Here is a 230,686-nt window from a genome sequence, read left to right as displayed (position 1 = left end):
CACACGGAGTTCGAGGGCCAGGCGTACATCCTGTCGAAGGACGAGGGCGGCCGCCACACCCCGTTCTTCAACAACTACCGCCCGCAGTTCTACTTCCGTACCACGGACGTTACGGGCGTCGTGACCCTGCCCGAGGGCACCGAGATGGTCATGCCCGGTGACAACACCGAGATGTCCGTCGTGCTGATCCAGCCGGTCGCCATGGACGAGGGCCTGCGGTTCGCCATCCGTGAGGGTGGCCGCACCGTCGGCGCCGGTCGCGTCACCAAGATCATCAAGTGATCATTGATCACCAGTTGATCTAGCAGTACCAAGCAGGACGGCGTCCACCCCTCGGGGTGGGCGCCGTTCGGCGTTTCCGCAGGCGCCTGCGGCGCTCGTGCGTGGTCAGGGCACTCGCGAACCACGCACGAGCGGCGGAAGCGGCCTAGGAATCGGCGGGGTCGAGGTGCAGCAGCACCTGGGTGGCGACAGGAGCGCCGGGCAGGGCCGCCGCCATCGACCGGGCCAGCGCCTCGGCGCTGCGGGTGAAATCGACGACGTCGATGCCGGGTTCGGCGACGACGGTCACCCGGAGCGTGGCGAGTCCGCGGTCGTCGACGGCGGCCGAGCGGACGGTGCGCACTCCGTCGAGAGCGGACAACTCGTCGGCCAATCCCATCGCCAGCGGGCCGAGATCCACGGACAGGTCGGCCCCGACCGTGGCGCCGGGGAACACCGGCATGGTCTCCGGGCGTCCGCGACGAACGTTGATCACCAGCAGGACGAGGCCGGCGAGGAAGGCGACCACGGCCGTGACACCGAGCATGGTCGGCCACCACGACTCGTCGGGGACGGCTGTGAGCCGTGCCCGGTCGAAGCGCTGCACCAATGTCCGTGCCCAGTCGACGCCCAGACACCATGCCAGGGTGATGCCGCCGACCGCGAGGAGCGCGCAACCGGCGGCGAGCGCCACCAGACGGTCGACGACCGATGTCCTGCGTCTCACGGCTTCACCCGGCCGATCCGGACCCGGAGTTCGCGGGGCGAGGCGAGGGTGTCCAGCGACGGCGCCACCGCCTCACGCACGGTCCGCTCCAGGTCGGCGTCGGGTACTTCCCCGTTCGGGGTGACATGCAGGGTGGCGCGGCGACGGTCCACCATCGTGCGAACGGTCGCGACACCGCCCACCGCGCCGGCGCGGGCGCTGCACATCCTCGCGACGTCGGTGGGCCGCAGCCACACCGTTCCTCCCGTGCCGACCGGCAGGTGGGTCCGGGTGCGCGGTGTCAGCGACAGGAAGACGAGCAGAGCGCCCACGACCGCCGCGGCAGCCGCCACAGGCGCCATCCACGTCTGCCAGTGCAGGTCCGCGACCCAGCGGACGGAATTGCGCACCCACGCCGCCGGGGCGATCGCTTCCTTGGCGATCAGGAACTCGCGGCCGGCGACGAACGCGACCGCGAGTAGCGCCACCGCGGCGATCACCGCGATCACCGCGGCGTCCGGGCGCGCCAGCGGCGGCCGGGCTGGCACGGCAACGGCCACCGGGGAGGCGTCGGTCAGCTGACGGGTGTCGACCTCGCTGTCGGCGCCGTCACCGCGCAGGACAGCCGCGGCCACGACGACGTGCAGGTGGTCGACCGGCAGTCCGGTCAGGGTTTCGACGCGCTCGGCGACTGCGAGGTGCACCTCCCGGGACAGCACCGCCACCGGACACGGCCATGTCACCGCCACGTACAACGTCACCGCGACCGAATCCGGTCCGGCCGTGACCTCGGCGCGAGGCAGGTCCCGGCCGGGCAGCTTGAGCAGACCGCCGGACTGCCGGACCACACCGGGTACCGACAGCGCGGCCGCGACCGCGATCTTCGAGACCGCACGGTCCTTGACGGTCAGACGTCCGCGGGCGCCCCGTTCGAGTTCGAGGTCGGTGTGTTCGGTGTCGGGGGTCTCTGTCGAGAGGTGTTCAGCCACGGCCCCGGCTCCGCAGCAGCGCACCGAGGTCGAAGTGACCGTCCCGGTGGGCGCCGATGGCCATTCCGAGGGCACCGAGCATGACCGCGAACACGAAACCGGCGAAGCCGCCCAGGATTGCGGCCAGCGCGAGCAACAGTCCCGCGATCAGGCCGACGACCGTGTTGTTCATCGCGGGGTCCTTTCGGGTGGGGTGATGGCCGAACGGGTACGCGCGGTCCCGGTGCTCACGGGCGGCAGTGCGACGTCCTCGACGGTGACGGTGACAGGTACGGCGACGAGCGGTTCGACCACACGATGCACGGCCTGCGCGACCTCGACGACGTTGTGCGGGTACGCGACCACCACGTGGACCGCGCACTCGGTGTCGGTGACGCGAACTCCGAGGAGTCGGCGTCCAGGCAGGTAGGTGGCGACCTCACCGAACATGCCGCCGTGCAGTTCGCACACTCCCGGTACCGTCAGTGCCTGCGCGGCAACGACTTCGGCATCGGTGGTCTCGTTCACTGCACCCTCGGCCTGGTGTCCGGGTCGGCGGACGTCGGGTTCTCCTCGAACAGCACGACGTCGTACACGGTGATGTTGACCTCGGTGACCTCGAGTCCGGTCATCTGTTCGACGGCGGCGATCACATTGCGGCGGATTCCCGCCGCGAGCTCGTGCAGGGCGACGCCGTACTCGGCGACGATGCCGATGTCGATGGCGGCCTGCTTCTCGCCGACCTCGACGGCGACGCCCTGGCCGTGGTTGACGCGGGCCCCGGGGATCCGGTCCCGTAGCGCCCCGACCACGCGGGCGGTGCCGCCGCCGACGTCGAACACGCCGCTGATCTCCCGGGTGGCGATGCCTGCGATCTTCGCCACCACCGCGTCGGCGATGATCGTGCGGCCCTGGGATCCGACCAGTTCGGTCGACGCGGAGGTTGCGAAGTGCGGTCCCGCCGCGCTTCCGAATTGCACGGTGCCGTGGGTGGGTTGCTGCGCCGGGGGCTCGCCCCGCCCGGATTCGGTGGTCACACCGTCAACACTAGGTCGTGCGTCCCCTGTCCGCGTGGATGCGCCCGGCGAATCCACCTCGCCCGCCGGACGGAAGTGACGGAGGGAGGCCGCGGCCGCGGCTGTGAGAGTGATCACCTACGGTGGAGCGCACCGCGGATCGGACGGAGGACGGGTGCACATGGGGGACACAGGCGAGGCGGCCGAGCGCCCGGAGCCACCGCGGCCGCGGCGCGGGATCGTCGCGGTGCTCGCGGCGGTGTGCCTGGTGCTGGCCGGCGGGTGCGCCGTCCTGCTGTGGCAGTACCGAGCCGGGGCGGCCGAGGAGACCTCCCGGCAGCAGGCGCTGGAGGCGGCGAGGCAGACCGCGATGAACCTCGCGACCATCGATCACGAGCATGCCCGGCAGGACGTTGACCGGGTGCTCGCCGGCGCGACCGGTGACTTCCGGGACCAGTTTGCCGACAGCGCGGACTCGTTGGTGTCGGTGGTGGAGGACACCCGGGTCACGACGGTGGGCGAGCGCGCCGACGCGGCGGTCGAGTCGTGGGACGGCGACCACGGCACCGTCCTCGTTCAGGTCTCCTCGACGGTGACCAACCTGTCTGCTGCGCAGCCGCAGTCGCGGGTGTGGCGGCTGCGGATGACGATGGATCGCGTCGGTGACGGGTACCGGACGGCGACGCTGGAGTACGTCGCGTGAGGGGGCCCGGGTATCGGATCGTGTGGCTGCTCGCGGTGCTGGCGGTGGTGCTCGCGACGGTCGCGGTCCTGCTCGGCATTCGGCTGTACCGTGCGGACGAACGCGGCGCCGACGGTGCCCGCGCCGACGTCGCGCAGACCGCCGCCGAGGGAGCCGCGGCCCTGCTGACCTACACCCCAGACACCGTCGCGGCGAACCTGTATGCGGCGGCGCAGAGGCTGACCGGTGAGTTCCGGGACCGGTTCGGGCAGATGACGGACGCCGTGATCGCCCCCGCCGCGCGCGAGCAGGGAATCAGCACCAGCGCGACGGTCACGGGAACCGGGGTCGGGACGCTCACCGACGATCACGCGGACGCGCTGGTGTTCCTGAAACAGGTCACCACGACCGCGGCCGCACCGGATCCGGTGAGCGCGACGGTCGGTGCCCGGGTCGAATTGACCAAGGTCGACGGGGTATGGCTGATCTCGGACATGGAGGTCTCCTGAGATCGTGACACTTCTGGAACCTGTGTCTGTTTGGTATGACTGGTGGACGGCCGGAGACGGCCACGGACAACGTGTTGAAGGGTGAGGTCGCACATGGGTGTCGGACGAATCGTGATCGTCGGGGCCGGACTGGCAGGTCTGCGGACTGCGGAAGAGCTGCGCAGGGCCGGTCACACCGGTGACATCACCCTGGTCGGGGAGGAGGCGCACCTGCCGTACGACCGCCCGCCGCTGTCCAAGGACGTGGTTCGGGGGGAGAACGACGACGTCACCCTCAAGCCCGCCGAGTACTACGACGAGCTGAACGTCGAACTGCGGCTCGGCGCACGCGCGCGGTCGGTGAATCCTGCCGCGCGGTCGGTGTCGTTCGAGGATGGCACATCGCTCGACTACGACCACCTGGTGATCGCGACGGGGCTGACGCCGCGTCGCATTCCCGGCCTCCCGGAGCTGGACGGCGTCCATGTGCTGCGGACGCTGGACGACTCGCGGGCCCTGCGGGCCGATCTGGTCGCCGGTCGCACCGGTCTCGTCGTCGGCGCCGGCTTCATCGGTTGTGAGGTCGCCGCCAGCATGCGCGCCCGGGGACTCGACGTCGTGCTGGTCGAACCGCAGCCGACCCCGCTGGCGTCGGTGCTCGGGGAGCAGGTCGGTGCCCTGGTGGCCCGGCTGCACACCGATGAGGGTGTGGACGTGCGCACCGGGGTCGGACTGGAGTCGCTGCACGGGGACTCACGGGTGACCGGCGCGGTGCTGGGGGACGGTACCGAGGTGGCCGCGGACGTGGTGGTGGTCGGGATCGGCTCGAACCCGGTCACCGGTTGGCTCGACGACTCCGGGGTCGAGCTCGCCGACCGCGCTGCCGGGGGCGGTGTTCTCGCCGATGAGACCGGACGTACCAGCGACCCGAACGTGTGGGTCGTCGGTGACGTCGCCTCGTGGCGGCAGCCGGAAGGAGATCAGCGTCGGGTCGAGCACTGGAACAACGTCGGTGAGCAGGCGAAAGTGCTGGCCCACACGCTGGTGACCGGTGCCGCGCCGGAGGCTGCGCCGCAGGTGCCGTACTTCTGGAGCGACCAGTACAACATCAAGATCCAGGCCCTCGGCGAGCCGTCGGGAACCGACACCGTGCACATCGTCCGCGATGACGGCCGCAAGTTCCTCGCGTACTACGAGCGGGATGGCCAACTGGTCGCGGTCGTCGGCGGTGGACTGCCCGGTGCGGTGATGAAGATGCGGGCCAAGATCTCGGGCCGGGTGCCGATCGCGGAGGTGCTCGAGGCCGCCGCCGTCTGATCCGGCATTCACCCGACCGGAGGGGCTCGGACGGCTACCGTGAATCCATGGTGCACGGTCGGCGTGCCCTGCCGGAGCTGACGGAGCTGACCGCGACGCACTGGACCTCGGGTGCGTCCGGACGCCTGTCGGTGCAACGCTGCCTGCGCTGCCGCCGTTGGTCCTTCCCGCCCGCGCCCAGTTGCCGGCACTGCTGGGGCACCGACCTGCTGTTCGAGCCGGTTGCGGGAAAGGGCGTGCTGGTCTCGTGGGCGCGGGTCGTCGAGCCGGTCCGGCCCGCGCCCACCCCGCCCTACCTGGTCGGTGTCGTCGATCTGGTGGAGGGGGTGCGGCTGGTCCTCGGCGTGATCGGTGCGGGCCCCGATGCGCTGCGGGTCGACGCCCCGGTGCACCTGGTTTTCGAGCAGCTCGACGACCGGATCTGGTTGCCGCTCGCCGAGATCGAGGAAGCGGACCTGTTCGAGGACCGCATCGAGGCCGTGTCATGAGGTGCGTCGTCGTGAGGTGCACCGTCGTGAGGGATGCGTCGAGGCGGGGAACGTGGTGACCGGGGTCGCCGTGACCGGCGTCGGGCGTGCGCGGGTGGGACGGCCCGGGGTGCTCGCCGCGGCTGTCACGGCGGTCCGCTCCGCTCTCTCCGACGCCGGGATGCCCGGATCCGACATCGCGGGGCTGTTCACGTCCGGCCCTGACGCGGCCGAGGTCGCCGACGTGCTGGACATCGAACTGTCTTGGCGTGCACAGGAATCCGATCGATTCTCGGTCGGGGCCTCGCTGGTGCAGGCGGTCGAGGCGGTGACCGCGGGGCGCATCCGGAACCTCGTCTGCGTCGAGGCGTCCGCCGCCGAGCCCACCCGGCTGGCGAGGGCGGAATGGTTCGGACCCGGGGCGCCCGTCGCGGGGTGGGCGAGCTGGCACGCGCCGTACGGTGCGGACGGCGCCCTGGTCGGGGTCGCGCTCGCGGCCCGCGCCTACATCGAGCGGTACGGGCTGACCCGCACCGAGCTGGCGCAGGTCGCGCTCGTCGCGTCCGCCAACTCCGGCGGCGGACTGCGGCTGCGTGACTACCTGACCGCTCCGATGCTCGCGGACCCGCTGTGCGTGCACGACCGGGCCCGCTCGGTCGGGGGCGCGGCGGCAGTGGTGCTGACCGGGTCCGATCAAGCCGGGTCGGCGGAGGAGTGGGCGTCGGCGCCGATCGCGGTGGGCGGGGTCGGCGCCGCCTACGCGGCCAGCCCACTTCCGGAGCAGACCGCCACCCGCTCGGCCGGGGTGGCGGCCCGCGCCGGTGAGGAGCTGTGGTCGGGGACCCGTGCCACCCTCGCTGACGTGGACCTTCTCCTGCTCGGGGACGAATTCTCGTTCCCGGTGCTGTCGTGGCTCGAAGCGCTCGGCTGCTGTGACCAGGGCGCGGCGGGAGGTTTCGTCGCCACCGGTGCCGCGATCGCCCGGGACGGGGTGTTTCCGGTGAATCCGCACGGTGGCCATCTCGGGGTGGGACGGCGTCCCGACCTCGATCTCGTCGTCGAGGCCGTCACCCAGTTGCGCGGCGACGCGGGGGCCGCCCAGGTCCCCGGGACTCCGACTGTCGCGGTGGTCGGGCTCGGGGGGCTCACCGCGGCGGGATGTCTCCTGCTCCGGCGGTGACGCGGGCGCGGCGAGGAGGGTCTGGATGACACCCTCGCCGAGATCGGGACTACGTTGGTTCGGTGACCGTCGCGCTGATCGATTCCGGGCTGGGGCTGCTCCCCACGTCTGCGTGGCTGCGTCGGCTTCGGCCCGAGCTGGACCTGCTGCTCTCGTTGGATCCCGACGGGGCGCCGTGGGGTCCGAAGCCGTCGCAGTGGGTGATCGACCGGGTGCTCGCCGCCGCGGACCGTGCGATCGATCTGGGTGCCCAGGTCGTGGTGCTGCCCTGCAATACCGCGAGCGTCACCGCACTGGACGAGGTGCGCGCCCACTTGGGGGCGTCTGTCCCGGTGATCGGGACCGTTCCGGCGATCAAGCCCGCAGCGGCGGCCTCGCGGTCGGTGGCAATCTGGGCGACCGCCGCGACGACGGCGAGCAGCTACCAGGCCGGCCTGATCGCCCGGTTCGCGAACGGCAGCGACGTCGTCGGGGTCGCCTGCCACGGTCTGGCCGACGCGATCGACGCGGGAGACCCCGACCGGATCTCCGCCGCCATCGACGCGGCCGTGGCGAACACCCCGGCCGCCTGTGACGCGGTGGTCCTCGGGTGCACGCACTATCCGCTGGTCGCCGACGAGATCACCGCCCGGCTGCCGGACGGGGTCACGCTGTTCGACAGCGCCCCGGCGGTCGCCGCGCAGACGTTGCGCCGTATCGACGGCCTCGGACGCGACATCGGCGGCGGCGGCGCCGTGTCGGTGCTGCTCAGCGGGCGGCCCGGCCAATTGCCCGTGAGTGCGCACTCGTACCTGGCCGGTCGGGAGCTGCTCGCGCCTCCGGCGCCGGTGAGTCCTCGTGGCACCGACCTGGACCGGAACCGGTCACGGAGTCGACAGCGCACCTAAGCCGGCGGTGAGGACCCGGGCCACGGCGCGCAGGTCCTCGGCGCGCTCGCCCTGTCCGCGGAACCGGTCGATGTGGTTGGACGAGAACATCGCGGCCACCCACGCCGTCGCGCAGGAATCCAGGACGCGGGCGGGTGCGGTGAGCGGTGCACTCAACCGAAGCACCTCGACGGTGATGTCCTGCAGGTAGGCGCGCAGCGCCCGGAGATGGTCGCGTACGGCGGGGTGGGTGCCCGCCTCCCTCCAGACGATCTCGCGGATCGTGCGCCGGTCGCGCAGGTTGAGCGCGGTGTCGAGGTTGACGAGTGCGGCCGCCGGTTCACCTGTCACCGCCAGGCCGGTCACGTCGTCGATCGGGTCCGTGGGCAGGCGCTCGGAGATCAGTGTGGTGAGAATCGATTCCTTGGTGGGGAAGTAGTAGAAGATCAGGCCTTTCGGGACGCCGGCCCGGACCGCGATCGCGGCGGTCGGGGTGGCGTCGAAGCCCCGTGCGGCGATGAGTTCTTCGGCGGCATCGAGGATCCGCTTCCGGGTGTCACCGTCCACGCGCGCCGTTCGGCGCGGGCCGGACAATTCGAACACCTCCTCCGCCGGGGAGGCTCGTGGACCTCCCCGGTTCGGCTGTCGTGGTCAGTGATGCGGCGCCAAGCCGCCGCCGTGACCGATGTGCATGCGGGACCCTTCGGGGAGTGCTGCGACGGCGGTCAGCACGGTGAGGACCCCGCCGACCCAGGAGGTCCACGCGGCGCCCGTCATGTCGGCGTACCCGGTGACCCACGGTGCGATGAACATCAGGACGCCGAGCACGCCCATCGCCCAGACGACCATCTCGTTGGTGGGGGCCATCATGTTGACGAGGCCGGCGACGGCGACGAGGACACCGAGGACGATCATCGACCACCGGGCGGCGCTGTTCGTGTCGACCCAGATCGGTGAGAGCGCGACCACGGCGCCGATCACCACGGCGGCCCAGTCCTGCCATCGAGTCATAGCTGCGTTCATTTCCAGCCTCCTCTGCCGGAGTTGTCGCGTATGTCGGAGTTACCGCACATCTGTAGGTATAGACCTGATTGACCGGCCGATCAAGAGTGTCTGCGCAGGTGAACACCGTAGGGTCTTCGGACATGCACGAGGACGTGATGCGAGCTCTGGCCGAGGTCGCCGATGCAGACCAGGCCGCACAGTCGCGGCGGTTCTTCAAGACCGGGCCGGGGGAGTACGGCGAGGGCGACGTGTTTCTCGGGGTGCGCGTGCCCGCGACCAGGGCGGTGGTGAAGAGGTTCGCAGACCTCCCGCTGTCAGAGGTGAACGCGCTGCTCGACAGTCCGGTACACGAGCACCGGTTGGCCGGCCTGCTGATCGCCACCGGCCGGTTCGAACGGGCGAGTGCGGTGCGCGCCCGCGACGACGGACAGCGTGAGCGGATCGCGGACTTCTACCTGGATGCGGTACTCAGGGGCCGCGTGAACAACTGGGATCTCGTCGACGCCTCCGCGGAGCGGATCCTCGGCGGATGGTTGTACGACCGCCCGCGCGACCTGGTGTTCGAGCTCGGCGCGGACGAGGACCTGTGGCGGCGGCGGGTGGCGCTGCTGACCACGTTCGGGTTCATCCGGCGGGGCGACGCGTCCACGACGCTCGAGCTGGCGCCGCGGCTGCTCGGCGACCGCCGCGACCTCACGCAGAAGGCGCTGGGCTGGATGCTGCGTGAGGTCGGCAAGCGGGTCGGCCGGGGACTGCTGACGGACTTTCTGGACGCCAATGCCGCCGAGATGGGCGCCACCGCGCTGGCGTACGCCACCGAGCACCTCGACGGCGCCGACCGGGCCCGTTACCGGGCGATCAGAACTCGATCTCGAGCCGGTCGGTGACCGGGCGGGCCTGGCAGCCGAGGATGTAGCCGGCGGCGATGTCCTCGGGGTCGAGGATGTCGCTGTGCTCCATCTCGACCTCGCCCTTGAGCACGGTGCAGGCGCAGGAGCCGCACTCGCCCTCCTGGCAGGAGTAGGGCACGTCCAGTCCCTTGGCCAGCATGATGTCGACGAGGGTCTGCTTGCGAGGCCAGCTCATCTCGTGGGTCTCGCCGTCGAGGGTGACGGAGACGGTCGCCGCGTCGGCGGCCTCCTCCTCGGTGATCTCCTCGAGTTCGACGTCCTGGAACGGGTCGCCGGCCAGCGAGTTGAACACCTCGGCGTGGACCTGGTTGCGCGGCACCCCGGCCTCGGCGAGGGCCTTGTGCACGGTGTCCATGAACGGGCCGGGCCCGCACATGAACGATTCGAACCCGCCGAACGGTGCGGCGAGGGTGGCGAACTGGTCCGGCGTCGGCAGCCCCTGCAGCGACTCGAGCCAGTGCACCACGGTCAGCCGGGTCGGGTACTGGGCGGCGAGGTCGCGCAGTTCGTCGCGGAAGATGACCGAGGACTCGTCCCGGTTGGCGTAGATCAGGACGACCTTGCCGCTGCCCTGGCTCAGCGCCGACTTGAGGATCGAGATCACCGGGGTGATGCCGCTGCCCGCGCCCCAGAGCAGGAAGTCGTGGTCGAGCGACTTCGGGGTGAAGACGCCTGTCGGGGGCAGCACCTCGATGGTGTCGCCGACCTTGACGTTGTCGCACAGCCAGTTGGAGCCGTAGCCGTCGACCGTCCGCTTCACGGTGACCTTCGGGTCCCCGTCGACGAAGGGCGAGCTCGCCAGCGAGTAGCAGCGCGCGACGGAGCCGGTCCGGTCGCTGGGGATGCGCAGCGTGAGGAACTGGCCGGGCTTGTACTCGAACCGGCTGCGCAGCTCCTCCGGGACCGCGAACACCAGCGAGCGCGCGTCCGACGTCTCTTCCACGACGCCCGACACGGTGAGCACAACCGACCTGGAGCTGTGCGGCATGTCAACTGTGGTCATCGTGGTCGATCCTCTCGGGGCTCTGCGGGGTGCAGGGTGCATGTACAGGGTACTTCGGCGGGGACACATTCTGGAACGTGTTCTAGTTTTAAGGCTAGCAGACACCATCGAAGCAGCTGGATCGTAAATCGCGCCCCTCGGTTCCCGATAACCGGGACACCCTGGTGATCCCGCTGGACGGGATGCCTCGGATCAGGCCGATGTCCGGTGTTGGCGTTCGAGCTGAACCTGAAGTCCGGAGATCAGGGTGGAGACGCCGAACCGGTAGATGTCCCGGCCGTGGAGCTGATCGAGGTTCGTGGTCGCGCGGGCGACGACCTCGGGCAGGCCTGCCCGATCCGGGATCTTGGGGTCCTGCGTCGACACCCCGCTGCGGCCGTAGAGGTACGTGTGGATGGTCGCGTACGCGCAGAAGACGTTGCGGTCGGTGAAGCCTGCGTCGTACAGGATCTCCATCACCAGCGCGACCAGGTGACGCTGCGACCGCAGCATCTGCTCGAGCAGCACCTCGCCCAGGCCGGGGTACGTGGACAGGCGCTCGTCGATCTGGTCGATCAGTGCCCGCAGTCGCTCGGTCCAGTCCGGACCCGGGTCGGGAGCTGCGATGCCGTCGAGCGCGGCCGAGGCAACCAGGTCGAGCAGCTCGTCCTTGTCGGACACGTAGTAGTAGGGCGCCATCGCCGAGACCCCGAGCTCGCGGGACAGCCGGCGCATGGAGAGCTTTTCGAGCCCGTCCTGGTGGATCACGCGCAGGGCCGCCTCCACGATCTCCTGCTCGGACAGGTTGCCGTGTGTCGAGCCTGATGTCCGCGAATCGGTGCCGGCATTGCGGCCGGACGGCCGACCCAAGATCACGGACTTGTCCGTCATCGTGTGCCTCATGACGCTCGGCGGGCGAATGGTGTCGATCCCGAACCCAAGTCTAGGTCGATTCGGCAGGGATAGGACCAGGTCGGGTGAATTGGGTGTGGATCGGCAGTGCGGCGAGGCCGTCGGCGAGGGTGGCGGTGCCCGATCGCAGCAGGTCGGTCAGTTCGAGGCTCTCGTCGGTGAGCCACTGCTCGTAGGCGGCAAGCGCGACCCCGAGGACCATCCAGCCGACGGTGCGGGGCAGGTGGTCGGTCGTCCGAAGTCCGGTGCGGGCGGCCACGTACTCGGCGATCACCTCCCGCCAGCCTGTGTACATGACCATCGAGTACGCCTGCAGGGCGGGCGCGTTGAGGATGACCTCCATCCGCTTGCGGTGCATCGGCGCCACGTCGGCCGGGAAGTTGTTGAACTCGAGCAGCGCTCGCGTCAGGCCCTCGGCGAGTGGGATGTCGCCGGGGAGCGTCGCGAGGTGGTCGCGCATGTCCGACAGGTGGGTGTCGAAGTTGCCCCACGGCACCGCGTTCTTGGACGGGAAGTAGCGGAAGAACGTGCGCCGTGCGATGCCCGCGGCCTCCGCGATCTGGTCGACGCTGGTCTCTTCGTAGCCGTGCTCGGCGAACAGTGCGAGTGCGATGTTGCTGATGCGGTCCTGGGTGGTCGACGGCTTGCGACCGAGCCGACCCGTCCCTGACCTGCGGGTGCGCGTCAATTTCTCCTCCGGTCTTTCATTCTGCACTCGATGCCATTATTGTGGTGAGCCGAGTCACAGCGAACAAGTGCTGGACCGGAACAACCCTGACACAGGAGGCAAGTCGATGTCCGATACTCGCGAGTCCGCAGTCAACGAGACCGAGCTCGTTCAGGAGTCCCTCGTGGAAGAGGTCTCGATCGACGGCATGTGCGGCGTGTACTGATCGTGGATCTCGACTCCGGGTGGATGCTGCACCCGCAGGTGGCGCTTCGCCCCGAACCTTTCGGGGCGTTGCTCTACCACTTCGGCACCAGGAAGCTGTCGTTCCTGAAGAACGTGACCATCGTCGGCATCGTCAAGTCGTTGACCGACCACCCCGACGCCCGCAGCGCGATCCGGGCGGCGGGTGTCGAGGACTCCCGCATCGACATCTACGCACGCGCCCTGGCCACCCTGGCCGAGTCGAAGATGATCGTGCCGGCGGCCGCGAGCTCAGCGGCCTGACCCTCCCCACAGTGCGGGCCCGTGCGCGACATCGCGACGCCCGCACACCCCACACTTCTTTCGTCTGACGAGGACACCGCCCATGACATCGGTTCTGGAACCACCCACCACGGTGACGCCCCCCGCAGCGCTCGCCCCGACGTCGACGCCTCCCGCTGTCGGTCGTCTCGTCGACCAGTTCGAGCTCGGCCTCGACGCCCCGATCTGCCTGACCTGGGAGCTGACGTACGCGTGCAACCTGTCGTGCGTGCACTGCCTGTCCTCGTCAGGCAAGCGCGACCCGCGTGAGCTGTCGACCGAGCAGTGCAAGGCGATCATCGACGAGCTGCAGAAGATGCAGGTCTTCTACGTCAACATCGGCGGCGGCGAACCGACGGTCCGCTCCGACTTCTGGGAACTCGTCGACTACGCCACCGAGCACCAGGTGGGCGTCAAGTTCTCCACCAACGGCGTGAAGATAGACAAGAAGGTCGCCGCGCGCCTGGCCGCCTCCGACTACGTCGACGTGCAGATCTCCCTCGACGGCGCGACCGCGGAGGTCAACGACGCGGTCCGCGGCCCCGGCTCGTTCGCGATGGCGGTGCGGGCACTGGAGAACCTGGCCGAGGCCGGGTTCAAGGACGCGAAGATCTCCGTCGTCGTCACCCGCCAGAACGTGAGCCAGCTCGACGAGTTCAAGGCCCTCGCCGACAAGTACGGTGCGACGCTGCGCATCACCCGGCTGCGCCCGTCCGGGCGCGCCGTGGACGTCTGGGACGACCTGCACCCGACGCACGAGCAGCAGCGCGAGCTCTACGACTGGTTGGTCGCCAACGGTGAGGGCGTGCTGACCGGTGATTCGTTCTTCCACCTGTCCGCGTTCGGCGGTGCCGACGGCGCCGGCGCGCTGCCCGGGCTGAACCTGTGCGGTGCGGGACGGGTGGTGTGCCTGATCGACCCGATCGGCGACGTCTACGCGTGCCCGTTCGCGATCCACGATCAGTTCCTCGCCGGAAACATCGTGGCGGACGGCGGCTTTCAGCAGGTGTGGCAGCACTCGGACCTGTTCGAGGAGCTGCGCTCCCCGCAGACCGCGGGGGCGTGCACCTCGTGCAACTTCTTCGATTCGTGCCGCGGCGGCTGCATGGCCGCGAAGTTCTTCACCGGCCTGCCGATGGACGGCCCGGATCCCGAATGCGTGCAGGGCTATGGGCAGTCCGCGCTGGAGGGTGACCGGAGCGTCCCCCAGTCCAGCCAGGACCACTCGCGGACCGGCAAGCGCGCCGAGCGTCGCACCCCGGCCGCGCCGGTGCCGCTGACCCTGCTGACGCGGCCGCCGGCCAAGATCTGTGACGAAAACCCCCTCGCGGGCTTGAACTGACTACCCGCACAGCGGGTGTGAATAGAGGATTTCAATGGCAAAGAATGCGTGGTTCGAGACCGTTGCCGAGGCGCAGCGCCGGGCGAAGAAGCAACTGCCGAAGCCGGTGTACATGGCGCTGGTCGCCGGCTCCGAGAAGGGCGTGACCACCTCCGACAACATCGACGCGTTCGCCGAGCTCGGGTTCGCGCCGCACGTTGCGGGGCTGTCGGACAAGCGTGAGCTCGCCACCACCGTGATGGGACAGCCGCTGTCCTTCCCGGTGATGATCTCCCCGACCGGTGTGCAGGCTGTGCACCCCGACGGTGAGGTCGCCGTCGCCCGCGCGGCCGCCGCCCGCGGCATCGCGATGGGACTGAGCTCGTTCGCGAGCAAGTCCGTGGAGGAGGTAGTGGCGGCGAACCCGCAGACCTTCTTCCAGATGTACTGGGTCGGCACCCGCGACGAGCTGCTGCACCGGATGGAACGCGCGAAGAAGGCGGGCGCGACCGGGCTGATCATGACACTCGACTGGTCGTTCTCGATGGGCCGCGACTGGGGCTCCCCGGCGATCCCGGAGAAGATGGACTTCGCCGCCATGAAGGCGAACGCCCTGCAGGGCCTGCTGCACCCGAAATGGCTCTCGCAGTTCGTCCGTTCGGGCGCGATCCCCGACCTGACCACCCCGAACCTCGCCCCCGCCGATGGTGGCCCTGCGCCGACGTTCTTCGGTGCGTACGGCCAGTGGATGGGCACCCCGCTGCCCACCTGGGAGGACGTCGCATGGCTGCGTGAGCAGTGGGACGGCCCCTTCATGCTCAAGGGCGTCATGCGGGTCGACGACGCCAAGCGCGCCGTCGACGCAGGCTGCACCGCCATCTCCGTCTCCAACCACGGCGGCAACAACCTCGACGGCACCCCCGCCCCGATCCGGGCGCTGCCCGCGATCGCCGAGGCCGTCGGCGAGCAGCTCGAGGTCGTCCTCGACGGCGGCATCCGCCGCGGCTCCGACGTCGTCAAGGCTCTCGCCCTCGGCGCCCGCGCCGTCATGATCGGCCGCGCGTACCTGTGGGGCCTGGCCGCCAACGGTCAGGCCGGCGTCGAGAATGTTCTCGACATCCTGCGCGGCGGCGTCGACTCCGCCGTTCTCGGCCTGGGGCACTCGAACATCGCGGACCTGTCCCCGGCCGATCTGGTCATCCCCGACGGATTCCGCCGCGACCTCGGGATCTGATCCTGCACGACCTGCTGACCTCGAAGACCACCCTGGCCGGGCGCACCGCCCCGTCCCGGGTGGTCTTCGGGTCTCACGAGACGAATCTCGCTGTCGGCAGGTCGTTCTCGGCCCGGCACACCGACTACTACGCGGCCCGCGCTCGAGGGGGCTGCGGGGTGATCGTCACCGAGTGCGCCTCGGTGGTCCCCGACGACTGGCCGTACGAGCGGGCACCGCTGGCATCCGAGTGCCTGCCGGGATGGCGCGAGGTCGTGGCGGCGTGCCGCCCCTACGGGACGCTCGTGCTCGCCGGCCTCGGGCACCGTGGGATGCAGGGATCGAGCGCGTACTCGCAGTCGGTGCTGTGGGGACCGTCTCCGGTCGCGGACGTCGTGACCCGGGAGCTGCCCGCGGAGATGAGCAGTCGTGAGATCGACTCGGTCGTGACGGGTTTCGCCGACGCCGCCGCGCTCGCGGTGGCCGCCGACCTGGACGGCGTCGAGCTCGATGCGGGACCGACCGCACTGCTGCGCCAGTTCCTGTCCCCGCTGACCAACCTCCGCGCCGACGCATACGGCACCGACCGTGCTCGACTGCTGCGTGAGGCGCTCGCCGCCGTCCGCGCGGTGCTCGGCCCGGACCGGATCCTCGCCCTGCGACTCAGCTGCGACGAACTCGCGCCATGGGGCGGCATCACCCCCGACGCCGCGGCCGAACACGTTCACGCACTGGCAGATTCGATCGACCTGATCACCGTGGTCCGGGGTGGGCCGACAACCGCCACCCGCTACCGGCCGGACATGCACACCCCGCCGATGTTCAACGTGGAACTGGCGCGCCGCATCCGCGAGGTCACTGCGGTGCCGGTCGTCCTGCAGGGCAGCGTGATCGACGCCCCGGCCGCGCAGCGCGCTCTCGACGACGGCGTCGCCGACCTGGTCGAGATGACCCGTGCGCAGATCGCCGACCCGGATCTCGTCTCCACGGTGCGCGCCGGTCGCACACCCCGCCCGTGTGTGCTGTGCAACCAGACCTGCCTGGTGTGCGATCCGCGCAATCCGGTCGTCACCTGTGTCGGCAACCCGAACCCGGCCGAAGTGCACCTTCACGCTGCTGGACCGGACGAAGGTGTCCTTCGGCCGGGGGTGGCGGCCATCGTCGCGCCGCGGGACGTGCTGGTGGTCGGTGGGGGTCCGGCGGGCCTCGAGGCGGCGCGGGTCCTCGCCGCCGCCGGACATCGGGTCCGGCTCGCCGAGCGTGAATCCCGGCTGGGTGGCATGGTCGCGCGCATCGCGGTGGGCGACCGGGAACGACTGTCGGCGTTGACGGACTGGCTCGCCGACGAGTGCAGGCGCCTCGGCGTCCGTTTCGACGTGGGTCGGGAAGTGGATGCGCCGGAGATCGCGGCCGCGGGTGCGGTCGTACTCGCGACCGGCAGTGTCGCCGCGCCGTGGCCGGTCCCCGGGAACGGGAGCGTGCCCATCTGCACCGCCCCCGACGTGCTGGAGGGGACGCGGCCGATCCCCGATGTCACGGACGGAGTCCTGGTCTGGGACCCGATCGGCGGACCGGTCGGAGTGGCGGTGGCCGAACTGCTGGCGGCACGGGGCGGGAGGGTCGGCGTGGTGACTCCGGATCCGGTGGTGGGTACCGAGTTGGGGCGCACCGGCGACCTCGCCGAAGCCAACGGACGTCTCCACCGTGCCGGCGTCCACCGGCACCTGCGCTCCCGGATCGTCGGGATCGACGGTGGCCGGGTCGAACTCGAACACGCACACACGGGGGAGCGGACGACGATCGCTGCCGTCGCCGTGGTCGACTGCGGTCACCGACTCCCGGACGATGCGCTGGTGCGGAGCGCCGAGTCGCGCGTGGCGGGCGGCGGGACGCCGGGTGCCGGGTGGGTGGCCGCCGGAGACTGCGTGGCGCCCCGCACCGTCGCCGAGGCCGTCCGCGAGGGGCGGGCAGCGGCCCTTGATCTCGTCGCTCGGTGGGCGCCGTGACGTATCCGACGCTGCTGTCGCCGCTCACGATCGGGCCTCGGACGGTGCGGAACCGTGTCGTGTTCACCGCGCACCTGACGAACGCCGCCGTCGACGGACTGCCCACCGAGCAGCACGCCGCCTACTACGCGGCCCGTGCGCAGGGCGGTGCGGGGCTGATCATCACCGAGGAACACTGCGTCCACCCGACGGACTGGCCGTACGAAAAGGTGATCCACGGCCACCGGCCCGAGGTGGTGCCGGGGTACCGGAGAATCACCGACGCGGTACATGCGCACGGCTCGGTGATCCTCGCGCAGCTCAACCACAACGGCGGCCAGGGTTCCGGCATGTACTCCCGTCGGCCGCTGTGGGCGCCGAGCCCGATCCCCGATGCGCTGTTCCGGGAGGTGCCGCGGGCCGTGGACGCCGCCGACATCGCAGAACTCGTCGCGAGCTTCGCGCGCGTGGCAACGCACTGCCGGGCGGGGGGATTCGACGGGGTCGAGATCCAGGCGTCGCAGTCGTCGATCCTGCGGGCATTCCTGTCCCCACAGGCGAACCGGCGCACCGACGACTACGGCGGGGCCCTCGCCGGTCGGGCCAGGCTGCTGCTCGAGGTGATCGCCGCCGTGCGGTCCGCGCTCGGGCCCGACCTGGTGCTGGGGGTCCGCCTGACCGGAGAGGAGTCGATCTCCAACGGGATCCACCTCGACGAGGCGGTCGCGGTCGCCCGCATGATCGAGGCGACCGGCCACGTCGACTACCTCAACACCTCGATCGGGATGGCCACCGAGACACTGCACCTGATCGAGGGCTCGATGGCCGTGCCCCGGGGCTACGCACTGTTCATTCCCAACGCGATTCGCGAGGCGGTGTTCCTCCCGGTGGTCGGCGTCGGGCGGTTCACCGGACCCGGACAGGCGGAAGAGGCACTCGCCGAGGGGCACTGCGATCTGGTCGGGGTGGTCCGCGGGCAGATCGCGGACCCCGACTTCGCCGCCAAGGCCGCCGCCGGTCACGCCGACGACATCCGCACCTGCCTGGGCTGCAACCAGGAGTGCATAGGGCGGGTCGGACTGAACCGGTGGCTCGGGTGCGTCGAAAATCCGTCCGCGGGGCGGGAATCGGTGCCGCTCCCGATGCCGCGACGGCGCGGCCGGGATGTCGTCGTCGTCGGCGGGGGCCCGGCCGGACTGCAGGCCGCGGCGACCGCCGCGCAGCGGGGTCACACGGTGACCCTGTACGAACGGTCCGAGCAGCTCGGGGGTCAGGTGTGCACCGCCGCCCTGGCCGCGGGCCGCGGTGAGTTCGGGGAGTTGGCCGCTAATCTCGAGCGTGAGTGCAGGCGGTCCGGCGTCTCGGTGCACACGGGTGTCGACGTCGACGCGGACCTCGTACGCCGGCTGCGGCCCGACGCGGTGATCGTCGCGACCGGGGCGCGGCCGTCGCGTCCGGCGTGGGCGGGCGACAGCGTCCGCGTGGTCGACGTGCGCGACGTCCTCGAGGGGGACGCCTTTCCGATGGGGCGGGTTCTGGTGTTCGACGAGTTGGGATTTCATCAGGGCACCTCCGTCGCGGAGACTCTCGCCGCCAAGGGCGCTGCGGTCACGATCGCGACCCCCGCGATGGTCGTCGGACAGGACCTGGGGCTCACCCTCGACATGGAGGGCTGGCAGCGGCGCGCACACGCGTCCGGCATCACCGAATGGACCGATGTGGTGCCGACAGCGGTCACCGACACGGGATCCGCTGTGCTGGTACACCTACTGCACCATCCCACGGGGGCAGTCCAGGAGCGCGAGTTCGATGCCGTCGTCTGCTCGGTGCATCAACGGTCTGTGGACGGATTGTGGAAGGAACTGTCCGGCAGTGCATTCGAAATACACCGAATCGGCGATGCGCTGTCGCCCCGGCGTGCGAACTCGGCGGTGACCGAGGGGCATCGTGTCGCCACCTCCCTGTGACCGCCGCGCCGTTCGGGAACCGCGGGCAGGTGTCAGATGCCGGTTTCGAGGTCGCCGGGCAGCAGGAGCTGCGGCGCCTGCGTGAACGTCCAGGCGTCGTCGGTGCGGGTGAGCACCCACACCAGGTCGTAGCGGTCCTCCGGCCACGGGTCGGGAATGTCGGCGTCGACGTCGCCGAGTGCGGCGACGATGTCGGGAAGGTACTCGCGTTGCCACGACACCAGTACCGGTCCCGGGGTGCGGCGAAGTCTCTTGGCCAGTGCCTTGACGTCGGCGCGGCGGTGCTCGGTGTCGACGTCGAGACCGAGGCGGGCGGCGAGTGGCGTCAGGGTTTGTAGTGAGCGTCTGCTGCCGCCCTTGCGGCTCGGGGTGGAGGCGAACAGCGCGCGCGGCCGGGCGAGCGGGCCCGCCGGTTCGCCGTGGTTCGGCGCGAACAGCCCGGCCAGCGCGGTGGCGCGGCGCCAGCCGGCCTCGGTCAGTGACTCGTCGCAACGGTAGCCGTCGTCGTCGACGCCGTACGGAGGTCCGCTCTCGGGTGGGCGTTCGGCGTGCCGGATGAGCATGATCACCGTGGTGACGGTCTCCGCGTTCTCGGCCATGGGCCCATTCTCGCGCTGCTGGTCATCGACGTGCCGTAACCGGTCACCGCGGCGTGGCCGAGCCTCGCTGCAGCAGACCCCAACTGAACTGCGCCTCGCATGCGGTGCCGTCCGCCACGGTGAACTCGGCGGTGGCGTGGCTGGGCACCTGACCGGCGGACATCCGGAAGCGCACGGGTGCGGCGGCGCGCTCGACATCGTCGATGGTCACCATCCACGGGCGCAGGTCGGCGAGGCCGGTGATCGCCGGCGCTTCGGCGTCGGCGGCGCGGGCCAGTCGCTCGTCGATCACCTCGCCTCCGGGACCGAAGGTGACCTGGAACTGCAGGCCCGGCCACAGCGGCGTGTCCCAGCATTCGACGGCCAGGGTCGTGCCGAGGGAAGTGGGGCGCTCGCTGGTCGTGTCGGGTCGGCCGAGGGCCAGCCGGTATCGGCCGATGCCGTCGGGGAAGTTGCTGCGGAGGCCGCGCTGCCACTGGGCGTGGGCGGCTCGGGCATCGGTCCCGCTCTTGCCGAGGGTCTTCAGGGCCGCGTCGACCAGCGACGGTTGGTGGTCGTCCATTCGGCGAAGCAGCATCAGCTCGAGGTTGACCACGCCAAATCCCTTGAGCGGCATTCGGTCCAGAGTCATCGGTCCTCCTCGGGGTCGACCGGGGTGAGACCGACAGTAGCAATCCCGGACGTGTGATCCCCGTTAATGGCCAGTTCCTCTGCAGGCGGCGGGTGCCGGTCGGCCAGACGATGAACCGGGTTGGCAGATCCGACTTTTGGATGGAATGAGCTGGACCTTCGTCACCTGGGTTGACCACGGAATAACCGAGGCCGAGGTGGCCGACCCGTGGGGCGTCGCGCCCGGGGTCCGCCGGCATCGGTGGGAGTGTGTCCGGGGTGGTCGCGTCCGCTGTGGTCATGGGATATCGCCAGCACCTGTCCCTCCTTTTCCCATCCCCGTCTCGTTCCCGTCGCCGCTGATGCTGGCGCTGTTCTGCGTCGCGGCGGGCGTGGTGGTGCGTCAACGCCGCGGCGCGGATGCCGTCGAGGCGACGACACGACTGATACCGATGTGGTCGGGCTCGTGGGTGTCGGGCTCGGCGTTCACCGGTATCGGTGTGCGGGTGGTTGCGTCCACTGTGGCTACGGCACGTCGCCGTCGCCCGCCTCATCGATCCCATGTGCCCAGCGCCGTCGATGCTCACGCAGTTCTGCGTCGCGGCGGGCGCGGTGGTGCGCCAGCGCTGCAGCGAGGATGTCGTCGAGGTGGTGGCGTTGATTGACCCGCGGTGTGCGGGTGGGGTCGATGTGCGGTGGTGGGATCCACTCGGTACGGCCGGCATTGCTGGTGGCTGCACTTGTGGTTCGGTGGGCGGGTTCTGTCATCGCGTGGCCGGTGATGGCGGTCCTGCCGGCGTCGCCGGTGCGGTCGCGGGTTGCCGCCGCGGTGCGGGTCTGCCAGCCGCCGGCGCCGTCGTGGACGAGGGCGTGGCAGTGATCGCACGCGAGATCGAGAGCGTCGATGTCGGTGCGTCCGCCCTTGTTCCATTCGGTCAGGTGATGCACGGCGGTCATCGAGGCTGGTGCGTCGCAGTCCGGTCTCGTGCAGCCGCGCGAGGCGGCGATCAACGCCAACCGCTGATCAGCCGATGCCAAACGCTTCGACCGACCGAGGTGCAGCGGCCGGCCGTTGTGATCGAAGAGCGCGAGCACCGGATGTGCCTTCTCGGCCATTCGGAGCGCATCACGGATCGGGACCAGGCCGCCGGTGGCGGTGGTGGCCACCCCGGATGCTTCTTCGACCTGCCGCACGGACATCGTGAGGATCGCGGTGACGGGCAGTCCGCGATGACTACCCAACACCCCGGACGAGAGCAGGTGCCGTAGCGCGACTTTCAGTGCGTCGTGGTTGCGTTGGACGGCGGTGCGGGTGTCGCGGGCGGCGGCGTTCGCCAGCGCGGTGCGGTCGAGGGTGTCGGATTCGATGTCGCCGCAGGGTGATTCGGGGTCGTCGGGGTTGTTCATGCCGGGGCGGGCGAGTTTCGCGAGGACCGGATCGAGCAACGCCTTCGTTTCCGGATTCAGTAATCCCGAGATCGGTGTCATGAGATCGGCGCCCTGCTTCCCGATGCGCAGGCCGCGGCGGCGCTTACGGTCCTTCTCGTCGGGACGTCGCCGTCCGGGTTCAGGTGCGCGAGCAGGTGGATTCCGACCTTCGTGACGTCTTCGGGTGGCATGGTTCGGGCGGCGTCGGCCAGGATCTTTTCCGCCACGGCGATCTCGTCGGCGCCTGTGCCGTGGGGGACCTTGCGCATGGTTTTCGCGATCGCTGCGACATGATCCGGGCCGACGGCACCCTCCCGCACGGCGTGCGCGGTGACCGGCAGAACCGCATCCATCGGGTCGCCGCCGATTGTGTGCCAGGTGCCGACCTTGTTCGCGCCCTTGACTCGTCGGGCGGCGTCGGCGCCGGAGATACGCAGGGTTTGGGTGAGGAATTCGCTCACGGATCGGCAGTGCAGGTTTCCAGGGATCGACCGCTCCACCGTCTCGACGATCAGCCGGTGTCCGACCGCGGAGGCCTTCCGCAGCGTCACTTCAATCCGCTGCAGCGTGTCGATGACCTCACTGTCGGTGAGTCCGGTCAGCGGGTCGGTGAGCAGGCCGTCGATGGCGGCGGCGAGTGCTGTCAGGTGTTCGTCCATCTGCTCGTCACCCCCCGTGATTCGAACTGATGTTCTAACGATAGTGGAAAGCGGCACTCCGCACCAGGCTTTCCGTGAAGCGAGGGCGGTTGGGGGTGACGTGGTGTTCGTGGGCGTCGGGCGTCCTTGGGATCGTTGGGCGGGCGTCCCTCTCGCCGCGGCATATCTGTTCAAGGAACCCCGCAGCGCGGCGCCGACCTGATCCTCGACGACATGGGCGCCAAGTACCTGGACCGCAACGTCGACGCGCTCGCCAAGGACGGACAGTTCTGTCTTATCGGCATGCGGGGCGACGCGGTCGGGGAACTCAACCTGGGCAAGCTGATCGCCAAGCGGGGTGACGGTCGTGAGGTTGCGCCACAACTGTTCTGCGACTTACCGATAGAGCCGCGGCATGTCGACGCGAATCTGGCTTCCCTGCATGTGGAGCGGCGTCGTGTTCGAACCGACGGGTCCCAGCGTGCTGTAAGTAAGCCAGGCTCTCCCGCCGCCTGATTCCAACGAACCGCGCCGCATCAACTTCGGATTCGTCGAGTAGTCACGCGTGAAACGGTGACGGCCGACGCCTCCCTCGCCGACCCGTACCGAGATCACAGCACCGGGTGTTCGAACGATTGCGGGGTTGACAGCACATGCACAGGAACCTTTGGGTGCCCGGATTCGGGTTGGTTGCCGGGCCCGCTGCCGTGCCGGTGTCGATGGAGGCAGGTTCTACGATTTCGGGCATGACTGCCGTCCCTCCGTCCACCTCCCTCGCCGTGGCAACGTGGCAGGATGTCGCCGCTCGTCCGCCGTCCATCGCGGTGCCTGTCGGGTCGCTCGAGCAGCACGGCCCACACCTGCCTCTCGACACCGACACGCGCATCGCGACCGCGGTGGCCGCGGCGCTGCCGGGATTCGACCTCGCGCCCGCGATCGCGTACGGCGCCAGCGGAGAGCACGAGGGATTCGCCGGAACCGTGTCCCTCGGTAGTGAGGCGTTGCGGAATCTGGTCGTCGAGTACGGCCGTTCGGCGTGTCGCTGGACCCCTCGCCTGCTGTTCGTCAACGGGCACGGAGGGAACGCGCCCGCCCTCGCGGACGCAGTGGCCCTTCTGCGGTACGAGGGCCGGGACGTGGCCTGGCTGCCGTGTGCCGTACCGAGCGCCGACGCCCATGCCGGGCACACCGAAACAGCGCTGTTGCTGCACCTTTCGCCGGAAGTGGTGCGCACGGACAGGATCGAGGCAGGCGATCTGCGGCCCATCGCGGAACTGATGCCCGACCTCCGGGCCGGGGGTGTCGCGGCGGTCAGCGCGAACGGGGTGCTCGGCGACCCGACCGCCGCCGACGCGGAGGAGGGGGCCCGACTGTTCGACCGGATGTGCGAGCTCGCGACCGCGGCGGTGAGTCGGTGGCAGCCGGATGTCCGCGGGATGTTGCGGTGAGGCCAGATCCGAATACGATCGCCTGATGCGTCAAGCTCGACTGCCCGACGGATTCGGGGTGCGACTCGATCCGACGGTGCGCGCCTTCTCCGACGGACGAGTTCTGATCGGGGGATCGCCGACCCGGATGCTCAAACTCGCGCCGACCGCCGCCGCGATGATCGGGGACGGCTACCTGAAGGTGGTCGACCAGCAGTCCGCTGCGGTCGCCCGGCACCTGCTCGACTCCGGTGTGGCGAACCCGCGCCCGATGAGCTCGCCGCCCAGTCACGACGTCACCGTCGTCGTCCCGGTCAAGGACAACATGGTCGGGCTCAACCGGCTGCTCCCGGCGCTGCACGGCCTGACCGTCATCGTCGTCGACGACGGGTCGGCCGAGCCGATCACCCCGCCTCCCGTCCGGGGCCGCGGCGAGGTCCGGGTGCTCCGGCACCCGGAATCGCGTGGACCTGCCGCCGCTCGCAACACCGGGATGGAGGCCGCGACAACCGAGTTCGTCGCGTTCCTCGATTCGGACGTCGTGCCGCGGACCGGCTGGCTCGATGCGATGCTCGGGCACTTCAGCGACCCCGCCGTCGCGATGGTCGCGCCACGGATCGTCGCCCTCGAACCGAACGGGGGAGCGCTCGCCCGATACGAGCACGCCCGGTCCTCGCTGGACCTCGGTCGCAAGGAGGCGCCGGTGCGGGCGGGCAGTGCGGTGTCGTACGTGCCGAGTGCGGCGATGCTGGTGCGGCGCCGGGCTCTCGACGAGTGCGGTGGCTTCGACGAGGCCATGCATGTCGCCGAGGACGTCGACCTGTGCTGGCGGCTGCACGAGGCGGGCTGGCGGTTGCGGTACGAGCCCATCTCGCACGTCGCGCACGACCATCGGGTGTCGTTCCGGAAATGGTTCGGCCGCAAGATGTTCTACGGAACGGGTGCGGCGCCGCTGGCGTCCCGGCATCGCGGGCTGGTGCCGCCCCTGGCCATGTCGTGGTGGACGCTCGCCGCCTGGCTGCTCGCCGCCACCGGAACCCGCATCGGGGTGGTCGGGGCCCTCGCCACCCAGGTGGTGACGGTGCGTCGGCTGCGCCGTACGTTCGGTGAACTCGACCAGCCGACTCGGATCGCCACCGTTCTCGCGATTCAGGGCATGGCCGGCGGGGCCTGGCAACTCGCGTCCGCGGTGTGCCGGCACTACTGGCCGGTGACGGTGCTCGCCGCGATCTGCTCACGGCGTGTGCGCAGGGCGGTGGTTGCGATCGCGGTGGCCGAGGGCGTGGCGGACTGGTGGACCCACCGTGAACCGGGCGGGCTCGGTCCGGTGCGGCACGTCGTCTACAAGCGGCTCGACGACCTCGCCTACGGGGCGGGCCTGTGGCGGGGAGCGATCACGCACCGCAGCCTCGCCGCCCTGACTCCACGCCTGACCCGGTGACACCGGGGCCGGTTCCGGGTGCCGATGTGATCGTGGTCGGAGCCGGTTCCGCCGGCTGCGTCGTGGCCGCCCGGTTGAGCGAGAATCCCGACCGGACCGTGACGCTGGTCGAGGCGGGGGCGGTCGCAGGCCCGCCCGGGCCGCTCGGGGTGCTGCCGGTCGGGCCGGACAGCGATGTCGTCTGGCGGTACCCGGCGCAGCTGCGCGACCGGATCGGCGAACCGCTCACCACCCTCGCGCGGGGTCGGGTGCTGGGCGGGTCCGGCGCCGTCAACGGCGGCTACTTCCTCCGCGGCACCGCCGCAGACTTCGATCGCTGGCCGTCGTCGTGGTCGTACGAGCGGGTGCTGCCCTACTTTCGCAGGCTCGAGTCGGACCCGTTCGGGGACCGCCGCTGGCACGGTGACCACGGCCCGATCCCCGTCGTCCGCACCGCTCCCGGCGATCTGCATCCGGTCAGCGCGGCGTTCCTCGAGGGTGCCACCCGGGCCGGCTTCGGGTACCGCGCGGACCTCAACGAACCGGACGCCGCAGGCGTCGGGCCGGTGCCGTTGAACGCGCGCGACGGCCGGCGGGTGAGCACTGCAACGGCCTATCTGTCGCCGCACCTGGGCCGGCCGAACCTGCGGGTGCTCACCGGGGCGTCGGCCCGCAGGGTGCTGCTGTCGGGCGTGCGGGCGGCGGGCGTCGAGGTCGAAGCGGCGGGTCGCCTGGAGGTGCTGCGGGGCGACACCGTGGTGGTGTGCGCGGGTGCCGTCGGTACACCACACCTGCTGATGCACTCCGGAATCGGCCCCGCGCAGCATCTTTCGGACATCGGGGTGCCGGTGTCCGTCGACCGGCCGGGTGTCGGTCAGGGGTTCGAGGACCATCCGGAGGTGACGGTCGGCTACCGGCCGGTGACGGCACTGCCGCACCGACCCGACCAGGCGATCCTGGAGGTGGTTCTCGAAGCGGAGGACGTCGAGCTGCGTCCCTACACCGCGCCGTTCGGCCGCTCGATTCCCGGCGTGGACGACCCGCTCGGCCGGATCGGGGTGGCGCTGATGCGGCCGCGCAGCCGCGGAGAGATCGTGCTGCGGTCCGCCGAGCCCGCGGACCCGCCGCTCGTGCGGTACCGCTACCTGAGCGACGGCGCCGATCGCCGCGCGCTGCGTGCCGGGCTGGACCTGGCCCGGGACCTGGTGGCCGGTCCGCCCTTCGCCGAGCTGACGGCTCCGCCCGCGCGCGGAGCCCTCACGCTCGAGGACCTCGGCACGTCGATGCACCTGTCGGGCAGCTGCGCGATGGGCTCCCCGGACGATCCCCACGCGGTCGTGGACGAGCGATGCCGGGTGATCGGGGTGGAGGGGCTGTGGCTGGGCGACGGCTCGGTGATGCCGTCGCTGCCGTCACGGGGGCCGCACGCGACCACCGTCATGATCGGGGAGCGGGTCGCGGAGTTCGTCGCCGCCGTCCTGGACGGCTGACCAGTACTTCTGTCGTCGCCGGTCGGGGCCGACACGCAACCGGGGTCGTGTGACTGGCGTTACAGTGGGGGTACCAGCCTCGACGGAGGGACTTCCTTGAGCACCACCGCGCGCAGCAACCCCTGGGTGGCCGTTCGACCGGGCGACGACGTCGCGCAGCTCGCCCGCACCGTGTCCTCCGCGCACCGCTCCTTCATGGCGGGTGCGGCCCCGCAGACGGACGATCCCGAGGACGAACCGCTGGTGCGGCCGGTGGTGTTCGATTCCTGGCTGCGCAGCCGCAATCGTGGTGTGAACCCCGAGACCGTCGGCGAGGGCGGCGATCTCGACGGAGTCGAACTCGAGAGTTACCGTGCCGCCCACCCGATGGCACTGGTTCGGCCGGTCGTGCGCAGGCTGCTGGTCGACGACGCCGCCGACACCGGACTGCTCGTGGCGATCAGCGACGCCGACGGCCGGCTGCTGTGGGTCGAGGGGGACTCGGCGGCGAAGGACCGCGCTGTCGCGATGCACTTCGTGGAGGGCGCCGACTGGAGTGAGGACCGCGTCGGCACCAACGCCCCGGGCACCGCGCTCGCGGTCGACCAGTGCGTGCAGATCTTCGGGGCCGAGCATTTCAGCGCCGCCGTGCACGACTGGAGTTGTTCGGCGGCCCCCGTGCACGACCCGATGAGCGGGCAGATCCTCGGGGCCATCGACATCACGGGCGGTCACCGGGTCGCCGAGCCGCAGGTGCTCGCGTTGGTGCGGGCGACGGTCGCGGCCGCGGAGGCCGAGTTGCGGTTGCACCTGCTGAACTCGCCGCGGCTGCTCGGCACCGCGGTGCCTCGGCTGGCGGTACTCGGGTCGGAGCGGCCCACCCTGGTCCGGGACGGCGAGCGGATCCCGCTCTCGCGTCGGCACGCCGAGATCCTGCTGCTGCTCGCCGACCGCCCCGAGGGCCTGTCGGGCGATCAGCTGGCGATCCTGCTCGACGAGTCCGAACTCGACGCCGTCACCATCCGCGCCGAGATGTCCCGGCTCCGCAAGGTGTTCGGCGCGGATGGCCTCGGGTCGCGGCCGTACCGGCTGCTGACGGACCTGGGTACCGACGTCGGTGACGTGCGGCGCGCACTCGAACGCGGAGACGCGGCCGCGGCACTGGCGGCCTACCGCGGCCCGGTGCTCCCCGGGTCGGTTGCGCCGGGGGTCGACGAGATTCGCGAACAGCTGCGGGTCCGCATGCAGGCGGCGCTGCTTCGGGCCTGCGACCAGTCCCTCCTCGCACGCTGGACCGCCACGGCCGACGGTCGCGAGGATTCGACGGCGTGGGCGGCGTATCTCTCGTCCATCGACCCGAAGTCTCCGATGTACGACCAGGTCAGAGCGCGTATCGCGATCCTCGACGAGCAGTTGGGCCGATGACGGCTGTGTGCGCAACGTAGTTGCAACCCCCGCCCTCGTAGTGTCCTGGATCACAGCAACGACCTCACGCAGCAGTGACGGATACCAGAGGAGTTTCGATGACCGTGTACGCCCGCCCGGGTTCGCCCGACGCGCTCATGTCCTTCCAGTCCCGCTACGAGAACTACATCGGCGGGCAGTGGGTTCCTCCGGTCAAGGGGCAGTACTTCGAGAACACCACGCCGGTCACCGGCCAGCCGTTCTGTGAGATCGCGCGCGGCACCGCCGAGGACATCGAGCTCGCGCTCGACGCCGCCCACGCCGCCGCCCCGGCCTGGGGCAAGACCTCCGTCGCCGAGCGCGCGGTGATCCTCAACAAGATCGCCGACCGCATCGAGGAGAACCTCGAGTCGATCGCCCTCGCCGAGTCCTGGGACAACGGCAAGCCGATCCGCGAGACCCTCAACGCGGACATCCCGCTCGCCGTCGACCACTTCCGCTACTTCGCGGGAGCCATTCGCGCGCAGGAGGGTTCGCTGTCGGAGATCAACTCCGACACCGTCGCTTACCACTTCCACGAGCCGCTCGGCGTCGTCGGACAGATCATCCCGTGGAACTTCCCGATCCTGATGGCCGTGTGGAAGCTCGCCCCCGCGCTGGCTGCAGGCAACGCGGTGGTCCTCAAGCCGGCCGAGCAGACCCCGGCGTCGATCCTGTACCTGTTCAGCATCATCGGCGACCTGCTGCCGCCGGGTGTGGTCAACATCGTCAACGGCTTCGGCACCGAGGCGGGCAAGCCGCTCGCGTCCAGCCCGCGGATCAAGAAGATCGCCTTCACCGGTGAGACGACCACCGGCCGGCTGATCATGCAGTACGCGTCGCAGAACCTGATCCCGGTCACCCTCGAACTCGGCGGCAAGAGCCCGAACATCTTCTTCTCGGACGTCCTCGCCGCGAACGACGACTACCAGGACAAGGCCCTCGAGGGGTTCACGATGTTCGCGCTGAACCAGGGCGAGGTGTGCACCTGCCCGTCCCGGTCGCTGATCCAGGAGGACATCTTCGACGAGTTCCTGGCGATGGCCGCGATCCGTACCAAGGCGGTCCGGCAGGGCGACCCGCTCGACACCGACACGATGATCGGCGCGCAGGCGTCCAACGACCAGTTCGAGAAGATCCTGTCGTACATCGAGATCGGCAAGTCGGAGGGTGCGAAGCTGATCACCGGCGGTGAGCGTGCCGACCTCGGCGGCGACCTGGCCGGTGGCTACTACATCCAGCCGACGGTCTTCACCGGCAACAACAAGATGCGGATCTTCCAGGAGGAGATCTTCGGACCGGTGGTGTCGGTGACCTCCTTCAAGGACTACGACGAGGCCATCTCGATCGCCAACGACACCCTCTACGGTCTCGGTGCCGGTGTGTGGTCCCGGGACGGCGGAGTCGCCTACCGCGCGGGCCGTGACATCCAGGCGGGCCGGGTGTGGACGAACACGTATCACCAGTACCCGGCGCACGCCGCGTTCGGTGGTTACAAGCAGTCCGGCATCGGCCGCGAGAACCACCACATGATGCTCGATCACTACCAGCAGACCAAGAACCTGCTGGTGAGCTACGCCCCCAAGGCGCAGGGCTTCTTCTGATCCCCTCGGTCAGAAGAGTGCGCGGCGCCCGCCGATCCACCCCCTCGTCGGCGGGCGCCGCGTTTTCCACACCTCCACGAATTCGGTTGAATCCCCAGTCATCGAACCCAGTCACACGTTCCGGACGGAGACCACGATGGTCGACACGATGAAGGCAGCGGTTGTTCACGAGTTCGGCAAGCCCCTGGTCGTCGAAGAGCTTCCGATACCGCGACCCGGACCGAACCAGGCGCTGGTCAAAGTCGAGACCAGTGGGGTGTGTCACACCGATCTGCACGCGGCAGAAGGGGATTGGCCGGTCAAGCCGAGCCCCCCGTTCGTGCCGGGACACGAGGGCGTGGGAACCGTCGTCGAGCTTGGTGACGGGGTCACCGAACTTGCGGTCGGGCAGCGGGTCGGCAACGCCTGGCTGTGGTCGGCGTGCATGGAGTGCCGGTACTGCCGCACCGGCTGGGAGACGTTGTGCGAGAAGCAGGTCAACGGCGGCTACTCGGTGAACGGCTCCTTCGCCGAGTACATGCTGGTCGACTCTCGCTTCGCGGCCCGCATCCCGGACGGGGCGGATCTGGTCGAGGTGGCGCCCGTGCTGTGCGCCGGGGTCACCGTCTACAAGGGCATCAAGGTCGCCGACGTGGTGCCGGGGGAGTGGATCACGATCTCCGGCATCGGCGGCCTCGGTCACGTCGCCGTCCAGTACGCGACGGCGATGGGACTCCGCGTCGCCGCGGTCGACGTCTCCGACGACAAACTCGACCTCGCGCGCAGCTTCGGCGCGGAGGTGTTGGTCAACGCGGCGAAGGATGATCCGGTCGCGAAGATACAGGAGGCCACCGGTGGCACCGACGGTGTGCTGGTGACCGCCGTGCACCCGAAGGCGTTCGGTCAGGCCATCGGCATGGCCCGCCGCGGCGGCACCATCGCGTTCAACGGCCTGCCGCCGGGTGACTTCCCGGCCCCGATCTTCGACACCGTGCTCAAGGGACTGACGATTCGCGGGTCGATCGTGGGTACCCGGCAGGACATGGTCGAGGCGCTGGACTTCTACTCCCGGGGCAAGATCCGCCCGACGGTGCACACTCGACGGCTCGACGAGATCAACGACGTCTTCGACGAACTGCGGGCCGGCACCGTCGACGGCCGCGTCGTCCTCGACTTCAGGTGAACGGGAACAACGGGTGAGAGGGGGCCGTCGGTGAGCGATGGGTTGTCGGTGGGAGCGGTGCCGCGGATCGTCGCGACGGTGGCGGCGGCCGACCTGCTGCGCAGGCTCGCGCCGATCCACGGTGCGCTGATGATGCACCAGTCCGGCGGATGCTGCGACGGCTCCGCCCCGATGTGCTACCCCGCAGGGGAGTTCATCGTCGGTGACCGTGACGTCCTGGTCGGGGTGCTGGACCTGCGTCTGGGTGTCGGGCAGCTCCCCACCGATCTTCCCTCCGGTGTCGACGCGGTGCCGGTGTGGATCTCGGGGCCTCAGTTCGAGCTGTGGAAGCACACCCAGCTGGTGATCGACGCCGTTCCCGGTCGCGGTTCCGGCTTCAGTCTCGAATCGCCCGAGGGCCTGCGGTTTCTCAGCCGCGGTAGAGCATTCGCCGACGACGAGGTCGTCGTGCTGGAAACCGACGAGCCGATCACCGGCGAGCAGTGGGAGGCGGGTCGGCGGCCGCTCCCGCCGTCGGTGCCGCAGATCGTCGCGGAGGCGGCGGACGCCTGCCCAGTCCCTCGGCGCTAGCAGCGTCCGGGGAGGTGGCCGAACCCGCCGCAGGGCACCGAACGACACGACCCGGCGGGATTCTCTCTCGTCTTTTCGGGACAGTGGCCTGGGTCACGAGTCCGACCTGTACAGTCCAATGAACTGGACGGTTGTACAGGAAGGATCTTCGTGCGCGCGCTACTGATCGCTGCACTCACGGCATTGACTCTCGGTGCGGCGCCGCTGGGCGGCGTCCCGCTCGCCGACGCGGCGCCGGCGGTGAACGGCTGGACGCTGCCGCAACTGACGGTCGAGGGGCGAGTGATCAAGGACGTCGAGGGGCGGACGGTGCTGCTCCGCGGGGTGAACGTCAACCAGCTCAACGACTACGCCGACAACGGCACCGGGCTGCCCACCGTGATGCCGCTGGAGCGAAACGATTTCGCGCGAATGGCCGCGATGGGATTCAACGTGGTCCGGCTCAATGTTGCGTGGTCGGCGCTCGAACCCACACCGGGGGCGTTCGACGAGGCGTACGTGGACCGGATCCGCACGGCGGTGCGGGACGCGAAGGATCACGGCCTCTACACGGTGCTCGACATGCATCAGGATGCGTGGGGCAAATCGGTCGGCACACCGGCAACCGAACAGTGCCCGCCACTGACGAAGCCCGGGATCGGGTGGGACGGCGCGCCCGCGTGGGCGACCCTCACGGACGGGTGGACCACGTGCACGGTCGGTGGGGTCCGTGAGGTCTCGCCTGCGGTCGCCCGGGCGTTCCAGGCGTTCTACGACGACGAACAGGGCGTGCAGAGCCACCTCGTCGCGACCTGGGCCCGCCTTGCGGCGGAGTTCAGGAGCGAGCCCGCCGTCGTCGGGTACGACCTGCTGAACGAGCCCAATCCCGGTCTGCGTGACCCCGTCACCGCTGCCGACCAGATCGGGCGCTTCTACCAGCGTGCGATCGACGCCATCCGGCGGGCGGAGGCCGGAGGATTCGCGCACCTGGTCATCTTCGAACCCAGCGCCGTTTGGTCCGGATTCGGACTCGACGCGCTGCCGCCCCGGCAGTACCTGACGGATCCGCTCGTCGTGTTCTCGCCGCACCTGTACAGCCAGTCGATCACCGTCAGCAGCGAATTCCCCACCGTCGAAGAGGGATTCAGAATCGCGTCGGACGCGGCCGCCAACTACGACGCGCCGCTGTGGACGGGCGAGTGGGGCTGGTGGGGCGACGACGCGGCGGCCGACACCGACCGTTTCCTGGATGCGATGGACCGCTTCCGGATCGGGGGTGCGTGGTGGTCGTGGACGCAGGCGTGCGGCGATCCGCATGCCGTTCGGGACGGCAACACCGGCACGCCGCAGGAGAACCTCAATCGTGTCGACTGTCCCTCCGGGACCCCGCTCGGGCCGATCGAGGATGTCGCGACCGCACTGTCGCGTTCGTACCCGCGTGCGGCTCCCGGTGAGTTGACCGAGGTGACGCGGGGCGGCTTCGCCGGCACGGGGTCCGGTCGCCTCGAGGCCTGGTACCCGGGTGTGGAGCGGCCCGACCTGCGCACCGTGAACCTGTCCGATGTCGCCCTCGATCGGGTGGACGGGGGATGGCGGCTGACGGCGCACGCGGAGGGTGACTACTCGGCGACGCTCGACTAGGGCATGTCGACCGGTACGACCCCGTCAGCTGTCGGGTCGTATTCGAACGCGCGCACCGGCACCACCCGCGCCCTGGGGCGGTTGGGCGTTCGTGCCGACGACGCAAACCCCTCGCCCGTCGACTCGACGGGCGAGGGTTTGCGATCCCGCGGGGAGGTCGGGCGCTCAGGCTGTCCGGGCGCTCAGCGCGGTGAGCTTGCGCAGTCCCGCCGGGTAGAGGCGCCTGCCTGCGAACAGGGCCACGATCGCGGCCAGGTAGCAGAGCGGCGCGAGCTGCAGCGCCTCGAGCAGTCCGAGCCGGTCGGCGAGAATGCCGATCACGAAGGGGCCCAGCGCCAGTCCCAGAACGTTGTTGGCGACGGTCAGCGTGCCGAGCGCGGACGACCGAACCGACGGGTGGGTGAGGCCGGCCACCATCGCGGCGGTGGGGCCCGAGCTTCCGGCTGAGAAGAAACAGCCGATACCGATCAGAACCAGTTGCGGCGCACCGGGTCCCATACGGAACCCGATCCCGAGTGCGACCAGCGAGATCACGCAGAAGGCGATGGCGCTGCTCCAGCGCCGCGCCGGGTCGCTCCGGCCGACGCGGTCGGTGATCATCCCGCACACGATCATGCCGATGGCGATCAGCAACACGAACACCGAGGCGATCGCGCCTGCCTTGTCGGGGGCCATGTCGTAGTACCGGTTGAAGAAGCTGGGCGCCCAGGCGAGCATGACCGCGGCGGTGAACATCTGTAGCCCGCCGCCCAGGTACGCGCACCACACGGCGGGGTTCGTGAACAGGCTCGACACCGGAACCCGGATGGCAGGGCCCCCCGGCGCGGTCGCCTCCGGAGTCTCGTCGGCAGCGTGCTCGGCGAGTCGCCCTTCGGTCACCACCGCCCGGAACGCCGCGACCAGGATGAGTCCGAGGACCGCCATCGCGGCGAACGACCAGCGCCAGCCCAGGTGCACCGCGATGACACCACCGAGTGAGACCCCGACGACCGAGCCGAAGGAGCCGCCCGCCATGAACGCGCCGCTCAGTGAGGCGTGGACGCGGGGCGCGAAGACGGAGAGGACCACCGCGATCCCGACACTTCCATAGGCGGCCTCGCCGACACCCACCAGGAAGCGGGCGGCGAGCATCTGCTCGTAGTTGGATGCGATTGCGCACAGCAGCGTCGCGATGCTCCACAGCGTGGCCATCAGGACGAGGGACTTCACTCGCCCCCACCTGTCGGCCAGCAGGGACAGCGGGAAGGTGAGCAGGCCGACCATCAGCGCGACCACACTGGTCAGCGATGCGAGCTGGGAATCGGTCAGTGCCCATTCCGTTTTCAGGAACGGGAAGACCGCACTGAGAACCTGGCGGGACATGTAGTCGGACAGCAGCAGTCCGAACGCGAGAGCGAACACGAGCCAGGGGTAGAGCGTCGACCGGCGCCGGGGCCCGCGCGCGGTCACCTCCGTCCCTGTGGTGGTGGTCCCGGTGGTCTGTCCGGACGGTTGATCGATCGTGGTGGGCGGCAGTCCCATGGATGCTCCTTGGAGGGCGACTGGACGGGAGGTGCTGGTGGGGTGTCTCCGGAGGCGGGTCAGGACGCCGCGCGGCGCGACTCGAACGCCTCGAGTTCCTCCTCGAGAATCGGCACGCCGAGATTGCAGGCGTGGATTCCCAGGACGCTCACCATTTCCAGAACCGTGAGAATCTCCTCGCGGGACACTCCGAGTTCGAGTGCGGCCCGGATGTGCCGCCGGACGCCGGGGGCATACAGGTGGGTGGCGGCGGCATCGATCGCGATGCTGAGGAGTTCGACGAACTCGGGTGTGAAGACCCCGCGTCGTACCGGGGTGGCGTTCATCGCCATGAACTGCTCGGTCCATTCCGGGTCCCAGCGGGACAGGGTGTCCCACAGGGGATTCCAGCTACCGTTTCGTCGCATCAGGTCGATGGTCGGCGTTCGGGCCGGTTCGGGATTCGTGGTCATGCAGCACTCGTTTCACGCAGGGGGTGAATGGGGCGACGCTGACAGCGGCCCCGCCGAAAGTGGCGTGCATCACGTTATCCCGGCCGTGAACCGGATAGTTACCCCTCCGGGACGTCATTCTGTGCATTTCGGGACACGCCCTGTCCCGCCGCCCGTTTGCGCCACTCGCGCGGGCTCATGCCGAACTGCTGGTGGAACCACCGGGAGAAGCTGCTCGGCGTCGAGAAGGCGAGCATCTCGGAGATCTCGGTGAACGAGTAGCGGCTGCCGGTGACCATGCGGTTCGCGAGCTCGGCGCGGGTCGAGTCGAGGACCGCGGTGAACGTCAGGCCGGACTTGGCCAGGTGCCGATGGACGGTGCGGCGGTCGACGCCGAGGCTGCGCGCCACCTGGTCGATCGAGCACCGGCCCGTCGGGAGCAGGAGCTCGACGAGTTCGCGCACGCGGGAGGTGATCGTGGGCTCCTCGGGAACGGACAGGGTGTCGAGGAACTGTCGGGCGTAGGAACGCAGCAGTGGATCGGACAGCCTGTTCGGTTCGTCCAGATCTGCGGTGTAGGTGACGATTCCGGAGTAGGCGGCGTCGAAGACCAGCGGGGCTCCGAACACCTGGCGATGAGTGGTGTCGTCCGCAGGTCGGGGGTGTTCGAAACGCACGGACACCGGGTGCCATCGCTCACCCAGCAGGTGTGCGAGCAACTGGTGCATCGCGGTGACCGCCAGTTCGACGGACTGCCGCACCGCGATCGGCTCGCCGGGATCGACGTTGATCTGGATCGTTGCCAGTCCGTCGCGTTCCGAGAGACGGATGTGCAGTGACTCGTTGTACATGTGCTGGTACCTGATCAGCAGGCGGACCGCGCTGCGGGCATCCGGTTCCTCGCGCAGGCTGACGCTGAGGGGTCCGAGGGTGGACAGTCGCCGGCGCTCCGCAAGTTTGAGGGCGAAGTCCTGGCGGCCGGACTCCGCGGCCGACAGTTCGAGCAGTCGCACCACCGCCGACGCCGGCACCCACCGATCCTGCAGGTCGAGCCCGGCGGGGTCGAGGTTGACGCTGCGCAGCAGTCGGCCCGGGTCGAGCGACAGTGAGCGGGCCAGCTCGATGTACCCGGTCAACGACGCGTACCGAGCGAGAGGTTTGGTCACGACATCACCTTGTTTGGTCACGACAACACCTGTTTGGTCATGACATCACCTGTCCCGAAACGACAACAAATATGTCCCCTGAGGATAAGTGTGATGGGGGTCGCTTGGCTAGTGTCGTGTCATCGGGGTCACAACCAACCCAGCTGTAAATCGAAACGTGTTGTGGCTCAGCGGAAGACCCGCTCAGGTCTGTGGGCGGGCCCGCGACGGACGACCGAGAATCCAGGAGAACCCAATGGCGCACGCGATCCGCTTCCACGAAACCGGTGGTCCGGAAGTCCTGAAATGGGAGTCGGTGGAGGTCGGCGACCCGGGACGCGGCGAGGTCCGGGTCCGGCACGAGGCGGTCGGACTGAACTTCGCCGACACCTACTTCCGGACGGGCCTGTACCCGGCACCCCTGCCCGCAGGAATGGGCGTCGAGGCGGCCGGCGTCGTCGAGGCGGTCGGTGCCGGTGTCACCGGGTTCCGGGAGGGAGACCGGGTCACCTACACCGGCAGCCCGCTGGGCGCGTACAGCACCGAGCGCGTGATGCCGGCCGAGCATCTCATCGCGCTTCCCACCGGAATTGCGCTCGAGACCGCGGCAGCCATGACCATGCGGGGTTTGACCGCGTCGTACCTGCTGCGCCGGATCCACCCGCTGAAGGCCGGGGACACGGTACTGCTGCACGCCGCGGCGGGCGGGGTGGGCCTGATCTTCTGCCAGTGGGCGAAACTCCTGGGCGTCAACGTGATCGGGACGGTGTCGACCGACGAGAAGGCCGCCGTGGCGCGCGCCCACGGATGCAGCGAGGTCATCGTCTACACACGGGAGAACGTGGCGGAGCGGGTCCGCGAGCTCACCGGCGGGAAGGGAGTGCCGGTGGTCTACGACAGCATCGGCGCGTCGACGTTCCAGTCGTCGCTGGACTCGCTCGCCCGCCGGGGTCTGCTGGTCGCCTTCGGGACCGCATCCGGCCCGATCCCGCCGATCGACGCCATGCAGCTCGCGGTGAAGGGATCGCTGTTCGTGACCCGGCCGGCGCTGGCCGACTACATCGCCGACCCGGCCGAGCGCGCCGAGCTCGCCGGCGAACTGTTCGACCACGTCGCGGCGGGGCGCATCGCGATCGAGATCAACCAGCGTTACCCGCTCGAGGAGGCCGAGCAGGCCCATCGAGACCTGGAATCGGGCATCAGCGTCGGATCGTCCGTCTTCGCGCTCTGACCCACCCCACCACAGGAGACAGTCATGACCACAACCGTCGACCTCGGGGCCGCCCGTATCGGTGCGGGTGCACGAGCCCCGATGGATGTCCGGCCGCTGACGTGCAGCATCGGCGCCGAGCTCCGCGACGTCGACCTCGCCGAGGTCACGCGCGACGACGCGCTCTTCAGGGAACTGAAGTCGTTGCTGCTCGAGCACAAGGTGCTGTTTTTCCGGGATCAGGACATGAGCCGCGCCGAGCACGTCGCGTTGGCGGAGCGCTTCGGGGCGCTCGAGGACCACCCGGTGGTCGGCAGCGACCCCGAGTACCCCGGTCTGGTCCGGATCTACAAGGATCTCGACAGTCCGCGCGAGGCGTTCGAGAACGCCTACCACTGCGACGCGACGTGGCGCGAGAACCCTCCGATGGGGTGCGTGCTCCGGTGCGTCGAGGGCCCGGAAGTCGGCGGCGACACCATCTGGGTGAACATGGCGCTGGCCTATGAGCGGCTTCCCGAACGCGTCAAGGAGCGGATCGCGGGCCTGCGGGCCCGGCACAGCATCGAGGCGTCGTTCGGTGCGCGTCTTCCGCTCGAGAAACGCCTCGAGCTCAAGGAACGATTCCCCGACGCGGAGCACCCTGTGGTCCGTACGCACCCGGACACCGGCGAGAAGATCCTGTTCGTCAACAGTTTCACCACCCACCTGACGAACTTCCACACCGCGGAGAACGTCCGCTGCGGCATCGACTACGCCCCCGGCGCCGGCGAGCTACTGCGCTACCTGCAGAGCCAGGCGACCATCCCGGAATACCAGGTGCGGTGGCGCTGGACGAAGAACAGCGTGGCGATCTGGGACAACCGGTCCACGCAGCACTACGCCGTCCAGGACTACTGGCCCGCGGTCCGAAAGATGGAACGCGCAGGCATCGTCGGCGACCGACCCTTCTGAACAACAACCTTCACCCCATCCTTGTCGAGAAACGGAGTCACCCAATGCATTTCCACGACGATGCGCTGTTCCCGGAGAATCAGGAGAAGCTGGTCATCACGTGTGCGCCGTACGGCCCGGAGTGGGAGCCGGACGACTTCCGCGAAGATCTGCCGCTGACGATGGAGGAGCACGTCCAGAAGGCGGTGGACTGCTACGAGGCGGGCGCGACGGTGCTGCACATCCACGTGCGGGAGCTGGACGGCAAGGGCTCGAAGCGGCTGTCGAAGTTCAACGAGTTGCTCGCCGGGCTGCGGGAGGCGGTGCCGGACATGATCCTGCAGGTCGGTGGGTCGATCTCGTTCGCGCCGGAGGGTGAGGGCGCGGATGCGAAGTGGCTGTCGGACGACACGCGGCACATGCTGGCCGAGCTGGACCCGAAGCCGGATCAGGTGACGATCGCGATCAACACCAGCCAGATGAACATCATGGAGCTGATGACCGCGGACGACATCGCGGGCACGTCGATGGAGCGTCCGGAACTGGCAGCGGCGTACCGGGAGATGACGGTGCCGGCCGGCCCCGAATGGGTCGAAGAGCACCTGCGGCGGCTGCAGGCGGCTGGGATCCAGCCGCACTTCCAGCTCTCGTCGATTCCGCAGCTCGAGACGGTCGAGCGGTTGATTCGCCGCGGTGTCTACACCGGCCCGCTGAACCTGACCTGGGTGGGCATCGGTGGTGGCTTCGACGGCCCGAACCCGTACAACATCATGAACTTCATTCAGCGGGTGCCGGACGGGGCCTGCCTGACCCTCGAGACCCTGATGCGGTCGGTGCTGCCGGTCAACGCGATGGCGATCGCGATGGGCCTGCACACCCGGTGCGGCAACGAGGACACCATCTGGGGCCGCAAGGGGGAGAAGTTCACCTCGGTACAGCAGGTCCAGCAGTTGGTGCGGGTGGCGAACGAGCTCGGCCGCGAGGTCGCGACCGGCAAGGAAGCCCGCGACATCTACCGGATCGGCACCACCTACGCCGACGCCGACGAGACCCTGGCCCGGCTCGGGTACGCGCCCAACCGCAGGCCCGGCCAGGTCGGCTTCACCCACCACGCCTGATTCGAGGGGCGACCGGTGCGGGGGTGCGGCGCTCGGTGCGCCGGGCCCCCGCCCGTGTCGGAAGTACCGCCGTCTCGGAAGCGCCGCAGCAGTGCTTCGCAGACTCTGTACCACAACAGCTTTGGAGAACGATGAACAGCACCGCCGACCCGACCGTGGTGATCGTGCCAGGCCTGCGCGACCACGTCGAAGACCACTGGCAGACCCGGCTCGCCGAGAGGCTCGACCGGGTGCGCACGGTACCGCCGCTCGAACACGACAGGCTGAGCCTGAAGGCACGGGTGGCGGCGCTCGACGCGGTGCTCGCCGAGATCGACGGCCCCGTCGTCCTCGTGGCCCACAGCGCCGGGGTCATGATCACCGTGCACTGGGCCCAACGGACGCCCCGGCCGATCCGCGGTGCCCTGCTCGCCACCCCGGCGGACCTGGAGCAGCCGCTGCCTGCGGGCTATCCCACGACCGCGGAACTCGAAGCGAACGGGTGGCTGCCCATTCCCCGGCGCCGCCTGCCGTTCCCGAGCATCGTCGCGGCCAGCGACAACGACCCGCTCGCGAACCATCGACGGGTCGCGGGCATGGCGGAGACCTGGGGGAGCCGCCTCGTCGACCTCGGGGCCGTCGGGCACCTCAATCCAGCCTCCGGATACGGGTACTGGCCGTTGGCCGAGGAACTCGTCCGGGAGCTGGCCGGGCTGCCGGAGGAGGTCGCGCCGTGACCCGGGTGTTCGTCTCCGCGGCCGACGCGGTCGCCGACATTCCCAGTGGGGCCTCGCTCGCGGTCGGCGGATTCGGCTTGTGTGGCATCCCGGACGCGCTGATCGCGGGGATCGCAGCAGGCTCGGCGACCGATCTCGAGGTGGTCTCCAACAACTGTGGCACCGACTCGCACGGGCTCGGGATCCTGCTCGGCGACAAGCGGATCGCGCGGGTGATCGCCTCGTACGTCGGCGAGAACAAGGAGTTCGCGCGCCAGTACCTCGCCGGGGAACTCGAGGTGGAGTTGTCCCCCCAGGGCACCCTCGCCGAGCGGCTCCGCGCGGGCGGCGCCGGGATCCCGGCCTTCTTCACGCCCGCCGGCGTCGGCACCCTGGTGTCGGAGGGCGGTCTGCCGTGGCGGTACGCACCCGACGGCTCGGTCGCGGTGGCCTCCCCTCCGAAGGAGACCCGCGAGTACGCAGGCAGGCGGTACGTGCTCGAGGAGGCGGTCACCACGGACTACGCGCTGGTGCACGCGGCGATCGGGGACACCGACGGGAATCTGGTGTTCCACGCGGCCGCACGGAACTTCAACCCTCTCGCCGCGATGGCCGGACGGGTGTGCATCGCGCAGGTCGAGACATTGGTGGAACCCGGCGTTCTGGAGCCGGGACTGGTGCAGCTGCCGGGGATCTTCGTCGACCGCGTCGTGTGCACGGGCAAGCAGGACAAGCAGATCGAGAAGCGAACCGTGGCAGCGAAGGGAGCTCCCGCATGACTGCGACACTCACCGAGGTGGCGGGGTGGACCCGCGCGGAGATGGCGGCCCGGGCCGCCGCCGAACTGTCGGACGGGGACTACGTCAACCTCGGAATCGGCCTGCCGACGCTGATTCCCAACCACCTTCCGGTCGGCCTCGACGTGACCCTGCACAGCGAGAACGGGATCCTCGGCACCGGACCGTACCCGGACGAGGACGGTGTCGACGCGGACCTGATCAACGCCGGCAAGGAGACCGTCACGGTCAACCCTGGCGCCTCGTTCTTCGACTCCTCGCTCTCGTTCGGGATGATCCGGGGCGGGCACATCGACGTCGCGGTCCTCGGTGGCATGCAGGTCTCCGAGTCGGGTGATCTGGCGAATTGGATGGTGCCCGGAAGGATGGTCAAGGGCATGGGCGGGGCGATGGACCTCGTCCACGGGGCCCGGAAGGTCATCGTGCTGATGGAGCACACGGACAGGTCCGGTGCGCCCAAGATCGTGCGGACGTGCACCCTCCCTCTCACCGGGCAGGGTGTCGTGCAGCGGATCATCACCAACCTCGCGGTCGTCGACGTCACCGCGTCCGGCCTGGTGCTGCGCGAGTGCGCGCCCGGGGTGTCCGAGGAGGACGTGCGCGCCGCCACCGATGCCCCGCTGGCCACACCCCTCGACACCGCAGCCGCCCGAGACACCTGGAAGTGAGCTCCCCGTGCTGAATCTCTCCCTCCTGCTGGAGGACTCCGCCCGCCGCTACCCGGACCGGGACGCCCTCGTCCTCGGGGACCTGCGTATGACCTACGCAGAGCTCGACGCCCGCTCGAATCAGGTTGCCAACCTGTTGATCTCGAGGGGCGTGGAGCCCGGTGACCGCGTGGCGATGTCGTTCCCGAACGTACCCGAGTTCCCGATCGTCTACTTCGGGATCCTCAAGGCCGGGGCCGTCGTCGTCCCGCTGAACATCATGCTCAAAGGACGCGAGATCGCCTACCACCTGGAGGACTCCGGTGCCCGGGCCTACTTCTGCTCCGAGGGCACCGCCGACCTGCCGATCGGGGAGTTCGGCCGCGCCGGATTCGAGGACGCGCCGCAGTGCGGTGACCTGTTCCTCGCCACCACCGACCCGGGTGCCGTGGCGTCGGGTCACGGCGTCACATCCCTTCGTGCCGCGCTTGCGGACCGGTCCGAGGAGTTCGGCTCGGCGGTGCGCGGGCCGGACGACACCGCGGTGATCCTCTACACCAGCGGTACGACCGGAAAGCCCAAGGGAGCCGAGCTGACCCACGCCAACATGGTGATGAACGCCGTGACCGCGAACCGGCTGTTCGACAGCAACCCGATCCGCCACGACACGTCCCTCGTCACGCTGCCGCTGTTCCACTCCTTCGGACAGACCGTCGTCATGAACGCGGGCCTGTCGGTCGGGGCCACCCTGGTGCTGCTGCCCAGGTTCGAGGCGACGGCAGCCCTGCGGCTCATGGTGGACGAGGGCATCACCGTGTTCGCGGGGGTACCCACCATGTACTGGGCGTTGCTCGGTGCCCTCGACACGATCGACACGACCGGCACCGCCGGGGCGAACACGACCGGTACGTCGGGGGTTGACGTCGCCCGGATCGCCCGCACCATCCGTCGGGCGATCTCGGGCGGGGCGGCGATGCCAGTGGAGATCCTCAACCGGTTCTCCGAGCGTTTCGGGGTGCAGATCCTGGAGGGCTACGGCCTCTCCGAGACCTCGCCCCTGGCCCTCTTCAGCGACCCCGAGCGGGACCCGCGTCCGGGGTCCATCGGGGTGCCGGTGTGGGGTGTCGAGGCCCGGCTGGTGGACGACGAGTGGAACACGATTGCGGAGTCGGGCCGGGTCGGGGAGATCGCCCTGCGCGGGCACAACGTCATGAAGGGGTATCTGGGTCGGCCCGACGCGACCGCCGAGGTGATGCGGGACGGCTGGTTCCGCACCGGTGACCTCGCCCGCTGCGACCACGACGGCTTCTACTACATCGTCGATCGCGCGAAGGACCTCATCGTTCGCGGTGGATTCAACGTCTATCCGCGGGAGGTCGAGGAAGTCCTGATGACCCACGAGGCGGTCTCCCTCGCGGCGGTGATCGGCGTTCCGCACGAGAGCCACGGCGAGGAGGTGAAGGCGTACGTCATCCTCGAGTCGACGGCCCGGATCGGCGAGGCCGAGCTGATCGCGTGGTGCCGGGACCGGATGGCGGGATACAAGTACCCCCGATCCATCGAGTTCACCACCGTCCTTCCGATGACGGCAACCGGCAAGATCCTCAAACGCGAACTCGTCGCACAAGTCTGACCAGGTCGCCCGCGGGGCCCTCGAGTTGGCGCGGTGGCCGCCACACGGCGCGGAGGGTGCGGTCGAGGTGGAGGTCCTCCACCTCGACCACCTTCAGCTCGCCGGACTCGACCTGGGCGGACACCGCGAGGGTGCTCATCACCGCAGGCCCGACCCCGCTGAGCACACTGGTTCTGATGGCAGCAGCGCTTCCGAGTTCGAGAAGCGGTGCTGCCCTGTCGTATTCGTGCAGAGCGAGGTCGAGGGTGGTTCGGGTTCCGGATCCGGGCTCACGGACGACGAGTGGGGTCGCCGCGAGCTCGGCAACCGACAGCGGGCGCCTGCGGCGGGTCCACGGGTGGCGCGGGTCGACCACGACAACCAGGCGGTCGCGCGCGACGGCCACGCTGTGCAGTGCGCGGGGTACCGTCGGGGACTCGACGAACCCCACATCGCACGCGCCCGTGGAGACGTCGTCGAAGACCTGCGTCGAATTGCGCACCTGCAGGTGGATCGTGACGTTCGGATCCATCCGCCGGAACTGACCGAGCCAGGCGGGCATCAGGTGCTCGGCCACCGTCATGCTCGCGCTGACGGTCAGTTCCGCGGCGCGCTTCTCCCGCATGCCCGCGGCGACGTCGAGTAGTTGCCGGGCATCGTCGAGCACCTTTCTGGACCAGTGGGCGATCACCGTGCCCTCGGGTGTCAGCGTCGAGCCCGTGGGCTTTCGCTGCAACAGCGGTGTTCCGACCTGTGCTTCGAGACGTTTGATCGACCGGCTCGCGTTCGGCTGGGCGATTCCGGCGATTCGGGCTGCGGCGCTGAGGCTTCCGTGGTCGTCCACGCCGACGATCAATTCGAGGACGCCGAGATCCGGCCAGCCACTGAACATGCGAACAGCATATGTCATCGCGTCCATGCATATCAGTTCGATATGTGGCAATGGCAAGATGGCGGCTACCGCGGAGGAGCGTGGTGCAGCAGTGTTTTCGGTATGTCCAGTGATGTTCGAGAAGTTGCGCAGTCGAGTGCCGATTCCCGGTCGAATTCGTCCGGTGGTCCGGTCCGGACGCGGGCGGCGGGCGTCGCAGCGGGCGTCGCGCTGTGCGCGGTGGGGGCCGCGTTCGCGATGGGGATCGGCCGCCTGGTCCCGGCGGTCAACCCGATGCTGATCGCGATCGTGACGGGCGCCGTGGTGGCGAACCTCGTCACGGTGCCCGGCTGGATCCGGCCGGGCCTGGACTTCTCGGCCAAACGGCTCCTGCGGGTCGGCGTCGCGCTGCTCGGACTGCAGCTGATGTTCAGCGACGTCGTCGGTCTCGGCTGGGGGGTGATCGCCGTCGTGGTGGCGATTGTCGTGCTCGGCATCGTGGGAACGATGTACGCGGGCAAGCTGCTCGGCCTGACGTGGACGCAGCGCATCCTCATCGCGTGCGGATTCTCGATCTGCGGGGCGGCCGCCGTCGCCGCCGCAGACGGTGTCGTCGATGCCAAGGAGGAGGAGCTGCTCACCGCTGTGGCGTTGGTCGTCGTCTTCGGGACGTTGATGATCCCGGCCGTCCCGCTCCTCGCCCACATCCTCGGACTGACCGACCGGCAGGCGGGGATGTGGGCCGGCGGCTCGATCCACGAGGTCGCGCAGGTGGTGGCGGCCGGTGGCGTGATCGGCGGCGGCGCGCTTGCGGTGGCGACGGTGGTCAAGCTCGCCCGGGTGCTGATGCTGGCCCCCGTGATGGCCTACCTCGGCGCCCGGCAGAGGCGGCTGGCCAAGAATGGCGTTGCGGAATGCAAGCAGCCCCCGCTGGTCCCCGTCTTCGTCATCGGCTTCCTCGCATGTGTGGCACTGCGCTCGAGTGGTCTGTTGCCGCAGGTTCTCGTCGACCAGGCCAAGCTGGCGCAGACCGCGCTGCTGACCACCGCGATGTTCGCCCTCGGTCTCGGTGTCCGGGTGAGCCTGCTCCGTTCGGTCGGCCCCCGGCCGTTCGTACTGGCCGCAGTGTCCACGGTGTGGGTGGCCTCCATCGCACTGGCGGGTACCTGGCTGGTGGCCTGAATCCCGGCGTGGTCGCCGGAACCGCATCTAGGGTGACGGGCGTGAACGTGAACCGCGAAACCGTCGAACTTCGGGGCGGCGCAGGCGTCATCGCCGCCGACCGCTGGACCCCTGCCACCGGAACCGCCGAGCGGGGAGCGGTGGTGATGCTGCACGGAGGCGGCCAGACCCGGCACTCGTGGGACCGGGCCGCGGCAGGGATCGCCGCCGACGGCTGGACCGTCCACACCCTCGACGCCCGTGGTCACGGCGAGAGCGACTGGGCACCGGACGGGGACTACCGGATCGGCGGTCTGGTCGCCGATCTGCGCGGAGTGGTCGATCAACTGGGGGAGCGGCCCGTCGTGTTCGGGGCGTCCCTCGGCGGAATGACCGGACTGATCACCGAGGGCGAGCACCCGGGCACCGTCCGCGCGCTCGTCCTCGTCGACATCACCCCCAAGGTCGAGCCGGAGGGTGTCAAGCGGATCACCGCCTTCATGACCAGCCGTCCCGACGGCTTCGCCGACCTCGACGAGGTCGCCGACGCCGTCGCCGCCTACCAGCCGCACCGCACCCGGCCGGCCAACGTCGAGGGGCTGCGCCGCAACCTCCGTGAACGTGAGGACGGGCGGCTCCACTGGCACTGGGACCCGGCGTTCACCGCCCAGCGCGCCGACGGCGAGACCCCGGTCGGCAGTCACGCCCGCATGGTCGCGGCGGCGCGGGCCGTCACGGTACCGACCCTGCTCGTGCACGGCGGCCGGTCCGACATCGTGAGCGAGGACGGCGTCGCCGAGCTGCTGGAACTGATCCCGCACGCGACGGCGGTCAACGTGTCGGAGGCCGGGCACATGGTCGCCGGTGACGACAACGCCGTGTTCGTCGCCGAGGCGGGCGGCTTCCTCGACGCCCTCCACTCCGGCCGTCACGTCGGGTAGCTGCTGCCCTCGTCGCCCCGCCGCGAGATGATGGACACCCATGCGGCCGCGAGCGCGGATCGCGACGGACACGAAGAGGAGAAACGCAGATGGCCTTCGCAGGCAATGTGGACGAGCTGGCTCTGCTGCAGTCGGTGCGGCTCAAGGGCGCGGTGACGCCCCCAGTGCTCGCCCTGCAGCTGGGGGTCGCGGAGTCCTCCGCGCAGGCCGCGCTCACCGCACTGGTGGAGATGGGCCGCGCCGTCGCCGACGAGAGCGGATCCGTTTCGCTCACCGCGGCGGGCATCGCCGAGCTCGACGATCAGCTGGACGCCGAGCGGGTCTCCATCGACGAGTTTCTCTTCGCCGAGGTCGTCGAGCGGTTCGAGCCCCTGGACGCCGAGTTCGCGGGTGTCGGTGGGGACGCGGACAAGCTGGCCGATCTGGACCGCCGCGCGGCCGATGTCTTCGACGACGTCTCGGCGTACGTGCCCCGGCTCGCGCGCTACCAGGAACTGCTCGCCGACACCGTCGCCGACCCCGACGCCTACGCGGTGGTGTGGTCCGAGCTGCGGCAGGAGATCCTCAGCGCTGCCGGTCGCTGACCCACGCGACGGCCGCGGCCCCCACACCGGACGGTGTGGGGGCCGCGGCCGTTCGGTGCCGAGAGGGATCAGGCCGGCCGGTGGAACCCGTCGACGAACACGGTCGTGATGTCCGCGGCCATCTTCTCCAGGGGCACCGCGTCGGACGGGACGTACCATTGCGAGGTCATCCACACTGCGTTGCGGATGAGCATCCGAAAGACCTCGGGATCGATGTCGTCGCGGAAGGTGCCCGCCTCCACGCCGGCGACGATCGTCTCGGACCAGATGCCCTCGATCTCGGCGCCCTCGTCGCCAAGGCCGGACTCGACCATCCGCTCCTGCATGTAGTCCGGCTCGTTCTGCCAGATCCGGGTGGCGTGCGGGTGGTTCCGGCCGGCCTCGAGCGCGGCGAGGACCAGCATGCGCAGCCGGGTCAGGGGATCCGGGTCGCCCGCCTGGACCGCGCCGAAGCGCTGTTCGAGATCCTGGAAGTACTCGCGGATGATCTCGACGACGATCGCTTCCTTCGACGGGAAGTAGTGATAGAGCGTCCCCGAGTACACGCCGACCGCGTCCGCGATCTGCCGGACCGTGGTTGAGGCAACGCCCTTCGCGGCGAAGACCTCCGCCGCGCGGTCGAGTATCTGGCGTTTGCGTTCCTGCGGGTCCATGAGCTGCACAGTATCGGGTGTCCGCTGAGCTGATCGAACGCTTGATCAACATTCGTGACCGGCCCCACACTTGCCGCCGCGATCCGGAACCGGCCGGATCCGCGGACGAGGAGGCATGTATGGGTGTGTTGACGGGGCGGGTGGCGCTGGTGACCGGTGCCGGACAGGGGATCGGGCGCGGGATCGCGTTGGCCCTGGCGTCCGAGGGTGCGGCGGTCGCGGTGGTCGGGCGGACCCCGGCGCCCCTGGAGGCCACGGTCGCCGAGATCAGGCGGCGCGGTGGCGACGCGGAGGTCTTCCGTTGTGATGTCACCGATCTGGACGCCATCCGGCGCACGGTCGCCGGGGTCGTCGACAGATTCGGCGGCCTGACGATTCTGGTCAACAACGCACAGACGGCGGCGCACGGCCGGCTGCTGGATCTGGACGAGGGTGTCTACGACGAGGCGGCGGCCTCCGGTCCGCTGGCGACGCTTCGGCTGATGCGCGAATGTCATCCACACCTGCGCGGCGGAGGGTCGGTGGTGAACCTGGCGTCGTCGGCGGGTGTCCGGTGGGACCCTTCGGGATTCGGTGGGTACGCGGCGGCCAAGGAGTCGATCCGAGTCTTCACCCGCACCGCGGCGTGCGAATGGGGCGGCGACGACATCCGCGTCAATGCGGTGCTGCCGCTGGCGGACACCCCGATGATGCGCGAGTGGAGTGAACTGGCTCCGCAGGAGTACCGGGCGTATCTGGAGACGGTGCCGTTGGGTCGGTTGGGCGACGCGGAACACGACATCGGGCCCGCGGTGGTGTTCCTGTGCAGTCCGGCCGCCCGATACGTGACCGGACATTCGCTGACGGTCGACGGTGGACAGGCGCTGATGCGCTGAACCAGCGAACTCACCGAACCGGCGGAAAAGAGTACAGCTCAACGGAACAACGATTCTTCGGCCGCCGCATCCCTCGTAGTGTCGCTCGAAACCGACGCAGCGGCGGGCCGTTCGCGACAGGACGGCCGGCCCGGTTCGGCTACACGGCGGCTGGGCCGCCTCGAATGCACGGCGGCTGGGCCGCCTCGAATGCACGGCGGCTGGGCCGCCTCGAATGCACGGCGGCTGGGCCGCCTCGAACACACCGAAGGGAAGGACCGTGGCAATGCAGGAGCTCGACTGCCGGACATGTGGGAATCCGGTGCTGGTGGAGACGTACAGCCCCACCCACACCAGCGTCCAGTGGCTCGAGGATGCGTCGGTGCGGTGCGCCGAGTTTCGCGCACTCGCACAGCAGGGTGTGAACACCGCGAGCGTGCCCTCCTGCGCCGCGCTCAAGGCCACGGTGGACGAGGCGGTCCGCAGCGGCCGCCTCGTGGAGTCGGGGCGCACCTACCCCGTTCCCGGCCGTCTGCGTTGAACGCGCTGTATCTCGCGCCGTAGGACCCTGTCGTGCCCCGGTGTCGTCAACCAACCAGGGACTTCCGGCACGACGACCGATCGACCGGTCGGGACAGCCCGCCCGACCGGTGACCACAGGATCAATTTGGAGGAGACATGACCGTCGACTCGGCCACCGAGCCCGAAGTCAGGAACATCGAGACCGGGAGCAACCCCACCCGCTATGCACGCGGCTGGCACTGCATCGGTCTGGCGGACTCGTTCCGCGACGGCAAGCCGCATCAGGTGAAGATCTTCGGCACCGACCTGGTGGTGTGGGCGGACACCGCCGGAAAGCTCAACGTGCTGGACGCATTCTGCCGGCACATGGGCGGCAACCTGGCGATGGGTGAGATCAAGGGCGACGACATCGCCTGCCCGTTCCACGACTGGCGGTGGGGCGGAAAGGGTCGCTGCACGTCCATTCCCTACGCGCGCCGGGTACCTCCGCTCGCGAAGACGCGGAGCTGGATCAGCCTGGAGCGCAACGGATTGTTCTTCGTCTGGAACGATCCGCAGGGCAACCCGCCCCCGCCCGAGGTCACCATCCCCGAGATCGAGGGGTGGGGCACCGACGAGTGGAGCGAATGGACCTACACGTCCTTCCTCGTCGAGGGCTCGAACTGCCGTGAGATCGTCGACAACGTCGTCGACATGGCGCACTTCTTCTACGTGCACTTCCAGATGCCGGAGTTCTTCAAGAACGTCTTCGAGGGTCACGTCGCGTCGCAGCACATGCGCTCGTACGGGCGCGACGACATCCAGACCGGTGTGCAGTTGGACATGCCCGACGCCGAGACGGTGTCGGACGCGTCGTACCACGGTCCGTCCTTCATGCTCGACACCGTTTACACGATCGCGGGCGGGAACAAGGTCGAGACCAAGCTGATCAACTGTCACTACCCGGTCACCCAGGACTCGTTCGTGCTCCAGTTCGGCACCACGGTCAAGCGGATGGAGGGCGTCTCCGACGAGGAGGCCACGGCGATGGCGACGATGTTCACCGAGGGTGTCGAGACCCAGTTCAAGCAGGACATCGAGATCTGGAAGCACAAGTCCCGGATCGAGAACCCGCTGCTGACCGAGGAGGACGGTCCGGTGTACCAGCTGCGGCGCTGGTACCAGCAGTTCTACGTGGACGTCGAAGACGTCACCGAGGACATGACCAAGCGGTTCGAGTTCGAGGTCGACACCACCCGGGCCCGGCAGAACTGGGCCACCGAGGTCAAGGAGAATCTCGCCAAGATGGCGGCCGAGCAGTAGTCGGTCCGATCGCGAACTGTGCCCCCTGTGTGAACACGCAGGGGGCACAGCTGTTTTCGTCGATCGGACGCGACGGTTGGTTCCGAACGGTGTCGTCGGACCGAGGTGGCGAGCCTCAGGCGGGGACACCGTGCATCGAGCGTGGCTCGTCGATCCGGCGCCATGCCGTCAGCGCCGCCATGCGCACCGGCGCGACCAGGGCCCAGGCATTGATCCGGTCGCTCGGTCCGCAGGCGGAGATCGCGCCGACCGTGGTCCGTCCGTCGCCGATCGCCGCGGCCACGCAGGACGCGCCGACCACCGCTTCGTTCCGATCGAATGCGACCGACCGCTCACGGATGCCGGCGAACTCGCGGCGCAGTTCCGACGGGTCCGCAATGCTGTGCGGGGTGGCGGCGGCCCGGTCGGCCATCGCGAGTTCCGGATCCGCACCGGTCGCCGCGAGCATCGCCTTGCCGAGGGCGGTGTGGACCGCCGCCCGGCGCCCTCCGACCCGGGACGGAAGTGTCATGGAGAAGCCGTTGCCGATTCGCTCGAGGTAGAGCACATCGGGTCCGTCGAGCACCGCGAGATGGATCGTCAGGCCGGTGGTGGCGTGCAGTTGGTGCATGACCGGCAGCGCGGCGCGGTGCACGCTGTCGTGGTGCCGGGCGAGCGACCCGAGCTCGAACATCTTCATGCCGAGTTCGTAGGCGTGCCCACGGCGCCGGATCCACTGCAGGCGAAGGAGTTGCACGAGCATTCGGTGCGTGGACGACCGCGGGAAGCCGGTGCGCCGGGACAGCTCCGAGAGGGTGAGGCGCTCGCTGTCGTTGAAGGCATCGAGCAGGATCGAGACGCGGTCGAGCACTGCGACCGGGGAGTTTTCTTCGCTCGACATGGTGTTTCGCGGACCTCCGTAATCGATACGTCGACGAGCCGGGGACGCACCACGGGTCGCCATTGAGCAAGCGATCAATCAATATGAGAGCGACTATAGCAGCGGTCGTGACGGCCGTCACGTTGCCGGGTTGGGCCGGCCCGCCCGCTGCGGGTCGCGCGCCTTCGTGACCCCGGCGGCGAGTACGGCACGGCCCTCGCCGCCGCCGTCCAGCAGACGGTTCGTCCGCGTCGTCACCCGCCAGCCGTGGGTGGTCCGGGCCAGTTCCCACCGGTTCGCGCTCAGCCGGGTGACCCGGAAGCTCTCGTCGTTGGGGTGTTTGGTGACCAGTTGCGTGTAGAGCGTGGCCACCGCGGTGTCGCCGGTGACGGTGACGTGGGCGGGGCCTGCGACGTGCCCGCATCCGCCGTCGACGAACCCCACGTGCATCTCCGAGGACACCATTGCCGCGATCTCCGCGCGACCCTCGAGGCGCCCGGTGTCGACGTCGTACACCCCGTCCTCGGTCCAGATCTCCGCCACGACCCGCTCGGCGCGGGTGTCGACGGCCGGGCCGTACGAGTAGATGAGCGTGGTGATGTCGAGATGGTCCTGGAGGAGACGGACCCGTTCCTCGAGCGTCCGCAGGCGCCGCTCCGTGTTGTCGGCGTCCACCCTGTCGACGTTTTCGTTGATGGTCATCGCGGTCCTTTCGATGGGCCCGGGCGCGGGGTGCGGAACCGGGAAAGCCGTCGCCCTTCCTAGCCGAGGGCGTTCGGGTCCGCCGCCGGGTTTCCGTCCAGCCGAATGCGGATTCGGTTCGGGCTCGCGCGCTTTCGTGGCTTCTCCCAGTGCGAACCGAGACCGTTCCGTTCATCGGAACACCGCTGTCGGCTCGCAGCGGCGCTGACTACGGTTCGCGGACAGGGCGAAATGTGATCCCGGTGACGGACCGGGCCCTCGCGGGGCCACCGGGCCGCCCCGGATCTTCGTGGTGCCGGCCGTTCCGGTCTTCGGTGGGGGGACACCGTCCGGCCACCGCGGTTTGAATTACATCGAATGTGAGGATGCAATGGGACAGGTGCTCGACCGGATCATGGCGCACGCGGACGAGATTCGTGCGCAGGCCCCCGAAGGGGACAGGCTGATGCGCCTGCCGGACACCACGGCCAAGACGCTGCGGGAATCCGGCGTGATCCGGATGCTGCAGCCGAAGGAGTACGGCGGGTTCGAGGCGCACCCGCGCGAGTTCGCGGAGACCGCGATGGCGATCGGCGCAATCGACGGTGCCACCGGATGGGTCTCCGGGATCGTCGGTGTCCACCCGTGGGAGCTCGCCTTCTTCGACCCGAAGGCGCAGGACGAGGTCTGGGGCGCCGACCACGACATGTGGATGGCCTCGCCGTACGCGCCGATGGGCGTCGCGGTCCCCGTGGACGGCGGCTACATTCTCACCGGCCGATGGTCGTTCTCGTCCGGCACCGACCACTGCGGGTGGGTCATGATCGGTGCCGCGGTCGGCGACAAGGACGGCAACCGCACCGACCAGGTCCTGCACGTGCTGCTCCCGCGCAGCGACTACGAGATCGACCAGGACAGCTGGAATGTGATCGGCCTGCGCGGGACCGGCTCGAAGGACCTGATCGTCAAGGATGCGTTCCTCCCGTCCCATCGCACGATCGATGCCGACATCGTCCTCAGCGGCAACGGTGCCAAGCACGCCGGTCGCGACGAGACGCTGTACAAGTTCCCGTTCTCGTACATCTTCCCGCTGGGCATCACCTCGTCGCTGATCGGCATGACCGAGGGCGCGCTGGCCTGCTACATCGCCGCGCAGAAGGAACGCGTCCAGGTCACCGGTGTCCCCATCAAGGAGGACCCGTACGTCCTCTTCGCGATCAGCGAGGCCGCATCGGAGATCTCCGCCGCGCGAATCACGTTGCTGGAGACGGTCGACCGCTTCTGGGACAAGACCGATCGCGGCGAGGAGATCGGCTTCGAGGAGCGGGCGATCGGCCGCCGCACCCAGATCTCCTCCGCGTGGCGAGCGGTGCGGGCCATGGACGAGGTCTTCGCCCGTGCCGGCGGTGGCGCGGTGCACCTGAAGACGCCGATGCAGCGGTTCTGGCGCGACGCGCACGTCGGTCTCACCCACGCCATTCACGTGCCCGGCATGATCTACCACTCCGCGGCCCTCACCCAGCTCGGTGGCGACCCGCAGGGCGCGTACCGCGCCATGATCTGACCGCGCGCACCGCGGAATGATCTGACCCCCTTCACCATTCGAGGACGACTGACATGACAGAACTGAGAGGTCTCGGCTACCTCCGCATCCAGACACGGGACGTGCCGCGCTGGCGTGAGCTGCTCCTGGACGGTCTCGGCATGGCCGAAGGTTCCGGCCCCGAGCCCGACGGCTTCTACGCCCGCGTCGACGAACGTCGCGCCCGCATCGCGGTGCTTCCCGGTGATTCCGACAGGGCCCTGGCCGTCGGCTGGGAGGTGCGTGACGAGTTCGCGCTCGAGCGGGTGCGTGAGGGCGTCGAGAAGTCCGGACGGACCGTCGAGGTGTTGTCGCGGAAGGACAGCACGTACCTCGACGCCGAGCAGGCGATCGCGTTCGCCGACCCGGCGGGCACCCGCCTCGAGGTGTTCCACGGCCCGGTTCTCGACCACACCCCCGTGGTGACGCCCTTCGCCGGACGCTGGGTAACCGGCGGGCTCGGTCTCGGTCACGTGGTGCTGCCGGCGGCGAACTTCGACGAGACGTACGAGTTCTACACCCAGGTCCTCGGCTTCCTGCCGCGCGGCTCGATCCGACTCGACGACGAAGGCCTGTCCCGGGTGCGCTTCCTCGGCATCAACGAGCGCCACCACAGCCTCGCGCTGTGCCCCGCTCCGCCGAACGAGGAGCCGGGCCTCGTCCACCTGATGACCGAGGTCGACACCCTCGACGCGGTCGGCCAGGCGCTGGACCGGGTCAACCGCAACGACTTCTCGATCTCGTCGACGTTGGGCCGGCACACCAACGACAAGATGATCTCGTTCTACGTCCGCGCCCCCGGCGGGTGGGATCTCGAGTTCGGTACCGAGGGCATGCTCGTCGACGAGCGGCACTACACGTCGGAGGAGATCACCGCCGACGCCTACTGGGGTCACGACCAGTCGGCGGCCGAGCCCCTCGCCGCCTTCATTCCCTGACGTGCCGACCCGGGGTGGGGTGACTCAGGTCACCTCACCCCCTTTCGGGGGTGGTTCGGACGTGAGCCGCGTCACTACCTTTTCTCGCAGTCCCGGCGAGCACGCCGGGCCCCATCTGCTCTGAGAAGAGGGACCCATGACGACAGTGTCGCCAGCGTCGGAGACCGCGGCAGCGCCCGCGACTCGGACGAGCGTGCGCCGAGTGGCCGTCGCCAGTTGCATCGGCACCACCATCGAGTTCTACGACTTCTTCATCTACGGGACGGCCGCCGCGCTGGTCTTCCCGACCGTGTTCTTCCCCGCCCTCGGTTCCACCGCGGGCACTGTGGCCTCGTTCGCCACGTTCGCGGTCGCGTTCATCGCCCGCCCGGTCGGGGCGATGCTCTTCGGGCACTACGGTGACCGGATCGGGCGGAAGAAGACCCTGGTCTCCACCCTGCTCCTGATGGGCATCTCGACGCTGCTCATCGGCCTGCTGCCCAGCGCCGACACGATCGGCGTCGCGGCCCCCCTGATCCTGGTGCTGCTGCGGTTCGCGCAGGGCTTCGCGGTCGGCGGCGAATGGGCCGGCGCGACTCTGCTCACCGCCGAATACGCACCCCCCGGCAAACGCGGCCTCTACGCGATGTTCCCGCAGCTCGGTCCGGCCATCGCCTTCATCCTCTCCTCGGGAACCTTCCTGGTCACCGGTTCGATCCTCGGCGACACCAACGACACCTTCCTCGCCTGGGGCTGGCGGGTGCCGTTCCTGTTCTCCATCGTGCTCGTGGCGATCGGCCTCTACATGCGCCTGGCGATCGAGGAGACGCCCGTCTTCCGGGCGAATCAGGCTGCGCCGCAGGAGGTGCGGCGGCTGCCCTTCGCGGACGCCTGGCGTCACCAGAGCAAGGAGATCATGCTCTCCGCCGGAGCCCTGGCCACCCTGTTCGCGTTCTTCTACATGGGCACCGCGTTCCTGACCAGCTACGGCACCAAGACGCTCGGCTTCTCGCGACCCTTCGTGCTCTCCGTCGGCATCGCTTCGGCGTTCGTGTTCGGGGCCGCGATCATCGTCTCCGCGCTGTACTCGGACCGGATCGGTCGCCGCAAGGTGATCATGGCGTCCTGCGTCGCGGCACTGGTCTGGGCGCTGGCACTGTTCCCGCTCCTCGACACCGGTTCGCCGGCCGCGTTCGCGATCGGCATGTTCGGCACGCTGACGATCTTCGGCGTCGCGTACGGCCCCTGCGGCGCACTGCTGCCGGAGATGTTCCACACCCGCTACCGGTACACCGGTGCCGGGCTCGGATACAACCTCGCCGGCGTGCTCGGCGGCGCGATCCCGCCGCTGATCGCGGCGCCACTCGCGTCCTCCTTCGGGGGCATCGCCATCGGCGTGATGCTGGCCGCGCTCGCAGTGCTCAGCTTCTTCTGCACCCGGGCCCTGGTCGAGACGAAAGACCTGTCGCTCTAGCTCGGACGGGCGGGGTGTTCGGTTCCCGGACAGTTACCGGCACCTCGCCCGCAGGAGTATGTCGTGGGTCACAATTGTGTGAGTAGCTTCGATTTCAGAGGCATCCGGCCGCCGGGTGCGAGGGAGGACTGACGATGACCGGGACCGCGCCCGCCGCGCCGAGTGCACTGCCCAGCTACGGGTCGGGTGTGTGGGACGCCCCGATGCTGGGGGACACCATCGGCGGCAACCTGGACCGGACGGTGGCCGCGTACGGCGACCGTGACGCCCTCGTCGACCACGCCGGTGGCAGGCGCTGGACGTATGCCGAGTTCGGCGCCGAGGTCGACGCCCTCGCTGCCGGACTCCTGGGGCGCGGAGTGCGCAAGGGGGACCGGGTCGGCATCTGGTCCCCGAACTGCCCGGAATGGACGATCGTGCAGTACGCGACCGCGAAGATCGGCGCCATCCTGGTCAACATCAACCCCGCCTACCGGTCACACGAGCTGCAGTACGTGCTCGAGCAGGCCGGCATCGCGATGCTGATCTCCGCGGCGAGTTTCAAGACCTCCGACTACGCCGCGATGATCGAGCTGGTACGGCCGAACTGTCCGGACCTGGACTCGGTGATCCTGCTCGGCAGTGACGCGTGGCATCGGCTCGTCGCCGACGGGCGCGCCGCGCACACCGCCGACCCGACCGCGGTGGCGCAGGCCCAGGCCGCGCTGTCCGCGGACGATCCGATCAACATCCAGTACACCTCGGGCACAACGGGATTCCCGAAGGGTGCCACGCTCAGTCACCACAACATTCTCAACAACGGCTACTTCGTCGGCGAGTTGTGCCACTACACCGAGCTCGACCGCGTGTGTATCCCGGTGCCGTTCTATCACTGCTTCGGCATGGTCATGGGGAACCTCGCCTGCACCAGCCACGGTGCCGCCATGATCATCCCGGCGCCGGCGTTCGACCCGAAGGCCACCCTCGCTGCCGTGCAGGCAGAGCGCTGCACCTCCCTGTACGGGGTGCCGACGATGTTCATCGCAGAGCTCGCCGACCCGGACTTCGCGAGCTACGACCTGTCGAGCCTGCGGACCGGCATCATGGCGGGATCGCCCTGCCCGGTCGAGGTGATGAAGCAGGTCATCGAACAGATGGGCATGAGCGAGGTCTCCATCTGCTACGGCATGACCGAGACCTCGCCGGTCTCGCTGCAGACCCGCTCCGACGACACCATCGACCAGCGCGTGTCCACCGTCGGCCGGGTCGGCCCGCACCTGGAGGTCAAGATCGTCGATCCGGCAACGGGATTGACTGTGCCGCGCGGTGAGCCGGGGGAGTTGTGCACTCGCGGCTACTCGGTGATGCTCGGCTACTGGAACAACCCGGAGAAGACCGCCGAGGCCATCGATGCGGCGAGGTGGATGCACACCGGCGACATCGGGGTGATGGACGCGGACGGGTACGTCGCGATCACCGGACGTATCAAGGACATGGTGATCCGCGGCGGCGAGAACATCTACCCGCGCGAGATCGAGGAGTTCCTCTACACCCACCCCGACATTCTCGATGCGCAGGTGATCGGTGTGCCCGACGACAGGTACGGCGAGGAATTGATGGTGTGGGTGCGGATGCGCGAGGGCGCCGCACCGCTCGACGCCGATGCGCTGCGCGACTACTGCGCCGGCAAACTCGCCCACTACAAGATCCCCCGCTACGTCCACGTCGTCGACGAGTTCCCGATGACGGTCACCGGCAAGGTCCGCAAGATCGAGATGCGCGAGAAGTCGCTCGAGCTGATCGGCCGGGGCTAGGGCAGCGGACCCATGACAGCGGACGGTGCACAGACGGTCCGGCCCGAGATCGCGCTGTCCTGGAAGCGATCCGCGCTCAGCGGGGTCGACCCGGACCGTGCGTTCGACGCCACCCCGACCGACGACCTGGACTTCACCAGCCGGCTGCTTCGCGCGGCCCGGCCGGTGCTCGACGAGGTAGGCCTGCAGATCGCGGGCACCGAACTGTGTCTGCTGCTTGCCGACCCGGACTGCCGCATCGTGGCCAGGGTGTTCGACAATCCGGCGGTGGAGCGGCGGATGGAACGGCTCGGTGTCGTCGTCGGATCACGTTTCGGGGAGGACCGGGCGGGGACCAACGCGCTCGGGACGCCGCTGGAGGTGCGCCGCGGCGTCGTGGTCAACGGAGCAGAGCACTACCTCGAACAGTTCAAGGATCTGAGCTGCTACGGGCATCCGATCATCCATCCGGTCACCCGCCGGGTCGAGGGAATCCTCGACATGACCTGCATCGGCCCGCAGGTGAACTCGTTGTTCGCGCCGTTCCTGCAGCGGGCCGCCGATGATATCGAGCGGCGGCTGCTGGCGGGAGCACGCGCATCCGAGCAGCGTCTGGTCGACGCGTTCCACCGCGTCTCACCCCAGCGGCAGACCGCGGTCGCCGCGATCGGGGAGGACCTGCTGCTGTCCAACCGCGCCGCCCAGGAGATGCTGGGCGGCGCCGATCACGCGGTGCTGCGCGGGCTGGCAGCGGATCTGAAACCCGACCAGTCCCGCACCGTGCACCTCGAACTCGCGTCCGGGGAGGCGGTCACCGTGCGGGCCGACCGGGTCGCGGGCGCGGACGGCGGGGCGCTGTTTCTCGTGGAGCCCGTCGACCGTCAGGCGACCCCGGTACCGAGGGGGAGCGCGAGAGTCGAACCGGGGCAGCGGGTCCGGCGTGAACTCGAGCGGCTCCGGGCCGCGTCCGGGTCCGTGGCGGTGCTCGGTGAACCCGGGTCGGGTCGCACCGTCACCGCGCGGGATGTCGCCGGTGACGATCCGGCGTGGTGGTTCGATGCGTCGGACATCGTGCTGCGTGGTCTCGATTCCTGGATCGGCGATCTCGCGCCGCGTCTGGTCGGACGTGGAGTCGTCGTCGTGGAGGAGGCGCAGTTGCTGCCGGAGGCGGCGCTCCCGTTGCTGGCCACGGCGCTCGCCGGCGAGGAACCGCGCATCGTGCTCACCGCCTGCCCCGAGGCCGACCTGCCCCGGCCGGTCGCGTCACTGATGGCGCGGTGTCCCGAGCGGGTGACGCTGCCCCCGCTGCGTGAGCGTCGCGACGAGGTGGCCGACCTCGCGCAGGCGATGCTCGACGAGTGCGCGCCGGGAACCCGCCTGACCGGCTCGGCGCGCGAGGCCGTGGCGGCGGCCCGGTGGCCAGGGAACCTCGCCGAGCTGAGAGTGGTGATGGCGCAGGTGGCGGCCGCCCCCCGCGCCGCGATCACGGTCGACGACCTGCCACCGCGGTATCGGACCTCCGATCGGGTGAGCAGGCTCGGTGGCCGTGAGCGGGCCGAGCGTCAGGCGATCGTCGACGCGCTTGCGGACTGCTCCGGAAACAAGGTGCACGCGGCCGCGCAGCTGGGGATCAGTCGCAGCACGCTGTACACCCGCATGCGCGCACTCGACGTGAGCGCTTCACGCCCGTGAGGGTTCCTACGTCTGCCGTCAACCCCGGGAGCATTCGAACACCGGCCGCATGATCTCGGTGCGGGTCGACGAGGAAGTGTCGACACTGTCACGCAGACACAGCCCGCTCGAGCCAGTTGAACACGGGCGACAGCGTCTCGGGCGCGGACCAGCCGTTGACCACGGCGAGGAGTTCGATGTACCTCTCGCGGCGGGGGTCTTGCACCAGGGTGAGCCAATCGAGCAACCGCCGCCGCACCTGGGGGCCAACAGGTAGGTCCACGGTTCGAGCGAAATTCGCCACGACTGCATCGACCACGGCAGCGGCCGCCGGCGAGGCCGGGTCGATGTTTGCGGTCAGCGCCGGGCCGACGAGGTCGCAAATCACGGCCGCGGTGTCTCGGTGCACGCCGACGCCGTGGTGCGCGAGATCGACGGCGAAATGGTCGGTCACGCCCATCATGACCTTCCGGAACTCGTTGTCCTGCATCAGCTCGGCCAGCTCCACCCACGCCGTGATCTGCTCCGGTTCCGGATCGTCCGGCAGCTCTGGCGTCAGCGTGCGCATGATGCCCTGGACGGCCGCTTCGCTCGCCGCGCCTCCGAACGCTCCGTCGAGGAACGTGTCGACCAATGCACGCCGTTCCCCCTCTGCCATCGCCGCGAGGGCCGGCACCGTGGTCATCGCGGCGGGGGTCGATCCTCGCGCGGCGACCGCCTGCAGGAGTGAGCGTCGTATCCGGAGCAGTCGGATCTGAACCGCCAATGCATCGGCATGCTTTTCCGCGACGTCGGCCAGCGCGGCTTCCCGATCCACCACCTTCCGGATCGTCTCCAGATCCAAGCCCAGATCGCGAAGGGTACGGACGAACTCGAGTCGGACGGTGGCGTCGACACCGTAGCGGCGGTGCCCTGCCGAACTTCGGCCCGCGGGCGGAACGATTCCTCTGTCGGCGTAGTACCGAATCGTCTTGACGGTCAGTCCGGTGTGCCGCGCGAGATCACCGATGGACAGCCAGGTGTCGTCTTCCATGTCCCCACTCTGGTATCTCCCCCTGCAGGAGACGCAAGCGGATTCGGCGCCGGCCGGGACGTGATGCGCCGACCGCCCGAGTGGGCAGGAAGCCATCGAGCTGTCCCCACGGCCTCCTACCGCACGCTACGACCCGTCGGTTCGAACACGACGCCGCTCCGACGTACAAGTCGGAAGCTCACCCCTGCGGTGGTGGAGTCCACTCGCGGGCGGGGTGACGCTCAGGTGTCCGAACCTTGGACAGTTGGCACCCCGAAACTTGGCGAACTATGGCGTACGTCACATCGTCAGTTCGAAGGAGTTCCGATGACAGCGATCGCCGACTTCCCGCTGGCCGCCCGGGTCCAGGGTTTCCTGGCCGGAGGCCCGAAGAAGCTCTTGATCGGGGGCGAGTGGGTGGAGGCGGCCTCCGGTCGCACCTTCCCGACGTACGACCCGGCCACCGGCAACGTGCTCACCGAGGTCGCGCATGGCCAGGCCGAGGACGTCGACCGGGCGGTGCGGGCGGCGCGGCGGGCGTTCGACGAGGGGTCGTGGGCGTCGATGAAGCCGAATCAGCGGGAGCGGCTGATCTGGCGCGTCGGGGACATCCTCAGTGAGCGAGCCGAGGAGTTCGGACAGTTGGAGGCCCTCGACAACGGCAAGTCCGCGGGCATCGCGTCCGCCGTCGACGTGGCCTGGGCCGCGGACGTGTTCCGCTACTACGCGGGCTGGGCCACCAAGATCGAGGGCAGCACCGTCAACGTGTCGATGCCGTTCGCCCCCGATGCCCAGTTCCACGCCTACACGCTGCGCGAACCGGTCGGCGTGTGCGGGCTGATCGTGCCGTGGAACTTCCCGCTGCTGATGGCGGCGTGGAAGCTGGCTCCCGCCCTCGCCGCCGGCAACACCGTCATCCTCAAGCCTGCCGAGCAGACACCCCTCACCGCACTGCTGCTCGGAGAGGTGTTCCAGGAAGCCGGATTCCCGCCCGGCGTGGTCAACATCGTCAGCGGCTTCGGCGACGCCGGCGCCGCGCTCTCGGCCCACGAGAGTGTCGACAAGATCGCGTTCACCGGATCGACCGAGGTGGGCAAGAAGATCGTCGACGCGGCGAAGGGCAACCTGAAGAAGGTCACCCTCGAACTCGGCGGCAAGAGCCCGAACATCGTGTTCGCGGACGCGGACTTCGACGCCGCCGTGGAGGGGTCGCTGAACGCCTGGCTGTTCAATCACGGGCAGTGCTGTGTCGCGGGGACTCGACTCTTCGTGGAGGACAAGATCTTCGACGAGTTCACGCAGGCCGTCGCAACCGCGGCCAGTCAGGTGAAGATCGGCCCCGGCCTCGATCCCGCCACCCAGCTCGGGCCGCTGGTGTCGCAGGAACAGTTCGACAAGGTCACCGGCTACCTCGCCGCCGGGCTCGCGGACGGCGCGCGGGCGCTCACCGGCGGCAAGCGCTGGGGCGAGACCGGCTACTTCGTCGAACCGACCGTGTTCGTGGACGTCAAGCCCGAGTTCTCGATCGTGCGCGAGGAGATCTTCGGTCCCGTCGTCGCGGCGCTGCCGTTCAACGCGGAGACCGGCGTCGCCGCCGCGGCCAACGACTCGATCTACGGCCTGGCCGCGGGAATCTGGACCAAGGACATCTCCAAGGCGCACCGCACCGCCCGGCAGATCAAGGCAGGGTCGGTGTGGATCAACCAGTACAACGGCTTCGACACCGCGATGCCGTTCGGCGGCTACAAGCAGTCCGGTTGGGGCCGAGAACTGGGTGCCGCCGGCCTCGACGCCTACACGATCACCAAGTCCGTCAACGTCGCACTCTGACCGGTTTCGTCTCGCAGAAGGAGAATCACATGAAGACCACAGCAGCAGTCCTGCTCGAGGCCGGTAAGCCGTTCGAGATCATGGAACTCGAACTCGACGGACCCGGTCCGGGCGAGGTACTGATCAAGTACACCGCCGCGGGCCTGTGTCACTCGGACCTGCACCTGACGGACGGGGACCTGCCGCCGAGGTACCCGATCGTCGGCGGGCACGAGGGCTCCGGGATCATCGAGGAGGTCGGCCCGGGCGTCACCAAGGTCAAGCCGGGCGATCACGTCGTGTGCAGTTTCATCCCGAACTGCGGCACCTGTCGCTACTGCTCGACGGGTCGGCAGAACCTGTGCGACATGGGCGCCACCATCCTCGAGGGGTCGATGCCGGACGGCACGTTCCGGTTTCACTCCAAGGGAACGGATTTCGGTGCGATGTGCATGCTCGGCACCTTCGCCGAGCGGGCCACCATCTCCCAGCACTCGGTCGTCAAGGTGGACGACTGGCTGCCGCTCGAGACCGCGGTTCTCGTCGGGTGTGGCGTGCCGTCCGGGTGGGGCACCGCCGTCAACGCGGGTAATCTGCGTGCCGGGGACACCGCCGTCGTCTACGGCGTCGGAGGGCTCGGCATCAACGCGATCCAGGGTGCGGTGAGCGCGGGCTGCAAGTACGTCGTGGCGGTGGACCCGGTTCCGCTCAAGCGGGAGACCGCGCTGAAATTCGGTGCCACACACGCCTTCCCCGATGCGGCGAGCGCGGCCGAGAAGGTGGCGGAGCTGACCTGGGGACAGGGCGCGGATGCGGCCCTCATCCTGGTCGGCACCGTCGACGAAGAGGTCGTCTCCGCCGCGACCGCCGTGATCGGCAAGGGCGGCACCGTCGTCATCACTGGACTCGCCGACCCAACGAAGCTGACCGTGCACGTCTCGGGCTGCGACCTGACCCTGAACCAGAAGACCATCAAGGGGTCGCTGTTCGGGTCGATGAACCCGCAGTACGACATCGTCAAGCTGCTGCGTCTCTACGATGCGGGCCAGCTGAAACTCGACGAGTTGGTCACCACGCAGTACCGCCTCGAAGACGTCAACCAGGGCTACCAGGACCTGCGAGACGGCAAGAACATTCGAGGCGTGATCGTGCACTCGCAGTAGTCCGTGCCGTCGCGGGGGTTCCTCTCGGTGCCGCACTGTGCCACCATCGAAGGGTTACAGACTTCTCGTGCGGTTCGGTGTCCGAGAGGAGATCCGCAATGTTCTGGAACATCGTTGGCACCATCATCTTCGGTGCCGTCATCGGGGTACTCGCCCGCCTCGTCCTGCCCGGCAAGCAGGCGATGGGGTGGGTGATCACCGTGGTGCTCGGCATCGCGGGCGCACTCATCGGGTACTGGGTGTGGAACGGCCTGCTCGGCAAGGGTGACACCAGTGGGATCGACTGGATCCGCTGGGTCATCAGCATCGCGGCCGCAGCCGTGCTCGCTCTCGGGTACCAGGCGATCTCGCGGGGTATGGACCACTCCGGTCACGCCAGACACGCGTAGTCCTCGGGTGACGCCCGCTCGGCGTCGTCCGGGTGCATGATCACCGAGATCCCCCCGCGCCGGACCGCGCGGGGGGATCCCACGCGTGCGAGGATCCCCTCCGGGGTGCGCACAGACAATCATCGGAGGACATGCGCTGTGGTGGTGGACGCCGGTCGCAGGACCTATGCGGTCGCGGTGGTTCTCGCCGCCCTGGCCGGCTACGTCGACGCGATGGGGTTCATCACGCTCGGCGGATTCTTCGTCTCGTTCATGAGCGGCAACACCACCAGGATGGGTGTCGCCGCCGTCGACGGGAACTGGCACCCGGCGCTCGTCGGTGCAGGGGTCATCGGCCTGTTCGTGCTCGGAGTCGTCCTCGGCGCGCTCGTCGGTGAACGGGCCGGGACCCGGCGCGGCTCGGTGGTCATGATCGTGGTGGCCGTCCTGGTCTCGATCGCGGCAGTGGTGTCCGGCTTCGGTCCGGAGCAGGTTGTCATCGCGGCACTGGCACTGGCGATGGGTGCCGAGAACACGGTGTTCGACCGCGGTGACGGGGCGTCGATCAGCCTGACCTACATGACCGGGACGCTGGTGAAACTGGGGCGCAGCATCGCCGCCGCAATGACGGGTGGTCCGCGCTGGGAGTGGACCCGGTTCGCGGGTCATTGGGGTGGCCTGCTGACGGGCGTCGCCGCCGGGACCGCCGTCCACCACGGTGTCGGGTTGGCGGGGCTGTGGGTCGCCGTCGTTACGGCTCTGGCGCTCGCGGTGGCCTTCGCGAACCGGTCCCGCTCGGCCTGAACCCTGCTCGGGAATCCGGCCGCGGCCTCACCGCGGCGGGTACATGATGACGGCGACCCCGGCCAGGCAGATCAACGCGCCGATCAGGTCCCAGCGGTCGGGGCGGAAGCCGTCGAGGGCCATCGCCCACACCAGTGAGCCTGCGACGAACACGCCGCCGTACGCGGCGAGGATGCGCCCGAAGTTCGCGTCCGGCTGCAACGTCGCGACGAAACCGTAGACGCCGAGCGCGATCACCCCGAGCCCGGCCCACAGCCAGCCGCGGTGCTCGCGCACACCCTGCCACACCAGCCACGCGCCGCCGATCTCGAACACGGCGGCGACGGCGAACAGGGCGACGGACTTCGCGACGGTCATGGGCGCGACGATATCCGCGAACCGGATTCGGGTCGGGGCGGACCTCGCAACGGGGCCGGTGGGCCTACCGTGGACGGTGTGCAGGCGCGGCGAGCGGCCGACGGCCACCGCCTCGCGTCACACTCCCGGCGCCAGTGCCGCGAAGGTCATTCGCCGCAGCACGTCGCGGGTGTGCGTGGGGGTGGTCCGCGCCGCGCTGTGCGGTGTCGAGTTGATCAGGCCGAAGGTTGCGTGCGCCTTGGTTCGGGCCTCGGTCTCCGACAGTGCCGGGTCCGTTTCCCGCAGCACCTGCACCCACAGCTCGACGTACCGGCGCTGGAACTGGCGCACCTGCCGGCGCGCGGCCTCGGGCAACGACCCGAGGTCGCGGTCCTGGACCCGGATCAGGTCGGACTCGCCGAGCGCGAAGTCCAGATGGAACTCGATCAGACCGGCGAGCGCGGAGGGCGCGTCCCGCGCGGATTCGACCACGTCGGTGCCGCCGTCGAACAGGCGCGCACTGATGTCCACCAGCAGTTCGACCAGCAACGCCTCCTTGTTGGAGAAGTGCCGGTAGACGGCGGGGCCGCTGATGCCCACCGCGGAGCCGAGGTCCTCGAGGCGCACCCCGGCGTATCCGCGCTCGGCGATCAACCGGGAGGCGGCCTGCAACAGCTGACGGCGCCGGTCGGCCTTGGCCTGGCTGCGACGGGTGGGTGCCGGAGCTTCCGCGGTGTTGGGCTCCGACACGCGGGTTCTCCTCTCCGGATGGGGGTCTGGACAACTCAGTTAAGCACAGTTATCTTAAATTCGGTTATTGATAGTTAACCGAAATGGTGTCGACGGCAACGTTGGTGCCGGAGCCACGAGTGGCACGGACCGGACAGGCGGCGAGATGGGCTTCGACCGAGCAGGCAACAGGGACGATCACGAGCGGTTGGTGAAGGAGCTGCGCGAGCGGCTCGCGACCGCGGCCCTCGGCGGCAGTGAGAAGTCGCGGCAGCGGCACGTCGACCGCGGCAAGCTGCTCCCGCGCGACCGGGTGAACACGCTGCTGGACGCGGGCAGCCCGTTCCTGGAGTTCTCGCCGTTGGCGGCGAACGGCCTCTACGGCGACGAGTGCCCCGGCGCGGGCATGATCGCCGGGATCGGCCGGGTCTCCGGCCGCGAGTGCGTGATCGTCGCAAACGACGCCACGGTCAAGGGCGGCACCTACTACCCGATGACGGTGAAGAAGCACCTGCGGGCGCAGGAGATCGCGCTGCAGAACAACCTGCCGTGCATCTACCTCGTCGACTCCGGTGGCGCGTTCCTGCCGCGGCAGGACGAGGTGTTCCCGGACCGCGAGCACTTCGGCCGGATCTTCTTCAACCAGGCGACGATGAGCGCGAAGGGGATCGCGCAGATCGCGTCGGTGATGGGCTCGTGCACCGCCGGTGGCGCGTACGTGCCGGCGATGAGCGACGAGGCCGTCATCGTCCGCAACCAGGGCACCATCTTCCTCGGCGGCCCGCCGCTGGTGAAGGCCGCGACCGGTGAGGTCGTCACGGCGGAGGAGCTCGGCGGCGGTGACCTGCACTCGAAGGTCTCCGGTGTCACCGACCATCTCGCCGCGGACGATCAGGACGCGCTGCGGATCGTGCGGAACATCGTCTCCACCCTGGGCCCGCGCAGTCCGCGGCCGTGGGACGTGGTCGAGACCGTCGACGCGGTCGCCGATCAGACCGAGCTCTACGACGTGGTCCCGACCGACCCGCGCACCCCGTACGACGTGCACGAGGTCATCACCCGGGTCGTCGACGGCGGGGAGTTCCAGGAGTTCAAGGCGGAGTACGGCAAGACCCTGGTCACTGGTTTCGCGCGGATCCACGGGCACCCGGTCGGGATCGTCGCCAACAACGGTGTGCTGTTCGCCGAGTCCGCGATGAAGGGCGCGCACTTCATCGAGTTGTGCGACAAGCGGTCGGTCCCGCTGCTGTTCCTGCAGAACATCGCCGGGTTCATGGTCGGCCGCGACTACGAGGCCGGCGGCATCGCCAAGCACGGCGCGAAGATGGTGACCGCTGTGGCGTGCGCCCGGGTGCCGAAGCTGACCGTCGTCATCGGCGGCTCCTACGGTGCGGGCAACTACTCGATGTGCGGCCGCGCGTACTCGCCACGGTTCCTGTGGATGTGGCCGAACGCCCGGATCTCGGTGATGGGTGGCGAGCAGGCGGCGTCGGTGCTCGGCACCGTCGGCTCGGGCAGCGACCCCGACGAGATCCGCGCCCAGTACGAGGCGCAGGGCAATCCGTACTACTCGACTGCCCGGTTGTGGGACGACGGGATCATCGACCCGGCCGACACCAGAGATGTTCTCGGACTGGCCCTGTCGGTGTGCGCGAACGCGCCGATCGAGCCGGTGTCCTACGGCGTCTTCCGGATGTGAGTGACATGACTGTGAGCGAGAAGATGAGCGAACCGACCCCGATCCTGTTCGATACCGTCCTCGTGGCGAACCGCGGCGAGATCGCGGTCCGGGTGATCCGCACCCTGCGCGCGATGGGCATTCGGTCCGTCGCCGTCTACAGCGACGCGGACGCCGACGCCCGGCACGTCCACGAGGCGGACACGGCGGTGCGTCTCGGCCCCGCCGCGGCGCGGGAGAGTTACCTCGACATCGACAAGGTGGTCGAGGCCGCCCGCCGCACGGGTGCGCAGGCCGTGCATCCCGGGTACGGGTTCCTTTCCGAGAACGCGGCCTTCGCGGCCGCGTTGGAGGCGGCGGGGATCGCGTTCCTGGGCCCGTCGGCGCGCGCCATCGAGGTGATGGGCGACAAGATCACCGCGAAGAACGCGGTCGCCGCGTTCGACGTGCCGGTGGTGCCGGGCATCGCGCGCCCGGGACTTTCCGATGCCGAACTGATCGCTGCCGCCGACGAGGTCGGTTACCCGGTGCTGGTCAAGCCGTCCGCGGGTGGCGGTGGCAAGGGCATGCGGATGGTCGAGGATCCGGCGGAGTTGCCTGCGGCGTTGGCGAGTGCACGTCGGGAGGCGGCGTCGGCGTTCGGGGACGACACCTTGTTCCTGGAGCGGTTCGTGTTGCGGCCCCGGCACATCGAGGTGCAGATCCTCGCCGACACGCACGGCAACGTGATCCATCTGGGGGAGCGTGAGTGCAGCCTGCAGCGTCGGCACCAGAAGGTGATCGAGGAGGCGCCGTCGCCGCTGCTGGACGAGGCGACCCGCGCGCGGATCGGTGAGGCGGCCTGCAACACCGCCCGCAGCGTGGACTACGCCGGCGCCGGGACGGTGGAGTTCATCGTCTCCGCGGATCGGCCCGACGAGTTCTTCTTCATGGAGATGAACACCCGGCTGCAGGTCGAGCACCCGGTCACCGAGATGGTGACGGGCCTGGACCTGGTCGAGTGGCAGGTGCGGGTGGCGGCGGGGGAGAAGCTGGCCCTGAGTCAGGACGACATCACCCTCACCGGTCATGCGATCGAGGCCCGGGTCTACGCGGAGGATCCGGCGCGCGGCTTCCTGCCGACCGGTGGCACCGTCGTGGACCTCGCCGAGGCGAGTGGTCCTGGGGTGCGGGTGGATTCGGGGTTGCGGGTCGGCACCGTCGTCGGCAGTGACTACGACCCGATGCTGTCGAAGGTGATCGTGCACGCCGCCGACCGCGCGGCGGCGTTGCGTGGCCTGGACCGGGCGCTCGCCGAGACGGCGGTGCTCGGTGTGGTCACCAACATCGACTTCGCGCGGTTCCTGCTCGCCGACCCGGACGTGGTGGCGGGCAACCTGGACACCGGGCTGCTGGACCGCAGGCTCGAGCACTTCGTCGCCCCCGAGCCGAGCGACGACCAGATCGTCGCCGCCGGGGTGTACCGGTGGCTGGCCCGCTGGCCGTCCGGTTCGGCGGACCCGTGGGACATCCCGACCGGCTGGCGGGTCGGTGGCCCGGCGCCGACCGGCATCCGGCTCGCGACCGCGACCCGCGCCGAACACGTCCGCATCACCGGACGCCCCGGCGCCGCGACTGCCCAGCTGGAGGACGGCGAATCCCGTTCCCTGACCGCGTTGTTGGATGGTGACCGGCTGCGGGTCGTGCTGGACGGGCGCAGCGAGACCTACCGGGTCGCCGAGCAGGACGGGCACCTGTGGCTGGCGTCCCCGTCGGGGATCGCGGTGGTCCGGGAGGTCGCGGAGGTCAACGTCCGCACCGGCGACACGCACGCCGGGGAGGCGGAGCTGACCAGCCCGATGCCGGGCGCGGTGATCGCCGTCGGCGTCGAGTCCGGCGCCACGGTCACCGCGGGCACCACGATCGTGGTGGTGGAGGCGATGAAGATGGAGCACGCGCTGACCGCCCCGATCGACGGCACCGTCGAGGTCTTCGCCGCCGCCGGTGACCAGGTCAAGGTCGACCAACTGCTTGCACGCGTGATTCCCGACAGCACTGACGACAAGACCGAAAAGGGTGACCAGGCATGACCGACTACCTTTCCACCGGGTCGCTGCCCGACGAGTACGAGCAGCTGGCCAAGACCGTCCGAGACTTCGCGCAGACGGTGGTCGCGCCGGTCGCTGCCGAGCACGACGCCAACCACACCTTCCCGTACGAGGTGATCGACGGGATGGCCGACCTCGGCCTGTTCGGCCTGCCGTTCCCCGAGGAGTACGGCGGTCAGGGCGGCGACTATTTCGCCCTGTGCCTCGCGCTCGAGGAGCTCGGCAAGGTCGACCAGTCCGTGGCCATCACCCTCGAGGCGGGTGTCTCCCTCGGCGCGATGCCGGTGTACCGGTTCGGCAACGACGCCCAGAAGCAGGAGTGGCTGCCGCAGCTGACGAGCGGAAAGTCCCTCGCCGCCTTCGGCCTGACCGAGCCGGGAGCCGGCAGTGACGCCGGCGGCACCCGGACCACCGCCCGTGAGGACGGCGAGGACTGGGTGATCAACGGCAACAAGCAGTTCATCACGAACTCCGGCACCGACATCACCAAGCTGGTCACCGTCACCGCGGTCACCGGGACCGCGGCGAACGGGAAGAAGGAGATCTCCACGATCCTGGTACCTGCCTCGACCCCCGGGTTCACCGCGGAGCCCGCCTACAACAAGGTCGGCTGGAACGCCTCCGACACCCATCCGCTGACCTTCCAGGACGTGCGGGTGCCGCGGGAGAACCTGCTCGGCGAGCGGGGCCGCGGGTACGCGAACTTCCTGCGGATCCTGGACGAGGGTCGGATCGCGATCGCGGCGCTGTCCGTCGGTGCCGCGCAGGGCTGCGTCGACGAGTCGGTCAAGTACGCCAAGGAACGCGAGGCGTTCGGGCGCACGATCGGGTCCAACCAGGCGATCGCGTTCAAGATCGCGCGGATGGAGGCGCGGGCACACACCGCCCGCACCGCCTACTACGACGCCGCCGCGCTGATGCTGGCGGGCAAGCCGTTCAAGAAGCAGGCGTCGATCGCCAAGCTGGTCGCCAGCGAGGCGGCGATGGACAATGCCCGTGACGCCACGCAGATCTTCGGTGGCTACGGCTTCATGAACGAGTACGCCGTCGCACGGCACTACCGGGACTCGAAGATCCTCGAGATCGGTGAGGGCACGACCGAGGTGCAGTTGATGCTGATCGCGCGGGAGGCGGGTCTGTGAGCGAGGGTTCAGTGAGTGCCGGGGTCGAGCCGCGCAGGGTCGTGCAGCGCGGCCTGTGGTTCGAGGAGTTCGAGACCGGTGTCGTCTACGAGCACCGTCCCGGTCGCACGGTCACCGAGGCCGACAACGTCCTGTTCACGACGCTGACGATGAACACGCAGGCACTGCACCTGGACGCAGCGTTCTCGGATGCGTTGCCGCCCTTCAACGCCCGGCTGGTGAATTCGATGTTCACGCTGTCCACTCTGGTGGGGCTGTCGGTGGCACAGCTGACGCAGGGCACGATCGTCGGAAACCTCGGATTCTCCGAGATCGCGTTCCCGAAGCCGCTGTTCCATGGCGACACGATGTACGCGGAGACGGTCATCGTCGAGAAGCGGGAGTCGAAGAGCCGGCCCGGCGAGGGCATCGTCACCTTCGCGCACACCGCGCGCAACCAGCACGGTGACGTGGTCGCGACCGCCGTCCGCAAGACGATGGTGCGGAAGCGTCCAATTGATGATTCCCGAACGGACGGTGAGTGACGTGGCCGGGACGGATGCACCCTGGACTCCTCCAGGACCCTCGTGGCTGTTCTGCCCGGCGGACCGGCCGGAACGATTCGCCAAGGCCGCGGCCACCGCGGACGTCGTGATCCTCGACCTCGAGGACGGAGTCGCGGCCGCGGACCGTCCGGCGGCCCGCCGCGCACTGATCGACACCCCGCTCGACCCGCAGCGCACCGTGGTTCGCATCAACGCGCACGGCACCGAGGACCAGCGGCTCGACCTGGAGGCGTTGCTCGAAACCGGCTATCCGCGGGTGATGTTGCCCAAGTGCGAGTCCGCCGAACAGGTGCGCTCGCTGGCGCCGCGGGAGGTGATCGCACTGATCGAGTCTCCGCTCGGCGCGCTGACCGTCGCGGAGTCCGCGCAGGTCGCCAACGCGGTCGGGGTGATGTGGGGTGCCGAGGACCTCGTCGCCTCGCTCGGCGGCACCGGAAGTCGCCGAGCCGACGGCACCTACCGGGACGTGGCCCGGCACGTGCGGTCCGCATCGCTGCTCGCCGCGAAGGCGCACGGGCGGCTCGCGTTGGACTCGGTGTACCTCGACATCAAGGACCTGGCGGGTCTGCGGGAGGAGGCGGACGACGCGGTCGCGGTCGGCTTCGATGCGAAGGTCTCGATCCACCCGAGCCAGGTCACGGTCGTGCGCGAGGCGTACGCGCCGTCCGCCGAGGACGTCGACTGGGCCCGGCGGTTGCTCGCCGCTGCGGGCGAGGAGCGCGGAGTGTTCACCTTCGAGGGCAAGATGGTGGATGCCCCGGTGTTCCGGCACGCGGAGCAGATCGTGCGCAGGGCAGGTGATCAGGAGGTCGATTGACGATGGCGGGGCCACAGTCGAAGGTGCCGCAGTGGGTTCCGTCCGACGAGGATGTCGAGGGGGCGCGGATCACCGATTTCGCGTCCTGGGCGGAGGGCCGCTGCGGCGTGAGCCTGCCCGACTATCGGGCACTGTGGCAGTGGTCGGTCGACGACCTGGACGACTTCTGGCTCGCGGTGTGGGAGTACTTCGAGGTTCAGTCGTCGACCCCCGTCGGCGCGGCACTGGTGGACGAGTCGATGCCGGGTGCCCGTTGGTTCCCCGATGTCCGCTCGAACTACGTCCGTCAGGCGCTGCGGCACGAGACCCGGCGCCGTCCCGCGATCCGGTACTCCGGTGAGGACACCGGCGACGTCGAGATGTCCTGGGCGGAGTTGCGCAGGCAGGTCGGCGCGCTGGCCGCGACGTTGAAAGCGCACGGCGTCGGATCCGGTGACCGGGTGGTGGGCTACCTGCCGAACATTCCGGAGGCGGTGATCGCGTTCCTCGCGACCGCGAGCCTCGGCGCGATCTGGGCGGCGTGCGGGCAGGACTACTCCGCGCCCGCCGCACTGAACCGGCTCGGTCAGCTCGACCCGACCGTGCTGATCGCCGCCGACGGGTATCGCTTCGGGGGCAAGGTCCATCGGCGGGACGCCGAGGTCGCGCGGTTGCGGGCCGGGATGCCGAACCTGCGCCTGACGGTGCGGGTGGAACATCTCGGCGATCTGCCCGACGTGCCCGCCGAGGAACCCTCGACCGGCCTCGCGGAGCCGGGCACGGTGATGTGCTGGGCGGAGGCGTCTGCCGGTGATGCGCCCCTCGACCCGGTGGACGTCCCGTTCGACCATCCGTTGTGGGTGGTGTTCTCCAGCGGCACCACCGGTCTGCCGAAGGGCATCGTGCACGGGCACGGTGGTGTGATGCTCGAGCACCTGAAAGCCCTTGCCCTGCAGAATGACATCGGACCTGCCGACACCCTGTTCTGGTACACCAGCCCGAGCTGGATGATGTGGAACTACCAGGTCGGCGCGCTGCTCGTCGGCGCGACGATCGTCTGCTACGACGGCAGCCCGTCGTACCCGGCGCCGGACGCGTTGTGGGAGCTGACGTCCCGGCATCGGGCCACGATGCTTGGCACCAGCCCCGGGTACGTGCTCGCCTGCGCGAAGGCCGGTGTGGTGCCGCGCGAGAATCACGATCTGGGCGCGTTGCGGGCCGTCGGGATCACCGGCTCCTCGCTGCCACCCTCCTCGTCGCTGTGGCTGTCCGAGAACGTCGGTTCGCAGGTTCCGGTGTTCTCGATCAGCGGCGGCACCGACGTGGTGACGGCGTTCGCCGGCGGGGCGCGGACGGTCCCGGTGTGGCCCGGAGAGCTGTCGGTGCCGTGTCTGGGAGTCGCGCTGGACGCGTTCGATTCCGACGGGCGGTCCGTGCGCGGCGAGGTGGGGGAGTTGGTGGTGACCCGCCCGATGCCGTCGATGCCGGTGTTCTTCTGGAACGACCCGGAGGGGACGCGTTACCGGGACTCGTACTTCGCGGTGTATCCCGGCGTGTGGCGGCACGGTGACTGGGTCACGATCACCGACCACGGCAGCGTCGTCGTCCATGGACGATCCGACTCGACATTGAACCGCAACGGTATTCGGATGGGCAGTGCCGACATCTATCAGGTGATCGAGGAGCTGCCCGAGGTTGCGGAGGCTCTGGTGCTCGGCGTGGAGCAGGCCGACGGCGGATACTGGATGCCGCTGTTCGTCGTGCTTGCGGACGGAGTGGACCTCGACGACGCCCTCGAGGAGCGGATCAGGTCCGCCCTCCGGAAGCAGGTGTCGCCGCGGCACGTCCCCGACGACATCATCGTGGCACCCGGTGTGCCGCACACCCGCACCGGAAAGAAGCTCGAGGTGCCGATCAAGCGGCTGCTGCAGGGCGCCGACGCGGACCGGATCGTCGACCGCAACGCCGTCGACGCCCCGGACCTGATCGACTGGTACACCGCGCAGAAGCGCTGACCGGGAAGGGTGCCACGAGCGGGTTGCCGGGGCTCGGAGTCGCCTCGGGCGCGGGGCGCTCGCCGATCGAACCGCGTGCGGGGCCCATCGGCGTCAGCGTGAGGTCCGGTCGGCGCGGCCGGTTCCGTCGAGTGCTGCCAGCAGCGCGTCGTTGACGGCGTCTGCTGGTGTCAGCGGCAGCATGTGGTGGGTGGCCCCCTCGATCACGGCCACGCGCACGTCCGGCATCGACGTCGAGAGCGTTGCCGTGATCCCACGACTGTCGTGGACCTTGCTCCCCGCTGCGAGGATCACGGTCGCGTCGGCATTCAAACGGGCCAGCGCGTCGGGTCTCGGTCGCCTGGGGACCACCGTTCTCGTCTTCGGAAAGTGCGCGGCACCTCGAGCGAGGAGGTCGATCCAGTCCTCGTCGAGGGTTCGCCCATCCGTCTCCCACCGGATGAAATCACGTTCGCGTTTCTCGTTGGGGAACAAGAGAATCGGCAGTGCGTGAAGTAGGTACCGGGCGCGCATGCCTGCGAAGCGTTCGCGAACCACACCGTGGCGGTTGCCCCGCCGCCGGGCAGCAGGAGCACCGGTGGGGCGTCGGGCGGTCCGCACGAATTGACCCGGGTGGTGCCGTGCTCCGATTCCAGGTCGCGGGTGGTGACGTCGACCGGCCACCTGTCGAGGACGCGGTCGTACGCACGGTAGAAGGCAGCCCCTTCCGCGGTGGCGGCGAAATCGGAGATCGATGGCGTGGGCATCGCGAACGCCACCGCCGCCATCGACGCGTACACCGAGGCGGAGCTGGACACCGTCGGCAAATTTCTCGTGGACATGCAGCGAGCGGTTGAGTCGTCGGCGGTGGAGTCGACCCCGCGGCCGTGATGCCGCACCGTGGCAATTTCGTGGCACGGAAACACGGATTTCGCCGATTCGCCTCCGCGGCCGGTCGGGGCTTCATACGATGCTGCGAATTGCTGGGCGTAGTGCCGGGGTTCCCGGGGCCCACGGGGAGTGAGTCACCTGCCCCGGGGTGATCGAGGCCAGGTGGGCGCCCACGTCCGTCGTCCTAAGGATGGTCCGTCTTGACACGCACTGTTTCGAAGCGCCTGGTTCCTGCCGTGGCCTCGCTCGTCGCCGCCGGCCTGGTGCTCAGCGGATGTGGCAGCAGCGACGCCGAGTCCGGCGCCTCCGCGGCCACCGGTGAGCCGATCAAGGTCGGCCAGATCATTCCCGTCGAGGCGCCGGGCATCTCGCTGGCCAGCCAGGCCAAGGGCCTGACCGCGTCGGTCGAGGTGTTCAACGAGCGGGGTGGCGTCAACGGGCGTCCGCTCGAACTGATCCAGTGTGATTCGCTCGGCGACCCCAACAAGGAACTCGACTGCGCCGACAAGATGATCTCCGAAGGGGTCGTCGCCACGCTCGCCGACTTCACGCCGGCCTCCCCGGAGGCGACCTCGGAGAAGCTCGCGAGCGCGGGGATCCCGCGAATCGGCATCAACCCGATGAACTACGCGGAGTTCGCGGCCCTCAACGTGTACACCCCGTTCGCGGGTTCGCTGCTCACGCTGTTCGGCACCGTCGACACCCTGGTCGCCAACGGCAAGACGAAGCTGACGGTGATGCGCCCCGACCTGCCGGTTGCCGCGATGCTGAACCAGTTCCTCGGCCCGTACGTGAAGTCGCGAGGCGCCGAGATCGTCAACGAGGTCGCGGTCGGCGCAGGCGCCACCGACTACACCCAGTTCGTCGCCGCCGCCGAGCGCAACGACGCGCAGGGCGTCATCATGGCCCTGACCGCCACCGAGTCGAACCAGATCGCGGAGGCGTTCAACCAGCTCGGCTCGAAGCTCAGCTTCGCGCTGGCCGCCACCGGATTCACCCAGACCGACCTGCAGCACCTCGGCAGCTTTGCCACCAGCTCCGTCTACACCAGCCCGGTGCCTGCGCCGTCGTCGAGCACCGAGGACTTCCCCGGCCTCGAGGAGTTCCTGGCCGACATGGAGAAGTCCGGCGACAGTGACCTCGAGCGTTCGGAGATGAACGGCACGGAGATCTTCTCCTGGCTCTCGGTGCGTGCATTCGGTGAGGTGGCGAAGGGGCTCGACAACATCTCGGCGAACACCGTGTCGCAGGGCTTCATGAACGCCAAGGACCTCGACATGGCCGGACTCGTCCCGGCCTGGACGCCGAACGACACCGAGCCGTTCTTCGGGATCTTCCAGCGGGTGTCGAACTCGATGATGTACAAGCAGTCCTTCGACGGGGACGTCGTCGTCACCGATCCCAACCAGTACGACCTGCGCACGAAGTAGCGCTGACGTCGTACGCAGTAGCACCGGACGATCGATCGGGGAGCGGCAATGACGGAGTTCGTGCAGTTCGCCATTCTCGGGCTCGGGGCCGGATCGGCCTACGCCCTGCTCGCGCAGGGCGTGGTGCTGGTCTACCGCGGATCCGGGGTGGTGAATTTCGCGCAGGGTGCGATCGCGATGGTTGCGGCCTACCTGTGTCTGGAAACACTTCAGCGAGAACATGACTGGCCGCTGTGGCTCGCGTTCGCCGCGGGAGTCGTGGTCGCGGGTCTGATCGGACTGGTGTTTCAGCTGACCGTGCTCAGGTGGCTCGCGAACGCCGCCCCCATCGTGCGGCTGGCTGCCACGCTGGGTCTGCTGGTGATCCTGCAGTCGGCGGTGCAGCAGTTCTACGGCCTGAAATCGATTCGGGTTCGGTCGTTCCTGCCCAACGACGCCTATCACTGGGGCGATGTGGTCGTGCAGCAGGATCGGCTGATCCTGCTCGCGATCGCGATCGGGATGACGGTCGTGCTGTGGGCCGCGACCCGGTTCACGCGGGTCGGACTCGCGATCACCGCCGCCGCCGAGAACGAGCGGGCCGCGGCCGCGCTCGGGTGGTCACCGCAGCGGCTGGCCGCGCTGACGTGGACGGTCGGCGGCGCACTCGCCGGCATCGCCGGCATCCTCGTCGCCCCGCTCACCGGTCTGACGCCCACAGCGTTCGTCGTCATCGTCACGGTGTCCGCGCTCGCCGCGGCACTGCTCGGTGGTTTCAAGTCGTTCCCGCTGACCCTGCTCGGCGGCCTGGTGCTCGGCGTCGGCGAGAGTCTCGTCACCCTGTACCAGGACTCGATCCGCGAGTTCCTGCACATGGAGACCCTCACCGGCGTCAACCGGGCCGTGCCGTTCCTCGTCATCCTCGTGGTGTTGGTCGTGCGGGGTAAGGGCCTGCCGCTGCGCAGCCACGTCTCCGAACGGCTCCCACGCCTCGGCTCCGGCGCTGTCAGCTGGCCGGGGCTCGTCGTCGCCCTCGTGATCGCGATCGTGGCGATCGCGTTCAGCGACGACTGGCTCCGCGCGCTCACCCTGACCCTCGCCGCTGCGGTGTTCCTGCTGTCCATCGTCGTTCTCACCGGCTACGCGGGACAGCTGTCGCTGGCCCAGTACACCGTCGGCGGGCTCGGCGCGCTGATCGCCGCGCGTCTCGTCGGTCAGGCCGGTTGGTCACTGATCCCGGCCGCGATCGTGTCCGTCGCGGCGGTCATCGCCGTCGGCGTGCTGTTCGCACTACCGGCGCTGCGCACCCGTGGTGTCAACCTCGCGGTCGTGACCCTCGGCCTCGGATTCACCGTGCAGGAGATGATCTTCGGCAACCCGGCACTGACCGGTGACAAGCTCGACAACTCGGTGCGGATTCCGAAGCTGACACTGTTCGGCCTCGACGTGACCGCCTCGAAGTATCCGGAGCGCTGGGCGCTGGTGTGTCTCGCGGTCCTCGCTCTCGCCGGAATCATGGTCGCGAACCTCCGGCGGTCGCGGACCGGCCGCCGCCTGATCGCGGTCCGCACCAACGAACGCGCCGCGGCCTCACTCGGTATCAGCGTCTTCACGGTCAAGATCTACGCGTTCGCCGTCGCCGCCGGGATCGCCGCGGTCGCCGGAATCCTGTTGGGACTTCGCAACTCCGCCGTCACCTACGTCGAGTTCAACGCCTTCGCGTCGATCAACGCGGTGGTGCAGGCGGTGACCGGCGGTCTCGGCTACGTGATCGGCGCCGTCGTCGGCGCACTGCTCGCTCCGGGTGCCCTCGTCAGCCGCGCCCTGTCCGACGGCTCCAGCAGCGGCGCCGTCGCCAGCCTGATCGGCGGCATCGTCCTGATCGTCATTCTGCTCACCAACCAGAACGGCATCGCCGACATGCTGGCCCGGGTGAGGGCGGCCCTCCGCCGGACACCGGCGCGGACCGCCCTGCCGGGCAGGTCGAGAGCATCCACAGCGCAACAACTCTCGTCGGGAGCCGACGATGCGACGGTGCCGGCCACCCCGCTCGCCGTGCGCGGGCTCGGGGTGCGGTTCGGAGGCGTGACCGCCGTCGACTCGGTGGACCTGACCGTGCTGCCCGGCCAGATCGTCGGACTGATCGGACCCAACGGTGCCGGGAAGACCACGGTGATCGACGCGATCACCGGATTCGTCACTCCCAGCGCGGGCCGGGTCGATCTCGGTGACCACGACATCACCGGTTGGTCCACCGCACGCCGATCCCGGGCCGGGCTGCGCCGGTCCTTCCAGTCGCTGGAACTGTTCGAGGACATCAGCGTGTGCGACAACATCCACGCGGGCGCCGACGAGGCGACCCGTGGCAGTTGGCTCACCGACCTGTTCTGGCCGGGGCGCCGGCCGCTGTCACCGACCGCGTCCACCGCGGTCCGGGACTTCGAGCTCGAAGCAGACCTGTCCGCCATGCCGGACCAGTTGCCCTACGGGCGACGCCGGCTCGTCGGCATCGCCCGCGCGGTGGCGTCCGGGCCGTCGGTGATCCTGCTCGACGAACCCGCCGCCGGTCTCGACGAGGCCGAGAGTCGTGAACTGGCACACTGCATTCGACGCCTCGCCGACGAACGGGGCGCCGGGGTGTTGCTCGTCGAACACGACATGGGAATGGTGATGTCCACCTGCGACCGGATCGTCGTGTTGGAAGCGGGCCGGGTGATCGCCGAGGGAACGCCGGAGGAGATCGCGTCCGACGACCGCGTCCGCACCGCCTATCTGGGAACCGACGACGAAATGACGGGTGCCGTGTCATGACCACCACGAAGCGCGAACAATCCGCCGGGGAGATGGTGCTCGACTGCGCCGGACTGGATGCGGGGTACGGCGGCGCGACGGTGTGCCGCGATCTGAACATCCGGGTCCGGTCCGGTGAGGTCGTCGCGCTCATCGGTGCCAACGGCGCGGGCAAGTCCACCACGATGCTCACCGTCGCCGGTGAGCTGGCACCGCTCGGCGGACAGGTCACCGTGCTCGGATCCGACGCCCGCGCCTCGCTGGCCACCCGCGCTCGGCGCGGCTTGAGCTACGTCACCGAGGAACGGTCCGTGATCATGGGCCTGACCGCGGCCGAGAACCTCAAACTGGCAGGGGTCGGAGCCGACGCCGCCTGCGCGATCTTTCCGGAACTCCGGGCATTGCTCGGCCGGCCCGCCGGGCTGCTCTCGGGTGGCGAACAGCAGATGCTCACCCTCGCGCGGGCGCTCGCCCGGAACCCGCGGCTGCTGTTGGCGGACGAACTGTCCCTGGGGCTCGCACCGCAGATCGTCGCGCGGCTGCTCGCAGTGGTGCGGGCCGCCGCGGACGAGCGTGGGGTCGGCGTCCTCCTCGTCGAGCAGCACGTGCAGCAGGTGCTGCGCGTCGCGGACCGGGTGTACGTGATGCGGCGCGGCCGGGTGATCGTGGAGGGGACCGCAGCGGAGATCGCCGCGGACCTCGACGCCGTCCAGCGGGCCTACCTGTCCGCCTCGGCCGTCGACGAGGTCGCGGAGACACCCCCGGCGGTCGCCGAGACACCCCCGGCCGTCGCCGAGACACCCCCGGCCGCCGCCGAGACACCCCCGGTGAGCTGATCACGGTCGCTCGGTCGGTCCCTTGTACGGTTGTGGCGTCGTTTTTTGCTGCGAGGGTGCGGACCGCGGATCAGTGAGGGGTGTCGTGGGAGTGGGAGCGAAGTCACCTGTCGTCCGGGTGCCGAAGGCGGGTGAGCTGGTCGCGGCCAGCCTCCGCAGGCGAATCATCACCGGCGAACTGAAGGTCGGCGACCCACTGCCGAACGAGGCGGCGTTGATGGAGCAGTTCGGGGTGTCCCGGCCGACGCTGCGGGAGGCGTTCCGCATCCTCGAATCCGAGTCGATCATCACCGTGCTGCGCGGCGCGCACGGCGGCGCGCGGGTGCTCGCGCCCGATTCGTCGGCGGCCGCGCGGTACACCGGGTTGCTCCTGCAGTACCAGGGCGTCCCCCTCGTCGACGTGTACCGGGCCCGGGCCTCGTTCGAGGTGGCGGCGGTCGGGCAACTCGCGGACGGTGCCCACGGCGACGAACTGGACACCTTCGAAGCCCTGCTCGAGGCGGGCGCGGATCTCCTGGACGACGCGGAGGCGTTCGCCCGGCACGACGTGGACGTCCATCAGGCCCTCATCGACCTGGCGGGCAACCAGACGGTCGCGGTGCTCGCGGGAATGATCGTCCACATCATCGACGCGCACCACGCTCTCTTCATCGCCGCGCACGGCGGGGAGAACGAGCGGCCGGCCTCGCGCGCCGCACACCGGTCCTACCTGCGGCTGCTCGGACTGATGCGGGACGGCGACTCCCTTGCGGCGCAGGAGTTCTGGGGGAAACACCTCGACGCGATCGAGCGGTACATGATCGACAACTCCGAGACCACCCTCGTCGAGGTGCTGTCCTGACCCGTCACCTCGGGATCGGGATCACCAGCGGGGGCAGGCCGGGCACCTCCACCCGGATCTCCGCCGGCGGTGCCACCGGTGGGGGCTGCGGGACCACCACGGGGGCAGGCTCCGGTGCGGGCGGTGGTTCCGGTGCGGGCGGTGGGGGCGGTGGTTCCGGCGCGGGCGGCGGCGCAGGTGCCTCCGCCAGCGCGCGGCGCGGAGCCTGATCCGCCGGCGCGGACACCACCGGAGCCGGTGCCGGGGTGGTCACTCTCGTCGTGGTCGGCGCCGGCTCGGCCGGGCCCGACCCGACCGGAACCGCGGTCAGGGTGCCGGTTGCCAGGTCCACCACCGACACGGCGCCCATCGCATCGAGGGCCGGCCGAATCGTCAGGACACGACCGGCGTCGAATCCGGGCCAGGGCACCGCACGGGGATCGGGGTCGACGGTCGTCGTCGGGGTGTCCAACGGCGCACCGTGTGCGCACCGCACCTTCGGCGCGCCGTGCTCGTCGATCAGGACGATCGTCCCCGACTCGAGCACCGACTCCCGCGGGACCGCGCGGCCCTCGTCGTAGCCGTAGTTCGTGACCCGGGTGTCCGCGCGGAGCAGCACCGGGGTCAGCGTGCTCACGAAGCCGCGGACGTCGGACACGCCCTGAACCTTCGCCCACGCGGTCAGTTTCGTCGGATCGCGTTCGAGTTCGTCGACGAGGCGAGCGCTGTCGCACAGCGGACGGTTGGGGCTGCCGCCGTACAGGCCGCCACGGTCACCGTTGACCACCGGTGTCGCCTCGACCGACAGGTCGCTGCCCGGCGGGCCGGGCGGAACGACGGTCGGGGTCTGCGGCGGCAGCAGCCGGTCCGTCCAGGGCTGATCGCCGTCCTGCGTCGTCGCGAGCATGGCGACGGTGTGGGTGGCCGGTCCACGCTGGGCGCATCCGGTCGAGACCGTCGCGAGCGCGACGCACGTGACCACGAGCAAGCCGACCGGCCACCCGTGGGGAGGGCCGGTGGTTGCGACGGCGCGGCGTCGGTCCCGGTGTGCGGACCGCCCGCCGTTGTCGGGGGCCACCCGGCCATCGTAAGCGCGTCGCCCGCCCCGTGCTCGGTGATCGCGGCGCGGTGGTCGGCGCTCGCCGGGGGTGCGGTGACGGAGCGGTCGTACCCGCCCGTGTCACCATGGTGACCCGTCGGCAGGGTTGTTCCTGGCAGGGAAGGGGATCACGTGGTGCAGGTGCGGCAGGAAGTTCGGGACAGGGTGCTGGTGATCCACCTCGAGCGGGAGGACAAGCGCAACGCGATCAACGGAGCGATGGCGCAGGGTATCGACGCCGCGCTCAACCGGCTCGACGACGACCCCGACCTGTGGGTGGGGGTGCTCACCGGGACGCCCGTCGTGTTCTGCGCCGGCACCGACATCAAGGAGGGCTCGGGTGACCTCACGCCGAGAGGCGGCGAGTACGGCATCATCCGGCGGCAGCGCGAGACACCGCTGATCGCGGCGGTGGAGGGGCAGGCGCTCGGTGGTGGCTTCGAGATCGCCCTCGCCTGCGACCTGATCGTGGCCGCCGAGTCGGCTGTGTTCGGGCTGCCGGAGTCGCTACGCGGACTGGTCGCCACGTCCGGCGCGCTGTTCCGCGCGCCCCGGGCCCTGCCCGTCAACGTCGCCCGCGAACTGCTCATCACCGGCAACACCCTCACCGCGCGCCGCGCCTACGACCTCGGCGTGGTCAACGAGGTCACCGCGACGGGCGGCGCGCTCGAGGGTGCACTCGCGACGGCAGCGAAGATCTGTGCATCCTCGCCGACGTCTGTGCGCGAAAGTCTGCGCGCGGTAAGGGAACTCACGGCCGACGACGACGCCCTGGGCTGGGAGGTCACGTCGCGGGCCAAGGACGTCGTCACCTCGTCCGCCGACATGCGCGAGGGCATCGGCGCGTTCTTCGAGCGACGCGAACCCCGCTGGACCGGGTGCTGAGGGGCCGGCGCCGGCGAAGTGCCGACCGGTCAGTGTGCCGCGGTGGGTTCCCGGTCCGTCTCGTCGACGGTGATGGCCTCCGGCGCGGTGGACGAGCGCGGGATGAAGGCGGCCACCAACAGGGCGAGCAGAGCGGCTCCGGCTCCGATCAGGAAGGTCGTCACGAAGGCCTCGTGGGTGGGCACCTCTGCTGATCCGAACGGCTTCGTCATGGTGGCGAGCACGGCCGTCATCACCGCGGCAGCGAACGACGTGCCGACCAGTCGCATCAGGGAGTTGAGTCCGTTCGCCGCGCCGGTTTCGTGCAGCGGGACCGAGCCCATGATCAGGGCGGGCATCGCCGCGTAGGCGATGGCGATGCCCGCCGTGATCACGATGTTCACCATCGCGATCTGCCAGAGCGCGTTCATCGCCACGGCGCCGATCAGATAGCCCGCCGCGATCACGACCGTGCCGACCATCAGCGTGATCCGGGGCCCGTGCCTGCCGGTGATCCGTGCCGAGACCGGGGACAGCAGCATCATCACGATGCCGCCCGGGGCCATGCACAGGCCGGCCACGACCATCGACTGCCCCAGCCCGTAACCGGTCTCGGGCGGCGACTGCAGAAGTTGGGGCACCGTCAATGCCGTCGCGTACATCGCGAAGCCCGCCAGCACCGACGCCACGTTCGTCAGCAGCACGGGGCGGGACGAGGACACCCGGAGGTCGACCAGTGGTTCGGCGGTTCGGAGTTCGAACGCGCCCCAGAGCAGGAAGACCACTGCCGAGGCTGCGATCAGGCCGAGGGTGAGCGGGCTGGTCCAGCCCCACTGTCCGCCTTTCGTCAGGGCCAGCAACAGCGTGACCAGACCTGCGGCGAGCCCGGCAGCACCCACGTAGTCGAAGCGGCCCGGTTTGCGGATCGGGGACTCGGGCACGAAGGCCGCAACCGCGGCCGCGACTGCGACGCCGAGGATCGCCGCGGCCCAGAACAGGGCGTGCCAGCTGTAGTTCTGTGCGGTCCACGCGGCCAGCGGCAGCCCGATTGCGCCGCCGATCCCCATGGTCGAGCTCATCAGCGACACCGCGGCGGCCATCTTCTCTCGGGGCAGCTCGTCACGCATGATGCTGATGCCGAGTGCGATGGTGCCGGTGGCCGCGCCCTGCAGGGCACGGCCGATGATCACCGGTGCCACGCTCGAGCTGACCGCACAGATGACCGAGCCAGCGACGAGAAATCCCATGGAGATCAGGATCATTCGTCGTTTGCCCACCATGTCGCCGAGGCGTCCGGCGATGGGCGTGACGACCGCCGCGGCGAGCAGCGTCGAGGTCACCGCCCAGGAGGCGGTCGACGGAGACGTGTGGAGGAGGTCGGGCAGCACGTGGATCAGGGGGACCACCAGGGTCTGCATCAGCGAGACCACGATGCCCGCGAACGCGAGTGTCGGCAGCATCAGAGCAGCGGCTCCGGTGCTCCGTCCGGCGGAATGATCGACGGCGGTCAACGTGGCCTCCTGCTCCGGCCGGGGACGGGCGTCGCGGCACATGAATGTGCACCATACACACAATGTGTATGGTGCACTGCGGCTTGGGTGCTTCGTGATGCCACAATGTCCGCGATGAACAGTGACGACAACGGGCGCAGCGCAGGGCTGGACCTCGAACGCGAGATTGCACTCCTGGCCCGGCACACCGCGCTGGTGACCAAGGTTCGGACCGTCTCGCAGGAACTCGATCGCTCGGCCTACCTGCTGCTCAGTCGGCTCGAGATCAGCGATCCGATGACGCTGAAGGAACTCGCCGACTCGTTCGGCCTCGACATCTCCACTGTCAACCGGCAGACGGCCGCGCTGATCCGGGCCGGGCTCGCGGAGAAGATCGCCGACCCGGGCGGTGGCACGGCGCGCAGGCTGCGGCCGACCGAGACGGGGCTCGCCGCCCTCCGGCGCGACCGGGGCCGGAACGTCGCGGGCATCGACGACCTGACCGGAACCTGGACCGACGACGACCGCCACACGCTGGTCGCGTTGCTGCGGCGACTGAACGAGGAGATCGAACGCCGTCAGGGCGTGCACTGGCCCCGAGACTGAACCACCCTCGACCGAACCACCCCGGGACCGGAACACGGCGGTGGCCCGCCGGAGCGCGGCGGGCCGGCCGTGGTCGCGCCCCGATTCGTCGGCTCCGGATCAGGCCGTCGACACTGCAACGGGCCTTCAGCTCTGGAACAACGGCATCATCGGAGCCGGTTCGGGACGCACATCGTTCTGCGACGTGGTTCGCAGCCACGTCCCGTCCGCCCGGCAGCGCTGATATGTGCCGTCCTCGTAATAGATCTTCGCGCCGACGCTGTAGTCCCGGCCGTTGTAGACGCACACCGTGGTCGTGGAGTCGTCGGGGTCGAAGACCGTGTCGGCGGCCGCGGTCGCCGCCGACGCGCCGATCAGGCCGAGGGCGACGAGTGCGGACGCGGCGAGGGTCTTGGTGGTGCGCGAGATCATGTCTGTCCTCCTTGTGTGGATGTGTTGCCCCGGGGTCGGGGTGTCACCAACTATTCGGGCGCGGCGGCAGGGCTGACAGGCACCCTGGGTGGCGAACCGCTCCACCCTGCACTCCGGTTCACGCGGTCGCGCTCTTGTACCGTGGCTCCCGGCCGAGACCTCGGTCACAGAACGAGCGAGCAGGGGAGTGGCAGGGATGGGCATCAACGACGGACGCGTGGTCATCGTGACCGGTGCTGCGGGCGGCATCGGCCGAGAGCATGCGCTCGAATTCGCCAGGCAGGGAGCCAAGGTCGTCGTGAACGACCTCGGTCCCGCGGAGGCCGTGGTCGAGGAGATCAAGGCGCTCGGCGGCGAGGCCGTCGCGAACAAGGACGACATCTCCGACTTCGAGGGCGCAGGCCGGCTGGTGCGGACCGCGATCGAGGAGTTCGGCACGCTGCACGTGCTCGTGAACAACGCGGGCATCCTCCGCGACAAGATGTTCGTCAACATGACCGTCGACCAGTGGGACGACATCATGCGCGTGCACCTGCGCGGCACGTTCGCCCCGTCGCAGCACGCCGCCTCGTACTGGCGGGAGCAGAGCAAGGCGGGGACGCCGGTCGCGCACCCTCGGATCATCAACACCTCGTCGCCGTCGGGCCTGTACGGCAACCTCGGTCAGACGAACTACGGTGCGGCGAAGGCCGGGATCGCGGCGTTCACGGTGATCCTCGCCGACGAGCTGGCACGGCTCGGCGTCACGGTCAATGCGATCGCCCCGACCGCGCTCACCCAGATGACGGCGGGTCTGGAGGGCTTCGTTGCGGCCGCCGAGGCGGAGAAGGAGCGCACCGGGTTCGATGCCTCCGCGCCCGGGAACATCTCCCCGACGGTGGTCTGGCTCGGTTCGCCCGAGTCCGACGGTGTCACCGGTCGGGTCTTCAACGTGCACGGCGGCTCGATCAGCGTCGCCGAGACCTGGGTGGCCGGTCCCGGTGTCTCGAAGAACGAGCGGTGGGATCCGGCGGAACTCGGCGAGGTCATCCCGGCGCTCGTCGCGCAGGCTCGGCCGAACTCGAACATGGCGGGCAATCCCCGCTCCTGACCGCCGAATGAACGGGAGTTCGGTGGCAGGCTCCTCGAAGCCGCCGCTGAACTCCCGTTCGGTGTTTCGGCACTCCCGTTCGGTGTTTCGGCACTCCCGTTCGGTGTTTCGGCACTCCGTTCAGTGATTCCGGGGGTCTGCCCGGCCGAGCAGGCCGAGTGCGAAACCCGCGTACTCGGAGGCGATCTGCTCCGGCGTCGACGGCCCGTCGGCGCGGAACCACTGCGGCAGCGAGGTGCACATCGTCGCGATGGCCCGGCCCGCGTCGCGCGGATGGGTGGTGGTCAGTGCGCCGTCGCGGACGGCCGCATCGATCTGCTCGTCGAGTAGGTACTGGATCTGGTTGCGGGAGTCGGTGATCCGTGATCGGTCGGGCTCCTCGAGGCTGCGCATCTCGCTGGCTCCGATGAAGGCGAGTGCCCGGCGGTGGGTGTGGAAGAGCGCGAGGGCCTCCACGACCAGGGCGACCCGTTCGACCGCCGTTCCGCCCTCGTCTCGTGCCGCGCGTACCCGCCAGTGCAGTTCGTCCATGGTGAGGTCGAGCGCACGCACCAGGAGGGCTTGTTTGTCCCTGTAGTGGTGGTAGACGCCGGGCACGCTCATTCCGGCGCGCTGCGCGAGGGCTCGCACGGTGGCGCCGTGGTATCCCGTCTCGACGAACGCGTCGATGGCTGCGGCGAGCACCGGATCGATCCGCAGCGGGGGGAAGGCGCGCCAATCGGATTCGGGTCGTGCTGTCGTCCGGTGCTCGGGCACCGGCGGACGTGGTGTGGGGACGCCGGGGGAGTCCGGCCGCTCGCCGACCAGTCTCGCCACGGTGGTGCCCAGGATGACGGCGATGTCGCGGATCCGCTCGACGCTCACGCCGGTCCTGCCGTTCTCGATGGCGCTGATCGTCGCGGGGCTGACGTCGAGGCGTCTCGCCAGCTCGCGCACGGACATTCCGCGTTCGTTCCGGACGGACCTGATGGCCGCCGCGGTGGTGGTCGTGTGATCGCTCATGAGGCCCCCTGATCGTGATGTTCAGAATTACTGAACATTGGAAATGGTATCAGCAGAGCTGAACGAACGAAGAACGGTTCACGCCGCGCAATAGCAGTATTGACCCCTGATTTGTCGGTATGTCACCCTGAGATGGAATCCCGAGCGATCGCTCGGCATCGTGTGACTGAGGAGAGCTGATCGTGGCGATCGACCTGACCCACTCGTCCGAGGTGGAGGCGCTGATCGAGCGCACCCGCGCCTTCACCCGTGACCACGTGCTGCCCATCGAGGACGAACACGGTGGGGACATCGCTGTCGCGGGGGGTGACGAGATGCGGGTGCAACTGCAGAAGGCCGCAAGGGACGCCGGGGTGTTCGCCCCGCACGCGCCCGTCGAGTTCGGCGGCCACGGCCTGAACATGTCCGATCGGGCGCCGGTGTTCGAGGAGGCCGGGTACTCGCTGTTCGGTCCCACGGCACTGAACATCGCCGCGCCGGACGAGGGCAACGTGCACATGCTCGCCCACATCGCCAATCCGGAACAGCGCGAGCAGTACCTCGCGCCGCTCGCGCAGGGTCACGTCCGATCCGCCTTCGCGATGACCGAGCCCGCGCCCGGCGCGGGTTCCGATCCCTCGGCGCTGACCACGCGGGCGGTCAGGGCCGACGGCGGCTGGCGAATCAACGGGCACAAGTGGTTCATCACGGGAGCCGACGGCGCCGGCTTCTTCATCATCTTCGCCCGTACCGCCGGCGAGCCCGGCGATCGCGGTGGCGCCACGATGTTCCTCGCGCCCGCGGACACCCCGGGGATCCGGGTCGGTCGGCACATCGACACCCTCGACAAGTCGATGCTCGGCGGACACTGCGAGGTGTTCTTCGAGGACGTGCTGGTCCCCGACTCCGCTGTGCTCGGCGAGGTGGACCGCGGCTTCGAGTACGCGCAGGTGCGGCTCGGCCCGGCGCGGATGACGCACGTGATGCGCTGGCTCGGCGCCGCTCGGCGCGGCCACGACATCGCGGTCGAGTACGTGGCGAAGCGAGAAGCGTTCGGCGCCAGACTCGGTGATCTCGGCATGGTGCAGCAGATGGTCGCGGACAACGAGATCGACATCGCCGCCACCCGCGCACTGCTCACCCGCGCCTGCTGGGAACTCGACCAGGGTGGCAAGGCGTCGGACGCGACCGCGATCGCCAAGACCTACGCGGCGGAGGCGATCTTCCGGATCGTCGACCGCAGCGTCCAGATGTGCGGTGGCATGGGCGTTTCCGGCGATCTTCCGCTCGCTCGACTCTCCCGAGAGGTACGTCCGTTCCGCGTGTACGACGGCCCGTCCGAGGTACACCGGTGGGCACTGGCCAAGCGCGTCGTCGGTGCCGCCAAGCGCGCCCTGAAGGAGTCCTGATGAGCCTGCCCGGCATGGATGTCGCCGCGCTGCGGCGGTTTCTGATCGACAGCGGCGTCGAGGTCGCAGGGAACCTCGACGTCGAACTGCTCAGCGGTGGCCGCTCGAACCTGACCTTCACGGCATCCGACGGCCGCAGCACCTGGATCGTGCGCCGGCCCCCGATCAGCGGGCTGACGCCCTCGGCGCACGACATGGCGCGCGAGTTCCGGGTGACCAGCGCACTGCAGGACTCGCCGGTGCCGGTGGCGCGCACGGTCGCGTTCGACGAGGCGGGAACCGTGCTCGGTGCCCAGATGACGGTTGTCGAGTTCGTCGACGGCCGCGTGGTCCGGGACCAGGACGACCTCGCCGCGCTGACCGACGCCGAGGTCCGCGACTCCGCGCACGCGCTCGTGGGGGTGCTCGCGGACCTGCACTCGGTGGACTATCGGACCGTCGGGCTCGGTGAGTTCGGCCGACCGGACGGGTTCGTGGCCAGGCAGGTCAAGCTCTGGGCCGGGCAGTGGGAGCGGGTCAAGACCCGCGACCTGCCCGACGTCGCGACGCTGCACAGCAGGCTCGCCGACGCGATCCCGCAGGCTTCGGAGGCGTCGATCGTGCACGGCGACTTCCGGATCGACAACACCATCCTCGACGCGGAGGATCCGACGATGGTCCGGGCCGTCGTGGACTGGGAGATGTCCACCCTCGGTGACCCGCTGACCGACGCGGCCCTGATGTGTGTGTACCGCGCGCCGGTGTTCGATCTGGTGCTCGGCTCGCGGGCGGCCTGGACGAGCCCACGGCTGCCGTCGGCGGACGACCTCGCGCAGACCTACGCGACCGCATCGGGGCGCGACCTCGGGGACTGGAACTTCTACCTTGCCCTCGCCAACTTCAAGCTCGGCATCATCGGGGAGGGCATCACGCACCGGGCGTTGCAGGGCTCGGACGCCGGCAGTGGTGCCGCCCGCGCCGCGGAGGCGACCGGCGAGTTCATGGCGGCCGGCCTGCGTGCCCTCGCGGGAGCATCCGCGTGAGCGGCCGGACTGCGCTCGTCACGGGCGCATCCCGGGGGATCGGCCTCGGTATCGCGAACCGGCTTGCCGCCCAGGGGTATTCGCTCACCATCAGCGCGCGGGACGAGCAGCGTCTGGGGGAGGTCGCGGACTCGCTTCGGGCGGCAGGTGCACCACGCGTCGTCGCTGTCGCAGGCGACCTTGCCGACCCCGAGGCGATCGAGCGGCTGACCGCCCGGCACGCCGACGACCTCGGTCCGATGAAGGCGCTGATCGTCAACGCCGGCGTGGGGACGGCGGGTACCGTCGCGGACTTCCCGATGCGCCGGTTCGACAAGACTCTCGACGTCAATCTCCGGGCGCCGTTCCTGCTCCTGCAACAGTGCCTGCCGATGCTGCGGGCCGGAGCGGCCGCGGATCCCGGGCGTGGTGCGAAGGTGATCGCGCTGTCCTCCGTCACCGGGGTCTACGCCGAATCGGGCCTGGCCGTCTACGGCGCCACCAAGGCGGCTCTGATCTCACTGGTGGCCACGCTCAACTCCGAGGAGTCGGGCAACGGGGTCAGTGCGACCGCCATCTCGCCCGCCTACGTGGACACCGACATGAGTGCCTGGATTCGCGACCGGATCCCCGCCGACGAGATGCTAGAGGTGGACGACATCGTCGAGTTGGTCGATTCCCTGCTGCGCCTGTCGGCGCGCGCTGTCGTGCCCAATGTGGTGGTGACGCGGGCGGGTACCGACGGGCTGCGGGCGTGACGCCGGGCGCGTCGTCGACGGGTTCGAAACCTGGCAAATAGCCAGACAACTTTCATTTGGTGTGGCCGGGTCACGATCTGTGACCCGGCCACAATCATTCTGTGACCAGAAATGACTGCCTGGTTCATTGCGGGCAAACTGCCATGACCTGCGCAAACGGCGTAGGTTCCAGCTGCTGGACCTCGCCGGAGGGCGGTTCGGGTTCGGTTGAGCGGTCAGAAGTTGGACGCTTGTCGGGGGAACTCGCCAAACCACCTCGCCAGACGTGGTGAACGCGGTAAGTTGCCTCGTGCGACGGGTGGCAACCGCTTCCGTCGTGGTCGGTAAGACCGCCGAATCGGCGGGGTGATTGTCTTTCGGGAGGGCGATCTGTGAGCACACAATGGAGCGTCGGACACCGTGTGCTGTGTTCCACCACCGTCGCGAATGGTTCCGCCGCGGTGGCGTACCCCCGGCGGGATTCGCCGATTCGGGCGTGGGGGCATAGTCAGGCCCGCTGACCGCGATTTCGCGCCGTCGGCGCACACATTCAGCCGCGATCGGCTTCCTTCTTGACGAAAAATCCATCTCGGCTCGCCATGTCTGTGGTCGCGCGAGCCATGCCGGCGGTGCGCCGGGCCCGCGATGCCGAGATGGCTGTGGGAACTCGTGAAGTGTTCCGGAATTAGGGGTATCAGTTGACCGCCATCGAAGGTTTCGACAGCACGGATTTCGACAGCACCATCCAGGCCGACGGTGTCGAACCGGTGGATGTGTTCCCGCTGTCAGCCGCGCAACTGGGCATCTGGTACGCGCAGCACGTCGACCCCGAGGTTCCGATCAACATCGGCCAGTATGTCGACCTGCGCGGACCCCTGAACGCCGCGGTGCTCGAGCAGGCGTGCATCATCGCCTCCCAGGAAATGGAGACCGGCTACCTGCGGCTGGCCGAATTCGACAGCGTTCCGCAGCAGATCGTCGACCGGACCATCGTCGACCACGTGCAGATTCTGGACCTGCGGGGCGAGTGCGATCCGATCGGTGCCGCGATGGAGTGGATGCGCGCCGACCTCGCGGCCCCCGTCGATCTGCTCACGGATCGACTCATCGCCGGCGCGTCGATTCGTGTCGAGGACAACCGGTACTTCTGGTACTCGCGGGTCCACCACATCGCGCTCGACGGATTCGGCGCGATGACCTACATGAACCGCGTCGCCGAGGTCTACACGGCGCTGCTCGAGGACCAGGACATCCGGCCCGGCAAGGTGTGGACACTGCGCAATCTGTACGAATCGGAGATGGCCTATCGCGAGAGCGCGCGATTCGCCACCGATCGAGAGTACTGGGCACAGCAGATCGCCGGCATGGAGGAGGGGACCAGTCTCGTCTCCCGCACCGCGGCGCCCGCGGCGGTCAACGGCATCACCTCCGCCGCCCTTTCGGACGAGTCCGAGTCGGCGCTCGGCGCCGCCGCGGGACGGCACGGGTCCTCGCCGTCCGCGCTGCTGATTGCCGCCTTCGCGGCCTACCTCGCGCAGACCACCGGCAAGGAGGACGTCGTCCTCAGCCTCCCCGTGACTGCGCGAACCACGGCGATCATGCGCAACTCGGGCGGCATGCTGTCGAATGTGGTGCCGCTGCGGGTGAAGGTTGCCGGCGACACCACCGTTGCAGGTCTGCTGGCCGTGGTCGGATCCGCGGTTACCGGTGCACTGCGGCACCAGCGCTACCGCCACGAGGACATCCGCCGCGACTCGGATGCCACCAACATGCAGCGCGACCTCCTCGGCCCGCTCGTCAACATCATGTTGTTCCACGAGGAGGTCACGCTCGGATCGGTCGTCGGTGCGTTCAACATTCTCTCGACGGGCATCGTCGAGGACCTGGCCGTGAACTTCTACCAGAGCGTCGCGGGCACACGGACCCACATCGACTTCGAGACCAACCCCAACCTCTACACCGACCGTGAGGCCGGCGCACACCATGCGCGGTTCCTCGCCTTCTTCGACGCGTTCGTCCGGTCCGCGTCCGACCGGCGGGTGTGGGAGATCGATCTCCTCACGGCCGCCGAGCAGGAGCAGGTCCTCGAGACCTGGAACGACACGACGCACGACGTCGCGGATGGCACGCTGGTCTCGCTGTTCGACGCCCAGGTGGCGCGGACGCCGGACGCGGTGGCGCTGTCGTTCCAGGGCGAATCGCTCACCTACCGGGAGTTCGATTCCCGGGTCAACCGGCTCGCGCGGAAGCTGATCTCGATGGGGGTCGGGCCCGAGTCGCTGGTGGCCGTGGGTATGAGGCGTTCTCTCGAGATGCTCGTGGGCATCTACGCCGTCGTGAAGGCCGGCGGTGCGTACGTTCCCGTGGATCCCGACCAGCCGGCCGATCGGATCGGGCACATCCTCGACACCGCCGACGCGGTCTGCGTGCTCTCCACGACCCGCGACGAGTTCACGGCGCCGGAGGGGCGAACGGTGCTGTGCATCGACGCGGTGGACCTGTCGGACTGCGATCCGACACCGGTCCAGGATTCGGAACGCATTTCGCCGCTTCGGTCGTCCAACAACGCGTACGTCATCTTCACCTCGGGTTCGACCGGCCGACCGAAGGGCGTCGCGGTCGGTCACGACGCGATCGTCAACCGCCTGGAGTGGATGCAGGCCGAGTACGGGCTTGCCGGCACCGACGTCGTGCTGCAGAAGACCCCGGTAACGTTCGACGTTTCGGTGTGGGAGTTGTTCTGGCCGTTGCAGATCGGAGCGCGGTTGGTGATCGCGGTGCCGGACGGGCATCGTGATCCGCTCTACCTCGCCCAGACCATCGCCGACGAATCGGTGACCACGATCCACTTCGTGCCGTCGATGCTGGCGGTGTTCGTCACTGCTGCTGGTGAGCTGGAAGGTGGCACCGAATCGTTTGCTGTGCAGGCGAAGTCGCTGGTCCGTGTGTTCGCCTCCGGCGAGGCGCTGCCAGGGTCGACCGCTGCGGCACTGCGCGAGGTGGCGCCGCAGGCGCGGCTGCACAACCTGTACGGGCCGACCGAAGCCGCGGTCGACGTGACCTATCACGAGGTCACGGCTGCGGACGAGGTCACCGTGCCGATCGGTGCTCCGGTCTGGAACACGGCGCTGTACGTTCTCGACGCCCGACTGCGACCGGTGCCGGTGGGTGTTCCCGGCGAGCTCTACCTCGCCGGTGCACAGCTCGCGCGGGGCTACGTCGGCCGCGTCGATCTGACCGCGGACCGATTCGTGGCCAACGTGTTCGAGCCGGGTGCGCGAATGTACCGGACCGGAGATCTTGTCCGGTGGAACGAGTCGGGTGAGCTGGAGTACCTGGCGCGTACGGACTTCCAGGTGAAACTGCGCGGCCAGCGGATCGAGTTGGGCGAGATCGAGGCGGCGCTGGTCGCCGATGTGCGAATCGCTCAGTCGGTGGCGATGGTGCGGTCCGACCTGGGTGCGGGTGATCACCTGGTTGCGTACGTGGTGCCGGTGGCCGGAGCGGTGCTCGACGGTGAAGCGCTGCGTTCCGGGTTGGGATCGGTCCTGCCGGCGTACATGGTGCCCTCGGCAGTGGTGGTGCTCACGGAACTCCCGTTGAACGCGTCGGGCAAGTTGGACCGCAAGGCGCTGCCGGCTCCGGTGATCACCACCGGAGCCGCCGACTTCCGGGCGGCTCGAACCCTCTCCGAGGAGATAGTGGCCGGAATCTTCGCAGACGTGCTTGGCCTCGAGCGCGTCGGTGCCGATGACAGCTTCTTCGAACTCGGTGGTGACTCGCTGATCGCCAACCAGGTCGTGTCCCGGATCGGCGCGGCTTTCGGTATCCGGCTCGGCGTGCGGGCGCTCTTCGAGGCGCCGACGGTGTCCGGACTCGCCTCTCGAATCGATACGCAGTCCGGGACCGACGAGAACCGGCTCGAACTGGTGCGGCGTCCGCGACCCGAGATCGTTCCGCTCTCGCTCGCCCAACAGCGGATGTGGTTCCTCAACCAGTTCGACCCGTCGGCGGGCACCTACAACCTGCCCTTCGTGGTCCGGCTGTCGGGGCAGGTGGACAGCGCGATGCTCGCAGCGGCCCTCGCCGACGTGGTCGAGCGGCACGAGACGCTGCGCACGGTGTTCCCCGACTCGCCCGGCGGACCGCACCAGGTCGTGATTCCCGCTGGGGACATCACCCTGCTCGGTCCGACCGAGCGGGTGACCGAAGAAGAGCTCCTGACGCGCCTCGCCGGCTTCGCCGGCGGCGGCTTCGACATCAGCACGGAGATCCCGATCCGGATCCGTGTCTTCGAGCTGACGGACTCCCACGACGGAGCCGACGGATCCCGTGAGTTCGCGGTCGGGATCGTCGTTCACCACATTGCGGCGGACGGTGTCTCGCTCGCTGTGCTGGCCAGGGACCTGGTGGCGGCATACACCGCACGACTCAGCGGAGAAGCGACTGCGTGGCAGCCGCTGGCGGTTCAGTACGCCGATTACACGCTCTGGCAGCGCGAGCGGATCGGCACCGCGGAAGACCAGGATTCGTTGTCTTCCAAGCAGATCGAATTCTGGCGTGCCGAGCTTTCCGGTGTGCCCGACCAACTGGATCTGCCAACGGACCGCCCGCGTCCGATGGTGCAGTCCTTCCGCGGAGGGCGGTTGCGCTTCGAGATTCCGGCGCAGACCTACGAGTCGCTGGCCGGCTTCGCCCGGGCGCAGGGTGTCACACCGTTCATGGTGACGCACGCGGCGCTGGCGGTGTTGCTGTCGCGACTGAGCGGCACGTCCGACATCGCGGTGGGTACCGTCGTTGCGGGTCGCGGTGAGCAGGCCCTCGACAACCTGATCGGCATGTTCGTCAACACGCTGGTGCTCCGCACGGAGGTGGACGGTGGGTCGTCGTTCCTCGACCTGCTGAAGCAGGTGCGCGATCGCGACCTCGCTGCTTTCGGACATGCCGACGTGCCGTTCGAGCAGTTGGTTCAGGCGCTCAACCCGGCGCGTTCCACGGCTCGTCACCCGCTGTTCCAGGTTGGCCTGTCCTTCGAGAACATGGAACGCGCCGAGGTGGCACTGCCCGGGCTCACCGTGACGGCCGACGAGGTCCGCGTCGACCTGTCGAAGTTCGATCTGCAGTTGACGATCGCCGACCGACCACGCGGCGCTTCCGTGTCCGAGGGCGTGGCCGCGGAGTTCGTCTATGCGCGGGACCTGTTCGACGAGTCCACCATCGCCGGATTCGCGGCTCGGTTCCTTCGCATCGTCGATTCGGTGCTCGCGGACCCGGCGATGGCCGTGGGTGACGTCGAGATCCTCGACCCCTGCGAGCGGGCCGATCTGACCGAGCGGTGGGGACGCGGGCTTCCCGGGGCCCGGGCCGCGCTACCGGTGCAGCGCACTCTCGCACAGATCCTCCGAACCGGTCCCGAGTCGGATCCGGACCGTGTCGCGGTGGTCGGGGACGGCGGTCGGGAGCTGACCTACCGTGAGCTCGACGAGCGTTCCTCGCGGCTGGCCAGGGTTCTGATCGGGTTGGGTGTGGGTCCCGAGACCGCCGTGGCGGTGGCAGTTCCGCGCTCGATCGAGTCCGTGCTTGCGGTGTGGGCCGTCGCGAAGTCGGGTGCCGCGTTCGTTCCCGTGGATCCGAACTATCCCGCGGACCGAGTGACGCACATGGTCACCGATTGTGGTGCGGTGCTCGGAGTCACGGTCGGCGCGCACGCGGATCGGTTGCCCGCAGTGGTTCCATGGCTGGCGCTCGACACCGAGGAGATCGAATCACGTTGCGCTGCTGAAGCAGCGGCGCCGATCGTCGATGTCGACCGGATTCGTCCGTTGCGGCTGGAGAATCCGGCGTACGTCATCTACACGTCGGGGTCCACCGGCCTGCCCAAGGGTGTCGTCGTCACGCACACCGGCCTCGCGAACTTCGTGGAGTACCAGCGGTCGGACTACCGGATCTCTGCCGCCGACCGAACACTGCATGTCGCGTCGCCGAGTTTCGACATCTCGATCAACGAGATGCTGCTGGCGGGAGCCTCCGGCGCGACGCTGGTGATCGCTCCGACCACGGTCTTCGGCGGCGACGAGCTCACGGACCTGCTGCGCCGTGAGCGGGTGACCCATGTGTTGATCACCCCGGCCGCGCTCGCGTCGGTGGATCCGAACGGTCTGCCGGATCTGCGGTTCGTCGGGGTCGGCGGCGAGGCGTGCCCGCCGGAGTTGGTGGCGCGCTGGGCCGGCGACCGGGTGTTCGTCAACGGCTACGGCCCTACCGAGACCACGATCGTCGTCACGAGCACCGCCCCGCTGGTGCCGGGACAGCCGGTGACGGTGGGTCCTCCGGTGTGCGGGGTGCGGGCGATGGTGCTCGACAACCGGCTCGGGCCGGTGCCGGTCGGTGTGACCGGTGAGCTGTATCTGGCGGGTCCTGCGTTGGCCCGCGGGTATCGGGGTCGGCCGGAGCTGACGGCGGAGCGGTTCGTCGCCGATCCGTTCTCGCCGTCGGGTGAGCGGATGTACCGCACGGGTGACCTGGTGCGGTGGACCGCGGACGGGGAGCTGGACTACCTGGGGCGCGGCGACTTCCAGGTGAAGGTGCGGGGCTTCCGGATCGAGCTCGGTGAGATCGATTCGGCGCTGTCGGCGTTGCCGGGGGTGGAGTTCGCGGTCACGGTCGGGCACGACGGCGCGGGCGGGACCACGTCGTTGGTGTCGTACGTGCTCGGTGCGGACGGGGCCGATCTCGATCCGGCGGCGTTGAAGGTGGCGCTGGCGGAGTCGTTGCCGTCGCACATGGTGCCCGCGGCGATCATGCCGTTGGAAGCCATCCCACTCACGCCGGTGGGCAAGCTGGACCGGAAGGCGTTGCCGGAGCCGGTGTTCGAGTCGCGGCCGTTCCGTGCTCCGTCGACTCCGGTGGAGGAGACGGTGGCGGGTGTGTTCGCCGAGGTGCTCGGTGTCGAGCGGGTCGGCGCAGACGACGACTTCTTCGAGTTGGGTGGCAACTCGTTGATCGCCACGCAGGTGGTTGCTCGACTGGGTGCCGCGCTCGATGCGTCGGTGCCGGTGCGGGTGCTGTTCGAGGCGTCGACAGTCGGTGCGTTGGCATCGGCGGTGGCCGGGATTGCGGGTACGGGTGCTCGGCCGGTTCTGGTGGCGCGGTCGCGTCCGGAGCGGGTTCCGTTGTCGGTGGCGCAGCAGCGGTTGTGGTTCCTGAACCGGTTCGATCCGGAATCTGTCGCTTACAACCTCCCCGCAGCGATCTCATTGACCGGCGACCTGGATGTCGCGGCACTGGGGCTGGCTGTCAGGGACGTGCTCGAGCGGCACGAGGCGTTGCGGACCGTTTATCCCGAACTCGACGGCCAGGCATGGCAGGTGGTGGTGCCCGTGGCGGATGCCGCTCCCGCGCTGACGCCGGCACCCGTGGACGCGGCCGACCTCTACCCCGCCCTGGTCGAGGAATTCGCCGTCGGGTTCGACGTCACCACACAGGTCCCCCTGCGAATCAGGCTGTTCCAGACCGCGAACCGTGACTACGTCCTGGTGCTGGTTGTGCATCACATTGCGGCGGACGGTCTCTCGATGGGCCCGCTGGTGCGGGACGTGATGGCGGCGTACGTGTCGAGGTCTGCGGGTGTCGCGCCGGCATGGGCTCCGTTGCCGGTGCAGTACGCGGATTACACGCTCTGGCAGCGTGAGGTGTTGGGTTCGGAGGAGGATCCGGACTCGCTCGTGTCCGCGCAGCTCGACTATTGGCGGCAGACACTGACGGGGCTACCCGAGCAGTTGGACCTCCCGTCCGATCGGCCGCGGCCGGCGGTGGCGTCGAATCGTGGTGCCACATACTCGTTCTCGGTCGATGCGGACCTGCATCGGCGTCTTGACGCGCTGGCTCGGCAGCAGGGCGCGTCCTTGTTCATGGTTGTGCATGCGGCGCTGTCGGTGCTGCTGGCTCGGTTGTCGGACACCGGTGACATCGCGGTGGGTGCGCCGGTGGCGGGTCGTGGTGACGCGGCGCTCGATGATCTGGTGGGGATGTTCGTCAACACGTTGGTGTTGCGGATGCAGGTGGAGTCGTCGTCGTCGTTTGTTGATGTGTTGGCTCAGGCGCGTGAGGTCGACCTGGGTGCGTTTGCTCATGCCGATGCTCCGTTCGAGCGGTTGGTCGAGGTGTTGGCGCCTGCGCGGTCGCAGGCACGGCACCCGCTGTTCCAAGTGATGCTCTCGTTGCAGAACCAGGCGCAGACCGACCTGGAACTCCCTGGCCTGAGTGTCCGGGTGCTCGACTACGACGAGCAGGTGTCGAAGTTCGACCTCCATCTCACCCTCACCGATCAGGTGGGTCCCGGCGGTGAGTTGTCCGGAATCCAGAGTGAGCTGACCTACGCCACGGACCTTTTCGACCGCTCGACCGTCGAGGAGTTCGCCCAGCGTTTCGTACGTGTGCTCGACGCGGTCGTGTCCGCACCGGCCACCGCAGTGGGAGACATCGACCTGCTGACCGATGTCGAGCGCGGCCTTGTGGTCGACAGGTGGAACGCAACGGCACAGCCGTTCGCCGAAGCGACGTTGGTCTCGTTGTTCGAGGAGCAAGTGGCGCGGACGCCCGGTGGGGCGGCACTGTCGTTCGACGGTGAGTCGGTGACGTACGGCGAGTTCGCATCGCGGGTGAATCGTCTCGCCCGATACCTGATCTCGGTGGGTGTGGGTCCGGAGTCGCTGGTTGCGGTTGCGATGCGCCGGTCGTTGGAGATGCTGGTCGGGATCTATGCGGTGCAGGCTGCCGGTGGTGCGTACGTACCCGTGGATCCGGATCAGCCGGTGGAGCGCGCCGGCCACATTCTCGATTCAGCGGACCCGGTGTGCGTGTTGACGACGGCTCGTGACGGGTTTGCCGGCGCCGGGGACAGGTCCGTGCTGTGTGTGGACGCGCTCGAGTTGTCGGGGCTGTCGGATGCACCGGTGTCGGATGCGGATCGGCTCGGGCGGCTGCGCCCGGAGAGCACGGCGTACGTGATCTTCACGTCGGGCTCGACGGGTCGACCGAAGGGCGTGTCGGTCAGTCATGCCGCGATCGTCAACCAGGTCGACTGGATGGCGTCTCGCTACGAGTTCGGCGTCTCGGACATTGTGCTGCTGAAGACGCCCTTCACGTTCGACGTGTCCGTGTGGGAGCTCTTCGTGCCGTTGGTGACCGGTGGCTCCGTGCACATTGCCGAGCCGGACGGCCATCGCGATCCCGAGTACCTCGCCGGCGTGATCGCCGAGCGTGGCATCACGGCGACGTCGTTCGTGCCGTCGATGCTGTCGGTGTTCCTCGACGTGCAGTCGGCGATCGGTGTGTCGTCGCCGGGTGCGCTGCGGCACGTGTTCGCGGCTGGTGAAGCGTTGCCCGCGGAGACGGCGGCCCGTTTCGCCGCTGTCTTCTCGGCGCAGCTGCACAACCTGTACGGACCGACGGAGGCGGCGGTGCATTCGACGCACCGCCACGTCGACGGCACCGAGTCCGTGTCGGTTCCGATGGGTGCGCCGGTGTCGAACACCCAGGTGTACGTGCTCGACGCGCGCCTGCATCCGGTTCCGGTTGGTGTGCCCGGCGAGTTGTACCTGTCGGGCGCGCAGCTTGCGCGTGGGTACCACGGTCGAGTGGACCTCACGGCCGATCGGTTCGTGGCCGGTCCATTCGGTGACGGTGAGCGGATGTACCGCACCGGTGACCTGGTTCGGTGGACCACGTCGGGCGAGCTGGAGTACATCGGTCGCACGGACTTCCAGGTGAAGCTGCGAGGCCAGCGCATCGAACTCGGCGAGATCGAAGCGGCACTGCTCGCCCAGCCGACCGTGTCGCAGGCGGTTGCGCTGGTGCGCGAGGATGCCGGGTCCGGTCAGCGACTCGTCGCCTACATCGTGTCGGCGGGTGACGCACCGGCCGAGGCTCGGGTGCTCGATGGCGCGTTGCGGGCAACGTTGCCGTCGTACATGGTTCCGGCCGCGTTCGTCATGCTCGACGCCTTCCCGTTGAACGCGTCCGGCAAGCTCGACCGGAAGGCGTTGCCGGAACCGATGTTCGAGGCGCGGGAGTTCCGCGCTCCGTCAACCCCGCTCGAGGAGATCGTGGCCGGGGTGTTCGAGCAGGTACTCGGTGTCGAGCGCGTTGGTGCCGACGACGACTTCTTCGAACTCGGTGGCAACTCGTTGATCGCCACCCAGGTGGTGGCACGGCTCGGGGCTGTTCTCGGTACCAAGATCGCCGTCCGCATGCTCTTCGACACGCCGTCGGTCGCGGCGCTCGCGCTCGCGGTTGACGGGATCGACGACCAGGGTGCAGAAAGAACTCCGCTGGTCGCAGCACCTCGCCCCGAACGCATTCCACTGTCCACCGCACAGGCGCGGATGTGGTTCCTCAACCGATTCGACACCGCGTCCGGGGTCAACAACATTCCGTTCGCCGTGCGACTGTCCGGCGAAGTGGATGTGCCCGCTCTACAGGCTGCCGTGCGGGATCTGCTCGAGCGTCATGAGGTTCTGCGGACGCTCTACCCTGCAACGAACGAGGGTCCGTCGCAGGTGATCGTGGCCGCCGATCAGGTCCTTCCGGACCTGACGCCGGTGTCGGTGTCCGAAGCGGATCTGTTCGCCCGGGCTGCCGAGTTGGCGTTGGCGGGATTCGACGTCACCGACCAGGTGCCGGTACGGGCACAGCTGTTCCAGACTGCGGAGACCGAGTTCGTCCTGGTGATGGTTGTGCATCACATTGCGGCGGACGGCTTCTCGATGAGGCCGTTGGCGCGGGACGTGATGGCGGCGTACGTGTCGAGGTCTGCGGGTGTCGCGCCGGCATGGGCTCCGTTGCCGGTGCAGTACGCGGACTACACGCTCTGGCAGCGTGAGGTGCTCGGCTCCGAGGATGATCCGGAGTCGTTGATCTCGGCGCAGCTGGGTTACTGGAAGCAGGCCTTGGCGGGGTTGCCGGAGCAGTTGGATCTGCCGTCCGATCGGCCGCGGCCGGCGGTGGCGTCGAATCGTGGTGCGACGTATTCGTTCGTGCTCGATTCGGGGTTGCATCAGGCTCTGGACGCGTTGGCGCGGCAGCAGGGTGCGTCGTTGTTCATGGTTGTGCATGCGGCGTTGTCGGTGTTGTTGGCTCGGTTGTCGAGCACGGATGACATCGCGGTGGGTGCGCCGGTGGCCGGTCGTGGTGACGCGGCGCTCGACGATCTGGTGGGGATGTTCGTCAACACGTTGGTGTTGCGGATGCAGGTTGATTCGTCGTCCTCGTTCGTCGATGTGTTGGCTCATGCGCGCGAGGTCGATCTGGGTGCGTTCGCTCATGCGGATGCTCCGTTCGAGCGGTTGGTGGAGGTGCTCAACCCGGCTCGCTCGCAGGCACGGCACCCGCTGTTCCAGGTCGCGCTGTTCTTCCAGAACCTCGGCCGAACGGACCTCGAACTGCCCGGGCTCCGCGTGGCACCACTCGAAGTTGATGCGCAGGTGGCGAAGTTCGACCTGCAGGTGACGGTGGCGGAATCCGCCGACGAGACCGGAGCCGTCGCCGGTCTGGCGATCGATCTCACCTATGCGACGGATTTGTTCGATGAGGGTTCGGTTGCGGAGTTCGGGCGTCGGTTCGTTCGGATTCTGTCTGCGGTGACGGCGGATCCTGGGGTTGCTGTCGGTGACGTGGATTTGTTCGATGGTGCCGAGCGGGTTCGGGTGTTGGATCGGTGGAACGATTCGGCGCATGTGTTGCCGGCCGGTGAGTTGCTGTTGGATGCGTTCCGGGCGCGGGCGGCGGCGGTGCCGGATGCGACGGCGGTGGTGTTCGAGGGTGAGTCGCTGACGTATGGGGAGTTCGCGTCGCGGGTGAACCGGTTGGCGCGGGTGTTGATTGCGTCGGGTGTGGGGCCGGAGTCGTTGGTGGCGTTGGCTGTTCGGCGGTCGTTGGATCTGGTTGTGGGCATGTATGCGGTGCTCGAGGCTGGTGGCGCGTATGTGCCGATCGATCCGGATCATCCTGCGGAGCGGATCGGTCACGTTCTCGATACGGCTGATCCGGTGTGTGTGCTGACCACCGGGCGGGATGGTTTCGATGCGGCAGGGGACAGGTCTGTCCTGTGCATCGACACGGTGGATGTGTCGGGGTTGTCGGATGCTCCGGTGACCGATGTGGACCGGGCTGCTCCGTTGCGGCCGGGGCATCCGGCGTATGTGATCTTCACGTCGGGGTCGACGGGTAAGCCGAAGGGTGTTGCGGTTCCGCACGGTGCGATTGTCAACCAGATGCGGTGGATGGAGGACGAGTACTCGTTCGCTGCGGAGGACGTGTACCTGCAGAAGACGGCGACGACGTTCGATGTGTCGTTGTGGGGGTATTTCCTGCCGTTGCGGGTGGGTGCGACGTTGGTTGTCGCGACGCATGACGGTCATCGGGATCCGGTGTATGTGGCGGATGTGATTGCGGCGCACGGGGTGACGTTGACCGACTTCGTGCCGTCGATGTTGACGGTGTTCGCCGAGTACGCGCCTGCGTCGTCGTTGGTGTCGTTGCGGGATGTGTTCGTGATCGGTGAGGCGTTGCCTGCGGAGACGGTGCGGGCGTTCGGGTCGGTGTCGTCGGCGCGGGTGCAGAATCTGTACGGGCCGACGGAGGCGGCGGTGTCGATCACGTATGCCGATGTGACGGACGTGGTTGCCGGTGGGGTGGTGTCGATCGGGCGTCCGCAGTGGAATTCGCAGATGTATGTGCTCGATTCGCGGTTGCATGCGGTGCCGGTGGGGGTTCCGGGTGAGTTGTATCTGGCGGGTGCGCAGTTGGCGCGGGGGTATTACCGGCGGGTGGATCTGACGTCGGATCGGTTCGTGGCGAATCCGTTCTCGTTGTCGGGTGAGCGGATGTATCGGACCGGTGACCTTGTCACGTGGAGTGCGTCGGGTGAGTTGAACTACATCGGGCGTACGGATTTCCAGGTGAAGTTCCGTGGTCAGCGGATCGAGCTCGGTGAGATCGAGACGGCGTTGCTGGCGGATGGTGCGGTGAGCCAGGCGGTCGTGCTGGTGGTGGCGACGGCGACTGGTGATCAGTTGGTCGGTTATGTGGTGCCGTCTGCTGGTGCGGAGTTCGATGTCGCTGCGGTGCGGGCTGGTCTCGGTGATCGGTTGCCGTCGTACATGATTCCGTCGGCGTTGGTTGTGTTGGATGAGTTCCCGTTGAACTCGTCGGGGAAGTTGGATCGTAAGGCTTTGCCGGATCCGACTTTCGAGGCGAGGGAGTTTCGGGCGCCGGCGTCGCCTGTCGAGCGGGCTGTTGCTGAGGCGTTCGGGGAGGTGCTCGGGGTCGGGCAGGTCGGTTTGGATGACGACTTCTTCGAGCTCGGTGGTAATTCGTTGGTGGCGACGCAGTTGGCGGCTCGGCTCGGGGCTGCGTTGGACATGCGGGTGCCGGTTCGGGATTTGTTCGAGGCGTCGACTGTTGTTGCGTTGGCGGCGCGGTTGGGTTCGCAGGCTGGTAGTGGTGGTCGGGTTGCGTTGGTGGCGGGGCCTCGTCCGGAGCGGGTGCCGTTGTCGTTGGCGCAGCAGCGGATGTGGTTTTTGAATCGTTTTGACACGTCGTCGGCTGCGTACAACATTCCGTTGGCGATCCGGTTGTCGGGCACCCTCGACACCGAGGTGCTGGAGATCGCACTCGCGGACGTGGCCGGCAGGCACGAGACGCTGCGCACCCACTATCCCGAGACCGCGGAAGGGCCGATCCAGGTCATCGCGGCGCCCGTGGACGCGGTCCCGACGCTGGGGCGGGTAGTGGTGGATGCCGACGAACTGCGGCAGCGGTTGTTCGAGCTCGCAACCACCCGGTTCGACGTGACCGCCGAGGTTCCGCTGCGCGTCACCCTGTTCCAACTCGCTCCGACCGAGTACGTGCTCGCCGCCGTCGTGCACCACGTCGCCGCCGACGGCGCATCCATGGCGCCGTTCGTCACCGACATCATGACCGCCTACACGTCGCGCCTCGGCGGCGCCGCGCCGGCATGGGCGCCGCTGCCGGTGCAGTACGCCGACTATGCGATCTGGCAACGTCGGATGCTCGGAGACGAGGGTGATCCCAGCTCCGTCGCGGGGCAGCAGATCGATTTCTGGCGGCGCACCCTCGCCGGTATCCCCGACCAGCTGAACCTCCCGAGCGACCGGCCCCGGCCTGCGGTTCGGTCCAGCCGGGGAGGTCGGGTCGCTTTCGAGCTCGACGCGCGCCTGCACCGTGAGCTGGCAGAGTTCGCTCGTTCCGCAGGGGCGACCGTGTTCATGGCCAGCCACACGGCACTCGCGGTGCTGCTGGCCCGGCTGTCCGGTACCGACGACATCTCCGTCGGTACTCCTGTCGCCGGACGTGGAGACGCCGCGATGGACGGGTTGATCGGCATGTTCGTCAACACCCTCGTCCTGCGCACCGCTGTCGACGGAGCCGCCTCCTTCGCCGAGCTGCTCGCCGCGGTGAAGGATGCCGACCTCTCGGCGTTCGGTCACGCCGATGTGCCGTTCGAGCGCCTCGTCGAAGTGCTCAACCCCACTCGGTCCACCGCCCGGCACCCGTTGTTCCAGGTCGGTTTCTCGTTCCAGAACCTCGCGAAGACGAGCCTCGAACTGCCTGGTCTGGCCGTGTCCGCGCTCGAGGTGGACAACGGCATCACCCAGTTCGATCTGCAGCTTTTCCTCGTCGAACGGTTCGACGCCGACGGCGCCCCCGACGGCGTGGAGGCGATGTTCCATTTCGCCACCGACCTGTTCGATCAGTCGACGGTCGAGCGTTTTGCGGATCGATTCGTGCGGATCGTCGAGGCCGCCGTCGCGAACCCGGATGTCGTGGTCGGTGACATCGACCTGCTCGACAGCGTCGAGCGTGACCGACTGATGGTGGACTGGAACGAGACTCGGGCCGACGTTGCGGACCGGACCCTGGCAGACCTGTTCCGCGCGCAGGCCTCCGCCACCCCGAACGCGCCGGCATTGTGGTTCGAGGGAACGGAACTGAGCTACCGGGAGTTCGACACCCGGGTCAACAGGCTTGCCCGCGCGCTGATCGAACGCGGTGTCGGACCGGAATCCCTTGTCGCGCTGGCCATGCGTCGCTCGATCGACCTCGTCGTCGGCATGTACGCGGTGGTCCAGGCAGGTGGCGCGTACGTGCCGATCGATCCCGATCAGCCGGCGGAACGGACGGGTCACATTCTCGACACGGCGGCACCGGTCTGCGTGTTGTCCACCGCCCGAGACGGTTTCGACGGCGCAGGGAACAGGTCTGTGCTTCTCCTGGACTCCGACGACCTCACCGGTTTCGCGACCGGGCCGGTGCAGGACTCCGAGCGGGTGCGGCCGTTGCGGCCGGAGAACCCGGCCTACGTGATCTTCACTTCCGGCTCGACGGGCAGGCCCAAGGGTGTCGCCGTGAGCCATGCGGCGATCGTGAACCAGCTGGAGTGGAAGACCGCCGCGTTCGGGCTCGACGGCTCGGACTCGGCGCTGCTCAAGACCGCGGCGACATTCGACCTGTCGGTGTGGGAGTTCTGGTCACCGTTGGTCTCCGGCGGCCGGATGGTCATCGCCCGGCCCGGCGGGCAGCAGGACCCCGAGTACCTGCTCGACCTGCTGCGGGCTCAGCGGGTGACCACGTTGCACGCGGTCCCGTCCACGGTTGGGATGCTCTCGGCCACGGCGTCCGGTGCGGCGCTCTCGAGTTCACTGCGTCGCGTGCTGGCGATCGGCGAGGCCCTCCCCGCCGCCTCGGCACAGGACTTCCGTGCGGTGAACTGCGGCCGCCTGTTCAACCTGTACGGACCGACCGAGGCCGCGGTGTCGGTGACGGCACACGAGGTGACCGACGCCGATGTCGTCTCGGTGCCGATCGGTGTCCCGGAGTGGAACACGCGGGTGCACGTACTCGACGATCGACTCAACGTCGTTCCCGTGGGCGTCGCAGGGGAGCTCTACCTGGCCGGCACCCAGCTCGCGCGGGGCTACCACGGGCGGGCGGATCTGACGGCCGACCGCTTCGTGGCCAACCCGTTCGGTGCGCCGGGCGAGCGGATGTACCGGACCGGCGACCTGGTGAGCTGGCGACCGGACGGCGGACTCGAGTACCTCGAGCGCCGCGACTTCCAGGTCAAGGTGCGTGGATTCCGGATCGAGCTCGGTGAGATCGAGGCCGCCCTCGCGCGCGAAACATCTGTTGCCGCTGCGGTGGTGGCCGCCCGCTCCGACGAGCGTTCGGGTGATCGCCTGGTGGCATACGTGGTGCCCGCCGACGGGGCCTCGGTGGACACCGCCGAGCTCAAGGCGGCGGCCACACGGGTGCTACCGAGCTACATGGTTCCCGCCGCCTTCGTGGTTCTCGAAGCACTTCCGCTGAACATCAACGGAAAGATCGACCGGAAGGCGCTGCCGGATCCCGAGTTCGAGGCTGCCGAGTTCCGGGAGCCGACCACGGAGACGGAACGACTGGTGGCCGGAACCTTCGCCGAGGTGCTCGGGGTCGACGTGATCGGTCTGGACGACGACTTCTTCGCGCTCGGCGGCAACTCGCTGATCGCCACCCAGGTCACTGCACGGCTGGGAGCGGCGCTGGACACCCAGGTGCCCGTGCTCTGGCTGTTCGAGACGCCGACGGTGGGTGACCTGGCGTCCCGGGTCGCGGAGACCGCGGGATCCGGGGCCCGGGTTCCCCTGCAGCCGATGCCGCGTCCCGACAGCATTCCGCTGTCGCTCGCACAGCAACGGATGTGGGTGCTCAACCGGATGGCGCCGGACTCGGCGGCCTACAACGTTCCTGCGGCGATCCGGTTGTCCGGTCTGCTGGACGTGCCTGCACTCGAGGCCGCCCTCGCCGATGTCATCAGCAGGCACGAGGTGTTGCGGACGGTCTACCCGGACGGCACCGCCGGCCCGGAGCAGCTGGTGCTTCCGCCGTCCGAGGCGACCCCGACGCTGACGCGGGTCGCAGCCACGGAGCAGTCGCTGCCTGGCCTGGTTCTGGAGATGGTGACGTCGGGATTCGACGTGACGGTCGACCTGCCGGTGCGTGCAAGGCTGTTCGAGCTCAGCCCCACCGAGCACGTCTTCGTCGTGATGGTGCATCACATCAGCGCGGACGGGTTCTCGATGGGTCCCCTCACCCGGGACGTCATGGTCGCCTACTCCGCTCGGGTGGACAGGCGGGAACCGGGGTGGGCGCCGCTCGCCGTCCAGTACGCCGACTACAGCCTGTGGCAGCGACTGGTCCTCGGCTCAGAGGACGATCCGGACAGCCCGTTGATGCGGCAGATCGGCTACTGGCACGACGAGCTCGCAGGTCTGCCCGAGCAGCTCGAACTTCCGACCGATCATCGGCGGCCTGCCCGGCAGTCGATGCAGGGAGCGGCTTTCCACTTCGACGTCGATCCCGAGCTCACCGGGAAGCTGGCACAGCTGGCGCGTGACCACAACTCGACCGTGTTCATGGTCGTGCACAGCGCATTCGCGGTGCTGTTGGCGAAGCTGTCCGGGTCGACGGATATTGCGATCGGCACCCCGGTTGCCGGCCGCGGCGAACAGGTTCTCGACGACCTGGTCGGGATGTTCGTCAACACCGTGGTGTTGCGGACCGAGGTCGGATCGTCGATGTCCTTCGCGGAACTGCTCGCGCAGGCACGGAAGAAGGACCTCGCCGCCTTTGCGCATGCGGACGTGCCGTTCGAGCGCGTCGTCGACGTCGTCGGCCGGGAACGGTCCTCCGCCTACTCGCCGCTGTTCCAGGTGCTGTTCGCGTTCCAGAACATGGCGGTGACGTCGCTGCAGCTCCCGGGCCTCGAGGTGGCGCTGATGGAGAGCGGCTTCGAACAGGCGAAGTTCGACCTGCAACTGACCGGTTCGGAACAGTTCGACGACCTCGGCCGACTCGTCGGGCTGCACATGCAGTTCACGTACGCGACCGACCTGTTCCTCCCGGAGACCGTCCGACTGTTCGCCGGCCGGTTCGTTCGCATCCTGGAGGCGGTGGTCGACCCTTCCGTCGTCCTCCGGAGCATCGACATCCTCACCGACGAGGAACGGTCCCGGCTCGCCCAGAAGCCGGCGCTGACAGTGCGGGATCTGCCGGAACTGGTGGCCGCGGCGGCGGCTGCGGAACCGCATGCGATCGCCCTGAGCCACGACGGCACCGACGTCACCTACGGGCAACTCGGGGCCAAGCTCGCGGCGGTCACGAAGGCCATGGGGGCGACCCTCAAGCCGGAGGCGTTGGTCACCGTGTCGCTGTCCGGATTGCTGCCCGGAATCCTGCCCGCACTCGGTCCGGAAGGCCACGCCAGGGCACTCGAATCGCTGATCAGTGCGTCTCGGTCAATTGTTCAGAAAGCGCAGTTCGATACCGGGTCGTGACCCTATAGTTCAGCGGACGGAGCCGGGTCGCACCGGACCTGTTGGCATGCGCATCGCCGGTTCGTCAATGCCGGTTCGTCGTGCCGGTTCGCAGTTGTTTTACGGGAGGTTTGGGCTAGATGTCGGGTGTTGAGCCGCGGGGGCACTCCCTTGCTGTCGAAGATTTGCCACGGTTGATTGCGGAGGTTGTCCGGCTCGAACCCGATCGCTCCGCGATCGAGCACGCCGGCACCGGTGTCAGCTACCGAACACTGCACGCGGAGCTCGAGAGTCTCGATGCGGCCATGGGAGGCGCGCTCGGGCCCGATGCGCTGATCCCGGTGGTCCTCTCGACGCTGCTGCCGGGGCTCGACGAGACCGTGGACGACGGCATCGCGACCGTCCTGGACCGACTGTTCCTGGACGTGAGCGAGGCAACCGGCACGCGCGCCGTCGCACCGCGCACCCTCGCGACCCTGTTCGACGAGCAGGTCGCGCGCACGCCGGACGCGATCGCGCTCGAGTTCGACGGAGCCGCGATGACCTACGCGGAATTCGATGCCCGTGCTAATTCCCTGGCGCGCAAGCTCATCGAGTCCGGAGTCGGTCCCGAGTCGATGGTCGGACTTGCCATGCGGCGCTCGTTCGACCTGTTGGTCGGCATGTACGCAATTGTCAAGGCCGGCGGTGCCTACGTGCCACTCGATCCCGACCACCCGGCGGATCGCATCGGATACGTGCTCGACGTCGCCCAGCCGACCGCGGTCCTGACAACTGCCCGAGACAATGTGTCCCTGCCCCCGACGGGGACCGTGTTCGAGATCGACACCCTCGACGTATCCGGATACTCGGGCGCCACCGTCACCGATGCGGACCGACGCTCCCCGCTGTCGGCGGACGGCGTCGCCTACGTCATCTTCACGTCCGGTTCGACCGGACGGCCGAAGGGCGTTGCCGTCGGTCACCGTGCCATCGTCAACAACCTGCTGTGGCGGCAGTCCGAGTACGGCTTCACCGCCGACGACGTCTTCCTGCAGAAGACGCCTTTCACCTTCGACGTGTCGGTCTGGGAACTGTTCCTGCCGTTGTTGGTCGGCGCCAAGTTGGTCATCGCCACCCACGAGGGGCATCGCGACCCGGCCTACCTGGCCCGCACCATGATCGAACACGGAGTGACCGTCGCTCACTTCGTTCCTTCGATGCTGTCGGTCTTCCTCGCGGAACCGGCTGTGCGACAAGTCGATTGCCTGCGGATGGTGTTCGCCTCCGGAGAGGCGCTGCCTGCCGACGCAGCGGCCAGATTCAGGGCAACTGTCGCGGCGGACCTGCACAACCTGTACGGACCGACCGAGGCCGCCGTCGATGTCACCTACCACCGGACGAGCGAACGGGACGGCACTGCGATCCCGATCGGATCCGCGGTCGCGGAGACCGAGCTCCTCGTCCTCGACGACGGGCTGCGTCCGGTGCCTGCCGGCGTGCCGGGCGAGCTGTACCTGGCGGGTGTCCAGCTCGCGCGGGGCTACGTGCGGCGACCGGAACTGACCGCGGACAGGTTCGTCGCGAACCCGTACGGCGAGCCCGGCGCCCGGATGTACCGCACCGGTGACCTGGTGCGGTGGAGCACCGCAGGTGGCGTCGGTGGCTCGCTGGACTACCTGGGACGGATCGACTTCCAGGTCAAACTCCGTGGTCTGCGCATCGAGCTCGGCGAGATCGAGTCGGCGCTCCTCGCGCGGAGCGAGGTCGCGCAGGCGGTGGTCGTCGTCCACAACGACCCGAATCTCGGCGACCATCTCGTCGCCTACCTGGTCGCCGAACCGGGTGCCGCCCCCGACCATCGAGAGCTGACCGCGGACCTCAAGCAGCGGCTGCCCGACTACATGGTGCCGTCGTTGTTCGTGGTGCTGGACGCGTTCCCGATCAATTCCAGCGGCAAACTCGATCGCAAGGCGCTGCCTGCGCCGGACTTCTCGTCGCTCGCCCGTGAGTACCGGGCACCGAGCACCCCCACCGAGGAAACCCTCGCGGAGCTGTTTGCCGACCTGCTCGGTCTCGAGCGGATCGGCGTGGACGACGACTTCTTCGAACTCGGTGGCAATTCCCTGATCGCGACCCGGGCGATCGCGAGGGCCAATGCGGACTTCCGCGTCCGGATCGACGTGCGCGAGTTCTTCGACGCGCCGACGGTCGCCGAGCTCGCCGTCGTCATCGACGGTGCTGCGGTCGCGTCGACCGGCCCTCTGCTCGGGTCGCTCGACCGCCCCGACCGAATTCCGTTGTCGCTGGCCCAGTCCCGGATGTGGTTCCTGAACCGGTTCGACACCGAGTCGGGCGTGAACAACATTCCGATCGCGGTGCGCCTCTCGGGTCGCGTCGACGAGGACGCCATGCGGGCGGCCGTGGCGGACGTGGTTGGCAGGCACGAGGTGCTGCGCACGATCTATCCGGAGACCGAGAACGGTCCGATCCAGCTGGTTCTGCCGACAGACCAACCGGTTCCGGAACTCGTGCCGACGAGGGTGGAGGAGTCGGAGCTCGTCAGCAAGGTGGTCGCACTGGCGGGCGCCGGCTTCGACGTCACCGCCGAGGTACCCGTGCGGGCGGCGTTGCTGACCACCGGCGACTCGGATCACGTGCTCGTCATCGTGGTGCATCACATTGCGGCGGACGGGTTCTCGATGGGACCGCTGGTGCGGGACCTCGTCACCTCGTACATGGCACGCTCGGCCGGTACTGCTCCCGGCTGGGATCCGCTCGAGGTCCAGTACGCCGACTTCAGCGTGTGGCAGCGCGCCCACCTGGGCTCGGAGGACGATCCGGAGTCGCTGATCTCGGCGCAGCTCGGATACTGGAAGCAGGCTTTGGCGGGCCTGCCGGAACAGCTGGATCTGCCGTCCGACCGGCCGCGGCCTGCGGTGGCGTCCAACCGCGGCGCCGGCTACCGCTTCGCCATCGATGCTGACCTGAAGCAGTCCATCGAGTCTCTCGCCCAGGCTCAGGGCACGACGCCCTTCATGGTCGTGCACGCGGCGCTGGCCGTGCTGCTTGCCCGACTGTCGAACACCACCGACATCGCCATCGGCAGCCCGGTCGCAGGTCGCGGCGCTGCCGCGCTCGACGACGTGGTCGGCATGTTCGTCAACACCCTGGTGCTGCGCGCCGAGGTCGAGTCGGCGCAATCCTTCGAGGACCTGCTCGCGCAGGTGCGCGAGGACGATCTGGCGGCATTCGCGCACGCCGACGTGCCGTTCGAGCGGTTGGTGGAGGTGCTCAACCCGGCTCGCTCGCAGGCACGGCACCCGCTGTTCCAGGTCGCGCTGTTCTTCCAGAACCTCGCCCAGACCGAGATCGCGCTTCCCGATCTCACCGTGAGTGCCGTCGACTTCGACGCGGGTGTGGCGAAGTTCGACCTCCAGCTCGAAGTTCTCGAGTCGAGCGATCCCAGCACCGACTCGCAGGGCCTGACGGTCCTCGTCACCTATGCGACCGATCTGTTCGATGAGGGTTCGGTTGCGGAGTTCGGGCGTCGGTTCGTTCGGATTCTGTCTGCGGTGACGGCGGATCCTGGGGTTGCTGTCGGTGACGTGGATTTGTTCGATGGTGCCGAGCGGGTTCGGGTGTTGGATCGGTGGAACGATTCGGCGCATGTGTTGCCGGCCGGTGAGTTGCTGTTGGATGCGTTCCGGGCGCGGGCGGCGGCGGTGCCGGATGCGACGGCGGTGGTGTTCGAGGGTGAGTCGCTGACGTATGGGGAGTTCGCGTCGCGGGTGAACCGGTTGGCGCGGGTGTTGATTGCGTCGGGTGTGGGGCCGGAGTCGTTGGTGGCGTTGGCTGTTCGGCGGTCGTTGGATCTGGTTGTGGGCATGTATGCGGTGCTCGAGGCTGGTGGCGCGTATGTGCCGATCGATCCGGATCATCCTGCGGAGCGGATCGGTCACGTTCTCGATACGGCTGATCCGGTGTGTGTGCTGACCACCGGGCGGGATGGTTTCGATGCGGCAGGGGACAGGTCTGTCCTGTGCATCGACACGGTGGATGTGTCGGGGTTGTCGGATGCTCCGGTGACCGATGTGGACCGGGCTGCTCCGTTGCGGCCGGGGCATCCGGCGTATGTGATCTTCACGTCGGGGTCGACGGGTAAGCCGAAGGGTGTTGCGGTTCCGCACGGTGCGATTGTCAACCAGATGCGGTGGATGGAGGACGAGTACTCGTTCGCTGCGGAGGACGTGTACCTGCAGAAGACGGCGACGACGTTCGATGTGTCGTTGTGGGGGTATTTCCTGCCGTTGCGGGTGGGTGCGACGTTGGTTGTCGCGACGCATGACGGTCATCGGGATCCGGTGTATGTGGCGGATGTGATTGCGGCGCACGGGGTGACGTTGACCGACTTCGTGCCGTCGATGTTGACGGTGTTCGCCGAGTACGCGCCTGCGTCGTCGTTGGTGTCGTTGCGGGATGTGTTCGTGATCGGTGAGGCGTTGCCTGCGGAGACGGTGCGGGCGTTCGGGTCGGTGTCGTCGGCGCGGGTGCAGAATCTGTACGGGCCGACGGAGGCGGCGGTGTCGATCACGTATGCCGATGTGACGGACGTGGTTGCCGGTGGGGTGGTGTCGATCGGGCGTCCGCAGTGGAATTCGCAGATGTATGTGCTCGATTCGCGGTTGCATGCGGTGCCGGTGGGGGTTCCGGGTGAGTTGTATCTGGCGGGTGCGCAGTTGGCGCGGGGGTATTACCGGCGGGTGGATCTGACGTCGGATCGGTTCGTGGCGAATCCGTTCTCGTTGTCGGGTGAGCGGATGTATCGGACCGGTGACCTTGTCACGTGGAGTGCGTCGGGTGAGTTGAACTACATCGGGCGTACGGATTTCCAGGTGAAGTTCCGTGGTCAGCGGATCGAGCTCGGTGAGATCGAGACGGCGTTGCTGGCGGATGGTGCGGTGAGCCAGGCGGTCGTGCTGGTGGTGGCGACGGCGACTGGTGATCAGTTGGTCGGTTATGTGGTGCCGTCTGCTGGTGCGGAGTTCGATGTCGCTGCGGTGCGGGCTGGTCTCGGTGATCGGTTGCCGTCGTACATGATTCCGTCGGCGTTGGTTGTGTTGGATGAGTTCCCGTTGAACTCGTCGGGGAAGTTGGATCGTAAGGCTTTGCCGGATCCGACTTTCGAGGCGAGGGAGTTTCGGGCGCCGGCGTCGCCTGTCGAGCGGGCTGTTGCTGAGGCGTTCGGGGAGGTGCTCGGGGTCGGGCAGGTCGGTTTGGATGACGACTTCTTCGAGCTCGGTGGTAATTCGTTGGTGGCGACGCAGTTGGCGGCTCGGCTCGGGGCTGCGTTGGACATGCGGGTGCCGGTTCGGGATTTGTTCGAGGCGTCGACTGTTGTTGCGTTGGCGGCGCGGTTGGGTTCGCAGGCTGGTAGTGGTGGTCGGGTTGCGTTGGTGGCGGGGCCTCGTCCGGAGCGGGTGCCGTTGTCGTTGGCGCAGCAGCGGATGTGGTTTTTGAATCGTTTTGACACGTCGTCGGCTGCGTACAACATTCCGTTGGCGATCCGGTTGTCGGGGGAGTTGGACACCGACGCGATCGCCTCCGCAGTGAGGGACGTCCTCGGCCGCCACGAATCGCTTCGGACCGTCTACCCGAACGACGGAGTCGCGCCGGTTCAGGTGGTCCTGCCCGCCGGCGAGGTCGAACTCGACCTCGCTCCCGTCGACGTCGACGAGAATTCCCTCCGCACACTGGCGCTCGAGATTCTCACCGCCGGATTCGACGTCACCGCAGCTCCGCCCGTGCGTGGACGGTTGTTGCGCACCGGAACCGACGACTACGTGTTGGTGATGGCTGTCCACCACATCAGCGCCGACGGCGTGTCCATGGGCGTCCTGGCGCGCGACGTGATGATCGCGTACACCGCGCGGACTCTCGGTCAGGCGCCCGTCTGGACCCCGCTGCCCGTGCAGTATGCGGACTTCACCCTCTGGCAGCGTGAACACCTCGGATCCGAGGACGATCCGGATTCGGTCGTGTCGAGCCAGATCCGATACTGGCGCGAGGCGCTGGCCGGCCTACCGGAACTGCTCAACCTGCCGACCGACCGGCCCCGGCCCACGGTCGCATCCGGTCGTGGCGACATCGTCCACTTCGACATCGACCAGAACCTGGTGTCGCGCATCGGCGAGCTCGCTCGGACACACCGTGCGTCCACCTTCATGGTCGTGCAGGCGGCGCTGAGCATCCTGCTCGCGCGGATGTCGGGAACCGACGACATCGCCATCGGCACCCCGGTCGCAGGACGCGGCGAAGCCGCCCTCGACGACCAGGTCGGCATGTTCGTCAACACGCTGGTCCTGCGGACCGCGGTCGACGCCTCGGGCAGCTTCTCGGACCTGCTCGGTCACGTCCGTGACGACGACCTTGCCGGATTCGGCAACGCCGACCTGCCGTTCGAACGGCTCGTCGAGATCCTCAACCCAGTTCGCTCACAGTCGCATTCGCCACTGTTCCAGGTCTCGCTCACCTTCGACCCGCGGCGCGAATCCACATTCGAACTGCCGGGCGTCACGCTGTCCGCCTTCGACTACGACTACGGAACCACCCAGTTCGACCTCGCTCTCGGCATCACGGAGGACGTCGACACCGACGGCATCGTCGCCGGGATGACGGCCGGTCTCCGATACGCCACCGACCTGTTCGACCGATCCACGGTCGAGGCGATCGGGACTCGCCTCGTGCGAATCCTCGAGGCCGTCGTCGAACAGCCCCTGCAGCCGGTCGGCGACATCGACCTGCTCGACGACGTCGAGCGTGAGCTCGTGGTCGACACCTGGAACGCGACCGAGTTCGAGCTGCCCAAGGGCACGCTGGTGTCGCTGTTCGAGGCTCAGGTGGCGGCGTCGCCGGATGCGGTGGCAGTGTCGTTCGACGGTGCGTCGATGACCTATGCGGAGTTCGCATCTCGAGTCAATCGCCTTGCGCGGCACCTGATTGCGTCCGGGGTGGGTCCGGAGTCCCTGGTGGCGGTCGCGATGCGTCGTTCGCTCGAGATGATGGTCGGGATCTACGCGGTGCAGGCCGCGGGTGGCGCGTACGTGCCGATCGATCCCGATCAGCCGGCGGAACGCACGGGTCACATCCTCGACACCGCGGCACCGGTCTGCGTGTTGTCCACCGGCCGAGACGGTATCGACGGCGCAGGGGACAGGTCTGTCCTGCTCCTGGACGAGACGGACCTGTCGGGGTACCCGGACCTGCCGGTGTCGGACGGGGAGCGACTCGCGCCGCTGCGTCCGGAGAACACGGCGTACGTGATCTTCACGTCCGGCTCGACGGGTAGGCCCAAGGGTGTCGCCGTGAGCCACGCGGCGGTCGTGAACCAGGTGGCCTGGCTGGCCTCTCGGTACGCCTTCGGCACCACGGACGTGGTGCTGCAGAAGACGCCGTTCACGTTCGACGTGTCGGTGTGGGAACTGTTCGTGCCGCTGATCACCGGTGGTGAGGTGCACGTCGCTCGGCCGGACGGTCACCGTGACCCCGAGTACCTGGCGTCGGTCATTGCCGAGCGCGGCATCACCGCCACGTCGTTCGTCCCGTCGATGCTGTCGGTGTACCTCGACGCGCAGACCGGGACCACGGCGTCGAATGGTGCGTTGCGCCACGTCTTCGCGGCGGGTGAGGGGTTGCCTGCCGAGACGGCGGTCCGCTTCGGCTCGACCAGTGCGGCGCAACTGCACAACCTGTACGGCCCGACCGAAGCCGCGGTGCACTCGACGCATCGTCAGGTCGACGGAACCGAGACGGTGTCGGTTCCGATGGGAGCGCCCGTGTCGAACACCCAGGCGTTCGTGCTGGACGCACGCATGCATCCGGTGCCGGTGGGTGTTCCCGGCGAGCTGTACCTGTCGGGTGTGCAATTGGCGCGCGGTTACCACGGCCGGGTGGATCTGACGGCGGACCGGTTCGTCGCGAACCCGTTCCGGTCGGGTGAGCGGATGTACCGGACCGGTGACCTCGTGGAATGGTCGCGGTCGGGTGAACTGGCGTACCTGGGTCGTACGGACTTCCAGGTGAAGTTGCGCGGCCAGCGAATCGAACTCGGGGAGATCGAGGCGGCGCTGCTGGCGGAGGCCTCGGTTGCGCTGGCGGTGGTGACGTTGCACCGCGACGAGCGGACTGGCGATGCACTGGTCGGATATCTGGTCCCGTCTGCCGACACCGCCCTCGACCTCGGGGCGCTGAAGGAGGCGCTGCGGGCGACCCTGCCGTCGTACATGGTTCCGGCGGCGTTCGTCGTGCTCGACGAGTTCCCCCTCAACGCGTCGGGCAAACTCGATCGCAAGGCGCTGCCGGCCCCGGTGTTCGAGGCGAAGGAGTTCCGCGCGCCCTCGACGCCGGTCGAGGAGATCGTCGCCGGGCTGTTCGGTCAGTTGCTCGGTGTCGAGCGGGTCGGCGCCGATGACGACTTCTTCGAACTCGGCGGCAACTCGCTGATCGCCACCCAGGCGGTCGCGCGGCTCGGCGCGGCACTCGACGCGACCGTCGAGGTACGCGCGCTGTTCGAGGCGCCGACCGTCGCAGCGCTCGCGGTCCGCGTCGGTGCGCTCGCCGGTGGGGGACGTCGACCGGCGCTGACCGCGATGGATCGGCCGGACGAGATCCCGCTGTCGCTCGCACAGCAGCGGATGTGGTTCCTCAGCCGGTTCGACAGCGATTCGGCCCGGAACAACCTGCCGGCCGGGATCCGGCTGTCCGGCGCGCTCGACCTGCCGGCTCTCCAGGCGGCGATCGCGGATGTCATTGCGCGTCATGAGGTCCTGCGCACGATCTACCCGGTGTCGTCGGACGGTGTCGGGGTTCAGGTGGTCTTGCCTGCCGGTACGTCCGTTCCCGACCTCGATCCGATCGAGATCTCCGAGGACCAGCTCCTCGCCGTGGCCACCGAGACCGCGCTCAAGGGATTCGACGTCACATCGGAAGTACCGCTGCGAATGCGCATCTTCCGGATTTCCCAGACCGAACACGTGCTGATGATCGTCGTCCACCACATCGCGGCAGACGGCTTCTCGACGGGCCCGTTGGTGCGAGACGTCATGATCGCCTACGCGGCTCGCTCGGCGGGCGAGGCACCGGGCTGGACGCCGCTGCCCGTCCAGTACGCGGACTACACCCTGTGGCAGCGCCAGGTCCTGGGATCGGAATCGGACGCCGGCTCCCTCATCAGTGCGCAACTCGACTACTGGACGACGACTCTGGCCGGACTCCCCGAACAGCTGGATCTGCCAGGAGATCGGCCCCGCCCCGCCGTCCTCTCGCATCTCGGAGGTGCGGTCGAACTCGCGATCGACGAGCGCCTGCACCGAGCGGTGACCTCGGTTGCCCGCGAACACAACTCGACTCCGTTCATGGTCGTGCATGCAGCGCTCGCCGTGCTGCTGGCGCGGTTGTCGGGCACCGGCGACATCGCGATCGGTACTCCGGTCGCCGGTCGCGGCGAGGCCGCACTCGACGACCTCGTCGGCATGTTCGTCAACACCCTGGTGCTGCGGACCGAGGTGCCGGCGGGTGCGCCCTTCGCCGAATTCCTCGGTGGAGTGCGCGACGTCGATCTCGGCGCGTTCGGGCACGCAGACCTGCCGTTCGAGCGGCTCGTCGAGGCGGTGAACCCGGCACGATCACAGGGGCGGCATCCACTGTTCCAGGTGGCTCTCGCCTTCCAGAACCACTCGCAGCCGACCCTTGAACTCGACGGGCTGACCATCAGCGGTCTCGATGCCGAGACCACCATCGCGATGTTCGACCTGCAGATCACGGTCGTGGAGAAGACGGGTGTCGACGGTGCTCCCGCGGGGGCGCTGGTGCATCTCACCTACGCGCGGGACCTGTTCGACGAGTCGACCGCTCGCGAGTTCGGGTCGAGGTTCCTCCGGGTTCTCGACGAGGTGGCCACGGATCCGTCGACCGCGGTCGGTGACATCGGAATCCTCGAACCGGCCGAGCGTGCCGACCTCACCGAGCGGCGCGGACGGGGCCATGCCGACACGCCGGACATGATGCCGGTGCCGCGCACCCTCGCGCAGCTCCTCACGACCGGACCCGACTCCGGTGCGGACCGGGTCGCCGTGGTGGGCGACGACGGCCGCGAGGTGACCTACCGCGAACTCGACGAGCGGTCCTCGCGACTGGCCCGAGTGCTGATCGAAGCAGGCGCAGGGCCGGAGACGGCCGTGGCCGTGGCAGTGCCACGGTCGATCGAGTCCGTTCTGGCGGTGTGGGCCGTCGCCAAGTCGGGTGCGGCGTTCGTGCCGGTTGACCCGAACTACCCCGCGGACCGGGTTGCTCACATGGTCGCCGACAGCGGAGCCGTGGCCGGTGTCACGATCGCGCGCTTCCTCGACGAGCTGCCCGGCGGAGTCAGCTGGCTGGCGCTGGACGATTCCGATCTCACGGTGCGCCGCGACGCTATGTCCGCGGCTGCAGTGAGCGATGCCGACCGGATCCGTCCGCTGCGGCTGGAGAATCCGGCCTACGTCATCTACACGTCGGGTTCGACGGGCCTGCCCAAGGGCGTCGTCGTCACCCACACCGGTCTCGCGAACTTCGTCGATCACCAGCAGGCGGACTACCGAATCACTGCCGCCGACCGCACCCTGCATGTCGCGTCGCCGAGCTTCGACATCTCGATCAACGAGATGCTGCTGGCCGGTGCGGCCGGCGGCACCCTGGTGATCGCCCCGCCGAACGTGTTCGGCGGCGCCGAGCTGGCAGACCTGCTGCGCCGCGAACGGGTGACGCACATGGTGATCACCCCGGCGGCGCTCGCGTCGGTCGACCCGACCGACCTCCCGGATCTGCGTGTCGTCGTCACCGGCGGCGAGGCGTGCCCGCCGGAGCTGGTGGCGCGCTGGGCCGGCGACCGAGAGTTCGTCAACGCCTACGGCCCCACCGAGACCACGATCGTCGTCACGAGCACCGACCCGCTGGTGCCGGGACAGCCGGTGACGGTGGGCGCTCCGGTGTCCGGGGTGCGGGCGATGGTGCTCGACAACCGGCTCGGGCCGGTTCCGGTCGGTGTGACGGGTGAGTTGTATCTGGCGGGTCCGGCGTTGGCCCGCGGTTATCGGGGTCGGCCCGATTTGACGGCGGAGCGGTTCGTTGCCGATCCGTTCTCGCCGTCGGGTGAGCGTATGTATCGCACGGGTGATCTGGTGCGGTGGACCGCGGACGGGGAGCTGGACTACCTGGGTCGTGGTGACTTCCAGGTGAAGGTGCGTGGCTTCCGGATCGAGCTCGGTGAGATCGATGCGGCGCTGTCGGCGTTGCCGGGGGTGGAGTTCGCGGTCACGGTCGGGCACGACGGTGTGGGCGGGACGACGTCGTTGGTGTCGTACGTGCTCGGTGCGGATGGGATCGAGCTCGATCCTGCGGTGTTGAAGGTGGCGCTGGCGGGGTCGTTGCCGTCGCACATGGTGCCTGCGTCGATCATGCGGTTGGATGCGATTCCGCGGACGCCGGTGGGCAAGTTGGATCGGAAGGCGTTGCCGGAGCCTGTGTTCGAGGCTCGGCCGTTCCGTGCGCCGTCGACTCCGGTCGAGGTGGCGGTGGCGGCTGTGTTCGCCGAGGTGCTCGGTGTGGATCGGGTCGGTGCGGACGATGATTTCTTCGAGTTGGGTGGCAACTCGCTGATCGCGACGCAGGTCGTCGCCCGGATCGGTGCCGCACTCGACGCGACTGTGCCTGTGCGGGTGCTGTTCGAGGCCTCGTCGGTGGCTGCGTTGGCATCGGCTGTGGCGGGGATCGCGGGTACGGGTGCGCGGCCGGTTCTGGTGGCTCGGTCTCGTCCGGAGCGGGTTCCGTTGTCGGTGGCGCAGCAGCGGCTGTGGTTCCTGAACCGGTTCGATCCGGAATCGACCGCGTACAACGTTCCGGCGGCCGTGCGGTTGACCGGTGCACTGGACGTGGAGGCGCTGCGCCTGGCCATCGGTGACGTGCTCGAGCGGCACGAGTCGCTGCGGACCGTGTTCCCGGATGTCGACGGCAACGGCACCCAGGTGGTCCTTCCTGCCGATTCGGTGCCGGTGGCGGTGGAGCCGGTCGATGTGGCCGAGGCAGACCTGCTCGGTGCGGTGGTCGGGTTGTTCGGGACGGCGTTCGATCTGACCGCCGAGGTGCCGCTGCGAATGGCGTTGTACCGCCTCGGCGACGGTGATCACGTGTTGGCATTGGTCGTTCACCACATCAGCGCCGACGGGTGGTCCGCAGGCCTGCTCATGCGCGACATGATGCTGGCGTACGGAGCCCGCAGCGCCGGTACCGCGCCGGGGTGGGATCCGCTTCCGGTGCAGTACGTCGACTACACGTTGTGGCAGCGCGAGGTGCTCGGCTCCGAGCGTGATCCGCAGTCGCTGATGTCGAAGCAGCTGGACTTCTGGGTCGACGCCCTGCGTGGCGTACCCGATGTCCTGGAGTTGCCGACCGACCGGCCGCGGCCGGCGGTGATGTCGAATATCGGTGCGCGGCACGAATTCACGATCGACGCCGAACTGCATGCGGCGCTCGACGCCATGGCGCGACGCCACGGCGCGACACAGTTCATGACGATGCACGCGGCACTCGCGGTCCTGCTCGCGCGGCTGTCCGGTACCGGCGACATCGTGATCGGAACGCCGGTGGCGGGCCGCGGCGACGCCGCGCTCGACGACCTGGTGGGCATGTTCGTCAACACGCTGGCGCTGCGCACCGCGGTGGACGGCGGAAACTCCTTCGACGAGGTGCTGGCACAGGCCAGGGAGACCGACCTGGGCGCGTTCGGTCATGTGGACGTGCCCTTCGAGCAGATCGTCGAGGCACTCAATCCCGCTCGGTCGCAGGCGTACTCGCCGCTGTTCCAGGTGGCGATGTCGTTCGAGAGCCAGGACGGCGGGCAGATCGATCTCGGAGAGCTGTCGATCGCCGCCGTGGAGACTGACGTGTCGCCGGCCAAGTTCGACCTCAACTTCGGCTTCGTCGACGCATACGACAACGCGGGCACGCCCGCGGGCATGACCGGCGTGCTGACCTACTCCCGCGCGCTCTACGACGAGTCGGGTGCACAGCGACTCGGTGAGGCGCTGCTGCGGGTCCTGCATGCCGTGGTCGCGGACCCGGCCGCCCCGGTCGGTGACATCGACCTCCTCGGCGAGGCGGAGCGCGACCGGATGTTGGTGGATTGGAACGACACCGGGGCGCCGGTGTCGTCCACGACGCTGGACTCGATGTTCGCGGCCCAGGTCGCGGCGACGCCGGACGCCGTGGCGATCGTCTCCGGCACCGACACCCTCACCTACCGTGAGTTCGACAGCCGGGTCAACGCGGCCGCGCGGCACCTGATCGGGCGGGGAGTCGGGGTGGAGTCCCGGGTGGCGCTCGCGGTGCGCCGCTCCATCGACCAGGTGACGGCGATGTACGCGATCGTGCGTGCCGGCGGTGCCTGCGTTCCGGTCGATCCGGACCAGCCCGCCGAACGGATCCGGTACGTCCTGGACACCGTGGATCCGGTGTGCGTCCTGGTCGATCCGAACACCGCCGTCGACTGGTCCGGCCCGGTCATCGAGGTGTCGGGCCTCGTCGACGGCACGGACGACCGCCCGGTCACCGACGCGGATCTGATCGGCGAACTCCACGCGGAGAACACCGCGTACGTGCTGTTCACCTCCGGGTCGACCGGTAGGCCGAAGGGCGTCGCCGTCTCGCACGCCGCGGCGGCCAATCAGTTGGCCTCGATGCAGCGCGAATACGTTCTCGACGAACACGATTCGGTGCTGCAGAAGACACCGGCCACCTTCGACGCCTCGGTGTGGGAGTTCTTCTGGCCGTTGCAGAGCGGTGCCCGGCTGGTGCTGGCGACCGCGGACGGACACCGGGACCCCCAGTACCTGGCGCGGGTGCTGGTCGAGCAGTCGGTGACGACCGTCCAGTTCGTGCCGTCGATGGTTCCGATGGTCCTCGCCGAGCTGTCCGAGTCCCGGACGTCGCCACTGCGGCGCCTGTTCGCGGGCGGCGAGCCGCTTCCGGCGACCGTCGCGGCCGAGTTCAGCCGCGTCACCGGTGCCCGGGTGCACAACCTGTACGGTCCGACCGAGGCCGCCATGCAGGTCACCCGTCGTGAGGCGAAGGCCGGCGACCCGGCGATCGTGCCGATCGGCGGCCCCGTCGAAGGCACTCGGGTGTACGTGCTCGACACCCGCATGCATCCGGTGCCGGTGGGCGTGCCGGGCGAGCTGTACCTGACCGGTGCCCAGTTGGCCCGCGGCTACGAGGCCCGCCCCGACCTGACCGCGGAGCGGTTCGTGGCGAGCCCGTTCGGCGGCGGTGAGCGGATGTACCGAACCGGCGACCTGGTTCGCTGGAGTCCGTCGGGTGAGCTGGAGTTCCTGGGCCGCACCGACTTCCAGGTCAAGCTGCACGGCCTGCGGATCGAACTGGGCGAGGTCGAGGCCGCACTCGCCGCGCATCCGGACGTGCGGCAGTCCGTCGCCGCAGTGGTCGACACCGCCGCGGGAACGCATCTGGTCGGCTACGTGACGGTGACCCCCGGCTCCGACGTGGACGTCACAGAGGTGACCGCCGCCGCGGCCGCACAGTTGCCTGCATACATGGTGCCGACCCGGATCATGGTTCTCGACGAGTTCCCCGTGAACTCGTCCGGCAAGGTCGACCGGAAGGCGCTGCCCGCACCGGCGTTCGAAGCGAAGGAGTTCAGGGCGCCGACGACACCGGTCGAACAGACCGTCGCCGACGTGTTCGCCGACGTGCTCGGCGCAGGTCGGGTCGGCCTCGACGACGACTTCTTCGACCTCGGCGGCAACTCGCTGATCGCGATGCAGGTCGCTTCGCGGCTCGGCGCCGCGCTCGACACCACGGTGCCGGTTCGGGCGATCTTCGACGACGCCACCGTCGCCGGCCTGGCCGCTCGGGTCGGGCATCTGGCCGGGCGAGGTCGTCGGCCGGAGCTGGTCGCACAGGAGCGCCCCGAGCGGATTCCGCTGTCCCTCGCGCAGTCCCGGATGTGGTTCCTCAACCGGTTCGATTCGGATTCCGCTGCGTACAACATTCCTGCGGCGATCCGGCTCTCCGGTGAGTTGGACGCGGATGTGCTTCGCACCGCTGTCGCCGACGTGGTCGCACGGCACGAGGTGCTGCGCACCGTGTACCCCGAGTCGGCCGACGGGCCGGTCCAGGTGGTCGTCCCCGCAGCGGACGCGATGCCGGACCTGGTTCCCGTCACCGTGCCCGAGTCCGAGGTGACCGCCGTTGTCGGTGCGTTCCTGCAGGGCGGGTTCGACGTGACCACCGACGTGCCGGTTCGTGCGCTCCTGCTTCGGATCGATCGTCCGGACACGGAGATCGAACACGTGCTGGCGGTGGTGGTCCACCACATCTCGGCGGACGGCGCGTCGATGGCGCCCTTCACCCGGGACCTGATGGTGGCCTACGCGGCCCACTCGGCGGGGCAGGCCCCGGAGTGGGCGCCGCTGCCGGTGCAGTACGCGGACTTCGCGTTGTGGCAGCGGGACGTACTCGGCTCCGAATCGGACCCGCAGTCGCTGATCTCGACCCAGCTGGACTACTGGAAGGCGGCGCTCGCCGGCCTGCCCGACCAGCTCGACCTGCCGACGGACCGGCCGCGGCCCCCGGTGCAGTCGTATCACGGTGGCCGGGTGCACTTCGACGTCGACGCGGACCTGCATCGCCGGCTCGCCGAGTTCGCCCGAACCCAGGGCACGACGCTGTTCATGGTGGTCCACGCCGCCTACGCGGCCCTGCTGGCCCGGGTCTCCGGCACCGGTGACATCGCGGTCGGCACCCCGTTCGCCGGCCGTGGCGAGGCCGCGCTCGACGAGATGATCGGCATGTTCGTCAACACCCTCGTCCTCCGCACCGAGGTGGACGCGGCGATGACGTTCACCGATCTGCTCGGGAGTGTCCGCGACACCGATCTGGGCGCCTTCGGTAACGCGGACGTGCCGTTCGAGCGTCTGGTGGAGGTGATCAACCCGACCCGGTCCACGGCACGGCATCCGCTGTGCCAGGTGGGCTTCTCGTTCCAGAACATCGCCGCGACGAGTTTCGAACTGCCGGGCCTGTCCATCTCCGCGGTCGACTTCGAGTCCGAGATCTCACAGTTCGATCTGCACCTGATCGTCGCCGACGCGTACGACGGCACCGGGAGCCCGGTGGGAATGTCGGCCGGTATCTCCTACGCCACAGCCCTGTTCGACCCGGAGACGGTCGAGAAGCTGGCGGCCCGGTTCGTCCGCCTACTCGAGGCGATCGTCGCTGATCCGTCGGCGGTGGTCGGCGACGTCGAGTTGCTCGACGAGGCCGAGTCCGGCCGGATGCTGGGAGACTGGAACGCGACGGACGAATCGGTTCCGGATGTGTCCCTGGTGGAGTTGTTCGACGCCCAGGTGGCGCGGACGCCCGATGCTCCGGCGTTGGTGTTCGAGGGTGAGACGCTGACCTACGCGCAGTTCGACGCGCGGGTGAACCGGTTGGCGCGCAGGTTGATAGGTGAGGGTGTCGGCCCGGAATCTCTGGTCGGTCTGGCCGCGCGCCGGTCGTTCGACCTGATGGTCGGCATGTACGCCATCGTCAAGGCCGGCGGCGCGTATGTGCCGATCGATCCCGACCATCCGGCCGACCGGATCGCGCTGGTGCTCGAGTCGGCAGCCCCGACGGTGGTGCTCACCCGCACCGCGGACGCGATCTCGCTGCCCGGGCAGGTGCGGGCTCTCGCGATCGACACCGTCGACCTGTCCGGCGTCGACGCGGCTCCGGTCACCGACGCGGACCGGCGCGCACCGTTGCGGACCGGGAACCCGGCGTACGTGATCTTCACGTCGGGCTCGACGGGACGGCCCAAGGGCGTCTCCGTGTCTCACGCCGCCGTCGTCAACCAGATGGTGTGGAAGCAGGCGGAATACGCCCTCGGGACGAAGGATGCGGTGCTGCTCAAGACCGCCGCCACCTTCGACCTGTCGGTGTGGGAGTTCTGGTGGGCGCTGCAGACCGGTGCCCGGCTCGTGATCGCCCGCCCCGACGGACACCAGGACCCGGGCTACCTGCTCGATCTGATGACCCGCGAGTCGGTGACGACCCTGCACGCTGTGCCGTCGATGCTGTCGATGCTGTTGTCCGACAGCGGCGCCGGGTTCCCCGAGTCGGTGACCCGCGTGCTGGCGATCGGCGAGGCGTTGCCGGCGGAGACCGCCGCGCGACTCCGGGCGGCCAGCAGTGCCCGGCTCGACAACCTGTACGGGCCGACGGAGGCCGCGGTCTCGGTGACCGCGTATCGCACTCGCGAAACCGACACTCTCACCGTGCCGATCGGTGTCCCCGAGTGGAACACCCAGGTGTTCGTACTCGATTCGCGGCTGCACCCGGTCCCGGCCGGCGTCGCCGGTGAGCTGTACCTGGCAGGTGCGCAGCTCGCGCGCGGCTACTTCGGCCGCCCCGACCTGACCTCGGATCGGTTCGTGGCCAACCCGTTCGCCGGTGGCGTGCGGATGTACCGCACCGGTGACATCGTGCGGTGGAACTCGGACGGGAACCTCGAGTACCTCGAGCGCGCCGACTTCCAGGTCAAGGTGCGCGGATTCCGCATCGAGCTCGGGGAGATCGAGTCCGCGCTCCGCGCCCGACCCGGCGTCACCGAGGCGGTCGTGGTGGCCCGGGACGACGCGCCCGGGGGCACCCAGCTCGTCGGCTACGTCGTCGGTGACGGACTCGACGGATCCGAGATCCGCAGCGCGATCACGGGCGCCGTGCCGTCGTACATGGTGCCGGCGGTGGTGATGGTGCTCGACGCGATGCCGTTGAGCGTGAACGGCAAGGTGGAGCGGAGGGCACTGCCGGCGCCGGAGTTCGCGGCGAAGGAGTACCGGGCGCCGTCGACCGAGGCGGAGACGGTCGTCGCCACCGTGATCGAGCAGGTACTCGGCGTCGACCGGGTCGGCCTGGACGACGACTTCTTCGAGCTGGGTGGCAACTCGCTGATCGCGACGCAGGTCGCCGCACGGCTGAGCGCGGCACTGGACACCCGGGTGCACGTTCGGGTGCTGTTCGAGGCCCCGGTCGTCGAAACCCTCGCCGCCCGAATCGAATCCGAGACCGGTGACGGCGACCGAGTCGAGCTGGTCGCGCGTCCGCGGCCGGAGCGGATTCCGTTGTCGGTGGCTCAGCAGCGGTTGTGGTTCCTGGGACAGTTGGACCCGGAGTCGTCGGCATACAACATTCCGGCGGCGGTGCGGTTGACCGGGGCACTGGACGTGGATGCACTGCGGTCTGCGATCGGTGACGTGCTGGAGAGGCACGAGGCGTTGCGGACGGTGTATCCGGAATTCGAGGGCAACGGCACCCAGGTGGTGCTGCCGGTCTCGTCGGTCCCGGTGGCGTTGGAACCGGTCGATGTGGTCGAGGCGGACCTGCTCGGTGCGGTCGTCGGGCTGTTCGGGACGGCGTTCGACCTGACGGCGGAGGTGCCGCTGCGGGTCGCGCTGTACCGGCTCGGCGGCGACGAGCACGTGTTGGCGCTGGTGGTGCACCACATCGGTGCCGACGGCTGGTCTACCAGGCTGCTGGTGCAGGATCTGATGGTGGCGTACGCGGCCCGACAGGCCGGCCTGGCGCCGGGCTGGGATCCGCTGCCGGTGCAGTACGCGGACTACGCGCTGTGGCAGCGGGAGGTGCTCGGTTCCGAGGACGACGACGCGTCGTTGATCAGTCGTCAGCTCGGGTTCTGGACGGACGCGCTCGACAATCTGCCCGATGTGCTCGAGTTGCCGACGGATCGTCCGCGGCCGGCGCTGGCGTCGAACCGGGGTGCGGTGCACGACTTCGAGATCGACCGGGAGCTGCACGCCGCGGTGGATGCGCTCGCCCGGCAGCAGCGGGCCACCGCGTTCATGGTGGTGCACGCCGCGGTCGCGGTGCTGCTGGCCCGGCTCACCGGCACCGGTGACATCGCCGTCGGTTCACCGGTCGCGGGCCGTGGTGAGCAGGCGCTCGACGACCTGGTCGGCATGTTCGTCAACACTCTCGTGTTGCGGACGCCGGTCGACGGTGCGCAGTCGTTCACGGCTGTTCTCGACTCGGTGCGGGAGGCGGATCTGGCGGCGTTCGCGAACGCCGATGTGCCGTTCGAACGGCTGGTCGAGGCGCTCAATCCGGTTCGTTCGCAGTCGCACTCGCCGTTGTTCCAGGTGTCGCTGGCGTTCCAGAACCTCGGCGGCAGCGCGCTGGAGCTGGACGGGTTGCGGGTCGCACCGGTGGAACCCGATGTGGTTCCGGCCCGGTTCGATCTCGAGTTCGCGTTCGCCGACGCCTACGACGACGGTCGGCCCGCGGGGATCGGTGCGCGGCTGACGTACGCGACGGACCTGTTCGACGCGGCGACCGCGGCGCGGTTCGCGGAGGCGCTGGCACAGATTCTGCGGCAGGTGACGGCCGATCCGGCCCTGCCGGTCGGTGATGTCGAGATCGTGCCTGCCGCGGATGCGGAGTTGATGCTCGAGGCGTGGAACGCGACGGATGCGGCGGTGCCTGCGGGCACTCTCGTGGATCTGCTCGTCGCGACCGCGCAGGACCGAGCGGACGCGCCAGCAGTGACCTTCGACGGTGCGACGGCGACATTCGGGGAGTTCTCCGGTCGGGTCAACGCGCTCGCGCGGCAGTTGATCTCGATCGGTGTCGGTCCGGAGTCCACCGTCGTCGTTGCGGCGCGGCGCTCGGCCGAGATGCTGGTGGCGATGCACGCGGTGATGACCGCCGGAGGGGCGTACGTGCCGGTGGATCCGGATCAGCCGGTGGAACGGCTCGAGTCGGTGTTCGACATCGCACGACCGGTGTGTGTGCTGACCACCGCGCGGGACGCGGTCGATCTGCCGCCCGGCCTCCCGGTGGTCGAGGTGGATCGGTTCGTCGAGTCCGCGTGGGCCGGGTCTGTGGTGACCGATGCCGAGCGGGTCGGTCCGCTGCGGCCGGAGAATGCGGCGTACGTGATCTTCACGTCCGGTTCGACCGGTGTGCCGAAGGGTATTTCGGTCAGTCACGCGGCGATCGTGAACCAGTTGAGCTGGTTCGTCGACGAGTACCGGGTAACCGCGGACGACGTGCTGCTGCAGAAGACTCCGGTGGTGTTCGACCCGTCGCTGTGGGAATTGTTCGTGCCGTTCGTCGCCGGTGCACACCTGGTGATCGCGGCGCCGGACGGGCACCGCGACTCGCGGTACCTGACCGAGGTGTGCCGTGAGTACGGCGTCACGATCCTCGGGTTCGTGCCGTCGATGCTGGCGGCGTTGGTGGCAGACGGTGAGAACGCGCTGCCGCCCTCGGTGCGGGCGCTGCAGTTGGCCGGTGAGGCGTTGAGCCCGGAGCTGGCGGCCCGGACGATCGAGGCGTGGGGCGTCGGGGTCGACAATGCGTACGGTCCCGCGGAGACGACATTGACTTCGGTGCACTATTGGTGCGACGGGTCGGAGTCGGACACGATGCCGATCGGTGTGCCGGTGTGGAACATGCAGGCGTACGTGCTGGACACGCGTCTGCATCCGGTTCCGCTCGGAGTGGCCGGCGAGTTGTACCTGGCCGGCGGCCAGGTGTCGCGCGGCTATCACGGACGGGCGGATCGGACGGCGGAGCGGTTCGTCGCCAATCCGTTCGGTGACGGTGGTTCGGTGATGTACCGCACCGGTGACCTCGCCCGCTGGCGCGGCGATGGACAGCTGGAGTACCTGGGGCGCACCGACTTCCAGGTGAAGCTGCGTGGTCAGCGGATCGAGCTGGGCGAGATCGAGTCCGCGCTCGAACGCATCGACGGCGTCTCGCAGGCCGTGGTCGTGCTCGACTCGAGTGGTTCGGCCGGCGACCGGCTGGTCGGGTATGTCGTGCCGGTCGCCGGTGCCGAGTTGGTCGGTGGTGACCTGCGGACCGCGGTGGCAGCGGCGTTGCCCGCGTACATGGTGCCGTCGACGGTGATGGTCCTCGCCGAGTTCCCGCTCAATACCAGTGGGAAGCTCGACAGGAAGAAGCTGCCGGCTCCGATTTTCGAGACCCGGGCCTTCCGTGCCCCCGCGACTCCGGCCGAGGAGCTGGTCGCGGAGGTCTTCACGGAGGTCCTCGAGGCCGGTCGGGTTGGTGCGGACGACGACTTCTTCGAGCTGGGAGGCAACTCGCTCATCGCGATGCGGGTGGTGTCCGTGCTGTCGGCACGGGTGGACGGCCGGGTGTCGGTGCGTGACCTGTTCGATGCGCCGACCGTTGCAAGTCTCGCCACCCGGGTCGAGCGTGCCCGCGGCGCGGGGCGCCGGGAGGCGCTCGTCGCGATGCCGCGTTCGGAGCGGACCGTGCCGCTGTCGCTGGCTCAGCAGCGGATGTGGTTCCTCAACAGGTTCGATCCCTCCTCGGCCGCGTACAACATCCCGATCGCGCTGCGGCTGAGCGGCGCACTGGATCTCGAGTTGCTCGGCGCCGCGGTCGGCGATCTCATCGCTCGGCACGAGGTGCTGCGGACGGTGTACCCGGACACGGCCGACGGCCCGGTCCAGGTGGTCCTTCCCGCGGACAAGGCGATTCCGGATCTCGATCCGGTCCCGCTCTCCGAAGAGGACGTCATCCCGGCGGTCGGCGAGTTCCTGTCGACCGGGTTCGACGTGACCGCCACTGTCCCGATCCGGGTGCGTCTGTATCGCGTGGAGGAGGACGAGCATGTGCTCGTCATCGCCATCCACCACATCTCCGGCGACGGCTACTCGGTTGCGCCGCTGACCCGTGACCTGATGACTGCCTACCTCGCGCGCAGCGCGGGATCGGCGCCGCAGTGGGCGCCGCTTCCGATCCAGTACGCGGACTACGCGCTGTGGCAGCATCGGGTCCTGGGCGCGGAAAGCGACCCGGAATCGCTGATGCACCAGCAGCTCGACTACTGGAAGTCGGCGCTCGACGGGTTGCCGGATCAGCTCGACCTGCCGGCGGACCGGCCGCGCCCGTCGGTGCAGTCGTACCAGGGCGGGAGGGTGACGGTCTCGGTCGACGCCGAACTGCACCGAGCTCTCGACGAGCTCGCCCGCTCCCACGGCTCGACGATGTTCATGGTCGTGCACGCTGCCTTCGCGGTGCTGCTGGCGCGACTGTCCGGGACTTCGGACATCGCCGTCGGCACCCCGTTCGCCGGTCGTGACGAGGCGGCAGTCGACGACCTGATCGGCATGTTCGTAAACACCCTCGTGTTCCGGACCCACGTCGACCCGGCGTCGGCCTTCACCGACCTGCTCTCGGAGGTCCGCGAGACGGACCTCGGCGCCTTCGGCAATGCGGATGTGCCGTTCGAACGTCTCGTGGAGGTGCTCAACCCGACGCGGTCCACGGCGCGGCATCCGCTCTGCCAGGTGGGCTTCTCGTTCCACAACATGGCGGCGAGCGAGTTCACCTTGCCGGGTCTGCGGATCGCCCCCGTTGAGTTCGACGTCGAGGTCTCGCAGTACGACCTGCACCTGTCGGTGACCGACATGCGCGCAGCGGACGGTGAACTGGATGGGATGACGACGTCGCTGACGTACGCGACGGCGCTGTTCGACCGAGAGACCGCGCAGGACGTCGCAGACCGATTCGTCCGGGTGCTGACGGCCGTGGTTGCGAACCCGGACGTGGTGGTCGGCGATATCGAGATGCTCGACGCGGTCGAGCGTCGACAGGTGATCACGGAATGGAACGACTCGGTGCACGCGGTGCCCGGCGATGAACTGCTCCTCGACCGGTTCCGTGCTCGGGCGGCGGCGACTCCGGACGCGGTGGCGGTCGTGTACGAGGGACAGTCGTTGACCTACGGCGAGTTCGCAGGCCGCGTCAACCGTCTCGCGCGCCGGCTGATCGCGTCCGGTGTCGGTCCGGAATCGCTTGTGGCGTTGGCAATCCGACGGTCGCTCGACCTCGTCGTCGGAATGTACGCCGTGGTCGAGGCCGGTGGCGCATACGTGCCGATCGACCCGGACCACCCGGCGGAGCGGATCGGCCACATCCTCGACACCGCGGATCCGGTGGTGGTCCTGACCACCGCCAGGGACGGGTTCGCGGTCGCGGGGGACCGGTCCGTGCTGTGTATCGACACGGTCGATGTGTCGGGTGAGTCGGATGCGCCGGTTTCGGATGTGGACCGGGTGCGGCCGCTGTGGCCCACCCACCCGGCGTACGTGATCTTCACCTCGGGATCGACGGGCAAGCCCAAGGGCGTCGCGGTCCCGCACGGTGCGATCGTGAACCAGATGCACTGGATGGCAGCCGAATACGGCCTGTGCGCGGATGACGTGTACCTGCAGAAGACGGCCACGACGTTCGACGTGTCGTTGTGGGGCTACTTCCTGCCGCTCCGCGCGGGCGGCACGCTGGTCGTCGCCACCCATGACGGACACCGCGATCCGGCGTACGTGGCCGAGACGATCGGCCGACACGGCGTGACACTCACCGACTTCGTGCCGTCGATGCTGACGGTTTTCGCGGAGTACGCGCCTGCCGACGCGCTCGGTTCCCTGAGGGACGTGTTCGTCATCGGCGAGGCGTTGCCCGCGGAAACGGTGCGCGCTTTCGCCGCGGTGTCGTCGGCACGCATCCACAACCTGTACGGCCCGACGGAGGCCGCGGTGTCGATCACCTACGCCGACGTGACCGACACGGTGGCCGGCGGCGCGGTGTCGATCGGTCGTCCGCAGTGGAACTCGCAGACGTATGTCCTCGACTCGCGACTGCAGCCGGTACCTGCCGGGGTCCCGGGTGAGCTCTACCTGGCGGGTGCCCAGTTGGCACGCGGTTACCACGGTCGGGTGGACCTGACGTCGGATCGGTTCGTGGCCAACCCGTTCTCCACTGCGGGGGAGCGGATGTACCGGACGGGTGACCTCGTCGCCTGGGGCAAGGACGGTGCGCTGAGCTACATCGGCCGCACCGACTTCCAGGTGAAGTTCCGCGGACAGCGGATCGAGCTGGGTGACATCGAGTCGGCGCTGCTGACGCATCCGTCGGTCCTGCAGGCCGCCGTGACGGTGGTGGAGACGCCGAACGGCGACCACCTCGTCGGCTATCTGGTGCCCACACCGGAGGGGGCCCTCGACCTCGACGAGGTCAAGACCCACGCCGCGCGCTCGCTGCCGTCCTACATGATTCCGTCGGCGCTCACCGTCCTCGATGCGTTCCCGCTGAACTCGTCGGGCAAGCTGGACCGGAAGGCGTTGCCGGAGCCGGTGTTCGAGGCGCGCACCTTCCGGGCACCGGTCACCACGACCGAGATCGTCGTCGCGATGGTGTTCGCCGAGACCCTCGGAGTCGAACAGGTCGGGCTCGACGACGACTTCTTCGACCTCGGCGGCAACTCGCTGATCGCAGCGAAGGTCACCGCCCGGCTCGGTGTCGCGCTCGATGCCACCGTGCCGCTTCGCGTGCTGTTCGAGGCATCGGCGGTCGAGTCGCTTGCGGCGCGGATCGATGCCGGAGGGGGAGCGGGGCAGCGGGTTGCGCTAATCGCGCGGCCCCGCCCCGACCGGATTCCGCTGTCGCTGGCGCAACGACGGATGTGGTTCCTCAACCGACTCGAACCGGGCTCGGCGGTCAACAACATTCCGGCGGCGATCCGGCTGTCGGGTGCGCTGGACGTCGACGCCCTCGGGGCGGCGATCGCCGACGTCATCGGCAGGCACGAGGTGCTTCGCACCGTGTATCCCGACAGGGTGGACGGGCCGGAGCAGATCGTGCTGCCTGCCGACCGGGTGTCGCTCGACCTCGTTCCGGTCGATGTCGCCGATGACGCGGTGCTCGCGGAGGTTCTCCAGACGGTGACCGTCGGCTTCGACGTCACGACCGAGGTGCCGTTCCGTGCAAGGCTGCTGCGCACCGCGCAGCGCGATGGAAACGATGCCGACTACGTCCTCGTTGTTGTCGTCCACCACATCGCCTCGGATGGCGCATCGGTGGCGCCGCTGGTCCGGGACGTCGCAGTCGCGTACGCCGCGCGAAGCGCGGGGCAGGCGCCGGCATGGGCTCCCCTGGCGGTGCAGTACGCCGACTACACGCTCTGGCAGCGTGAGGTGCTCGGGTCCGAGGACGACCCCGAGTCGCAGGTGTCGCGGCAGCTCGCCCACTGGCAGAGGGCGCTGGACGGACTTGTCGAACAGCTGGATCTGCCCGCCGACCGGCCGCGGCCTGCCGTCGCATCGAATCTCGGACGGACGTACGGGTTCTCGATCGACGCGAGTGTCGAGGCCGGACTGAACAGGGTGGCCCGGGAGCACCGGTCGACGTTGTTCATGGTGGTTCACTCGGCGCTGGCGGTGCTGTTGGCGCGGCTGTCCGGCACATCCGACATCGCGATCGGCACGCCGATCGCCGGCCGAGCGGACGCTGCACTCGACGACGTGGTCGGCATGTTCGTGAACACGCTGGTGCTGCGGACCGAGGTGGACGCCGCGGAGTCGTTCGGCGGGTTGCTGGCGCGGGTCCGGGACACGGATCTGCAGGCGTTCGCACACGCGGACGTGCCGTTCGAACGGTTGGTCGAGGTGCTCAACCCGGCTCGTTCGCAGGCGCGCCATCCGCTGTTCCAGGTGATGCTGGCCTTCCAGAACCTGGCGCCGACGAGTCTGGAACTGCCGGGGCTGGCAATGTCCGGGGTCGACTTCGACGCCGCGTTGGCGAAGTTCGACCTGCAGCTGACGCTGGTGGAGGGCGCCGGCGAGGGCGACATGAGTGCCGCGTTCACGTACGCGACGGATCTGTTCGACGAGGCGACGATCGCGTCGTTCGCGGAACAGTTCGAGCAGGTCCTGCGGGCGATCGTCGAGGACACGTCCACCGCGGTCGGCGATGTCGAGGTGCTCGACGAGGCCGAGCGCGAGCGGGTTCTGGGGTGGTCGCGCGGTCCCCGTGTCCCCGGGACCGAGACGTCACTGCTCGGGCGGTTCGCCGCCCGGGTCGACGTGGCTCCGGACGCAGCGGCAGTGGTGTGCGGCGACGAGTCGGTCACCTACGCGGAGCTCGACCGGCGTTCGACGGAGCTGGCCTGCACGCTCATCGAACGCGGCGTCGGCGTCGATGACGTCGTCGGGGTGATGCTGCCGAGGTCGGTGTCGTGGATCGTGTCGATGATCGCGGTGTGGAAGGCGGGTGCAGCCTACGCGCCGATCGACCCCTCGCACCCCGCAGACCGTGTCGAGTCGATCCTGATCGACACGGCGGCGCGCTGCGTGATCGGCGCGGCCGATCGGGAACTGGCGGTTCCGGTGATCGCACCCGACGCTGTCACCGGGCACACGGCGACGCACCCGACCGACCGGTGGTGCGACGAGCACGCGGGCCGCCGGCTGGGTTACGTCATCTCGACGTCGGGCTCGACGGGCAAGCCGAAGCCGACGCTCGTTCCGATGGCGGGTATCGAGAACACCGTGGCGTGGTACGAGGGCGAGCTTCCCGCCGAGGGCGGACTGTTGATCGCGTCGTCGCCGAGTTTCGACCTGACCCAGAAGAATGTGTGGGCGGCGCTGGCGGGAGGCCGGTCGGTGCATCTCGCCACGGACGGTTTCGATCCCCGGGAGATCCTGGCGATCGTCGCCGGTGGCGGTGTCCGGGTGGCGAACATGTCGCCCAGTGCCTTCGAGGCGGTCGTCGACGGAGATGCCGACGGCGCGCTGGCGGCACTCGACGTGGTGTTCCTCGGCGGTGAGCCGATCAACGTCGGCAGACTCGCGGTACTGATGGAATCCGGTGTGCGCGTGGTCAACAGCTACGGACCCACCGAGGCATCGGACGTGGTGTCGTTCCAGGCCGCATCCGTCGACGATGTTGCCGGAGTACCGATCGGACGCCCGGTGCCGAACCTCGACCTGTTCGTCCTCGATCGCCGGTTGAACATCGTTCCGGCCGGTGTGGAGGGCGAGCTGTACGTCGGTGGTGTGGGCGTCGGACGCGGCTACGGCGGAAGGTTCGACCTGACATCCGACCGATTCGTCGCCAATCCGTTCGGGGAGCCCGGCGACCGGATGTACCGCACCGGTGACCTGGTGCGGTGGAACCGCGAAGGGGCACTCGAGTACATCGGGCGCACCGACTTCCAGGTGAAGCTGCGTGGACTGCGCATCGAGCTCGGCGAGATCGAGGCGGTGCTGCTCGCTCACGACGCGGTCGCCAGGGCCGTCGTTCTGGTGCACGGCGACGACACCGGCGATCGGCTGGTCGGCTATGTCGTCGCCGAGCCCGGTGTCGCGGTCGAAGCACTCGACCTGCGGTCCTGGATGGGCGCGCGGTTGCCGTCGTACATGGTGCCCTCGGTGGTGACGGTTCTCGACGAGTTGCCGCTCAACGCCAACGGCAAGGTGGACCGGAAGGCGCTGCCGGCGCCGGTCTTCGTCGCGACGGAGTACCGGGCACCGTCCACCGCCGAGGAACAGCTGGTGGCCGCGGCGATCGCGGAGGTCGTGGGAATCGAGCGAGTCGGTCTCGACGACAACTTCTTCGACGTCGGCGGCAACTCGCTCATCGCCACGAAGATCGTGTCCAGACTGACCTCGGAACTCGGATTCGAGGTGCCGCTGGTCTGGCTGTTCGCGGAGGCGACGACGGAAGCGTTGGCGGCGCGAATCGCATCTGCGCGGTCCGGCGAGATCGAGCTCCTCGGCGCGGATGCGTTCGGAGTCGTGCTGCCGATCCGGGAGGGGCGCGATCGACCGCTGTTCTGCGTCCATCCGGTCGTCGGCCTCTCGTGGGCCTTCGCCGGGCTGGCGCAGAACCTCGATCCGACACGTGGTGTCTACGGGCTGCAGTCGCCCGCACTGAGCGGCGACGGAGCCGTACCCGATTCGATCGAGGCGTGGGCGGAGCGGTACGTCCGGGAGATCCGCGCGGTGCAGCCGACCGGTCCGTACAACATTCTCGGTTGGTCGCTCGGCGGCGTCATCGCGCACGCGATGGCGGTGCAGTTGCAGGCGGAGGGCGAGGAGGTGGCCCTGCTGTCGATGATGGACAGCTTCGCTGCCGCGGGACTCCAGCATGCCGCGGAGATCGAGGCGGATCCGGCCGTCGAGCCGGCCGCCCCGACCGCGCGGGACCTGTTTGCGCTGGTGCTGCCGGGCGTCGACCTCGACGGACCCGCAGTCGAGGGCGACCTGACCGCTGGCGCTGTTGCGGAGTTGGTGGCCGGGCTGCCCGAGCCCTTCAACGGGCTCGGCGCCGATCGGATTGCGGCGGCGATGGCGGCAGCGGAGACCTCGATGGCGCTGTCCGCGGCCTACGAGCCCGCACAGTTCAAGGGTGATCTCGTGTACTTCACCGCGATGCAGGACGATCCGACCGGAGTGCGGGGGGTGTCGACCTGGGAACGGGTGATCGGTGGTCGCATCCACAATCACCCCATCGACACCACCCACTGGACGATGGCGTCGCCGGCGGCGTTGACGCGGATCGCGGCTGTTCTCACCGAGACGTGGGCGTCGGACGAAGGTCGTGGGTGAGGCCCGGCGCAGTAGCGGATCGTGAAGTGACGAGGGCGAAGACCGTGACAGTGCCGGCACGACAGTCGGTACGGTGAAACGAAAGGCAGTACCGCAGTGAGCAATCCGTTCGACGATGAGGCTGGAACGTTCTACGTGCTGGTGAACGAGGAGGGGCAGCATTCGCTGTGGCCCGCGTTCGCCGACGTGCCGGCGGGGTGGTCGACCGTGCACGGTGAGGCGTCACGCCAGTCGTGTGTCGAGTATGTCGAGGCCAACTGGACGGACATGCGTCCGAAGAGCCTGATCGCCGCGATGGCGGCCGATGCCGACAAGGTGGCCCTCGGCGGCTGACCGCGGAGAACGGGAAGGGGCTCCAGCCATTCGGCTGGAGCCCCTTCCCGTTCTCGCTGACGGTCCCCGGGTGGTCAGGCGAGGGCCTGATCGTGCACGCCGCGGACGGCGCGTCCGGATGGGTCGGCCATTGCTGCGAACTCGGGGTCCCATTCGAGGGCTGCGGGGGTGGAGCAGGCGATGGACTTGCCGCCGGGGACGGTGGCGGCGGGTGCGGCACCGGCGTAATGGCGTTCGAAGATGGTGCGGTAGAGGAACGCTTCCTTGGAGGCGGGGGTGTTGTGGGGGAAGCGTTCGGAGGCCGTGGCGAAATCCTCGTCGGTCACCATGATCTCGGCGTGGTCCTTGAGGCCGTCGATCCAGCCGTATCCGACGCCGTCGCTGAACTGTTCCTTCTGTCGCCAGAGGATCTCGTCGGGCAGGGCGCCGACGAAGGCCTCGCGCATCAGGTGCTTCTCGATGCGACCGCCGCCGGCCATCTTGTGTCGTGCGTCCACGCTCATTGCGGTGTCGAGGAAGTCGAGGTCGAGAAACGGAACGCGAGCCTCGACGCCCCAGGCCATCATCGACTTGTTGGCGCGCAGGCAGTCGTAGTAGTGGAGGGCGTCGATCTTGCGAACCGTCTCCTCGTGGAACGCCTCGGCCGACGGCGCCTTGTGGAAGTACAGGTAGCCGCCGAAGATCTCGTCGGCGCCCTCGCCGGAGAGGACCATCTTCACGCCCATCGCCTTGATCCGGCGCGCGAGCAGGAACATGGGCGTCGAGGCGCGAATCGTTGTCACGTCATATGTTTCGATGTGGCGGATCACCTCGGGTAGCGCGTCCAGGCCTTCCTCGAAGGTGTAGACGAAGCCGTGGTGCTCGGTGCCGAGCATGTCCGCGGCCAGTTGCGCGGCGGCGAGGTCAGGGGAGCCCTGGAGCCCGATGGCGAACGAATGCAGTCGCGGCCACCAGGCCTCGGTGCGGCCGTCGTCCTCGATGCGGTCGCGGGCGAACTTGGCGGCGCAGGCGGCGACCAGCGAGGAGTCGAGGCCGCCGGAGAGCAGGACGCCGTAGGGCACGTCGGTCATGAGCTGGCGACGCACGGCCTGTTCGAAGGCGTCGCGCAGCGCTGCCGTGTCAACGTCGGTGCCGGCTGTGGCCTCGTACTCGCGCCACGGTTTCCGGAAGTAGCGCCGCAGCTCCCCGGTGGCGCTGTCGTAGATGTGCCCGGGCGGGAACTGGGCCACGTCGGCGCAGACGTCGGCGAGCGCCTTCATCTCCGACGCCACGAGCAGGTGCCCGTCACTGTCGTGGCCCCAGTAGAGGGGGCACACGCCGATCGGGTCACGGGCGATGAGGACGCGTTGCCGGTCGGCATCCCACAGGGCGAAGGCGAAGATGCCGTTGAGGCGGGAGACGAAGTCGTCGTCGCCGGTGCGGTAGAGCGCGTTGATGACCTCGCTGTCGGAGGCGGTGGTGAAGTCGTAGTCGAGTCCGGCGCGGAGTTCGCGGTGGTTGTAGATCTCGCCGTTGACGGTCAGCGCCAGGTGACCGTCCGTCGAGCGCAACGGTTGTGCGCCGCTGGCGAGGTCGACGATGGCGAGACGCTCGTGGACGAGAATGGCTCCGTCGTCGACGTACACGCCGCTCCAGTCGGGTCCGCGGTGGCGTTGCCGGCGGGACAGTTCGACCGCCCGGGCACGCAGCGCGGCGCGGTCCTCGCCGGGGTTGATGCCGAAGATTCCGAGGATCGAACACACGAGAAATGCACTCCTTGTCGCATGGGGTCCGAAGACGGTGCGCACACCCGTCGGCGCGGACACTGGCCGTCGACATGTCTGTGGGGCGCCTCACACCGCTGCGGTCGCGGTGACACTACCTTTGGGTAGGTACCCGGTGGTCCGGTTTCGCGAACATCCTCTGGACACCTGTCCACCCCTGCTTTGGCGAATGTCGGGCAACTCGAAAGGTAAACCTTCCTTTACAGGGAGGGGCTCGGGCCTGTTCGATGCAGTCATGACCGCAGCCATCGACATCTTCCTGATCCTGCATTTCATCGGACTGGCAGCCATCATCGGCAGCTACATGACCGTGCTCAAGGCGCCGCGGGTGATCCCGGGCATGCTGCACGGCGCCATCCTGCAGGTCGTTTCCGGTCTCGCCCTGGTCGGGCTGAACGAGGCGAACGACGCGGACCTGAACCACATGAAGGTCGGCATCAAGCTCGTCATCGCGATCGTGATCCTGGTCGCAGCGGTGCTGGGGTTGCGCAAGGAGAAGGAGGTGGCCGCGTCCCCGGCCGGTGAGGGGGTGGTCGCGACCGCGACCTCGACCGCGACGCTGGCGCACGTGATCGGCATCCTCGCCGTCGTGAACGTGATCATCGCCGTCGTCTGGTAGTCGGCTCGACAACGGAGAGTGGCCGCGTCCGGGAATCCGGGCGCGGCCACTTTCCGTTGGGTGGCAACGGGGTTCAGTCCCAGATGCCGGTGCTCTCCAGGTGAGCGAGCAGCCGGTCCGCGCCGTCGGCGAAGTGGGCGCGGGTGACGCGGCCCGCCTCCTCCGCGTCACCGGTCTCGAGAGCGGCGATCAGCCGGTCGTGACTGGCGACCGCGGCCTCGCCCCACCGCGGATCCGACGAGTACAGGTGAGCCGGGGTGTAGCGCACCGCGTTGAGCAGGAACCAGGACAGCTTGTTCGCGCCGGCGAGCCGGTTGAGCAGCCGGTGGAACGCGAACTCCAGGTCCTCGACCTGTGCCGTGTCGCCCGTCGTGACGGCCTCGGCGAGCCGGTCCCTGGCATCGCGCATCTCGGCCAGCACCTCGGGGGTGACGGCGGCGGTGGCACGGATCGCGAGCTGCTCGGCGATCTGTCCCTGCAGCCAGAACAGATCGTGGATGTCCGAGCGGGTCAGCGGGGCCACCACGTAGCCGCGGTGTGGCACCAGCTCGACCAGTCCCTCTCCGCGCAGGGTGAGCAGCGCTTCCCGCACCGGGGTCACGCTGACCCCGAGTTCGGCGGCGGTCTCGTCGAGCCGGATGAAGTCCCCGGGCCGGACCCCGCCGGACATGATGACGCCGCGCACGTGCGCCGCGACATCGTCCGACAGTTGTGGCCTGCGACGCAGCGCGCGGTCGTCGGCCTTGCGGGTCGTGGTCATGGGTACTCCTTGGTCACGGCAGTTCAGCATAGGCGCCGGGTTGCGGCCCATCGGTCATGGTCGCGCGGGGTCTACAGCCCGTACGTCTTGCCGATGATGTCGCGCTGGATCTCGCTGGTGCCGCCGAAGATCGTCGAGACGAGGGTGGCACGCACGTGCTTCTCCATGTCGAACTCCGTCGCGTATCCGTAGCCGCCCATCATCTGCATGCCCTCGAGGGCGACCCGCTTGGCCGTCTCGGTGGCCTTGAGCTTGGCCATCGACGCCTCGCGGGCCAGCATCCGGTCGGGGTGGGCGTCGGCCTCGCGCGCCACGCTGTACACCAGCAGTTTGGTGCACTCGATCTCGGTGGCGAGATCGGCGATGCGGTGCCGCAGTGCCTGGAACGAGCCGATCGGCCGGCCGAACTGCTTGCGCTGTGTGACGAAGGCGAGGGTGTCCTCGAAGGCTCGTTCCGCCGTGCCGAGGATCATTGCGGACAGGATCAGCCGTTCGAAGTTCAGTCCCGTCATCAACTGCCGCCAGCCGTTGCCGACCTCGCCGACCACTGCATCCTCGGGCAGGACGCAGTCGGTGAAGTACAGGTCGTTGGTCTCCTTGTGTCCGCCCATCAGTTCGATGCCGCTGATCTTGAGGCCGGGTGTGGTGACAGGGACGTGGAACATCGTCATGCCCTCGTGCTTGCTCTCGCCGCGTGAGGTGCGGGCGACGAGCAGGATGTTCTCCGAGATGTGCGCGTTCGAGCACCACGTCTTCTGTCCGTTGATCAGCCAGCCGTCGGAGGTCTTCTCCGCCTTCGTGCTCAGGTTGCCGACGTCCGATCCCGCCTCCGGTTCCGACATCGAAATCGACTGTGACACACCGCTGACGACGCCGCGCAGCACCGTTTCCTTCTGCTCGGGTGTGCCGAACTTGGCGTACGCTCCGCCGGTGATCAGGGTCGGGCCGATCGCGCCGATCGGTGCCATCCCCCGGGCGGTCTCCTCGAGCAGGATGCACATGTCGACCATCGTCGCGTCCGACCCGCCGTACTCCTCGGGCACCGTCAGGCCGAGCCAGCCGAGGTCGGCCATCTTCTTGTACAGCTCCGGGCTGTGATTGTGCTTGCCGTGGTCGGTGAGCCGGTCCCGCTTCTCCCGGGTGCCGGCCTCGCGCTTGCAGAAGTCGGCGACGGCCTGGGCGAATGCCCGCTGCTCGGTGGTGAATTCGACGCTCATCGGTGTGATCTCCCCTGCGAGGTGATGGATTGCGTGGCGTGAACGGTGGCCGGGCTCTTGCCCGCCGCTCCGGCACGGCCTACTGTGACGCCCACGACAGTACGACAAATCAAATATATGTGATGTGATTCCGGTTCGGAAGGGTGCGAGTAGGCAAGGATCGAGGCACGCCGAGCGACGCGGAACCCGCGTGCGCGCACCTTCCACACGACCGGCCAGCCGACCGCGCCACACCGATGGAGGAATGCCCCCATGTCCCAGCGGACCGACCGCAAGCCGAGCAAGACCGAGGCGCCCGCCCACGCCGCCCCGGACACCTTCACCTCACTGGACCCGCGGACGGGTGACGTGCTGGCCGAGTATCCGGTGCACGACGCCGAACAGGTCGCGCAGGCGGTGGAACGGGCAGGTGACGCCGCGGTGTGGTGGGCGGACCTCGGATTCGACGGCCGCAAGAAGTGGCTGCAGAAGTGGAAGTCCGCAATCGCCTCGGACGCCCAGTCCCTCGCGGCGGTGATCGCCGCCGAGACCGGAAAACCGGTCGACGACGCGATCCTCGAGATCATGCTCGCTGTCGAGCACCTGGACTGGGCGTCGAAGAACGCGGCAAAGGTACTGGGGCGCAAGAAGGTGTCGTCCGGTCTGGTCAGTGCGAATCAGGAGTCCACGCTGCGATACCAGCCGCTCGGGGTCGTCGGCGTGATCGGGCCGTGGAACTACCCGGTCTACACGCCGATGGGGTCGATCTCCTACGCGCTGGCGGCGGGCAACGCGGTGGTGTTCAAGCCCAGCGAACTCACCCCCGGTGTCGCGGTGTGGTTGGCCGACAAGTGGAACTCACTCGTCCCGAACCAGCCGGTGCTCCAGGTCGTGACCGGGCTCGGCGCGACCGGTGGGGCGCTGGTCGAGGCGGGGGTCGACAAGGTCGCCTTCACCGGGTCCGGCCCGACCGCGAAGAAGGTGATGGCCGCCTGCGCGAAGACCCTGACGCCACTGGTCGCCGAGTGCGGCGGCAAGGACGCGATGCTCGTCGCGGCCGACGCCGATCTCGACGCCGCCGCGGATTTCGCGGTGTTCGGCGGCATGGGCAATGCCGGCCAGACCTGCGCCGGCGTCGAGCGGATCTTCGTCGCCGACGCGGTGTACGACACGTTCGTCCGGAAGATGACCGAGAAGGCCACCCGGTTGCGGCCGGGCGGCGAGTCCGGCGCCTCCTACGGGCCGATGACCCTCGACCGGCAGAACGACGTGGTGCGCGGACAGGTCGAGGACGCCCTCGACAAGGGCGCCCGCGCCGTGCTCGGCGGGCGGGAATCGCTGCACGCGCCGTACATCGAACCGGTGATCCTCGCGGACGTGCCGGAGGACAGCACCGCGATGACCGAGGAGGCCTTCGGCCCGATCGTCGCGGTGAACCGGATGCGTGACCTCGAGGACGGCGTCGAGAAGGCGAACCGTTCCAGCTACGGACTCGGCGCATCGATCTTCACGAAGGACAAGGCCAAGGCGCTGCAGGCCGCCGAGCGCCTGCGCACGGGCATGGTCTCGATCAACTCGGTGCTCGGATTCGCGGGCGTCCCGTCGCTGCCGTTCGGCGGTGTCGGCGAGTCCGGCTTCGGCCGGATCCACGGCGCCGACGGCCTCCGCGAGTTCGCCCGCCCGAAGGCGGTGACGCGGCAGAAGTTCAAGGCCCCGCTGAACCTGCTGACAATGGAACGCAAGGCGCGGGACATGAAGATCGCGGCCTGGATGCTGCGCACCATGCACGGCCGGGGGTAGCGAGGTGTTCCTCATCGACGGCGGAAAGGCGCCGCGGGGCCGGTACGGCTGGTTGCACCGGATCGAGACCCTCGACCCCGTCCGCGACCACCAGGAGATCCACCGGATCACGGCCGGATTCGAGTTCCCCTGGGACTACACCCGGGCGCTCGAGTTCGCGCTGTTCCGCACCTACTGTGTGCCGAGCATCGCCGAACTGCTCAAACGCACCGGTGAGTTCGAGAACCGCCCGCAGAAGCGGTACGACGACACCTCGCTCCTGATGGCCGAACTGCTCGAGCACGGTTACGACTCGCCACGCGGCAAGGAGTCGCTGCGGGTGGTCAACCGGATGCACGGCAAGTACGACATCAGTAACGACGACATGTTGTACGTGCTCACCACGTTCATCTACGAGCCGCTGGACTGGATCGAACGGTACGGGTGGCGAGCACTGCACCCGAACGAGCGGCTCGCGGCGTTCCACTTCTACCGGGAAGTGGGCTCCCGCATGGGTATCCGGGACATCCCGACCGACTTCCAGGATCTGCACCACTTCAAGATGGCGTACGAGCGCGCGCACTTCCGGAACACGCCCGACGTCCACGCCGTCGGTGTGTACACCCGGGACCTGTTCTGTTCGTGGTTCCCGCGGCCACTGCAGCCGGTGGTTGCCGTGGGGGTCAGTGCGATGCTCGACCCGATGATGCTGTCGGCCTTCGGTTTCCGCGCAGCGCCCGGATGGATGCGAGTGGTCGCCGATCGTGCGCTCGATGCACGGGCCCGCGCGCTGCGCTTCTTCCCGCCCCGGTCGACGTCGACGATCACCCGGGAATCGGGCAACCGCACGTACCCGGGCTACCCGGCCGGCTACCGCCCCGGTGACCTGGGTGCGGACCAGGACAACGGCCGCCACTGACAGACCGGGGTGCCGCTGACCGGTCGGGTACCGCCGGCGGATCGGGCACCAGCGGATCGGGCGCGGGCGGCCCGATCCGCTCGGGTCGCCGGAGTCCGTGAAGGGTTGTACGCTTCGCTCCTGCCCGACCGTCACCCGCGACGGGGGTGACCGCTTCGGGAGGAGGCCACCTCGTGCGCCAGCTGTCACCCAAGGATGCCTGGTTCGTGTACGTGGACAGCCCCAGATTCCGTCAGGCATTCGTGTCCGCGCAGGTGTTCGCGCCCGACGATGCAACCGGTCGCCTGCCCGACCGGGCCGAGATCACCCGGTGGTTCGAGGCGCGTGCCGTGCTTCCGATGCTGCGGCAGCGCCTGGTGCGGGTTCCGCTCGATCTCGACCATCCTTACTGGGCGGAGGACCCGGACTTCGCGGTGTCCCGACACCTGCACTTCCACCAGCCCCGTTGCTGGGACGAACTCCGGGACCTGGTCGCCGAAATCTCGACGGTGCCGATGGACCAGACCAGGCCGCTGTGGGAACTGCATGTCGTCGAACGGGTGCTCGGCGTTCCCGGGGTGGACGGTCCGGCAACCTTCGTCGCGATGAAGATGCACCACGCGATGACCGACGGCATCGGGAGCAACGCCGTGATGTCGGCGTTCTACGGTGAGCAGGCGCCGCCACCGGACGCCGGGCGCGGCCCTGTCGAGCGGGTGCCCGGGCCTGTCGAGTTGGTGCTTCGGGCGCTCGCTCGCGGTCCGCGCACCGCGGTCGGGATCGTCACCGCGATCAGGCAGGTTCGTGCCAACTGGCGTGCTGTCCAGGTCGAGCGCGCGCAGGGGGAGTATCAGCTTCCCCCGCAACGGCGCACGCCGACGGTGCTGGACGGCCCGGTCGGCCCCGGTCGGGTCCTCGAGGTGGAGTACTTCTCGCTGGCCGAGGTGCAGGCGATCAAGGCCCGGATCGGCGGGGTCACCGTCAACGACCTGATGCTGACCGTCGTCGGCGGGGCCATGCGTGCGTACCTGCTCGAGCGAGGGGAGTCGGTGCCGGGTTCGCTGGCCGCCTCGGTGCCCATGTCGATCCGGTCCGCGGGAGCGGTCCGTGAGTCGAACAACCAGTTCGTCATGTTGGTTGTAGACCTGAACTCCGGTCTGGACGATCCGATCGCGCGTGCGCGGGCGGTCCACGAGGCGGTACTCGCCGAGCGGAGGCGGATGAGCGTGCCTGCCGAGGCGGCGGTGTCGGACACCACCTTCGTCTTCCCTGGCTGGATGTTTCGCGTCGCTCGGCGCATCCGGGCGTGGCAGGGTGACGCGCGGCGAGGTGACGAGCTCCGGGGTCGGCCCTTCAACACGTTCGTCAGCAGTGTGCCCCGGGAGCTGACCCGGCTGCGGCTGGCGGACACCACCGATGTCCGATCCCTCGGGATCGGCCCCCTGGACGGGACCGGTACCGGGCACTCGGTGGGTGTCATGGGAGACCGGCTCGGCCTGAACATCGCCGCGGATCCCGAGTTGCTTCGGGACTCCGCGCGGTATGCGCAGCTGATTCGCCGGTCGTACAACGAACTTCGGGACGCGGCCCAGGTGACTGTCGAGGCCTGACCGGGTAGCCGCCGGCCGCTTCATCCCTGCCATCAACCGCACTTCGAGTGCGACTCCTCCGAAAGGGCTCAGCAGTGCAGCAGGTTACGCCGAAGGACGCGTGGTTCGTGTACGCGGAGAGCCCGAGGTTCCGGCAGGCGTTCGTCTCGGTGTACGCCTTCGCGCCCGACCACCGCGGCGGCGGGCTACCCGGAAGGGAGGAGATCGCGGCGTGGGTCGAGGCCCGCGCCTCGGTACCGGTCCTACGGCGGCGGTTGGTACGGGTTCCGCTGGATCTCGACGACCCGTACTGGGCGGAGGATCCGGACTTCTCGGTGGCCCGGCACCTGCACTTCCATGACCCGCAGAGCTGGGACGACCTGCGGGCGATGCTGGGGGACCTCGCGGCGGCGCCTATGGACCAGACACGACCGCTGTGGGAACTGCACGTCGTCGACCGGGTGGACGGCGTACCCGGCACGGGTGGGCCGGTCACGGTCGCGGCGATCAAGATGCACCACGTGATGGCCGACGGCATCGCGAGTGGCCATGTCACGACAACCCTGTTCGGTGCGGACCTTCCCGAGCCCGGCCCCGTGTGCGATGGCGGTCAGCAGGTACCCGGTACGGTCCGGCTGGTTGTGCGAGCTCTGGCAGCCGCACCCCGCACCGCGGCCCGGTTCGTCGGTGGTGTCAGGGACGCTCGTGCGGTACATCGACGTCTTGTCGCCGAACGAGAGAACGGCTCGTATCCACTTCCTCCGCAACGTCGTACGCCGACTGTGGTCGACGGTCCGGTAGGTCCCGGCCGGGTATACGAGGTGGAGTTCTTCCCGCTGTCCGAGTTGCAGGCGATCAAGGCGCGGATTGGTGACGTCACGGTGAACGACCTCACGTTGACGATCGTCGGTGGGGCCATCCGCGACTACCTCCTCGAGCGAGGGGAGTTGGTGTCGGGTTCGCTCGCGGCGTCGGTACCGATGACGCTCCGGTCGTCGGGAGCCGCACTGGAGTCGAACAACCAGTTCGTGATGATGACCGTCGACTTGAGGACCGACCTCGACGATCCCGTGGACCGTGCGCGGGCGGTCCACGAGACGGTGCTTGCCGAGCGTCGGCGGATGAGGGTTCCGGCCGAGGTGGCGGCGGCGGAGACCACCTATGTGCTGCCGGGATGGGTGTTTCGCCTCGCCCGGTGGAGGGAGGCTCGCCGCGGAAGCAGAGCGACCGCCGATCCGGTCCGGGCCCGGGCGTTCAACACGTTCGTCACGAGTGTGCCGCGCCGCTCGACCGCGCTGCGGCTGGTCGACACCACTGCCGTTCTCGCCTTCGGCACAAGCACATTGGACGGCACCGGGATCTCGCATTCGGTGGGCTCGACCGGTGACTCGCTCGCGTTGAACATCACCGCCGATCCGGCGCTGCTTCGGGACTCCTGCAGGTATGCGGAGCTGATCCGGCGGTCCTTCGAGCAGCTCCGCGACGCCGTCCCGGTGAACGTCGGGACCTGAGCGGGCCGCTCAGCTGTGCAGGACCGCCAGCATCAGTGTCCTCATCCTGCCGCGTGCGAGCGCGCCGGTGTCGAAACGCATCAGCCGGCCGACGTCGAGGGTCTGCCCGAGCGCCGCGTGCACGAGGAAGCGGGCCTCCGGTGCGGGGAGGTCCGGGCGGGCCGCAGTGAGGAGGTTCACCCACTCCTCGATGTGCAGCCGCTGGACGTTCCGCAGGTTTGTGCGTTCCCCGGCGGGGAGGTTGCCGATCTCGGCGAAGTACACCGAGAGCACCTCGGGATGCGCGAATGCCAGGTCGATGTAGGCGGCCGTCAGCCGGCCGAGCGCCTCGGCCGGATCTGTCGCGGCGTTCACCGCGGATCGGGTGGCCACCGCGAGCCGGTCCGCCGCGCGGTAGAACACCGCTGCGAGCAGGTCCGCCTTGCTGGGGAAGTGCCGGTAGACGCTGGAGGCGTTGATCCCGGCGGCCGCACCGATCTCCTCGATGCTCGACTCGTGGTAACCGCGGACGTTGAAGATCTTCATCGCCTCGGTCAGGAGGAGTTCGCGCTTCGACGTGACGGACGGTCCGCCGTCGGCGGGGTCGTCGACCGCGGTCACCGCCGGACGGGCGCCGGCCAGGTCGCAGCGCGCCACGGCCCACGCGGCGGTGTGGAGCAATTTCTCGATGCGTCGATTCGCCAGCGCAGCGCGGTGTGCGGTGATGCTACCGATCACGCTGAGGGCCGACGCTCCGAGAACGCCGACGGTGGTGTGGTCGAGGTCCGGGCGCAGTTCGTGCAGCGGGCCGGTGACCTGTTCGTTGAGTGCGGCGAAATCCGCGCGCATGACGGCGCGGTCGTCGGCGTGGAGGTACCGCCCCTCCCAGCGGTACAGGCCGCCGGTTCGGCGGTTCTCCACGGTCGTGGAGATGAGGGCCCGGATGACCGCGTCCAGCCGCTCCTCGGCGTCGGCGTCCGACGTCGACTCGGCAGCCTCCTCGGCGGCAGAGCGCAGTGACCCGACCGTGCTCAGCGCGGCCTGGACGAGCAGGGCGTACTTGTTCGGAAAGTGCCGGTACAGCGCGGGTCCCGAGATTCCGAGTGTGGCCGCGATGTCGTCGACGCCGACAGCGTGGTACCCGCGTTCGCTGAATGCCTCAGCGGCGACCAGGGCGATCTGCGCCTTGCGGTTCTTGGGTCGCTTGCGGGGCGTCGCCGGCTCCGGAACCGACCGGCTACGGGTCGACTGCGTCATCGGACCTCCTGACATCTCGACTCCGAATCGTATCGGAGCGCTGTGGTCGCGTTCTGCGCGCGAGCAACCTGTGAACCGGAGTGGACGGTCGTGATCGCAATTTTCCGTTCCGGTAGTGGATTTGGTCTTGACAGTACGTCACCGGTAGATGAAAGTTAACGGCAATTCGCCAAAGATGTCGGTTCACGCCTGTTTCGAGAGTCCCAGCTGCGGTGTGCAGACGGTGTCGATCCGGCGGGTGCCGGGCCGTTTCGAGCGCACAGGAGCGAGTGAAAAAACATGATCACCAGGGCAGTTCGACGTGGATCCGTGAAGTCCGGCAGGGGGTGCTGAGATGCTGACCACGCGCTTCACCGAGTCATTCGGGGTCGAGCATCCGATCGTGCAGGGCGGCATGATGTGGGTCGGGAGAGCAGAACTCGTTGCTGCCGTTGCGAATTCGGGCGCGCTGGGATTCATCACGGCGCTCACGCAGCCGACGCCGGAGGATCTGGTCAAGGAAATCGCGCGGTGCCGCGACCTGACCGACAAACCGTTCGGCGTAAACCTGACCATCCTGCCGTCGATCACCCCGCCGCCGTACGCGGAGTACCGGCAGGCGATCGTCGAGTCCGGAATCAAGATCGTCGAGACCGCCGGAGCCAACCCGGTCGACCACCTGCCGCATTTCAAGGATGCCGGCGTCAAGGTGATCCACAAGTGCACCAGCGTCCGGCACGCCCTCAAGGCCGAACAGGTCGGTGTCGACGCCGTCAGCATCGACGGCTTCGAGTGCGCGGGGCATCCGGGCGAGGACGACGTCCCCGGCCTCGTGCTGATCCCCGCCGCCACCGCCCGGGTGCGTATCCCCGTCATCGCGTCGGGCGGCATCGCCGACGCCCGCGGTCTGGTCGCCGCTCTCGCCCTCGGCGCGGAGGGGGTCAACATGGGGACTCGGTTCATGTGCACGCAGGAGTCGCCGGTCGCGGACGAGGTGAAACGGCAGATCGTCGCGAACAGCGAGCTCGACACGAAACTCATCTTCCGCACCCTGCGCAACACCGCGCGGGTCGCCGCAAACGCGGTCAGCCGGGAGGTGGTCCGGATCGAGTCGGGTGGAGCGACATTCGACGACATTCGTGATCTTGTCTCGGGGGCCAGGGGACGCAAGGTGTTCGAGGACGGCGATCTCGACGCAGGCATCTGGAGTGCCGGTCAGTGTCAGGGTCTCATCGACGACGTGCCCACGGTTAGGGAGCTGGTCGGTCGGATCGTGGCGGAAGCGGAGCAGCTCGTCGAGGGTCGCCTCGGTCGGATCGTCGGGGTGTCGCGATGACCGAAATCGCACAGGAACGCGTCGCCGGGCTGCGGGTGGGATACGAGGGCGGAGTCCTGCGGATCACCATCGCCCGGCCCGAGCGGATGAACGCGCTCGACCTCGACTCGATGCGAGCACTCGGTGATCTGCTGGAGGGCCGCGCCCGGGACGCGGACGTGCGGGTGGTGGTGCTGGCCGGGGAGGGTGGCGCGTTCTGCACCGGCGCCGACCTGGCGGCCGGTCCGTCTGCCGATCCGCGCGTGGTGATGGACACCGCGAACCGGGTGATCCGCGAGATCCTCACTCTCCCGGTGCCGGTGGTGGCGCGGGTGGACGGCGCCGCCGCCGGCGTCGGGGCCTCGCTCGCGCTGGCCGCCGACCTCGCCTATGCGGCCGAGTCCGCGTACTTCCTGCTCGCCTTCGTCAATGTCGGCCTGATGCCGGACGGCGGGTCGAGCCTGCTGGTCCCGGCGGCGGTCGGACGTGCCCGCGCGGCGGAGATGGCTTTGCTGGGGGAGCGGCTCGGCGCGACGGACGCACACGCGGCCGGGCTGATCACCCGCGTGCTGCCTGCAGGCGAGCTGGCCGCGCACGTCGACGCGGTGGCCGCGAAGCTGGCGGCCGGCCCGCGCCGCGCGTTGGAACTGACGAAACGCTCGCTGACGGCCGCGACGCTGGCGCGGGTCGAAGAGGCATTCGAGCGGGAAACCGAGGGGCAGATCGAACTGCTCGGATCCGCGGACTTCTTCGAGGGCGCGGCCGCGATGCTGGCCAGGCGGCGGCCGAAATTCGGCGCCTGAGCCAAGCCGCGGCTCGCGCCGCCGCTAATGTCCGAATTTGCGAATTGTAGTTAACAAACAGGCCCCATTCCGGCCGCTGGCCTGCCATAATCGATCGCAACCGGAGGGGTGCGTATACCGTGCCACACAGTCTCCGTGACAGGGAAGGGCTTGTCGAAACGATGTCACCCGATCTCCTCTCTCAGCCCCTGCAGTCGCGCAGGAACCACTGGAACAATCAGGTCGCCACGCACGCGTTGATGCGTCCCGACGCGGTCGCCCTGCGTTTCCAGGGCGCCACCACCACCTGGTCGGATCTGCACCGCCGGTCGGAGTCGTTCGCCGACGCACTCGCTCGCCGCGGTGTCGGGTTCGGCGATCGGGTACTCGTGGTCATGCTCAATCGGCCGGAGTTCCTCGAGGTCGTGCTCGCGGTCAACTCCCTCGGGGCCATCGCGGTGCCGGTGAACTTCCGTCTCACACCGCCCGAGATGGCGTACATCGTCACGGACAGCGGTGCCACGGTCGTGGTCACGGACGTTCCGCTCGCACCATTGGTTTCTGCTGTCCGCCAACAGGTTCCGGAACTCGGCACCGTCATCGTCGTCGGGCAGGGCGGTGGTGAAGGTGTGGAGGGATACGAGGAGCTCGTCGCAGAGGCGGGCGCGTCGCACCCCGCGGTCGACCTACCCGAGGACATCCCGGCCCTGATCATGTACACGTCCGGTACCACCGGCAGCCCCAAGGGGGCGGTTCTCTCCCACGCCAACATGCAGGCGCAGGCGCAGACCTGTATCCGGGCGCTCCGCATGCACGCCGCGGGTGACATCGGTTTCTGTGCCTCGCCGATGTTCCACATCGCGGCCCTCGGCAGCATGGCCCCCAGCCTGCAGCTCGGCATCCCGACCGTGATCCACCCGCTCGGCGCCTTCAACCCCACCGAACTGCTCGAGGTCTGGGAGGCTGAACGGGTCACCACCGCGTTCCTCGTGCCGGTGCAGTGGCAGGCGGTGTGTGCGGAACCCACGGTACGGCAGCGGGATCTGGCGCTGCGGGTGATCAGCTGGGGTGCGGCTCCGGCATCGGACGTGGTGCTCCGGGCGATGTCCGACACCTTCCCGGACGCACTCAACGTGGCGGTGTTCGGGCAGACCGAGATGTCGCCGATCACCTGTGTGCTCGACGGCGAGGACGCGTTGCGCAAGCTCGGTTCCGTCGGCACCGTGATCCCGACCATCCAGGCCCGGATCGTCGACGACGAGATGAACGAGGTGCCCGTCGGGTCTGTCGGCGAGATCGTCTACCGCGGCCCGACCATGATGAGCGGCTACTGGAACAAGCCGGCCGAGACGGCAGACGCCTTCGCCGGCGGATGGTTCCACTCCGGAGACCTGGTGCGCCAGGACGAGGAGGGCTTCATCTATGTCGTGGACCGCAAGAAGGACATGATCATCTCCGGCGGCGAGAACATCTACTGCGCCGAGGTGGAGAACGCCCTGTTCGGCCATCCGAAGGTGTTGGAGGCTGCGGTGATCGGCCGCACCGACGCCAAATGGGGCGAGGTCCCGGTGGCCGTCGTCGCGCTCAAGGACCCCGGCGGAACCGACCTCACACTCGACGAGTTGTCGAGCTATCTCGACGACGTGCTCGCGCGGTACAAGCATCCGAAGGAGCTCGTGATCGTGGATGCGTTGCCGCGCAACGCGAGTGGGAAGGTCGTCAAGGGCGATCTCCGCAAGGAGCACGGCACCGAAGGCGTGCGGATCGGTTGACCGTCGTCCGGTGGTGTCGCGATGGGGGAGCGCGGCACCACCGCCGGCGTGGGCCTCGCCGGTGGCGAGTCGTCAACGTGGGTGCTCTTGTCGCGCTGCGGGTCCGGCGCATAGTGTTTTGCGAATCACGGTTCACATGTCATGCGTTTCACATGTAGTTGACCAACGGGGGGAGCAGCGGTGACCTACGAGTTGCCCGTGGCGAAGGGGCCGCTTCGGGACGTCGCAAACCAGGGTGGCCATCTCATCGGGTTTGCGGTCCTGTCGATCGTGGCGCTGATCCGGGCCGTCTTCGCCCGCCGGCTGTCGATCAGCGAGACCGTCACGCAAACCCTGTTCATCGGGCGGGTCAGCACCGGACCCTCACTGCTGCTGATGATCCCCATCGGAGTGTTCATCGCGGTCTCCGTCGGCGAACTGGCGGGCCGGATCGGCGCAGGCGGATATTCGGGGGCCGTGGTCGCGTTCATCATCGTCGGCCAGGCGGCGGCGCTCGTCTGCGCACTGATGATGGCCGGCGTCGCCGGATCGGCGATCTGTACCGACCTGGGGTCGAGGAAGATTCGCGAAGAGATCGACGCGATGGAGGTCATGGGGCTCGACGTGATCGAGCGCCTCGTCGCACCCCGGCTCGTCGCGGCCGTCGTCGTCTCCCTCGCCCTGTGCGCGATGGTCACCTTCGGTGGTGTGATGGCCTGCTACCTCTATCACATCTACGTCCAGCATCTTCCGGCCGGAACGTTCATGTCCACGTTCAGCCAGTACGGCCGGATGTCGGACTTCGTGATGGCGCTCGTGAAGGCCGCGGTCTTCGGCCTGACCTCGACCCTGGTCGCGACGTTCAAGGGTCTGCACACCAAGGGCGGCCCGCGCGGGGTCGCCGACGCCGTCAACGAGGCCGTGGTGATCGCCTTCGCGCTGGTGTTCATCGTGAACACCGCGTTGTCCGCGCTGTACACGGTCATCGTGCCCGCCGTCGGGGCGTACTGATGGTCGCCGTCGACGCGCGCTTCCACCTGCGTCGCGCCGCAGCGCCGTTCCGCCAGATCGTCGACGCACTCGCGTCCATCGGCCGACACGTCACCTTCTACTGCAGGGCCCTCGCGTCGATGCCGTACGCGCTCATCCACTACCGCAAGCACGTGCTCGCCCAGATCAGCGAGGTGAGCTTCGGGACCAACTCGGTGCTCTCCGGCGGCGGCACGATCGGCATCGTGTTCGCGATGTCCCTCGCCGCGGCCATGATGCTCGGCGTCGAAACCCAGCGCGGTCTCGAACTCGTCGGCATGACGACGATGTCCGGGATGCTGTCGGCGATCGCGAACACCCGGGAGCTGGCGCCGGTCGTGGTCGCGATCGCTCTGGCAGCCAAGGTCGGCACCGGATTCACCGCGCAGATCGGCGCGATGCGCATCTCCGACGAGATCGACGCCCTGGACGCGATGGCGATCCGCTCCATCCCGTTCCTCGCCGGCACCCGGGTACTCGCGGCGATGGTCTGCGTGATCCCGATCTTCCTCATCGGTCTGCTCGCCAGCTACCTGTCCACCCGGCTGGTGATCGTGTTCTTCGGTGGAGCCTCCGCGGGCACCTACGACTACTTCTTCCACCTCGCGCTGTCACCGGAAGATCTCGTGTACTCGGCGCTCAAGGCGATCGTGTTCGCGGCGGTGGTGTCGCTGGTGCACTGCGCCTACGGCTACTACGCGTCCGGCGGTCCGGCCGGGGTAGGGCAGGCCGCGGGCCGCGCCCTGCGGACCGCGATCCTGGCGATCGGCGTGCTCGACGTGCTGCTCACGTTCGCGCTCTGGGGCCTCGTCCCGGAGATTCCGGGACTGGGGATCTGACATGGACCAGTTCACCGGACGTGCCCGGATCGGGCTGGCGCTGCGCGGAGTCCTCGCGGTGATGCTCGGCGTGGTCGTCGCGGTCGTGATGGTGTTGCGCGGATCCGGTTCGCTGCACCGCGACCCCGAGATCACCGTCGCGATCCCGGCCTCCGCCGGCCTCATCACCGGGGAAGCTCCCGTGCGCTACATCGGTGTCAACGTCGGGCGGATCTCGGGCATCGACTCGGGCACCGAGTCGTCGGTGGTGAGCCTGCAGATCGACCAGAGCTCCATCGCCTCGATCCCGTCCACGGTCGTGGCCCGTGTTGTGCCCCGCACGTTCTTCGGCGACATCTACATCCAGCTCGTCGACGATGGAGACTCGGCGACGGGAGCTCCGGCCGACCCCCTCGCCGACGGCGACACCATCGTGGTCGACCAGGGGCCGGACGCCGTGGCCCTCTACAGCATCTACACCAAGCTGGTCGACGTCCTCGACCACATGCAGCCGCAGAAGCTCCAGACCGCGCTGACCGCGCTCGGTCTTGCGCTCGACGGCCGCGGCGAGACAATCGGACGGGTCGTCGACCGGCTCGCCTCGGTGAGCACGACGATGACTCCCGCGACGGAGCAGTTCCTCGACGCCACACCGGAGTTCCGGGAGGTGATGACAGCCCTGGACGCCGCGACCCCCGACGTGGTCGCGACCCTGGCATCGGCGGCGTCGGTGTCGCGGAACATTTCCGAACACTCCGACTCCATCGGCAGGATGCTCACCGCCGCATCCGGGTTCTCCTCGACCGCAGCGGGATTCGTCTCGGAGCGGCAGCAGTCGGTCACCACCGTGGTGGACTCGGTTGGCGTCATCCTCGCCACGACGGCCGCGAATCCGGACGGACTGACCGCCACCCTCGCCGGCGCCAAGTCGTTCGGCGCCGCGGGCGCCCGGGTGTTCTCCTCCGGCAAGTTCGACATCACCGCCGTGCCGTCGTTCGCGGACCCGTTCCCGTACACCGGTGAGGACTGCCCGACCTACGGCACCCAGACCGGCGCGTACTGCAGCGGTGCGCCCACACCGGCCCAGGCCGCCCGCCAGCAGTCGAACCGGGTGTCCGAAGTCGCCGCCGCGGCGGTGCCCGTCGTCGACGGAGCCAGGGAGGCCCACCCGCTCGGTGTGCTCGAGTCGCAACTGCGGGGACTGCCCGCGCTGCCCGGCGGCGTGCCCAACCCCGCGACCGTCATGATGCTCGGTCCGCTCGTACGTGGAAACGAGGTGACCGTCCGATGAAGCTCGGATGGGTTCCCGTGGTGAAGCTCGTCGGGTTCTGTGCCGCCGGCATCGCGTGCGGCGTCATGGTCGCCAACACGTTGCTCGTGCCGGTGCGCGGCGACGCGGAGCGCTACTCCGTCGAGTTCACCGACGTCGAGGGCCTGACCCCGGGCAACCCGGTGATGATGGCCGGCGTCCGCGTCGGGCGGGTGGACGGCATCGCCTTCGCCGACGCGGGCGGCGGCACCAGCAAGGCCGTCGTGCAGATCGAGGTCGAGGCGGACCACCCGCTGACCGCCGACGTCACCGCCGCGGTGCGTTACGGGGACATGCTCGGTGCCCGCTACGTCGCGCTGTCGGGCGCGGATGCGCGTCCGGTGTCCGCCACGGGTGAATCCCCAGAGGGAGCAACGCATTCGGAGGTGGGAGCCGATATTCTTCCGCCGGGATCGACGATCTCGCTGGACCGCACCACCCCGCCGGTGGACCTGACCGCCATGATGAACGGCTTCCGTCCGCTGTTCGACGCGCTGGCACCCGACCAGGTCAACACGCTCACCCGTGGCTTCGTCGAGACGTTCTCCGGTCAGGGCCGGTCGATGGCAACCCTGCTCACCCAGATCGGCGACCTCAGCGGCGGGCTCGCCGAGCGGCAACCGGTGCTCGAGCAGTTGGTCGGCAACATGTCCTCCCTGCTCTCGTCGGTGGACGCGCGCTCGCCGCAGCTCGAGGATCTGCTCGCCGGTCTCGCGGCGCTGTCGTCGACCGTCGTCGGCAGCAACGACCAGCTGATCGCCCTCCTCGACGGCGGCAACTCAGCGCTCGCGGACCTCGCCCGGTTGATGGCTGTGTCGAACGGTGCCTTCGGGCGATCGGTTTCCGATCTGAAGTCGCTCACCGACGCCTGGATCGGCACGACCGACCAGTTCTACGCGTTCGTCGCGAAGATGCCCGAGTTCGGTGCTGACGTGAACCGGATCGGCAGCTACGGCGGCTTCGTCAATCTCTACCTGTGCAACTTCACCCTGGAGGCGGGGGACATGGAGGCGAACATCTTCGGGACCACCCACTCGCAGGTGTGCCAATGATGTTCCTGGTCAAGCTGATCGACCACTTCGTCGGCATCGTCCTGTTCCTGTTCAAGGGCGAACGGCGCAGCGGCTCCACCCCGATGGCACTCGGCGTGGTCGGCATCGTGGTGCTGCTGATCGGGCTGCTCGCAGCGGTCGGCGCTCCTCGCGTGTGGTACCAGATGCGGACGCACCCCTACGCCGCCGAGCTCGCCAACGCGAGCGGGCTCTCCGGCGGCGACCCGGTGTACGTGGCCGGTGTCCCCGCCGGCCGCGTCGAGGGCGTCGAACTCGCCGGCGACCACGTGATGGTGAGCTTCCGGCTCGACGACGGCCAGCCGCTGGGCAACCAGACCACCGCGACGGTTCGGCTCAAGACCGTGCTCGGCAAGCGCTACCTCGAAGTGGTGCCGGGGGGCGTCGAGGACGGCCAGACCGTGATTCCGCTGTCCCGCACCACCGTTCCCTACAGCCTCGACGAAGTGAGCCGGGACGCGACGGACGCCGCGCACGGCGTCGACGTCGAATCGCTGCAGGCGATGCTGACCACGCTCGAACAGGTGCTGCCCAGCGACTCCGAGCAGCTGGGCAAGGCCCTGACCGGGCTCGGTGGGGCCTCGGCCGCGTTCGCGCAGAACGGCGAGCAGGTCGACCGGTTGCTGACCATGTCGCGGTCCCTGTCGGACCTCATGGTCCGGCAGAGCGACGCGTTGACGACCACCGCGCACAACACCCAGACCGTGATGCAGATCCTCGCCGTCCGGAGGCAGGCGCTGACCGATCTGGTGGACAACCTCACCTCGGTGCTCGACACCCTCGCGACCACGATGAGCGCCCGCGAGGCCGAGTTCGGGCCGATGGTGGAGAACCTGGTCGCGGTGACCGGCACGCTGAAGCAGAACGCCGCGAACATCGACCAGATCATGCAGAAGGTGCCGCCCGCGCTGCGCGGCGCCACCGACGCGACCGGCAACGGCGCCTGGACGGACGTGAGCGCCCCCGCCGCGGTGATTCCGGACAACCTGCTGTGTGCCCTCGGAGTGATGCAGGGGTGCCGATGAGTATTCAATCGACGACGACGTGGGGCGGTGACGGACCGACGAAGCGGCGACGCCTGCCGATCCTGGTGACGGCGCTGCTGACCGTGGTGGTGTTGGCGATCGCGGGATGGTTCGTCTTCGCGCGCACCGACCGGTCGACCACCGTGCACGCGAACTTCGCCTACGTCAACGGGATCTACGTCGGCAGCAAGGTCACCGTGCTCGGGGTTCCGGTCGGAACCGTCACCGAGGTCGAGCCGCAGGGCACCACGGTGCGGGTGACGATGTCGATGCCCGCGGACGTGGAACTGCCCGCCGACGCGAGCGCCTACGTGCTGAGCCCGTCGGTGATCAGCGACCGGCACGTCGAACTCGGGCCCACCTACAGCGGAGGCCCGCGACTGGAGGACGGTGCGGAGATCCCCGCCGAACGCAGTCACGCTCCGATCGACTTCGACTCGCTGATGAACAGCATCAGCACGCTCACGGAGGCGGTGGGCGGCGAGACCGGATCGACCGCGCAGCTGCTCACCAAGGCCGCCGACGGATGGCATGGGCGAGGCGAGGAGTTCAACGAGGCGATGCGCAACCTCAGCGCTGCCACGGGAGTCGTGGGGGCCCGCGCCGAGGACATCGGTGCCCTCGTGACGAACCTGTCCACGCTGATGGGCGCCCTCGACGCCCGACAGGTGAGCCTCGACGAACTCGTCCGTGACCTCGGCGCGGTCGGCGACCAGTGGGCCTCGACCGACGTCGACATCGCTGCACCGCTCCAGGACCTGCAGGTCGTCCTGGACCAGGTGCGGACCTTCATGAACGAGCACGGCGACTCGGTCGGCGTCGCGGTCGACAACCTCAACGCGGTCGGCGACGTCCTCACCGCGAACCAGGCAGGCCTCGCCGAGTTCATGGACATGGTGCCGCTGCTCATGCAGAACCTGGCAGGCAGCATCGACGACACCAACCGCGGCCGGATCCGGCTGAACATCTCGACCGCCCTGACACAGTTCGCCGTCGCGGAACCGCTGTGCAAGCAGTACCCGCTGCCGCTGTGCACGGGCGCCGGCTTCACGAACCCGATCCCGTTCCCTGTCAGCGCGTCCGACCCGCTGAACATCGCGGGCACGGTGACCGGCGGAACCCAGGCCCCGGGGGGCAACTGATGCGCACACGGACGATTTCCCTCGCGGCAGCGACCGCGGCCGTCCTGCTCACCACGGGGTGCAGCGCCGGCATGCAGGACCTGCCGCTCGGTCGCACCGCCGACGGGCCGGACTACACGGTGACCCTGCAGTTGGCGACCGCCGAGGGACTGCTCCTCGGCGCTGACGTGCGCACCGGCCAGCGGGTGATCGGCCGGATCCGGAACCTCGCGACGGACACGATCGGCGCCACGGCGCAGCTCAGTCTCGAAGAGGCGACCGAACTGCCGGACAACGTACTCGCCGCGGTGGAACTGCCGTCGGCGCTCGGCAGCCCGTTCATCCGCCTTACGCCGCCGAACGACCCGTCACCGCGCCCGCTCCAGGACGGTGACGTGATCGTCGAGTCGCGTACCACCATCGGACCGCAGGTGGAGAGCATGCTCGCGACCCTGGGCGCGATCGTCACCGGCAGTGGGCTGGCCCAGTTGCAGACGGTCGTGAACGAACTGGACGCGGCCTTCTCGGGACGCTCCGGCGAGATCCGCGGCCTCACCGACACCATGACCACGCTGCTCGCCAAGGCCACCACGAACCAGGACGACTTCGAAGTCGCGATCGACACCGCGGCGCGCATCTCGCAGCAGCTCGCGGGGCAGCAGGCCACCGTCGACGCGTACCTCGACACCATGCCCGACGCGGTCCGGGCGCTGACCGCCCAGCGCGACAGCATCGCGGCGCTGCTCGAGTCGTCGAGGCAGCTGACCGACACCGCGAATTCGATCGTGTCCGACGACCCCGACGGACTCGGCACGATGGTCTCGGATGCGTCGGTGACGATCGCGGCTCTGGCGTCCTTCAACTCCGAGATCGGGTCCACGCTCGACAACATGAGCACGTTCCTCGACAACTTCGGCAGTGCGGTCCACGGCGACTACCTCAGCTTCGACGGTGCACTCGACGTCCCCGACAGCATCGACAAGCTGCTCGTCGGCGGCCCGGCCCCGGGCGCGGCCGGGTCAACCCCGGTGTCGGGAACGGCCGGAGACCTGGCCGCCCTGCTGAAGGGAGGACGGTGATGAGACGTCTGGTCCTCGTACAGCTGGTGCTGTTCGCGATCGTGTCCGCGATCGTGATTCCGTTCGCGATCAACTACGTGATCGGTCCACAGGCGCTCGGCTCCCCGCTCCACGTGTACTCGGTGATGACCGATGCGCGCGGCCTGACGACGGGCACGGCCGTGACCTATCGCGGCGTGGCGGTGGGGAAGGTCTCGTCCGTCCGGCTCGATCCGGACGCGGGGGGCGCGCGGGTCGACTACGAACTCGATCCGGGGGTCGAGATCCCCGTCGACAGCGTCGCGAAGGTCGGTATGGGTACCGCCGCGGGAATCCAGAACGTCGACATCTTCCCGAACACCGGCGACGGGCCCTATCTGCAGGAGGGCGAGCAGCTCGCGGCCCCGGCCGAGCAGCAGCCGGTGCAGATGGGTGACCTGATGACCGATGCCGCCCGGCTCCTCGACGGCATCGACCCGCAGGCCGTCAGCGACATCGGCACCGAACTGGGCGCCTCGTTCGACGGTCTCGGGCCCGCGCTGGCGAGCCTGATCGACAACGGCGACGCCATCACGGCACAGATGGACCAGCAGGCTCCGATGCTCACGAGTCTGCTCGAGCGCACCGCGAGCCTGGTCACCACCATGGCCGGTGAGTCGACCCCGTTCGTGCGGGGCATGGGCGCCGCGCGGAACTTCACGGAGCAGCTCGACACGAACGGTCCGGTGCTCGTGTACCTGGCCGACACCTCGCCGGGCGCCCTCGACCAGGCGCACGCGCTGTTCGACCGCTACCACGACACCTTCGGTGCGTTGCTGGCAAACCTCGTGACGGTGGCGCCGGTCATCTCCGATCGGCAGGCGGCCCTCGCGTCGGGGCTGAACGACATCCCTCACGGGCTCGGGAAGCTGGAATCGATCGTCACCGGCGACCGCGCCAACTTCACGCTGGTGGGAACGCTGGGACAGGTGTGCTACCACGACACGGTCCGGCGCGCCGTCGGCGACGAAAGCCCCACCTCGCCGAACCTGACGTATTACTGTCCGCCTGCGGACAACCTAGCGCAGCGAGGCTCGCGCAATGCGCCTCGCCCGAACGGCCTCGGACTGCAGAACGCGACGACGCCGGGCACCCCGATCGGGTACCCGCCCGTCGCCGATCCGATTCTGATTCCCACGGGAACCGAGGCGTTGGAGTACTGGCAATCGCTTCTGGAAGGCCTCGGCAATGGCAGATGACAGCTCGGGACAGGCCGTCGTGACGGATCGCACCGGGACCGAACCGGGGAGCGGCGAGGACACCCCGGGTGCACCCGCGCGCCGGCCCGTCTGGAAGCGGCCTGTCGCCGTGATCGCAGGTCTGCTGGCGGTCGCCCTCGTTGCGGTGTCCGCGGCACTGCTGCTCGACGTGCTCGGCGACAGCTCGGCCGACGCACGGCGGACCGAGGCGATCGACACCGCCCGCGACTACGCCGTGGCACTGTCGTCGTTCGATTTCGAGAACCTCGACGCCAACCGCGACGCCATCGTGTCCGGGTCGACGCCGGAATTCGCGGCGAAGTACAGCGAGATGGTGGACGCCCTGAGACAGATCGTCACCGACGGCAAGGGCAAGGCGACGGCGACCGCCGGGCACATCGGGATCGAGTCCCTCGACGAGGACCGGGCGGTGGTCCTCGTCTTCGTCGACCAGCAGGCGACCAACGTCGTCTCCCCGGAGGGCAACACCCAGAAGTACCGGATGGTCGTCACCCTGATTCGGGACGGTGACCGCTGGGTGGTCGACAACGTCGACACCAACTAGCTGCACCGGAACTCGGCACCGGCGACCCCGCCGCTCCGCCGGCCCGTGGTGCGTGGTGTCCCGCGGTCGAATGAACCTCCCGCCGCGAGGCCGCGACACAGCGTCTCGGTGTTTGCGGCACCGACGCGCGGTCTGATACCAATGCACGTCCGGCACCTGCCGGATCTTCCACGTCGGGGTGGATCGGGTCGACGGGACCGGTGGAGCGGTCCGTGCCGGGCTGCCCGCTCGCGCCGGCCGGTGCGAGCTCCTCGGGGTGGCGATCGAACTTCAGGCGCTGCTCGACGGAGCGGCGCGGCGAGGAGGCCGATTCGGCGAGAGGCCGGCGTGGCGGGAGCCCGACGGTGGCAGATGTGGAAGTCGGGTCGAGTGCCCATTTCGTGATGGTCGGATGACCGAATGACAGCTGTTCGACCGATATCACATCGAGGGCAGCCCACGTGGGTGCATTCACTCGATCACACGGCCCCGTCCCAACCCCGACTGAGGCACGTTTCCGCAGGACAAGGCCGTGTCGGTGGGCATTGTATCGGATGTGTCAGACCCCGGACCCAAAGTAACGGCTGCACATCCACAAGAGATAATGAGAAGGACCCCTGGTGTTCAACCGTGCCGGTTCGGCATGTTCGGACGCGGGGGCGCGAGAGTTGATTCGAGAGGGACCTGCTGAGTCGGGGGACATGGGGTCCTCGATTCGTGCGTTCGGGTCCTTCACGAACGAGGCCGTGGCGACGGCAACGAGGAGGATACGAGTGGACGAGGCGACGACGAACGTGGGAGCACGGGCGGGGGAGGCGGCGGGAGTCCCCGCCGGCGCGTTCCCCCTCTCGGCCGCCCAGTTCGGATTGTGGCTCTCGCAGCAGCTGAATCCCGATGTGCCGATCAACATGGCGCAGTACGTGGATCTTCGCGGTGCACTCGACGTCGACCTGCTCGAACGCGCTCTCATCGTTGTCGGCAAGGAACTCGGTTCCGGTTACCTTCGCATCCTCGACGTCGACGGGCGTCCCTATCAGATGGTCGACCGCACGATCGACCAGTCGATGGTCCGTCTCGACTTCTCGGGCGAGTCCGACCCCGCCGCGGCCGCTCGGGCGTGGATGCAGGCCGAGTACACCGCCCCGCTCGACCTGCTCGGTGATCCCCTGATCCTCTGCGCCCTGCTCACCCTGGGGCCGGATCATCACTACTGGTACGCGCGCTGCCACCATGTCGCGCTGGACGGTCTCGGCGCGATCACGCTGATGACCCGCACCGCGGAGCTGTACACCGAGGCCCTCTCGGGCGCCGAGCTGCCCACCGAGCGCAAGGACGGGCTGTTCGAGCTCTACCAGGCCGAGGACAAGTACCGGACCTCCTCCCGCTTCGCCACCGACCGGGAGTACTGGAGCGAAATCGCGAAGGGGCTGCCGGAGCCGGTCAGCTTCGCCCCCCGCCAGGCCCCCGCGCAGGCGCTCAGCCGGGTGGCCAGCGCGCCGCTGTCCGCGGAGACCGTGGACCGGATGACCGAGGCCGGCCCGTCCTTCGCGCCCGCCAGCATCGCCGCGTTCGCCGCCTACTTCGGCCGGATGACCGGCACCGAGGACGTCCTGCTTTCGCTGCCGGTGTCCGCGCGCACCACCGCCGCGATGCGCCGCGCCGGCGGCATGGTGTCGAACGTGGTGCCGCTGCGTGTCACGGTCGGCGCGGACACCTCGATCGGCAGCCTCGTCGAGTCCGTGCAGGTGCAGCTCGTCGGCGCCCTGCGGCACCAGCGGTACCGCGCCGAGGACATCCGGCGTGATCTCGGCGTCCAGGGCGCCGAGCGGGCGTACTTCGGACCCGTCGTCAACATCATGATGGGCCTGGGCGACCTGCGCCTGGGCGAGATGACCTCGCACCTGCACGTGCTCTCGTCCGGCCCGGTCGACGACCTGATGCTCAACCTGTACGAGACGGGCACCGGCAGCACCCACATCGACTTCATCGGCAACCCGGCCCGCTACACCGACGAGGAGGTCGCGCGGCACCACGAACGCTTCTTCGACTTCCTCGCCCGGTTCGTCGCCGCCGACCCCGAGGCCACCCTCTCCGACCTCGAGTACGTCGGCGAAGCGGAGGTCGTGTGGCTGGCGGACCGGCGGGGCGAGAAGGCGACCGAGCCGCGCGTCCTCGCGGACATCCTCACCGAGAGTGCGCAGCTGCACGCCGACCGCGTCGCGGTCACCCTCGACGGCACCGAGTGGACCTACCGTGAGCTCGACGCCCGGGCCAACCGGCTCGCGCGGGTGCTCATCGACCGCGGGGTCGCGCCGGAGAGCTTCGTCGCCCTCGCCGCGCCGCGCTCGCTGGAATCGGTGCTCGCGGTCTGGGCCATCGCCAAGGCCGGTGGCGCCTACCTGCCGATCGACCCCAACTACCCGGCCGACCGCATCGCACACATGGTCACCGACTCGCAGATCGCCGAGGGCGTGACGCTGGCCGCGCACCGCGGTGACCTGCCGGACGGCGTGGACTGGCTGGTCCTCGACTCCGCGGAGCTGGGCGAGCTGTGTGCCGCGCAGTCCGCCGACCCCGTCACGGACGCCGACCGGCTCGCGCCGATCCGTCCCGCGAACCCGGCCTACGTCATCTACACGTCCGGTTCGACCGGCAAGCCGAAGGGCGTCGTCGTCCCGCACCTGGGCCTGTCGACCCTGGCGGCGGACCTGCGCGTCACCTACTCGGTCACCCCCGAGGCCCGCGTCGCGCACTTCGCGTCGCCGAGCTTCGACGCCGCGTTCGGTGAGATGCTCGCCGCGTTCGCGCACGGCGCGACCCTGGTGGTCACGCCGCCGACCGTGCTCGGCGGCGACGACCTGGCCGCGGTGCTCGCCAGCGAGCACGTGACCACGCTGGTCTCGACGCCTCCCGCCGCGCAGACCCTGAACCCCGAGGGCCTGGACGAGCTGGTCCGCGTCATCACCGGTGGCGACGTGCTCCCGCCGGAGCTCGCCGCCCGCTGGGACGGCCGTCTGCGCAACGCGTACGGCCCGACCGAGACCACGGTCATCGTCACCATCACCGATCCGCTGACCCCGGACATGCCGGTGACGATCGGTGCCCCGATGCGGGGCGTGCACGCCCTCGTCCTCGACTCGCAGCTGCGACCGACCCCGATCGGGGTGGCCGGCGAGCTGTACATCGCCAACCCGGGCCTCGCCCGCGGCTACCACGGTCGCGCCGCGCTCAGCTCCGAGCGATTCGTCGCGAACCCCTTCGGCGAGCCGGGCGCCCGGATGTACCGCACCGGCGACGTGGTCCGCTGGACCGGCGCCGGCGACCTGGACTACGTCGGCCGTTCCGACTTCCAGGTGAAGGTCCGTGGCTTCCGGATCGAGCTGGGCGAGATCGACGACGCGCTCTCGAGCCACCCCGCCGTCGACTTCGCGACCACCCAGGTGCGGACCGGTGCGGCCGGGCAGAGCCTCCTCGTCGCCTACGTGCTGCCCGTGGAGGGCGAGCAGGTCGACACCGCCGACCTGCTCGGGCACGCCGGCAGGCAGCTGCCGGAGTACATGGTCCCCGCCACGGTCGTCGTCCTCGACGAGATCCCGCTGACGGTCAACGGCAAGCTCGACCGCGCGGCGTTGCCGGAACCGCTGCCGACCGCCGCGGCCGGCGAGCACCGCGATCCGAGCACCCCGCTCGAACACCGGATCGCGGCGGTCTTCGCCCAGGTCCTCGGCCTCGATCGGATCAATGTCGACGCCAGCTTCTTCGAGCTCGGCGGCGACAGCATCATCTCGATGCAGCTGGTCTCCCGCGCGAAGGCGGCCGGTCTCTCGTTCACCGCGCGGGACGTGTTCGAGCGTCGCACCGTCGCGGGCCTCGCCGAGGTCGCCCGGATCGTCGACGACGCGGACGCCGCCGCGGCCCGGCTCGAGGAACTGCCCGGCGGTGGCGTCGGCGACGTGCCGCTCACCCCGATCGTGCGTTCGATGCTCGACCTCGGCACGTTCGCGGGCTTCGCGCAGGCACTGGTGCTCGTGCTGCCGGAGGGCGCAGCGTCCGATCAGGTGATCGCGACGGTGCAGGCCGTGCTGGACCGCCACGACATGCTGCGGTCGCAGCTGACCGGCTCCGGAACCGACGTGGCCTTCCGCGCCCTCCCGATCGGGTCGGTGTCGGCCGCGGACCTCGTCGTCGAGGTCCCCGCGGTGGCGGCCCCGGGAACCGAGGCGTTCGCGGCGCAGATCGAGACCGAGACCGCGGCTGCCGCGGGCAGGCTCGATCCCGCAGCAGGCGTGATGGCCCAGTTCGTCCGGCTCACCGCTGCGGATGCGGTCGTCGACGTGGACCGGATGCTCGCGGTCGTCCACCACCTCGCGGTCGACGGTGTGTCCTGGCGCGCGCTCGTGCCGGACTTCGCGACGGCGTGGCTGCAGATCGCGGCCGGCGCCGCTCCGGCCCTCCCCGAGGTCGGCACGTCGCTGCGCCGCTGGGCGCACGGTCTTCTCGAGGCCGCGCAGGCCCCGGAGCGGGTCGCCGAACTCGACACCTGGCGCGGGATCGTCGACGGGCCCGACCCGCTGCTCGGTGCGCGGGCCCTGGACCCGGCCGTCGACGTGGCGGCCACGGAGCAGCGCATCGAGGTCGAGCTGAGCGGCCCGACCACCGAGGCGCTGCTGACCACGCTGCCCGCGCAGTTCCGCGGCGGCGTCAACGACGCCCTGCTCGCCGGCCTGGCGATCGCGGTTGCCGCGTGGCGCCGCGACCGCGGCCAGGACTGGGCGTCCACCCTGATCGACCTCGAGGGACACGGCCGTGAGGAGGCCGTGGTCCCGGGCGCCGACCTGTCTCGCACGGTCGGCTGGTTCACCAGCGTCTTCCCGATGCGCCTCGATCTCGGCGACGTCGACCTCGACGACGCGCTGGCCGGCCGCCGGGCCGCCGCGACCGCGCTCAAGCGGATCAAGGAACAGCTGCGATCGGTGCCGGACCACGGCATCGGCTACGGGATGCTGCGCCATCTCAACGACGAGACCGCCAGCCGGATGCGCGACTGGTCACGGCCGCAGATCGCGTTCAACTACCTGGGCCGGCTCTCCGCCGGCGACATCCCCGACGAGCTGCGGTCCGTCGGCTGGATGCCGGACGGCGACTCGCTCGGCACCGGTGCGCACCGGGACGCCGACATGGCGCTGTCCGCCGCGCTGGCGATCGACGCCATCGCCGCCGACACCGCCGACGGTGTCCGCCTGAGCGCGACGTTCGCGTACGCGTCGGGGCTGCTCGACGAGAAGTCGGTGGCCGAACTGGCGCGGCTGTGGTGCCGGGCCCTCGACGGACTCGCCGCGCTCGCCGCGTCGGAGCACACCGGCGGGTACACCCCGTCCGACCTGCCACTGGTGTCGGTGACACAGGATCAGATCGAGGTGTGGGAGCGGCGGTACCCGTCGCTGACCGACGTGTGGTCGCTGTCCCCGTTGCAGTCCGGCCTGCTGTTCCACGCCACGCTGACGGACCAGTCGGTGGACGTGTACACCGCGCAGATCGTTCTCGACCTCGGTGGCGTCGTCGACGCCGACCGGATGCGCGCTGCCGGGCAGGCGCTGGTCGACCAGCATCCGAGCCTGCGGGCCGCGTTCGTCTACGACGAGGCAGGCGTCCCCGCGCAGATCGTCGTCGACGAGGCCGTGGTGCCGTTCACCACCATCGATCTGACGGACCGGAACCCGGCCGACGCCGAGGCGGAGGCCACCCGGTTGATCGACGCGGACCGGGTCGCGCGATTCGACGTCGCCGCACCGCCGCTGGTGCGGCTGCTGCTCGTTCGCACCGCCGCCGACGGGTACCGGCTGGCCATCACGAACCACCACCTGCTGATCGACGGCTGGTCGCTGCCGCTGATCCTGCAGGACCTGCTCGCGTTGTACGCGCAGGCCGGGGACCGTTCGGCGCTCGTGCGCGGTCGCTCCTACCGGGACTTCCTGGAGTGGCTCGACCGGCAGGACCCGCAGACGTCCGAGGACGCCTGGGCGCGGGCGCTGGCCGGGCTCGAGGAGCCGACCCTGATCGCGTCCGGTCACCCGGTGGCGGCGCTGCCGGTGCCGGAGGAGATCGAGGTCTCCCTGGAGGCGGAGGTCGAGGCCGGAGTGGTCGCGCTGGCCCGCGACCTCGGCGTCACCGCCAACACGATCGTGCAGGCCGCGTGGGGTGTGCTGCTGGCCCGCCTGACCGGCCGCACCGACGTGGTGTTCGGCGCGACCGTGTCCGGTCGCCCGCCGCACCTGCCGGGCATCGAGACGATGATCGGCCTGTTCATCAACACCCTCCCGGTGCGGGTGCGCCTGGACGAGGACGAGTCGATCACCGACCTGGTGCGCCGGCTGCAGGGCGAGCAGGCGGACCTGCTCGACCATCACCACACCGGACTCACGGACATCCAGCGGACCGCGGGACTCGGCGTCCTGTTCGACACGCTGGCCGTGTTCGAGTCGTACCCGGTGAACCGTGACGCGCTGGCCGCGGCCAGCGACATCGCGGGCATGCGCGTGCTCGACATCGGCGTCAACGACGCCACCCACTACCCGCTGACCCTGGTCGCGTTGCAGGATCCGGCGCTGCGCTTCACCACCAAGTTCCTGCCGACCGTGTTCGGCCGCGACGAGGTCGAACGGCTCATGGCCCGCTTCACCCGGATCCTGGCCGCGGTGGTGGCGGACCCGACCGCGGCCGTCGGCAGCGTGGAGATCCTCGACGAGGCGGAGCGGGCGGTGCTCGCACCGGTCCAAGGTCTGCCCGCCGTGGCGACCGAGCACGGCTTCGAACTCTTCGCGCAGGCGTGTGCCGCCAACCTCGAGGGGACAGCTGTCTCCTTCGGTGGCCGGGAGCTGACGTACCGCGAGCTCGACGAGCAGTCCAACCGGATGGCCCGGCTGCTGGTCGAGCGGGGCGTCGGCCCGGAAACCTTTGTGGCGCTGGGCATGACCCGCTCGCTGCACTCGATCGTCGCGATGTGGGCGGTGCTCAAGTCCGGTGGCGCGTTCGTGCCGGTCGACCCGAACTACCCGCTCGACCGGATCGAGCACATGCTCACCGACTCGGGCGCCCGGATCGGTCTGACGGTCTCCGCCGAGCGGTCCCTGCTGCCGGACGGTGACGCCGAGTGGCTGGTGATCGACACCGACGAGTTCGTGTCCCTGGCCGCGGAGCGGTCCGCCGCGCCGCTGACCGCCGCGGACCGTCGTGGCGCCTCGCACCTCGAGCAGCCCGCGTACATGATCTACACGTCGGGGTCGACGGGCCTGCCGAAGGGCGTCGTCGTCACCCGCACCGGCCTGGCGAACTTCGCGGTCGAGCAGCGCGAACGCTACGACGTCACGCCCGCGTCGCGGGTGTTGCACGTCGCGTCGCCCAGCTTCGACGCGTCGATCCTCGAGTACACGATGGCGTTCGGAACCGGTGCGACGCTGGTGGTCTCGCCTCCGACGGTGTTCGGTGGCGCCGAGCTGCACGACCTGATCGTCGCCGAGCGGGTCACGCACGCCTTCATCACGCCGTCGGCGCTCGCGTCGGTGGATCCGACCGGTCTCGACACCCTGCAGCACCTGGTCGCCGGCGGTGAGGCCGTGCCGGCCGAGATCGTCGCCCGGTGGGCGCCGGGCCGCCGACTGCACAACGGCTACGGCCCGACCGAGACCACGATCATGGCGGCCATCAGCGACCCGATGACGCCGGGCGAGCCGATCACCATCGGTGGCCCGATCCGCGGTGTGTCCCTGCTTGTCCTCGACGAGCGGCTCCGGGTGGTTCCTGTGGGAGCCACGGGTGAGCTCTACATCTCGGGTGTGGGCCTGGCCCGCGGCTATCACGACCGGCCTGCGCTCAACGCGGAGCGGTTCGTCGCCAGTCCGACCTCGCCCGGCGAGCGCATGTACCGCACCGGTGACCTGGTGCGGTGGACCGAGAATCTTACGATCGAGTACCTCGGCCGCTCGGACTTCCAGGTCAAGGTGCGCGGTTTCCGGATCGAGCTCGGCGAGATCGACGCCGCCCTGACCGCGCACCCGACGGTGGACTTCGCGGCGACCCTCGGCGTCGACAACGAGCACGGCCAGACGCAGCTCGCCGCCTACGTGCGTCCCGCGCCCGGCACGACGATCGACACCGCCGAGCTGGCCGAGTTCGTCGGCCGTTCGCTGACCGCCTACATGGTGCCCGCGGCGATCGTGGTGCTCGACGAGGTGCCGCTGACCCCGGTCGGAAAGCTCGACCGCCGGGCGCTGCCGGCTCCGGTGTTCACCTCCGCCGCAACGGAATACGTCGCGCCGGTGACGCCGGTCGAGGAGCTCGTCGCGGATGTCTTCGCGGACGTCCTCGGTGTCTCGCGCGCCGGATTGACCGACGACTTCTTCGATCTCGGCGGCAACTCGCTGATCGCCACCAAGGTCACCGCGCGGGTGAACGCCGCGCTCGGTACCGCGATCGGCGTCCGGGACCTGTTCGAGGCTCCGACGGTCGGCGGGCTGGCGTTGCGTGCCGAGCACGCCGCCACCGGCGCCGCGGACCGGCTTCCGCTGGTGGCGGGGGAGCGCCCCGCCCGGATCCCGCTGTCGCTGGCACAGCAGCGAATGTGGTTCCTCAACCGGTTCGATCCGGGTTCCGGCAGCTACAACGTACCGATGGCCATCCGGCTGTCCGGGCGGCTCGACGTCGCCGCGATGGGCGAGGCGCTGCGCGACGTGCTGGATCGGCACGAGTCGCTGCGCACCGTGTTCCCGGAGACCGCGGACGGACCGGAACAGGTGGTTCTGCCGCTTTCCGAGGTCGGTGTCGAACTGGCCTCGATCGCAGTGTCCGAGGGCGAACTGCACACGCGGGCACTGGAAATCGGCTCCGCGGGATTCGACGTCACCCGCGAGATCCCGGTGCGGGCGTACCTGTTCGAACTCGCCCCCGATCAGCACGTGCTTGCGCTGGTGATGCACCACATCGCCACCGACGGTTGGTCGCTGGCGCCGCTGGCACGCGACCTGGTGCTCGCCTACACCTCCCGTACCCAGGCGGCGCCGCCGGTGTGGGCGCCGCTGCCGGTGCAGTACCCGGACTTCGCGATCTGGCAGCGGAAGATGCTCGGCGACGAGCAGGACCCCCAGTCGCTGTCGGCGCGCCAGATCGACTTCTGGACGCGCGAACTGGCGGGCCTGCCGGACGTGCTGGAGTTGCCTGCCGATCGTCCACGTCCCCTCGTCCGGTCGGGCAACGGTGCGCGCGTGCAGTTCTCGCTGGACGCGCAGACCCGCCGCGCCGTGGACGAGCTTGCGCACGCGCACCGCTCGACGCCCTTCATGGTGCTGCAGTCCGCGCTCGCGGTGCTGCTGTCGCGGGTGTCCGGCGAGTCCGACATCGCGGTCGGCACACCCGTCGCCGGCCGTGGCGAGAAGGCGCTCGACGAGCTGGTCGGCATGTTCGTCAACACCCTGGTGCTGCGCACCGAGGTGGACGGCGCGGCCTCGTTCACGGATCTGCTCGCGCAGGTCCGCGGCCGTGACCTGGCCGCGTTCGAGCACGCCGACGTGCCGTTCGAGCGGCTGGTCGAGGTGCTCAACCCCGTTCGCTCCGCCGCACACTCGCCGCTGTTCCAGGTGCAGTTCGCGCTGGAGAACTTCACCGATCCCCGCATCGACCTGCCGGGGCTGACCGTCGCCGCCGAGGGCATCAGGACCGCGGTGTCGAAGTTCGACCTCGCGGTCACCGTCACCGAGCGCGCGAGTGCCGGTTACGACGTGACGTTCCTGTACGCGACCGACCTGTTCGACGAGTCGACGATCGCGCGGTACACCCGGTGGTTCACCCGGCTGCTCCACGCGGTGGTCGCGGATCCGGCCGTCGCGGTCGGTGACGTGACCCTGCTCGGTGCCGACGAGATCGCCGACGTCACCGCACTCGGGTCGGCGCATGCCGTCCCGACCCGCTCCGGACTGCTGTTGGACGACTTCCACGCCCAGGTGCTGCGCACGCCGGATGCGGTCGCCGTCTCCGACGACGACCGGTCGCTGACGTACGCCGAGTTCGAGGCCCGGGTCAGCCGTGTCGCGCGGGCCCTCGTCGGCCTCGGTGTGGGACCGGAAGCCACCGTCGCGGTGGCGATGCGCCGGTCCGTGGAATCGCTCGTCGCCGCGTACGCGGTCGTCGAGGCCGGCGGTGCGTACGTGCCCGTCGACCCCGAGCAGCCGCTCGACCGCAACGAGTACGTGCTCGACGCCGCCGCACCGGTGTGCGTCCTGACCTCCGCCGCGGACGAGGCAGGCCTGCCGCTGGACGGACGCCGCGTCCTGCGGGTCGACGAGGTCGACGAGTCCGGCTCGGCCGTGCCGCTGACCGACGCCGACCGGCGTTCGGCCGTGCACCCCGAGCACCCCGCGTACGTGTTCTTCACCTCCGGTTCAACCGGTCGTCCGAAGGGCGTCGTGGTCTCGCACCGCGCGGTCACCGCGCACCTGCGGTGGATTCGCGACGAGGCCGAGCTCTCGGAACAGGACGTGCTGCTGCACAAGTCGGCGCCGACCTTCGACGTCGCTGTGTGGGAGTCGTTCATCGGACTGCAGACGGGCGGCCGGATCGTGGTCGCGCGGCCGGACGGTCACCGTGACGCCGCCTACCTCGCGGACCTGATCGCGCGTGAGCGTGTCACCGTCGCGCATTTCGTCCCGTCGATGCTCGAGGTCTTCCTCGGTTCCGGCCTTCCGCTCGCCGATTCGCTGCGGTTCGTCCGCGTCGGCGGCGAGGCGATCTCGTTCGCGCTCGCCGAACGCGCCGCCGCCGCGGGTGTGCGGGTGCGCAACGGTTACGGGCCGACCGAGACCGCCGTGACGGTGACCGTCGCCGACGAGTTCGACCCGGCCACCCGGGTTCCCGGCTCGATCGTGCCGATGGGCCGACCCGGCGCGAGCGTGCGCGCGCACGTCCTCGACAGCCGTCTGCACCCGGTTCCGGTGGGCGTCGGGGGAGAGCTCTATCTGTCGGGTGACCAGGTCGCCCGAGGCTACCTGGGGCGCGTCGACCTGACCGCCGAACGCTTCGTGGCCGACCCGTTCGCCACCGGCGAGCGCATGTACCGTACCGGCGACCTGGTGCGGTGGAACGCCGCCGGTGAGCTGGAGTTCCTGGGCCGCACCGACTTCCAGGTCAAGTTGCGTGGCCAGCGCCTCGAACCCGGTGAGGTCGAGGCGGCGCTGCGCGCCGACACCACCATCGCCCGCGCCGCGGTGATCGTCCACCAGGACGAGCGGGTCGGTGCCCAGCTGGTCGCCTACGTGGTCACCGTGGACGGCGCGGCCGCGGACGCCGCGGCGCTGCGGCACGCGCTCGAGAAGACCCTTCCGCGGTACATGGTGCCGTCGGCGATCATGACGCTTCCCGACCTGCCGCTCAGCGCGGCGGGCAAGCTGGACCGCCGCGCACTGCCTGCGCCGTCCTTCGACGCCGCGGTCGGCGCCTACATCGCACCCCGCACGCCGGTCGAGGAGATCGTCGCCACGATCTTCGCCGAGGTCGTCGGCGCACCGCGGGTCGGCGCGACCGACAACTTCTTCGATCTCGGCGGCAACTCGCTGATCGCCACCCAGGTGATCTCCCGCGTCAACGCCGCCTTCGGGACCGGGCTCGGAGTGCGCGAGATCTTCGACGCGCCGACCGTCGCCGAGCTCGCCGTGCGTGCCGAGGCCGGAGACGAGGCCGCGCCGCGGCCCGCGCTGACCGCCCGCGACCGCAACGGCGAGGTGCCGCTGTCGCTGGCACAGCAGCGGATGTGGTTCCTCAACCGGTTCGACCAGGCGTCGGCCGCCTACAACATGCCGTTCGCGATCCGCCTCACCGGCGAGCTCGACGTGCCGTCGCTGCGCGCGGCGATGCGTGACGTGCTGGACCGGCACGAGACCCTGCGCACGGTGTACCCGGACTCGGTGTCGGGCCCGCACCAGGTGGTGCTGCCCGCCGAGCAGGTCGCGGCGACCGCGGACCTCGAGGTCGTCCGGGTCGCCGAGGGCGAGCTCGAACGGGAGGTGGTCGCGCTGGCGACCGCCCCGTTCGACGTCACCGCGGCCCCGCCGCTGCGGGTACGGCTGCTCGCCACCACCACTGCCGACATGGACGGCACCGCCGTCGCCGAATACGTGCTGGTGTTCGTCCTGCACCACATCTCGTTCGACGGCTGGTCCTCGGCGCCGCTGGCCCGGGACCTGATGATCGCGTACACCGCGCGCACCGCGGGGGAGGCGCCGGCCTGGGCCCCGCTGCCGGTGCAGTACGGCGACTTCGCGATCTGGCAGCGCGAGCTGCTCGGCGACGAGAAGGACCCGCAGTCGCTGGCCGCGCGGCAGCTGGACTACTGGCGCACCGCGCTCGCGGACCTGCCCGACCTGCTGGAACTGCCCACCGACCGGCCACGTCCGGCGCAGCAGTCTTACCGGGGCGGCGACGTCGCCTTCAGCCTCGACGCCGCGCTGCACGCGCGCCTGATCGAGGTTGCGCGGCAGACGAATTCGACGCTGTTCATGGTCGTGCACGCCGCCCTGTCCGTGCTCCTGGCCCGGTTGTCGGGCAGCGAGGACATCGCGGTCGGCACCCCGATCGCGGGCCGCGGCGAGGCCGCGCTCGACGACGTGGTCGGCATGTTCGTCGGCACCCTGGTGCTGCGGACCGAGGTCGACGAGAACGCCTCGTTCGCGGACCTGCTCGGTCGGGTCCGCGAGGGCGACCTGGCCGCGTTCACGCACACCGACATCCCGTTCGAGCGGCTCGTCGAGGCGCTGAACCCGACCCGGTCGGCGGCCTACCACCCGCTGTTCCAGGTGTCGCTGTGGTTCCAGAACATCACCCGCGCCGCCCTCGAGCTGCCGGGCCTGACGGTGGCGCCCGCCGAGTTCGAGACCGGCCAGTCCCGGTTCGACCTGCAGCTGACCGTCACGGACACCACCGACGCCCAGGGGGCGCCCGGTGACATCGACATCGTGCTCACCTACGCGAGCGACCTGTTCGACCGGTCGACCGCGGAGACCTTCGCCCGCCGGTTCACCGCCGTCCTCGACGCCGTGGCCGCCGATCCCGCGGTCGCGGTGGGTGACATCGCGCTCGTCTCCGAGGACGAGCGCACCCTGGTCCTCGACACCTGGAACGACACCGCGCACGAGGTGCCGGAGGTCGCGGCCGGGGCGGACACCCTCGCCGCACTGTTCGACGCGCAAGTGGCCCGCACCCCGGATGCGGTGGCCCTCGTGTTCGAGGGCGAGCAGCTGACGTACGCCGAGTTCGACGCGCGGGCGAACCGCCTCGCACGGCACCTCATCGGTCTGGGCGTGGGTCCGGAATCGGTTGTGGGCCTGTCGATTCGCCGTTCCATCGATTTGCTCGTCGGCATGTACGCGATCCTCAAGGCCGGTGGCGCCTACGTGCCGCTGGACCCGGACCACCCGGCCGAGCGCAACGGCTACGTCCTGGACAGTGCGGCACCGGTGTGCGTGCTGACCACCTCCCGCGACGCCGACGCGCTGCCCGCCGACGCGCCCGCGCTGCGGATCGACGAGATCGACACCGCCGCCCTCGACGCCGCCCCGGTCACCGACGCGGACCGGATCACCCCGCTGCGCCCGGAGCACCCGGCGAACCTGATCTACACCTCCGGCTCCACCGGTCGGCCCAAGGGCATCTCGGTGCCGCATGCCGGCCTGGTCAACCAGCTGCGCTGGATGCAGGCGGAGTACGCGCTCACCACCGACGACGCGGTGATGCTCAAGACCCCGATGACGTTCGACGTCTCGGTGTGGGAGTTCTTCTGGACGCTGCAGACCGGCGCCCGGCTCGTCATCGCCCGCGCGGACGGGCACCGCGACCCCGAGTACCTGTCGGGGCTGATGGTCGACGAGAACGTCACCGTGGTGCAGTTCGTGCCCTCGATGCTGGCGATGTTCGTGTCGAATTCGTCTGCGCGCATCCCGGATTCGGTGCGCGCGGTGATCGCGATCGGTGAGGCGCTGCCGATCGAGACCGCCGAACGGTTCCGGGCGCTGGCGTCCGCGCCGCTCGACAACCTGTACGGCCCGGCCGAGGCGTCCCTCGCCGTCACGTACTGGCGGCACACCGCCGACGACCGGGGCGTCGTGCCGATCGGCGTCCCGATGTGGAACACCCGTCTGTACGTGCTCGACTCGCGCCTGCAGCCGGTTCCGGTGGGTGTCGCGGGTGAGCTGTATCTGTCGGGCGTCCAGCTGGCACGCGGTTACCAGGGCCGGGTCGACCTGACTTCGGACCGCTTCGTCGCCGACCCGTTCGGCGCCGCCGGTGACCGGATGTACCGCACCGGCGACCTGGTGCGTCACCGGGCCGATGGGGTGCTGGAGTACGTCGGCCGCACCGACTTCCAGGTCAAGGTGCGCGGCAACCGGATCGAGCTCGGCGAGATCGAGGCGGCGCTGCTGTCCGCGCCGGGCGTCAGCCAGTCCGTCGTGGTGGTTCGCACCGACGCGCACACCGGCGACCAGCTCGTCGGCTACGTCGTGCCGACCGGCGAGTGGGAGGTCACCGGCGACGCCGTGGCCGCGCACGCCGCGCAGTCGCTGCCGTCGTACATGGTGCCCGCCGCGGTCATGGTGCTCGACGAGTTCCCGCTCAACGGCAGCGGCAAGCTGGACCGGAAGGCATTGCCGGAGCCCGTGTTCGACCTCGTCACGGCGGAGTACGTTGCGCCGCGCGACCCGGTCGAAGAGGTGGTCGCCGGCGTGTTCGCCGACGTGCTCGGCGTGCCGCGGATCAGCGTGGAGGAGAGCTTCTTCGACGCCGGCGGCAACTCGCTGGTCGCGACCCGGGTGGTCTCGCAGGTCGGCGAGGCGCTCGGGATCCGCGTCGGGGTCCGGGACCTGTTCGAGGCCCCGACCGTCGCGCAGCTCGCGGCGCGGCTGGAGCTGTCCGACCGTCGGGACCGCCCGGCGCTGGTGCGTCAGGACCGCGGCGCGGCGGTGCCGCTGTCGCTCGCCCAGCAGCGGATGTGGTTCCTCAACCGCTACGACCCGTCCTCGCCCGCGTACAACCTGCCGTTGCCGGTCCGTCTCGTCGGCGGGCTCGACGTCGACGCGATGCGGGCCGCGGTGGCCGACGTGATCGAACGGCACGAGTCGCTGCGCACGATGTTCCCGGATTCCGAGTCCGGCCCGCACCAGGTGATCGTGCCCACCGGCACGGTGGTGCCCGACCTGACTCCGGTCGAGGTGGACTCGGCGGGGCTGTCCGCCGCCGTCGCCGAGACCGTGACCCGCGGCTTCGACGTGACCGTCGAGGTGCCGCTGCATGCTCGGCTGCTTCGCGTCACCGACGGCGACGCCCGAGGCGAGCACGTGCTCGTCCTCGTGCTGCACCACATCTCGGGTGACGCACTGTCGATGACTCCGCTGGCCCGCGACGTGATGGTGGCGTACGGCGCCCGGCTCGCGGGAGAGGTGCCCACCTGGGCGCCGCTCGACGTCCAGTACGCCGACTACAGCATCTGGCAGCGGGCGGTGCTCGGCGACTCGGCCGACCCGCAGTCCCTCGCCGCCGGACAGATCGACCACTGGCGCCGGACCCTCGACGGGCTGCCGGACCGCCTCGACCTGCCGACCGACCGCCCGCGTCCGCCCGCGCAGTCCATGCGGGGCGCCGACCACCGTTTCGCTCTCGGGGCGGAGCTGTACGCGGAGGTCACCGCCTACGCGCGCCGCCGTGGCGTGACGCCGTTCATGGTGGTGCACGCCGCCTACGCGACGCTGCTCGCGCAGCTGTCCGGCACCGACGACATCGCCGTCGGCACCCCGGTCGGCGGCCGGGGGGAGCGGGCACTCGACGACCTCGTCGGCATGTTCGTCAACACCCTCGTGCTGCGCACCGCGGTGGACCGCGGTGAGAGCTTCGACGGCCTGGTCGCCCGTGTCCGGGCCACCGACCTCGCCGCGTTCGAGCACGCCGAGATCCCGTTCGAGCAGCTGGTGGACGTGCTCGACGTGCCGCGTTCGACGGCGCACTCGCCGCTCTTCCAGGTGGCGCTGGCGTTCCAGTCGCCGACGCGGTCCCGGTTCGAGCTGGCCGGTCTCGACGTCGACGCTCTGGAGGCGCCGACCGGCTCGGCCAAGTACGACCTGATGCTGACCGTGCTCGAGCGGGCGGATGCCGGCGCCGACGCGGTGCTGACCTACGCGACCGACCTGTTCGACGCCGCGACCGTGACGCGGTTCGGGGAGCGGCTGTGTCTGCTGCTCGCCACGGCACTGGCTGCGCCGGCCACCCCGGTCGGCGATCTCGCGGTGCTCGATGCGGCCGAGCGATCCGCGCTGACCACCGCCCGTGGCGCCGATGCCACGGCGCCGCGGACGCTGGCGCAGATTCTTGCCACCGCGGCGGCGGAGAACGCCGACCGCACCGCGATCGAGTTCGCCGGCGAGCACGTCACCTACGCGGGGCTCGCGGCCCGGTCCAACCGGCTGGCGCGGCACCTGGTCGACCTCGGTGTCGGGCCGGACTCCATGGTGGCGCTGGCAATTCCGCGTTCGGTGGACGCGATCGTGGCGATCTGGGCGGTCGCCGCGACGGGTGGCGCCTATGTGCCGATCGACCCGAAGCTGCCTGCCGACCGGATCACCCACATGGTGACGGACTCCGGTGCGGTGCTCGGCCTGACCACCGCCGAGTTCCACGCCGCGCTGCCGGAGGCGGCCCGCCCCGCGGGTGGCTGGCTCGAGCTCGACGACACGGCGCTCGCCGCGGGCGTAGCGGCCCGGTCCGCGGCGCCGCTGACCGACGCCGACCGCACCGCCGCGCTGTCGGTGGACCACGTCGCGTACATGATCTACACCTCAGGCACCACCGGTCTGCCCAAGGGCGTCGCGGTGCCGCACCGCGGCCTGGCCTCGCTGACCGCCGACGTCGTCGACCTCTACGGGACCTCCACCGCCTCGCGGGTGCTGCAGTTCGCGGCGATCAGCTTCGACGCCGCGGTCGGCGAGATGCTCTCGACGTTCGGGGCAGGCGCCACCATGGTCATCGCCCCGACCGACCTGTACGGCGGCGCCGAGCTCGCCGGCTTCATCCGCGACCAGCGGATCACCCTGGTCGTCGGCACCCCGACGGGCGTGCAGACGATCGACGCCACCGGTCTCGATCTCGTCGAGCGGGTCGTCGTCGGTGGTGACGTGTGTCCGCCGGAGCTGGCGGCCCGCTGGGGTGGCCGGCTGCGCAACGCGTACGGCCCGACCGAGACGACCGTCATCGTCACCATCACCGAACCGCTCGCGCCGGGCACGCCGATCACCATCGGCGCGCCGATGCGCGGCGTGCACGCCCTGGTTCTCGACTCGCGGCTGCGCCCGGTGCCGGTGGGCACCCCCGGCGAGCTGTACATCACCAATGCCGGTCTCGCCCGCGGCTACCACGCCCGCTACGGCCTGACCTCCGAACGCTTCGTCGCCAACCCGTACGGCGCTCCCGGCGAGCGGATGTACCGCACCGGCGACGTGGTCCGGTGGACCGGTTCGATGGACCTGGCGTACGTGGGACGTTCGGACTTCCAGCTCCAGGTGCGTGGTTTCCGCGTCGAGCTCGGCGAGATCGACGCCGCCCTGTCCGCACACCCGGCGGTGGCGTTCGCCGCGACCGTGGGCCGCCCCGGCCCGGCGGGTGACCTCGCGCTGGTCGCGTACGTCCAGCCGGTGGCCGGGACGGCACTGGACGCCGACGCCCTCGCGGCGCACATCGCGAAGACCCTGCCGCCGTACATGGTGCCTGCGGTGATCATGGTGCTCGACGAGGTGCCGCTCACCGCCCTCGGCAAGCTCGACCGGTCCGCGCTGCCCGCCCCCGAGTTCGCCGGTGCCGCGGTGTACGTGGCACCGCGCGGCGACGTCGAGACCGGAATCGCCGAGGTGTTCGGCCGGATCCTGAACGCGGAGCGCGTCGGAGCCACCGACGATTTCTTCGACCTCGGCGGCAACTCGCTGGTCGCGACTCGCGTTGTCGGACAGGTCAATCAGGCCTTCGGTACCGCGATCGGCGTGCGCGACCTGTTCGAGGCGCGCACCGTCGCCGAGCTCGCGGCCCGGGTCGTGCGGGGCGGCGACAGCACGCGGCCCGCGCTCGTCGCGCAGCCCCGGGACGGCGCCGTTCCGCTGTCGCTCGCACAGCAGCGGATGTGGTTCCTCAACCGGCTCGATCCGGAGTCGGCGGCCTACAACATTCCGCTGGCGGTCCGGTTGTCCGGTTCGCTCGACGTGGCGGCGCTGCGCGCGGCGCTGCGTGACGTGGTCGGCCGGCAGGAGACGCTGCGCACCGTCTACCCCGATTCTGCGGACGGTGGCCACCAGGTCGTGCTCGACCTCGATGCCGTCGAGCTCGACGTCGCGGCCGAGTCGATCGCGGCCGAGCAGCTGGTCGAGCGCATCACCGCGCTCGCGACCGAAGGCTTCGACGTGACGGCGGAGGTCCCGGTCCGGGCCGCGCTGCTCGAACTGGCCACCGATCGCGACGTCCCGGACGAGCACGTTTTCGTGCTGGTGATGCACCACATCGCCGCGGACGGTGTCTCCCTGACGCCACTGGTGACCGACCTGATGACCGCCTACGCGGCCCGCCTCGACGGGCAGGAGCCGCAGTGGACCGCGCTGCCGGTGCAGTACGCCGACTACGCGATCTGGCAGCGCGAACTGCTCGGCGACGCCGAGGACCCGCAGTCCCGGGCGGCCGCACAGCTGTCGCACTGGACGGGCGCGCTGGCCGGGCTGCCCGACCAGCTCGACCTGCCGACCGACCGGCCGCGGCCCGCCCGCGCCTCGATGCGCGGCGGCCGGGTCGAGTTCGCGATCGACGCCGAGGTCCACCGCGCGGTCGCCGCGATCGCGCGGGCCCAGGGCGCCACCGTGTTCATGGTCATGCACGCCACCCTCGCGGTGCTGCTTGCCCGGTTGAGCACCACCACGGACATCGCGATCGGCACCGCGGTCGCCGGCCGCGGGGAGCCCGAACTCGACGCGCTGGTCGGCATGTTCGTCAACACCCTGGTGCTGCGCACCCGGGTCGAGCCGGAAACCGACTTCGCCACCCTGCTCGAGCACACCCGCACCACCGACCTCGCCGCGTTCGCGCACACGGAACTGCCGTTCGAGCGGCTCGTCGACGTGCTCAGCCCGTCTCGGTCGCAGTCGCACCATCCGCTGTTCCAGGTGGCGATCGACTTCCAGAGCGCCACGGACGTGCGGCTCGAACTGCCCGGCCTGACGATCTCCCCGGAGGAGATCAGCGCGGACGTCGCGAAGTTCGACCTGCAGCTCTCGCTGAGCGAGCAGGTGGACACCGACGGCCGACCGGACGGCATGCAGGCGGCGTTCACCTACGCCACCGACCTGTTCGACCCCGCCACGGTGCGCACGTTCGCGGACCGGCTGGTGCGGATCTTGTCGACCGTGGTCGTCGATCCGACCATCCCGGTCGGTGACGTGCCGATCCTCGACCCGCGCGAGGAGCACGAACTCGCCGGCGTCGCCGGTCCTGAGGGGCTCCCGCCCCGCACCCTCCCGCAGATCCTCGCGGCGGCCGTCGCGGTCGATCCGGCGCGCGACGCCGTCGACGCCGGGGACACCCGGATCAGCTACCGCGATCTCGATGCCCGCTCGAACCGTCTGGCCCGGCTCCTGATCGACCGGGGTGTGGGTGCCGGCTCCTTCGTCGCCATCGCGATGCCGCGCTCGATCGACACCGTCGCCGCGGTGTGGGCGATCGCGAAGGCGGGGGCCGCCTTCCTGCCGGTCGACCCGAACTATCCGGCCGAGCGCATCGCGCACATGCTCACCGATTCCGGCGTGGCCGTGGGTGTCACGACGTCTCGCCACCGCGCCGCACTGTCGGATCGGGTGGACTGGCTCGTCCTCGACGAGGATGTCGACGCGATCGCCGCCGGGTCCGACGAGGCCGTCGAGCCGGCCCGGCCGGTGCAGGTCGACGACGCCGCGTACGTGATCTACACGTCCGGCTCGACCGGCCAGCCGAAGGGCGTGGTGGTCACCCACCGCGGCCTGGCCGATCTCGTGGCCGAGCAGCGTGCCCACATGCTCATCGAACCGGGCTCGCGCACACTGCAGTTCGCGTCCCCGAGCTTCGACGCGTCGGTGTTCGAGATGCTGATGGCGTTCGGCAGTGCGTCCACCATGGTGATCGCCCCCGCCGACCTGTTCGGCGGTGTGGAGCTCTCCGAGTTCCTGCTGAGCCGGCGGGTGACCCATGCCTGCATCACCCCTGCCGCGCTCGCCGCGGCCGACCCGACCGGCCTCGACACCCTGCGTGTCCTGGCGGTCGCGGGTGACGCGTGCCCGCCGGAACTGGTGGCCCGCTGGGCGCCGAACCGCACGATGCTGAACCTGTACGGCCCGACCGAGGCCACCGTGTGGTCGACGGTGTCGGCGCCGCTGCAGGCCGGTGAGCCGATCACCATCGGTGCCCCCACCCGCGGTTTCCGGGTCGCCGTCCTCGACGGCCGCCTGCGGCCGGCGCCGGTCGGCGTCGCGGGCGAGCTGTACCTGTCCGGTCCGGCGCTGGCGCGCGGCTACCACGCGCGTGGGCCGCTGACGTCGGAGCGCTTCGTCGCCAACCCGTTCGGGCGTCCCGGCGAGCGGATGTACCGCACCGGCGACGTGGTGCGCTGGACCGCCGAGGGCACCCTCGAGTACGTCGGCCGGTCCGACTTCCAGGTCAAGGTGCGCGGGTTCCGCATCGAACTCGGCGAGATCAGCGGCGTGCTGGCCTGCCACGAGAGCGTCGGCTTCGTCACCACCGAGGGCGTCACCGCCCCCGACGGCGGCACCGTCCTGGTCGCCTACGTGCTGCCTGCGGCCGGGCGCACGGTGGACGAAGACACGCTGCGCGCCTTCGCGGCGGAGTTCCTGCCCGCGTACATGGTGCCGTCGCACGTGATCGGGCTCGCCGAGGTCCCGCTGACCCCGGCGGGCAAGCTGGATCGGCGCGCCCTGCCGAAGCCGGAGTTCGTCACCCCCGGCGTCGACTACGTCGCGCCGCGCTCCCTCACCGAGGAGATCGTCGCCGGTGTCTTCGCCGAGGTGCTCGGCGTGGACCGGGTCGGCGTGACCGCGAGCTTCTTCGACCTCGGCGGCAACTCGCTGTCCGCAACCAAGGTCACCGCCCGGGTCGGCGCCGCGCTCGGCGTGCGGATCGGGGTGCGCGAACTGTTCGACGCCCCGTCCGTCGCGGAACTCGCGGCACGCGTGGAACATTCGTCGACCGTGGAGGCGCCGGCGCTGACCGCGACGGCGCGGCCGCAGCGGATTCCGCTGTCGCTGGCGCAGCGTCGGATGTGGTTCCTCAACCAGTTCGACACCGACTCGGCGGCCTACAACGTGCCGATGGCCGTTCGACTGTCCGGTGACCTCGACGTCGCCGCGCTCGAACGGGCCGTGGCCGACGTGCTGGCCCGGCACGAGGTGCTGCGGACGGTGTACCCGGACTCGGCGGACGGTCCGTACCAGGAGATCCTGCCGATCTCGGACCTGCCGGTGTCCCTGACCCCGGTCGCGGTGGTCGAGTCCGAGGTCGTCGGTCGTGCGGTCGAGCTGATCTCCCGCGGCTTCGACGTCACCGCTGCGCCGCCGGTGCGGGTCACGCTGCTGCAGACCTCGCCGACCGAGCGGGTGCTGGTCGTGGTGATGCACCACATCGCCGCCGACGGTGCCTCGGTGGCGCCGCTGGCCCGCGACATCATGGTGGCCTACGGTGCCCGCGCGCACGGTGGCGCGCCGCAGTGGGCCGCCCTGCCCGTGCAGTACGCGGACTACGCGATCTGGCAGCGCGAGACCCTCGGTGCGCCGGACGATTCCGAGTCGCTGATCGCCAAGCAGAGTGCGTACTGGCGGGAGCGGCTCGCAGGACTGCCCGAGGTGCTCGATCTGCCGATGGACCGGCCGCGTCCCGCGGTGCAGTCCACGGCCGGTGCGAACGTCGAGTTCGTCATCGACGCCGACACCCACGCCCGGCTCCTGGACGTGGCCCGCAGCCGCGGCGCCAGCCTGTTCATGGTGCTGCACTCCGCGCTCGCGGTGCTGCTCGCGCGCCTGGGCCGCGAGTCCGACATCGCGATCGGCACCCCGGTCGCCGGTCGCGGCGAGCAGTCCCTCGACGACCTCGTCGGCATGTTCGTCAACACACTGGTGCTCCGCACCGAGGTGGATCCGGGGGCGACGTTCGAGTCGCTGATCGAGGCGGCCCGCGAGACCGACCTGTCCGCGTTCACCCACGCGGACATGCCCTTCGAGCAGTTGGTCGAGGTGCTCGCGCCGACCCGGTCGACGGCGTACTCGCCGCTGTTCCAGGTGATGTTCACGATGCAGAACAACACCCAGGCGACCTTCGAGCTGCCCGGACTGGCCGTGAGCGGACTGACGTCCGACTTCGACGTCGCCAAGTTCGACCTGCAGCTGACCGTCGGCGACGCGCGCGACGAGGACGGCTCGCCCGCCGACCTGACCTCCACCCTGAGCTACGCGACCGCGCTGTTCGACGAGGCGACGGTGCGCGGCTTCGCCGACGCCTACCTGCGGATCCTGGCCGCCGTCGCCGCCGACCCGCAGGTCGTGGTCGGTGACGTGGAGATCGCCGGTGCCGCGGACCTGTCCGCGATCGCCGCGGTCAACGCGACGGCGCACCCGGTGGCCGAGGCCACCCTGGTCGACCTGTTCGACGCTCAGGTCGCCCGCACCCCCGACGCGGTCGCGCTGGTCTTCGAGGGCGAGCGCCTGACCTACGCCGAGTTCGACGCGCGCGCGAACCGTTTGGCGCGCAAGCTGATCGACGCCGGCGTCGGTCCGGACGTGCTCGTCGCCCTGGCGGCGCGCCGGTCGGTGGAGCTGCTGGTCGGCATGTACGCGGTGGTCAAGGCCGGTGGTGCCTACGTGCCGGTGGACCCCGACCATCCCGCCGACCGGACCCGGTACGTGCTCGAGTCCTCCGCGCCGGCCGTCGTGCTCACCGGTGGTGACGTCGACCTCGACGTGCCTGCAGGCACCACGATCTGGTCGCTCGACTCCCTCGACACGAGCGGATACTCGGACGCCCCGGTTGTCGACGCGGAACGTGTTGCGCGGCTGCGTGATTCGAACACCGCCTACGTGATCTACACGTCCGGGTCCACCGGCCGCCCGAAGGGTGTCGCGGTGCCGCACGCGGGCATCGTCAACCGCCTCGAGTGGATGCAGGCGCAGTACCCGATGGGGCCCGAGGACACGGTAGTCCAGAAGACGCCGTCGACCTTCGACGTCTCGGTGTGGGAGTTCTTCTGGCCGCTGCAGGTTGGTGCCACCCTGGTGATCGCACGCCCGGACGGGCACCGCGATCCGCTGTACCTGGCGGAGCTCATCGAGGCGGAGTCCGTCACGACCGCCCACTTCGTCCCGTCGATGCTGTCGGCCTTCACGTCCGTGGTCGACGCCGGGCGGGTGCCGTCCCTGCGTCAGGTCTTCTGTTCCGGCGAGGCACTGACACCGCAGGCCGCGCAGGCGTTCGCCGGCCTGAGTGCGGCGGCGCTGCACAACCTCTACGGGCCGACCGAGGCGTCCGTCGACGTCACGTTCCACCAGTACACGCCGGCCGACACCGCCACGGTGCCGATCGGTGCCCCCGTCTGGAACACCCAGCTGCACGTGCTCGACGGCCGGCTCCGTCCGGTCCCGCTCGGTGTCGCGGGTGAGCTGTATCTGGCGGGCGCCCAGCTCGCACGCGGGTACGTCGGACGCGCCGACCTGTCGGCGGACCGGTTCGTCGCCAGCCCGATGGCCGACGGTCAGCGGATGTACCGCACCGGTGACCTCGTCAAGTGGGTCGAAGGCTCCACCGGCGGACTCGAACTGGTGTACCTGGGGCGGACCGACTTCCAGGTCAAGCTGCGCGGTCTGCGGATCGAGCTCGGCGAGATCGAGTCGGTGCTCCTCGAACAGCCCGAGGTCGCGCAGGCGGCCGTTCTCGTGCGCGAGGACATTCCGGGCGCACAGCAGCTCGTCGCCTACCTGACCGCGGCCCCGGGCGCGGCCCCGCAGGTCGACACGCTGACCTCGGCGCTGTCCGCGAGGCTGCCCGAGTACATGGTGCCGTCGGTGCTGATAGTCCTCGACTCGTTGCCGCTCAACGCATCCGGCAAGCTCGACCGCAAGGCGCTGCCCGCACCGGACCTCACCGACCGGGCGGAGACCTACCGGGCGCCGAGCACCCCGACCGAGACCGTGCTGTGCCGGCTGGTGGCCGAACTGCTCGGCCTGGACCGCGTCGGCGTGGACGACTCGTTCTTCGCGCTCGGCGGCGACTCGATCATGGCCATCCAGCTGGTCTCCCGGGCCAAGCGGGAGGGCATCGTGCTCAAGCCCGCGCTCGTGTTCGAGCACAAGACGATCGCGGCCCTCGCACGGGTCGCGGCGGTCGGTGCCGACGCGGTCACGCTCGAGGAACTGCCGGGCGGCGGCATCGGTGAGCTGCCGCTCACCCCGATCGTGCACTGGATGATCGAGCATCTTCGGGAGTTCGACGAGTTCTCGCAGGCCGTGATGCTCACGCTGCCCGCGGGCATCACCGAGAGCGACCTGCACGCCACCGTGCAGACCGTGCTGGATCACCACGACATGCTGCGCTCGCGTCTGGTGGGCGCAGGCGACGGCGGCCACCTCGCGGTCACCGGCGTCGGGTCGGTGTCCGCGGACGCGGTCATCACCCGGGTTCGGGTGGCCGACGCGCCCGGCTCGGCCGGGTTCGGCGCTCGCGCCGAGGCCGAGATGCGTGCCGCGGCACGCCGCCTCGACCCCGAAGCCGGGTCGATGGTGCAGTTCGTCTGGCTCGACACCGAGCCGTCCGGTGCGGGCCGGCTGCTCGTGCTCGCCCATCACCTGGTGGTCGACGGTGTCTCCTGGCGTGCCCTGGTGCCGGATCTGGCTCTGGCCTGGGTCCGGGCCACGCAGGGCGACGGGCCCGAGCTGTCCGCCGTGGGCACCTCGTTCCGGCGCTGGGCCCACGGCCTGGCCGACGCCGCCGCCGATCGCGTCGTCGAACTGCCGCTGTGGCGGTCCGTGCTGGACGGCCCGGACCCGCTGCTCGGTGCCCGCGCGCTCGATCCCGAGGCCGACACCGTCTCGAGCCTCGCCGACCTGAGGGTCGAACTCGACTCCGGTGTCGCGGAGGCGGTGCTCGGGCGGGTGCCCGCGATGGTGCACGGCACCCCGAACGACGGACTGCTCACCGCGCTCGCGCTGGCGGTCGCGAAGTGGCGGCGGGATCGGGGCGTCGACGCGCCCGGTGCCGTCGTCACCCTCGAGGGCCACGGCCGCGAGGAACAGGCCGTGCCCGGCGCGGACCTCGCCAACACGGTCGGCTGGTTCACCACCGCGTTCCCCGTGCGGCTGGACCTCGACGGCATCGACCTCGACGAGGCGTTCGCCGGCGGTGCCGCGGCCGGAGACGCGATCAAGCGGGTCAAGGAACAGCTGCTCTCGATCCCGGACCACGGCATCGGCTACGGCCTGCTCCGCTACCTGAACGCGGACACCGCCGCCGAGTTGCGGGAACTGCCGGCACCGCAGATCGGGTTCAACTACCTCGGCCGTGTCGCGACCGCCGAGGTCGGTGGCGACGCCGCCTGGGTCCCGGACACCGAATCGGGCAGCCTCGGTGGCGTGCGCGACGCGGGCATGACCGCACCGGTGATCCTCGACATCAACGCATCCGCGGTCGACACCGCCGACGGCACCCGCCTCGGTGCCACCTTCTCGTACGCGACCGGCGTCCTCGACGGCGCCGACGCGCAGGCCATTGCGGACCTGTGGGTCGCGGCACTGACCGCGCTCAGCGAGTACTCCGCCACCCCGGGCGCAGGCGGCCTGACCCCGTCGGACCTCCCGCTGGTCCCGCTGGACCAGGCCGGGGTCGAGCACCTCGAGGCCCGCCACCCGGGTCTGGCCGACGTGTGGTCCCTCTCGCCGCTGCAGGAGGGATTGCTCTTCCACGCGCAGTTCGCGGGTGAGCACCTCGACGCCTACCTAGTGCAGACGGTGCTCGATCTCGAGGGCACCGTCGATCCGCAGCGACTGCGGGCGGCCGGGCAGGCGTTGCTGCGTCGCCACGCGAACCTGCGGGTCGCGTTCGACACCGCCTCCGGCGAACCGGTGCAGATCGTTCCCGCCGAGGTCGAGCTGCCGTGGCAGACAGTCGATCTGGCTGCGTCGCCGGATCCCGATGCGGCGTTCGCCGACCTGCTGCGGCAGGACCGGGCGCGCGGGTTCGACATGGCGACCGCGCCGCTGATCCGGTTCACGCTCGCCGACCTCGGCCAGGGCCGGTACCGGATGGTCTCGACCAACCACCACGTGCTGCTCGACGGCTGGTCGACGCCGCTGCTGCTCAAGGATCTGCTGTACCTGTACGCCACCGGCGGTGACGCATCGACGATGCCGCCTGCGGGCGAGTACCGCGACTTCCTTGCGTGGCTGGCCGGCCGTGACCTCGACGCCTCCACCGCCGCGTGGAAGGACGCGTTCGCCGGTCTCGACGAGCCGTCGCTGCTCGCGCTCGGGGAGGGCGACGGCTCGGTGGAGTCCACCGACCTGTCCCGTTTCGCGTCCGCGGAGCTGACCGCGGACCTGACCGCGCTCGCTCGCAGGCACGGCGTCACCCTGAACACCGTCGTGCAGGCGGCCTGGGGCATCGTGCTGTCGGCGCTCACGTCCCGCACCGACGTGGTGTTCGGGTCGACCGTCTCCGGTCGTCCCGCGGATCTGCCCGGCGTCGAGTCGATGATCGGTCTGTTCATCAACACCCTGCCGGTGCGGGTGGCACTCGACCCGGCCGAGACGCTGACCGGCCTGCTCGAGCGGGTCCAGGTCGAACAGGCCGATCTGCTCGATCACCACTACGTGGGCCTGTCGCAGATCCAGCACACGGTCGGCGCCGCGGCGTCGTTCGACACCCTGACCGTGTTCGAGTCCTACCCGGTGGATCAGGACGCGCTCGCCCAGGCCGCCGACATCGACGGCATGCGGGTGACCGGGCTGCGCGGCATGGACTCCACGCACTACCCGTTGACCCTGGTCGCCAGCGTCGCAGACCGGCTGCACCTGCAGCTGAAGTACCTGACCGGCGTGTACACCGCCGCCGAGGTGCAGACCCTGCTCGACCGGGTGCTTCGGGTGCTGACCGCATTCGCGGACGCGCCGGACCAGCGGGTTGCCGCGCTCGACGTGCTCGGTGTGGCCGAGCGTGAGCAGGTGCTGACCGCGTGGGTCGATCCGGGTGTCGCGACGCCGACGGGCACGCTGCCCGCCGCGTTCGCGCGGCAGGCGGCGGCGTACGTGGACCGCACCGCGGTGGTTGCTGCCGGCGAGCGGTTGTCGTACGGCGAGCTCGCGGAGCGGGTGAACCGACTCGCCCGCGTGCTGATCGCCGAGGGCGTCGGGCCGGAGTCGATGGTCGCGGTCGCGATGCCGCGTACCGCCGACCTGGTGGTCGCCCTGCTCGCGGTGCTCACGGCCGGCGGCGGCTACGTGCCGGTGGATGTCACCTACCCGCAGGACCGGCTGGCGTACATGCTCGCCGACTCGAAGCCGGTGGTCGTGCTCTCCACCGCCGCGGACGTGGACTCGTTGCCGGACAACGACATTCCGAAGCTGCTCCTGGACTCCACGGAGCTGGCGGCCCGGATGTCGCAGGTGTCGGCCGCGCCGGTCACCGACACCGAGCGGGTTGCGGCGTTGTCGCCGCAGCACCCGGCGTACGTGATCTACACGTCCGGTTCCACAGGTCGCCCCAAGGGCGTCGTGGTGCCGCACGTGGACGTGCTCACCCTGATGGCGAACACGCAGACCAAGTTCGGGTTCGACGAGACCGACGTGTGGACCATGTTCCACAGCTACGCGTTCGACTTCTCGGTGTGGGAGCTGTGGGGTCCGCTGCTGTTCGGCGGCGAACTGGTCATCGTCGACTACCTGACCTCGCGCTCGCCGGAGGAGTTCCTGGAACTGCTGCGGCGGGAACGGGTGACGGTGCTCAACCAGACGCCGTCGGCGTTCTACCAGCTCGCGGAAGCGGACCGGGTTGCAGGGGAGAGGTCTGTCTCCGGCGCGGGGGACAGGTCTGTCTCCGATCAGCTGAGCCTGCGGTACGTGATCTTCGGTGGCGAGGCCCTCGACCTCGGCCAGCTCGAGCGGTGGTACGAGCGGCACGACGAGCAGTCTCCGCGCCTGGTGAACATGTACGGCATCACCGAGACCACGGTGCACGTGAGCTTCCTGTCCCTCGACCGCGAGTTCGCGCGGGAGTCGAAGGCCAGCGTCATCGGTCGCGGCCTGCCGGGCATGGGTGTGTACGTGCTCGACGCGCGGCTGCAGCCTGCGCCGGTCGGTGTGGTCGGCGAGATGTACGTCCACGGTGGGCAGTTGGCGCGCGGCTACCTCGGTCGCCCCGACCTGACGTCGGACCGTTTCGTGGCGAACCCGTTCGCGACCGGGGCGACGGGGAATGTTGCTGTCGGGGATCGGATGTACCGCACCGGCGACCTGGCGCGCTGGAATGCCGACGGTCAGCTGGAGTACCTGGGGCGCAGTGACTTCCAGGTGCAGCTGCGCGGCTTCCGGATCGAGCTCGGCGAGATCGAGTCGGCGCTGCTGCGCTACGAGGGTGTCGCGGCGTCCGCGGTGCTGGTGCGCTCCGACGAGCACACCGGTGACCGTCTCGTCGGCTACGTCGTCCCCGAGGCCGGTGTCACCGTCGATGCGGATGCGGTACTGGCGTTCGTCGGCGAGTTCCTCGCCGCGTACATGGTGCCGTCGGCGCTCGTCGTGCTCGACGAGTTCCCGCTGACCGCGAACGGCAAGCTGGACCGCCGCGCTCTGCCCGCCCCGGACTTCCTCTCCGCGGCAACCGAGTTCGTCGCCCCCCGGACCCCGGTGGAGGAGGCGATCGCCGCGGTCTTCTCGGAGGTGCTCGGCGCCGAGCGTGTGGGTGTCCACGACAGCTTCTTCGACCTCGGCGGCAACTCTCTCGTCGCGACCCGAGTGGTCGCCCGCGCGAACGCCGCCCTCGACGCCCGCGTCGGCGTCCGGGACCTGTTCGAGGCGCCGACCGTCGCCGAGCTGGCGCAGCGGTTCGAGCACGCCGATCGTGCCGACCGCCCGGCGCTCGTCGCGGGCCCGCGCCCCGACCGGGTGCCGCTGTCGCTGGCCCAGCAGCGGATGTGGTTCCTGAGCCGCTTCGATCCGGAATCCCCGGCCTACAACATCCCGATGGCGGTGCGACTGTCCGGCGAGCTGGACACCGACGCGCTGGCCGCGGCCGTGCGCGACGTCCTGGCCCGGCACGAGTCGCTGCGGACCGTGTTCCCCGACTCCGTCGACGGCCCGGCTCAGGTGGTCGTCCCGGCCGCCGAGGTCGAGTTCGACCTCGCCCCGGTCGCGGTGCCGGAGGCCGAGCTGGCCGCCGCCGTCGTCGCCCTGCTGTCCACCGGCTTCGACGTCACCGCCGCCCCGCCGGTGCGGGCCCGGCTGCTCGCCGTCGACGCCGCAGGAGTGGAGTCTGCGGAACGACCCGCAAGCACCGAGCACGTGCTGGTGATGGTGGTGCACCACATCAGCGCCGACGGCATGTCCATGGCGCCGCTCGCGCGGGACGTCATGATCGCGTACACCTCCCGCGTCAACGGGATTGCGCCGCAGTGGCTTCCGCTTCCGGTGCAGTACGCGGACTTCGCGATCTGGCAGCGCGCGCTGCTCGGGTCCGAGGACGACCCGCAGTCCCTCGCCGCGCAGCAGGTCGACTACTGGACCACCGCGCTCGCCGGGCTGCCGGATGCGCTGGACCTGCCCACCGACCGGCCGCGGCCGGCCGAGCAGTCGATGCGCGGCGGACGCCACATGTTCTCGATCGGCGAGGACACCCGCCGGGCCGTGCACGAGGTGGCGACCGCGCACGGCGCCACCCCCTTCATGGTGTTGCACACGGCACTGACGGTGCTGCTCTCGCGCCTGACCCGGGAGACCGACATCGCGATCGGCACTCCGATCGGTGGCCGCGGCGAGGCCGCGCTCGACGATCTCGTCGGCATGTTCGTCAACACGATCGTGCTGCGGGCACAGGTCGACGGTGACGACACGTTCGCGGACCTGCTCGCCCGCGTCCGGCACTCCGATCTCGGCGCGTTCGGGCACACCGACGTGCCGTTCGAGCGGCTCGTCGACGTGCTGAACCCGACCCGCTCGACCGCGCACCACCCGCTGTTCCAGGTGTCGCTGTCGCTGCAGAACCAGGACCGGGCCGAGTTCGAGCTGCCCGGCCTGACCATCAGCGCCCTCGACCCGGGTGCCGAGGTCACACAGTTCGACCTCGACCTGACGGTCGGCGAGGGCGTCGGCGAGGCCGGCGCACCGGACGGCATGTACGCGTACTTCACCTACGCGACCGACCTGTTCGACGAGTCGACGGTCGCCGGGTTCGCCGAGCGGTTCGTGCGGATCCTCGACGCCGCCGTCGCCGACCCGTCGCTGCGGGTCGGGGACGTCGACGTGCTCGCCCCGGCGGAGCGTGCGCAGGTGCTGCGGACGTGGAACGAGACCGCGACCGAGCTCGCGCCCGCGACGCTCGTGTCGTTGTTCGACGAACAGGTGGCCCGCACCCCGGACCGGGTCGCGGTGCTGTTCGAGGGAGAGCAGCTCACCTACGCCGAGTTCGACGCCGCCGCGAACCGACTGGCGCGGGAGCTCATCGACGCCGGTGTCGGACCGGAGAGCCTGGTCGGCCTCGCGATGCGTCGCTCGCTGGACCTGATGATCGGCATGTACGCGATCGTCAAGACCGGTGGCGCGTACCTGCCGCTCGACCCGGACCACCCGGCCGAGCGCACCGCCTACGTGCTCGCGTCCGCCGATCCGCGCATCGTGCTGACCACCACCACGGACGGTGTGGATCTGCCCGCCGACCGCACCGTGCTGTACGTCGACACCCTCGACCTCTCCGGTCGGGACGCGTCGCCGGTCACCGACGCCGAGCGGATCGCTCCGCTGCGTCCGGAGAACACCGCGTACGTCATCTACACGTCCGGCTCGACCGGGCGGCCGAAGGGCGTCGCGGTCGAGCACGCCGCGATCACCAACCAGACCCGCTGGATGCACGCCCACTTCGGCATGACCGCCGACGACCGGGTGATGCAGAAGGCGCCGATCACCTTCGACGTGTCGGTGTGGGAGTGTTTCGCCGCGCTGCAGGTCGGTGGCCGGGTGGTCGTGCTGCGCCCCGACGGGCACCGCGACCCCGAGTACCTGACCGAGGTGATGGCCGCCGAGGGCATCACCATTGCCGAGTTCGTGCCGTCGCTGCTCGAAATGCTGCTCGCCAGCCCCGACATGGGGGTGCCCGCCTCGATGCGGCACATCCTCGCCGGCGGCGAGGCACTGACCCCGCAGACCGCGCGGAAGATCGCCGATCTCGGTACCGCCGTGGAGAACACCTACGGTCCGACCGAGGCCGCGATCACCACGACCGCGTTCGACGCAGCCGAGGCCGGCGAGTGGATCGTCCCGATCGGCCGCGGGGTCTGGAACACCACCGCCTACGTGCTCGACGCGCGCCTGCAGCCGGTGCCCGTCGGCGTCGCCGGTGAGCTGTACCACGGTGGCGACCAGCTGGCCCGCGGCTACGTCGGCCGTCCCGACCTGACGGCGGACCGGTTCGTCGCGAACCCGTTCGAGGGCAACGGGTCCCGCTTGTACCGCACCGGCGACCTGGTGCGCTGGAATGCGAACGGGCAGCTGGAGTTCCTGGGCCGCACCGACTTCCAGGTGAAACTGCGCGGCCTGCGTATCGAGCTCGGCGAGATCGAGTCGGCGCTGCTGGCGCACCCGCGGGTCGAGCAGGCCGTCGTGGTGCTGCACAGCGACCCGCACACCGGCGACCAGCTGGTGGCGTACGTCGTCGGCGGAGGCGTCGAGCCCGTCGGCGCCGCCGACATCATCGACCCGGCCGAGCTCAAGGCGCACCTGGCGCAGCGGTTGCCGAGCTACATGGTCCCGGCGGCGTTCGTCGCGCTGGAGGAGATGCCGCTGAACGCCAGCGGCAAGTTGGATCGCCGCGCCCTGCCCGCCCCGCACATCGAGGTCGACCAGGCCGCCTATGTGGCGCCGCGTGGCCCCGTCGAGGAGATCGTCGCGGCGGTGTTCGCGGAGGTCGTCGGCCTCGACCGGGTCGGCGCCACCGACAGCTTCTTCGAACTCGGCGGCAACTCGCTGGTCGCGACGCGGGTGATCGCGCGCGTCAACGCCGCGCTCGGAACCGCCCTCGGCGTCCGCGCGCTGTTCGACGCGCCGACCGTCGCCGGTCTCGCGCAGCAGGTCGAACGTGCCGGTGCCGGCCACGCCCGGCCTGCGCTCGCGCCGCGCCCGCGTCCGGAGCGGATCCCGCTCTCGCTCGCACAGCAGCGGATGTGGTTCCTCAACCGGTTCGACACCGACTCGGCGGCGTACAACATCCCGCTCGCGGTGCGGCTGTCCGGTGACCTCGACGTCGCCGCCATGGCCGCCGCGGTCCGGGACGTCGTCGCTCGCCACGAGTCGATCCGCACGGTGTTCCCCGACTCGGCGGACGGTCCGCACCAGGTGATCCTCGGCGTCGACGACGTCCTCACCGAGCTGACCCCGATCGACGTCACCGCCGACGAGATCGTCTCGGTGGTGGGCGAATTCGCGGTCACGCCGTTCGACGTGACCGCGCAGGCCCCGGTCCGGGTCGCGCTGTTCCGGATCGCGGCCGACGAGCACGTGCTCGCGTTCGTCGTCCACCACATCTCCGGTGACGGATCGTCGACCGCGCCGCTGGCCCGCGACGTCATGGTCGCCTACCTCGCCCGCTCGACGGGTGAGGAGCCCGGCTGGGCGCCGCTCGAGGTGCAGTATGCGGACTACACGCTGTGGCAGCGGGAACTGCTCGGCGCCGAGGACGACCCGCAGTCCCTCGCGGCCGAACAGGTGGCGTACTGGACCGGCGCCCTGGCCGGGGTGCCCGAGGTGCTGGCGCTGCCGACCGACCGGCCGCGCCCGGCGGACCGCACCCAGCAGGGCGCGACCGCCGAGTTCGAGATCACCGCGCAGACGCACGAGCGGCTGCGGGCGATCGCCAAGGACAACGGCGCCACGCTGTTCATGGTGATGCACTCCGCGCTCGCGGTGCTGCTCGCCCGGCTGTCCGGCACCTCCGACATCGCGGTCGGCACCCCGATCGCCGGCCGCGGCGAACGCGCCCTCGACGACCTCGTCGGCATGTTCGTCAACACCCTGGTGCTGCGCACCGAGGTGGACGCAGCCCGTGGTTTCGATGCGCTGCTCGAGCAGGCCCGCGAGGTGGACCTGGGTGCGTTCGCCCACGCCGACCTGCCGTTCGAGCGGCTCGTCGACATCCTCGACCCGGCCCGCTCGACGTCGCACTCGCCGCTGTTCCAGGTGGTGCTTTCCACCGAGGACATCGGCGAGGAACGGTTCGAGCTGCCCGGGCTGACGGTCAGCGGCATCGCCGACGACACGCACGTCGAGAAGTTCGACCTGGAACTGTCGTACGCGGAGCGGGTCGACGCCGGCGGTCGCGCCGAGGGCATGACCGCCCGGTTCGGCTACGCCACCGACATCTTCGACGCCGCCACGGTGGAGCTGTTCACCGCGCGGATGGCCCGGATCCTCGACGCGATCGCCGCCGACCCGTCGGCACCGGTCGGGGACATCGAGATCCTCGGCGCTGCCGAGGCCGCGCAGTTGGCGCCGGTCCGCGGCGCCGCCGCCGTCGGTGTGGGCACCCTGCCCGAGCTGCTGGCCGCGGCCGCCGCACAGGATCCGGCCGCGACCGCGCTCGCCTTCGGCGACGTGACGGTCGGCTACCGGGAACTCGACGAGCGCTCGACGCGACTCGCCCGGATCCTCGTCGACCGCGGCGTCGGACCGGAGAGCTTCGTGGCCCTCGGGCTGTCCCGGTCCATCGAGTCGGTCACCGCGGTGTGGGCGGTCGCCAAGTCCGGCGCCGCGTTCCTGCCGGTGGACCCGAACTACCCGGCGGACCGGATCGCGCACATGCTCACCGACTCGGGTGCGCCGATCGGCATCACGGTCCGCGCGCACCGCGAGTCGTTCGACGACTCCATCGACTGGCTGGTGCTCGACGACGCGGACTTCACCGCCGAATGGGCCGGGCAGTCGGACGCGCCGATCACCGACTCCGAGCGCACCGCCCCGCTCGACGTCCGCAATGCGGCGTACCTGATCTACACCTCGGGTTCGACGGGTCTGCCCAAGGGTGTCGCGGTCACCCACCAGGGCCTGCACAACCTGGCCGCGGACGTACGCACCCGCTGCGCGATCACCCCGGCGTCCCGTGTGCTGCACGTGACCACGCCGAGCTTCGACGCGTCGATCATCGAGTACCTGATGGCCTTCGGCTCGGGCGCGGCCCTGGTGATCGCCCCGCCGGAGGTCTTCGGTGGTGCCGAGCTGACGGCGCTGATGCGGGACCAGGAGGTCACCCACGCCTTCATCACCCCGGCCGCCCTCGCGTCCCTGGACGAGAGTGCGCTGGACCGGCTGGAGATGGTCGGCACCGGCGGCGACGCCTGCCCGCCCGAACTCGCCGAGCGCTGGGCGCGCGGCCGTGCGATGTTCAACATGTACGGGCCGACCGAGTCGACGATCGCGGTCGTGATCGACGGCCCGATGGTCGCCGGCGAGCCGGTCGCGATCGGCACACCCACGGTGGGTGTCGAGGCGCTGGTGCTCGACGCCCGGCTGCGGCCGGTGCCGGTCGGCGTGCCCGGCGAGCTGTACGTCGCAGGTCCGGAACTGGCCCGTGGCTACCACGCGCGGGCCGGGCTGACCTCGGACCGCTTCGTGGCCAACCCGTTCGCGGTCGGGGCGAGCGGAGCGACGGGGAATGTCGCCGGTGCCCGGATGTACCGCACGGGTGACGTGGTCCGGTGGACCGGGGAGAGCTCCGCGCTGCGGCTGCAGTACCTCGGCCGGTCCGACTCCCAGGTCAAGGTCCGTGGCTTCCGCATCGAACTCGGCGAGATCAACGCGGCGCTGGCGTCCTACCCGGGAATCGACTTCGCGCACACCGCCGGTCACGTCGCCGAGTCCGGCGAGACCCATCTGGTCTCGTATGTGCTCGCGGCCCCGGGCGTCGACATCCGGGTCGCCGCGGTGTCCGAGCACATCGCCCGGACCCTGCCCGCGTACATGGTCCCGTCCGCGATCGTGGTGCTCGACGAGCTGCCGACGACCCCGGCGGGCAAGCTCGACACCCGGGCGCTGCCGGAGCCCGAGATCGTCACGGTCACCGGTGGATTCGTGCCGCCGCGGACCGCGACCGAGGAGATCGTCGCCGGCGTGTTCGCCGAGGTGCTCGGAGTCGGACGCGTCGGCTCGACGGACAGCTTCTTCGACCTCGGTGGCAACTCGCTGTCCGCGACCCGGGTCACCGCCCGCGTCGGTGCCGTGCTCGGTGCCACCCTCGGTGTGCGCCAGGTGTTCGACGCCCCGACCGTCGCCGCACTGGCCGCGTACGTGGACTCGGTTCGCACGCAGGGCGTCTCGCGCCCCGCGCTGGTGCCGGCGACCCGTCCGCAGCGGATCCCGCTCTCACTGGCGCAGCGGCGCATGTGGTTCCTCAACCAGTTCGACACCGACTCGGCGGCCTACAACATCCCGTTGGCCGTCCGGCTGTCCGGCGACCTCGACGTCGCGGCGCTGGCTCGCGCCGTCGCCGACGTCGTCGATCGGCACGAGACGTTGCGGACCGTGTACCCGGCGGTCGGCCGCGAGCCGTACCAGGTGGTGCTGCCGGCCGACGAGGTGATGCCTGCACTGGCGCCGCGTCCCGTCTCCGAGGAGAACCTGCTCGCCGCGGTGGTCGACTTCGCGTCCGGTGGATTCGACGTCACCGTCGCCCCGCCGCTGCGAATCGCCCTGTTCGAGACCGGGCCGAGCGACCGGGTCCTGGTCGTGGTCGTGCACCACATCGCCGGCGACGGTTCGTCCATGGCACCGCTCGCGCGTGACGTCATGGTCGCCTACGGCTCGCGGACCGCGGGCCTGCCGCCGCAGTGGACCGAACTGCCGGTGCAGTACGCCGATTTCGCGATCTGGCAGCGGGAGGTCCTCGGCGACGAGAACGATCCGCAGTCCCTCGCGGCACAGCAGATCGCCTACTGGCGGGAGGCGCTCGACGACCTGCCGACGCAGCTGGAACTGCCCACCGACCGGCCGCGGCCGCCGGTGCAGTCCCTGGCAGGCGACACCGTCGAGTTCAGCGTCGACGCCGACACGCACCGTGCACTGGTCGAGGTGGCCCGCGCCGGCGGCGCCAGCGTCTTCATGGTGATGCACGCCGCCCTGTCGGTGCTGCTCGCCGGGCTGTCGGGAACCACCGACATCGCCGTCGGCACCCCCTCGGCGGGCCGCGGCGACGCCGCGCTCGACGACCTGGTCGGCATGTTCGTCGGCACGCTCGTGCTGCGCGCCGAGGTCGACCCGGACATCACGTTCGCCGACCTGCTCGAAGCGGTCCGCGAAAGCGACCTCGGGGCGTTCGGCAACACCGACATCCCGTTCGAGCGGCTCGTCGAGGTGCTCGACCCCGAGCGGTCGACCGCGCACTCGCCGCTGTTCCAGGTGATGCTCACGTTCCAGAACCTGGAGCAGGCGAGCTTCGAGCTGCCCGGCCTGACGGTCGCCGCCGTCGAATCGGGTCCGGAACCGGCGAAGTTCGACCTGACCCTCGGCCTGCAGGAGACCTACCGTGAGGACGGTGCGCCCGCGGAGATCGCGGCGTCGCTGAGCTACGCCACCGACCTGTTCGACGCGTCCACCGTCCGCGGTTTCGCGGACCGGTTCCTGCGCGTGCTCGCGCAGGTGTCGGCGAACCCGGCGGTGCGCCTCGGCGACGTGGACCTGCTCGGTGCCGAGGAACGCGCCCGGGTTGCGGAGTTCGGCCGTGGTGCCGGCTCCGCGGTCGGGGAGGCCACGCTGCTCGGCCTGGTCGCTGCACAGGTCGCCCGGATCCCGGATGCGGCAGCCGTCGTCGACGGTGACCTGGAGCTGTCCTACCGCGACCTGGACGAACGCGCGAACGCCCTTGCCGCGCAACTGTCCTCGGCGGGTGCGGGTCGAGACGACGTGGTCGCGCTGGCGCTGGGCCGGTCGGTCGACTGGATCGTCGGCATGCTCGCGGCGTGGAAGGTCGGAGCGGGATACGCCCCGGTCGACCCGGCGCACCCGGTGGACCGAATCGCCGCCCTGCTCGCCGACACCGGCGCCCGTGCGCTGGTCGCGACAGCGGAGTGGATCGCGGCCGCGGGCCCCGGTGACACCCTCGCCGACGCCGCCGTCCTGGTGGTGGACGCGCGCGAGGCCGGCGAGACGGCGGCTCCCGCCGACGTGTGGTCCGAGCCGGGTGCCGGCGCGCGCCTCGGTTACGTGATCTCCACCTCGGGTTCCACCGGGCGGCCGAAACCGACCCTGGTGCCGATGGCCGGCATCGCCAACACCGTCGACTGGTATCGCCGCGAACTCGACCTGTCCGCCGGAGACGGTGTGCTCGTCGCGTCGTCGCCGAGCTTCGACCTGACCCAGAAGAACGTGTGGGCCGCGCTCGCGTCCGGTGCCACCGTCCATCTGGCGGGGGAGGGCTTCGACCCGGCGGCCATCCTCGGCATCATCGCCGCCAACGCGGTTGCGGTGGCGAACATGTCGCCGTCCGCGTTCGAGGCGGTCGTCGACGCCGACGCCGCGGGCGTGCTGGCGGGGCTGAAGATGCTGTTCCTCGGCGGCGAGGCCGTCAAGCTGACGCCGCTGCGCGCGCTGATCGACGGCGGACTGCGGGTGTTCAACAGCTACGGCCCGACCGAGGCGTCGGACGTCGTCTCCTTCCACGAGGTGGGTCGCGACGAGCGCGGCGCCGTGCCGATCGGTTCGCCGATCCCCGGGGTCGAGCTGTTCGTGCTCGACGACCGGCTCCGGCCGACTCCGATCGGGGTGGCCGGCGAGCTGTACGTCGGCGGCATCGCCGTCGGCCGCGGCTACGGCGCCATGTTCGGCCAGACGGCGGACCGGTTCGTCGCGAACCCGTTCGGCGACAGCGGTTCCCGGATGTACCGGACCGGTGACCTGGTGCGCTGGAGCAACTCCGGCGAGCTGGACTACCTGGGCCGCGCCGACTTCCAGGTCAAGCTGCGTGGTCTGCGGATCGAGCTCGGCGAGATCGAGGCGGTGCTGCACGAGCAGGACACCGTCGCGCAGGCGGCGGTGCTGGTACGGGAGGACAACCCCGGCCAGCAGCTGCTCGTCGGCTACGTGGTGCCCACCCCGGGTGCGGTCGTCGACGAGGCGGCGCTGATCGCGGCGCTCGGCCGACGTCTGCCGGACTACATGGTCCCCGCGGTGTTCGTCGGACTCGACGAGTTCCCGCTCAACCGCAGCGGCAAACTCGACCGCAAGGCGCTGCCCGCGCCCGACTTCGCGGCGCGTGTCCGCACCTCGCGGGCGCCGCGGACCGAGACCGAGAAGGTGCTCTGCGACCTGTTCGCGCAGCTCCTCGGCCTCGACTCGGTCGGCGTGGACGACTCGTTCTTCGCGCTCGGCGGCGACAGCATCCTGTCCATCCAGCTGGTCGCCCGCGCCAAGGCCGCAGGCATCGTCCTGACCCCGAAGATGGTGTTCGAGCATCGGACCGTGGCGGCGCTGGCCGCGGCGGCCGCCAGCGTCGAACTCGAGGTGCTCGAGGAACTGCCCGGCGGCGGTGTCGGCGAGATCCCGCTTTCGCCCATCGGGCACTGGATGATCGAGCACGGACGCAGCTACGACCGGTTCTCGCAGGCCGAGATCCTGACGCTGCCGCGGGACGTCGACCTCACCCACCTGACCGGCGCGGTGCAGGCGGTGCTCGACCACCACGACATGCTGCGCGCCCGGCTGACCGTCACCGACGGTGTCGGGGCCCTCGAGGTTCTCGAGGCCGGCACCGTCGACGCCGCGGACCTGGTGCACGCGGTGTCGTACGCGGACGACTTCGTCGCCGCCGCGGCACCGGAACTGGATGCGGCCGCGGACCGGCTCGACCCGGCCCGCGCCGTGATGCTGCAGGCGGTGTGGTTCGTTCCCGCCGACGAGCAGGCGCCCGGTCAGCTGATGCTGCTCGTGCACCATCTCGCGATCGACGGCGTGTCCTGGCCGATCCTCAGCGGCGACCTGGTCGCCGCGTGGGGTCAGCTCGCGCACGGTCAGTCGATCGAGCTCGCCCCGGTCGGCACCTCCGCGCGGCGCTGGGCGCACGGCCTCGTCGACGAGGCGCGGTCCGAGCGCCGGGTCGCCGAACTGGACATCTGGCGCGGCATCCTCGAGGGCCCGGACCCGGACCTCGGGTCGCGACCGCTCGATACGGCCCGCGACGTCGTCGCCACCGTCGAGGACCTGCACGTCGAGGTCCCGGCCGAGATCGCCGAGACGGTGCTCACCGTGCTGCCGCGCAAGTTCCACGGCACCGCCAACGACGGACTGCTCACCGCGCTCGCGATGGCGCTCGTCACCTGGCGCGCCGAGCGGGGCATCGACGAGACGACCGCACTGGTCAACCTCGAGGGCCACGGCCGCGAGGAGCAGGTGCTGCCCGGTGCGGACCTCTCGCGCACCGTCGGCTGGTTCACCACCCAGGTCCCGGTCCGCCTCGACCTGTCGGGCGTGGACCTCACGGCCGCGTTCACCGGCGGCGCCGACCTCGGCGTCGCGGTCAAGGCGGTCAAGGAACAGCTGCTCGCGGTTCCCGACCACGGCATCGGCTACGGCCTGCTCAGCCGGCTCAACCCCGAGACCGCCGAGGTCCTCGGCGGGTTCGCGGCGCCGCAGATCGGCTTCAACTACCTGGGCCGGCGCGGCACGGTATCCGACGAGCAGAGCTCGATGTCCGACGAGCAGAGCTCGGTGTCCGACGAGCAGAGCTCGGTGTCCGACGAGCAGAGCTCGGTGTCCGACGAGCAGAGCTCGGTGTCCGACGAGCAGCAGGCACGCGAGGGTTCGCAGGTCAACCTGGCCGGAGCCCGCAACGACGACATGGCCGTGCCCGCGGTGCTGGACGTCAACGCGATCGCGGTGGGCACCCCGTCCGGCGCGAAGCTGGTGGCCACCTGGTCGTACGCGACCGGACTGCTCGGCCGTGACGAGGTGCAGCGGTTCGCGGACCTGTGGGTCGAGGCGCTGACGGCACTGGCCGCGCACGCCGACCGTCCCGACGCCGGCGGCCGCACCCCGTCCGACTTCGAACTGGTCACCGTCGACCAGCGGCAGATCGAGAAGTGGGAGGCGCAGTACCCGGACATGTCCGACGTCTGGTCGCTCTCGCCGCTGCAGGACGGTCTGCTGTACCAGTCTCAACTGGCCGGCGACGACACGGACTACTACCAGGTCCAGATGATGCTGACCCTGACCGGCACGGTGGACGCCGACCGGATCCGGGCGGCCGGGCAGGCGCTGCTCGACCGGTACCCGAACCTGCGGGTTGCCTTCAGCTACGAGGGCGGCGTCGGCGCACAGATCGTTCAGCGCACCGTCACCCTGCCGTGGCGCACCGTCGACCTGACCTCGGTCCCGGTCACCGAGCGGGACGCGGCGCTGACCGAGTTGCTGGCCGCGGACCGCAGCGAGGGCTTCGACCTCGCCTCGGCGCCCCTGATCCGGTTCACCCTGGTCAAGCTTGCCGACGACGAGTACCGGCTGATGCTGCTCAACCATCACGCCCTGCTCGACGGCTGGTCCACGCCGCTGCTGTTGCGGGACCTGTTCGCGCTGTACGCCACCCGTGGCGACGCGACGCACCTGCCGCCGGCCCGTCAGTACCGGGATTTCCTGGCCTGGTTGTCCCGGCAGGACCGCGCGCACTCGCTCGAGGCGTGGCGGACCGCGTTCGAGGGCAGCGACGAGCCGACCATGGTGATCGGTGACAGCGGCGACGAACTCGGCGACTCGCACGAGCTCGCCGCCCACCTCGACACCGAGCTGTCCGACGCGCTGGTCGCTCTCGGCCGCGAACACGGGTTCACCATGAACACCGTCGTGCAGGCCGCGTGGGCGCTGGTCGTCGCGACCCTGACCGGACGCGAGGACGTCACCTTCGGCGCCACCGTCTCCGGCCGTCCGCCGCAGATCGACGGCGTCGAAGAGATGATCGGCCTGTTCATCAACACGCTGCCGGTTCGGGTGCGGCTCGACGTGACCGAGTCCGTGACGCAGCTGCTGTCGCGGCTGCAGGGGGAGCAGGCCGACCTGCTCGACCACCACTACGTCGGTATGGCGGAGATCCAGTCCGTCGCCGGCCAGGGCACGGTGTTCGACACCCTCGCGGTGTTCGAGTCGTACCCGGACGCCGGTGGCGCCGGGGGCGGCGACATCGACGGCATGACCGTTGCGGGAATGTCCGGCAGCGACTCGGTGCACTACCCGTTGGCACTGGTCGCGGAGTACGACGGCACGCTGGCGCTGCGTCTGAAGTTCCTCGACGGCGTCGTCTCGGTGGACCGGGCGCAGGAGGTCCTCGGATTCGTGACCCGCGCGGTCCAGGCGTTCGCCCGGGCTCCGCACACGGCACTGGCGTCGCTGGACCTGCTCGACCCGGCGCACCGCGCCGAGCTGGTGCCGGCCCACGGCCCGCAGGGCCACGGGTTCCGCAGCCTGCCGGACGTGCTCGCCGCCGCCGTCGCCGTGGATCCGACCGCGCTCGCCCTGATCGAGGGCGACGAGGCGCTGACGTATCGGGACCTCGACGAGCGGTCGAACCGGGTCGCCCGGCTGCTGCTCGAATCCGGTGTCGGTACCGAGAGCGTCGTCGCGATCGCGCTGTCCCGGTCGATCGAATCGGTCACCGCGATCTGGGCGACCGCGAAGGCGGGGGCCACGTTCCTGCCGATCGACCCGAGCTACCCGGCGGATCGCATCGAGCACATGCTCACCGACTCCGGTGCAGTGCTCGGGTTGACGATCGGTGCCCACCGCGACGGCCCGCACGCCGGGTTGCCGTGGATCGTCCTGGACGACGCCGACGTTGCGGCGCGGCTCGGGGAGACGGCCTCGGCCCCGATCACCGATGCCGACCGCACCCACCCGGTGCGCCCGGCCTCGGCGGCGTACATGATCTACACCTCCGGATCGACGGGCCTGCCGAAGGGCGTCGTGGTCACCCACCGCGACCTGTTCACCACCGCCGAAGAGGCGCGCACGCGCTTCCACATCGAGGCCGGCGACCGGGTGCTGCACGTGATCTCGCCGAGCTTCGACGCGTCCGTGCTCGAATACCTGATGGCGTTCGGATCGGCCGCGACGATGGTCGTGGCGCCGGCGTCGGTGTTCGGTGGCGCCGACCTGGCCGACCTGATCCGCAAGCAGCACGTCACCCACACCTTCATGACGCCCGGTTCGCTGGCGTCCGTCGACCCCGACGGACTCGACGAACTCCGGGTCGTGGTGGTCGGTGGCGAGGCGTGCCCCGCGGACCTGGTGACCCGGTGGGCACCCGGCCGGACGTTCGTCAACGCGTACGGTCCGACCGAAACGACGATCTGGGTCACCGCCACCGGAGGACTGCAGTCCGGGGAACACGTCACGATCGGTGGCCTGCTGGCCGGCGTCGGAGCCGTCATCCTCGACCGGCAGCTGCGGCCGGTACCCGCCGGTGTTCCCGGCGAGCTGTACGTGTTCGGCACGTCGCTGGCCCGTGGCTACCACCGCCGCGCGGGTCTCACGTCCGAGCGGTTCGTGGCAAACCCGTTCGGTGCACCCGGCGAGCGGATGTACCGGACCGGCGACGTCGCGCAGTGGATCCCCGGCGACGGCGACGATCGGTGGATCGTCGACTACCTGGGTCGCTCCGACTTCCAGGTGAAGGTCCGTGGTTTCCGGATCGAGCTCGGCGAGATCGAGTCGGCGTTGACCGCGCACCCGAGCGTGGAATTCGCACACGTGATCGGTGTGCCCGGTCCCGGCGGCGCGACCGCGCTGGCCGCATACGTGCTGCCCGTGGACGGTGCCGAAGTCGACCCGGTGACGCTCACCGCGTTCGTCGGGGAGGGGCTGCCCGCGTACATGGTTCCGGCGGCGATCGTGCCGATCAGCGAGATCCCGCTGACCGGCGCAGGAAAGATCGACCGCAAGGCACTGCCGGAACCCCAGTTCGCGGAGCGGGCGCCGTACGTCGCTCCCGGCACACCGACCGAGCGGATCGTCGTCGAGGCGTTCGAGGAGGTGCTCGGTGCCGACGGCGTCGGCATCGACGACGGCTTCTTCGATCTCGGTGGCCACTCGCTGCTCGCCACCCGCCTGGTCGCCATGGTCGGCGACCGAGCCGGGGTGCGCGTGCCGCTGCAGTGGATGTTCACCGACCCGACCCCGCGCCGCATCGCCGAACGCATCGACGCCGCCCGCGCCGGATCGACCGAGGGCGAGGCCGCACTGCAGGTGATGCTGCCGCTGCGCAGCGCCGGGTCGCAGCCGCCGCTGTTCTGCGTGCACCCGTTCGTCGGCCTGTCCTGGTCGTACGGCGGGCTCGCGCAGCACCTGTCCGCGGACCGCCCGGTGTACGGCATCCAGTCGCCGGCACTGTCCGGTGGGGTCCTGCCCGACACGATCGAGGACATCGCGGAGCTGTACGTCGAGCAGATCCGCGCGGTCCAGCCGGAGGGCCCGTACCACCTGCTCGGCTGGTCGTTCGGTGGTGTCGTCGCGCACGCGATGGCCGTCCGGCTGCGGGCACTGGGCGAGCGGGTGGAGTCCCTCGTCATGCTCGACAGCTTCCGCGACCTCGTCGAGGTCGGATCGGTCGCGGCCGCCGACAACATGGGCGAGGTCGTCGCCGGACTCGGGTTCGGCATCGATCTCGGGCCCGATCCGGCGGAGCTGACCCCGCAGCGGCTGCTGGAACTGCTGCAGGCGGTGCCGGGCTTCCCGGCGTCGCTGACCGCGGCGGACCTCGACCGGATCCTCGCCAGCGCCGGGCGCGCCGGGGACCTCATCGAGGCGTACGCCCCGCAGCGGTACGACGGACGGGTGGACTTCTTCGCCGCCCGGCGCGGGGACCTCGGCCACCTCGACGGGGCTGCACAGTGGTCCGAGTTCGTCGGGGCCACCGTCATCCACGACGTCGATTCCGACCACAACGGAATGACGACGCCGCGGGCGCTGGCGCAGATCGGGCCAGTGCTCGACGGGATCCTGCGCGAGCGGGACTGACACCCGGGCACAGAAAGGGCCCCACCGCGATGCGGTGGGGCCCTTTTCGTTGAGCGCTGTGTTCGGGTGGTGCGTAGGTGAATCTCGGCTACGCCGTCCCCGGGACGGATCGGATGGGATCAGATGGGGGTGCCGGCCGCCTTGCGGTAGCCGCGGACCGCGGGCCAGGTGAAGAGCGCGATCATCCCGACGGCCCACAGTGTGGTCTTGATCAGCGGTTCGGCGACCGGACCGCCCAGGCTCAGCCCCTTCATCGCGTCGATGGCCGTGGACATCGGCTGGTTCTCGACGAAGCCCTGCAGCCAGGTCGGGTACGCCGCGGTGGGGACGAAGCCGGAGTTGAAGAACATCAGCAGCGAGCACACCAGGGACAGCAGTTCCACGAGGGGCAGTTTGGCGGCGCTCACCGACAGCGCGGTGACCATGGTCGCGAACCCCAGACCCATCAGCAGTGGCACGCAGATCATTGCGAACCCGGCGATGAGGCCCTGGTTGAAGCGGAACCCGAGGGCGAATCCGACCGTCAGAATCAGCACTGTCGTCAGCAGGATGCGGACCGCCTCGGCCAGTAGCCGGCTGACCAGGCCCGACGCCCGATGGACCGGCAGGATCCAGAATCGGCTGAGCAGGCCGCGGCGCCACTCCATCTTCAGCTGCATGCCGCTGGCGATGGAACCGAACATCGAGCCGACCAGCGCGATCATGGGTGCGTAGCCGTACACGCTGTTGACGCCGGTGGCCTTGGTGACCGAGATCCCCAGCACGGCGTTGAACATGATCAGCATCAGCGACGGGTACACGATCGCCTGCAGCATCGTGTACGGGTCGCGGAGCCACCGGGTCAACAGCCGCTGCGTCTGCAGCAGGCTGTGCGTGACCAGTGCCTGCCGGGAGTCCTCCGGGTACACCTCGGTGGTCTCGTGGAAGGTGATCTCGGTGATCGGGGCGTCTTCGCGCCGCTCGTGGGTTGGTGCGGTGGTCATTTGCGCCTCACGTTCGCCCACACGGTCAGCGGAGCGATCACCGCGAAGAGCCCCAGACACCACAGCACGGCGGGCGTCATCAGGTGCATAGTCACGGAGCCGTCGGCGATCGCGCGCATCGAGATCGCGAACTGGGAGATCGGCTGGTTGCGAACGAACGCCTGGGACCACGAGGGGAACTGCGAGACCGGAACGAAGCCGGCCGAGAACATACCGAGGATCAGCTGCGGCAGCGTCAACGCCTGGCTGGTCATCTCGGGACTCTTGCTCAGCGTGCCGATCAGGTCGCCGCCCAGCGACAGCGTCATCGCGATCGCCAGTGACATCGCCACGAACAGCGTGGCGTTGCCGATGCCGCCGGTGAACCGGAATCCGATGATGTGGCCGTAGACGAGTGCGGCGATCAGCGAGATGGTGCAGTGCACGAACGACGCCGTCATCCGGGACGCCAAGGGAACGCCGGCGAAGATGGGCATCGTCTGGAATCGCGCGTTCATGCCGTTGACGGCTTCGAGTGCGGCCTTGCCCGCGGCGGAGATGGCGGTGAAGGCCATCGCCTGCAGCACGATGATCGGCATCACGAACTGGGCGTAGTCGATGCCCTGGAACTTCATCACGAAGCGCAGCGGCAGGTAGAAGCCGATCGTGAAGATCGCGGGTGCGAGGATCGCGATGAACAGCTGCCCACTCGTCCACATGCCGCGAACGTTGCGGCCGGTCAGCGCGAGCCACTGTCCGGTTGCCGACAGTTCCGGCCGACGGTGCCGGCCGACGCGGGCCACGGCCTTGGACTGTGGCTCGGGTGGGGTCTCGTCCGACTGTGCTGCGCGCGCAGCGATGGCGGTCATGATGCTTCGCTCTCTTCGGCGGCCGGCTGACCGGTCAGTGCAAGGAACACGTCGTCGAGCGACGGCCGCCGCAGCGCGATGTCGGCGAGGGGGATCCGGGAGATGTCGAGCCGGCGCAGCACCTCGGCGAGCGTCTGCGCGCCGTACTGGGCGGGGATCGACAGCCGATCGTGGCCGGTTGCGGTGACGTACTCCGGCGGCACCAGGCTGGTCAGCACCGCGTGCACACGCGGCAGGTCCGCCAGCCGGAGCGGCACGACCTCGCAGTAGCTGCCGCCGGTGCGTTCCTTGAGCTGGTCGGCGGTGCCCTCCGCGATCACCGTGCCCCGGTCGATGACGACGATGTTGTCGCTGAGCACGTCGGCCTCTTCGAGGTACTGCGTGGTCAGCAGGATGGTGATGCCCTGCTCCTTGAGTGTCGAGACGAGCGACCAGACGCCCTGCCGGCTGCGCGGGTCGAGGCCGGTCGTCGGCTCGTCGAGGAAGACCACCTCGGGCCGGGTCACCAGGCCGCACGCGATGTCGACGCGTCGGCGCATACCGCCCGAGTAGCCTGCGACCTTGCGCTCGGCCGCGTACTCGAGGTCGAACTGGCGCAGCAGTTCCTCGGCGCGTGCCTTGGCGGACTGGCGGTTGAGTCCCATCAGACGCCCGAAAAGCACGAGGTTCTCCCGTGCCGTCAACTGCTCGTCGAGCGCCGCGTACTGACCGGTCATCATGATCGATCGCCGCACCGCCGGTGCCTGGGTGACGACGTCGTGACCGGCGACCAGCGCGCGCCCCGAATCCGGGCGCAGCAGGGTGGACAGCACGTTGACCGTTGTCGTCTTGCCAGCGCCGTTGGGGCCGAGGATTCCGAGCACGGTGCCGCGAGGCACCTCGAAGTTGACCCCCCTGAGCGCCTGCACTTCACCGAAGGACTTGCGGATTCCCTCGACCAGGACGGCAGAGTGGGGTGTAGGCATGCCAGCGAGTATGTCACGCATCGGAGAACGCCGAGGCAGACCGGGGGACCGCGGTTGCCTGCAAATCGCTGACGATCTACGCGTCGGTAACGTCGCGTTGCTCGCGTCCGATGATTCCGTCCCGTGGTCCGGGCGGGCATGCTGCGCGTGCCGGCGCGCAGGCGGCCGACAACTGGATGTGAAGCAGGTCACGTCGTGGTGTTCCTTGTGTCGGCCGGTGGGGTTGCGCAGGAGCGGCCGCTACTTCGGCGTGACCCAGACGGTGATGTCGGCGTGTACGACCTCGGTGCCCGCCTTGTCGCGGATGAAAACGGGCACGACCAGGTCGGCGCCCTCGGTGATGGCGGCGAAGTCGGGCAGCGAGGGCAGTGTGGCGGTCGCGTGCAGTCCGGTGGTCGCCTTCGTCAGGTACTGCGTGTGCATGGCCTTCGGAATCCACCGGTGTGTGGGTGGGACGGTGGCCTCGGCGAGCATGCCCATCGCGGCCTCGGCGAGGTTGCACGCCGCGATCGCGTGGTAGGTGCCGATGTGGTTGTGCACACCCCACCATTTCGGGGCTCGGACCTCGCAATGGCCGGGCTCCAGTGCGACGACGCGGGGGAGGACGGTGGCGAAGTAGGGCACGCGGATGCACATGCCAAGGGAGAACAGTGTGGATCCGACGCGGTTCCGGGGGAGCCGCTGCCAGGTCCGGTAGGTGGTGGTCGTGGTGGTCATGACGGAATCTTACTCTGAAGTAAGTTCGATACGGGGTGTCCGTCCGCCCGGATTTGAAGTCCGGACCGGTCTCCGGCATACTGTTCAGGTTGCCTGGGCCAGGGACGTGCACGCGCACGGCCTTCGCCTGGCGAGAAAGGGTCGAGGACCGGAAGCTCGCGCGGATAGATTCCGCCGGTGGTTCCCGGTCCGGCCAATGCAGGACAATCGTCGCAAGACGGAAGCAGTGACCACCTGCGCCCCGCCTGGGGTGCAGCCCGGAACACATTCCGCTGGTCGATCCGTGTGCAAACACGGGTCGGGGGATGAGCGGGAGGGCGACACGCCCGACCGCGTGGACCGGGAACAGTTCCATGACAGATGAACAGCGGCAGCGGATCGGACATCCCGATCGGCATCGGGCGTGCAGTCCGATCGCCAACGTTCTTCTTCGCCCGGAAGTGGGTGGGAACTGTGCAGACGAGGTAGCCCCTGACGGGTCTACGTGCAAACGAGCGGCTCCACGTGATCGACAGACACAGCGAGTCGCGAGGGCCTAATCACATCGGGCAAGGAAGAGGACACAAGCGTGGCGGGACAGAAGATCCGCATCAGGCTCAAGGCCTACGACCATGAGGCGATCGACGCGTCTGCGCGCAAGATCGTGGAGACGGTGACCCGTACCGGGGCCCGTGTGGTCGGACCGGTGCCGTTGCCGACCGAAAAGAACGTGTACTGCGTCATCCGTTCGCCGCACAAGTACAAGGACTCGCGCGAGCACTTCGAGATGCGCACCCACAAGCGGCTCATTGACATCCTCGACCCGACGCCCAAGACGGTCGACGCGCTCATGCGCATCGACCTGCCGGCCAGCGTCGATGTCAACATCCAGTGAGCGCGGCGGAGACAACAACAATGACTGAGAACAAGATCACGGGCATCCTGGGCACCAAGCTCGGCATGACCCAGGTCTTCGACGAGAACAACCGGGTCGTTCCGGTCACCGTCGTCAAGGCCGGACCGAACGTCGTCACCCAGATCCGCACCGAGGAGCGTGACGGCTACAGCGCCGTGCAGCTCGCCTACGGCGCGATCGACCCCCGCAAGGTGAACAAGCCGACCTCCGGCCAGTTCGCCAAGGCCGGTGTCACCCCCCGCCGCCACGTCGTGGAGCTGCGCGTCGCCGACGCCGGCGAGTACGAGGTCGGCCAGGAGCTCACCGCCGCTGTGTTCGAGGACGGCGCCTACGTCGACGTCACCGGCACCTCCAAGGGCAAGGGCTTCGCCGGCACCATGAAGCGTCACGGCTTCGCCGGTCAGGGCGCCTCCCACGGTGCGCAGGCCGTTCACCGTCGCCCCGGTTCGATCGGTGGCTGCGCCACCCCGGGCCGCGTGTTCAAGGGCATGCGCATGTCGGGCCGCATGGGTAGCGACCGCGTCACCACGCAGAACCTCACCGTCCACAAGGTGGACGCCGAGGCCGGCCTGCTTCTGATCAAGGGTGCGATCCCCGGCCGCAAGGGTGGCCTCGTGATCGTCAAGACCGCAGTGAAGGGTGGTGCGTCCGCATGACCGAGACCGCAACCAAGCTCACCCTCGACGTCCGCAACGCCGACGGCGGCACCAACGGCACCGTCGACCTGCCCGCCGAGATCTTCGATGCGACGGCCAACATCGCGCTGATGCACCAGGTCGTCGTCGCTCAGCTGGCCGCGGCACGTCAGGGCACGCACTCCACCAAGACCCGCGGCGAGGTCCGCGGCGGTGGCAAGAAGCCGTACCGGCAGAAGGGCACCGGCCGCGCCCGTCAGGGCTCGACCCGCGCGCCGCAGTTCGCCGGTGGTGGCACCGTCCACGGCCCGAAGCCGCGCGACTACAGCCAGCGGACCCCGAAGAAGATGAAGGCAGCCGCCCTCCGCGGTGCCCTCTCCGACCGGGCCCGCAACGAGCGCATCCACGTGATCACCGAACTGGTTGCCGGGCAGACCCCGTCCACCAAGAGCGCCCGCAAGTTCCTGGGCGAGATCTCGGGTCGCAAGAAGTTCCTGCTCGTCGTCGGCCGTGAGGACATCGCGGCTTGGAAGAGCGTGCAGAACCTCGAGGGTGTGCACCCCATCGCCCCCGACCAGCTGAACACCTACGACGTGCTCAACAGCGACGACGTCGTGTTCAGTGTCGAGGCGCTCAACACGTTCATCCACGGCCCGGCCGAGTCGGCGCAGAAGGAGGAGAGCAAGTGAGCACCATCGCCGATCCCCGCGACATCCTGCTCGCGCCGGTCATCTCCGAGAAGTCCTACGGACTGATCGAGGAAGGCACCTACACCTTCCTGGTGCACCCGGACTCGAACAAGACGCAGATCAAGATTGCCGTGGAGAAGGTCTTCGGCGTCACCGTGACCAGCGTCAACACCGCCAACCGTCAGGGCAAGCGCAAGCGGACCCGGTTCGGCTACGGCAAGCGCAAGGACACCAAGCGCGCGCTCGTGACCATCTCGGCCGACAGCAAGCCCATCGAGATCTTCGGAGGCCCGGTCGCGTAAGCGAGCGGGACTTGACGAGATATAGAGGACGAGAAGACTCATGGCAATCCGTAAGTACAAGCCGACTACCCCGGGCCGTCGCGGCTCGAGCGTCTCGGACTTCGCCGAGATCACTCGGTCGACGCCCGAGAAGTCGCTCATCCGCCCGCTGCACGGTCGTGGCGGTCGTAACGCACACGGTCGCATCACCACCCGACACAAGGGTGGCGGACACAAGCGCGCCTACCGGCTGATCGATTTCCGTCGCAACGACAAGGACGGCGTGCCGGCCAAGGTCGCGCACATCGAGTACGACCCCAACCGCACCGCGAACATCGCGCTGCTGCACTACGCCGACGGCGAGAAGCGCTACATCATCGCGCCGAAGGACCTCAAGCAGGGTGCACGGGTCGAGTCCGGCGTCGGCGCCGACATCAAGCCCGGCAACAACCTGCCGCTGCGCAACATCCCGACCGGTACCACCATCCACGCGGTGGAACTGCGTCCGGGCGGCGGCGCCAAGATGGCCCGCTCCGCCGGCGCCAGCATCCAGCTCCTCGGCAAGGAGGGTCCGTACGCGACCCTGCGTATGCCGTCGGGTGAGATCCGCCGCGTCGACGTGCGCTGCCGCGCCAGCATTGGCGAGGTCGGCAACGCTGAGCAGTCCAACATCAACTGGGGCAAGGCCGGCCGCATGCGCTGGAAGGGCAAGCGCCCGACCGTCCGTGGTGTCGTGATGAACCCGGTCGACCACCCGCACGGTGGTGGTGAGGGTAAGACCTCCGGTGGTCGCCACCCGGTCAGCCCGTGGGGTAAGCCGGAAGGCCGCACCCGCAAGCCCAACAAGCCGAGCGACAAGCTCATCGTCCGCCGCCGTCGTACCGGCAAGAAGCGCTAGGAGGGAGTGAACTATGCCTCGCAGTCTTAAGAAGGGCCCGTTCGTCGACGACCACCTCCTCGCGAAGGTGGACGTGCAGAACGAGAAGGGCACCAAGCAGGTCATCAAGACCTGGTCGCGTCGTTCGACCATCATCCCCGATTTCATCGGTCACACGTTCGCCGTTCACGACGGTCGGAAGCACGTGCCGGTGTTCGTGTCCGATTCGATGGTCGGTCACAAGCTCGGTGAGTTCGCACCGACCCGCACGTTCAAGGGTCACATCAAGGACGACCGGAAGAGCAAGCGTCGATGAGCACTGAAACTCAGAACCCCACCGCCAAGGCGATCGCGCGCCACGTGCGCGTGACGCCGATGAAGGCCCGTCGTGTCGTGGACCTGGTTCGTGGTCGTTCCGTCGAGGACGCCCTGAACATCCTCAAGTTCGCACCGCAGGCCGCCAGCGAGCCGGTCGCCAAGGTCGTTGCCAGCGCCGCTGCCAACGCCGAGAACAACCTCGGCCTTGACCCCAGCACGCTGGTCGTCGCCACCGCGTACGTGGACGAGGGTGCCACCCTCAAGCGTTTCCAGCCGCGTGCCCAGGGCCGTGCGTTCCGCATCCGCAAGCGCACCAGCCACATCACGGTCATCGTGGAGAGCCTGCCCAAGGCCGGCACCTCGAACCGCAATCGCCGGAAGGGAAGTGCTCAGTAGTGGGCCAGAAGATCAACCCGCACGGCTTCCGCCTGGGTATCACCACCGACTGGAAGTCCCGCTGGTACGCAGACAAGCAGTACGCGGAGTACGTCAAGGAAGACGTCGCGATCCGCAAGCTCCTCGCCACGGGCATGGAGCGGGCCGGCATCGCGAAGGTCGAGATCGAGCGCACCCGTGACCGGGTCCGCGTCGACATCCACACCGCGCGTCCGGGCATCGTCATCGGCCGCCGCGGCGCCGAGGCCGACCGTATCCGCGCCGAGCTCGAGAAGCTGACCGGCAAGCAGGTCCAGCTGAACATCCTCGAGGTCAAGAACGCCGAGGCCGAGGCCCAGCTGGTGGCGCAGGGCGTCGCCGAGCAGCTCTCGAACCGTGTCGCGTTCCGTCGCGCCATGCGCAAGGCCATTCAGTCGGCCATGCGTCAGCCGAACGTCAAGGGCATCCGGGTGCAGTGCTCCGGCCGTCTCGGCGGTGCCGAGATGTCCCGCTCGGAGTTCTACCGTGAGGGTCGGGTTCCGCTGCACACGCTGCGCGCGGACATCGACTACGGCCTGTACGAGGCCAAGACCACCTTCGGTCGTATCGGCGTGAAGGTCTGGATCTACAAGGGCGACATCGTCGGTGGCAAGCGTGAGCTGTCCGCCGCCGCGCCGGCCGAGCGTCCGCGCCGCGAGCGTCCGAGCCGTCCGCGTCGCTCCGGTGCCTCGGGCACCACCGCGACCAGCACCGAGGCCGGTCGCGCCGCCACCGCCGAGGCTCCGGCCTCGACCGAATCGAATCAGGAGGGCTGACGCATGTTGATCCCACGTCGGGTCAAGCACCGCAAGCAGCACCACCCGAGCCGTTCGGGTGCGGCCAAGGGTGGCACCCAGGTCACCTTCGGTGAGTACGGCATCCAGGCTCTCGAGCCGGCGTACATCACCAACCGTCAGATCGAGTCCGCTCGTATCGCCATGACGCGCCACATCAAGCGTGGCGGCAAGATCTGGATCAACATCTTCCCGGATCGCCCGCTCACCAAGAAGCCCGCCGAGACCCGCATGGGTTCCGGTAAGGGTTCGCCGGAGTGGTGGGTCGCGAACATCAAGCCCGGTCGGGTCATGTTCGAGATGAGCTACCCCAATGAGGAGATCGCTCGCGAGGCCCTGCGTCGCGCGATGCACAAGCTCCCGTGCAAGTGCCGGATCGTCACCAGGGAGGAGCAGTTCTGATGGCTACTGGAACCCCCGCCGCTGAGCTCCGCGAGCTCACCGAGGAGGAGCTGGTCACCAAGCTCCGCGAGTCGAAGGAAGAGCTGTTCAACCTTCGCTTCCAGATGGCGACCGGTCAGCTGGACAACAACCGTCGGCTGCGCACCGTTCGTCACGAGATCGCGCGCGTCTACACCGTTATGCGCGAGCGTGAGCTCGGCCTCGCCGCCGGCCCGGATGCGGGTGACGCGGCATGAGTGAGAAGGACACCGCAGTGACCGAAGAGCGTGGGACCCGCAAGGTCCGCATCGGCTACGTCGTCTCCGACAAGATGGAGAAGACGATCGTCGTCGAGCTCGAGGACCGTGTGAAGCACCCGCTGTACGGCAAGATCATCCGCCGTACCACCAAGGTGAAGGCGCACGACGAGAACGGCCTGGCCGGCATCGGCGACCGCGTTCAGCTGATGGAGACCCGACCGCTGTCGGCGACCAAGCGCTGGCGTCTGGTCGAGGTGCTCGAGAAGGCCAAGTAGGCTTTTCGAGCCCTCGCCGAACAGGCACTACGTGCCCGTACGCGTGAGTCAACTGTCGAACGGCCCGTCCCGGGTTTCCGGGGCGGGCCGTTCGGCCGTGATGGGTTCTACCAGGGATGATCGGTTTCGCCGATTTGGTTTCCCGAGGTCGATTCCCTACACTAGAGCGGTTGCCTGCGCCTCCGCATGTCCGCATGCGGCCGGCCGGGGACAGACCGCGCGTATCGGGTCGGTAATCCGCTACGTACGAAAATCCAGGTCTAGGAGAGATCAGTGATTCAGCAGGAGTCGCGACTTCGCGTCGCCGACAACACGGGTGCCAAGGAGATTCTCTGCATCCGCGTTCTCGGTGGCTCGTCTCGTCGCTACGCCGGGATCGGTGACATCATCGTCGCCACCGTCAAGGACGCCATCCCGGGTGGAAACATCAAGAAGGGCGAGGTCGTCAAGGCCGTCGTCGTGCGCACCACCAAGGAGCGCCGCCGTCCGGACGGCTCGTACATCAAGTTCGACGAGAACGCCGCCGTGCTCATCAAGCCGGACCACGATCCGCGTGGCACCCGCATCTTCGGCCCCGTCGGCCGCGAGCTGCGTGACAAGAAGTTCATGAAGATCGTTTCGCTCGCGCCGGAGGTGCTGTGATGAAGGTGCACAAGGGCGATACCGTTCTGGTCATCTCGGGCAAGGACAAGGGCGCCAAGGGCAAGGTCATCCAGGCCTACCCGGCGACCGACAAGGTCCTCGTCGAGGGTGTGAACCGGATCAAGAAGCACACCGCGGTTTCTGCGAACCAGCGCGGCGCCTCCTCCGGCGGCATCGTGACGCAGGAGGCCCCGATTCACGTCTCGAACGTCGCGGTCATCGACTCGGACGGCAACCCCACCCGCGTGGGCTACCGGACCGACGAGAACGGCAAGCGGGTTCGGATCTCCCGTAAGAACGGGAAGGACATCTGATATGACGAGCACCGAGAAGATTCAGCCCCGGCTCAAGGCGCGCTACCGCGCCGAGATCAAGGACGCGCTGAACGAAGAGTTCAAGTACGCCAACGTCATGCAGATCCCCGGCGTGGTCAAGGTCGTCGTCAACATGGGTGTCGGTGACGCCGCTCGTGACGCGAAGCTGATCAACGGCGCGGTTGCCGATCTCGCTCTGATCACCGGTCAGAAGCCCGAGATCCGTAAGGCCCGCAAGTCCATCGCGCAGTTCAAGCTGCGTGAGGGCATGCCCATCGGTGCCCGCGTCACCCTCCGTGGCGACCGGATGTGGGAGTTCCTCGACCGTCTCGTGTCGATCGCTCTTCCCCGAATCAGGGACTTCCGTGGCCTGTCCGGCAAGCAGTTCGACGGCAACGGCAACTACACCTTCGGTCTCAACGAGCAGTCGATGTTCCACGAGATCGACGTCGACAAGATCGATCGCCCGCGCGGTATGGACATCACCGTCGTGACGACCGCCACCAACAACGAAGAAGGCCGTGCCCTGCTCAAGCACCTCGGCTTCCCGTTCAAGGAGAACTGAGCCATGGCGAAGAAGGCACTGGTCAACAAGGCCAACAAGAAGCCCAAGTTCGCGGTTCGCGCGTACACCCGCTGCCAGAAGTGCGGCCGTCCGCACGCGGTCTACCGCAAGTTCGGTCTGTGCCGCGTGTGCCTGCGTGAGATGGCGCACGCCGGCGAGCTGCCGGGTGTTCACAAGAGCTCTTGGTGACACCACGCACGTGAGGTGAGGGCGCGGACTCCGATGGGGTCCGCGCCCTCGCTGTATTTGACGGCCTTCGCCGTGGATTCCGGTGTGGGATCCGTGCGGGGGAGTGGGCGAACCTCGGCCGATTTGGCCTGTGCTGGGGTTTTGCCTACACTAGAGCGGTTGCCTGTGCAACGTCGGCCCTTTGCGTGCCGGCGATGCTCGAACGGCACGACTCAATCCGGCCGACGAACGTCGCCCGGACCAGCCGAATTGTTGTAGGCCCACGACCGGTCTTCCGGTGGTGCATGGGAACCGCAGCGAGAAAGGTGTCGAGGTCGAACCATGACCATGACCGATCCCATCGCAGACTTCTTGACGCGTCTGCGCAACGCCAACTCGGCGTACCACGATGAGGTGAAGCTGCCGCACTCGAAGATCAAGGCGAACATCGCCGAGATCCTCAAGCGCGAGGGCTACATCTCCGACTACCGCACCGAGGACGCCGAGGTGGGCAAGACCCTCATCGTCGACCTCAAGTACGGCCCCAGCCGTGAGCGCAGCCTCGCCGGCGTCCGTCGTGTTTCCAAGCCCGGCCTCCGGGTTTACGCGAAGTCCACCAACCTGCCCAAGGTTCTCGGCGGCCTCGGCGTGGCGATCATCTCCACGTCCTCCGGCCTGCTCACGGACCGTCAGGCGGCCAAGCAGGGCGTGGGCGGCGAAGTCCTCGCCTACGTCTGGTAAGGGAGGCCACCACAATGTCGCGTATTGGAAAGATTCCGGTCACCGTCCCCTCGGGTGTCGAGGTGACCATCGACGGGCAGGACGTCGCAGTGAAGGGCCCCAAGGGCCAGCTGTCGCTGACGATCTCCGAGCCGATCGCCATCGCCAAGGGTGAGGACGGTGCCCTGCTGGTCACCCGTCCCGACGACGAGCGTCGCAGCCGCGCGCTGCACGGTCTGTCGCGCACCCTCGTCGCGAACCTCATCACCGGTGTGACCCAGGGTTACACCACCAAGATGGAGATTCACGGCGTCGGCTACCGCGTCGCGCTCAAGGGCCAGGACCTCGAGTTCTCGCTCGGCTACAGCCACCCGGTTCCGATCGAGGCGCCCGAGGGCATCTCGTTCGCGGTCGAGTCGCCGACCAAGTTCTCGATCTCCGGCATCGACAAGCAGAAGGTCGGCCAGATCGCCGCCAACATCCGTCGTCTGCGCAAGTCCGACCCGTACAAGGGCAAGGGCATCCGCTACGAGGGTGAGCAGGTCCGCCGCAAGGTCGGAAAGACGGGTAAGTGATATGAGCCAGACTGCAAACCAGAAGGCCAAGCGGATTCCGCTGGGCAAGGACGTGTCCACCACGCGTCGTCTGTCGAAGACGCGTCGTCACTTCCGTCTGCGCAAGAAGATCTCCGGCACGCCCGAGCGTCCCCGTCTCGTCGTGAACCGGTCCTCCCGGCACATCCACGTCCAGCTCGTGGACGACCTCGCCGGCCACACCCTGGCCGCGGCGTCGACCACCGAGGCGGACCTGCGTGCCGCCGAGGGCGACAAGAAGGCCCTCAGCGCGAAGGTCGGTCAGCTGATCGCCGAGCGCGCCAAGGCTGCCGGCATCGAAGCCGTGGTCTTCGACCACGGTGGCCACGGCTACCACGGCCGTATCGCGGCCCTCGCGGACGCCGCTCGCGAAAGCGGGTTGAAGTTCTGATGACCAAGATTTCGAACGGAAGGACAGTCTGATGCCGGGACGTCAGAGGCGTGACGGCGGCAGCGGACCCGCCGGACAGAACGGACCCGCCGGTGGCGACAGCCGCGGTGGCGACAACCGTGGTGGCGGTCGTGACCGCCGCGACAACCGTCGCGACAACGCTGCGGAGAAGTCGAACCACATCGAGCGCGTGGTTGCGATCAACCGCGTGTCCAAGGTGGTCAAGGGTGGTCGGCGCTTCAGCTTCACCGCTCTCGTGATCGTGGGCGACGGCAACGGACTCGTTGGCGTCGGCTACGGCAAGGCCAAGGAAGTTCCCGCGGCCATCCAGAAGGGTGTCGAGGAGGCTCGCAAGGGCTTCTTCCGCGTGCCGCTCATCGGCAGCACCATCACTCACCCGGTGCAGGGCGAGGCCGCTGCCGGCGTCGTCATGCTCCGTCCGGCCAGCCCGGGTACCGGTGTGATCGCCGGTGGTGCGGTGCGTGCCGTGCTCGAGTGCGCCGGTGTTCACGACATCCTTGCCAAGTCGCTCGGTAGCGACAACGCGATCAACGTCGTGCACGCGACCGTTGCCGCCCTCAAGGGTCTGCAGCGTCCCGAGGAGGTGGCCGCTCGTCGCGGTCTGCCGATCGAGGACGTGGCCCCGGCCGGCATGCTGCGCGCACGTGCGGGACAGGGAGTCTGATCATGGCCGAACTGAAGGTCACCCAGGTCAAGAGCTCGATCGGTGCCAAGCAGAACCAGCGCGACAGCCTGCGGACGCTCGGCCTCAAGGGCATCCGCAAGAGCGTCGTCCGTGAGGACAACGCCCAGAACCGCGGCCTGATCAACGTGGTTCGCCACCTCGTCACAGTTGAGGAGGTCTAACCATGACCATCAAGCTGCACCATCTCCGGCCTGCGCCGGGCGCCAAGACCGACAAGACCCGCGTCGGCCGTGGTGAGGGTTCGAAGGGCAAGACCGCCGGTCGCGGCACCAAGGGCACCAAGGCCCGCAAGAACGTGCCGGCCGCCTTCGAGGGCGGGCAGATGCCGCTGCACATGCGGCTGCCCAAGCTCAAGGGCTTCACGAACCCGAACCGGGTCGAGTACCAGGTCGTCAACGTGGCCGACATCGCTCGGGTGTTCCCCGAGGGCGGCCAGATCGGCGTCGAGGAGCTCATCGCCAAGGGCCTGGTTCGCAAGAACCGGCTCGTGAAGGTTCTGGGCGACGGCGAACTCACGGTTGCCGTTCAGGTCACCGCGAACAAGTTCACCGGTGCCGCCAAGGAGAAGATCACCGCTGCCGGTGGCACCGCCACCGAACTGTGATCGGATTCTGAACACCGCGACGGCCGCGGCACCGCGAGGTGCCGCGGCCGTCGTCGTTCGGCGGCCGGTGTCGGCATTTGTGGCCGGCAATTGTGGGATTGCCCAGCAGTCGCTCCGCACGCCACTGCTAGAGTTCTAGAGTTCACTCGACCATCGGGCGTTCCGCCCACCTCACTCTCGTCGTGCCCAGGAGGATCTTTGCTTTCCGCCTTCGTCTCGGCCTTCAGGACTCCAGACCTGAGGCGGAAGATCCTCATCGCACTCGGTTTGATCGCGCTCTATCGGTTCGGTGCGACGCTGCCGTCTCCCGGTGTCGACTACGGCAACGTGAAGGCGTGTATCGACCAGATCTCGGGGAGCGACCAGGCGGGCATCTACTCGCTGATCAATCTCTTCTCCGGTGGCGCGCTGCTGCAGCTGTCGGTGTTCGCGATCGGCATCATGCCGTACATCACGGCGAGCATCATCGTCCAGTTGTTGACAGTCGTGATCCCGCGATTCGAGGAGCTCCGCAAGGAGGGCCAGTCGGGTCAGGCGAAGATGACCCAGTACACGCGGTACCTGTCGATCGCGCTGGCCGTGTTGCAGGCCACCGGCATCGTGGCGCTCGCGGCGCGGGGCCAGCTGCTCCAGGGGTGTAGCGAACCGATCCTCGCCGACGACTCGGTGTTCTCGCTGGTGACCATCGTGCTGGTGATGACTGCCGGTGCGGCACTGGTGATGTGGATGGGTGAGCTGATCACCGAGCGTGGCGTGGGTAACGGCATGTCGCTGCTGATCTTCTCCGGCATCGCGTCCCGGCTGCCGTCCGAGGGCAAGGCGATCCTCGATTCGCGTGGCGGACTGATCTTCGCCGCGGTGTGTGTCGCCGCGCTGGTGCTGCTCGCCGGCGTCATCTTCGTGGAACAGGGCCAGCGCCGGATCCCGGTCCAGTACGCCAAGCGCATGGTCGGTCGCAAGATGTACGGCGGCTCGTCGACGTACCTGCCGCTGAAGGTGAACCAGGCCGGCGTCATCCCGGTGATCTTCGCGTCCTCGCTGCTGTACCTGCCGAACCTGATCGCCCAGCTGACGGGCGCGGCCAGCTCGACCGATCCGAGCTGGTGGCAGCGGATCATCAACGAGTACCTGGTGAACCCGTCGAACCCGGTCTACATCCTCATCTACTTCCTGCTCATCGTCTTCTTCACGTACTTCTACGTCGCGATCACCTTCAACCCGGAGGAGCGCGCCGACGAGATGAAGAAGTTCGGCGGCTTCATTCCCGGTATCCGTCCCGGCCGACCCACGGCGGACTACCTCCAGTACGTGCTCAGCCGCATCACGCTGCCGGGCGCCATCTATCTCGGTCTGATCGCGGTCCTGCCCAATCTCTTCCTTGCGAAGGGAACCGCGGGCAGCAGCATCTTCGGTGGTGCGGCCGTCCTGATTCTCGTCAGCGTCGGCCTCGACACCGTCAAGCAGATCGAGAGCCAACTCATGCAGCGCAACTACGAAGGGTTCCTCAAGTGAGACTCGTCCTCGTTGGTCCTCCCGGTGCCGGTAAAGGCACGCAGGCCGAAATCCTGTCGGAAAAGCTCGGCGTTCCGCACATCTCGACGGGCGACCTGTTCCGCGCGAACATCGGGCAGCAGACGGCTCTCGGTCTCGAGGCGAAGAAGTACATGGACGCCGGCGACCTCGTGCCAAGCGAGATCACGAACAACATGGTCAAGGCCCGGGTCGCCGAGCCCGATGCCGCGAACGGGTTCCTCCTCGACGGCTTCCCCCGGACGGTGGACCAGGCCGAGGCGCTGAAGGCGATCCTGGCCGGGCTGAACGTCACGCTCGACGGCGTCCTCGCGTTCGACGTCGACGACGACGTCGTGGTCGAGCGGATGCTGGCCCGTGGCCGCGCCGACGACACCGAGGACGTCATCCGCAACCGGATGCGGGTCTACCGCGAGGAGACCGCTCCGCTGCTGGACTACTACGCAGGCAGCATCGTCACCGTCGACGCCGTCGGCACGGTCGACGAGGTCAACGCCCGCGCGCTCGCCGCGCTCGGCAAGTAACAACCAAGAGGGATTTGTTCGTGGGGTTTCGTCGTAAGAAGGTCGTTCCGTTCCGCACCGCCGGTGAGCTCGACGCCATGGCGGCGGCGGGGGCGATCGTCGGCGCCACTCTGGTGGCCGTGCGGGCGGCGGCCAAGCCGGGGGTCAGCACCCTCGAGTTGGACCGGATCGCCGAACAGACGATCCGGGACGCCGGCGCGGTGCCGTCGTTCCTCGGCTACCACGGGTTCACCGGGTCGATCTGTTCGTCCGTGAACGATCGTGTCGTGCACGGCATCCCGTCCGCCGACGAGATCCTGGTGGCGGGGGACCTGGTCTCCATCGACTGCGGCGCGATCCTCGACGGCTGGCACGGCGACTCGGCATGGACGTTCGGGGTCGGCGACATCATCGATGCGGACCGCGACCTCAGCGAGGCGACGCGACTGTCGATGGAGGCCGGTATCGCGGCGATGTTGCCGGGCAACCGGCTCACCGACGTCTCGCACGCGATCGAGGAGGGCACCCACGCCGCCGAGCGTGCGCACGATCGCCGTTACGGCATCGTCGACGGCTACGGCGGGCACGGCATCGGTCGAGAGATGCACATGGATCCGTTTCTGGCGAACGAGGGTGCGCCCGGTAAGGGTCCGCAGCTCGTCGTCGGATCGGTGCTGGCGATCGAGCCGATGCTGACGCTGGGAACCACGGAGACCGAGACCCTCGATGACGACTGGACCGTCGTCACGATCGACGGGTCCCGCGCCGCGCACTGGGAGCACACCGTGGCAGTGACCGAGGACGGTCCGCGGATCCTGACGCTCCGGCCGGAGTAGCACTCCTTCTCAACGGAACGGGCAGTCGCACGGTGTGCGACTGCCCGTTCGTCGTTTCGCTCACGCCTCCATGACCAGGGTGACCGGTCCGTCGTTCACCGAGGACACCCGCATGTGGGCCCCGAAATGGCCTGTTTCCACGGTGGCGCCGAAGTCGCGCAGCGCTGCGGCGAACGCATCGACCAGTGGTTCCGCGACGGGGCGTGGAGCCGCCGCCGACCACGACGGCCGGCGACTCTTGCGGGCGTCGCCGAGCAAGGTGAACTGGCTGACGACGAGGACGGGGGCATCGACGTCGGAGGCGGACTTCTCGCCTTCCAGGATTCGGAGCTTCCAGATCTTCGCGGCGAACGTGGCCGCGGTGGTCTCGGTGTCGTCGTGCCCGACTCCGAGCAGGACGAGCAGACCCTGTCCGTCGGGCGTGATGCGGGCGACGATCGTCCCGTCGACCTCGACCGAGGCCTCGGTTACTCGTTGTACGACCGCACGCACGGGCATCGTCCTTTCGCGGAGGGAGGGTGGACGCGGCGCATTTGGCCTGGTGGGAGAACTCCGGTAAAGTGGATCAATGGTGCGTCCTGCGTGCCGGTCGTGCGCTGTTTCGGTCCCGCTTCCCGCGTCGTTCTCGGGGTGCACTCGAAGCAAGCGAGCAGCCGGTTCTCCATCGCGTCCGCACCACCGTAACGGAGAACGATGCCCACCAACGGATCGCGGAGGATATGGCAAAGAAAGACGGGGCCATCGAGGTCGAGGGACGAGTTGTCGAGCCACTGCCCAATGCGATGTTCCGCATTGAGCTGGAGAACGGCCACAAGGTCCTCGCACACATCAGCGGCAAGATGCGTCAGCACTACATTCGCATCCTGCCGGAAGACCGGGTCGTCGTAGAGCTGTCGCCCTACGACCTTTCTCGCGGTCGCATCGTCTACCGGTACAAGTAACAAGCTTCCCGGGCCACTCCTGGTCTGGGAGAGGTATGTCCACCGGCCGGTGGGCGACACATCAGGAGATTAGACAGACGTGAAGGTTCAGCCGAGCGTCAAGAAGATCTGCGAGAAGTGCAAGGTGATCCGCCGTAACGGGCGGGTCATGGTGATCTGCGAGAACCTGCGCCACAAGCAGCGTCAGGGCTAGATCGCTTCTCCTCGAAGATCTGCTTGGCAACAAGCACAGATGACCTTCCAGCACCAGCCGGCGTTTACGGCCACCGGGCGTGGCACCTTCGGGTGTTCGAGTCCACAGGCAGGCGTCGGTACACCCCCGGCACGGAGGCTGGGGCCCCACTGAGTTAGTTGAAAGACGTTTCACGGCCACGGTCCGTCCAGTTGGACACGGCCGGCCGTGATGGCACAGGGGATGGGCTGGGAGTAGACCTCCGCACACCGAAAAGGAATGCCAGATGGCACGACTCATGGGTGTCGATCTTCCCCGCGAAAAGCGGATGGAGATCGCACTGACCTACATCTACGGTGTCGGCCGTACCCGCTCCAAGGAAATTCTCGCGAACACGGGCGTCAGCCCGGACCTGCGTAGCAAGGACCTGAGCGACGACGACCTCACCAAGCTCCGCGACTACATCGAGGGCTCCGAGCTCAAGGTGGAGGGCGACCTGCGCCGCGAGGTCCAGGCCGACATCCGTCGCAAGATCGAGATCGGCTGCTACCAGGGCCTGCGCCACCGTCGTGGTCTGCCCGTGCGTGGACAGCGCACCAAGACCAACGCGCGTACCCGTAAGGGTCCGAAGCGCACCGTCGCAGGGAAGAAGAAGTAATGCCTCCGAAGTCACGTAGCACCGGTCCGAAGAAGACCCAGAAGGCGCGTCGCAGGGACAAGAAGAACGTCCCGCACGGTGCCGCTCACATCAAGAGCACCTTCAACAACACGATCGTGTCCATCACGGACCCGAACGGCAACGTCATTTCGTGGGCATCGTCGGGCCACGTGGGCTTCAAGGGCTCGCGTAAGTCCACCCCGTTCGCCGCGCAGCTTGCCGCCGAGAACGCTGCCCGCAAGGCGCAGGAGCACGGCGTCAAGAAGGTCGACGTCTTCGTCAAGGGCCCGGGCTCCGGACGTGAGACGGCGATCCGTTCGCTGCAGGCCGCCGGTCTCGAGGTCGGCACCATCTCCGATGTCACCCCCCAGCCGCACAACGGCTGCCGCCCGCCCAAGCGGCGTCGCGTCTAACGGGAAGGAAGGTAAAGAATCATGGCTCGTTATACCGGTCCCGTTACCCGTAAGTCGCGTCGCCTGCGTGTCGACCTCGTTGGAGGCGACCAGGCGTTCGAGCGTCGCCCCTACCCGCCGGGCCAGCACGGCCGCGCGCGGATCAAGGAGAGCGAGTACCTGCTCCAGCTGCAGGAGAAGCAGAAGGCTCGCTTCACCTACGGCGTCATGGAGAAGCAGTTCCGTCGCTACTACGAGGAGGCGAACGCTCGCCCCGGCAAGACCGGCGAGAACCTGCTTCGCATCCTCGAGACCCGTCTCGACAACGTCGTGTACCGCGCCGGCCTGGCCCGTACGCGTCGTCAGGCCCGTCAGCTGGTCAGCCACGGTCACTTCCTTGTGAACAACAAGAAGGTCGACATCCCCAGCTACCGCGTCTCCCAGTACGACATCATCGATGTCAAGGAGAAGTCGCTGGCGACGCTGCCGTTCCAGATCGCGCGTGAGACCTACACCGAGCGCCCCGCCGCGGGCTGGCTGCAGGTCGTCCCGGGTCGCCTGCGGATCCTGGTTCACCAGGAGCCGGAGCGCGCACAGATCCAGGTGCCGCTGCAGGAGCAGATGATCGTCGAGTTCTACTCGAAGTAAAAGCCTCACGGCTCGTGCGCGGTTTGTGTGTTCCCGGGTTTCGCGACTCGGACTCGCAGACCGCGCACGAGCGCCGAAGGCGCCATCCAACGTGGGTGTCAAATAGCGGACGCCCGTACAGGAGGAAAACCAAATGCTCATTTCGCAGCGACCCACGCTGACCGAAGAGGTCATCGCTGACAACCGCTCGAAGTTCGTCATCGAGCCCCTTGAGCCCGGCTTCGGGTACACCCTCGGCAACTCGCTTCGCCGCACCCTGCTGTCGTCGATCCCCGGCGCTGCTGTCACCAGCATCCGCATCGACGGCGTCCTGCACGAGTTCACCACCGTCCCCGGTGTGAAGGAGGATGTCACCGACATCATCCTGAACCTCAAGGGCCTGGTCGTGAGCTCCGAAGAGGACGAGCCGGTCACCATGTACGTCCGCAAGCAGGGCCCCGGTGCCGTGACTGCAGGCGACATCGTGCCTCCGGCCGGCGTCACGGTGAACAACCCGGATCTGCACATCGCCACCCTGAACGACAAGGGCAAGCTGGAGATCGAGCTCGTCGTCGAGCGCGGTCGCGGTTACGTTCCCGCCGTCCAGAACAAGGCGTCCGGCGCCGAGATCGGCCGCATTCCGGTCGACTCGATCTACTCGCCGGTGCTCAAGGTCACCTACAAGGTGGAGGCCACCCGCGTCGAGCAGCGCACCGACTTCGATCGGCTCGTTCTCGACGTGGAGACCAAGAACTCCATCACCGCGCGGGACGCGCTCGCTTCGGCGGGCAAGACCCTGGTTGAGCTCTTCGGCCTGGCCCGTGAGCTGAACGTCGAAGCAGAAGGCATCGAGATCGGACCCTCGCCCGCCGAGGCCGATCACATCGCCTCCTTCGGACTGCCGATCGAGGATCTGGACCTGACGGTCCGGTCCTACAACTGCCTCAAGCGCGAGGGTGTTCACACCGTCGGCGAGCTGGTTGGTCGCACCGAGTCCGACCTGCTCGACATCCGCAACTTCGGGCAGAAGTCCATCGACGAGGTCAAGGTCAAGCTGCACTCGCTCGGCCTGTCCCTCAAGGACAGCCCGGCTTCGTTCGATCCGTCCACGGTTGCGGGCTACGACGCCGCCACCGGGACCTGGAGCGACACCGATGCCGGTGCCTTCAACGAGGGTGAAGGCAACGACCAGGACTATGCCGAGACCGAGCAGCTGTAACAGCTCACTGAAGGTCCTTTACTAGGAGATTCATCATGCCCAAGCCCAAGAAGGGTGCCCGCTTCGGCGGGTCGGCTTCGCACCAGAAGGCGATCTTCGCCAACCTGGCCACCGCGCTCTTCGAGCACGGTCGTATCACCACCACGGAGGCCAAGGCCAAGGCCCTGCGTCCGTACGCCGAGAAGATCGTGACCAAGGCCAAGGGTGGAACCCTCGCCGACCGTCGCGAGGTTCTCAAGGTCATCCGCAACAAGGATGTCGTGCACACCCTGTTCGCGGAGATCGGCCCGTTCTACGCGGAGCGCGATGGCGGCTACACCCGCGTCATCAAGACCGTCCCCCGCAAGGGTGACAACGCTCCGATGGCGATCATCGAGCTCGTCAAGGAGCAGACGGTCACCTCCGAGGCCAACCGCGCTCGCCGCGTCCAGGCGTCGCAGGAGGCCAAGGCCGAGGAGACCAAGGTCGAGGAGACCGAGGTCGTCGAGGCTGCTGCCGAGGAGGCCCCGGCCGCCGAGGCCGAGTCCGCCGACGAGGCCAAGAAGGACTAACGCTGAACGCGTCAGAACCTGCGAACGAACCCGTCGCTCCCATCCGGGAGGGCGGGTTCGTTCGCTTTCGACTGGACATCACCTACGACGGCACCGACTTCGCGGGGTGGGCCCGTCAGCCCGGTCTGCGGACGGTGTGCGGGGTGCTCGAAGAGGCGATCTCGACGGTGTTGCGGCAGCCGGCGCAGTTGACGGTCGCCGGGCGCACCGACGCCGGGGTGCACGCCTGCGGGCAGGTCGCGCACTGTGACCTCGACATGTCCGGCGCCGGCGAATCGGCGAACGGGCCGCGCCACGGAGCCGGCCTCGACGATCCGGATCGGTTGGTGCGCAGGCTCGCACGCTTCCTCCCGCCGGATGTGCGCGTCAAGGCGATCACCGCCGCACCCGCCGAGTTCGACGCCCGGTTCTCGGCGATCCGTCGGCACTACGAGTACCGGGTCACGACCGCGAGGTACGGTGCCGAGCCGCTGCGGGCCCGCGACACCGTGTCGGTGCCGAAGGTGCTCGACCTGGACGCCATGCAGACGGCGTCCCATGCGCTGCTCGGGCTGCACGACTTCGCCGCGTTCTGCCGGCGCCGGGAGGGCGCGACGACGGTTCGCGAACTTCAGCGCTTCGACTGGACGCGCGAGGGTGACATCCTGACCGCCCACGTCAGCGCGGATGCGTTCTGCTGGTCGATGGTCCGCAGTCTGGTCGGTGCGGTGCTGGCCGTGGGGGAGGGTCGGCGCACCGTCGACTGGACGACCGCGTTGCTGCAGGAACGGGAACGGTCGAGTTCCGTTCTCGTGGCGCCCGCACACGGACTGAGCCTCGTGCGGGTGGACTACCCGGACGAGCGGGACCTCGCCGCCCGGAACGCCGCGACCCGCGAGGTGCGCGCACTGCCCGGCGGCTGCTGCGGCGACTGACGTCGGCGGGGTTCCTGCAGTCCGACTCGTCGTGGACGGATCGACTTCGGAGTGCAGGCCGGTGTGATCGCTTCCGGGAACGTGGCCGCGCGGTGGTGCTGATCTCTCGGACCATGCGCGTAGGTTGCGCGGGCGGCATGAGGGAAGCGGGCTGCCAATCGAATGCCCTGGCCGGTGCCAGGGCATTCGCCGTTTCCGGATGGATCTTCCAGATCCTCGCGATCGGATACGACAACCGGAAGTGAGGCGAAGGGGATGAGACCGGAGTCGCCGGCTTCCGTCGTGTGACGTGCAAGCGCGCTGCTCCCATCCGACGACAACGCGGCCATGACCGAGCGGGTGTCCGCTCGGGCGTTGGTCCGCCGGCCTGTCGGTCGCGATCACGGGCTCCGGCACTTCTACTCCTCGACGCTGATCCACTTCGGAGTGTCGGCGAAGGCGCCGTGGTGGCCGGCGACCGCCGGGACGGGCACACGGCGTTCGTCGCGGACCTGGCCGCCGCGACGATGGTCCGGATCCAACGCCGGCAGGTAACCGAGGCGACCCTGGCTGGGGGATGCGGAGGCGTGTCAGGAGCTTGCCTCCCTCGTGACCAACGGTTTGGCGAGGTAACGTGCCCCTTCTCTTATTGGCACGGTGAGCTGGGGAAACGATCTTGGACGGATGTCTGGGAGAATTCCACGATTCGGTCACGGTCCGGCCACGGGCTGGCTAAGGTGATCTGAATTTGCGCGCTTGTCGCTCATTGGCGCGCCCCTGGTTCGTGAGGAGAAATGATGTCTCGTCCGATTGTGAGGCGGGTGGTGGGGACGGTAAGTGCTGCCACCCTGGCGACGCTCAGCGTCGCCGTTGTCGGTGGGGTGGCGTCTGCCGCATCCGGGTCCGTGACGTGGGATGACGGTGCGAGCCGATTCACCCGCACCATCAGCAATACGACGCCGAACGCGGGTGACGTGATCACGTCGTCGACGAAGTTCCAGCGCACCAACATCGTCGGTGAGTACATCTACACGGTGTCGGACTACCACCCGACGTGCCTCACGTACGTCAACGGTTCCGCGAAGATGAACGGGTCTGCGATCGGTGTGGACACGGTGGCCGCGGACAACACGAAGGTCAAGGGCGGTGCGACACAGTGGCCGGTGGGTAACCTGGTCAACGGGACGGATCGGACCTTCGAGTTCTCGTACACCGTCGGGGCGGACTGTGCGCGCGACACGGCGCTGTCGACGTGGATGAACTACACCAGCGGTCTCGGTTCGGGCACGTACACGAACAAGGGTCCGACCCTCACCGTCGCCAAGAGTGCGACCACCACCACCCTCGCCGCGGTCACGGGTGCGAAGGTGGGGCAGTCGTCGCAGTTGACGGCGACGGTCACCGGTGGCGCGGCGGGTAACACGGTCGAGTTCTACGACGGCACCACCAAGATCGGTCAGGGACCGCTCGTGGGTAATGCCGTGTCGATCGGCTGGACTCCGACGACCGCAGGCAACCACAGCCTTACTGCGAAATTCCTCGCTACGGCGACCGCCGCGGAATCCCAGTCGGCGGCACAGTCCGTGTCCGTCGGGGTCGCCGACGTGGCGACCACGACCACCCTCCAGGTCCCGGCGACCGCGACCACCGGTCAGGCCGTCGAGTTGAAGGCGACGGTCGCTCCGGCCCCGAGCGGTGGCACGGTGCAGTTCAAGGACGGTGCAACGAACATCGGTGCGCCCGTTGCGGTCACCGGTGGAGCCGCGACCCTGTCGCACACCTTCGATGCTGCGGGTGGCAAGAACATCACCGCTGTCTTCTCGGGTGCGGGCGAGTTCCTCACCTCGACATCGGCGGTGGGTTCGATTGCGGTGTCGGTTCCGGATGTCGCGACGACGACGTCGCTGGAGGTGCCCGCGTCGGCGACGACGGGGCAGGCCGTGGAGTTGAAGGCAACCGTCACCCCGGCCGATGCCGCCGGAACCGTCCAGTTCAAGGACGGTGACGCGAACATCGGTGCGCCGGTTGCGGTCACGGGTGGTGTGGCGACGTTGTCGCACACCTTCGATGCTGCGGGTGCCAAGAACGTCACCGCGGTGTTCTCGGGTGCGGCCGGGTTCCTCGGTTC

Annotated in this window: 153 protein-coding genes and 2 pseudogenes (1 of these 155 running past the window's edge); 116 read left to right on the top strand and 39 right to left on the bottom strand. The window is 69.2% G+C overall.

Annotated elements, in window-relative coordinates; genetic code table 11:
• On the top strand, positions 1 to 282 hold the end of the coding sequence (gene tuf, locus ACWEPG_RS09450) for an elongation factor Tu (RefSeq protein ID WP_450114475.1). The gene continues 909 nt to the left of window position 1, outside the view; the window shows 282 of its 1,191 coding nt (coding positions 910–1,191); its start codon lies beyond the left edge, outside the window; the stop codon is at positions 280 to 282.
• Between the two features lie 145 nt (positions 283 to 427).
• Here the strand turns inward: tuf and ACWEPG_RS09445 are convergent, their stop codons facing one another.
• The 5 genes from ACWEPG_RS09445 to ACWEPG_RS09425 are packed head-to-tail and all read right to left on the bottom strand — an operon-like array spanning position 428 to position 2,972.
• Complete coding sequence (locus ACWEPG_RS09445; RefSeq protein WP_450114476.1) at positions 428 to 988, bottom strand: hypothetical protein; 561 nt, start codon at positions 986 to 988, stop codon at positions 428 to 430.
• Positions 985 to 1,956, bottom strand: coding sequence for an Asp23/Gls24 family envelope stress response protein (locus ACWEPG_RS09440; protein ID WP_450114477.1), 972 nt, complete (start codon positions 1,954 to 1,956; stop codon positions 985 to 987). Before ACWEPG_RS09440 ends, ACWEPG_RS09445 begins: the two co-directional genes overlap by 4 nt.
• Positions 1,949 to 2,128, bottom strand: a complete 180-nt coding sequence (locus tag ACWEPG_RS09435) for a DUF2273 domain-containing protein (RefSeq protein WP_450114478.1) — start codon at positions 2,126 to 2,128, stop codon at positions 1,949 to 1,951. Before ACWEPG_RS09435 ends, ACWEPG_RS09440 begins: the two co-directional genes overlap by 8 nt.
• The gene (locus ACWEPG_RS09430) at positions 2,125 to 2,463 is read right to left on the bottom strand and encodes a hypothetical protein (RefSeq protein ID WP_450114479.1); all 339 of its coding nucleotides are present in this window, start codon (positions 2,461 to 2,463) and stop codon (positions 2,125 to 2,127) included. Before ACWEPG_RS09430 ends, ACWEPG_RS09435 begins: the two co-directional genes overlap by 4 nt.
• Positions 2,460 to 2,972, bottom strand: a complete 513-nt coding sequence (locus ACWEPG_RS09425) for an Asp23/Gls24 family envelope stress response protein (protein WP_452594306.1) — start codon at positions 2,970 to 2,972, stop codon at positions 2,460 to 2,462. The genes ACWEPG_RS09430 and ACWEPG_RS09425 overlap by 4 nt, the downstream gene beginning before the upstream one ends.
• Before the next feature lie 160 nt (positions 2,973 to 3,132).
• Between ACWEPG_RS09425 and ACWEPG_RS09420 the strand changes: the two genes are divergently transcribed.
• From ACWEPG_RS09420 to ACWEPG_RS09395, 6 genes are all read left to right on the top strand, one after another.
• Positions 3,133 to 3,654: a hypothetical protein gene (locus tag ACWEPG_RS09420; RefSeq protein WP_450114481.1), complete on the top strand. Its 522-nt coding sequence runs from the start codon at positions 3,133 to 3,135 to the stop codon at positions 3,652 to 3,654.
• A complete protein-coding gene (locus ACWEPG_RS09415) occupies positions 3,651 to 4,142 on the top strand; it encodes a twin-arginine translocation pathway signal (RefSeq protein ID WP_450114482.1) in 492 nt (163 codons plus the stop codon). The genes ACWEPG_RS09420 and ACWEPG_RS09415 overlap by 4 nt, the downstream gene beginning before the upstream one ends.
• Before the next feature lie 93 nt (positions 4,143 to 4,235).
• The gene (locus tag ACWEPG_RS09410; RefSeq protein WP_450114483.1) at positions 4,236 to 5,438 is read left to right on the top strand and encodes an NAD(P)/FAD-dependent oxidoreductase; all 1,203 of its coding nucleotides are present in this window, start codon (positions 4,236 to 4,238) and stop codon (positions 5,436 to 5,438) included.
• A gap of 47 nt (positions 5,439 to 5,485) precedes the next feature.
• The gene (locus ACWEPG_RS09405) at positions 5,486 to 5,926 is read left to right on the top strand and encodes a Zn-ribbon domain-containing OB-fold protein (RefSeq protein ID WP_450114484.1); all 441 of its coding nucleotides are present in this window, start codon (positions 5,486 to 5,488) and stop codon (positions 5,924 to 5,926) included.
• 55 nt (positions 5,927 to 5,981) lie between these two features.
• Positions 5,982 to 7,085 (top strand): thiolase C-terminal domain-containing protein, encoded by a 1,104-nt coding sequence (locus tag ACWEPG_RS09400; RefSeq protein ID WP_452594305.1) that lies wholly within the window; start codon positions 5,982 to 5,984, stop codon positions 7,083 to 7,085.
• A 62-nt stretch (positions 7,086 to 7,147) separates the two neighbouring features.
• Positions 7,148 to 7,972, top strand: coding sequence for a glutamate racemase (locus ACWEPG_RS09395; protein WP_450114486.1), 825 nt, complete (start codon positions 7,148 to 7,150; stop codon positions 7,970 to 7,972).
• Here the strand turns inward: ACWEPG_RS09395 and ACWEPG_RS09390 are convergent.
• Together ACWEPG_RS09390 and ACWEPG_RS09385 are read right to left on the bottom strand one after the other, a co-directional pair.
• Positions 7,949 to 8,554, bottom strand: a complete 606-nt coding sequence (locus ACWEPG_RS09390) for a TetR/AcrR family transcriptional regulator (protein WP_450114487.1) — start codon at positions 8,552 to 8,554, stop codon at positions 7,949 to 7,951. The two genes, ACWEPG_RS09395 and ACWEPG_RS09390, sit on opposite strands and share 24 nt — an antisense overlap.
• A 48-nt stretch (positions 8,555 to 8,602) precedes the next feature.
• Positions 8,603 to 8,974 (bottom strand): SPW repeat protein, encoded by a 372-nt coding sequence (locus ACWEPG_RS09385; RefSeq protein ID WP_450114488.1) that lies wholly within the window; start codon positions 8,972 to 8,974, stop codon positions 8,603 to 8,605.
• 122 nt (positions 8,975 to 9,096) lie between these two features.
• Here ACWEPG_RS09385 and ACWEPG_RS09380 point away from each other — a divergent pair, with 122 nt between their 5' ends.
• Entirely contained in the window at positions 9,097 to 9,843 is a 747-nt protein-coding gene (locus ACWEPG_RS09380) for a DNA alkylation repair protein (protein ID WP_450114489.1), read from the top strand.
• On the opposite strand, the gene ACWEPG_RS09375 is transcribed toward ACWEPG_RS09380, so the two are convergent.
• The 3 genes from ACWEPG_RS09375 to mftR all read right to left on the bottom strand — a co-directional run bounded on the left by ACWEPG_RS09375 (position 9,815) and on the right by mftR (position 12,449).
• On the bottom strand, positions 9,815 to 10,870 hold the full coding sequence (locus ACWEPG_RS09375; protein ID WP_450114490.1) for a 2Fe-2S iron-sulfur cluster-binding protein: 1,056 nt from the start codon (positions 10,868 to 10,870) through the stop codon (positions 9,815 to 9,817). The two genes, ACWEPG_RS09380 and ACWEPG_RS09375, sit on opposite strands and share 29 nt — an antisense overlap.
• A gap of 192 nt (positions 10,871 to 11,062) precedes the next feature.
• Positions 11,063 to 11,740 carry a mycofactocin system transcriptional regulator MftR2 gene (gene mftR2 / locus ACWEPG_RS09370; protein ID WP_450114491.1) on the bottom strand — a complete coding sequence of 226 codons (678 nt, stop codon included), beginning with the start codon at positions 11,738 to 11,740 and terminating at the stop codon, positions 11,063 to 11,065.
• 52 nt (positions 11,741 to 11,792) lie between these two features.
• Positions 11,793 to 12,449, bottom strand: coding sequence for a mycofactocin system transcriptional regulator (gene mftR, locus ACWEPG_RS09365; RefSeq protein ID WP_450114492.1), 657 nt, complete (start codon positions 12,447 to 12,449; stop codon positions 11,793 to 11,795).
• A gap of 106 nt (positions 12,450 to 12,555) precedes the next feature.
• Here mftR and mftA point away from each other — a divergent pair, with 106 nt between their 5' ends.
• The 6 genes from mftA (at position 12,556) to ACWEPG_RS09335 (ending at position 19,439) form a co-directional block, all read left to right on the top strand.
• Positions 12,556 to 12,654, top strand: coding sequence for a mycofactocin precursor MftA (gene mftA / locus ACWEPG_RS09360; protein ID WP_450114493.1), 99 nt, complete (start codon positions 12,556 to 12,558; stop codon positions 12,652 to 12,654).
• Positions 12,639 to 12,935, top strand: a complete 297-nt coding sequence (gene mftB, locus ACWEPG_RS09355; RefSeq protein ID WP_450114494.1) for a mycofactocin biosynthesis chaperone MftB — start codon at positions 12,639 to 12,641, stop codon at positions 12,933 to 12,935. The genes mftA and mftB overlap by 16 nt, the downstream gene beginning before the upstream one ends.
• An 82-nt stretch (positions 12,936 to 13,017) precedes the next feature.
• Positions 13,018 to 14,295, top strand: a complete 1,278-nt coding sequence (gene mftC, locus ACWEPG_RS09350) for a mycofactocin radical SAM maturase (RefSeq protein WP_452594304.1) — start codon at positions 13,018 to 13,020, stop codon at positions 14,293 to 14,295.
• Between the two features lie 34 nt (positions 14,296 to 14,329).
• Entirely contained in the window at positions 14,330 to 15,508 is a 1,179-nt protein-coding gene (gene mftD / locus ACWEPG_RS09345; protein WP_450114496.1) for a pre-mycofactocin synthase MftD, read from the top strand.
• A 2-nt stretch (positions 15,509 to 15,510) separates the two neighbouring features.
• Positions 15,511 to 17,493, top strand: a complete 1,983-nt coding sequence (locus ACWEPG_RS09340) for a mycofactocin system FadH/OYE family oxidoreductase 1 (RefSeq protein WP_452594366.1) — start codon at positions 15,511 to 15,513, stop codon at positions 17,491 to 17,493.
• Positions 17,490 to 19,439, top strand: a complete 1,950-nt coding sequence (locus ACWEPG_RS09335; RefSeq protein ID WP_450114497.1) for a mycofactocin system FadH/OYE family oxidoreductase 2 — start codon at positions 17,490 to 17,492, stop codon at positions 19,437 to 19,439. The genes ACWEPG_RS09340 and ACWEPG_RS09335 overlap by 4 nt, the downstream gene beginning before the upstream one ends.
• Before the next feature lie 32 nt (positions 19,440 to 19,471).
• On the opposite strand, the gene ACWEPG_RS09330 is transcribed toward ACWEPG_RS09335, so the two are convergent.
• From ACWEPG_RS09330 to ACWEPG_RS09315, 4 genes and pseudogenes are all read right to left on the bottom strand, one after another.
• Entirely contained in the window at positions 19,472 to 20,038 is a 567-nt protein-coding gene (locus ACWEPG_RS09330) for a hypothetical protein (RefSeq protein WP_450114498.1), read from the bottom strand.
• Between the two features lie 43 nt (positions 20,039 to 20,081).
• Positions 20,082 to 20,669 carry a hypothetical protein gene (locus tag ACWEPG_RS09325; protein WP_450114499.1) on the bottom strand — a complete coding sequence of 196 codons (588 nt, stop codon included), beginning with the start codon at positions 20,667 to 20,669 and terminating at the stop codon, positions 20,082 to 20,084.
• A 503-nt stretch (positions 20,670 to 21,172) separates the two neighbouring features.
• Positions 21,173 to 21,604 (bottom strand): HNH endonuclease, encoded by a 432-nt coding sequence (locus ACWEPG_RS09320; protein ID WP_452594365.1) that lies wholly within the window; start codon positions 21,602 to 21,604, stop codon positions 21,173 to 21,175.
• A gap of 108 nt (positions 21,605 to 21,712) precedes the next feature.
• Positions 21,713 to 22,734, bottom strand: a pseudogene (locus ACWEPG_RS09315) (DUF222 domain-containing protein); the annotation flags it as partial.
• A 189-nt stretch (positions 22,735 to 22,923) separates the two neighbouring features.
• On the opposite strand from ACWEPG_RS09315, the pseudogene ACWEPG_RS09310 reads away from it, so the two are divergent.
• From ACWEPG_RS09310 to ACWEPG_RS09270, 9 genes and pseudogenes are all read left to right on the top strand, one after another.
• Positions 22,924 to 23,073: pseudogene (locus ACWEPG_RS09310) on the top strand (NAD(P)H-quinone oxidoreductase); the annotation flags it as partial.
• Between the two features lie 386 nt (positions 23,074 to 23,459).
• Positions 23,460 to 24,161 carry a mycofactocin biosynthesis peptidyl-dipeptidase MftE gene (gene mftE, locus ACWEPG_RS09305; protein ID WP_450114563.1) on the top strand — a complete coding sequence of 234 codons (702 nt, stop codon included), beginning with the start codon at positions 23,460 to 23,462 and terminating at the stop codon, positions 24,159 to 24,161.
• A 25-nt stretch (positions 24,162 to 24,186) separates the two neighbouring features.
• Positions 24,187 to 25,581: a mycofactocin biosynthesis glycosyltransferase MftF gene (gene mftF / locus ACWEPG_RS09300; RefSeq protein WP_450114562.1), complete on the top strand. Its 1,395-nt coding sequence runs from the start codon at positions 24,187 to 24,189 to the stop codon at positions 25,579 to 25,581.
• 26 nt (positions 25,582 to 25,607) lie between these two features.
• The gene (gene mftG, locus ACWEPG_RS09295; protein ID WP_452594303.1) at positions 25,608 to 27,050 is read left to right on the top strand and encodes a mycofactocin dehydrogenase MftG; all 1,443 of its coding nucleotides are present in this window, start codon (positions 25,608 to 25,610) and stop codon (positions 27,048 to 27,050) included.
• A 96-nt stretch (positions 27,051 to 27,146) separates the two neighbouring features.
• On the top strand, positions 27,147 to 28,454 hold the full coding sequence (locus ACWEPG_RS09290) for a transcriptional regulator (RefSeq protein ID WP_450114560.1): 1,308 nt from the start codon (positions 27,147 to 27,149) through the stop codon (positions 28,452 to 28,454).
• A 98-nt stretch (positions 28,455 to 28,552) separates the two neighbouring features.
• The gene (gene adh / locus ACWEPG_RS09285; protein WP_450114559.1) at positions 28,553 to 30,076 is read left to right on the top strand and encodes an aldehyde dehydrogenase; all 1,524 of its coding nucleotides are present in this window, start codon (positions 28,553 to 28,555) and stop codon (positions 30,074 to 30,076) included.
• 136 nt (positions 30,077 to 30,212) lie between these two features.
• Positions 30,213 to 31,238: an alcohol dehydrogenase AdhP gene (gene adhP / locus ACWEPG_RS09280; protein ID WP_450114558.1), complete on the top strand. Its 1,026-nt coding sequence runs from the start codon at positions 30,213 to 30,215 to the stop codon at positions 31,236 to 31,238.
• Positions 31,239 to 31,268: 30 nt separating this feature from the next.
• Positions 31,269 to 31,808 carry a DUF779 domain-containing protein gene (locus ACWEPG_RS09275; protein WP_450114557.1) on the top strand — a complete coding sequence of 180 codons (540 nt, stop codon included), beginning with the start codon at positions 31,269 to 31,271 and terminating at the stop codon, positions 31,806 to 31,808.
• 150 nt (positions 31,809 to 31,958) lie between these two features.
• The gene (locus tag ACWEPG_RS09270) at positions 31,959 to 33,428 is read left to right on the top strand and encodes a glycoside hydrolase family 5 protein (RefSeq protein WP_450114556.1); all 1,470 of its coding nucleotides are present in this window, start codon (positions 31,959 to 31,961) and stop codon (positions 33,426 to 33,428) included.
• A gap of 165 nt (positions 33,429 to 33,593) precedes the next feature.
• On the opposite strand, the gene ACWEPG_RS09265 is transcribed toward ACWEPG_RS09270, so the two are convergent.
• The 3 genes from ACWEPG_RS09265 to ACWEPG_RS09255 form a co-directional block, all read right to left on the bottom strand.
• Complete coding sequence (locus tag ACWEPG_RS09265; protein ID WP_450114555.1) at positions 33,594 to 34,949, bottom strand: MFS transporter; 1,356 nt, start codon at positions 34,947 to 34,949, stop codon at positions 33,594 to 33,596.
• A 59-nt stretch (positions 34,950 to 35,008) separates the two neighbouring features.
• The gene (locus ACWEPG_RS09260) at positions 35,009 to 35,401 is read right to left on the bottom strand and encodes a carboxymuconolactone decarboxylase family protein (protein ID WP_450114554.1); all 393 of its coding nucleotides are present in this window, start codon (positions 35,399 to 35,401) and stop codon (positions 35,009 to 35,011) included.
• Between the two features lie 98 nt (positions 35,402 to 35,499).
• Positions 35,500 to 36,546 carry an AraC family transcriptional regulator ligand-binding domain-containing protein gene (locus ACWEPG_RS09255; protein WP_450114553.1) on the bottom strand — a complete coding sequence of 349 codons (1,047 nt, stop codon included), beginning with the start codon at positions 36,544 to 36,546 and terminating at the stop codon, positions 35,500 to 35,502.
• Between the two features lie 235 nt (positions 36,547 to 36,781).
• Between ACWEPG_RS09255 and ACWEPG_RS09250 the strand changes: the two genes are divergently transcribed.
• The 7 genes from ACWEPG_RS09250 (at position 36,782) to ACWEPG_RS09220 (ending at position 43,555) form a co-directional block, all read left to right on the top strand.
• On the top strand, positions 36,782 to 37,756 hold the full coding sequence (locus ACWEPG_RS09250; RefSeq protein WP_450114552.1) for a quinone oxidoreductase family protein: 975 nt from the start codon (positions 36,782 to 36,784) through the stop codon (positions 37,754 to 37,756).
• 81 nt (positions 37,757 to 37,837) lie between these two features.
• Positions 37,838 to 38,686: a TauD/TfdA dioxygenase family protein gene (locus tag ACWEPG_RS09245; RefSeq protein WP_450114570.1), complete on the top strand. Its 849-nt coding sequence runs from the start codon at positions 37,838 to 37,840 to the stop codon at positions 38,684 to 38,686.
• 44 nt (positions 38,687 to 38,730) lie between these two features.
• Positions 38,731 to 39,783, top strand: a complete 1,053-nt coding sequence (locus ACWEPG_RS09240; protein WP_450114551.1) for a 3-keto-5-aminohexanoate cleavage protein — start codon at positions 38,731 to 38,733, stop codon at positions 39,781 to 39,783.
• Positions 39,784 to 39,914: 131 nt separating this feature from the next.
• Positions 39,915 to 40,499 carry an RBBP9/YdeN family alpha/beta hydrolase gene (locus tag ACWEPG_RS09235; RefSeq protein WP_450114550.1) on the top strand — a complete coding sequence of 195 codons (585 nt, stop codon included), beginning with the start codon at positions 39,915 to 39,917 and terminating at the stop codon, positions 40,497 to 40,499.
• Positions 40,496 to 41,257: a CoA transferase subunit A gene (locus ACWEPG_RS09230; protein ID WP_450114549.1), complete on the top strand. Its 762-nt coding sequence runs from the start codon at positions 40,496 to 40,498 to the stop codon at positions 41,255 to 41,257. The genes ACWEPG_RS09235 and ACWEPG_RS09230 overlap by 4 nt, the downstream gene beginning before the upstream one ends.
• Positions 41,254 to 41,943, top strand: a complete 690-nt coding sequence (locus ACWEPG_RS09225) for a 3-oxoacid CoA-transferase subunit B (protein WP_450114548.1) — start codon at positions 41,254 to 41,256, stop codon at positions 41,941 to 41,943. The genes ACWEPG_RS09230 and ACWEPG_RS09225 overlap by 4 nt, the downstream gene beginning before the upstream one ends.
• 7 nt (positions 41,944 to 41,950) lie before the next feature.
• On the top strand, positions 41,951 to 43,555 hold the full coding sequence (locus ACWEPG_RS09220) for a long-chain-fatty-acid--CoA ligase (RefSeq protein ID WP_450114547.1): 1,605 nt from the start codon (positions 41,951 to 41,953) through the stop codon (positions 43,553 to 43,555).
• Here ACWEPG_RS09220 and ACWEPG_RS09215 read toward each other — a convergent pair.
• Positions 43,527 to 44,426 carry a LysR family transcriptional regulator gene (locus ACWEPG_RS09215; protein WP_450114546.1) on the bottom strand — a complete coding sequence of 300 codons (900 nt, stop codon included), beginning with the start codon at positions 44,424 to 44,426 and terminating at the stop codon, positions 43,527 to 43,529. The two genes, ACWEPG_RS09220 and ACWEPG_RS09215, sit on opposite strands and share 29 nt — an antisense overlap.
• Before the next feature lie 102 nt (positions 44,427 to 44,528).
• Here ACWEPG_RS09215 and ACWEPG_RS09210 point away from each other — a divergent pair, with 102 nt between their 5' ends.
• The 3 genes from ACWEPG_RS09210 to ACWEPG_RS09200 all read left to right on the top strand — a co-directional run bounded on the left by ACWEPG_RS09210 (position 44,529) and on the right by ACWEPG_RS09200 (position 47,091).
• Positions 44,529 to 45,587 carry a YeiH family protein gene (locus tag ACWEPG_RS09210; RefSeq protein ID WP_450114545.1) on the top strand — a complete coding sequence of 353 codons (1,059 nt, stop codon included), beginning with the start codon at positions 44,529 to 44,531 and terminating at the stop codon, positions 45,585 to 45,587.
• A 41-nt stretch (positions 45,588 to 45,628) separates the two neighbouring features.
• Entirely contained in the window at positions 45,629 to 46,507 is an 879-nt protein-coding gene (locus ACWEPG_RS09205; RefSeq protein ID WP_450114544.1) for an alpha/beta fold hydrolase, read from the top strand.
• An 89-nt stretch (positions 46,508 to 46,596) separates the two neighbouring features.
• Positions 46,597 to 47,091 carry a hypothetical protein gene (locus tag ACWEPG_RS09200; protein WP_450114543.1) on the top strand — a complete coding sequence of 165 codons (495 nt, stop codon included), beginning with the start codon at positions 46,597 to 46,599 and terminating at the stop codon, positions 47,089 to 47,091.
• A 68-nt stretch (positions 47,092 to 47,159) separates the two neighbouring features.
• Here ACWEPG_RS09200 and ACWEPG_RS09195 read toward each other — a convergent pair whose 3' ends face one another.
• Positions 47,160 to 47,744, bottom strand: coding sequence for a TetR/AcrR family transcriptional regulator (locus ACWEPG_RS09195; RefSeq protein ID WP_450114542.1), 585 nt, complete (start codon positions 47,742 to 47,744; stop codon positions 47,160 to 47,162).
• A 119-nt stretch (positions 47,745 to 47,863) separates the two neighbouring features.
• On the opposite strand from ACWEPG_RS09195, the gene ACWEPG_RS09190 reads away from it, so the two are divergent.
• The 3 genes from ACWEPG_RS09190 to ACWEPG_RS09180 all read left to right on the top strand — a co-directional run bounded on the left by ACWEPG_RS09190 (position 47,864) and on the right by ACWEPG_RS09180 (position 50,422).
• Positions 47,864 to 48,619 carry an SDR family NAD(P)-dependent oxidoreductase gene (locus tag ACWEPG_RS09190; protein ID WP_450114541.1) on the top strand — a complete coding sequence of 252 codons (756 nt, stop codon included), beginning with the start codon at positions 47,864 to 47,866 and terminating at the stop codon, positions 48,617 to 48,619.
• A gap of 265 nt (positions 48,620 to 48,884) precedes the next feature.
• Positions 48,885 to 49,139: a hypothetical protein gene (locus ACWEPG_RS09185; protein ID WP_450114569.1), complete on the top strand. Its 255-nt coding sequence runs from the start codon at positions 48,885 to 48,887 to the stop codon at positions 49,137 to 49,139.
• A gap of 137 nt (positions 49,140 to 49,276) precedes the next feature.
• A complete protein-coding gene (locus tag ACWEPG_RS09180; RefSeq protein ID WP_450114540.1) occupies positions 49,277 to 50,422 on the top strand; it encodes a Rieske 2Fe-2S domain-containing protein in 1,146 nt (381 codons plus the stop codon).
• A 115-nt stretch (positions 50,423 to 50,537) separates the two neighbouring features.
• On the opposite strand, the gene ACWEPG_RS09175 is transcribed toward ACWEPG_RS09180, so the two are convergent.
• Both ACWEPG_RS09175 and ACWEPG_RS09170 read right to left on the bottom strand, forming a co-directional pair.
• A complete protein-coding gene (locus ACWEPG_RS09175; RefSeq protein WP_450114539.1) occupies positions 50,538 to 51,302 on the bottom strand; it encodes an IclR family transcriptional regulator in 765 nt (254 codons plus the stop codon).
• A 117-nt stretch (positions 51,303 to 51,419) separates the two neighbouring features.
• Positions 51,420 to 51,983 (bottom strand): nuclear transport factor 2 family protein, encoded by a 564-nt coding sequence (locus ACWEPG_RS09170; protein ID WP_452594302.1) that lies wholly within the window; start codon positions 51,981 to 51,983, stop codon positions 51,420 to 51,422.
• Between the two features lie 370 nt (positions 51,984 to 52,353).
• Between ACWEPG_RS09170 and ACWEPG_RS09165 the strand changes: the two genes are divergently transcribed.
• The 5 genes from ACWEPG_RS09165 (at position 52,354) to ACWEPG_RS09145 (ending at position 59,399) form a co-directional block, all read left to right on the top strand.
• Positions 52,354 to 53,526 (top strand): hydroxylase, encoded by a 1,173-nt coding sequence (locus ACWEPG_RS09165; protein WP_452594301.1) that lies wholly within the window; start codon positions 52,354 to 52,356, stop codon positions 53,524 to 53,526.
• Between the two features lie 53 nt (positions 53,527 to 53,579).
• The gene (gene bphC, locus ACWEPG_RS09160) at positions 53,580 to 54,482 is read left to right on the top strand and encodes a biphenyl-2,3-diol 1,2-dioxygenase (RefSeq protein ID WP_450114536.1); all 903 of its coding nucleotides are present in this window, start codon (positions 53,580 to 53,582) and stop codon (positions 54,480 to 54,482) included.
• Positions 54,483 to 54,618: 136 nt separating this feature from the next.
• The gene (locus ACWEPG_RS09155; RefSeq protein WP_450114535.1) at positions 54,619 to 55,935 is read left to right on the top strand and encodes an MFS transporter; all 1,317 of its coding nucleotides are present in this window, start codon (positions 54,619 to 54,621) and stop codon (positions 55,933 to 55,935) included.
• Between the two features lie 203 nt (positions 55,936 to 56,138).
• Positions 56,139 to 57,728, top strand: a complete 1,590-nt coding sequence (locus ACWEPG_RS09150; RefSeq protein WP_450114568.1) for an AMP-binding protein — start codon at positions 56,139 to 56,141, stop codon at positions 57,726 to 57,728.
• A 12-nt stretch (positions 57,729 to 57,740) separates the two neighbouring features.
• On the top strand, positions 57,741 to 59,399 hold the full coding sequence (locus ACWEPG_RS09145) for a sigma-54-dependent Fis family transcriptional regulator (RefSeq protein ID WP_452594300.1): 1,659 nt from the start codon (positions 57,741 to 57,743) through the stop codon (positions 59,397 to 59,399).
• A gap of 88 nt (positions 59,400 to 59,487) precedes the next feature.
• On the opposite strand, the gene ACWEPG_RS09140 is transcribed toward ACWEPG_RS09145, so the two are convergent.
• Entirely contained in the window at positions 59,488 to 60,411 is a 924-nt protein-coding gene (locus ACWEPG_RS09140) for a helix-turn-helix domain-containing protein (RefSeq protein ID WP_452594299.1), read from the bottom strand.
• Positions 60,412 to 60,717: 306 nt separating this feature from the next.
• Here ACWEPG_RS09140 and ACWEPG_RS09135 point away from each other — a divergent pair, with 306 nt between their 5' ends.
• The 4 genes from ACWEPG_RS09135 (at position 60,718) to ACWEPG_RS09120 (ending at position 64,534) form a co-directional block, all read left to right on the top strand.
• On the top strand, positions 60,718 to 62,220 hold the full coding sequence (locus tag ACWEPG_RS09135; RefSeq protein ID WP_452594298.1) for an aldehyde dehydrogenase family protein: 1,503 nt from the start codon (positions 60,718 to 60,720) through the stop codon (positions 62,218 to 62,220).
• 29 nt (positions 62,221 to 62,249) lie between these two features.
• Complete coding sequence (locus ACWEPG_RS09130) at positions 62,250 to 63,362, top strand: NDMA-dependent alcohol dehydrogenase (RefSeq protein WP_450114532.1); 1,113 nt, start codon at positions 62,250 to 62,252, stop codon at positions 63,360 to 63,362.
• A gap of 98 nt (positions 63,363 to 63,460) precedes the next feature.
• Positions 63,461 to 63,751, top strand: a complete 291-nt coding sequence (locus ACWEPG_RS09125; RefSeq protein ID WP_452594297.1) for a GlsB/YeaQ/YmgE family stress response membrane protein — start codon at positions 63,461 to 63,463, stop codon at positions 63,749 to 63,751.
• 138 nt (positions 63,752 to 63,889) lie between these two features.
• On the top strand, positions 63,890 to 64,534 hold the full coding sequence (locus tag ACWEPG_RS09120; protein WP_452594296.1) for a YoaK family protein: 645 nt from the start codon (positions 63,890 to 63,892) through the stop codon (positions 64,532 to 64,534).
• 27 nt (positions 64,535 to 64,561) lie between these two features.
• On the opposite strand, the gene ACWEPG_RS09115 is transcribed toward ACWEPG_RS09120, so the two are convergent.
• Both ACWEPG_RS09115 and ACWEPG_RS09110 read right to left on the bottom strand, forming a co-directional pair.
• On the bottom strand, positions 64,562 to 64,891 hold the full coding sequence (locus ACWEPG_RS09115) for a YnfA family protein (protein ID WP_452594295.1): 330 nt from the start codon (positions 64,889 to 64,891) through the stop codon (positions 64,562 to 64,564).
• Between the two features lie 117 nt (positions 64,892 to 65,008).
• Positions 65,009 to 65,620, bottom strand: coding sequence for an SACE_7040 family transcriptional regulator (locus tag ACWEPG_RS09110; protein WP_452594294.1), 612 nt, complete (start codon positions 65,618 to 65,620; stop codon positions 65,009 to 65,011).
• A 145-nt stretch (positions 65,621 to 65,765) separates the two neighbouring features.
• On the opposite strand from ACWEPG_RS09110, the gene ACWEPG_RS09105 reads away from it, so the two are divergent.
• The 6 genes from ACWEPG_RS09105 to ACWEPG_RS09080 are packed head-to-tail and all read left to right on the top strand — an operon-like array spanning position 65,766 to position 73,862.
• Positions 65,766 to 67,298, top strand: coding sequence for a carboxyl transferase domain-containing protein (locus tag ACWEPG_RS09105; protein ID WP_450114528.1), 1,533 nt, complete (start codon positions 65,766 to 65,768; stop codon positions 67,296 to 67,298).
• Positions 67,299 to 67,321: 23 nt separating this feature from the next.
• Positions 67,322 to 69,346 carry an acetyl/propionyl/methylcrotonyl-CoA carboxylase subunit alpha gene (locus ACWEPG_RS09100; protein WP_452594364.1) on the top strand — a complete coding sequence of 675 codons (2,025 nt, stop codon included), beginning with the start codon at positions 67,322 to 67,324 and terminating at the stop codon, positions 69,344 to 69,346.
• A complete protein-coding gene (locus tag ACWEPG_RS09095) occupies positions 69,343 to 70,506 on the top strand; it encodes an acyl-CoA dehydrogenase family protein (protein ID WP_450114526.1) in 1,164 nt (387 codons plus the stop codon). Before ACWEPG_RS09100 ends, ACWEPG_RS09095 begins: the two co-directional genes overlap by 4 nt.
• Entirely contained in the window at positions 70,503 to 71,030 is a 528-nt protein-coding gene (locus tag ACWEPG_RS09090; RefSeq protein WP_450114525.1) for a MaoC family dehydratase, read from the top strand. The genes ACWEPG_RS09095 and ACWEPG_RS09090 overlap by 4 nt, the downstream gene beginning before the upstream one ends.
• Position 71,031: 1 nt before the next feature.
• Positions 71,032 to 71,868, top strand: coding sequence for an HpcH/HpaI aldolase/citrate lyase family protein (locus tag ACWEPG_RS09085; protein WP_452594293.1), 837 nt, complete (start codon positions 71,032 to 71,034; stop codon positions 71,866 to 71,868).
• Positions 71,869 to 71,870: 2 nt separating this feature from the next.
• Entirely contained in the window at positions 71,871 to 73,862 is a 1,992-nt protein-coding gene (locus tag ACWEPG_RS09080; protein ID WP_452594292.1) for an acetoacetate--CoA ligase, read from the top strand.
• 93 nt (positions 73,863 to 73,955) lie between these two features.
• Here the strand turns inward: ACWEPG_RS09080 and ACWEPG_RS09075 are convergent, their stop codons facing one another.
• Positions 73,956 to 74,375: a hypothetical protein gene (locus tag ACWEPG_RS09075; RefSeq protein ID WP_452594291.1), complete on the bottom strand. Its 420-nt coding sequence runs from the start codon at positions 74,373 to 74,375 to the stop codon at positions 73,956 to 73,958.
• A gap of 225 nt (positions 74,376 to 74,600) precedes the next feature.
• Between ACWEPG_RS09075 and ACWEPG_RS09070 the strand changes: the two genes are divergently transcribed.
• The 5 genes from ACWEPG_RS09070 to ACWEPG_RS09050 all read left to right on the top strand — a co-directional run bounded on the left by ACWEPG_RS09070 (position 74,601) and on the right by ACWEPG_RS09050 (position 80,608).
• Positions 74,601 to 74,732 carry a hypothetical protein gene (locus tag ACWEPG_RS09070; RefSeq protein WP_450136009.1) on the top strand — a complete coding sequence of 44 codons (132 nt, stop codon included), beginning with the start codon at positions 74,601 to 74,603 and terminating at the stop codon, positions 74,730 to 74,732.
• Positions 74,733 to 74,932: 200 nt separating this feature from the next.
• Positions 74,933 to 76,162 (top strand): ABC transporter substrate-binding protein, encoded by a 1,230-nt coding sequence (locus tag ACWEPG_RS09065; RefSeq protein ID WP_450114520.1) that lies wholly within the window; start codon positions 74,933 to 74,935, stop codon positions 76,160 to 76,162.
• Positions 76,163 to 76,210: 48 nt separating this feature from the next.
• Positions 76,211 to 78,952 (top strand): ABC transporter permease subunit, encoded by a 2,742-nt coding sequence (locus ACWEPG_RS09060; protein ID WP_452594290.1) that lies wholly within the window; start codon positions 76,211 to 76,213, stop codon positions 78,950 to 78,952.
• On the top strand, positions 78,949 to 79,767 hold the full coding sequence (locus ACWEPG_RS09055; protein ID WP_452594289.1) for an ABC transporter ATP-binding protein: 819 nt from the start codon (positions 78,949 to 78,951) through the stop codon (positions 79,765 to 79,767). The genes ACWEPG_RS09060 and ACWEPG_RS09055 overlap by 4 nt, the downstream gene beginning before the upstream one ends.
• Before the next feature lie 85 nt (positions 79,768 to 79,852).
• Entirely contained in the window at positions 79,853 to 80,608 is a 756-nt protein-coding gene (locus tag ACWEPG_RS09050) for a FadR/GntR family transcriptional regulator (RefSeq protein ID WP_450114517.1), read from the top strand.
• A gap of 4 nt (positions 80,609 to 80,612) precedes the next feature.
• Here the strand turns inward: ACWEPG_RS09050 and ACWEPG_RS09045 are convergent, their stop codons facing one another.
• Positions 80,613 to 81,665, bottom strand: a complete 1,053-nt coding sequence (locus ACWEPG_RS09045; protein ID WP_452594288.1) for a DUF6777 domain-containing protein — start codon at positions 81,663 to 81,665, stop codon at positions 80,613 to 80,615.
• 156 nt (positions 81,666 to 81,821) lie between these two features.
• Here ACWEPG_RS09045 and ACWEPG_RS09040 point away from each other — a divergent pair, with 156 nt between their 5' ends.
• A complete protein-coding gene (locus ACWEPG_RS09040) occupies positions 81,822 to 82,571 on the top strand; it encodes an enoyl-CoA hydratase-related protein (protein WP_450114566.1) in 750 nt (249 codons plus the stop codon).
• A 29-nt stretch (positions 82,572 to 82,600) separates the two neighbouring features.
• On the opposite strand, the gene ACWEPG_RS09035 is transcribed toward ACWEPG_RS09040, so the two are convergent.
• A complete protein-coding gene (locus tag ACWEPG_RS09035; protein ID WP_452594287.1) occupies positions 82,601 to 84,103 on the bottom strand; it encodes an MFS transporter in 1,503 nt (500 codons plus the stop codon).
• A gap of 72 nt (positions 84,104 to 84,175) precedes the next feature.
• Between ACWEPG_RS09035 and ACWEPG_RS09030 the strand changes: the two genes are divergently transcribed.
• Positions 84,176 to 84,646 carry a MarR family winged helix-turn-helix transcriptional regulator gene (locus ACWEPG_RS09030; RefSeq protein WP_450114514.1) on the top strand — a complete coding sequence of 157 codons (471 nt, stop codon included), beginning with the start codon at positions 84,176 to 84,178 and terminating at the stop codon, positions 84,644 to 84,646.
• Between the two features lie 126 nt (positions 84,647 to 84,772).
• On the opposite strand, the gene ACWEPG_RS09025 is transcribed toward ACWEPG_RS09030, so the two are convergent.
• Positions 84,773 to 85,057, bottom strand: a complete 285-nt coding sequence (locus ACWEPG_RS09025) for a DUF1496 domain-containing protein (protein WP_450114513.1) — start codon at positions 85,055 to 85,057, stop codon at positions 84,773 to 84,775.
• A 196-nt stretch (positions 85,058 to 85,253) separates the two neighbouring features.
• On the opposite strand from ACWEPG_RS09025, the gene ACWEPG_RS09020 reads away from it, so the two are divergent.
• Entirely contained in the window at positions 85,254 to 86,147 is an 894-nt protein-coding gene (locus tag ACWEPG_RS09020) for an SDR family oxidoreductase (RefSeq protein ID WP_450114512.1), read from the top strand.
• A gap of 120 nt (positions 86,148 to 86,267) precedes the next feature.
• Here ACWEPG_RS09020 and ACWEPG_RS09015 read toward each other — a convergent pair whose 3' ends face one another.
• Positions 86,268 to 87,149 carry a TetR family transcriptional regulator gene (locus ACWEPG_RS09015; protein WP_452594286.1) on the bottom strand — a complete coding sequence of 294 codons (882 nt, stop codon included), beginning with the start codon at positions 87,147 to 87,149 and terminating at the stop codon, positions 86,268 to 86,270.
• A 182-nt stretch (positions 87,150 to 87,331) separates the two neighbouring features.
• Here ACWEPG_RS09015 and ACWEPG_RS09010 point away from each other — a divergent pair, with 182 nt between their 5' ends.
• From ACWEPG_RS09010 to ACWEPG_RS08985, 6 genes are all read left to right on the top strand, one after another.
• Entirely contained in the window at positions 87,332 to 88,537 is a 1,206-nt protein-coding gene (locus ACWEPG_RS09010) for an acyl-CoA dehydrogenase family protein (RefSeq protein ID WP_452594285.1), read from the top strand.
• Between the two features lie 14 nt (positions 88,538 to 88,551).
• Positions 88,552 to 89,559: a phosphotransferase family protein gene (locus ACWEPG_RS09005; RefSeq protein WP_450114565.1), complete on the top strand. Its 1,008-nt coding sequence runs from the start codon at positions 88,552 to 88,554 to the stop codon at positions 89,557 to 89,559.
• Positions 89,556 to 90,296, top strand: coding sequence for an SDR family NAD(P)-dependent oxidoreductase (locus ACWEPG_RS09000; RefSeq protein WP_450114509.1), 741 nt, complete (start codon positions 89,556 to 89,558; stop codon positions 90,294 to 90,296). The genes ACWEPG_RS09005 and ACWEPG_RS09000 overlap by 4 nt, the downstream gene beginning before the upstream one ends.
• Positions 90,297 to 90,973: 677 nt before the next feature.
• On the top strand, positions 90,974 to 108,670 hold the full coding sequence (locus tag ACWEPG_RS08995; protein ID WP_452594284.1) for a non-ribosomal peptide synthase/polyketide synthase: 17,697 nt from the start codon (positions 90,974 to 90,976) through the stop codon (positions 108,668 to 108,670).
• Between the two features lie 173 nt (positions 108,671 to 108,843).
• The gene (locus tag ACWEPG_RS08990) at positions 108,844 to 137,160 is read left to right on the top strand and encodes a non-ribosomal peptide synthase/polyketide synthase (protein WP_452594283.1); all 28,317 of its coding nucleotides are present in this window, start codon (positions 108,844 to 108,846) and stop codon (positions 137,158 to 137,160) included.
• A 96-nt stretch (positions 137,161 to 137,256) separates the two neighbouring features.
• Positions 137,257 to 137,493 (top strand): MbtH family protein, encoded by a 237-nt coding sequence (locus tag ACWEPG_RS08985; protein ID WP_450114506.1) that lies wholly within the window; start codon positions 137,257 to 137,259, stop codon positions 137,491 to 137,493.
• Between the two features lie 74 nt (positions 137,494 to 137,567).
• Here ACWEPG_RS08985 and asnB read toward each other — a convergent pair whose 3' ends face one another.
• A complete protein-coding gene (gene asnB, locus ACWEPG_RS08980; protein ID WP_452594282.1) occupies positions 137,568 to 139,235 on the bottom strand; it encodes an asparagine synthase B in 1,668 nt (555 codons plus the stop codon).
• 256 nt (positions 139,236 to 139,491) lie between these two features.
• On the opposite strand from asnB, the gene ACWEPG_RS08975 reads away from it, so the two are divergent.
• Positions 139,492 to 139,875, top strand: coding sequence for a hypothetical protein (locus ACWEPG_RS08975; RefSeq protein WP_452594281.1), 384 nt, complete (start codon positions 139,492 to 139,494; stop codon positions 139,873 to 139,875).
• Positions 139,876 to 139,948: 73 nt separating this feature from the next.
• Here ACWEPG_RS08975 and ACWEPG_RS08970 read toward each other — a convergent pair whose 3' ends face one another.
• Together ACWEPG_RS08970 and ACWEPG_RS08965 are read right to left on the bottom strand one after the other, a co-directional pair.
• Entirely contained in the window at positions 139,949 to 140,635 is a 687-nt protein-coding gene (locus ACWEPG_RS08970) for a GntR family transcriptional regulator (protein WP_450114625.1), read from the bottom strand.
• Positions 140,636 to 140,706: 71 nt separating this feature from the next.
• Positions 140,707 to 141,852, bottom strand: a complete 1,146-nt coding sequence (locus tag ACWEPG_RS08965; RefSeq protein WP_450114624.1) for an acyl-CoA dehydrogenase family protein — start codon at positions 141,850 to 141,852, stop codon at positions 140,707 to 140,709.
• Between the two features lie 252 nt (positions 141,853 to 142,104).
• Between ACWEPG_RS08965 and ACWEPG_RS08960 the strand changes: the two genes are divergently transcribed.
• The 4 genes from ACWEPG_RS08960 to ACWEPG_RS08945 all read left to right on the top strand — a co-directional run bounded on the left by ACWEPG_RS08960 (position 142,105) and on the right by ACWEPG_RS08945 (position 147,608).
• A complete protein-coding gene (locus ACWEPG_RS08960; protein ID WP_452594280.1) occupies positions 142,105 to 143,631 on the top strand; it encodes an aldehyde dehydrogenase family protein in 1,527 nt (508 codons plus the stop codon).
• 4 nt (positions 143,632 to 143,635) lie between these two features.
• Entirely contained in the window at positions 143,636 to 144,529 is an 894-nt protein-coding gene (locus tag ACWEPG_RS08955; RefSeq protein WP_450114622.1) for an oxygenase MpaB family protein, read from the top strand.
• 173 nt (positions 144,530 to 144,702) lie between these two features.
• Positions 144,703 to 146,118, top strand: a complete 1,416-nt coding sequence (locus ACWEPG_RS08950; RefSeq protein ID WP_452594279.1) for a wax ester/triacylglycerol synthase domain-containing protein — start codon at positions 144,703 to 144,705, stop codon at positions 146,116 to 146,118.
• 74 nt (positions 146,119 to 146,192) lie between these two features.
• Entirely contained in the window at positions 146,193 to 147,608 is a 1,416-nt protein-coding gene (locus ACWEPG_RS08945; RefSeq protein WP_452594278.1) for a wax ester/triacylglycerol synthase domain-containing protein, read from the top strand.
• 9 nt (positions 147,609 to 147,617) lie between these two features.
• On the opposite strand, the gene ACWEPG_RS08940 is transcribed toward ACWEPG_RS08945, so the two are convergent.
• Positions 147,618 to 148,844 carry a TetR/AcrR family transcriptional regulator gene (locus ACWEPG_RS08940; protein WP_450114619.1) on the bottom strand — a complete coding sequence of 409 codons (1,227 nt, stop codon included), beginning with the start codon at positions 148,842 to 148,844 and terminating at the stop codon, positions 147,618 to 147,620.
• A 334-nt stretch (positions 148,845 to 149,178) separates the two neighbouring features.
• On the opposite strand from ACWEPG_RS08940, the gene ACWEPG_RS08935 reads away from it, so the two are divergent.
• The 13 genes from ACWEPG_RS08935 (at position 149,179) to ACWEPG_RS08875 (ending at position 206,201) form a co-directional block, all read left to right on the top strand.
• Positions 149,179 to 150,159: an NAD(P)H-dependent flavin oxidoreductase gene (locus ACWEPG_RS08935; protein ID WP_452594277.1), complete on the top strand. Its 981-nt coding sequence runs from the start codon at positions 149,179 to 149,181 to the stop codon at positions 150,157 to 150,159.
• Positions 150,156 to 150,941 (top strand): enoyl-CoA hydratase, encoded by a 786-nt coding sequence (locus tag ACWEPG_RS08930; protein ID WP_450114617.1) that lies wholly within the window; start codon positions 150,156 to 150,158, stop codon positions 150,939 to 150,941. The genes ACWEPG_RS08935 and ACWEPG_RS08930 overlap by 4 nt, the downstream gene beginning before the upstream one ends.
• Before the next feature lie 161 nt (positions 150,942 to 151,102).
• The gene (gene fadD5, locus ACWEPG_RS08925) at positions 151,103 to 152,692 is read left to right on the top strand and encodes a fatty-acid--CoA ligase FadD5 (RefSeq protein WP_450114616.1); all 1,590 of its coding nucleotides are present in this window, start codon (positions 151,103 to 151,105) and stop codon (positions 152,690 to 152,692) included.
• A gap of 180 nt (positions 152,693 to 152,872) precedes the next feature.
• Entirely contained in the window at positions 152,873 to 153,682 is an 810-nt protein-coding gene (locus tag ACWEPG_RS08920) for an MlaE family ABC transporter permease (RefSeq protein WP_450114615.1), read from the top strand.
• Positions 153,682 to 154,539 (top strand): MlaE family ABC transporter permease, encoded by an 858-nt coding sequence (locus tag ACWEPG_RS08915; RefSeq protein ID WP_450114614.1) that lies wholly within the window; start codon positions 153,682 to 153,684, stop codon positions 154,537 to 154,539. The genes ACWEPG_RS08920 and ACWEPG_RS08915 overlap by 1 nt, the downstream gene beginning before the upstream one ends.
• A 1-nt stretch (position 154,540) precedes the next feature.
• Entirely contained in the window at positions 154,541 to 155,809 is a 1,269-nt protein-coding gene (locus tag ACWEPG_RS08910) for an MCE family protein (protein ID WP_452594276.1), read from the top strand.
• A complete protein-coding gene (locus ACWEPG_RS08905; RefSeq protein ID WP_452594275.1) occupies positions 155,806 to 156,879 on the top strand; it encodes an MCE family protein in 1,074 nt (357 codons plus the stop codon). The genes ACWEPG_RS08910 and ACWEPG_RS08905 overlap by 4 nt, the downstream gene beginning before the upstream one ends.
• Entirely contained in the window at positions 156,876 to 157,922 is a 1,047-nt protein-coding gene (locus tag ACWEPG_RS08900) for an MCE family protein (RefSeq protein ID WP_450114611.1), read from the top strand. Before ACWEPG_RS08905 ends, ACWEPG_RS08900 begins: the two co-directional genes overlap by 4 nt.
• The gene (locus ACWEPG_RS08895) at positions 157,919 to 159,064 is read left to right on the top strand and encodes an MCE family protein (protein ID WP_450114610.1); all 1,146 of its coding nucleotides are present in this window, start codon (positions 157,919 to 157,921) and stop codon (positions 159,062 to 159,064) included. Before ACWEPG_RS08900 ends, ACWEPG_RS08895 begins: the two co-directional genes overlap by 4 nt.
• Entirely contained in the window at positions 159,064 to 160,122 is a 1,059-nt protein-coding gene (locus ACWEPG_RS08890) for an MCE family protein (RefSeq protein WP_452594274.1), read from the top strand. The genes ACWEPG_RS08895 and ACWEPG_RS08890 overlap by 1 nt, the downstream gene beginning before the upstream one ends.
• Positions 160,122 to 161,339, top strand: coding sequence for an MlaD family protein (locus ACWEPG_RS08885; RefSeq protein ID WP_450114608.1), 1,218 nt, complete (start codon positions 160,122 to 160,124; stop codon positions 161,337 to 161,339). The genes ACWEPG_RS08890 and ACWEPG_RS08885 overlap by 1 nt, the downstream gene beginning before the upstream one ends.
• The gene (locus ACWEPG_RS08880; RefSeq protein ID WP_450114607.1) at positions 161,329 to 161,904 is read left to right on the top strand and encodes a mce associated protein mas1a; all 576 of its coding nucleotides are present in this window, start codon (positions 161,329 to 161,331) and stop codon (positions 161,902 to 161,904) included. The genes ACWEPG_RS08885 and ACWEPG_RS08880 overlap by 11 nt, the downstream gene beginning before the upstream one ends.
• A gap of 752 nt (positions 161,905 to 162,656) precedes the next feature.
• On the top strand, positions 162,657 to 206,201 hold the full coding sequence (locus ACWEPG_RS08875; RefSeq protein WP_452594273.1) for a non-ribosomal peptide synthase/polyketide synthase: 43,545 nt from the start codon (positions 162,657 to 162,659) through the stop codon (positions 206,199 to 206,201).
• Positions 206,202 to 206,320: 119 nt separating this feature from the next.
• Here ACWEPG_RS08875 and ACWEPG_RS08870 read toward each other — a convergent pair whose 3' ends face one another.
• From ACWEPG_RS08870 to ACWEPG_RS08855, 4 genes are all read right to left on the bottom strand, one after another.
• Complete coding sequence (locus ACWEPG_RS08870; RefSeq protein ID WP_450114605.1) at positions 206,321 to 207,184, bottom strand: ABC transporter permease; 864 nt, start codon at positions 207,182 to 207,184, stop codon at positions 206,321 to 206,323.
• Entirely contained in the window at positions 207,181 to 208,032 is an 852-nt protein-coding gene (locus tag ACWEPG_RS08865; RefSeq protein ID WP_450114604.1) for an ABC transporter permease, read from the bottom strand. The genes ACWEPG_RS08870 and ACWEPG_RS08865 overlap by 4 nt, the downstream gene beginning before the upstream one ends.
• Positions 208,029 to 208,997 carry an ATP-binding cassette domain-containing protein gene (locus ACWEPG_RS08860; RefSeq protein WP_450114603.1) on the bottom strand — a complete coding sequence of 323 codons (969 nt, stop codon included), beginning with the start codon at positions 208,995 to 208,997 and terminating at the stop codon, positions 208,029 to 208,031. The genes ACWEPG_RS08865 and ACWEPG_RS08860 overlap by 4 nt, the downstream gene beginning before the upstream one ends.
• A 240-nt stretch (positions 208,998 to 209,237) precedes the next feature.
• Entirely contained in the window at positions 209,238 to 209,714 is a 477-nt protein-coding gene (locus ACWEPG_RS08855) for a hotdog fold domain-containing protein (protein WP_450114602.1), read from the bottom strand.
• Between the two features lie 568 nt (positions 209,715 to 210,282).
• Between ACWEPG_RS08855 and rpsJ the strand changes: the two genes are divergently transcribed.
• The 24 genes from rpsJ to map all read left to right on the top strand — a co-directional run bounded on the left by rpsJ (position 210,283) and on the right by map (position 223,105).
• Entirely contained in the window at positions 210,283 to 210,588 is a 306-nt protein-coding gene (gene rpsJ, locus ACWEPG_RS08850; RefSeq protein ID WP_003938093.1) for a 30S ribosomal protein S10, read from the top strand.
• A gap of 20 nt (positions 210,589 to 210,608) precedes the next feature.
• On the top strand, positions 210,609 to 211,265 hold the full coding sequence (rplC, locus tag ACWEPG_RS08845; protein ID WP_450114601.1) for a 50S ribosomal protein L3: 657 nt from the start codon (positions 210,609 to 210,611) through the stop codon (positions 211,263 to 211,265).
• A complete protein-coding gene (rplD, locus tag ACWEPG_RS08840) occupies positions 211,262 to 211,933 on the top strand; it encodes a 50S ribosomal protein L4 (protein ID WP_450114600.1) in 672 nt (223 codons plus the stop codon). The genes rplC and rplD overlap by 4 nt, the downstream gene beginning before the upstream one ends.
• Positions 211,930 to 212,235 carry a 50S ribosomal protein L23 gene (gene rplW / locus ACWEPG_RS08835; protein WP_007531907.1) on the top strand — a complete coding sequence of 102 codons (306 nt, stop codon included), beginning with the start codon at positions 211,930 to 211,932 and terminating at the stop codon, positions 212,233 to 212,235. Before rplD ends, rplW begins: the two co-directional genes overlap by 4 nt.
• Positions 212,236 to 212,275: 40 nt before the next feature.
• The gene (rplB, locus tag ACWEPG_RS08830; RefSeq protein ID WP_378487261.1) at positions 212,276 to 213,112 is read left to right on the top strand and encodes a 50S ribosomal protein L2; all 837 of its coding nucleotides are present in this window, start codon (positions 212,276 to 212,278) and stop codon (positions 213,110 to 213,112) included.
• Between the two features lie 13 nt (positions 213,113 to 213,125).
• Positions 213,126 to 213,407 carry a 30S ribosomal protein S19 gene (gene rpsS / locus ACWEPG_RS08825; protein ID WP_005518370.1) on the top strand — a complete coding sequence of 94 codons (282 nt, stop codon included), beginning with the start codon at positions 213,126 to 213,128 and terminating at the stop codon, positions 213,405 to 213,407.
• Positions 213,404 to 213,805 carry a 50S ribosomal protein L22 gene (gene rplV / locus ACWEPG_RS08820; RefSeq protein ID WP_450114599.1) on the top strand — a complete coding sequence of 134 codons (402 nt, stop codon included), beginning with the start codon at positions 213,404 to 213,406 and terminating at the stop codon, positions 213,803 to 213,805. Before rpsS ends, rplV begins: the two co-directional genes overlap by 4 nt.
• Positions 213,805 to 214,599: a 30S ribosomal protein S3 gene (gene rpsC, locus ACWEPG_RS08815; protein ID WP_387478763.1), complete on the top strand. Its 795-nt coding sequence runs from the start codon at positions 213,805 to 213,807 to the stop codon at positions 214,597 to 214,599. The genes rplV and rpsC overlap by 1 nt, the downstream gene beginning before the upstream one ends.
• A gap of 3 nt (positions 214,600 to 214,602) precedes the next feature.
• Positions 214,603 to 215,019, top strand: a complete 417-nt coding sequence (gene rplP / locus ACWEPG_RS08810; RefSeq protein WP_345341311.1) for a 50S ribosomal protein L16 — start codon at positions 214,603 to 214,605, stop codon at positions 215,017 to 215,019.
• On the top strand, positions 215,019 to 215,255 hold the full coding sequence (gene rpmC / locus ACWEPG_RS08805) for a 50S ribosomal protein L29 (RefSeq protein ID WP_007531922.1): 237 nt from the start codon (positions 215,019 to 215,021) through the stop codon (positions 215,253 to 215,255). The genes rplP and rpmC overlap by 1 nt, the downstream gene beginning before the upstream one ends.
• Positions 215,252 to 215,533, top strand: coding sequence for a 30S ribosomal protein S17 (gene rpsQ, locus ACWEPG_RS08800; RefSeq protein ID WP_345341315.1), 282 nt, complete (start codon positions 215,252 to 215,254; stop codon positions 215,531 to 215,533). The genes rpmC and rpsQ overlap by 4 nt, the downstream gene beginning before the upstream one ends.
• Positions 215,534 to 215,806: 273 nt before the next feature.
• Positions 215,807 to 216,175 (top strand): 50S ribosomal protein L14, encoded by a 369-nt coding sequence (gene rplN, locus ACWEPG_RS08795; RefSeq protein WP_007531925.1) that lies wholly within the window; start codon positions 215,807 to 215,809, stop codon positions 216,173 to 216,175.
• Positions 216,175 to 216,489: a 50S ribosomal protein L24 gene (gene rplX / locus ACWEPG_RS08790; RefSeq protein WP_450114598.1), complete on the top strand. Its 315-nt coding sequence runs from the start codon at positions 216,175 to 216,177 to the stop codon at positions 216,487 to 216,489. The genes rplN and rplX overlap by 1 nt, the downstream gene beginning before the upstream one ends.
• A 1-nt stretch (position 216,490) precedes the next feature.
• Complete coding sequence (gene rplE / locus ACWEPG_RS08785) at positions 216,491 to 217,054, top strand: 50S ribosomal protein L5 (protein ID WP_142100157.1); 564 nt, start codon at positions 216,491 to 216,493, stop codon at positions 217,052 to 217,054.
• 3 nt (positions 217,055 to 217,057) lie between these two features.
• A complete protein-coding gene (locus tag ACWEPG_RS08780) occupies positions 217,058 to 217,243 on the top strand; it encodes a type Z 30S ribosomal protein S14 (protein WP_050063877.1) in 186 nt (61 codons plus the stop codon).
• Between the two features lie 321 nt (positions 217,244 to 217,564).
• Positions 217,565 to 217,963, top strand: a complete 399-nt coding sequence (gene rpsH / locus ACWEPG_RS08775; protein WP_345341327.1) for a 30S ribosomal protein S8 — start codon at positions 217,565 to 217,567, stop codon at positions 217,961 to 217,963.
• 14 nt (positions 217,964 to 217,977) lie between these two features.
• Positions 217,978 to 218,517, top strand: coding sequence for a 50S ribosomal protein L6 (gene rplF, locus ACWEPG_RS08770; RefSeq protein ID WP_450114597.1), 540 nt, complete (start codon positions 217,978 to 217,980; stop codon positions 218,515 to 218,517).
• 1 nt (position 218,518) lies between these two features.
• Positions 218,519 to 218,926 (top strand): 50S ribosomal protein L18, encoded by a 408-nt coding sequence (gene rplR, locus ACWEPG_RS08765; protein WP_450114596.1) that lies wholly within the window; start codon positions 218,519 to 218,521, stop codon positions 218,924 to 218,926.
• 31 nt (positions 218,927 to 218,957) lie between these two features.
• Positions 218,958 to 219,611, top strand: a complete 654-nt coding sequence (gene rpsE / locus ACWEPG_RS08760; protein WP_450114595.1) for a 30S ribosomal protein S5 — start codon at positions 218,958 to 218,960, stop codon at positions 219,609 to 219,611.
• A 2-nt stretch (positions 219,612 to 219,613) separates the two neighbouring features.
• On the top strand, positions 219,614 to 219,793 hold the full coding sequence (rpmD, locus tag ACWEPG_RS08755) for a 50S ribosomal protein L30 (RefSeq protein ID WP_345341335.1): 180 nt from the start codon (positions 219,614 to 219,616) through the stop codon (positions 219,791 to 219,793).
• Between the two features lie 2 nt (positions 219,794 to 219,795).
• Complete coding sequence (gene rplO / locus ACWEPG_RS08750; protein WP_450114594.1) at positions 219,796 to 220,236, top strand: 50S ribosomal protein L15; 441 nt, start codon at positions 219,796 to 219,798, stop codon at positions 220,234 to 220,236.
• 198 nt (positions 220,237 to 220,434) lie between these two features.
• A complete protein-coding gene (secY, locus tag ACWEPG_RS08745) occupies positions 220,435 to 221,748 on the top strand; it encodes a preprotein translocase subunit SecY (protein ID WP_450114593.1) in 1,314 nt (437 codons plus the stop codon).
• Complete coding sequence (locus ACWEPG_RS08740) at positions 221,745 to 222,290, top strand: adenylate kinase (protein WP_450114592.1); 546 nt, start codon at positions 221,745 to 221,747, stop codon at positions 222,288 to 222,290. Before secY ends, ACWEPG_RS08740 begins: the two co-directional genes overlap by 4 nt.
• Positions 222,291 to 222,310: 20 nt before the next feature.
• Entirely contained in the window at positions 222,311 to 223,105 is a 795-nt protein-coding gene (map, locus tag ACWEPG_RS08735; protein ID WP_450114591.1) for a type I methionyl aminopeptidase, read from the top strand.
• Positions 223,106 to 223,165: 60 nt separating this feature from the next.
• Here the strand turns inward: map and dtd are convergent, their stop codons facing one another.
• Positions 223,166 to 223,597 (bottom strand): D-aminoacyl-tRNA deacylase, encoded by a 432-nt coding sequence (gene dtd, locus ACWEPG_RS08730; RefSeq protein ID WP_450114590.1) that lies wholly within the window; start codon positions 223,595 to 223,597, stop codon positions 223,166 to 223,168.
• Between the two features lie 227 nt (positions 223,598 to 223,824).
• On the opposite strand from dtd, the gene infA reads away from it, so the two are divergent.
• The 8 genes from infA to truA all read left to right on the top strand — a co-directional run bounded on the left by infA (position 223,825) and on the right by truA (position 228,579).
• The gene (gene infA / locus ACWEPG_RS08725) at positions 223,825 to 224,046 is read left to right on the top strand and encodes a translation initiation factor IF-1 (RefSeq protein WP_003418601.1); all 222 of its coding nucleotides are present in this window, start codon (positions 223,825 to 223,827) and stop codon (positions 224,044 to 224,046) included.
• A 79-nt stretch (positions 224,047 to 224,125) separates the two neighbouring features.
• A complete protein-coding gene (gene rpmJ, locus ACWEPG_RS08720) occupies positions 224,126 to 224,239 on the top strand; it encodes a 50S ribosomal protein L36 (protein ID WP_003938068.1) in 114 nt (37 codons plus the stop codon).
• Positions 224,240 to 224,504: 265 nt separating this feature from the next.
• Complete coding sequence (rpsM, locus tag ACWEPG_RS08715; protein ID WP_450114589.1) at positions 224,505 to 224,876, top strand: 30S ribosomal protein S13; 372 nt, start codon at positions 224,505 to 224,507, stop codon at positions 224,874 to 224,876.
• Positions 224,876 to 225,289 carry a 30S ribosomal protein S11 gene (gene rpsK / locus ACWEPG_RS08710; RefSeq protein ID WP_003938066.1) on the top strand — a complete coding sequence of 138 codons (414 nt, stop codon included), beginning with the start codon at positions 224,876 to 224,878 and terminating at the stop codon, positions 225,287 to 225,289. The genes rpsM and rpsK overlap by 1 nt, the downstream gene beginning before the upstream one ends.
• Before the next feature lie 21 nt (positions 225,290 to 225,310).
• Positions 225,311 to 225,916, top strand: a complete 606-nt coding sequence (gene rpsD, locus ACWEPG_RS08705; RefSeq protein ID WP_450114588.1) for a 30S ribosomal protein S4 — start codon at positions 225,311 to 225,313, stop codon at positions 225,914 to 225,916.
• Positions 225,917 to 226,049: 133 nt separating this feature from the next.
• Positions 226,050 to 227,114, top strand: coding sequence for a DNA-directed RNA polymerase subunit alpha (locus ACWEPG_RS08700; protein WP_450114587.1), 1,065 nt, complete (start codon positions 226,050 to 226,052; stop codon positions 227,112 to 227,114).
• 35 nt (positions 227,115 to 227,149) lie between these two features.
• A complete protein-coding gene (gene rplQ, locus ACWEPG_RS08695) occupies positions 227,150 to 227,665 on the top strand; it encodes a 50S ribosomal protein L17 (protein ID WP_450114586.1) in 516 nt (171 codons plus the stop codon).
• A gap of 41 nt (positions 227,666 to 227,706) precedes the next feature.
• Positions 227,707 to 228,579, top strand: coding sequence for a tRNA pseudouridine(38-40) synthase TruA (truA, locus tag ACWEPG_RS08690; RefSeq protein WP_452594363.1), 873 nt, complete (start codon positions 227,707 to 227,709; stop codon positions 228,577 to 228,579).
• Between the two features lie 398 nt (positions 228,580 to 228,977).
• On the opposite strand, the gene ACWEPG_RS08685 is transcribed toward truA, so the two are convergent.
• Positions 228,978 to 229,100 carry a hypothetical protein gene (locus tag ACWEPG_RS08685; RefSeq protein ID WP_450114585.1) on the bottom strand — a complete coding sequence of 41 codons (123 nt, stop codon included), beginning with the start codon at positions 229,098 to 229,100 and terminating at the stop codon, positions 228,978 to 228,980.
• A 279-nt stretch (positions 229,101 to 229,379) separates the two neighbouring features.
• Here ACWEPG_RS08685 and ACWEPG_RS08680 point away from each other — a divergent pair.
• The coding region (locus ACWEPG_RS08680; RefSeq protein WP_452594272.1) for an Ig-like domain-containing protein at positions 229,380 to 230,686 on the top strand (1,307 nt) is incomplete at its 3' end.

Source organism: Rhodococcus sp. NPDC004095 (genome assembly GCF_053604015.1).
The sequence above is the reverse complement of the archived record's forward strand: the minus strand, read 5'-3'. Positions and strand labels throughout refer to the sequence as shown.

Excerpts from the sequence above, each read along its gene's own strand:
- ACWEPG_RS08880 (WP_450114607.1), top strand. The coding sequence starts at position 161,329 with ATGGCAGATGACAGCTCGGGACAGGCCGTCGTGACGGATCGCACCGGG.
- mftE (WP_450114563.1), top strand. The coding sequence starts at position 23,460 with ATGACTGCCGTCCCTCCGTCCACCTCCCTCGCCGTGGCAACGTGGCAG.
- ACWEPG_RS09380 (WP_450114489.1), top strand. The coding sequence starts at position 9,097 with ATGCACGAGGACGTGATGCGAGCTCTGGCCGAGGTCGCCGATGCAGAC.
- ACWEPG_RS08870 (WP_450114605.1), bottom strand. The coding sequence starts at position 207,184 with ATGACCACCGCACCAACCCACGAGCGGCGCGAAGACGCCCCGATCACC.
- ACWEPG_RS08780 (WP_050063877.1), top strand. The coding sequence starts at position 217,058 with ATGGCGAAGAAGGCACTGGTCAACAAGGCCAACAAGAAGCCCAAGTTC.
- ACWEPG_RS09195 (WP_450114542.1), bottom strand. The coding sequence starts at position 47,744 with ATGGACCCGCAGGAACGCAAACGCCAGATACTCGACCGCGCGGCGGAG.
- mftC (WP_452594304.1), top strand. The coding sequence starts at position 13,018 with ATGACATCGGTTCTGGAACCACCCACCACGGTGACGCCCCCCGCAGCG.
- ACWEPG_RS08975 (WP_452594281.1), top strand. The coding sequence starts at position 139,492 with ATGACCGCAGCCATCGACATCTTCCTGATCCTGCATTTCATCGGACTG.
- ACWEPG_RS09130 (WP_450114532.1), top strand. The coding sequence starts at position 62,250 with ATGAAGACCACAGCAGCAGTCCTGCTCGAGGCCGGTAAGCCGTTCGAG.
- ACWEPG_RS09435 (WP_450114478.1), bottom strand. The coding sequence starts at position 2,128 with ATGAACAACACGGTCGTCGGCCTGATCGCGGGACTGTTGCTCGCGCTG.
- ACWEPG_RS09225 (WP_450114548.1), top strand. The coding sequence starts at position 41,254 with ATGACTGCGACACTCACCGAGGTGGCGGGGTGGACCCGCGCGGAGATG.
- ACWEPG_RS08940 (WP_450114619.1), bottom strand. The coding sequence starts at position 148,844 with ATGACGCAGTCGACCCGTAGCCGGTCGGTTCCGGAGCCGGCGACGCCC.
- rplR (WP_450114596.1), top strand. The coding sequence starts at position 218,519 with ATGAGCCAGACTGCAAACCAGAAGGCCAAGCGGATTCCGCTGGGCAAG.
- mftD (WP_450114496.1), top strand. The coding sequence starts at position 14,330 with ATGGCAAAGAATGCGTGGTTCGAGACCGTTGCCGAGGCGCAGCGCCGG.
- ACWEPG_RS09180 (WP_450114540.1), top strand. The coding sequence starts at position 49,277 with ATGACCGTCGACTCGGCCACCGAGCCCGAAGTCAGGAACATCGAGACC.
- ACWEPG_RS09210 (WP_450114545.1), top strand. The coding sequence starts at position 44,529 with ATGTCCAGTGATGTTCGAGAAGTTGCGCAGTCGAGTGCCGATTCCCGG.
- ACWEPG_RS09105 (WP_450114528.1), top strand. The coding sequence starts at position 65,766 with ATGGGCTTCGACCGAGCAGGCAACAGGGACGATCACGAGCGGTTGGTG.
- adhP (WP_450114558.1), top strand. The coding sequence starts at position 30,213 with ATGGTCGACACGATGAAGGCAGCGGTTGTTCACGAGTTCGGCAAGCCC.
- ACWEPG_RS09030 (WP_450114514.1), top strand. The coding sequence starts at position 84,176 with ATGAACAGTGACGACAACGGGCGCAGCGCAGGGCTGGACCTCGAACGC.
- ACWEPG_RS09190 (WP_450114541.1), top strand. The coding sequence starts at position 47,864 with ATGGGTGTGTTGACGGGGCGGGTGGCGCTGGTGACCGGTGCCGGACAG.
- ACWEPG_RS09185 (WP_450114569.1), top strand. The coding sequence starts at position 48,885 with ATGCAGGAGCTCGACTGCCGGACATGTGGGAATCCGGTGCTGGTGGAG.
- ACWEPG_RS09265 (WP_450114555.1), bottom strand. The coding sequence starts at position 34,949 with ATGGGACTGCCGCCCACCACGATCGATCAACCGTCCGGACAGACCACC.
- ACWEPG_RS09410 (WP_450114483.1), top strand. The coding sequence starts at position 4,236 with ATGGGTGTCGGACGAATCGTGATCGTCGGGGCCGGACTGGCAGGTCTG.
- ACWEPG_RS09075 (WP_452594291.1), bottom strand. The coding sequence starts at position 74,375 with ATGCGCGCCCGGTACCTACTTCACGCACTGCCGATTCTCTTGTTCCCC.
- mftA (WP_450114493.1), top strand. The coding sequence starts at position 12,556 with ATGTCCGATACTCGCGAGTCCGCAGTCAACGAGACCGAGCTCGTTCAG.
- ACWEPG_RS08895 (WP_450114610.1), top strand. The coding sequence starts at position 157,919 with ATGAGTATTCAATCGACGACGACGTGGGGCGGTGACGGACCGACGAAG.
- rplO (WP_450114594.1), top strand. The coding sequence starts at position 219,796 with ATGACCATCAAGCTGCACCATCTCCGGCCTGCGCCGGGCGCCAAGACC.
- ACWEPG_RS08970 (WP_450114625.1), bottom strand. The coding sequence starts at position 140,635 with ATGACCACGACCCGCAAGGCCGACGACCGCGCGCTGCGTCGCAGGCCA.
- rpsQ (WP_345341315.1), top strand. The coding sequence starts at position 215,252 with ATGAGTGAGAAGGACACCGCAGTGACCGAAGAGCGTGGGACCCGCAAG.
- rpsS (WP_005518370.1), top strand. The coding sequence starts at position 213,126 with ATGCCTCGCAGTCTTAAGAAGGGCCCGTTCGTCGACGACCACCTCCTC.
- fadD5 (WP_450114616.1), top strand. The coding sequence starts at position 151,103 with ATGTCACCCGATCTCCTCTCTCAGCCCCTGCAGTCGCGCAGGAACCAC.
- mftR2 (WP_450114491.1), bottom strand. The coding sequence starts at position 11,740 with ATGACGGACAAGTCCGTGATCTTGGGTCGGCCGTCCGGCCGCAATGCC.
- ACWEPG_RS09200 (WP_450114543.1), top strand. The coding sequence starts at position 46,597 with ATGGCCTTCGCAGGCAATGTGGACGAGCTGGCTCTGCTGCAGTCGGTG.
- ACWEPG_RS09150 (WP_450114568.1), top strand. The coding sequence starts at position 56,139 with ATGCTGGGGGACACCATCGGCGGCAACCTGGACCGGACGGTGGCCGCG.
- rplQ (WP_450114586.1), top strand. The coding sequence starts at position 227,150 with ATGCCCAAGCCCAAGAAGGGTGCCCGCTTCGGCGGGTCGGCTTCGCAC.
- ACWEPG_RS09385 (WP_450114488.1), bottom strand. The coding sequence starts at position 8,974 with ATGAACGCAGCTATGACTCGATGGCAGGACTGGGCCGCCGTGGTGATC.
- ACWEPG_RS08910 (WP_452594276.1), top strand. The coding sequence starts at position 154,541 with ATGGACCAGTTCACCGGACGTGCCCGGATCGGGCTGGCGCTGCGCGGA.
- ACWEPG_RS09035 (WP_452594287.1), bottom strand. The coding sequence starts at position 84,103 with ATGTGCCGCGACGCCCGTCCCCGGCCGGAGCAGGAGGCCACGTTGACC.
- ACWEPG_RS08930 (WP_450114617.1), top strand. The coding sequence starts at position 150,156 with ATGACCGAAATCGCACAGGAACGCGTCGCCGGGCTGCGGGTGGGATAC.
- ACWEPG_RS08860 (WP_450114603.1), bottom strand. The coding sequence starts at position 208,997 with ATGCCTACACCCCACTCTGCCGTCCTGGTCGAGGGAATCCGCAAGTCC.
- rpmC (WP_007531922.1), top strand. The coding sequence starts at position 215,019 with ATGGCTACTGGAACCCCCGCCGCTGAGCTCCGCGAGCTCACCGAGGAG.
- ACWEPG_RS09420 (WP_450114481.1), top strand. The coding sequence starts at position 3,133 with ATGGGGGACACAGGCGAGGCGGCCGAGCGCCCGGAGCCACCGCGGCCG.
- ACWEPG_RS09330 (WP_450114498.1), bottom strand. The coding sequence starts at position 20,038 with ATGGCCGAGAACGCGGAGACCGTCACCACGGTGATCATGCTCATCCGG.
- ACWEPG_RS09080 (WP_452594292.1), top strand. The coding sequence starts at position 71,871 with ATGGCGGGGCCACAGTCGAAGGTGCCGCAGTGGGTTCCGTCCGACGAG.
- ACWEPG_RS09260 (WP_450114554.1), bottom strand. The coding sequence starts at position 35,401 with ATGACCACGAATCCCGAACCGGCCCGAACGCCGACCATCGACCTGATG.
- ACWEPG_RS08960 (WP_452594280.1), top strand. The coding sequence starts at position 142,105 with ATGTCCCAGCGGACCGACCGCAAGCCGAGCAAGACCGAGGCGCCCGCC.
- ACWEPG_RS09325 (WP_450114499.1), bottom strand. The coding sequence starts at position 20,669 with ATGACTCTGGACCGAATGCCGCTCAAGGGATTTGGCGTGGTCAACCTC.
- ACWEPG_RS09175 (WP_450114539.1), bottom strand. The coding sequence starts at position 51,302 with ATGTCGAGCGAAGAAAACTCCCCGGTCGCAGTGCTCGACCGCGTCTCG.
- ACWEPG_RS08890 (WP_452594274.1), top strand. The coding sequence starts at position 159,064 with ATGCGCACACGGACGATTTCCCTCGCGGCAGCGACCGCGGCCGTCCTG.
- ACWEPG_RS09250 (WP_450114552.1), top strand. The coding sequence starts at position 36,782 with ATGGCGCACGCGATCCGCTTCCACGAAACCGGTGGTCCGGAAGTCCTG.
- ACWEPG_RS09235 (WP_450114550.1), top strand. The coding sequence starts at position 39,915 with ATGAACAGCACCGCCGACCCGACCGTGGTGATCGTGCCAGGCCTGCGC.
- rpsM (WP_450114589.1), top strand. The coding sequence starts at position 224,505 with ATGGCACGACTCATGGGTGTCGATCTTCCCCGCGAAAAGCGGATGGAG.
- ACWEPG_RS08915 (WP_450114614.1), top strand. The coding sequence starts at position 153,682 with ATGGTCGCCGTCGACGCGCGCTTCCACCTGCGTCGCGCCGCAGCGCCG.
- ACWEPG_RS09060 (WP_452594290.1), top strand. The coding sequence starts at position 76,211 with ATGACGGAGTTCGTGCAGTTCGCCATTCTCGGGCTCGGGGCCGGATCG.
- ACWEPG_RS09240 (WP_450114551.1), top strand. The coding sequence starts at position 38,731 with ATGCATTTCCACGACGATGCGCTGTTCCCGGAGAATCAGGAGAAGCTG.
- rplF (WP_450114597.1), top strand. The coding sequence starts at position 217,978 with ATGTCGCGTATTGGAAAGATTCCGGTCACCGTCCCCTCGGGTGTCGAG.
- ACWEPG_RS09405 (WP_450114484.1), top strand. The coding sequence starts at position 5,486 with ATGGTGCACGGTCGGCGTGCCCTGCCGGAGCTGACGGAGCTGACCGCG.
- ACWEPG_RS09025 (WP_450114513.1), bottom strand. The coding sequence starts at position 85,057 with ATGATCTCGCGCACCACCAAGACCCTCGCCGCGTCCGCACTCGTCGCC.
- rpsE (WP_450114595.1), top strand. The coding sequence starts at position 218,958 with ATGCCGGGACGTCAGAGGCGTGACGGCGGCAGCGGACCCGCCGGACAG.
- ACWEPG_RS08935 (WP_452594277.1), top strand. The coding sequence starts at position 149,179 with ATGCTGACCACGCGCTTCACCGAGTCATTCGGGGTCGAGCATCCGATC.
- ACWEPG_RS09320 (WP_452594365.1), bottom strand. The coding sequence starts at position 21,604 with ATGACCGCCGTGCATCACCTGACCGAATGGAACAAGGGCGGACGCACC.
- ACWEPG_RS08965 (WP_450114624.1), bottom strand. The coding sequence starts at position 141,852 with ATGAGCGTCGAATTCACCACCGAGCAGCGGGCATTCGCCCAGGCCGTC.
- ACWEPG_RS09155 (WP_450114535.1), top strand. The coding sequence starts at position 54,619 with ATGACGACAGTGTCGCCAGCGTCGGAGACCGCGGCAGCGCCCGCGACT.
- ACWEPG_RS09125 (WP_452594297.1), top strand. The coding sequence starts at position 63,461 with ATGTTCTGGAACATCGTTGGCACCATCATCTTCGGTGCCGTCATCGGG.
- ACWEPG_RS08905 (WP_452594275.1), top strand. The coding sequence starts at position 155,806 with ATGAAGCTCGGATGGGTTCCCGTGGTGAAGCTCGTCGGGTTCTGTGCC.
- ACWEPG_RS08900 (WP_450114611.1), top strand. The coding sequence starts at position 156,876 with ATGATGTTCCTGGTCAAGCTGATCGACCACTTCGTCGGCATCGTCCTG.
- rpmD (WP_345341335.1), top strand. The coding sequence starts at position 219,614 with ATGGCCGAACTGAAGGTCACCCAGGTCAAGAGCTCGATCGGTGCCAAG.
- ACWEPG_RS09215 (WP_450114546.1), bottom strand. The coding sequence starts at position 44,426 with ATGTTCAGTGGCTGGCCGGATCTCGGCGTCCTCGAATTGATCGTCGGC.
- bphC (WP_450114536.1), top strand. The coding sequence starts at position 53,580 with ATGACAGAACTGAGAGGTCTCGGCTACCTCCGCATCCAGACACGGGAC.
- ACWEPG_RS09020 (WP_450114512.1), top strand. The coding sequence starts at position 85,254 with ATGGGCATCAACGACGGACGCGTGGTCATCGTGACCGGTGCTGCGGGC.
- ACWEPG_RS09055 (WP_452594289.1), top strand. The coding sequence starts at position 78,949 with ATGACCACCACGAAGCGCGAACAATCCGCCGGGGAGATGGTGCTCGAC.
- ACWEPG_RS09135 (WP_452594298.1), top strand. The coding sequence starts at position 60,718 with ATGACAGCGATCGCCGACTTCCCGCTGGCCGCCCGGGTCCAGGGTTTC.
- ACWEPG_RS09375 (WP_450114490.1), bottom strand. The coding sequence starts at position 10,870 with ATGACCACAGTTGACATGCCGCACAGCTCCAGGTCGGTTGTGCTCACC.
- ACWEPG_RS09165 (WP_452594301.1), top strand. The coding sequence starts at position 52,354 with ATGGGACAGGTGCTCGACCGGATCATGGCGCACGCGGACGAGATTCGT.
- ACWEPG_RS08885 (WP_450114608.1), top strand. The coding sequence starts at position 160,122 with ATGAGACGTCTGGTCCTCGTACAGCTGGTGCTGTTCGCGATCGTGTCC.
- ACWEPG_RS08700 (WP_450114587.1), top strand. The coding sequence starts at position 226,050 with ATGCTCATTTCGCAGCGACCCACGCTGACCGAAGAGGTCATCGCTGAC.
- ACWEPG_RS09245 (WP_450114570.1), top strand. The coding sequence starts at position 37,838 with ATGGATGTCCGGCCGCTGACGTGCAGCATCGGCGCCGAGCTCCGCGAC.
- infA (WP_003418601.1), top strand. The coding sequence starts at position 223,825 with ATGGCAAAGAAAGACGGGGCCATCGAGGTCGAGGGACGAGTTGTCGAG.
- adh (WP_450114559.1), top strand. The coding sequence starts at position 28,553 with ATGACCGTGTACGCCCGCCCGGGTTCGCCCGACGCGCTCATGTCCTTC.
- ACWEPG_RS09145 (WP_452594300.1), top strand. The coding sequence starts at position 57,741 with ATGACAGCGGACGGTGCACAGACGGTCCGGCCCGAGATCGCGCTGTCC.
- mftF (WP_450114562.1), top strand. The coding sequence starts at position 24,187 with ATGCGTCAAGCTCGACTGCCCGACGGATTCGGGGTGCGACTCGATCCG.
- rpsD (WP_450114588.1), top strand. The coding sequence starts at position 225,311 with ATGGCTCGTTATACCGGTCCCGTTACCCGTAAGTCGCGTCGCCTGCGT.
- ACWEPG_RS09095 (WP_450114526.1), top strand. The coding sequence starts at position 69,343 with ATGACCGACTACCTTTCCACCGGGTCGCTGCCCGACGAGTACGAGCAG.
- ACWEPG_RS09170 (WP_452594302.1), bottom strand. The coding sequence starts at position 51,983 with ATGACCATCAACGAAAACGTCGACAGGGTGGACGCCGACAACACGGAG.
- ACWEPG_RS09100 (WP_452594364.1), top strand. The coding sequence starts at position 67,322 with ATGAGCGAACCGACCCCGATCCTGTTCGATACCGTCCTCGTGGCGAAC.
- ACWEPG_RS09115 (WP_452594295.1), bottom strand. The coding sequence starts at position 64,891 with ATGACCGTCGCGAAGTCCGTCGCCCTGTTCGCCGTCGCCGCCGTGTTC.
- rplE (WP_142100157.1), top strand. The coding sequence starts at position 216,491 with ATGACGAGCACCGAGAAGATTCAGCCCCGGCTCAAGGCGCGCTACCGC.
- ACWEPG_RS09015 (WP_452594286.1), bottom strand. The coding sequence starts at position 87,149 with ATGAGCGATCACACGACCACCACCGCGGCGGCCATCAGGTCCGTCCGG.
- rplP (WP_345341311.1), top strand. The coding sequence starts at position 214,603 with ATGTTGATCCCACGTCGGGTCAAGCACCGCAAGCAGCACCACCCGAGC.
- rplD (WP_450114600.1), top strand. The coding sequence starts at position 211,262 with ATGACCGAGACCGCAACCAAGCTCACCCTCGACGTCCGCAACGCCGAC.
- rplB (WP_378487261.1), top strand. The coding sequence starts at position 212,276 with ATGGCAATCCGTAAGTACAAGCCGACTACCCCGGGCCGTCGCGGCTCG.
- rplV (WP_450114599.1), top strand. The coding sequence starts at position 213,404 with ATGAGCACTGAAACTCAGAACCCCACCGCCAAGGCGATCGCGCGCCAC.
- ACWEPG_RS09005 (WP_450114565.1), top strand. The coding sequence starts at position 88,552 with ATGGATGTCGCCGCGCTGCGGCGGTTTCTGATCGACAGCGGCGTCGAG.
- ACWEPG_RS08855 (WP_450114602.1), bottom strand. The coding sequence starts at position 209,714 with ATGACCACCACGACCACCACCTACCGGACCTGGCAGCGGCTCCCCCGG.
- rplC (WP_450114601.1), top strand. The coding sequence starts at position 210,609 with ATGACTGAGAACAAGATCACGGGCATCCTGGGCACCAAGCTCGGCATG.
- ACWEPG_RS09140 (WP_452594299.1), bottom strand. The coding sequence starts at position 60,411 with ATGGAAGACGACACCTGGCTGTCCATCGGTGATCTCGCGCGGCACACC.
- rpsH (WP_345341327.1), top strand. The coding sequence starts at position 217,565 with ATGACCATGACCGATCCCATCGCAGACTTCTTGACGCGTCTGCGCAAC.
- ACWEPG_RS08865 (WP_450114604.1), bottom strand. The coding sequence starts at position 208,032 with ATGACCGCCATCGCTGCGCGCGCAGCACAGTCGGACGAGACCCCACCC.
- rplX (WP_450114598.1), top strand. The coding sequence starts at position 216,175 with ATGAAGGTGCACAAGGGCGATACCGTTCTGGTCATCTCGGGCAAGGAC.
- rpsK (WP_003938066.1), top strand. The coding sequence starts at position 224,876 with ATGCCTCCGAAGTCACGTAGCACCGGTCCGAAGAAGACCCAGAAGGCG.